General features: G+C 63.0%; 184 protein-coding genes, 3 tRNA genes, 1 rRNA gene, 1 pseudogene and 2 riboswitches (1 of these 191 only partly in view). Of the genes and pseudogenes, 117 read left to right on the top strand and 72 right to left on the bottom strand.

The genetic code is table 11. The annotated features are described in order from the left end of the window. Window positions 1-22: 22 nt before the first annotated feature. The 3 genes from rrf to F8E02_RS11670 all read left to right on the top strand — a co-directional run bounded on the left by rrf (window position 23) and on the right by F8E02_RS11670 (window position 2311). Window positions 23-144, top strand: a 5S ribosomal RNA gene (rrf, locus tag F8E02_RS11680). 328 nt (window positions 145-472) lie between these two features. Next, window positions 473-1948 (top strand): sensor histidine kinase, encoded by a 1476-nt coding sequence (locus F8E02_RS11675; RefSeq protein ID WP_317065762.1) that lies wholly within the window; start codon window positions 473-475, stop codon window positions 1946-1948. 278 nt (window positions 1949-2226) lie between these two features. Further along, window positions 2227-2311, top strand: a tRNA-Leu gene (locus tag F8E02_RS11670). Between the two features lie 257 nt (window positions 2312-2568). Here F8E02_RS11670 and F8E02_RS11665 read toward each other — a convergent pair. Continuing rightward, on the bottom strand, window positions 2569-2760 hold the full coding sequence (locus tag F8E02_RS11665) for a hypothetical protein (protein WP_317065761.1): 192 nt from the start codon (window positions 2758-2760) through the stop codon (window positions 2569-2571). Window positions 2761-2997: 237 nt separating this feature from the next. Between F8E02_RS11665 and F8E02_RS11660 the strand changes: the two genes are divergently transcribed. The 3 genes from F8E02_RS11660 (at window position 2998) to F8E02_RS11650 (ending at window position 6023) form a co-directional block, all read left to right on the top strand. After that, entirely contained in the window at window positions 2998-3678 is a 681-nt protein-coding gene (locus F8E02_RS11660) for a diphthine--ammonia ligase (RefSeq protein ID WP_317065772.1), read from the top strand. Beyond that, a complete protein-coding gene (locus tag F8E02_RS11655) occupies window positions 3675-4256 on the top strand; it encodes a type 1 glutamine amidotransferase (protein ID WP_317065760.1) in 582 nt (193 codons plus the stop codon). The genes F8E02_RS11660 and F8E02_RS11655 overlap by 4 nt, the downstream gene beginning before the upstream one ends. Window positions 4257-4331: 75 nt before the next feature. Continuing rightward, window positions 4332-6023, top strand: a complete 1692-nt coding sequence (locus F8E02_RS11650) for an ATP-binding protein (protein WP_317065758.1) — start codon at window positions 4332-4334, stop codon at window positions 6021-6023. Here the strand turns inward: F8E02_RS11650 and mmp10 are convergent. Then, complete coding sequence (gene mmp10, locus F8E02_RS11645; RefSeq protein ID WP_317065757.1) at window positions 6004-7230, bottom strand: methyl coenzyme M reductase-arginine methyltransferase Mmp10; 1227 nt, start codon at window positions 7228-7230, stop codon at window positions 6004-6006. The genes F8E02_RS11650 and mmp10 overlap by 20 nt on opposite strands. A gap of 135 nt (window positions 7231-7365) precedes the next feature. Between mmp10 and F8E02_RS11640 the strand changes: the two genes are divergently transcribed. The 5 genes from F8E02_RS11640 to F8E02_RS11625 all read left to right on the top strand — a co-directional run bounded on the left by F8E02_RS11640 (window position 7366) and on the right by F8E02_RS11625 (window position 11579). Then, window positions 7366-7641 carry a DUF504 domain-containing protein gene (locus F8E02_RS11640; protein ID WP_317065756.1) on the top strand — a complete coding sequence of 92 codons (276 nt, stop codon included), beginning with the start codon at window positions 7366-7368 and terminating at the stop codon, window positions 7639-7641. A 50-nt stretch (window positions 7642-7691) separates the two neighbouring features. Further along, window positions 7692-7764: transfer RNA gene (locus F8E02_RS11635), tRNA-Thr, on the top strand. 419 nt (window positions 7765-8183) lie between these two features. After that, window positions 8184-9323, top strand: a complete 1140-nt coding sequence (locus tag F8E02_RS11630; protein ID WP_317065755.1) for an acyltransferase family protein — start codon at window positions 8184-8186, stop codon at window positions 9321-9323. Between the two features lie 563 nt (window positions 9324-9886). Continuing rightward, window positions 9887-10012, top strand: coding sequence for a symporter small accessory protein (locus tag F8E02_RS13120; RefSeq protein ID WP_394357932.1), 126 nt, complete (start codon window positions 9887-9889; stop codon window positions 10010-10012). After that, window positions 10002-11579, top strand: a complete 1578-nt coding sequence (locus tag F8E02_RS11625) for a sodium:solute symporter family protein (protein WP_317065754.1) — start codon at window positions 10002-10004, stop codon at window positions 11577-11579. The genes F8E02_RS13120 and F8E02_RS11625 overlap by 11 nt, the downstream gene beginning before the upstream one ends. A gap of 57 nt (window positions 11580-11636) precedes the next feature. Here F8E02_RS11625 and F8E02_RS13115 read toward each other — a convergent pair. Next, window positions 11637-11855: pseudogene (locus tag F8E02_RS13115) on the bottom strand (thioredoxin domain-containing protein); the annotation flags it as partial. 145 nt (window positions 11856-12000) lie between these two features. On the opposite strand from F8E02_RS13115, the gene F8E02_RS11620 reads away from it, so the two are divergent. Both F8E02_RS11620 and F8E02_RS11615 read left to right on the top strand, forming a co-directional pair. Further along, a complete protein-coding gene (locus F8E02_RS11620) occupies window positions 12001-14949 on the top strand; it encodes a phosphoribosylformylglycinamidine synthase subunit PurL (RefSeq protein WP_317065753.1) in 2949 nt (982 codons plus the stop codon). 1 nt (window position 14950) lies between these two features. Beyond that, window positions 14951-15775: a phosphoribosylformylglycinamidine synthase subunit PurQ gene (locus F8E02_RS11615; protein ID WP_317065752.1), complete on the top strand. Its 825-nt coding sequence runs from the start codon at window positions 14951-14953 to the stop codon at window positions 15773-15775. Between the two features lie 76 nt (window positions 15776-15851). Here the strand turns inward: F8E02_RS11615 and F8E02_RS11610 are convergent, their stop codons facing one another. Next, a complete protein-coding gene (locus F8E02_RS11610) occupies window positions 15852-17060 on the bottom strand; it encodes a C45 family peptidase (protein WP_317065751.1) in 1209 nt (402 codons plus the stop codon). A 372-nt stretch (window positions 17061-17432) separates the two neighbouring features. Between F8E02_RS11610 and F8E02_RS11605 the strand changes: the two genes are divergently transcribed. From F8E02_RS11605 to F8E02_RS11550, 12 genes are all read left to right on the top strand, one after another. Next, window positions 17433-17747: a circadian clock KaiB family protein gene (locus tag F8E02_RS11605; protein WP_317065750.1), complete on the top strand. Its 315-nt coding sequence runs from the start codon at window positions 17433-17435 to the stop codon at window positions 17745-17747. Window positions 17748-17776: 29 nt separating this feature from the next. After that, window positions 17777-18133 (top strand): circadian clock KaiB family protein, encoded by a 357-nt coding sequence (locus F8E02_RS11600; RefSeq protein WP_317065749.1) that lies wholly within the window; start codon window positions 17777-17779, stop codon window positions 18131-18133. Between the two features lie 44 nt (window positions 18134-18177). Beyond that, a complete protein-coding gene (locus F8E02_RS11595) occupies window positions 18178-19878 on the top strand; it encodes a sensor histidine kinase (protein WP_317065748.1) in 1701 nt (566 codons plus the stop codon). A 176-nt stretch (window positions 19879-20054) separates the two neighbouring features. Continuing rightward, window positions 20055-21821 (top strand): circadian clock protein KaiC, encoded by a 1767-nt coding sequence (gene kaiC, locus F8E02_RS11590; protein ID WP_317065747.1) that lies wholly within the window; start codon window positions 20055-20057, stop codon window positions 21819-21821. Further along, window positions 21814-22131 carry a circadian clock KaiB family protein gene (locus F8E02_RS11585; RefSeq protein ID WP_317065745.1) on the top strand — a complete coding sequence of 106 codons (318 nt, stop codon included), beginning with the start codon at window positions 21814-21816 and terminating at the stop codon, window positions 22129-22131. Before kaiC ends, F8E02_RS11585 begins: the two co-directional genes overlap by 8 nt. A gap of 65 nt (window positions 22132-22196) precedes the next feature. Then, window positions 22197-22634, top strand: coding sequence for a hypothetical protein (locus tag F8E02_RS11580; RefSeq protein ID WP_317065744.1), 438 nt, complete (start codon window positions 22197-22199; stop codon window positions 22632-22634). 55 nt (window positions 22635-22689) lie between these two features. Beyond that, entirely contained in the window at window positions 22690-23580 is an 891-nt protein-coding gene (locus F8E02_RS11575; protein ID WP_317065743.1) for a DNA-methyltransferase, read from the top strand. A gap of 24 nt (window positions 23581-23604) precedes the next feature. Then, window positions 23605-24849, top strand: coding sequence for a GntP family permease (locus F8E02_RS11570; protein WP_317065742.1), 1245 nt, complete (start codon window positions 23605-23607; stop codon window positions 24847-24849). 94 nt (window positions 24850-24943) lie between these two features. Further along, entirely contained in the window at window positions 24944-27004 is a 2061-nt protein-coding gene (gene fdhF, locus F8E02_RS11565) for a formate dehydrogenase subunit alpha (RefSeq protein WP_317065741.1), read from the top strand. A 3-nt stretch (window positions 27005-27007) separates the two neighbouring features. Then, window positions 27008-28273 (top strand): Coenzyme F420 hydrogenase/dehydrogenase, beta subunit C-terminal domain, encoded by a 1266-nt coding sequence (locus tag F8E02_RS11560; RefSeq protein WP_317065740.1) that lies wholly within the window; start codon window positions 27008-27010, stop codon window positions 28271-28273. Between the two features lie 989 nt (window positions 28274-29262). After that, window positions 29263-30135, top strand: coding sequence for a formate/nitrite transporter family protein (locus F8E02_RS11555; protein WP_317065739.1), 873 nt, complete (start codon window positions 29263-29265; stop codon window positions 30133-30135). Between the two features lie 13 nt (window positions 30136-30148). Next, window positions 30149-30658, top strand: a complete 510-nt coding sequence (locus F8E02_RS11550; RefSeq protein ID WP_317065738.1) for an OB-fold nucleic acid binding domain-containing protein — start codon at window positions 30149-30151, stop codon at window positions 30656-30658. An 82-nt stretch (window positions 30659-30740) separates the two neighbouring features. Here F8E02_RS11550 and F8E02_RS11545 read toward each other — a convergent pair whose 3' ends face one another. The 4 genes from F8E02_RS11545 to F8E02_RS11530 are packed head-to-tail and all read right to left on the bottom strand — an operon-like array spanning window position 30741 to window position 37674. Next, a complete protein-coding gene (locus tag F8E02_RS11545; protein ID WP_317065737.1) occupies window positions 30741-32339 on the bottom strand; it encodes an ATP-binding protein in 1599 nt (532 codons plus the stop codon). Further along, window positions 32317-33357: a DNA double-strand break repair nuclease NurA gene (locus F8E02_RS11540; RefSeq protein ID WP_317065736.1), complete on the bottom strand. Its 1041-nt coding sequence runs from the start codon at window positions 33355-33357 to the stop codon at window positions 32317-32319. The genes F8E02_RS11545 and F8E02_RS11540 overlap by 23 nt, the downstream gene beginning before the upstream one ends. Further along, the gene (locus tag F8E02_RS11535; RefSeq protein WP_317065735.1) at window positions 33354-36527 is read right to left on the bottom strand and encodes an SMC family ATPase; all 3174 of its coding nucleotides are present in this window, start codon (window positions 36525-36527) and stop codon (window positions 33354-33356) included. The genes F8E02_RS11540 and F8E02_RS11535 overlap by 4 nt, the downstream gene beginning before the upstream one ends. Further along, window positions 36514-37674, bottom strand: a complete 1161-nt coding sequence (locus tag F8E02_RS11530; RefSeq protein WP_317065734.1) for a metallophosphoesterase family protein — start codon at window positions 37672-37674, stop codon at window positions 36514-36516. Before F8E02_RS11530 ends, F8E02_RS11535 begins: the two co-directional genes overlap by 14 nt. A 130-nt stretch (window positions 37675-37804) precedes the next feature. Here F8E02_RS11530 and F8E02_RS11525 point away from each other — a divergent pair, with 130 nt between their 5' ends. Both F8E02_RS11525 and pscS read left to right on the top strand, forming a co-directional pair. After that, window positions 37805-37987: a hypothetical protein gene (locus tag F8E02_RS11525; RefSeq protein WP_317065733.1), complete on the top strand. Its 183-nt coding sequence runs from the start codon at window positions 37805-37807 to the stop codon at window positions 37985-37987. Next, window positions 37984-39162 (top strand): O-phospho-L-seryl-tRNA:Cys-tRNA synthase, encoded by a 1179-nt coding sequence (gene pscS, locus F8E02_RS11520; RefSeq protein ID WP_317065732.1) that lies wholly within the window; start codon window positions 37984-37986, stop codon window positions 39160-39162. Before F8E02_RS11525 ends, pscS begins: the two co-directional genes overlap by 4 nt. A gap of 375 nt (window positions 39163-39537) precedes the next feature. On the opposite strand, the gene thiI is transcribed toward pscS, so the two are convergent. Together thiI and larE are read right to left on the bottom strand one after the other, a co-directional pair. Then, window positions 39538-40716: a tRNA uracil 4-sulfurtransferase ThiI gene (gene thiI / locus F8E02_RS11515; RefSeq protein ID WP_317065731.1), complete on the bottom strand. Its 1179-nt coding sequence runs from the start codon at window positions 40714-40716 to the stop codon at window positions 39538-39540. Then, window positions 40704-41480, bottom strand: coding sequence for an ATP-dependent sacrificial sulfur transferase LarE (larE, locus tag F8E02_RS11510; protein ID WP_317065730.1), 777 nt, complete (start codon window positions 41478-41480; stop codon window positions 40704-40706). Before larE ends, thiI begins: the two co-directional genes overlap by 13 nt. 114 nt (window positions 41481-41594) lie before the next feature. Between larE and F8E02_RS11505 the strand changes: the two genes are divergently transcribed. After that, window positions 41595-42221, top strand: coding sequence for a DUF2150 family protein (locus F8E02_RS11505; RefSeq protein WP_317065729.1), 627 nt, complete (start codon window positions 41595-41597; stop codon window positions 42219-42221). Further along, a complete protein-coding gene (locus F8E02_RS11500) occupies window positions 42218-42670 on the top strand; it encodes a DUF5814 domain-containing protein (RefSeq protein WP_317065728.1) in 453 nt (150 codons plus the stop codon). The genes F8E02_RS11505 and F8E02_RS11500 overlap by 4 nt, the downstream gene beginning before the upstream one ends. A gap of 182 nt (window positions 42671-42852) precedes the next feature. Here the strand turns inward: F8E02_RS11500 and F8E02_RS11495 are convergent, their stop codons facing one another. Continuing rightward, a complete protein-coding gene (locus F8E02_RS11495) occupies window positions 42853-43293 on the bottom strand; it encodes a GNAT family N-acetyltransferase (RefSeq protein WP_317065727.1) in 441 nt (146 codons plus the stop codon). Window positions 43294-43353: 60 nt separating this feature from the next. Further along, complete coding sequence (locus F8E02_RS11490; protein WP_317065726.1) at window positions 43354-44832, bottom strand: flippase; 1479 nt, start codon at window positions 44830-44832, stop codon at window positions 43354-43356. A gap of 179 nt (window positions 44833-45011) precedes the next feature. Here F8E02_RS11490 and F8E02_RS11485 point away from each other — a divergent pair, with 179 nt between their 5' ends. Genes F8E02_RS11485 through F8E02_RS11465 form a run of 5 tightly spaced genes read left to right on the top strand, consistent with a single transcriptional unit; the run spans window position 45012 to window position 50546 of the window. Continuing rightward, the gene (locus tag F8E02_RS11485) at window positions 45012-45926 is read left to right on the top strand and encodes a Gfo/Idh/MocA family oxidoreductase (protein ID WP_317065725.1); all 915 of its coding nucleotides are present in this window, start codon (window positions 45012-45014) and stop codon (window positions 45924-45926) included. A gap of 13 nt (window positions 45927-45939) precedes the next feature. Next, window positions 45940-47370, top strand: a complete 1431-nt coding sequence (locus F8E02_RS11480; RefSeq protein WP_317065724.1) for a nucleotide sugar dehydrogenase — start codon at window positions 45940-45942, stop codon at window positions 47368-47370. Window positions 47371-47375: 5 nt separating this feature from the next. Beyond that, a complete protein-coding gene (wecB, locus tag F8E02_RS11475; RefSeq protein WP_317065723.1) occupies window positions 47376-48455 on the top strand; it encodes a non-hydrolyzing UDP-N-acetylglucosamine 2-epimerase in 1080 nt (359 codons plus the stop codon). Then, on the top strand, window positions 48433-49569 hold the full coding sequence (locus F8E02_RS11470) for a DegT/DnrJ/EryC1/StrS family aminotransferase (protein ID WP_317065722.1): 1137 nt from the start codon (window positions 48433-48435) through the stop codon (window positions 49567-49569). Before wecB ends, F8E02_RS11470 begins: the two co-directional genes overlap by 23 nt. Further along, window positions 49569-50546 (top strand): dTDP-glucose 4,6-dehydratase, encoded by a 978-nt coding sequence (locus F8E02_RS11465; protein ID WP_317065721.1) that lies wholly within the window; start codon window positions 49569-49571, stop codon window positions 50544-50546. The genes F8E02_RS11470 and F8E02_RS11465 overlap by 1 nt, the downstream gene beginning before the upstream one ends. 41 nt (window positions 50547-50587) lie before the next feature. Here the strand turns inward: F8E02_RS11465 and F8E02_RS11460 are convergent, their stop codons facing one another. The 5 genes from F8E02_RS11460 to F8E02_RS11440 form a co-directional block, all read right to left on the bottom strand. Next, window positions 50588-51772: an acyltransferase family protein gene (locus F8E02_RS11460; RefSeq protein WP_317065720.1), complete on the bottom strand. Its 1185-nt coding sequence runs from the start codon at window positions 51770-51772 to the stop codon at window positions 50588-50590. Window positions 51773-51881: 109 nt separating this feature from the next. Further along, window positions 51882-53069, bottom strand: a complete 1188-nt coding sequence (locus tag F8E02_RS11455; protein ID WP_317065719.1) for an ATP-grasp domain-containing protein — start codon at window positions 53067-53069, stop codon at window positions 51882-51884. Next, window positions 53066-53728, bottom strand: coding sequence for an RraA family protein (locus F8E02_RS11450; RefSeq protein ID WP_317065718.1), 663 nt, complete (start codon window positions 53726-53728; stop codon window positions 53066-53068). Before F8E02_RS11450 ends, F8E02_RS11455 begins: the two co-directional genes overlap by 4 nt. A 90-nt stretch (window positions 53729-53818) precedes the next feature. Next, entirely contained in the window at window positions 53819-54463 is a 645-nt protein-coding gene (locus F8E02_RS11445) for a class I SAM-dependent methyltransferase (protein ID WP_317065717.1), read from the bottom strand. After that, complete coding sequence (locus F8E02_RS11440; protein ID WP_317065716.1) at window positions 54460-55218, bottom strand: amidohydrolase family protein; 759 nt, start codon at window positions 55216-55218, stop codon at window positions 54460-54462. Before F8E02_RS11440 ends, F8E02_RS11445 begins: the two co-directional genes overlap by 4 nt. Here F8E02_RS11440 and F8E02_RS11435 point away from each other — a divergent pair. The 7 genes from F8E02_RS11435 (at window position 55198) to F8E02_RS11405 (ending at window position 63737) form a co-directional block, all read left to right on the top strand. Further along, window positions 55198-56685, top strand: a complete 1488-nt coding sequence (locus tag F8E02_RS11435; RefSeq protein WP_317065715.1) for a glycosyltransferase — start codon at window positions 55198-55200, stop codon at window positions 56683-56685. The two genes, F8E02_RS11440 and F8E02_RS11435, sit on opposite strands and share 21 nt — an antisense overlap. Window positions 56686-56733: 48 nt before the next feature. Then, complete coding sequence (gene asnB / locus F8E02_RS11430; protein WP_317065714.1) at window positions 56734-58812, top strand: asparagine synthase (glutamine-hydrolyzing); 2079 nt, start codon at window positions 56734-56736, stop codon at window positions 58810-58812. A 205-nt stretch (window positions 58813-59017) separates the two neighbouring features. Further along, window positions 59018-60040 carry a glycosyltransferase family 4 protein gene (locus F8E02_RS11425; protein ID WP_317065713.1) on the top strand — a complete coding sequence of 341 codons (1023 nt, stop codon included), beginning with the start codon at window positions 59018-59020 and terminating at the stop codon, window positions 60038-60040. Then, the gene (locus tag F8E02_RS11420; protein ID WP_317065712.1) at window positions 60037-61161 is read left to right on the top strand and encodes a glycosyltransferase; all 1125 of its coding nucleotides are present in this window, start codon (window positions 60037-60039) and stop codon (window positions 61159-61161) included. The genes F8E02_RS11425 and F8E02_RS11420 overlap by 4 nt, the downstream gene beginning before the upstream one ends. Beyond that, complete coding sequence (locus F8E02_RS11415; RefSeq protein WP_317065711.1) at window positions 61130-62335, top strand: glycosyltransferase family 4 protein; 1206 nt, start codon at window positions 61130-61132, stop codon at window positions 62333-62335. The genes F8E02_RS11420 and F8E02_RS11415 overlap by 32 nt, the downstream gene beginning before the upstream one ends. Window positions 62336-62406: 71 nt before the next feature. Continuing rightward, on the top strand, window positions 62407-63096 hold the full coding sequence (locus F8E02_RS11410; RefSeq protein WP_317065710.1) for an HAD family hydrolase: 690 nt from the start codon (window positions 62407-62409) through the stop codon (window positions 63094-63096). Continuing rightward, window positions 63069-63737 (top strand): cyclase family protein, encoded by a 669-nt coding sequence (locus tag F8E02_RS11405; protein ID WP_317065709.1) that lies wholly within the window; start codon window positions 63069-63071, stop codon window positions 63735-63737. Before F8E02_RS11410 ends, F8E02_RS11405 begins: the two co-directional genes overlap by 28 nt. A gap of 125 nt (window positions 63738-63862) precedes the next feature. Here the strand turns inward: F8E02_RS11405 and F8E02_RS11400 are convergent, their stop codons facing one another. The 3 genes from F8E02_RS11400 to hcp form a co-directional block, all read right to left on the bottom strand. Beyond that, entirely contained in the window at window positions 63863-64117 is a 255-nt protein-coding gene (locus F8E02_RS11400) for a type II toxin-antitoxin system HicB family antitoxin (RefSeq protein ID WP_317065708.1), read from the bottom strand. Then, a complete protein-coding gene (locus F8E02_RS11395; protein ID WP_317065707.1) occupies window positions 64107-64364 on the bottom strand; it encodes a type II toxin-antitoxin system HicA family toxin in 258 nt (85 codons plus the stop codon). Before F8E02_RS11395 ends, F8E02_RS11400 begins: the two co-directional genes overlap by 11 nt. A 197-nt stretch (window positions 64365-64561) precedes the next feature. Further along, complete coding sequence (hcp, locus tag F8E02_RS11390; RefSeq protein ID WP_317065705.1) at window positions 64562-66178, bottom strand: hydroxylamine reductase; 1617 nt, start codon at window positions 66176-66178, stop codon at window positions 64562-64564. An 85-nt stretch (window positions 66179-66263) separates the two neighbouring features. On the opposite strand from hcp, the gene F8E02_RS11385 reads away from it, so the two are divergent. Continuing rightward, entirely contained in the window at window positions 66264-66623 is a 360-nt protein-coding gene (locus tag F8E02_RS11385; protein WP_317065704.1) for a winged helix-turn-helix transcriptional regulator, read from the top strand. Window positions 66624-66696: 73 nt separating this feature from the next. Here the strand turns inward: F8E02_RS11385 and F8E02_RS11380 are convergent, their stop codons facing one another. Genes F8E02_RS11380 through F8E02_RS11365 form a run of 4 tightly spaced genes read right to left on the bottom strand, consistent with a single transcriptional unit; the run spans window position 66697 to window position 71148 of the window. Continuing rightward, window positions 66697-67785: a DNA topoisomerase IV subunit A gene (locus F8E02_RS11380; RefSeq protein WP_317065702.1), complete on the bottom strand. Its 1089-nt coding sequence runs from the start codon at window positions 67783-67785 to the stop codon at window positions 66697-66699. Next, window positions 67778-69580, bottom strand: coding sequence for a DNA topoisomerase VI subunit B (locus tag F8E02_RS11375; protein WP_317065701.1), 1803 nt, complete (start codon window positions 69578-69580; stop codon window positions 67778-67780). The genes F8E02_RS11380 and F8E02_RS11375 overlap by 8 nt, the downstream gene beginning before the upstream one ends. Continuing rightward, window positions 69567-70799 carry a histidine--tRNA ligase gene (gene hisS, locus F8E02_RS11370; protein WP_317065700.1) on the bottom strand — a complete coding sequence of 411 codons (1233 nt, stop codon included), beginning with the start codon at window positions 70797-70799 and terminating at the stop codon, window positions 69567-69569. Before hisS ends, F8E02_RS11375 begins: the two co-directional genes overlap by 14 nt. 16 nt (window positions 70800-70815) lie before the next feature. Beyond that, complete coding sequence (locus F8E02_RS11365; protein ID WP_317065699.1) at window positions 70816-71148, bottom strand: ABC transporter permease; 333 nt, start codon at window positions 71146-71148, stop codon at window positions 70816-70818. Between the two features lie 46 nt (window positions 71149-71194). Between F8E02_RS11365 and larB the strand changes: the two genes are divergently transcribed. From larB to F8E02_RS11340, 5 genes are all read left to right on the top strand, one after another. Beyond that, on the top strand, window positions 71195-71968 hold the full coding sequence (larB, locus tag F8E02_RS11360; RefSeq protein ID WP_317065698.1) for a nickel pincer cofactor biosynthesis protein LarB: 774 nt from the start codon (window positions 71195-71197) through the stop codon (window positions 71966-71968). After that, entirely contained in the window at window positions 71965-72471 is a 507-nt protein-coding gene (locus F8E02_RS11355) for a nicotinamide-nucleotide adenylyltransferase (protein ID WP_317065697.1), read from the top strand. Before larB ends, F8E02_RS11355 begins: the two co-directional genes overlap by 4 nt. Window positions 72472-72515: 44 nt before the next feature. Then, the gene (locus tag F8E02_RS11350; RefSeq protein WP_317065696.1) at window positions 72516-73817 is read left to right on the top strand and encodes a hypothetical protein; all 1302 of its coding nucleotides are present in this window, start codon (window positions 72516-72518) and stop codon (window positions 73815-73817) included. Between the two features lie 82 nt (window positions 73818-73899). Next, window positions 73900-74733, top strand: a complete 834-nt coding sequence (locus tag F8E02_RS11345; protein WP_317065695.1) for a hypothetical protein — start codon at window positions 73900-73902, stop codon at window positions 74731-74733. After that, complete coding sequence (locus tag F8E02_RS11340) at window positions 74730-76067, top strand: MATE family efflux transporter (protein WP_317065694.1); 1338 nt, start codon at window positions 74730-74732, stop codon at window positions 76065-76067. The genes F8E02_RS11345 and F8E02_RS11340 overlap by 4 nt, the downstream gene beginning before the upstream one ends. A gap of 448 nt (window positions 76068-76515) precedes the next feature. On the opposite strand, the gene F8E02_RS11335 is transcribed toward F8E02_RS11340, so the two are convergent. Together F8E02_RS11335 and F8E02_RS11330 are read right to left on the bottom strand one after the other, a co-directional pair. Next, window positions 76516-76836, bottom strand: coding sequence for a hypothetical protein (locus tag F8E02_RS11335; RefSeq protein WP_317065693.1), 321 nt, complete (start codon window positions 76834-76836; stop codon window positions 76516-76518). A 112-nt stretch (window positions 76837-76948) separates the two neighbouring features. Next, window positions 76949-78118, bottom strand: a complete 1170-nt coding sequence (locus F8E02_RS11330) for a redox-regulated ATPase YchF (RefSeq protein WP_317065691.1) — start codon at window positions 78116-78118, stop codon at window positions 76949-76951. A gap of 154 nt (window positions 78119-78272) precedes the next feature. Between F8E02_RS11330 and F8E02_RS11325 the strand changes: the two genes are divergently transcribed. Both F8E02_RS11325 and F8E02_RS11320 read left to right on the top strand, forming a co-directional pair. Further along, window positions 78273-78863: a pyruvate kinase alpha/beta domain-containing protein gene (locus F8E02_RS11325; protein ID WP_317065690.1), complete on the top strand. Its 591-nt coding sequence runs from the start codon at window positions 78273-78275 to the stop codon at window positions 78861-78863. A 2-nt stretch (window positions 78864-78865) separates the two neighbouring features. Further along, window positions 78866-79702 (top strand): DUF7847 domain-containing protein, encoded by an 837-nt coding sequence (locus F8E02_RS11320; protein ID WP_317065689.1) that lies wholly within the window; start codon window positions 78866-78868, stop codon window positions 79700-79702. Between the two features lie 391 nt (window positions 79703-80093). On the opposite strand, the gene F8E02_RS11315 is transcribed toward F8E02_RS11320, so the two are convergent. After that, window positions 80094-81290, bottom strand: a complete 1197-nt coding sequence (locus F8E02_RS11315; RefSeq protein WP_317065688.1) for a DUF92 domain-containing protein — start codon at window positions 81288-81290, stop codon at window positions 80094-80096. Between the two features lie 196 nt (window positions 81291-81486). Between F8E02_RS11315 and F8E02_RS11310 the strand changes: the two genes are divergently transcribed. Next, the gene (locus F8E02_RS11310; RefSeq protein WP_317065686.1) at window positions 81487-84081 is read left to right on the top strand and encodes a valine--tRNA ligase; all 2595 of its coding nucleotides are present in this window, start codon (window positions 81487-81489) and stop codon (window positions 84079-84081) included. Here F8E02_RS11310 and tmk read toward each other — a convergent pair. Both tmk and F8E02_RS11300 read right to left on the bottom strand, forming a co-directional pair. Then, the gene (tmk, locus tag F8E02_RS11305; protein WP_317065685.1) at window positions 84038-84655 is read right to left on the bottom strand and encodes a dTMP kinase; all 618 of its coding nucleotides are present in this window, start codon (window positions 84653-84655) and stop codon (window positions 84038-84040) included. The two genes, F8E02_RS11310 and tmk, sit on opposite strands and share 44 nt — an antisense overlap. Further along, window positions 84646-85329, bottom strand: coding sequence for a HisA/HisF-related TIM barrel protein (locus F8E02_RS11300; RefSeq protein WP_317065684.1), 684 nt, complete (start codon window positions 85327-85329; stop codon window positions 84646-84648). The genes tmk and F8E02_RS11300 overlap by 10 nt, the downstream gene beginning before the upstream one ends. A gap of 44 nt (window positions 85330-85373) precedes the next feature. Between F8E02_RS11300 and F8E02_RS11295 the strand changes: the two genes are divergently transcribed. The 4 genes from F8E02_RS11295 to F8E02_RS11280 all read left to right on the top strand — a co-directional run bounded on the left by F8E02_RS11295 (window position 85374) and on the right by F8E02_RS11280 (window position 88606). Further along, on the top strand, window positions 85374-86063 hold the full coding sequence (locus F8E02_RS11295; RefSeq protein WP_317065683.1) for a (5-formylfuran-3-yl)methyl phosphate synthase: 690 nt from the start codon (window positions 85374-85376) through the stop codon (window positions 86061-86063). Window positions 86064-86066: 3 nt separating this feature from the next. Further along, window positions 86067-87533 carry an IMP dehydrogenase gene (gene guaB / locus F8E02_RS11290; protein ID WP_317065682.1) on the top strand — a complete coding sequence of 489 codons (1467 nt, stop codon included), beginning with the start codon at window positions 86067-86069 and terminating at the stop codon, window positions 87531-87533. 133 nt (window positions 87534-87666) lie between these two features. Further along, entirely contained in the window at window positions 87667-88197 is a 531-nt protein-coding gene (locus F8E02_RS11285; RefSeq protein ID WP_394357931.1) for an ArsR family transcriptional regulator, read from the top strand. Beyond that, window positions 88187-88606 carry a hypothetical protein gene (locus F8E02_RS11280; protein ID WP_317065680.1) on the top strand — a complete coding sequence of 140 codons (420 nt, stop codon included), beginning with the start codon at window positions 88187-88189 and terminating at the stop codon, window positions 88604-88606. The genes F8E02_RS11285 and F8E02_RS11280 overlap by 11 nt, the downstream gene beginning before the upstream one ends. Before the next feature lie 451 nt (window positions 88607-89057). On the opposite strand, the gene F8E02_RS11275 is transcribed toward F8E02_RS11280, so the two are convergent. The 8 genes from F8E02_RS11275 to thiC all read right to left on the bottom strand — a co-directional run bounded on the left by F8E02_RS11275 (window position 89058) and on the right by thiC (window position 97369). After that, complete coding sequence (locus F8E02_RS11275; protein WP_317065679.1) at window positions 89058-89399, bottom strand: helix-turn-helix transcriptional regulator; 342 nt, start codon at window positions 89397-89399, stop codon at window positions 89058-89060. Between the two features lie 5 nt (window positions 89400-89404). After that, the gene (locus F8E02_RS11270; protein WP_292384544.1) at window positions 89405-89641 is read right to left on the bottom strand and encodes an LSM domain-containing protein; all 237 of its coding nucleotides are present in this window, start codon (window positions 89639-89641) and stop codon (window positions 89405-89407) included. Between the two features lie 219 nt (window positions 89642-89860). Further along, entirely contained in the window at window positions 89861-90958 is a 1098-nt protein-coding gene (gene fbp / locus F8E02_RS11265; protein ID WP_317065678.1) for a fructose-1,6-bisphosphate aldolase/phosphatase, read from the bottom strand. Window positions 90959-91404: 446 nt separating this feature from the next. Next, on the bottom strand, window positions 91405-91857 hold the full coding sequence (locus tag F8E02_RS11260; protein ID WP_317065677.1) for an Hsp20/alpha crystallin family protein: 453 nt from the start codon (window positions 91855-91857) through the stop codon (window positions 91405-91407). A gap of 74 nt (window positions 91858-91931) precedes the next feature. Beyond that, window positions 91932-94358: a CDC48 family AAA ATPase gene (locus tag F8E02_RS11255; protein WP_317065676.1), complete on the bottom strand. Its 2427-nt coding sequence runs from the start codon at window positions 94356-94358 to the stop codon at window positions 91932-91934. Between the two features lie 47 nt (window positions 94359-94405). After that, complete coding sequence (locus F8E02_RS11250) at window positions 94406-94996, bottom strand: 5-formyltetrahydrofolate cyclo-ligase (protein ID WP_317065675.1); 591 nt, start codon at window positions 94994-94996, stop codon at window positions 94406-94408. A gap of 61 nt (window positions 94997-95057) precedes the next feature. Next, on the bottom strand, window positions 95058-95489 hold the full coding sequence (locus tag F8E02_RS11245; protein ID WP_317065674.1) for a carboxymuconolactone decarboxylase family protein: 432 nt from the start codon (window positions 95487-95489) through the stop codon (window positions 95058-95060). 605 nt (window positions 95490-96094) lie between these two features. Further along, window positions 96095-97369: a phosphomethylpyrimidine synthase ThiC gene (gene thiC, locus F8E02_RS11240; protein WP_317065672.1), complete on the bottom strand. Its 1275-nt coding sequence runs from the start codon at window positions 97367-97369 to the stop codon at window positions 96095-96097. 166 nt (window positions 97370-97535) lie between these two features. On the opposite strand from thiC, the gene F8E02_RS11235 reads away from it, so the two are divergent. The 10 genes from F8E02_RS11235 (at window position 97536) to F8E02_RS11190 (ending at window position 106528) form a co-directional block, all read left to right on the top strand. Continuing rightward, window positions 97536-98255: an anaerobic ribonucleoside-triphosphate reductase activating protein gene (locus F8E02_RS11235; RefSeq protein ID WP_317065671.1), complete on the top strand. Its 720-nt coding sequence runs from the start codon at window positions 97536-97538 to the stop codon at window positions 98253-98255. 148 nt (window positions 98256-98403) lie between these two features. Then, the gene (locus F8E02_RS11230; RefSeq protein ID WP_317065669.1) at window positions 98404-98952 is read left to right on the top strand and encodes a dephospho-CoA kinase; all 549 of its coding nucleotides are present in this window, start codon (window positions 98404-98406) and stop codon (window positions 98950-98952) included. After that, entirely contained in the window at window positions 98949-99722 is a 774-nt protein-coding gene (locus F8E02_RS11225) for a sugar phosphate isomerase/epimerase family protein (RefSeq protein WP_317065668.1), read from the top strand. Before F8E02_RS11230 ends, F8E02_RS11225 begins: the two co-directional genes overlap by 4 nt. Then, window positions 99710-100663 (top strand): ribonuclease Z, encoded by a 954-nt coding sequence (gene rnz, locus F8E02_RS11220; RefSeq protein WP_317065667.1) that lies wholly within the window; start codon window positions 99710-99712, stop codon window positions 100661-100663. The genes F8E02_RS11225 and rnz overlap by 13 nt, the downstream gene beginning before the upstream one ends. Before the next feature lie 9 nt (window positions 100664-100672). Continuing rightward, a complete protein-coding gene (locus F8E02_RS11215) occupies window positions 100673-101884 on the top strand; it encodes a magnesium transporter (protein ID WP_317065666.1) in 1212 nt (403 codons plus the stop codon). Window positions 101885-101914: 30 nt separating this feature from the next. Next, the gene (locus F8E02_RS11210) at window positions 101915-103117 is read left to right on the top strand and encodes a potassium channel family protein (RefSeq protein ID WP_317065665.1); all 1203 of its coding nucleotides are present in this window, start codon (window positions 101915-101917) and stop codon (window positions 103115-103117) included. 14 nt (window positions 103118-103131) lie between these two features. Continuing rightward, window positions 103132-104967, top strand: coding sequence for a DHH family phosphoesterase (locus F8E02_RS11205; protein ID WP_317065664.1), 1836 nt, complete (start codon window positions 103132-103134; stop codon window positions 104965-104967). Between the two features lie 242 nt (window positions 104968-105209). Beyond that, complete coding sequence (locus F8E02_RS11200; protein WP_317065663.1) at window positions 105210-105800, top strand: hypothetical protein; 591 nt, start codon at window positions 105210-105212, stop codon at window positions 105798-105800. Between the two features lie 261 nt (window positions 105801-106061). Continuing rightward, complete coding sequence (locus F8E02_RS11195; protein WP_317065662.1) at window positions 106062-106313, top strand: DUF7123 family protein; 252 nt, start codon at window positions 106062-106064, stop codon at window positions 106311-106313. Between the two features lie 29 nt (window positions 106314-106342). Next, the gene (locus F8E02_RS11190; RefSeq protein WP_317065661.1) at window positions 106343-106528 is read left to right on the top strand and encodes a hypothetical protein; all 186 of its coding nucleotides are present in this window, start codon (window positions 106343-106345) and stop codon (window positions 106526-106528) included. Here F8E02_RS11190 and F8E02_RS11185 read toward each other — a convergent pair. After that, window positions 106512-107123 carry a hypothetical protein gene (locus tag F8E02_RS11185; RefSeq protein WP_317065660.1) on the bottom strand — a complete coding sequence of 204 codons (612 nt, stop codon included), beginning with the start codon at window positions 107121-107123 and terminating at the stop codon, window positions 106512-106514. The two genes, F8E02_RS11190 and F8E02_RS11185, sit on opposite strands and share 17 nt — an antisense overlap. Window positions 107124-107306: 183 nt before the next feature. Here F8E02_RS11185 and F8E02_RS11180 point away from each other — a divergent pair, with 183 nt between their 5' ends. Next, the gene (locus tag F8E02_RS11180) at window positions 107307-107567 is read left to right on the top strand and encodes a hypothetical protein (protein ID WP_317065659.1); all 261 of its coding nucleotides are present in this window, start codon (window positions 107307-107309) and stop codon (window positions 107565-107567) included. Window positions 107568-107589: 22 nt separating this feature from the next. Here the strand turns inward: F8E02_RS11180 and F8E02_RS11175 are convergent, their stop codons facing one another. The 5 genes from F8E02_RS11175 to F8E02_RS11155 all read right to left on the bottom strand — a co-directional run bounded on the left by F8E02_RS11175 (window position 107590) and on the right by F8E02_RS11155 (window position 113549). Further along, window positions 107590-108384: a CheR family methyltransferase gene (locus F8E02_RS11175; RefSeq protein WP_317065658.1), complete on the bottom strand. Its 795-nt coding sequence runs from the start codon at window positions 108382-108384 to the stop codon at window positions 107590-107592. Window positions 108385-108405: 21 nt separating this feature from the next. Next, on the bottom strand, window positions 108406-108885 hold the full coding sequence (locus tag F8E02_RS11170) for a chemotaxis protein CheW (protein ID WP_317065657.1): 480 nt from the start codon (window positions 108883-108885) through the stop codon (window positions 108406-108408). 11 nt (window positions 108886-108896) lie between these two features. Next, entirely contained in the window at window positions 108897-111662 is a 2766-nt protein-coding gene (locus F8E02_RS11165; protein ID WP_317065655.1) for a methyl-accepting chemotaxis protein, read from the bottom strand. Window positions 111663-111743: 81 nt separating this feature from the next. Beyond that, on the bottom strand, window positions 111744-112622 hold the full coding sequence (locus F8E02_RS11160) for a ParA family protein (protein ID WP_317065654.1): 879 nt from the start codon (window positions 112620-112622) through the stop codon (window positions 111744-111746). 213 nt (window positions 112623-112835) lie between these two features. Next, on the bottom strand, window positions 112836-113549 hold the full coding sequence (locus F8E02_RS11155; protein WP_317065653.1) for a M48 family metalloprotease: 714 nt from the start codon (window positions 113547-113549) through the stop codon (window positions 112836-112838). Window positions 113550-113949: 400 nt separating this feature from the next. On the opposite strand from F8E02_RS11155, the gene F8E02_RS11150 reads away from it, so the two are divergent. Beyond that, complete coding sequence (locus F8E02_RS11150) at window positions 113950-114294, top strand: hypothetical protein (RefSeq protein ID WP_317065652.1); 345 nt, start codon at window positions 113950-113952, stop codon at window positions 114292-114294. 113 nt (window positions 114295-114407) lie between these two features. Beyond that, a complete protein-coding gene (locus tag F8E02_RS11145; RefSeq protein ID WP_317065651.1) occupies window positions 114408-115898 on the top strand; it encodes an adenine deaminase in 1491 nt (496 codons plus the stop codon). A gap of 137 nt (window positions 115899-116035) precedes the next feature. On the opposite strand, the gene F8E02_RS11140 is transcribed toward F8E02_RS11145, so the two are convergent. The 3 genes from F8E02_RS11140 to F8E02_RS11130 form a co-directional block, all read right to left on the bottom strand. Beyond that, window positions 116036-117100 carry a TerC family protein gene (locus tag F8E02_RS11140; RefSeq protein ID WP_317065650.1) on the bottom strand — a complete coding sequence of 355 codons (1065 nt, stop codon included), beginning with the start codon at window positions 117098-117100 and terminating at the stop codon, window positions 116036-116038. Window positions 117101-117407: 307 nt separating this feature from the next. Then, a complete protein-coding gene (locus F8E02_RS11135) occupies window positions 117408-118154 on the bottom strand; it encodes a heparan-alpha-glucosaminide N-acetyltransferase (protein WP_317065649.1) in 747 nt (248 codons plus the stop codon). 11 nt (window positions 118155-118165) lie between these two features. After that, the gene (locus tag F8E02_RS11130) at window positions 118166-118324 is read right to left on the bottom strand and encodes a hypothetical protein (protein ID WP_317065648.1); all 159 of its coding nucleotides are present in this window, start codon (window positions 118322-118324) and stop codon (window positions 118166-118168) included. A gap of 141 nt (window positions 118325-118465) precedes the next feature. Between F8E02_RS11130 and F8E02_RS11125 the strand changes: the two genes are divergently transcribed. After that, window positions 118466-119320 carry a methanogenesis marker 8 protein gene (locus F8E02_RS11125; RefSeq protein ID WP_317065647.1) on the top strand — a complete coding sequence of 285 codons (855 nt, stop codon included), beginning with the start codon at window positions 118466-118468 and terminating at the stop codon, window positions 119318-119320. 336 nt (window positions 119321-119656) lie between these two features. Here F8E02_RS11125 and F8E02_RS11120 read toward each other — a convergent pair whose 3' ends face one another. Genes F8E02_RS11120 through F8E02_RS11110 form a run of 3 tightly spaced genes read right to left on the bottom strand, consistent with a single transcriptional unit; the run spans window position 119657 to window position 121820 of the window. Then, window positions 119657-120352 carry an HAD family hydrolase gene (locus F8E02_RS11120; RefSeq protein ID WP_317065646.1) on the bottom strand — a complete coding sequence of 232 codons (696 nt, stop codon included), beginning with the start codon at window positions 120350-120352 and terminating at the stop codon, window positions 119657-119659. Then, window positions 120316-121323 carry a PIN domain-containing protein gene (locus tag F8E02_RS11115; protein WP_317065645.1) on the bottom strand — a complete coding sequence of 336 codons (1008 nt, stop codon included), beginning with the start codon at window positions 121321-121323 and terminating at the stop codon, window positions 120316-120318. Before F8E02_RS11115 ends, F8E02_RS11120 begins: the two co-directional genes overlap by 37 nt. Continuing rightward, complete coding sequence (locus F8E02_RS11110) at window positions 121320-121820, bottom strand: hypothetical protein (RefSeq protein WP_317065644.1); 501 nt, start codon at window positions 121818-121820, stop codon at window positions 121320-121322. The genes F8E02_RS11115 and F8E02_RS11110 overlap by 4 nt, the downstream gene beginning before the upstream one ends. A 319-nt stretch (window positions 121821-122139) precedes the next feature. Here F8E02_RS11110 and F8E02_RS11105 point away from each other — a divergent pair, with 319 nt between their 5' ends. From F8E02_RS11105 to F8E02_RS11095, 3 genes are all read left to right on the top strand, one after another. Then, complete coding sequence (locus F8E02_RS11105; protein WP_317065643.1) at window positions 122140-122742, top strand: helix-turn-helix domain-containing protein; 603 nt, start codon at window positions 122140-122142, stop codon at window positions 122740-122742. Window positions 122743-122853: 111 nt separating this feature from the next. After that, window positions 122854-123600: a queuosine precursor transporter gene (locus tag F8E02_RS11100; protein WP_317065642.1), complete on the top strand. Its 747-nt coding sequence runs from the start codon at window positions 122854-122856 to the stop codon at window positions 123598-123600. A gap of 227 nt (window positions 123601-123827) precedes the next feature. After that, entirely contained in the window at window positions 123828-127970 is a 4143-nt protein-coding gene (locus tag F8E02_RS11095; protein ID WP_317065641.1) for a HEAT repeat domain-containing protein, read from the top strand. A gap of 12 nt (window positions 127971-127982) precedes the next feature. Here F8E02_RS11095 and F8E02_RS11090 read toward each other — a convergent pair whose 3' ends face one another. From F8E02_RS11090 to F8E02_RS11080, 3 genes are all read right to left on the bottom strand, one after another. After that, window positions 127983-130451 (bottom strand): PAS domain S-box protein, encoded by a 2469-nt coding sequence (locus tag F8E02_RS11090; protein WP_317065640.1) that lies wholly within the window; start codon window positions 130449-130451, stop codon window positions 127983-127985. 145 nt (window positions 130452-130596) lie between these two features. Beyond that, on the bottom strand, window positions 130597-130770 hold the full coding sequence (locus F8E02_RS11085) for a hypothetical protein (protein ID WP_317065639.1): 174 nt from the start codon (window positions 130768-130770) through the stop codon (window positions 130597-130599). Window positions 130771-130825: 55 nt separating this feature from the next. After that, window positions 130826-131677, bottom strand: coding sequence for an SDR family NAD(P)-dependent oxidoreductase (locus F8E02_RS11080; protein ID WP_317065638.1), 852 nt, complete (start codon window positions 131675-131677; stop codon window positions 130826-130828). 142 nt (window positions 131678-131819) lie between these two features. Between F8E02_RS11080 and F8E02_RS11075 the strand changes: the two genes are divergently transcribed. Continuing rightward, on the top strand, window positions 131820-133664 hold the full coding sequence (locus tag F8E02_RS11075; RefSeq protein ID WP_317065637.1) for an AMP-binding protein: 1845 nt from the start codon (window positions 131820-131822) through the stop codon (window positions 133662-133664). A 226-nt stretch (window positions 133665-133890) separates the two neighbouring features. Here F8E02_RS11075 and hisH read toward each other — a convergent pair whose 3' ends face one another. The 3 genes from hisH to F8E02_RS11060 are packed head-to-tail and all read right to left on the bottom strand — an operon-like array spanning window position 133891 to window position 136159. Next, window positions 133891-134499, bottom strand: a complete 609-nt coding sequence (gene hisH / locus F8E02_RS11070; RefSeq protein ID WP_317065636.1) for an imidazole glycerol phosphate synthase subunit HisH — start codon at window positions 134497-134499, stop codon at window positions 133891-133893. Then, window positions 134474-135883, bottom strand: a complete 1410-nt coding sequence (locus tag F8E02_RS11065) for a phosphoadenosine phosphosulfate reductase domain-containing protein (protein ID WP_317065635.1) — start codon at window positions 135881-135883, stop codon at window positions 134474-134476. Before F8E02_RS11065 ends, hisH begins: the two co-directional genes overlap by 26 nt. Continuing rightward, window positions 135884-136159 carry a hypothetical protein gene (locus tag F8E02_RS11060; RefSeq protein ID WP_317065634.1) on the bottom strand — a complete coding sequence of 92 codons (276 nt, stop codon included), beginning with the start codon at window positions 136157-136159 and terminating at the stop codon, window positions 135884-135886. Window positions 136160-136400: 241 nt separating this feature from the next. Between F8E02_RS11060 and F8E02_RS11055 the strand changes: the two genes are divergently transcribed. The 6 genes from F8E02_RS11055 to F8E02_RS11030 all read left to right on the top strand — a co-directional run bounded on the left by F8E02_RS11055 (window position 136401) and on the right by F8E02_RS11030 (window position 143763). Beyond that, window positions 136401-136760: a hypothetical protein gene (locus F8E02_RS11055; RefSeq protein WP_317065632.1), complete on the top strand. Its 360-nt coding sequence runs from the start codon at window positions 136401-136403 to the stop codon at window positions 136758-136760. Between the two features lie 513 nt (window positions 136761-137273). Next, window positions 137274-137480 (top strand): hypothetical protein, encoded by a 207-nt coding sequence (locus F8E02_RS11050; RefSeq protein WP_317065631.1) that lies wholly within the window; start codon window positions 137274-137276, stop codon window positions 137478-137480. 372 nt (window positions 137481-137852) lie between these two features. Then, window positions 137853-140093 (top strand): PAS domain S-box protein, encoded by a 2241-nt coding sequence (locus tag F8E02_RS11045; RefSeq protein WP_317065630.1) that lies wholly within the window; start codon window positions 137853-137855, stop codon window positions 140091-140093. Between the two features lie 156 nt (window positions 140094-140249). Further along, window positions 140250-140936: a cobalamin B12-binding domain-containing protein gene (locus F8E02_RS11040; protein ID WP_317065629.1), complete on the top strand. Its 687-nt coding sequence runs from the start codon at window positions 140250-140252 to the stop codon at window positions 140934-140936. Next, window positions 140921-141970, top strand: a complete 1050-nt coding sequence (locus tag F8E02_RS11035; protein WP_317065628.1) for a uroporphyrinogen decarboxylase family protein — start codon at window positions 140921-140923, stop codon at window positions 141968-141970. The genes F8E02_RS11040 and F8E02_RS11035 overlap by 16 nt, the downstream gene beginning before the upstream one ends. Then, complete coding sequence (locus F8E02_RS11030) at window positions 141967-143763, top strand: sensor histidine kinase (RefSeq protein ID WP_317065626.1); 1797 nt, start codon at window positions 141967-141969, stop codon at window positions 143761-143763. Before F8E02_RS11035 ends, F8E02_RS11030 begins: the two co-directional genes overlap by 4 nt. A 29-nt stretch (window positions 143764-143792) precedes the next feature. On the opposite strand, the gene F8E02_RS11025 is transcribed toward F8E02_RS11030, so the two are convergent. Beyond that, on the bottom strand, window positions 143793-144383 hold the full coding sequence (locus tag F8E02_RS11025) for a class I SAM-dependent methyltransferase (RefSeq protein WP_317065625.1): 591 nt from the start codon (window positions 144381-144383) through the stop codon (window positions 143793-143795). Window positions 144384-144459: 76 nt separating this feature from the next. Beyond that, window positions 144460-145215, bottom strand: a complete 756-nt coding sequence (locus F8E02_RS11020) for a 4Fe-4S binding protein (RefSeq protein WP_317065624.1) — start codon at window positions 145213-145215, stop codon at window positions 144460-144462. Window positions 145216-145387: 172 nt separating this feature from the next. Here F8E02_RS11020 and F8E02_RS11015 point away from each other — a divergent pair, with 172 nt between their 5' ends. From F8E02_RS11015 to F8E02_RS10980, 8 genes are all read left to right on the top strand, one after another. Next, a complete protein-coding gene (locus F8E02_RS11015) occupies window positions 145388-145852 on the top strand; it encodes an OsmC family protein (RefSeq protein WP_317065623.1) in 465 nt (154 codons plus the stop codon). A gap of 205 nt (window positions 145853-146057) precedes the next feature. Then, complete coding sequence (locus F8E02_RS11010; RefSeq protein WP_317065622.1) at window positions 146058-146243, top strand: hypothetical protein; 186 nt, start codon at window positions 146058-146060, stop codon at window positions 146241-146243. Between the two features lie 209 nt (window positions 146244-146452). Next, a riboswitch (Fluoride riboswitch) is annotated at window positions 146453-146514 on the top strand. Window positions 146515-146519: 5 nt separating this feature from the next. Further along, window positions 146520-147377, top strand: coding sequence for a prenyltransferase/squalene oxidase repeat-containing protein (locus tag F8E02_RS11005; RefSeq protein WP_317065621.1), 858 nt, complete (start codon window positions 146520-146522; stop codon window positions 147375-147377). Beyond that, entirely contained in the window at window positions 147364-148656 is a 1293-nt protein-coding gene (gene eno, locus F8E02_RS11000) for a phosphopyruvate hydratase (protein WP_317065620.1), read from the top strand. Before F8E02_RS11005 ends, eno begins: the two co-directional genes overlap by 14 nt. 10 nt (window positions 148657-148666) lie before the next feature. Beyond that, entirely contained in the window at window positions 148667-148846 is a 180-nt protein-coding gene (locus F8E02_RS10995) for a hypothetical protein (RefSeq protein WP_317065619.1), read from the top strand. After that, window positions 148843-149493: a coenzyme F420-0:L-glutamate ligase gene (locus F8E02_RS10990; protein ID WP_317065618.1), complete on the top strand. Its 651-nt coding sequence runs from the start codon at window positions 148843-148845 to the stop codon at window positions 149491-149493. The genes F8E02_RS10995 and F8E02_RS10990 overlap by 4 nt, the downstream gene beginning before the upstream one ends. A gap of 87 nt (window positions 149494-149580) precedes the next feature. Next, window positions 149581-149642, top strand: a riboswitch (Fluoride riboswitch). Window positions 149643-149690: 48 nt separating this feature from the next. Then, window positions 149691-151454: a dynamin family protein gene (locus F8E02_RS10985; RefSeq protein WP_317065617.1), complete on the top strand. Its 1764-nt coding sequence runs from the start codon at window positions 149691-149693 to the stop codon at window positions 151452-151454. 7 nt (window positions 151455-151461) lie between these two features. After that, window positions 151462-151626 carry a hypothetical protein gene (locus tag F8E02_RS10980; RefSeq protein WP_317065616.1) on the top strand — a complete coding sequence of 55 codons (165 nt, stop codon included), beginning with the start codon at window positions 151462-151464 and terminating at the stop codon, window positions 151624-151626. Here F8E02_RS10980 and F8E02_RS10975 read toward each other — a convergent pair. Beyond that, on the bottom strand, window positions 151615-152430 hold the full coding sequence (locus F8E02_RS10975) for a coenzyme F420-0:L-glutamate ligase (protein WP_317065615.1): 816 nt from the start codon (window positions 152428-152430) through the stop codon (window positions 151615-151617). The genes F8E02_RS10980 and F8E02_RS10975 overlap by 12 nt on opposite strands. A 17-nt stretch (window positions 152431-152447) precedes the next feature. Between F8E02_RS10975 and F8E02_RS10970 the strand changes: the two genes are divergently transcribed. Further along, window positions 152448-152912 carry a hypothetical protein gene (locus F8E02_RS10970; RefSeq protein ID WP_317065613.1) on the top strand — a complete coding sequence of 155 codons (465 nt, stop codon included), beginning with the start codon at window positions 152448-152450 and terminating at the stop codon, window positions 152910-152912. A 441-nt stretch (window positions 152913-153353) separates the two neighbouring features. On the opposite strand, the gene F8E02_RS10965 is transcribed toward F8E02_RS10970, so the two are convergent. From F8E02_RS10965 to F8E02_RS10950, 4 genes are all read right to left on the bottom strand, one after another. Beyond that, on the bottom strand, window positions 153354-153611 hold the full coding sequence (locus tag F8E02_RS10965; RefSeq protein ID WP_317065612.1) for a type II toxin-antitoxin system RelE family toxin: 258 nt from the start codon (window positions 153609-153611) through the stop codon (window positions 153354-153356). Continuing rightward, window positions 153612-153854 carry a DUF7557 family protein gene (locus tag F8E02_RS10960; RefSeq protein WP_317065611.1) on the bottom strand — a complete coding sequence of 81 codons (243 nt, stop codon included), beginning with the start codon at window positions 153852-153854 and terminating at the stop codon, window positions 153612-153614. Window positions 153855-153987: 133 nt separating this feature from the next. Continuing rightward, window positions 153988-155625: a PAS domain-containing sensor histidine kinase gene (locus tag F8E02_RS10955; RefSeq protein WP_317065610.1), complete on the bottom strand. Its 1638-nt coding sequence runs from the start codon at window positions 155623-155625 to the stop codon at window positions 153988-153990. Between the two features lie 168 nt (window positions 155626-155793). Next, a tRNA-Leu gene (locus F8E02_RS10950) sits at window positions 155794-155878 on the bottom strand. 362 nt (window positions 155879-156240) lie between these two features. Here F8E02_RS10950 and F8E02_RS10945 point away from each other — a divergent pair. From F8E02_RS10945 to F8E02_RS10860, 18 genes are read left to right on the top strand one after another with little or no spacing between them, the layout of a single operon-like run. Then, window positions 156241-156726 (top strand): hypothetical protein, encoded by a 486-nt coding sequence (locus F8E02_RS10945; protein ID WP_317065608.1) that lies wholly within the window; start codon window positions 156241-156243, stop codon window positions 156724-156726. Continuing rightward, complete coding sequence (locus F8E02_RS10940) at window positions 156723-156965, top strand: DUF2109 family protein (protein ID WP_317065607.1); 243 nt, start codon at window positions 156723-156725, stop codon at window positions 156963-156965. The genes F8E02_RS10945 and F8E02_RS10940 overlap by 4 nt, the downstream gene beginning before the upstream one ends. Next, complete coding sequence (locus F8E02_RS10935; RefSeq protein ID WP_317065606.1) at window positions 156958-157197, top strand: EhaD family protein; 240 nt, start codon at window positions 156958-156960, stop codon at window positions 157195-157197. Before F8E02_RS10940 ends, F8E02_RS10935 begins: the two co-directional genes overlap by 8 nt. Further along, entirely contained in the window at window positions 157187-157426 is a 240-nt protein-coding gene (locus F8E02_RS10930; RefSeq protein WP_317065605.1) for a DUF2107 family protein, read from the top strand. Before F8E02_RS10935 ends, F8E02_RS10930 begins: the two co-directional genes overlap by 11 nt. Next, entirely contained in the window at window positions 157423-157887 is a 465-nt protein-coding gene (locus F8E02_RS10925) for a DUF2106 family protein (protein WP_317065604.1), read from the top strand. The genes F8E02_RS10930 and F8E02_RS10925 overlap by 4 nt, the downstream gene beginning before the upstream one ends. Continuing rightward, the gene (locus F8E02_RS10920; RefSeq protein WP_317065602.1) at window positions 157887-158492 is read left to right on the top strand and encodes an EhaG family protein; all 606 of its coding nucleotides are present in this window, start codon (window positions 157887-157889) and stop codon (window positions 158490-158492) included. Before F8E02_RS10925 ends, F8E02_RS10920 begins: the two co-directional genes overlap by 1 nt. Further along, window positions 158485-159153, top strand: a complete 669-nt coding sequence (locus F8E02_RS10915; RefSeq protein WP_317065601.1) for a hypothetical protein — start codon at window positions 158485-158487, stop codon at window positions 159151-159153. Before F8E02_RS10920 ends, F8E02_RS10915 begins: the two co-directional genes overlap by 8 nt. Before the next feature lie 6 nt (window positions 159154-159159). Next, a complete protein-coding gene (locus F8E02_RS10910) occupies window positions 159160-159363 on the top strand; it encodes a hypothetical protein (RefSeq protein ID WP_317065600.1) in 204 nt (67 codons plus the stop codon). Between the two features lies 1 nt (window position 159364). Further along, window positions 159365-160207: a respiratory chain complex I subunit 1 family protein gene (locus tag F8E02_RS10905; RefSeq protein ID WP_317065599.1), complete on the top strand. Its 843-nt coding sequence runs from the start codon at window positions 159365-159367 to the stop codon at window positions 160205-160207. Then, the gene (locus F8E02_RS10900) at window positions 160207-160458 is read left to right on the top strand and encodes a hypothetical protein (protein WP_317065598.1); all 252 of its coding nucleotides are present in this window, start codon (window positions 160207-160209) and stop codon (window positions 160456-160458) included. The genes F8E02_RS10905 and F8E02_RS10900 overlap by 1 nt, the downstream gene beginning before the upstream one ends. Continuing rightward, complete coding sequence (locus F8E02_RS10895; protein ID WP_317065597.1) at window positions 160455-160841, top strand: DUF1959 family protein; 387 nt, start codon at window positions 160455-160457, stop codon at window positions 160839-160841. The genes F8E02_RS10900 and F8E02_RS10895 overlap by 4 nt, the downstream gene beginning before the upstream one ends. Continuing rightward, window positions 160838-161296, top strand: a complete 459-nt coding sequence (locus tag F8E02_RS10890; RefSeq protein WP_317065596.1) for an NADH-quinone oxidoreductase subunit B family protein — start codon at window positions 160838-160840, stop codon at window positions 161294-161296. Before F8E02_RS10895 ends, F8E02_RS10890 begins: the two co-directional genes overlap by 4 nt. After that, window positions 161293-162381, top strand: coding sequence for a hydrogenase large subunit (locus tag F8E02_RS10885; protein ID WP_317065595.1), 1089 nt, complete (start codon window positions 161293-161295; stop codon window positions 162379-162381). Before F8E02_RS10890 ends, F8E02_RS10885 begins: the two co-directional genes overlap by 4 nt. A gap of 4 nt (window positions 162382-162385) precedes the next feature. Beyond that, entirely contained in the window at window positions 162386-162994 is a 609-nt protein-coding gene (locus F8E02_RS10880) for a 4Fe-4S dicluster domain-containing protein (protein WP_317065594.1), read from the top strand. Continuing rightward, on the top strand, window positions 162991-163380 hold the full coding sequence (locus F8E02_RS10875; RefSeq protein WP_317065593.1) for a molybdopterin dinucleotide binding domain-containing protein: 390 nt from the start codon (window positions 162991-162993) through the stop codon (window positions 163378-163380). The genes F8E02_RS10880 and F8E02_RS10875 overlap by 4 nt, the downstream gene beginning before the upstream one ends. Continuing rightward, complete coding sequence (locus F8E02_RS10870; protein WP_317065592.1) at window positions 163370-164659, top strand: formylmethanofuran dehydrogenase subunit B; 1290 nt, start codon at window positions 163370-163372, stop codon at window positions 164657-164659. Before F8E02_RS10875 ends, F8E02_RS10870 begins: the two co-directional genes overlap by 11 nt. Beyond that, window positions 164656-166356, top strand: coding sequence for a formylmethanofuran dehydrogenase subunit A (locus tag F8E02_RS10865; protein ID WP_317065591.1), 1701 nt, complete (start codon window positions 164656-164658; stop codon window positions 166354-166356). Before F8E02_RS10870 ends, F8E02_RS10865 begins: the two co-directional genes overlap by 4 nt. After that, entirely contained in the window at window positions 166353-167123 is a 771-nt protein-coding gene (locus tag F8E02_RS10860; protein WP_317065590.1) for a formylmethanofuran dehydrogenase subunit C, read from the top strand. Before F8E02_RS10865 ends, F8E02_RS10860 begins: the two co-directional genes overlap by 4 nt. 151 nt (window positions 167124-167274) lie before the next feature. On the opposite strand, the gene F8E02_RS10855 is transcribed toward F8E02_RS10860, so the two are convergent. The 3 genes from F8E02_RS10855 to F8E02_RS10845 form a co-directional block, all read right to left on the bottom strand. Next, window positions 167275-167541, bottom strand: coding sequence for a DUF1922 domain-containing protein (locus F8E02_RS10855; protein ID WP_317065589.1), 267 nt, complete (start codon window positions 167539-167541; stop codon window positions 167275-167277). A gap of 325 nt (window positions 167542-167866) precedes the next feature. Beyond that, a complete protein-coding gene (locus F8E02_RS10850; RefSeq protein ID WP_317065588.1) occupies window positions 167867-169417 on the bottom strand; it encodes an FAD-dependent oxidoreductase in 1551 nt (516 codons plus the stop codon). Window positions 169418-170002: 585 nt separating this feature from the next. Then, the gene (locus F8E02_RS10845; RefSeq protein ID WP_317065587.1) at window positions 170003-170137 is read right to left on the bottom strand and encodes a hypothetical protein; all 135 of its coding nucleotides are present in this window, start codon (window positions 170135-170137) and stop codon (window positions 170003-170005) included. Window positions 170138-170242: 105 nt separating this feature from the next. Here F8E02_RS10845 and F8E02_RS10840 point away from each other — a divergent pair, with 105 nt between their 5' ends. After that, window positions 170243-171475 (top strand): glycosyltransferase, encoded by a 1233-nt coding sequence (locus F8E02_RS10840; RefSeq protein WP_317065586.1) that lies wholly within the window; start codon window positions 170243-170245, stop codon window positions 171473-171475. A gap of 49 nt (window positions 171476-171524) precedes the next feature. On the opposite strand, the gene F8E02_RS10835 is transcribed toward F8E02_RS10840, so the two are convergent. Next, entirely contained in the window at window positions 171525-171971 is a 447-nt protein-coding gene (locus F8E02_RS10835; protein WP_317065585.1) for a hypothetical protein, read from the bottom strand. Between the two features lie 479 nt (window positions 171972-172450). Between F8E02_RS10835 and F8E02_RS10830 the strand changes: the two genes are divergently transcribed. Beyond that, the gene (locus F8E02_RS10830) at window positions 172451-173197 is read left to right on the top strand and encodes a coenzyme F420-0:L-glutamate ligase (protein WP_317065584.1); all 747 of its coding nucleotides are present in this window, start codon (window positions 172451-172453) and stop codon (window positions 173195-173197) included. On the opposite strand, the gene F8E02_RS10825 is transcribed toward F8E02_RS10830, so the two are convergent. Next, on the bottom strand, window positions 173194-173352 hold the full coding sequence (locus F8E02_RS10825; protein ID WP_317065583.1) for a preprotein translocase subunit Sec61beta: 159 nt from the start codon (window positions 173350-173352) through the stop codon (window positions 173194-173196). The genes F8E02_RS10830 and F8E02_RS10825 overlap by 4 nt on opposite strands. Before the next feature lie 45 nt (window positions 173353-173397). Between F8E02_RS10825 and F8E02_RS10820 the strand changes: the two genes are divergently transcribed. The 9 genes from F8E02_RS10820 to F8E02_RS10780 all read left to right on the top strand — a co-directional run bounded on the left by F8E02_RS10820 (window position 173398) and on the right by F8E02_RS10780 (window position 185549). Next, window positions 173398-174441 carry an amidohydrolase family protein gene (locus F8E02_RS10820; protein WP_317065582.1) on the top strand — a complete coding sequence of 348 codons (1044 nt, stop codon included), beginning with the start codon at window positions 173398-173400 and terminating at the stop codon, window positions 174439-174441. Window positions 174442-174475: 34 nt separating this feature from the next. After that, window positions 174476-174904, top strand: a complete 429-nt coding sequence (locus tag F8E02_RS10815) for a universal stress protein (RefSeq protein ID WP_317065581.1) — start codon at window positions 174476-174478, stop codon at window positions 174902-174904. Between the two features lie 14 nt (window positions 174905-174918). Then, on the top strand, window positions 174919-175779 hold the full coding sequence (locus tag F8E02_RS10810; RefSeq protein WP_317065580.1) for a CBS domain-containing protein: 861 nt from the start codon (window positions 174919-174921) through the stop codon (window positions 175777-175779). Between the two features lie 165 nt (window positions 175780-175944). Continuing rightward, the gene (gene psmB / locus F8E02_RS10805; RefSeq protein ID WP_317065579.1) at window positions 175945-176565 is read left to right on the top strand and encodes an archaeal proteasome endopeptidase complex subunit beta; all 621 of its coding nucleotides are present in this window, start codon (window positions 175945-175947) and stop codon (window positions 176563-176565) included. A 20-nt stretch (window positions 176566-176585) separates the two neighbouring features. Next, on the top strand, window positions 176586-178478 hold the full coding sequence (locus F8E02_RS10800) for a beta-CASP ribonuclease aCPSF1 (RefSeq protein WP_317065578.1): 1893 nt from the start codon (window positions 176586-176588) through the stop codon (window positions 178476-178478). After that, on the top strand, window positions 178479-179546 hold the full coding sequence (locus tag F8E02_RS10795) for an MFS transporter (RefSeq protein WP_317065577.1): 1068 nt from the start codon (window positions 178479-178481) through the stop codon (window positions 179544-179546). Between the two features lie 39 nt (window positions 179547-179585). After that, the gene (locus tag F8E02_RS10790; protein ID WP_317065576.1) at window positions 179586-181016 is read left to right on the top strand and encodes an aldehyde dehydrogenase family protein; all 1431 of its coding nucleotides are present in this window, start codon (window positions 179586-179588) and stop codon (window positions 181014-181016) included. Window positions 181017-181229: 213 nt separating this feature from the next. Then, the gene (locus F8E02_RS10785) at window positions 181230-182042 is read left to right on the top strand and encodes a fasciclin domain-containing protein (protein ID WP_317065575.1); all 813 of its coding nucleotides are present in this window, start codon (window positions 181230-181232) and stop codon (window positions 182040-182042) included. Window positions 182043-182549: 507 nt separating this feature from the next. Next, the gene (locus F8E02_RS10780; RefSeq protein ID WP_317065574.1) at window positions 182550-185549 is read left to right on the top strand and encodes a DUF7282 domain-containing protein; all 3000 of its coding nucleotides are present in this window, start codon (window positions 182550-182552) and stop codon (window positions 185547-185549) included. A gap of 180 nt (window positions 185550-185729) precedes the next feature. Here F8E02_RS10780 and F8E02_RS10775 read toward each other — a convergent pair whose 3' ends face one another. The 4 genes from F8E02_RS10775 to F8E02_RS10760 form a co-directional block, all read right to left on the bottom strand. Next, window positions 185730-186005, bottom strand: a complete 276-nt coding sequence (locus F8E02_RS10775; protein WP_317065573.1) for an NAC family transcription factor — start codon at window positions 186003-186005, stop codon at window positions 185730-185732. Between the two features lie 5 nt (window positions 186006-186010). Continuing rightward, a complete protein-coding gene (locus tag F8E02_RS10770; RefSeq protein WP_317065572.1) occupies window positions 186011-186346 on the bottom strand; it encodes a cupin domain-containing protein in 336 nt (111 codons plus the stop codon). Window positions 186347-186573: 227 nt separating this feature from the next. Further along, entirely contained in the window at window positions 186574-186912 is a 339-nt protein-coding gene (locus tag F8E02_RS10765; protein WP_317065571.1) for a cupin domain-containing protein, read from the bottom strand. Window positions 186913-186942: 30 nt separating this feature from the next. Further along, on the bottom strand, window positions 186943-187716 hold the full coding sequence (locus F8E02_RS10760) for a DUF2115 domain-containing protein (RefSeq protein ID WP_317065570.1): 774 nt from the start codon (window positions 187714-187716) through the stop codon (window positions 186943-186945). 75 nt (window positions 187717-187791) lie between these two features. Here F8E02_RS10760 and F8E02_RS10755 point away from each other — a divergent pair, with 75 nt between their 5' ends. Continuing rightward, on the top strand, window positions 187792-188622 hold the full coding sequence (locus tag F8E02_RS10755) for a TrmB family transcriptional regulator (RefSeq protein WP_317065569.1): 831 nt from the start codon (window positions 187792-187794) through the stop codon (window positions 188620-188622). Between the two features lie 51 nt (window positions 188623-188673). Here the strand turns inward: F8E02_RS10755 and F8E02_RS10750 are convergent, their stop codons facing one another. Further along, a protein-coding gene (locus F8E02_RS10750) for a hypothetical protein (protein WP_317065567.1) crosses the window boundary here: on the bottom strand, window positions 188674-188961 show its 3' portion. It continues 228 nt past the right edge of the window; 288 of the gene's 516 nt are visible here — the last part of the coding sequence; the start codon falls outside the window, past its right edge — the gene reads right to left on this strand; the stop codon is at window positions 188674-188676.

Here is a 188961-nt window from a genome sequence, read left to right as displayed (position 1 = left end):
AACCACACAGCCCACTACTGGTAATAGCGGCCATAGCAGAGGGGAAACACCTGGACCCATTCCGAACCCAGCAGTTAAGCCCTCTCACGTGACGTGTGGTACTGAGGTACGCGAGTCCTCGGGAAGCCCGACTCGCTGCTATTACCTTCCTTTCCATTGGAACGCTGTTCTTCTCTACCGATGCCCGCTACGCGAGCGTCCGGTCTTTCGCTGCAATCTCTTCCGTAAGACGCATGCGTCTACTATGAATTACGTAGCTCGCTCCCTCGATCTGCCGGGAGCGGAGCACAAGAAGCAGGTTCTTCCCGGGATACCCTCGGTTACCTCCTGTAGGAGAGACGCAGCCCTTTTATCCAGTATAAACCATAAATAATCCGGTTACACAACCCTTCCAGGCATCATCGCTGCCGCCCGTCGGCCAGACCGTGCATCGCGCGGGCCGTTGTCCCGGCAGCATAAGAGGTCCGAACGCATGGAGATTGATCGATACTTGCGCCCTGACGAATCCGACTACATCCCCCTCGTCCTGATCCTGGCAAGCAGCGCCGTTGCCATCGCTGTCAGCCTCTACTCGCTCAATTCCGGCCTTTATTTCATCTTTCAGAACTTGTTCTACCTCCCGATCATCTTTGCATGCTTCTTCTACGCCCGAAGGGGCTTCGTGTTTGCCGTCGCGCTCTCATGCCTGTATGTCATTCTGCTCCTCTCCTTCACCCGGGACCCCGGGCAGGCTCTCGGGGCGGTGCTCCGGTTTATTCTGTTCGTGTTCGTCGCTGCCGTCGTTGCCTCGCTCTCTGCCGGCCAGCAGCGCGCGAAGGAAGCACTGGCGGCATCCCGGCGAACCCTGAGCAATCTCATCAGCTTCCTCCCTGATGCGACGTTCGCAAGGGACCTGGAGGGCCGGATCATCGTATGGAATCAGGCGATGGAGAGGCTGACCGGTACCAGAAGCGAGGATATCATGGGGAAGGGTGATTACGAGCATGCGTATCGCCTCTATGGCAGGCGTAGCCCGATCCTGATCGACCTCCTCCTGTCAGGCGATATAGAACTGCTCAGGGAGAGGTACCCGCGTGTCCGGAACCTGGACGGGGTCCTCTCCGGCAACATCGAGGTCGATGATCTCTACGGGAGGAGAGCGGTGCTCTGGGCCACTGCGACTCCTCTCCGCAACGGCCGTGGCGAGGTCGTCGGCGCCATCGAGTCGGTACGCGACGTGACGCAGTTCCACGACACCAGGGCTCAGCTGCAGCAGGCAAACGAATCCCTGACTCTGGTGAACGCCAAACTCCAGCTCCTCGGCAGAATAACCCAGCATGATCTTTCAAATACGATTCAAGGCTTGTTGAGTCGTGTTGAGATGATCAAGCGAGTGGCCGCGGCGAACCAGCCGCTCACTGAGTACCTGGACGGGATGGACGCCCTCGCCCAAAACCTCCGGAAACAGGTGGAGTTCGCCAGGGACTATCAAAGCGTCGGCATCAAGGAGCCGGTCTGGCAGAACCTCGAGGATACGGTCGCCGGTGGGGTGGCTACGGCCCGCCTGGCCGGGGTGACGATCACCGTGACGGTCGATGCGGTGGAGGTCTATGCCGACCCTCTCCTGGAGCGGGTGATCCATAACCTCACGATGAACGCGATCGCTCACGGAGAACGGACCACACGGATCGGGTTCTCAACGCTGAAGAGGGGTCCTGACCTGGTGATCGTCTGCGAAGACGACGGGCTGGGGGTCCCGGCGCACCTCAAGGAGGCAATCTTCAGGCGGGAGCACTACAATAATAACGGCTACGGTCTTCTCCTGGTCCGCGAGATCCTTGCCATCACCGGTCTCTCCATCCTGGAGGCCGGTACCCCGGGAGAAGGTGCCCGTTTTGAGATCCTCGTCCCTGAGAGCTCGTATAGATCCGCGAACGGCAGTGCCGGGGACGCCTCCTCCCCTGCGTGAAGGGCCGGTGGACCCCCGTTATGGGGCCACGGTCGTCAGGTCGAACGGTGGAATGGGCCGCGCAGGCCTCTTCCCCGGTTCAAGGGTACGCACCTGCGGTCCCCGCCGCAGGGCTTTCTTTCGTTTCCGGCGGGGGCCATCTCTTCTCCGTCCCTGTCCCATACAAAGGTATATCAAGTATGACGATAGATTAAATGGGGTGAACGGGGCGCGAAAGCGCAATCGACGCATCTTTCATCTCCGTTCCGTAACCGAAAGTGTTACCTCCCGCAATCCGGGCGAGGGTTGCCAAGCCAGGTCAAAGGCGCTAGGTTGAGGGCCTAGTCTCGTAGGAGTTCGAGCGTTCGAATCGCTCCCCTCGCACTCATTTTCCAGTTTCGATCGAGCACCGGCAGGTCCCGTCGTCCCGATCGCGGTATTCCCCGTTGCAGACCGGCGGCCGGAAGCCCGGCTTCAAGCACCGGACACTCCCTGCACCCCGCGCGGCCGATACCAGGGCCTGGGCCGGCAGCATCTGCCGGGCGCTGGCTGTCCCCGGAATACAGTGACGCCGGACTGGTGCGGGAGAGGCTATCGACGGACCCGGACCGGAAAGAAGAGTTGTGTCCGGTCCGGAGGGGTTATGCCAGCATCTCCTGGCGCCGCTGGCATCGTGCCTGCAGCTGTTCCCACTCGTCGGGGTGCTCTTCTGCCCACTCCAGGATGGCGTGGACGACCAGATTCCGGGACTCGGAATCGCCCCGGTAGTTTACCAGGACGCATTCAACCACCACTTCGATCTGCTCTTTCGGGTGCAGGCCATTTTCCATCATAGTGCATACCTCCTGATACGCTTCGGGCGCTCATGCGGAGTGAAGATTCGACATCATATAATCCTGATCCTTGCCGGAGAACGGAGCCTTAATGTGCCCTATTTTGCTGAATGAAACTTTCCTCTCTCGTATCTCTTCGCCTGCGTCCGGGTCGTGGCCTGGATTCTCCGGGCGGATGCGTGAGGGCATTGCGCCGCAGGGGTTATCGTGCGCCGGGCCGAAGAGTACGGGAACATCATGAAACTCGGTGTGCTCTTCTCCGGCGGGAAAGACTCGACCTTTGCCTGCTGGAAAGCGATGCAGCAGGAAGAGGTTGCCTGCCTGATCACGGTCGTCTCCGAAAACCCGGAGAGTTACATGTTTCACACTCCGAACATCCACCTCGCCGCGCTGCAGGCCGAGGCGGCAGGGCTTCCCCTCCTGGAGGTCAAGACGGCAGGGGAGAAAGAGGAGGAACTCCATGACCTGAAGCAGGCTCTCCTCAGGGCCAGAGAGGAGTTCGGGATCGAAGGGGTCGTCACCGGGGCGCTCTTCTCGGTCTACCAGGCGGCACGGGTCCAGCGGATCTGCCGTGAGCTCGATCTCTGGTCGTTCAACCCGCTCTGGCTCGCCGACCAGGAGGCCTACATGGAAGAACTCATCGAGGCCGGCTTTAAGGTCGTCATCGTGGGCGTCTTCTCCTCCCCCTTCGACGAATCCTGGCTCGGGCGGGAGATCGACCGGAGCACTCTCGACGAACTCCGGGCGATTGCCCGGAAGTACCGGATCACCCTCACCGGCGAAGGAGGGGAACTTGAGACGTTCGTCGTCGACGCGCCCTTTTTCTCGCAACGGATCGCGATCGAGGAGACGTCGAAGACCTGCCGGAACTACAACGGCGTCCTCCGGGTCGAGCGGGCGGGGCTGGTGGCAAAATGATCCTGATCGTCGACCTCTGCTACAGGGAAGGCTCGCTCTCGCGGGACGAGTTCGTCGGGCCGGTCGAACGGATTCTCCGGGACGCCGGAGCGCCGTCTGTCGTCCGCCACTACACCGCCGTCGACGCGTCGGACGTCGAGGCCGCGGATGCGGTGGTCCTCTGCGGGACGGCGCTCAGAGACACCGGGTTTGCAGAGCACCCCGAACGGCTCCGGTGGCTGCGGGGATTCGGGCGCCCGGTGCTCGGCATATCTTCCGGCATGCGGGCTCTCGCCGCGGCCTTCGGTGGCGGCATCGAGCCCTGCTGCGGTATCGGTATGACCGAGGTCCGGGTGCTCGCACCCGATCCGCTCTTTGCCGGTGAAGACCTCTTTTCGGCGTACGAGGTGCACGAATACGCCGTGACGGTCCCTGAAGAGTTCGTGCCGCTCGCGGCATCCGACCGGTGCGTCCAGGCGATCCGGCACCGTTCGCTTCCCCTCTACGGCCTCCTCTTCCACCCGGAGGTCAGAAACGGATGGATCGTCGAGCGGTTTATCGGGCTTGCGGGGGCAGCCTCGCCGGCAGACCTTCAGTAATCTTTATCCCCCTACCCTCCTGTTGATGGAGGTGAGGTGCTCCGGAGCGGCACGCCTCGCGCACCTCTCACGGGCATGAAACTGAAGTTACCAGGTACCCGGGACGCCTTCCGGCGGGGGTGCGAGGAGGTGTCCGACCCGCTCAGGCTGCTTGTCGTCACCGGAAGCCCCGATGACGCCGGGCTGATCCGGCAGGCGCTCGCTGAGGCCCGGCTCCCGGCAGAACCGGTCGAGTACGGGCAGCTTGCCGAAGGCCTCGATGCCCTCCGGCACCAGCCGTTCGATCTCGTTTTACTCGACCCCGGCGGTCTGGGTCCTTCAGCGATCGGGGAGGTGAGGGGCGTAGCGCCGGCAATCCCCCTCATACTCCTCGTCTCTCCCGAGAGCCTCGATGCGGCGGTCAGAACTCTCCGGCGCGGCGCGGACGACTACCTGATCCGGGGGGAGATCACTCCCGAGAGCCTGATCTGCTCTATCCGGCACGCCCTGGTGGTGAAGCGCCTGGAGACGATGCTTGACCGGGTGGAGCACCTGCGGCGCGAGCCCGGCGGGAGCGGGGAGGGCCGGGGCGTGGCTATCGGCGTTGCAGATATCACCGCACAGAGGCGTACAGAGGAGAGGGTCCGGCGCAGGAACATCCATCTCCATGTCATCAACGAGGTGGTCAGGACCGCCACGTCGTCGGCGGGGACGGACGAGCTGCTTGCGGGCATCCTTGAGAAGACCCGGGCGCTTCTGGACTTCGATGGGGGCGGCGCCTATCTGGTCGGACACAACCATTCGACGGCCGAACTGGTCGCCGAGACCGGGCTCCCGGAGGGCTTCTCGTTCCGGCGGCGGATCGTCGGCCTCGACACTCCTCCCTACGACGCGGTCATCGGCCGCGGCATCCCCTGCTTCGTGGAGGACTACCCGAGAGCCTGCCCGCAGGACGCCGGTGCGGGGATCCAGGCGTTTGCGAGCATCCCCGTCGTCGCCGGAAAGCGGGTCATCGGCGCCGTCAACCTGGTCAGCCGGGGCGCGCACGTCTTCTCCCCCGACGAGCGGGAAGTGCTCACCTCCATCGGGCGGGAGGTCGGGAGCGCGGTCGAGCGGATGCGGCTCCACGAGCAGGCGAACTTTTACCTGGACCTGATGACGCACGACATCAACAACGCGAACACTGTCGCCATCGGCTATGCGATGCTCCTTGCGGAGGATCTCAAGGGGCCGGAGAAGGAACTTGCCCGGAAGATCGGGGCGGCTGTCTGGCAGAGCGCCGAGATCGTCAGGAACATCTCGACGATCCGGCGGATCATGGAGGAGGTTCCGGCGCCCGGACCGGTCGGCCTCGATCCCGCCGTGAGGTGCGCCATCGATCTCTTCCCTGGCGCGGATATTCACTATACGCCGCAGGAGCGGTGGGTCGCTGCCGACGATCTCCTGCCGGCGGTCTTCATAAACCTCATCGGCAACGCCGTCAAGTTCGGGGGACCGGATGTCTCGGTCCGGATCGACGTCAGGGAGGAGGACGGGACCGTCATGGTCTCGGTCGAGGATACCGGGCCGGGGATCCCGGACGCCGAGAAGTCCCTGGTCTTTGAGAAGTTCAGGAAAGGCGGGAGGAAGAGCGGCAAGGGGCTCGGCCTCTACATCGTCCGGACCCTGATCGAGCGCTACGGCGGGAAGGTCCGGGTCGAGGATCGCATACCGGGCCGGCCGGAGTGCGGCGCCGTCTTCCGCTTTTCGCTCCGGGGGTGCCCCCCCGTCACCGGCCGTGCAGGTTGATGGTGTTGATCAGGGCCGCAAACCCGTCTATCTCCTTCTGGAGGACCTCTGTCCGGGTCATGCCCATGCTCGTCTCCGCGTCGGCCGTCAGCATGTCGGGGCCGCGGACGACCTCGCGGTCGACGCCGTCGGCGGAGAGGATTCTTCTCGCCTCGGCGTCATGGACGAACGCCCGGCCGGGGAGGATCACGACCTCTTCGAGCCTTCTGAGGTTCACCCCGGCGAGGTCGTCGGCGGTGATGAGGCAGGCGATCTCCTTTTTCACCCGGACGACCCTCGATTCGGAGCCCCGGATCGAGAGGACCCGCTGAATGAAGGGGGCGGCGACGCTCCCGGTGATCACGGTCGCGCGTTTCCGGACGCGCGGGAGTTTCTTCAAGAGGTCGGGTTCGTGGAGGATCGCGAACGGCGAGCCGATCGAGGGGTCGCCGAGCGGGGTCCCGCTGATCTTCATCGGGAACTGCTCGTTTAAGCGGGTGACGGTATCGTGGAACTCGTCGACGGAATGGACCTGCTGCCCCTCGATGATGGGTGCGTTCCCCAGGATGAGCCCCTGGTCGGTCCTGTTCGCAAACCGCATCAGGATCAGCCCTTTTGCGCCCCGTTCCTCGAGCCACGCGCAGGTCTGCTCAAGGGTCTCGCCGTCGTTGACGCCGGGGATGACGACCGCGGCGGCGTAGACGTCGATTGCGCCGCAGAGCCGGTCGAGGACCGCGAGCGAGGCCTCCGGGGTCGGGTCGTTCATCCACTGCCGCCGCAGAGCCGGGTCGGCGGCAAAGACGGTGTAGGAGACCTCGGAGAGGCCGTTCTCGATGAGGTGGTCGGCAATAGCGGGGTCGTCGAACCCCTTGCCGCTCGTGTAGCCGATGTGAAGCGGCACCTCCATGCTGCCGAGGAGTTCGACGAGGTCGCGGAACTCCGGGTAGCAGCTCGGGTCCCCGCCGCCGCTGATGGTGATCCGGTCGATGTCGTCGCCCGTGATCTGGAGATTTGCGAGCGTCTCGTCGGCGACGGTCCGGAGGTCCTTGAACCCGGTATACCCCTCGCGCACGCCCCGGGTGCAGTAGTCGCAGCCCTTCTGGAAGGGGAGGCAGTATTTGCAGCCGAACGACGTCGTTCCCTTGACGTGTTTGAAGTAGCAATACGAACAGAATCCCCGGCAGTCGAGGCCGGGCCGGCCCCCGAGATCGACGTTGAGATGCGACATCCTTCTGGTACACTCTTGCGCTCCTTTGTTATGAACGTTGCAGACTCGTCCCTGTCTTCCCGCGGTTCGCTCCGGCGGGCCGGCCGGCGGCGCGTCCCGCACCTTTATGGTCCGGCGGGGCGAGGGGGTCGTGGTATGCGGACGAGCCACCGGCTGCTGCTCCGGCTCTATCACGATCCGGGCTACGACTTCTCGCGGGTCGAGGTCGAGTACGTCGACAGGGGGGCGCCCGGCGATCGCTCGACGGTGCAGGGCGAGCGGGTCCTCGCGCTCGATGCGCAGTACCTGGAGGTGGACGCCGGGACGCATGTAGCGTGTATTCCGTATCATCGGGTCCGGCGGATTTGGTATGATGGTGAGACGGTATGGACGGTGGAACCTGAGATGCCCGGGGATGTCGGAGAGCCATGAGAATCCGGGCGCCATCTTTTTTACCGCGGACAACCCACATCATAAGGTATGCCCCAGTGGCTTAGCTGGCAGAGCGGCTGACTTGTAATCAGCAGGTCCCGAGTTCAAATCTCGGCTGGGGCTTAAGAACGATAAGTTCAAATCCTCTCCTGTTTTCAGGTTTTTCCTGCCCCACCTGGTTCTACATCTCTTTGTCGGGCACAGTTGTACCCACTCCGTTGCGGCTTAGTGGTCGGACTCCTGCGCCGTTCATCTGATGTATCGATCGAGGTGCCCGGAAGAGGGCTATCGTAATGACTGCCCTCCTCCCGGAGCGAGGAGGTACTCCTACCGGTCGATGGACTCAAGGGAGAGACAGAATTCGCCGCGCCGCACCTGGCGCTCATTCTATATACTCTAATCGCGAGTATCGGGGTACTGGTGTCCCCGGCGCTCCTTCCCGGGCATGGAAGACCGGCAGGGGCCCCCGTCGCCTTCACGTTTGCGGTCGGGCGACCGGAACTATTCAGCACAGCATCGCGAAGTGAAAGTGAGGTCGTCGATTGGCAGCCATCTCGATCCGTGATGAAATGGGGAAGGGAAAGGAGCGGCTGCTGTACCTCGACAACCTGAGACTGATGGTGATCGTCTTTGTCGTCATGCATCACCTGGCGGTGACGTATAGCGGATTCGGCAGCTGGTACTACATAGCAGACACGCACCTAGACACGGTATCCACCATCTGGTTCGGATTCTACCTTTCGTTCCAGCAGGCATACTTCCTGGGACTCCTTTTCCTGGTCTCCGGCTATTTCGTCGCAGGGAGCTACGACCGGAAAGGATTCGGCCGCTTCGCCGGAGAGAGATTTCGGCGCCTGATCGTCCCTACGCTGATCTATATGGTAGCAATAACGCCGTTCATCGAATACGTCGAGCTCGGCAATACGTGGACCGGCTTTGACATTATCGGCTTTCTTTCAAGCACCGGGGTGATGTGGTTCGCGGTGGCCCTCTTCGGCTTTTCTCTGATCTACGGGCTGGTGCGCCTGATCCCCCGCCGGTCAGCCCCTGCAACGGCTCGAAAGCAGCTCGAACCGTCATTTGCCGGGGCAGTCCTCCTTATCCTGATCATTGCCGTCTCCGCCTTTCTGATCAGGATCGTCCAGCCGATCGGGACGAGCGTTCTGAACATGCAACTCAGCTATTTCGCTTCGTACGTCGTCCTTTTCGTCGTGGGTATCGTCGCGTACAGAAACAATCTCTTCGCCGCCATCAGTTACCGGACCGGGAAACGATGGCTTATCGGCGGCATCGCTCTGGGCCTCTTCGCCTGGCTGGCGCTGGTAATACCGGTCACGGTAAGCGGAAACATGGCTGCCCTTCAGGGGGGGCTGACCTGGCAGAGCGCAGGATTTTCGGTATGGGAATCCTTTGTGGCGGTTGCCATGAGCATCGGGCTGATCGCCGTCTTCAGGGAGAAATTCAATCGACAAACGAAGCTGGTTAAAACGATGTCGGACAATTCGTTTACCGTCTATATGTTCCATCCTCCGATCATTGTCGCGGTCGCTCTGCTGCTCAGCCCGTTTGTGCTGTACCCGGTTGTTCAATGGTTCCTGCTCTGCGTCATCTGCGTTCCACTCTGCTTTGCGGCGACACATTTTGTCTTCCGCAAAATCCCGGGATTGAAGGAGGTCCTGTGAACCTCCGCATGCCGGATAGTCTGGGAACCGGATGATCAGCATTAAGGGCAAACCGTTGAAAAGACAGCGGCGCAAAGGTCATCTTTCACTGGCATACGGTGTTCGTAGATCATCTCCGGAACTCACCTCCGAGATCATCTCCTTATCTTCGAGAGATCGGAGATCAAAGAAAGCGGGTCAGGCGCTTGTGATTGTTATTGGCCGGGGAAATTCAACAGAACCCTCTGAATGTCAGGAGAGGATAATGAAAACCCTTGGGCAGTCCACAAGCGCAACACGATGAGGTGGAGGAAGTAGATAAACCGGAAGAGAAGAAGGGCCGTCAAACCAGAGAAGACATAATTTGATGGGCTTCTGCCCGGATGCGGCAGGAAAAACAACCGTTAAATACGGGACGCGTAGAATAAGATCGGGACAATCACCGATGGCATATCCTCACGTGAACCCCGGTTGCACCGACGTGCAGAACGTATTCGCCTTCTTCTTTAGCTTTAGATAGGGAACCGGCACGACGCTGTGTTCCCGTGGATTGAACCGGTAATCTGTTACCGGGAGGACTGTTTATGCTCGGAATTACCGATCCCTCTATCTGGGTTGCATACGTGCTTGCGATTGGTCTTACGCTTGCGTGTATCCTGTACGGCCTTCTGAACTGGAATAAGGGGCTGGATGATAGTCATGGCAGTTGATACCCTCACATTCGCCCTGGTGACCGTCGTATATCTCCTGCTGGTCATCGGCCTCGGATACCTCGGCTATCGGAGGACCCGGGGGTCCGACGACTACATGGTCGCCGGAAGAAGAATTCACCCGGTCGTCCTCGCGCTCTCCTACGGCGCCACCTTCATCTCAACCTCGGCGATCATCGGCTTCGGCGGTGCGGCGGCACAGCTCGGAATGGGACTGATGTGGCTGACCGTCCTCTGCATCGGCGTCGGTGTCCTCATCGCCTTCGTGGTCTTCGGAAAGAGAACCCGGCGGATCGGGCAGCGCGTCGGCGCAGTCACCTTCCCGGACCTGATAGGGAAGTGCTACGGTTCGCCCTTCCTGCAGACCTTCACCGGCATTCTGATCGTCGTCGGGATGCCGCTCTATACCGCCGCGATCCTGATCGGCGGAGCGCAGTTCATCACCAGTACTCTCCAGATCCCGTACGATACGGCGCTGCTCGCTTTCGCCGCCGTCGTCGCCCTTTACGTCGTGGTCGGCGGCCTCATCGCCGTCATGTACACCGACGCCCTCCAGGGTGCGATCATGCTGGTGGGCATGACCATTCTGCTTCTGCTCACCTACACGCTCCTCGGCGGCGTCATAAATGCCCACATGGCACTTGACGCGCTCTCGAGCCAGGTGCCCTCCGCGCTTGCGGCCGCCGGAATGACCGGGTGGGCGTCGATGCCCGAGCTCGGGTCGCCCATCTGGTATACCCTGATCACGACGCTCGTCCTCGGGGTCGGCATCGGTGTCCTCGCCCAGCCGCAACTCGTCGTCAGGTTCATGACCGTCAAGGACAGCCGCGCTCTCAACCGGGCGGTGCTGGTCGGTGGACCGTTCATCCTGATGATGACCGGGGTCGCCTTTACCGTCGGACCGCTGACGAACGTCTACTTCTACCAGACTGCTGGCGTCACCGCCGTGGAAGCTGCGACGAACGGGAATATCGACACGATCATCCCGAATTACATCAACGCGGCGATGCCGGATCTCTTTGTCGTCGTCTTCATGCTGGCGCTCCTCGCCGCCGCCATGTCGACGTTAAGCTCGCTCTTCCATACCATGGGGACGAGTCTTGGGTACGACATCTGGCAGCATACCCGGCGCGAGAAGCCGTCGATGCGGACGATCCAGCTCGGCACCATAGCCATGATCGTCGTCTCCGTCCTGCTCGCCTACGTCATGCCCGGCAGCATCATCGCCCGGGCGACGGCGATGTTCATGGGTCTTGGCGCCGCCGCGTTCCTCCCGGCCTATGTTCAGGCGCTCTTCTCCGAGCGGCCGTCACTCCGGGGCGCGAAGTACAGCCTGATAACAGGTGCGGTCGTCTGGTTTGTCTGGACAGCCTTCGTCCACGTAAAAGAGTCTGCAGTGCTCGGCCTTTCGCAGTTCCTCTTCGGTGTGGAGAGCCTCCTCCCGATGCCCTGGCCGGTCGTCGACCCGCTGGTCATCGCGCTGCCGCTCTCGACCGCGGCGCTTGCAGTGGGCTGGCTGATCGATCGGAGCCTTGCCACGGCTCCGGAAGGCGCCAGCACCCCCTGACCTTTTTTGAAAGAGTGTTCTTTCGATGCCGCAGGCATCAGAGCGATGCAAACGATCGGTCGATTGCATCCCGATGATCCTGTCGGCCAGCAGACTGTTTGCAAAGAAGATGAGTGTCGGAGCCGCCGGTATCTCGAAAATTGCTGCAATCCGTCCGTTTCCATCGACGTTGCACTTCGCGAATGAAACCCTTCTCGCATACTCAGCAGCCGGTTCTTCGACCGTCCGAACCACCATTCGGCACGGACCGCATGAGTAGCTACTATCTCCTGGCAGATCTCTTCTTCGGCCCGTATTCCCGGGCGTGGGTATTTATCATCGGATCTCCGGGGGCACTTGCAAGCCCCTCCCGGACCCTCTCCCCAACCACACACCCCACCCCAGCGGAGTACTTTTCTCCCGATCCCACCCATATTTATACATGGCCTCTCACGTCCACCGGATAGAGGTACACTATTCCCGCGATCCACGGCTAAAGACGCGTACCGAGAGGTTCCGCTCGCTGGGCTTCCCCCTGCGCGAGCTGCATCTCGTCGACGTCTATACCATAGCGACCTCTCAGAGGGACTTCTCCCCCGAAGAACTCTCGCAGATCGGCGCGCAGCTCAGCAACCCCGTTGTCCAGCGGTACTCCGTAGACCGGCCGACGACGGAGGCCGACTTCGATTACGCGATCGAGGTCGGGTTCCTCCCCGGCGTCACCGACAACGCCGGGACGACGGCAAAGCAGACCATCGAGGACTACTTCGGGTTCCGGTTCGGTGAAGGGGAGGCGGTCTTCTCGTCGCAGCTCTACCTCGCGAGCGGCGACCTGACCCCCGAATCCCGCGAGAGGCTCACCGCCGCCCTCGCAAACCCGCTCGTCAACCGCGTCCACGTCAAGAGCCGCGAGGAGTACGGCGGGAAAGGGATGGACCCGGTCACGCCCTTCGTCCGCCTCGACGAACTCCAGGCGGCCGGGACCGTGGACCTCGACCTCCCCGACGCGGACCTCGCACGCATCGGGAAAGAGGGTATCATCGATCCCGGGACCGGGGAGCGGCGGGGGCCGCTCGCCCTCGACCTCCCCCAACTCCACGCGATACGGGACTACTTCCGGGGGCTGGGGCGGAGGCCGACGGACGTCGAGCTCGAGTCGCTCGCCCAGACCTGGAGCGAACACTGCAAGCACACCATCTTTGCCTCGGCGATGGACGACGACGTCCCGAGGGGGCTCTACAAGACCTGCATCCAGGCGGCCACCAACACCATCCGCGAGGCAAAGGGCGATGACGACATCTGCGTCTCGGTCTTCACCGACAACTCAGGCGCGATCGTCTTCGACGACGAGCACCTCGTGACCTGCAAGGTCGAGACCCACAACTCCCCCTCGGCCCTCGACCCCTTCGGCGGGGCCCTCACCGGGATCGTCGGGGTGAACCGCGACACGATCGGGTTCGGCCTCGGCGCCAAACCCTGCATCAACATCTACGGCTACTGCGTCGGCGACCCCGAGACCGAGCCGGCCCTCTTCCGCGGGAAGAACCGGACAAACCCCATCCTCCCTCCCCGGAGGATCTTTGAAGGCGTCGTCCGCGGCGTTGATGTCGGCGGCAACTGCTCCGGCATCCCGACGCCGCAGGGGTGGTGCTACTTCCACGACCGCTACGTGGGTAAACCCCTCGTCTTTGCCGGCACGGTCGGCGTGATGCCCCGGGCCCGCGACGGGAGACTGCTCCACGAGAAGCAGGCCCTGCCCGGCGACCTCATCGTCATGGTGGGCGGCCGGGTCGGTAAGGACGGCATCCACGGGGCCACCTTCTCCTCGGAGGCCCTCGACCCCGCGAGCCCCGTCACCGCGGTCCAGATCGGCGACCCGATCACCCAGAAGAAGTTCTCCGACGTCATCGTCAAGGAGGCCCGCGACCTCGACCTCTACCGGAGCATCACCGACAACGGCGCGGGCGGGCTCTCCTGCTCCGTCGCGGAGATGGCGAAGGAGTCCGGCGGGTGCCATGTCCTCCTCGACCGCGTGCCGCTGAAGTACCCCGGCATGGCGCCGTGGGAGATCTGGATCTCCGAGTCGCAGGAGCGGATGACGCTCGCCGTCCCGGAGGAGACGGTAGAGGCGTTCATGGACCTGATGAGGAAGAGGGAGGTCGAGGCGACCGTCATCGGGACGTTCACCGATACCGGCAGGTGCGTCGTGGAGTACAACGGCGAAGCCGTCATGGACGTCGAACTCGACTTCCTCCACGACGGCCTCCCAAAGAAGCACCTCAGAACGAAGCCCGTAGAGACGGCCTATCCCGAGCCCGACTTCCCGTGCCCGGACCGGCTCGACGCCCTCCTCCTTGCGATGCTCGCGCGAAAGAACATCTGCTCCAAGGAGTTCATCTCGACCCGGTACGACCATACCGTCCAGGGAGGGCACGTCCTCGGCCCCGTCCAGGGGAGCGGGCGGGTCCAGGCCACCGCCACGTTGACGAAGGTTGTCCCCGGCTCGATGAAGGGCGTGGGGCTCTCGCAGGGCCTCTTCCCGTCGTACTCGGAGCTCGATCCTTACCGCATGGCGATCGCCGCGATCGATGCGGCAATCCGGGGCCTGATCGCGACAGGCGTCCCGATGGATACCATCGCGCTCCTCGACAACTTCTGCTGGTGCTCCTCAGACGATCCCGAGCGGCTCTGGCAACTGAAGCGGGCTGCGCTCGGGTGCCGCGACGGTGCGGTCGGGTTCGGCACGCCGTACATCTCCGGGAAAGACAGCATGTTCAACGACTTCTCCGGGTTCGATGCGGACTCTAACCCCGTGAAGGTCTCCGTACCCCCGACACTCCTCATCTCCTCGATAGGCGTCCACCCCGACGTCGCCGCCGCGGTCTCGATGGACGCGAAGTTCGACGGCGACCTCGTCTACGTCGTCGGGGAAACCGGGGAGGAACTCGGCGGGTCGGAGTACCTCGCGCACCTCGGTTTCGAGGGTGGTGCGGTCCCGGCCCTCGAGATCGAGACGGCAAAGGCACGCTACGAGAGGATGACCGACGCAATCGGGAGAAACCTTGTCGCCTCCGCCTTCCCCGTGACGCACGGAGGGCTCCTCGTCGCCCTCGCGAAGGTCGCGATTGCAGGGAGGGTCGGGATGGACCTCGCCATACCCGGCGGGATGCGCCCGGACCTCTACCTCTTCTCGGAGTCGCTCGGCCGCCTCATTGTCACGGTCGCCCCCTCCGACCGGGAGGCCTTCGAGCAGGCTCTCGGCGGCGATGCGCACCTCCTCGGCCGCGTCGACGGTGCGGTCTTCCGGGTATCGGCAGGAGACAAAACCCTCATCGAGCAGCCTGTTACGACAATCGAGGCTGCATACAAGGCACCTTTCGGGGGATACTGAGATGGCCGGCACATACAACACCAGGACCCCGGCAAAAGCCCTCATCATGAGCGGCTACGGGATCAACTCCGAGATGGAGACCGAGGAAGCCCTGATGCGGGCCGGCATGGCATCCGATATCGTCCACATCAACGACCTCATCGCAGGAGAGAAGGCCCTCTCCGACTACCGGGTGATGGTCTTCCCCGGCGGGTTCTCCTACGGCGACGATACGGGCGCCGGCAACGCATACGCAAACCGCGTCAGGAACAACCTCTGGAGCGACGTAAAAGAGTTCCTCGCGGGGGACAACCTCGTCCTCGGCATCTGCAACGGGTTCCAGATCCTCGCGAACCTCGGCCTGATCCCTGCGTTCGACCAGGACCGTCCCCGGGATATCGCCCTGATGCCGAACCGAAAGGGCGTGCTCGAGTGCCGCTTCGTCACGCTCAAACCCGCGTCGGAGAACCTCTGGACGAAGGGCATCACGCACCTCTACTGCCCGGTCTCCCACGGCGAAGGGAACTTCTCCTGCTCGGAGGAGACCTTGGAGCGGATCGAGAGGGAGAATATGGTCGCGTTCCGCTACTGCCGCGACGACCTCTCCCCCGCGGGAGGGGAGTACCCCCACAACCCGAACGGCTCGATAGGCGATATTGCCGGGATAACCTCGGCGGACGGCAAGGTCCTCGGCCTGATGCCGCACCCCGAGCGGGCCATGGAGTTCGTGAACCTCTACGACTGGCCGACCCGGAAAGAACGGCTGAAGCGCGAGGGAAAACCCCTGCCCACTGAGTCGATGAACATGCAGCTCTTCCGCAATATCGTCGATTACTTCGGAAAATAATCTATTTGAGAGTCTATTGCGGCATCCCGGTGAGGGGGCGGGAATCCGCTCCCTTCATCCCGGTCCGCCGCCCCTCTCAGACCGTGAACAACTGCCCGAGTTCCACCTTCTGCCAGTCGCGGTCCACGACCTTCATCCAGAGCGTACGGGTCGCCGGGACAAAGACCGCCTGGTGATCCGATGAGTACGGCATACCCTCGAGCAGATTGTGCCGGAACGTCGCGCCCCCGTTCTCCAGCAGCACATCGCGGAGCGCCGCCATCCGTTCCCCGTCGATAGATCCCTTGTTCTTCTCGGCGAGGCGGAGCAGGTTCTCATACCGCGTGGTCGAGTGCTCCGCCGGGGGTGCCGCAAGCCGCCACGACGGGTCCACGAAGTGGTTTGCGGCCGCGATCACGCCCGGTCCCTCCCGGCGCCTGACATCGTACACGGTCTCCTCGTAGGAGTAGGCCACGTCCGGCCCGGCCGCGTTCACGATCCACGCGCAGTCTGCACGGGTGGTCATGATCCCGGCATCGAGCCCTTCCATATCGGAGTAGTCGAGCATCAGCCGGAAGAACTCCCCGACCAGGTCGGGCCTCCCGGCGATCTCAAGGGTGCTGCCGGAGTCCACAGCGTTGTCGTCGGCGATGAAGAGCCCTGCGCTGTTCATCAGGGTCTCGGGGCGCGCCCCGGCCGGGCCGAAGGTCGCCACACCGTTGCTCCCGTCGGTCGGGTTGTAGACCGCAAGGGTGTAGTAGGGGTGGAAGAGCGAGAAGACGTCGGGCAGGTCGTAGTTCCGGGAGAGGACCACCGAGCCGTCCGGGGTGTAGTTGCCCCATACCGCCACAAAAGAGCATCCCGCCTTCGCGCCGTAGGTCACGAGATAGACAATCGGGCCTTCGTAGAGGATATCGACCTCCTCCACGGAGAGGTCGGACGTCTCCGCGATCCCGGCCCGGATCTCCTTCATACGCTTTGCCTGAAGCGCTGTTGCCCCCCGAGCGAATTCACCGATCTCCGCCTCGGTATACCCCGATGCCCTGAAATGAGTGCGGAGCATTGCATACTCCGCCTGGAGTTCATCTTTCATCAGGGCGCCGTACTGCCGCCCCATCTCCCGGTAGGTCCCGGAGAGGACGACGACGTGGTATGGTCCCGCCTCATAGCGCGTGCCGTTGCCGAATGTGGCAACCTGCTTCAACCCGGCGTCGGTGCCGGCGGCCTCCGCATTCCCCGATGTGAGGACGACAGCCGTTGCCGGGACGACGAGCGCCAGGGCGAGGAGGAGATACAGTAGTCTCATAACGGAGATTTCCCGGGACTATCGGATAAATGTATCTAAACCAGTTCTCGCTCTGTCGCTTCACTCTCGGGTTTCTGAGGCTTGAACACTCGACTGAGGGGTGCTGGCCCGCATTTAGCCGCCGTGGCCGCCTCCATGTCCTGAGACGACTGAACGGCCTGAGTCCTTCCGGGTATGGGTGCGAGCGCTGTGACGCATTTTAGACAATCGCCGACTCCCGGGGTAGAGGCTGAACCGTATGCCGGCGATGCCCGGCCCGGGTCGGCACTGCCGTTGCACCGGAAGACCTGAACTGGAAGGGACTGCAGGCGCCCATCCTCCCGGCCGGCGACGGAAAGCTTGAGGTAGTGGAGAGGGGAAAGAGGAAGTGTAATGAGTACGTATCAGGAGACGACCGAGGAGGAGAACGGGGAGTTCTGGGAGTTGCGGCTCTACGTCGCGGGCCAGACTCCTAAGTCGCTCGCAGCGTTCGCGAATCTGAAGAAATTCTGCGAGGAGCACCTTGCCGGACGGTACCGGATCGAGGTGATCGATCTCGTCGAACACCCCCAGCTCGCGAGAGGCGACCAGATCTTTGCCGTCCCCACGCTCGTCCGGAAACTTCCCGAGCCCTTAAGGAAGATCATCGGTGACCTCTCGAATACGGAGAAGGTTCTGGTCGGTCTCGACCTGCGCCCGCGGGGGTAAGATCTTAAGATGCCAGGGGAGTTGACGGAGTGAACAGCAAGAACAATGAACAGGCCTCAAGCAGGCCTCCGACCACGGAAGAATTCGAGACAGCGCTGGAAAGGAAGGGCTCCCGCTACATCCTGCGGCTCTACGTCTCCGGGATGACCCCCCGGTCGCAGAGGGCGATCGAGAATATCAAGAATATCTTTGAGACGAGCTACAAAGGGAGCTACGACCTTGAGGTGATCGACGTTTACCAGCACCCGGAACAGGCGAAGGAGTCCCAGATCCTCGCGGTTCCCATGCTCATCAAGCAGCTTCCCCTGCCTATCAGGAGATTGATCGGGGATATGTCGGACGAAGAGCGCGTCCTTGTCGGGCTCGGGATCCGGAAGACGGAGTGATCGTGCGCCCCGCCGGGAGATCCGCTCCGGAGAACTCACCAGACATGAACGCACTCCGATTGCCACGGGAAGAGGAACTCCTGCGCGTGCTCGAAGAACTCTACGGGGGCTTTACGGAGGCTGAAGAGACCCTGTCGGCGATCCGGAGGGGGGAGGTCGATGCTTTCCTCGTCTCGACGGACGAGGGCGAGAAGGTCTATACCTTAAGCACCGCCGAACACCCTTACCGCGTACTCGTCGAGCAGATGCGGGAAGGGGCGGCGACCCTCTCTACCGACGGCACCATCCTCTACTCCAACGAGTCCTTCGCCCGGCTTCTCGGCATGCCCCTTCAGAACCTGATCGGGGAGTCGATCCACGCCTTCGTCGCTCCGGCCGGTGCGGAGGGGTTCCGGGGGATGATGGAAGACGGGGACCCTTCCGGCACCACGGGCGAGAGCATGCTCCTGGCGCACGGCAGGGACCTGGTGCCGGTGTACCTCTCCCTGAAGCTCCTGCAGATGGACGGCGTCCAGGTCTACTCCCTGGTCGCGACGGACCTGACCGGGCAAAAGCGGTCTGAGGAACTCCTCAGAAGGGCTTACGCCGAACTCGAGGACCGGGTGAAGGAGCGGACCGCCGAGCTTGCCGTATCCAATTCCCGGCTCCGCGAGCAGAGCGAGGATCTGGTCCGGCTCAACCGGGCGTTGCGCGAGAGCGAGGAGCGGCTGGAGATGGCTCTGGATGCTGCCGATCTCGCGCCCTGGGAGATCGACCTTGTCACAGGGAGGATGACCGCCTCCGAAGCACTGGCGGGACTGCTTGGCGCTCCCGGTCCCAGCGCACTGCAGAGCGGCACCGACTGGATGGCCTTTGTGGTTCAGGAGGACCGGGCCGGGATCCTGCAGGCCCTGAAGACGGTCGTCGCCGGCAACGGTGAATACCGGGCTGAGTATCGCATCCATCGTCCATCCGACGGCTCCACCCGCTGGATCTTGAGCCAGGGTCTGGTGCGCCGGGACCTTGAGGGGCAGGCTCACCGTCTCGTCGGCGTGGCCGCCGACGTCACCGAGCAGAAGCGTGCCGAGGAAGAACGGGCCCGACTCCACAGCGAGCTCGAGAGCGCTCACCGGGAGACGAACCTCTACCTGGACATCCTGACGCACGATATCGGCAACACCGAGAACGTCTCGAACCTCTATGCCGACCTGCTCCTCGGCATCCTGGACGGCGAGGCGGCCGGATACGTGGAAAAACTCCAGCGGAGCATTCGGAAGAGCATTGACATCCTGGGCACCGTCTCGAAGATCCGGCGGATCCACTCAGGAACGCCCGATATTCGGCCTATCGACCTCGATGAGGTTATCCAGAATGAGATCCGCCGGTACCATGACGGCAATATCCGCTACGATGGTCATCCCGGCCTCGTGATGGCCGACGACCTCCTCCCGGAGGTCTTTGCCAACCTGATCGGCAACGCCGTCAAGCACGGGGGTCCCGGCGTCGCGATCACCGTCCGGACGGAGGATGCGGACGGGCTCGTGAGGGTCGTGGTCGAAGATACCGGTCGGGGCGTTCCGGATGCGGACAAGGAGGCGATCTTCCACCGGTACGAGCAGAAACGGCGGGGCGTCGGCGAAGGGCTCGGCCTCTACCTGGTCCGGATCCTGGTCGAGCGTTACGGGGGGGAGATCTGGGTCGAGGACCGCATACCGGGCCGTCCGGGGTGCGGCGCGGCATTCTGGTTTACGCTGAGGAAAACGTAGGGCCCGGATGCCGGAGCAGTACGGGTTGTGGCGGGCGAGCCACCCGGGAGCGACTTCCGGGTTCGTCTTCGCCCGCCCTCATCGAGCACCTGATCTCCGGGGATGTCCTATCCGGAGCGATGAGATGCCGGTTCGCCGGGGTAATGTATATGCCGAACCTGGATCATCAGACATGCATGCATCAGGTGGCAGGTACTCCGGCACCATCCGTAAACACCGGTTTTGCTCTTGAAAAGGTCCCGAGCGGTATAGAGGGTCTTGACGGGATCACGGCCGGCGGGCTCCCGAAAGGGCGACCGACACTCGTCGTCGGGAAAGCGGGGAGCGGGAAGACCCTCTTTGCCATGCAGTTCCTGGTGAGCGGGGCGACACGGTATAATGAACCCGGCGTCTTCGTCTCCTTCGAGGAAACCGCGGAGGATCTTATCAAGAACGTCCACTCGCTCGGTTTCGACCTCCCCCGGCTGCTTGAGGAGGAGAAGATCGCGATTGACTATGTCCGGATCGAGAAGAGCGAGATCGAGGAGACCGGCGAGTACGACCTCGACGGGCTCTTCATCCGGCTCGCCTACGCCATCGACTCCATCGGCGCGAAAAGAGTGGCGCTCGATACCATCGAGGTCCTCTTCTCCGGCCTCTCGAACGAGGGCATCATCCGTGCCGAACTCCGCCGGCTCTTCTCCTGGCTCAAGGAGAAAGGCGTCACGGCGGTCATCACCGGCGAGAGCGGCCGGGGCGACAGCCTGACCCGGCACGGCCTGGAGGAGTACGTCTCCGACGCCGTCATCCTCCTCGACCACCGGGTGACCAACCAGATCTCGACCCGGCGCCTGCGCATCGTCAAGTATCGGGGCTCCACCCACGGGACGAACGAGTACCCGTTCCTGATCACGGGGAACGAAGGTCTCGTCATCATGCCGATCACCGCCCTCGGCCTCGAACACGAAGCCCCAAAAGAGCGGGTATCCACCGGCATCGAACGGCTCGATGCGATGCTCGGCGGGAAGGGTTACTACCGGGGTTCGAGTGTCCTGGTATCGGGGACGCCGGGCACCGGCAAGACGAGTCTTGCGGTGACCTTCGCAGACGCAATATGCCGACGGGGTGAGCGATGTCTCTACTTCGCCTTTGAAGAGTCGTCGAGCCAGATCGTCCGGAACATGCGCTCCATCGGGATCGACCTCGTCCCCCTGATCGATGCCGGGCTCCTTGCCATCCACTCCTCGCGCCCGACGGCTTACGGCCTGGAGACGCACCTTGCCGCCATGCTCCGGGAGGTGCAGGTCTTCCGGCCGGACGCGGTCGTCGTCGACCCGATCTCGAACCTTATCTCGGTGAGCACCGAGGTCGACTCGAAGGCGATGCTGATCCGGTTCGTCGATTACCTGAAGATCAACCAGATCACTGGAATCTTCACCGACCTGACGACGCAGGGGGGTCACCTCGAACAGACGAATATCGGCATCTCCTCCCTGATGGATACCTGGATCCTCCTCAAGTTCATCGAGTCCGGCGGCGAGCGGAACCGCGGCCTCTACGTCCTGAAGTCCCGGGGCATGGCGCATTCCAACCAGATCCGGGAGGTGATCATCACGGATCAGGGGATCGATCTCGCGGATGTCTACCTCGGCCCGGGCGGTGTCCTGACCGGCTCGGCGCGCTATGTCATGGAGATGGAGGAAGAGGCGGAGATCCGGGCTCGTGAGGACGAACTCCGGGCCCGCCGGATCGAGGCCGAGCGGGAGCAGAGAGTGCTCGAAGCCCGGATCGCAGCCCTCCAGGCGGAGCACCAGGGCGTGCAGACAGAGTTCGACCGGTTCGCCAGGGAGCTGGAACGGAAGAAGGAGGCACGATCCGAGGAGCGGGGACACCTCGCCCGCATGCGGAAGGCGGACACGGCGGCCGGGAATACCCGGCGGGAAGAAGGGGGGAAAGATGAGTAACCCGCAGGCAGGCGAGGAGATCTGGGTGTTCCTGCTCTATGTGGCCGGGAATTCGAGGAGATCCGTCCGGGCGAACGAGAGCCTCCGGAAGATCTGCGACGAGTACCTCCGGGGGCGGTACACGATCGAGGTTATCGACCTCCTGGAACATCCGGAGCTCGCTGCCCGGGAGCAGATCGTCGCCATCCCCACGCTGGTCCGGCAGCTGCCCCTGCCGGTGCGGAAGGTCATCGGCGATCTCTCCTGTGAGGAGCGCGTCCTTGCCGGGCTGGATCTGGCTCTGCCCCGCTGCGTAACGGTCTCCGGGTGACCGGGGCCGGACCGGCCGTGCGCAGAACTACAGCAGGCCCGGTGGGCCGGCACGGATGATGGCAGGTGAAAAAAGCACCCCGCGCCGCCATCACAACTATATTATCTGCCGTAGAGAATACTTCAGCCGAAACCGGAGGAGCAGCCACGAAGATCAGGGTCACCCGCTGTTTTGGAGAAGAGAGCGTCGATACTCCCGCGGTTTCACCGGCGGTCCTGGAAGTCGAGGTGAACCAGGGCGACGTCCCTTCCGCAGACGAGATCCTCATGTTCGCGTCCATGCACGGCGACTTCGTCTGCGTCTCGGACCGGATCTTCCACCGGTTCGAGATCATCCTCCCGCCGGAGAGCCGCCTTGAGATCCTCAAAGACGCGCTCCTCCAGGTCGTGTACCTCGAGCGTGAAGGCTCCGGAGGCGGGGACCTCAACCCCTACGAGGTCGAAGACTTCGTCGATGCGCTTGAGAGGATGCGGCAGAAGGTGCTGGGCGGCGACGCCCCCTGATGCTCCTGCCCATCACGGTTCGTTCACCTTTTTGCGGAGGACCGCAAACCAGTTAATGATCGGAGTGGCAGAAGAGGAGAGAGAGGCAGGGGGACCCGGCGGGCTTGCCGTCAACACCATCCACACGATGGACTGCATAGAGGGCATGCAGCGCCTTCCAGCGGGCTCCGTCGAGATCATCGTGACCTCGCCGCCCTACAACATCGGGAAGGAGTACCGGTCCTACAACGACCGGCAGCCCCGGGATGACTACCTCGACTGGCTGGGGGAGGTCGCCGCCGGAGCGGCGCGGGTCCTCGCCGACGACGGTTCGTTCTTCCTCAACATCGGCGGCAAGCCCCGGGACCCCTGGATCCCCTTCGACGCCGTCCAGCGGTTCCGCTCCTACTTCGAGCTGCAGAACGTCATCCACTGGGTCAAGGCGATCGCGATCGAGAAGGAGGATGTGGGCGGATACGAGAAGATCGCCGGAGATATCGCCGTCGGCCATTACCAGCCGGTGAACAGCTCCCGGTATCTCAGCCAGTGCCACGAGCACATCTTCCACTTCACGAAGAAAGGAAGCGTCGCCCTCGACAAACTGGGTGTCGGCGTCCCCTACCAGGACAAGAGCAACATCGGCCGCTGGAAAGCGGCGGAGCGCGACCTCCGCGACCGGGGGAACACCTGGTTCATCCCCTACCGGACCATCCGCTCCTCGCGGCCCCACCCGACCAGTTTCCCGGAGAAACTTCCGGAGATGTGCATCCGGCTCCACGGCTGCCGGCCGGGGACGCTGGTCCTCGACCCCTTCATGGGCATCGGGAGCACGGCCCTTGCGGCGCTCGCTCTCGGTGCGGACTACATCGGGTTTGAGATCGACCCGGAGTACCGCGAGATCGCGGATGCCCGGATCGCCGAAGCACGCCGCAAGATGGAGCAGGATACGGACCGGCAGGCCTTATAATTCAGTGCCGTCAACGGAAGACCGATGGATACCCTCATCCCCTTCGTCGTCGCCCTCGTCGTGATCACCGTCGCCTCGCTCAGGTATCACCTCCCCCCGTTCCTCACCCTGGTCGGGACATCCGTCCTCTTCGGCCTCCTCGCCGGGATGCCGGGGGAGACGCTTGTTGCGGCGATCACGGGCGGCGCCGGCAGGATCTTTGCCATACTTGGTATCGTCATCTTCTGTGGGGTCGGTATCGCCCAGGTCCTCCGCGAGAGCGGCCGGATCGCGGATATCGTCGCCGATATCCGGGGCCTGGTGCGCCGCCCCCTCGCCACGGCAGGAGCGGCCGGCTACCTCCTCTCCGTCCCGCTGATGTGCGGCATCACCTCGTTCGTCATCCTCGCCCCCATCCTCGCGCACCTCCAGCCCGACCGGCAGGCATCCAGGACCCTCCTCTACTGCGCCGGCGTCGCCGGGATGATCTCCTATGTGCTCCTCTACCCCGCTCCCGTGGTCTACTCTACCATAACGACACTCGGCCTCTTTGCCGGGCGGCCTTGGGAGATCGACCTCGTCGCCCTGCCGGTCTCCCTCCTCCTCCTTGCCGGCCTCCTCGTCGCCCTGCGTGCCCGCGGCACGCCCGCGGCGCTGCCGGCAGACCCTGTCCACCCGGCGGGCGGGCGGAGCCTGCGGGCCTGGCTGCCGTTCCTGGTCATCGTCCTCGCGCTCGCGATCGGGTCTCTGGTCCCCGCGCTGCATCTCCTTTCAAACATCAACCTGGCCCTTCTTGCCGGGCTCTTTGCCGCCCTTGCCACCGTTCCGGCCGACGTGCGGGAGAAGGCCCTTGCCCGGGGGACGAAGAACGCCGGGATCATCATCTTCGACCTCGCCGGTGCCGGGGCGTTCGGCGGCGTCATCGCCGCGAGCACGTTCCCCGGCGACGTGACCGCCCTGGTCCAGGACTATCTCCCCATCACGCTCCTCCCGTTCGTCGTCGCCGCCCTGGTGCAGGCGGCACAGGGCTCGAGGGTCGTCACCGCGGCCGTCACCGCGACCGTCCTCTCCACGACCCCGGCCGCTATGGCGATCGACCCGCTCGCGCTGGTGCTCATGATCTCCGCAGGGGCGTTCATGTTCTCCTACGTGAGCGATCCCTTCTTCTGGCTGCTCAAGCGGACGACCGGCGACGACTTCGGTGGGGTGGTGCGAAACTACACCCTGCCGCTCTCGGCGGCCGGGATCGTCACGCTCGCGGTGGCACTTGTTATCCAGGGCAGCCTTTGATGCGGATTCTCCCTGCAACCCACCGATATTCCCGGCAAGACCACGTACATTATATAATTCAGGCGTTATGTAGTCCCTGCCAGAGGGAGCAAGAATGGATATCAAGTATGTATCGACGACATGCCCGTACTGCGGCACCGGGTGCGGGTTTAACCTTGTCGTGAGGGACGGCAAGGTCTTCGACGTGGCGCACTGGCAGCGTGCGCCCGTCAACGGGGGCAAACTCTGCCCCAAAGGACGGTACGCTCATGAGTTCGTCAACAGTCCCGACCGCCTGACAAAGCCGCTCATCAAGAAGGACGGTAAATTCGTCGAGGCGACCTGGGATGAGGCGTATGACCTGATCGCAGAGAAGTTCGGATCCTACAAGCCCGAAGAGACGGCCTGCCTCTCTTCCGCCCGGACATCGAACGAGGAGAACTACCTGATGCAGAAGTTCGCGCGGGCGGTCCTCAAGACGCCGAACATCGACCACTGCGCCCGGCTTTGCCACTCATCCACCGTCGCGGGCCTTGCGACGGTCTTCGGGTCCGGCGCGATGACGAACTCGATTCAGGATATCTCCGAGTCGAAGTGCATCTTCATCATCGGGTCCAACACCTTCGAGCAGCACCCGCTCATCGGGCGGAGCATCATCCGTGCCAAGGAGAGCGGCGGCAAGCTCATCTACGCCGACCCACGCTACACTCCGACCGCCAAGCAGGCGGACCTTTATTTGCCGTTCGTCTCCGGGACGGACGTGGCCATCTTGAACGGCCTGATGCAGGAGATCATCAAGAACGGCTGGGAGGACAAGGAGTTCATCGCGAACCGGACCAAAGACTTCGAGAAACTCAAGGAAGTCGTCATGAAGGACGCCTACAGCCTTGAGAACGTCTCGAAGACCTCAGGCATCCCGGTCGAGAGCCTCAGGACCGCCGCTGAATTGATCGGGACCAGCAAGCCCGCCACGCTCATCTACTCGATGGGGATCACCCAGCACACCGTCGGCGTCGACAACGTCAAATCGACCGCGAACCTGATGATGCTCACCGGTAACCTGGGCAAGCCCGGCGCCGGCGTCAACCCGCTCCGCGGCCAGAACAACGTCCAGGGCGCCTGCGACATGGGAGCCCTCCCGAACGTCTACTCCGGCTACCAGAAGGTCACCGACGAGCCGGCTCAACAGAAGATGAAGGAGATGTGGGGCGTCGACAGGCTCGCCGAGGGCAAGGTCGGCTACACCGTCACCGAGATGGTCAACATCCTCGCCGACAAGCCCGGCGAGCTCAAGTGCATGTACATCATGGGCGAGAACCCGATGCTCTCCGACCCGGACCTCACCCATGTCGAGCACGGGCTTAAGAACCTGGAGTTCCTGGTCGTCCAGGACATCTTCATGACCGAGACCGCCGCGATGGCCGATGTGGTCCTGCCTGCCGCCTGCTACGCAGAGAAGGACGGCACCCAGACGAACACCGAACGACGTGTCCAGCGCTGGAAGAAGGCCCAGGACCCGCCGGGCGAGGCGAAGCCCGACTGGCAGATCCTCTGCGAGCTCGGGAAGCGGATGGGCTACGAGAAGCAGTTTGCGTTCGAGAGCCCCGAAGCGATCTTCAACGAGGTCGCCGCCGTCACCCCGTCCTATCACGGCATGTCCTATGGCCGCCTCGACCCGGACGGCCTGCACTGGCCCTGCCCGACCGAGGAGCACCCGGGTACCCCGATCCTCCACAAAGAGAAGTTCGCCATGCCCGACGGGCTCGGGGTCTTCTCGCCCATCGAGTGGAAACCGCCCGCCGAGGTCCCGGACGCCGAGTACCCCTACGTCCTCACCACCGGGCGGGTCATCTGGCAGTGGCACACCGGCACCATGACCCGCCGGTCGTGGAGCCTTGAGAAGGAGGCGCCCATCGGCTGGATCGAGATCAACCCCGAGGATGCACAGGAGCTCGGCATCAGCGACAAGGAGGTCGTCCGGGCGAGCACCCGCCGCGGGTCCATCGATATCCCCGCCCGGGTCACCCCGGAGATCATCAAGGGGGTCATGTTCATCCCGTTCCACTACAAGGAGCATCCGGCGAATAGACTGACCCACAACGCGCTCGACCCCATCGCCAAGATCCCGGAGTTCAAAGCGTGTTCGGTGAAGGTCGAGAAGATTGCGGAGGTGTGAGAGATGGCAGGAAAAGGCGATTTACTCTATGCATGGACGACAGACGAGGGTCTCCGGGAGAAGGCGGAGACCGGCGGGGCGGTTACCGCGCTGCTGCGTCACGCTCTTGAGAGCGGTATGGTCGACGGGGTCTTTGCGGTCAGGAAGGGCGCGGACGTCTATGACGCGATGCCGGCCCTGATCACCGACCCCGCCGAGATCGGCGGGATTGCCGGGTCGCTCCACTGCGGCACCCTCCTCCTCCCCAAGCAGATGCGCCGTTGTCTCCTCGCGACCGACCCGGACATGCGGATCGCGACGGTCCTCAAGGGCTGCGAGGTCAAGGCGATGTACGAGATGGCCAAGCGCAACCAGGTCAACCTGGACAACATCATCATCATCGGCCTCAACTGCGGCGGCACCATCCGGCCGGAGATAGCACGGATCATCGTCCGCGAGAAGCTCGGCCTCGACCCTGACGATGTCGTCAAGGAGGAGATCGACAAAGGCAAGTTCATCGTCATCACAAAAGACGGCGAGCACGCCGCAGTCTCGATCGACGAGCTCGAAGAGGGGGCGGAAGACCTCCTCGGGAACGAGGGGCTCGGCCGCCGCAGCAACTGCCGCCGCTGCAAGATCAAGATCCCGCGCCAGGCGGACCTCGCCTGCGGCAACTGGGGGGTCATCGGCGAGAAGGCCGGCAAGGCCACCTTCGTCGAGGTCTGCTCCGAGAAGGGCGCCAACCTCTTCAACAGTGCCGTGAAGGCCGGCGCGCTGGCGAACGAGCCCGCGAACCCGAAGGGTATCGAGATCCGCGGCAAGGTCGAGAACGCGATGCTGAAGCTCGGCGACAAATGGCGGGAACGCTACTTCGGAGCGCTCGGTGAGGGCACGGAACGCCTGAACAAGATCCGCGAGCAGACCTCCCGGTGCATCAAGTGCTACTCCTGCATCGAGAACTGCCCGGTCTGCTACTGCGTCGATTGCAGCGTGAAGAAGGATTATCTCGTCGAACCCGGCGTGATCCCGCCGCCGTTCATGTTCCACCTCATCCGGTTCGCGCACATCTCCGACTCCTGCGTCAACTGCGGCCAGTGCGAGGAACTCTGCCCCGTGGAGATCTCGAACTCGGTCTTCCTCCACGCCATCCAGACCGATCTCGAGAAGCTCTTCGGGTTCCACCCGGGCGAGGATATGACCCCGCCGGTGCTCGCGCTCGTCGAGGAGAGCTCGGAACGCGACAGGCTCATCGCAACCGGGAGCGACCAGATCTTCGATGTGTTCAAGTAACGACGCCCCGAAAGGGGCGGAGTTCGAGCACTGTCAGGTGCGAGTAAGCGGCGCCCCGCAAGGAGCGGAGTTCGAGCACCATCAGGTGCGAGTAAGCGGCGCCCCGAAAGGGGCGGAGTTCGAGCACTGTCAGGTGCGAGTAAGCGGCGCCCCGCAAGGAGCGGAGTTCGAGCACCGTCAGGTGCGAGTAAGCGACGCCCCGAAAGGCCCGAATGACGGGACTCGAGCGCCCGGGAAGGGCGAGAGCGAGCGCGCAGCCCTAAACGGGTTTCTCGCTCCCCACCCTTTTGTGCCCGCCTCTAAAGGGCCGGCGTACGTCCTCCCGAGGCGCCTCAGGCTCATTCTATAGCGCCTGAATGGCTTTAAAGCCTCCATCGGCCACATTCTGAGGGTAATACGCCATTATGGTGAGAGCTCCAGCGAATCGCATCAGCCGGGTGAGTTTTTATCGGAGAGTAGCCGCAGGCCAGCAATATGCGGCACCACAGGAGTCCGGGGCAGGCCTCCTTTCCGTCGCGTTTGAGGCGAGACGCTGGAAGGAACCCGGCCGGACACCAGAATGAGCGCATTTCTACCCTTGTTTCAGGCCGGCCGGGCTGCCTTGCCGCGGAACCGTTTCCGGAGCGCTCCTTCGCGCGCAGGCGGAACGGCAGGGCATGATCGCATTTTCGACACTGCGGACGGGGAACGGGCTGTCTCCGGGGGCCCGGCGGGCCTGCTCCCAAGATGCCACCGATCATCGCCCTGAAACTACCTATATTCTGCGTGGTCTCTAAACTCAGGGCTAAATCAATATTTATCGATTCATCATGTTTAACTATGGAAATTAACTTACAGTCGCGATAAATGCCTGAAACGAGGTAATGTCTCCGCGACACGGCGATCATTTCGAAACCTATTAATAGCACTCTCTGATTACTGATTAATTAGACCTATACAGTCTGATTACTTGATGGTATAGGTAGGACGTTTAGAGAGGTGTATGAAAAATGGTGTTCCATCCTCCAGTTGCTATCGTAGCAAAAGCGGGTGATGCCGGTAAGTACAAGACCGGACTGCCGGCATGGAATATGGTCCTGCGTGGTGTCTTATCAGGAGCCTACATCGCAATGGGTGGTGCCCTTGCAACGGTCTGTTCGACCGGTGTTCAGGCATCCGACGTCGCGATGCGGTTCGGTATGGCGAGTCCCGGATTTGCCCAGTTCATCCTGGGTGCTGTCTTCCCTGTGGGGCTTATCATCACGGTCATGACCGGTGCCGAGCTCTTCACCGGTGACGCGATGCTCGCGCCCATGGCGGCCTTCATCCACAGGATCAGCTGGGCGAGCGTGCTCAACCTCTGGCTCTGGGTATATATCGGCAACTTCATCGGGTCGGTTATCTTCGCGTATATTATGGCATACGGGCCCTGTGTCAGCTTCGATGCCGCCGGAACCGCGACGCTCACCGCGTTTGGTGCAAGAGCGATTGCCATAGCAACCGCGAAGACGAGTTACGTCGGTGCCATGGGCATCTGGTCGCTCTTCCTCAAGGCAATCGCCTGTAACTGGCTCGTCAACCTCGCTATCCTGCTCGGTATATGTGCAGACGATGCGATCGGCAAGATCGTCGGTATCTGGTTCCCGATCTTCGCATTCGTTGCCAGCGGGTTCGAGCACAGCATTGCAAACATGTACTTCATCTCGACGGGTATCTTCTGCACGGGAATCGACCCCACAAAGGCAGTCGAGACAGTCAACTGGGTGGGCCTGTGGACCAACAACGTGATTGTGGCCACGCTTGGCAACATCGTCGGCGGTCTGTTCTTCGTCGGTGTCCTCTACTGGGTCGCGTTCAGAAAGGAAATTGCAGCCCTCAAGTAAAACCTGATTGACGATGCAAATCGGAGATGTTAGAGTGAGGGTGACGGCCGTTACGGTGGCCGTCTTCCTCTTTTTTATGGCCCTGATTGCGATCTATGTCCTCGGTACCGGGGATCTCTCCTCGCTGATCTGGGCTGTTCCGGCAGCCGTCATGCTGGTCGTCATACCGATGGCTCTCAACTACATGAGCCAGTCGCAGTATGCGTCGCTGGTGCCGGTCTATGAAGCGGAAGCAAAGAACGTCCGGGTACGGGAGATCAACTTAAACATGCTCGGCGAACCGGTGCGCTTAAAGGGTGTCGTCGAGCGGGCTTACTTCCAATTCCTCAACCGACCGCAGTTCCTCGTCGCCGACCGAACCGGTGAGATATCGGTCAAGATGTTCACCTCGCCGGCAGAGGACGTGAAGAAGGGGGATGTGGTCGAGGTGCTCGGAACCGTCGTCAAACGCTATATCCTGACCGGAGACGCTGTCATCAACTGCGTTTCCATCCGGAAAGTAGAGAAAAATCAGCAATCCTGACGCCTTTGTGCGCCAAGCAGTTCAGTGAAGGGACGGCGGAAACGGGAAAGTTTCCTGCCCCAATCACCTTCGTCTGTTGCGTTTAAAATGATTTATCGAGCCCGTCGTCGATCGGTCTCGCTCCCGGTCTTCTCGTGAGGTCCTGGATGTAGTCCTCGAAGAGATGGATCCGGGTGCTCACCGGGAAGGGAATCCCGATGGTGCTGATGACCGCCTCCCCCGCTTCAAGCGTCTGAATCTCCGTGTCCAGGCGCGAGAGGTCCTGTTTAGCGCTGCTCGCGATGATGTCGCGGTCTCCCCGATCCGAGAGCCCCATCACCACGAAGGTGTTCAGCTGCGCGAGGACCCGGGCGTCGATGTTCTTCGGCTGCTGGGTGACCACGCAGAGCCCGACACCGAACTTCCGCCCTTCCATCGCGGCCTCCCGGAATATCCGGGTGCTCCCGGTTCCCGGCCCCAGCACCCGCTGGGCCTCCTCGATGGTGATCAGCACCTGTTTTAACTCCCCGGCGCCCCTCGCGTCTTCGCCCTGGTGGCTGCGCATGATCCTGCGGGTTATGATCGAGAGGACGAAGAGCTCGCTCTGCTCGCTCATGCCCGGGATATCGATCAGGACGACCTTGTTCTCGTGCAGAGCCTTCATGATGTCCGGGATTGAGGAGCCCTGTCTCCTGAGGAAGCCCCGGTTCCGGGCGAGCATGCCCGTAATGCGCCGCTGCATCACGGAGAGCGTGCTCGCGGAGAAGTTTTTGAGATCCTTCGCGATCCCCCTGTGCGGGCCGGCGTAGGTATCGGCATCGAAGGTTGCGGCGTCGATCTCCTGGAAGAAGTCGATCACATCCGAGCCCGGTACGCTCTCGAGCATCTCCACGACCTCGCGCTGGGGCGGGGAGTGCTCATAGAGGAGGAGGAGGTCGGGCATCTGGAAGTCGTCGTAGTCGAGATAGAGCTGGTCGAGCACGTATTTCCTCCTGAACGACTCCTCGCGGGTGGAGAAGACGGCAAGCCCGTCCCGGCCGGCCTGGTAGTGCAGGAGCCCCTGCGTTGCCTCCCCGCTCGACGACCGCCCTCCCGCCACGTACTCGCCGTGCGGGTCGACGATGAGGAGCCCGAACTCCCGCGCCCGCATGCAGGAGGCGCAGAAGACCTTCATGAAGTTGCTCTTCCCCATCCCGGTCGTCGCAAAGACGCCCATGTGCTGTCGCATCACCGCCGCGTGAAGCGCCACCCTCACGTCCTGCAGGACATCCTGGCCCGTCTTCATCATGCCGACCTCGATCCCGCCCATCACCTGCGCGAGGAACGCGAAGTCGCGGGACTCCGGCCGTTCCACGCGGGAGAACTTCGCGGGGAGCGTCCTGGGCTTCCGGAAGCCACCATCTTCCCCGACGTAGCCGAGCGGTATCGCCTCGACCAGGATGAAGACATCCTCCCCTATCCCGTAGAAGTGCTCGGTGTGGGGGCGGGTGTCCCATTTCGGGTCGGAGAAGTTGCAGGCGTGGAGGAGGTCGCTCACTTTCGCAAAGAACGTCAGTCCCTTGACACGGTCGGTGATCTTCAAGACGTCTCCGAGGTAGAGTTCCTCGTCGTGGGGAGCAGCAAACCGGTAACTGAGCACCCGATCCCCGATCAGGCGGTACTTCGAGGCGTCGTCGCCGTCAATATCGATCAAACTCATCATGGTAGTCACCGAAGATGCCGGTGTAGTCGGCGAGGTTCATGCCGAGCAGGTCCATCTCTCTGATGATGTTCTGGCGGACCTGCTCGATCGCATCCCTCCCGATCTTGGTGGTCTGGTGGGCGTCGAGGAGCGGGTAGGGGTAGCCCGTGACCCGCCCGTCGTCGGCAAAGGACGCAAGCGCTGAGAAGACCCGCTCGACCTTCTCCGGGCTGTAGAACTTCGGTATCTCCACCTTGAACGCCCGGTCCGCCCGCCGGTGGAGCCTCGCGACGTACTGCTCGCCCCGCTGCTTCCAGGACCGTGTCTCCTGCCGGTCGATCAGGCCCCCGTCCGCGGAGACGCAGAGGTACCAGGGTTCAGGGACAGAGAGATCGCGGGCGAGCCCCTCTGCCGCCGGGACGATCGGGTACCCTCCTCCCCAGGTGAGCGATGTCCGTTTCGTCACCGCGGCGATCAGGACTCCCCGGAGGTTGCAGAGGTTTAAGAGGCTCTCGATGACCTCGTCGTGGCTTGCGTGGCGGACCTGAAGCGTACCGTCGAGGACGATGAGGTCCCCGGCATCGAGCTCCGCAGCCATCTCCGTCGCCGCCCAGTACTCGAGAGTATCCCGCATGACGGCGGTGTTCCTGACCGGGTCGTCGTGGTCGAGGTGCGCCTTCGGGGAGCAGTGGAAGCAGTCGTAAAAGAGCGTATCGAAGTCCTCGTTTCCGGCGCCCGGGTTGACCGTGACGACGTAAAGCGGCGTCGTCCGGTGGCAGAGGCGCGTATTCCCGGCATAGGTGCTGACCGACGCCCGGACGGCGGCAACGGCAAAACTGCCGGCATCGAGGATGATGCTGTTGCTCCCGTCCACCGCGCAGACGGCACCGTCGAACTTGCCCCGGCAGTGCCGGTATGAGGGCGCGTCAAACCCTCCGGCGGTTGCAAACCGGCCCGCGAGGTCTTCCGGGACAGTCTCGCGGATCCTCCCGGCAATCCGCCGGATCGCGTCCCGGTAGAGCGTCTCCGGGTCGGTCATTCGAACTCCCTGACCCGGCTTGCCTGGTCTGCGCCCATCTCGACCATGAGCGTCGTCGAGAACTCGTCCTGGACCTCCGTGATGTGGGAGATGAGGAGGATCTGCGGGAAATGGGCTTCCTGGGTCCGGAGTGCCCGCAAGAGGTTGTTCCGCCGTCCTTCGTCCTGGCTCCCGAAGATCTCGTCGAAGATCAGGAAGGTGGAGTCGTGCACCCTGTTCACCTCGGCGAGGAACCGGGAGAGGGCGACCCGGAGGGCGATGGCGATATCGTCCTGCTCTCCGCCGCTGAACCGGTCGGCCGGGTAGTCGTCCCCCATGTCGTGGACGAGGACGGTGAAGTCGTCGTCGAGCATCACCGTGCCGTAACGGCCGTCGGTGATCTCGGCAAGCACCCTCCCCGCCTCCTCCTCGATCCGGTCCCTGACCACCTGCAGGAGGTATTCGGTGTAGTCCCGGATGAGCGAGCGGGTCAGTTTCAGCCGCCCGATCTCCTCGGTGATCTCCTCCTGCCGGCGAGCGAGTTCGTCGGCCCGGGAGAGCCTTCCAGTCGCCTCCTCGGCCTCCGCCTTCAGGCTGCCGAGCCGGGCGGCGACCGCGTACGTCAGTTCCCGCGCGGCTGAAAGGTCCCGCTCGCGGGTCAGAAGTGCCTCCTCTGCCGCCGCGACCTGCCGTTCGTCGAAACCGAGGTCCCCGATCGCCCCCGTCACCCGGAGCCGGTCGGCCTCCCTGCTCGCGAGGAGGTCCTGCTTTGCCCCGAGCGCCTCAACGAGCCTCGGGACCTCCTCGAGGCGGACACGGAGTTCGAGCGACCTCCGGCAGGCCGCTTCGGCGCGGCTGCCCTCCTCGCCGAGGCGGGCGAACCGCTCCGGGTCGAACGCGATCCGGCCGAGCTCGTCCATCGCGGCCTGCAGCCTCTCCCGGAGCCCGTCGGCCTTCGCGGCAACTGCTCTCCGCTCCTCCTCGAGGGCCGGCCTCCGGGCAAGCCGGGCCTGTGCCTCTGTGTATGCCCGGTAAGACGCCTCGAGCGCCCCGGCTTCCGCCTCCAGACGCTGCCTGACCTCCGGGTCGAACCCGAGCCGGGCGATCTTCTCCTCGATCCCCTCCTTGCGTTCGAGGTAGCCCTCGACCTCGGCGATGAGCCGCTGCCGCTCCTCCTGCAGGGCCACGAGACGGCTGCACGCGCCCCGGAGGGTGTCGGCCGCCGCCTGTTTCCCCGATAGGTCCCGGATCCGCTCCTTGAGAGCGGCGTGCGCTGCAGGGTCGTATCCCTCAAGGCCGAGCGCCCCTATCGCCGCCCGGCACCCGTCCGCCTCGGCCTGCCAGCGCTGCAGGGTGCCCGAGGCCTGCTCGTAGCGGGACGCGTAGAGCGCGTGCTGCTCTTTTATGCGCTGGAAGGCGATGCGCTGTACCTGAAGGTCCTTCAGCGCGGCGACGAGGCTCCGGTGGTCCGCGGTCGCCCTCGTGTGCTCGTGCTCGAGGCCGGCAAGCGTCTTCTGCATCGAGTCACTGGCCCTGGCAAGGTCGCCGACCAGCTCCTCGTAGTGCTCGCCGAGGCTCTGGTGGCACGTCGGGCAGGACCCCTCCGGGCCCGCGGTGAGGATCTCCGCGTGGTGTCCGGCAAGCCGCCGGATCTCCTCGCGGATCGTCTGCTGACGTTCGGCGCACGCGCTGATCCTTGAAGCGAGATACTCCCTTCTGCTCTCCGCGGACTCGATCTCCTCCTCGATCCTGCCCATCCTGGCGAGCTGCCGGGCAAGGCCGGCGATCTCGCCCTCGAACCGGACCATCTCATCGGAAGCGGCGCGGACCTCCTGCAGGCACCGCTCTCCCTGCCGGGCATGCTCCGCGGCCGAGAGGAGGACTTCTTCACGGGTGCGGAGAGCGTCGAGACTGGAGACCTCCGTTTCAAGCTCCCGGAGGCGCCGGGCCTTCTCCTCGATCTCCTCGATCTCCTGCCGGCTCTCCACGACGCGCCGCTCGGTCTGGAAGAACCGTTCGTCCATACGGGTGAGTTCCTCGCGGAGTGCGTCGTACTCCGGCTGGAGCGCGGCCATCGCCGCAATCCTGTCGCGGAGGGCCTGCCGGTCGGCGACCTTCCGGGCAAGCCCGGCAACTGCCGCCTCGTCCTCTGCGAGCGCGGCCAGTTCGGCCTCGACGCTCGTGCAACGCTCGTCGTACTCCCGTGCCTGCTCCGCCGCGGCGTTCGCTTCGAGGGTCAGGCGATCGGCAGCGGCCTTCGCCTCTGCCATCGCGGCGACCTCTGCCTTCAGGGACTCATAGCGCCCGGCGAGAGGGGCGAGGTCTTCGAGTTCGGGCTGCAGTCTCCTGCGCGCCGCTATCTCAGCCTCCGCAGCCTCGCACTCGGTACGGAGCCGGGCTATCTCACCCGCGAACATCTCCTCCTCCCGTGCGAGGTGCAGGTAGCGGTCGCGCACGGCGAGCAGACGGTCGCGCTCCTGCCGGGCACCTTCGAGCATCGCGGCGGCGTCCCTCTCCCCTGCCCCTGCCTGCTCCGCCTCTTCCCCGGCACGGGCGAGTTCGGTCCGGAGTGCCGCGAGGCGGCCCTGAACCGACGCAACGTCAAGCTCCTGGAGGCGGCCCGAGATCTCGCGGAGGGTTCCTTCCCGGGCGTCGATGACCTTCTTCAGCTCCTCCATGCTGTCCTTTCGGAGGTAGTCGATGCCGAGTACCTGCATGAACCAGTCCTTCCGCGACCCTGCCCTGCTCTCGAGCAGGGTGAGGAGTTCCTTCTGCCCGGCGTAGATGGTGTTCCGGAAGTCTCCCGGCCCCATCCCGACGGCCCGCTGGACCTCCTCCGCCACCTTCTGGACGCTGTTTGCAAGGAGCCTCTGGTTCAGGTAGAGGCTGGCCTCGTGGTGGGTTGAGGACGGGCGGCGCCTGAACCTGCGGACGACGGCATACTCGTTGCCGCCGGCGATGAAGTCCAGGCGGACCTCGCAGGTCTCCTGCGGACCCGCAAAGGAACTGACGATGTAGTTTCCGTCGAGCCCCGTCCCCTGGAGGCCGTAGAGGGCGAAGAGGATGGCGCTCACGATGCTGCTCTTGCCGGTCCCGTTGTTCCCGACGATCCCGGTGATCCCGTCCTGGAAGGTGATCTCCTGGTCGCGGAACCGCTTGAAGTTCCGCATCCGGAGCTTATTCAGCAGCATTCTCTCCCTCTTTGTGGTGGGCGATGACCGAACGGAGGACCTCCATCCCGGTCCTCTTCACGTACTCCTCGTCGCCGGGAGCAAGATGCTCCTTCTCCACGAAGCGCTCGAACTCGGCGACGTAGTCGAGACCGACCAGCGAGTCTTCATAGAAGATCCGGGACGGATCGTCGGCGGCGAGCACCTGGAGTTTGAGGTCCAGCATCCGGCTCCTGACCTCCGTGAGGGCCTTCTGGTCGAGCGCGCGGAGCGTCTCGCGGCGTATTCCATCAAGCGTGACCTGGCAGATCGCCCGGGCGGTCTTCTGCCCGGCGCCATCGGCCGCAGCGAGGACTTCGTCCACGACCTCGCGGGCGGAGAGGCCATCGCAGTTGATCCTGCCGAGGCTGATCATGGGAGTGCGCGGGAGGTCGATGTGCCCGACCTCTCCCGACGCGAGGTCCACGGCGAGGCCCCCCTTGGTCTCCGCGATCTCGCCGTAGTTGCAGTGTTCGAGCGAGCCGCTGTACCAGGCGTTGTCGGCGACCTGGGTCTGGCCGTGGAAGTGGCCGAGCGCTATATAGTCGAACCGGTCCGAGAGGATCGTCGCGTCCAGTTCGTGCTCGGCGACGGTGTGCAACCGCCGGTCTTTCAGGGTGCTTGCAAGGCCATGGGTGACGAGGACGTTCGTGCCGCAGGAGAACTCGATCCCGTTGAACGCCCGCCGGTAGCCCTCCGCCTCGAGCATGTTCGGTATCAGGTGAAAGACCGCGTCCCCCAGTTCCACCCGGCGGTAACGGTTGTGGTGGGCGACGTAGAAGTCGGTTGCCCGGTAGCCGCCCCGCTCGAGCACCTCGAACGGGGATGCCGTGTAGCGGGTCTTGGCCATGCTGTGGTTCCCCGCGACCGCGAGCACCGGGATTCCCGCATCCTGCAGGCGGGAGAGGGCGTCGAGCGCCGTCGTGTAGGCGCGGGTCTTCGGCTTGACCTGGTGGAAGAGATCGCCCGCGTGGACGAGCGCATCGGGGCGCATGGCGACGATCCGGTCGACGGCGGCAAGAAAATTTTCGTAGATGAGCTGTTCGCGCAGGTTCATCCCGGTTTCGGGATCGACCCGGTTAAATGCCGACAATCCGAGATGCGTGTCTGCTATGTGAACTATCTTCATGCCCAATTAATCTCCGTGTCCCTTGAGTATAAATGCCCGATCAGTGCGGTGCGAAAGTGTCCGGCACCGGGCCGGTGCCCGGAATACGCGTAACCTAATATATCCTCACTGATATTTGTATGGTGATCTCGTGTCAAAAAGAGCCGTTGATGCAGTTTTTCAGGCACTCTTCCTCCTCTCCGACATCCGATTCCTGTTGCGGGAGACCGCTCCGCAGCATGACTTTGATGAAGCACAGAAGCAGCGTGCCGCAACAACTCTCGAGAAAGTGAAGCGGCAGATCGCAATCATCGAAGAGGAGCTGGTGCAGTGAAGTGCGCAGTCGATATCGAGGCCCGCGACGTCGAGGAGATGTACATCAACATCGACCCCATCCAGGCGGGCGGGCGGCTCACCGCCGAGGCGATGAAGGCGGCGATCTCGTTCGGCGACGGCTACTCGGTCTGCGACAACTGCCGCAATCCTCCACGGCTCGACTATATCCGGAACCCTCCCATCGCGCAGTTCCACGCCGATCTCGCCGCGTGGTTGAACATGGACGCGGTGCGGGTGGTGCCCGGAGCGCGCCGGGGGTTCCAGGCGGTCGCCTCCACGCTCGTGGAGAAAGGCGACCCGGTCATCCTCACGGGGCTCGCCCATTACACCGAGTTCATGGCGGTCGAGGCGGCAGGCGGGATCCCGCGGGAGATCCCAAAGGACGAGAGGAACCACATCACCGCCGACGCTGCGGCAGAGAAGATCGAGGCGGTGATCCGGGAGTTCTCGCGCACACCGCCGCTGCTCTTCGTCGACCACGTCGACTACCAGTTCGGGAACGTCCATGACATCGCGGGGATCATCAAGGTCGCCCACCAGTACGACGTCCCGGTCCTCGTGAACGGGGCCTACACGGTCGGGATCATGCCGATCGACGGCAAAGCCCTCGGCGCCGACTTCGTGGTCGGGTCGGGCCACAAGAGCATGGCGGCCCCGGCGCCTTCGGGTCTTCTCGCGACGACGAACGAGCACGCGGAGCGGGTCTTCAGGACGACGCAGGCGAAGGGCGACGTGACCGGCCGGACGTTCGGGATGAAAGAGGTCGAGATGATGGGCTGCACCCTGATGGGCGTCACCGTCGTCGGGATGATGGCCTCGTTCCCCCACGTCAAGGAGCGGGTGCAGCGCTGGGAGACCGAGGTGGCGCACTCGCAGGCGGTCACGGACGCCCTCCTCTCCATCGAGGGGACGAAGGTCCTCTCCGACTACCCCCGAAAGCACACCCTGACCCGGATAGATACCCGCGAGTCCTTCGATAAGGTTGCGGAACGGCACAAGAAGCGCGGGTTCTTCCTCGCAAGCGAGGTGAAGAAGCGCGGGATCACCGGGGTCATCCCCGGCTCGACCAAGGTCTGGAAATACAACACCTTCGGGCTGACCGAGAAGCAGATCCGGCACGTCGGCGAATCATTCATCGGGGCTGCCCGGGACAACGGGCTGAATATTCTCTAAACCTCCATACGTCTTTTTTAGATGCCGTTGTGATGCTCCTACGGAGCGGAGCAGGAGCGCCGGAGGTGCGATGTTCCTGGCCTATTGGATGGAGGCAAAATGAAGGATTGCATTATGGCCTCACGCGAATACGCGAAGTCCAGCAAGTTACCTGTAACTCCCCTTCGCGGCTTCGCGCTCTTCGCGTGAGGCCGTATTGTTATCTGCTCCCGTTAGCTCGCGCGAAGCCGCGAAGAACGCGAAGTTCGGTAAATGGATGTGTAATGCTCCTCCGCACCTGACGGTGCTCGAGCTCCGGCCCTTCGGCCCATCGTACTTCGTGTGAGATGATAGCGCCGGGCTAGAGGGACGAGGCCGCCGAGAACCCGCCCCTCCTCACCTGACCTCCCCGACCTCCCCGTTCTTCGCACGATACACCCGTACCGTCTCCGCCGCCCGCTCCGCGAGGCCGGCCACACCGATCTCTTCCTCAATCTTCGCGATCGTCTCCGCGGGCGCCGCCGTCGAGGGGTAGCGGGGGGCGACCGCGCACCCGACGTCCCCCGGATGGGCCTCGAACGTCCCGATGGCGCGGGCGCGCTCGATGATCTCCTCCTTGTCAAACCCTATCAGCGGCCGGAGCACCGGCACGTCCGTCGCCGGGGCGATCACCGCCATGTTCGCCAGCGTCTGGGAGGCCACCTGCCCCATGTTGTCGCCGTTGACGAGCGCGTAGGCGCCGCGTTCCCCGGCGATGATCCCCGCTACCCGGAGCATGAACCGCTTGCAGAGGATGCAGCGATAGCGCGGCTCTTTTAAGGCCGTGATCACCTCAAAGAACGGCTCCATATCGACGACAAGAAGGTCGAGAGAGTGCCCGGGAATCCAGGCAGAGAGCCGGGCATGGTTTGCGAGGACGTTTCTCTCCACGTCCGCCCCCGCAAAGCGCCCGCCCTGCATGTTGATATGCACCATCCGGCATCCCCGGCGCATCATCAGCCACGACGCAACGGGCGAATCAATCCCCCCCGAAAGAAGGGTCATCACCTCCCCCTGCGTCCCGTAGGGGAGCCCTCCCGGCCCGGCAATCCTCTCGTCGTAGACTAGGCCGCCGAACTCCTTGGCCTCCACGAAGACCTCGTAGTCGGGTGCCGTCAGGTCGACCCTCGCCTCAGGGATCCGGTCGAGGACGGCCGAGCCGACCTCAGCGCCGAGGGTCTGGCTGTTGAACCCCTCGACTCCTGACCGGCGCGCCCGGACCGCAAACGACATCCCCGGCCGGAGGCGCCGCTCTGCACGCTCGACGGCTGCGGCCGAGAGCCCCTCGATATCGGGGGTCGTCACCGTGCAGACGCTCGCGCTCGCCACACCAAACGTCCTCGCGGCCACAGCGGCGATCCGGCGGGGGTCGTCGCCGAAGATCAGGACCCGCCCTCGCGGAGTCTCAAACCGGTGGGAGATTCCCTCCCCCTCCAGCGCAAGCCGGATGTTCTCCGTCATGATCGATATGAACCGCCGTTTCACCGGCTCGCTCTTGAGAAATATCTCGCTATAGCGTATCGTCACCGCTTCCATGAATCCGCACCTCCTTCCCGGTAGCCCTCCTGGGCGATCGTAACGTCCTCAAAGCCGAGATCCTTCACCGCACCGAGCAGGCCCTCAAGCCTTTCGTGGTATGCCGGGTCGGCCTCGATGGAGGCCCGGGCGTGCCGCCCGGTGCACCGGACCCGCAGGGTTCCCGGGATCTCCCGTGCGAGGAGGGCCTCCGCAGCCGCGACGAGCGCGAGGCACTCCCGGCTGACCGGCTCACCGGTGGGGATACGCGTCGCGAGGCACGCCGATGGCGGACGAACCGTTATCCCGAGTTCTCCGGCGAGCGTCTCGATATCCGCTTTCCCCATACCGCACTCCGAAAACGGGCTCCTGATCCCGAGTTCACGGAGCGCCCGCATCCCCGGCCGGGCATCAGCTCGATCGCCGGCGTGGGTCCCGTCGACCACGGTCCGGCACCCCTGCCGCTCCGCCTCGCGGACGATCGCCTCCATCATCATCCGTTTACAGACGTAGCACCGGTCCGGCCGGTTCTCCCTGACCGCCGGGACCTCGAGCATATCGAGCGGTATCACGACGTGCGGGACGCCCAGGCGTTCCGAGAGCTCCCGCGCCGCCGCGAGCTCCCCCGGAGGGGTAAGGCCGGTATCGACGCTGATCGCGATCGCCCGGATGTTGTGCCGCCGGGCATCGGCCAGCAGGACCGAACTGTCCGTCCCCCCGGAGAGCGCGACCGCAATGGGTTCATAGGATTTCAGGAGTGCATCAAGCCCGCAGTCTCTCGCCATCTGCTCTTCATATGCTCGCTCGTTCTACATGAATGTTCGCGAATCGCGCCAATTTAAGCCTTCTTCTGCAAGAGCAAATGATTTTTAACAGAGGCACTCCGAATGTGTACTGATATGGCGAAGAAAGCGAGTGCCAAACAGGCAGAACCCATGAAACTCTTCTATATTTTTTACAATCAGGAGCGCTGGGACAACTGGATAAAGACGCTTGAAGGTGCAAATTTCGAGCCCGCCGAGGGCGAAGAGGTCTCCGAAGGCGAGCAGATGCTCTACGGTTTCACCGAGGACATCACCCTCTCGGTCTTAAAGATCATCCGCCTCTACCAGAACGGCCGGTTCACGAAGGAGGAGGCCACGGAGAAGCTCGACGACGTGGAGTTGATCGTCATGACCGGCCTCCCCGAAGGAGACCTCGAGGAGATCATCGGATCGCTCCAGCTCTCGCTGCTGGTGCTCTTCACCGCCTGCCGGAAATACCTCGAGGGCGAGTTTGAGAAGGATATCAAGACGCTCGTGAAGAAGGGACGGGGATTCGACGAAGAGAATCTCGAAGAGGCGCTCGAGGTCGCGGCGAATATCGGGGCCGCCGTCGTCGACGGCGCCACCTGCTGCGCGAAATATATCAAGGACGACGCGGAGAACCCCGGCCTCTTCGACGAGTGGCTCATCGAGATCGAGAACATGAGCAACGCCATGAAGTCGCTTGCGAAGTTCGACGAGGAGCCCGGAGAAGCCTCGTGATTGCGGATAAGGCCCGGTTCCGGGCGGCACGGAAACTTGAGCGAGCTGCCGGGTTCCGGCTCCCGGACCACGTCTTCTCGGGCGCGTTTCTTGAGTCGCTCGGAAAGTCGATCAACTTCGAGAACCTTGATTGGCGGATGCAGGAGCAGCTCCTCGCTTTTTTCCGTGACTTTACGGACTGCAAGTGCAAGAACGCTCCCTTCTGCGGGTGCCCGGAGCGAAAGTTCACTCTCACCATCATCGAGTTCAGAGAGTTAGGGCTCGATCATCGCCAGATCAGTGCTCACCTCCTCGAAGAATACGGGATCGACCTCTACCCCGCCGATATCCTGAGTTTCCTCGAGGACTCCGTCCACATGCTCGAAGCGATACGGGACGTCGCCGAACTCCAGGGGCGGGAGAGGCTGGCGGAGAATGCTATCGAGCATATCAAAAAGATCGAGCACTAGTGGACCGCTGCATCTAAATTTTTACACAACTCCACCTCATGCGAAGAGCGCGAAGACTATTGAGTGCTACCCAGATCTTCTTTTCGCGTCCTTCGCGGCTTCGCGTGAGATGGCAATCCTCCACGCACCGGGACCAACAGAGTAAGGTGAAATGGTCCACGAGGGACCGGCAACCGGCGCGATTATTTGGCTCCGCCGGGGCTCCGCATCATGGGGCAGACGTTGCACCCCGCCATCTCCCCGAAGCAGAAGAGGAACCGGTCCTTGATGCTCGTCGGGAGCCGCGCCTCCGGGATGGGTTTGAACCCGAGCCTCTCGTAGAACCCGATCAGGGGGAGGGTCGAGTGGATGTAGATCGTCTCGGAGCCGCATTCGTCGAGGAGTTTCTGCACGGCCTCCCGCGCATACCCGCCCCCGCGGTACTCGTCGAGCGTGAAGACGCAGTCCATCTCGAGACCGTCCGGGTGGCGCGTGCAGCGGGCCGTCGCCGCAAGGTTGCCGTCGATAAAGACCCCAAAGATCCTCTCCCGGGCCGGATCAGTTTTCTGGTCGCGGTAATGCGTCCAGACCTTCTCTGCAAGCGGGAACTCTTCCCGTCTCAGTTCGCGGACTTCTTTCTTCATCGTCGTCCTCGTGTGTAGATTACGGATTGCCGCGCTGCTATTTCAACCCGATGGGCGGGGTCAGAGCATCCCCGGCCAGGGGAGCCCGAGTTTTCCGGTGAGTTCCTTTAATTCGTTGTGGATGCCCCTGTCGATCCGGAGGAGGAGCAGGAAGTAGACGAGCCCGCCGAGCGCGACTGCCCCGAGAACGGCGAGGACGTTCGTGAGCGGGACAAAGTATGCGTAAGCCATGATGATGGCGCTCATCGCGAGCGCGGAAAGGGCGATGTTCGCCACCGGGCGGGGCTCTACCCGCACCGGGATGCTCCGTGCGAGGGCGCGATGGGCGAGCACCGCATTCAGGGCCATCGTGGCGAGCGTGGCAAACGAAGCTCCGATGATACCGTATGCCGGGATGAGGAGGAGGTTTAAGGCGATGTTCGCGGCGACCGCGATCACCGTCACCCGGAACGAGTCGCGCGGGCGGTCGAGAGCATTCAGGCACATCGTCTGGAGGAACATGAAGACCTGGGCCACCTGGACGAGGAGGAGTATTGAGAGAGCCCCCGCACCGGCGGAGAACGATGCCCCGTAGAAGAAGTAGAGGAGCCGCTCGCCGAGGATCCACCCGCCGGCAACGACCGGGACCGCGAGCAGGAGCGAGTAGGTGAAGGCGCGGGCGAGCGCGCGCTCCACCGAAGCGAGGTCGCCCTGCTTCCCCCAGTAACTGACCTTCGGGTAGAGGGTGGTATGGAGCGCTATGGTGACGAAGGTCGCGATTGAGGTGAGCTGGAGCGCCACGCGGTAGATGCCGACGTCGGTCTCGGCCAGAAAATGGCCGATCATGATGGTGTCGGCGTACGAGAAGACGAGGTAGCCGCTTGCGCTGAGAAACGTCCATACCGAGAACGCAAAGAGGCTCTGCAGGTGCGCTCGGCGAAACCGTGCCGGCGAGAGTTCGAGGAAACGGAGATTGAAGAGCCCGCAAGCGAAGAGCCCGGCGACGAACCCGCCCGCGAGGCCCGCGACGCCGTAGCCGAGGACGACCGCAGCGACCTGGATGGCTATCCGGACCAGGGTGTCGACCAGGGTGCTGATCTGGTTGACGCCGACCTTGCCGGTCCCGTAGACGCTGTTCGAGGCGATGTTCGTGAAGGCGCTGACGACAAGCGCGAGGATCAGCCAGGGGAAGACACCCGATGCGGTGAGGTCGGGAAGGTACGGCTGCATGATGAAGAGGAAGCCCACCGAGACGACGATCAGGATCACCCGGAGGAAGAGGAACGCGGTGAAGAATGCGTTCTGGTCCTCGCCTTCGCTGATCCGCTTCACTGCGGCTCCCCCGAACCCCCCGTCCCCGATCAGGTTGAAGACGCTGAAGTACGCAACGAAGATGAAGTACGCGCCCAGTATCGCGGGACCGACGGTGTGGGCGAAGTACATCGTGGAGAGAAACCCGATCGCGGTCAACCCCAGCGTCGAACCGAAGCTGATGAGGCTCTGGCGCTGGACGGGGTCGACGCGCATGACGCGGGCCAGATACCCGGAAGGGCGGAACACAGCATGGTGTTCGCCGTGAAAAACCTTATTGGTTTTGAACAGGGCCGGAGGAGCGGCCACGGTTCGGCGGGGAGATCCTCCCGATCCTGCACCAATCACGATAACGTCATACCGGAGTGGTGCCAACGTATATCATCACTCTTATAGGAGAACGCACGTATTCTACCGGCGGTGAGATCTTGGACGCAGGGGTAATCGGTGTCGGAATGATGGGCAGGAATCATGCCCGTGTCTATTCGGAATTGAAAGCGGTGGACTCGCTCTACCTGTACGACCTCAACCAGAAGGCGGCCCGCGACCTTGCCGGCACCTTCGAGGCAACGGCCTCGGCGACCGTAGAGGACCTGCTCAACAGTGTGGACGCGGTGAGCGTCTGCGTCCCGACGCCTTACCACTTCGGGGTTGCAGAGCAGGTGATCGATGCCGGGGTACCGCTGCTCGTTGAGAAGCCCATATGCGCGACCGCGGAGGAGAGCAGGCAGCTTCTCGAGAAGATCCCGGAAGGCCTGGTTGCCGGCGTCGGGCACATCGAGCGGTTCAACCCGATCGTCGCTGAGATCAAGAAGATCATCAGAAACCCGCTCTATATCGAGATGAAACGGCACAACCCGGCTTCCTCGCGGGTGAGCGGTTCCTCGGTCGTGGAGGACCTGATGATCCACGACGTGGATATCATGCGTAATGTCCTCCTGCCCGAAGGAGCCTACAGGCTTGCCGGCAGCGGCAACCAGGACGTATGCAGCGCCCTCTTCTCCTTTGGAGGGACCCCGGTTTACCTCTCGGCAAGCAGGAAGTCCTCAAAGAAGATCCGTATGATCTACATCGAGGAGGAGGAGTTCACCGTCGAGGGGGACTTCATGGCTCAGGAGATTTACATCCACAGAAAGCCCGGGCAGTATGCGGTCGAGAACGAGCGTTACGTGCAGGAGAACATCATCGAGAAGGTGCTCGTGAACAAGCAGGAGCCCCTGAAACTCGAACTCTCGACGTTCCTCGATTGCGCCGCCCGGGGACGGGAGTTCCCGGTCAGCCCCGCGCAGGCGCTGCTGAATATGGAGATCTGCGAGGACGTCGCACGGTGTTTTGCGGCATAAGGACGGTTTTTTCATGAGCAAAAAGTTACAATCGATCATCGACGCCAGGGGCCCGATCAGGAAGATCGGTGTCTTCGGGATGGGCTACGTCGGCATCCCCGCCGCGGTGCTCTTTGCGGACGCACCCGAATTCGAGTCAGTCATCGGGTTCCAGCGGGCCTCTGCCTCTTCCGGCTACAAGATCAATATGCTCAACCGGGGCGAATCCCCGCTCAAGGGCGAGGAGCCGGGGCTCGAGGAGCTCCTGGAGAGGGTCGTCGGTGCCGGGAAGTTCCGGTGCACGTCGGACTTCTCGGAGGTCGCGGGGTGCGACGCGGTAACGCTCGCGATCCAGACCCCCTTTGCGGACCCAAAGGACCTCATCCCCGACTTCTCGGCCCTGATCGAGGGGCTCCGGGCGGTGGGGAAGCACCTGACGGCAGGCACGCTCGTGGTGCTCGAGTCGACCGTCACTCCCGGCACGACCGAGCGCATGGCCCGCGAGATCCTGGAGGAGGAGTCGGGGCTCGTCGCGGGGGAGGACTTCTGCCTCGCGCACGCCCCCGAGCGGGTGATGGTCGGGCGGCTGCTCAGGAACATCCGCGAGCACGACCGGATCGTCGGCGGGATCGACGAGGTCTCGACGGCGCGGGCGATCGAGCTCTACCGGCCGGTCCTCACGACGGGAAAGATCATCCCGATGACCGCGACCGCGGCCGAGGTGACGAAGACCGCCGAGAACGCCTTCCGCGACCTCCAGATCGCCGCCGCGAACCAGCTGGCGCTGCACTGCGAGGCGATGGGCGTCAACGTCTATGACGTCCGGACCGGGATCGACTCCCTCAAGGGCGAGGGGATCACCCGTGCCATCCTCTGGCCGGGCGCCGGGGTCGGGGGCCATTGCCTTACGAAGGACTCCTGGCACCTCGAGCGGGGTGCGCAGGTCCTTGGCGGCGATCTCTGGTACCCGCACGGGGGCGGGTCAATCTTCGGGGTCGCGCGGAAGATCAACGAGTTCATGCCCGAGCACATGGTTCACCTGACCGTCGAGGGGCTCAAACGGGCTGGGAAGTCCCCTGAGGGCGCAAGGGTCGCGCTCCTCGGCTGGGCGTTCATCCAGAACTCCGACGATACCCGGAACACCCCGGCGGAACCTTATCTCGCGGCGATGGAGGACGCGGGCGCGGAGGTCAGGGTCCACGATCCGTTCGTGAACGACTATCCGGGTATCGAGGTCTCGCACGACCTGGACGCGACCCTCGTGGGGGCGGACGTCGTCGTCGTCTTCACGGCTCATCACCACTACGCCTCCCTTGACCCGGCGCGGGCAAAGGAGCTCTCGGGAGCGGAGCACCCGGTGATCGTCGACGGCAGGAATGTCGTCGACCCGGATGCGTTCATCCGCGTGGGTTTCGTCTACAAGGGTATCGGCCGGGGCGACAAAAACAGCCATCCGATCCGGTAAGTACCATGAAGATCGTATCGATCGTCGGCGCTCGCCCGCAGTTCATCAAGTGCGCTCCCGTCTCGCGGGAACTAAGGGAGGAGCACGAAGAGATCCTCGTTCATACCGGCCAGCATTACGACCACGGGATGTCGGAGGTCTTCTTCGAGGATCTTGCAATCCCGAAGCCCGACTACAACCTCGGCATCGGCTCAGGGACCCACGGGCACCAGACCGGGGCGATGCTCGGAGCGATCGAGGATGTCCTCCGGGCGGAAGAGCCTGACATGGTCCTCGTCTACGGCGACACGAACTCGACACTTGCGGGTGCGCTTGCGGCGGCCAAACTCCACATCCCGGTGGCGCATGTCGAGGCGGGGCTCCGGAGTTTCGACTTCCGGATGCCCGAGGAGGTCAACCGGGTGCTTACGGATCACGCATCGGACCTCCTCTTCTGCCCGACGGAGACGGCGGTCAGGAATCTCGCGGCCGAAGGGATCATGGAGGGCGTTCACCTCGTCGGGGACGTGATGCTCGATGCGATGAACCACAATCGTGCGGTCGCGGAGGAGCGCTCTCATATTCTTGAGGACGTCGGTGTTGAGCCCGGGGAGTACCTCGCCGTCACCGTCCACCGGCCCTCGAACACCGATGATCGTGACAATATGGCCGCCATCATCGGCGCCCTCGGTGAGGCCGGGATGCCGGTCGTCTTCCCGGTCCACCCCCGGACGCGGAACTACCTCGGCAAATACGGTCTCCTCGCGGCGATGCCGGAGAACATCCGGATAATCGAGCCGCTCGGTTATCTCGACATGCTCCACCTGATGGCGCATGCGACGAAGATCCTCACCGACTCCGGCGGCGTCCAGAAGGAGGCCTACATGCTCGGCGTCCCCTGCATCACCCTTCGGGAGAACACCGAGTGGGTCGAGATGGTCGAGGCCGGGTGGAACGTGCTTGTGGGGGCGGAGCGGGAGAGGATCGTCAGGTCCATCAGAGAATTCGCACCGTCCTTAAAGCAGCGCTGCATCTTTGGGGATGGGGATGCAAGCGAAGAGATTGCGAGATATCTGTCCTCCTATGGAGCAGCTTACTATGGATAAAATACCCCTGACAAGACCGTATTTCGACCAGGAAGAACTCGATGAGATCAAGAAGGTGCTCGACTCGGGCTGGGTTGCACAGGGACCGAAAGTAAAGGAATTCGAGGGAATGGTTGCCGGGTACCTCGGGGTCCGGCATGCCGTTGCCGTGACGAATTGTACTGCAGCGCTTCACCTCGCGCTTCTTGCCCTTGACATCGGCCCCGGTGACGAAGTGCTCGTTGCGGATTATACGTTCCCGGCAACAGGTCATGCCGTGCTGTATTGCGGAGCACGGCCGGTTTTCGTCGATATCGACCCGAGAACCTACAACATCGATCCCGGCCTGATTGAGGAGAAGATCACCTCAAAGACCCGGGCAATCATCCCGGTTCATACCTTCGGACAGCCCGCGGCGATGGATGCAATCCTGCAGATCGCAAACGACCATAACCTTGCCGTCGTCGAGGATGCCGCCTGTGCGCTCGGCGCCCGGTATCGCGGCAGATGCGCCGGGACGATGGGTGATGTCGGATGCTTCTCCTTCCACGCCCGGAAAGGGATCACCACCGGCGAAGGCGGAATGCTCGTGACAGACCGCGACGACATCGCCGCGAAGGCCCGGCATCTTGCAGTCTTTGGCATGACGGCCGCGTGGGACCGCGAGCAGAGTGACCGGCTGGTAATTCCCAGATTCACCGATGTAGGATACAACTACAAGATGAGCGACATTACGGCGGCGGTGGGCGTCGCCCAGATGAGGCGTTTGGACACGTTCATCGAGCGGCGACGGGAACTTGCCCAGATCTGGGATACGCATCTCGACGACATTGCTGGCATCACCAAACCCTACATCGATCCGAGTGTGAGCCCCGTCTACCAGAGTTATGTCGCTACCGTCGACCCGGGGATTGATCGGGACTGGCTTATTGAAACGTTAATAAATGAGGGGATTCAAACCCAGATTGGGACGTACGCATCTCATATCCAGCCTGTGTACCGGTCCCAGGAACGATGCAGCCGATCGCTGGATATCTATTGCCGTGCGATCGCACTGCCGCTATATGTGAACCTGCGTTATGAAGAGATCGACGCCGTGGCGCAGATACTCGAACGGATCCTTGGAGCACTTTAATGAGCCTTAAGAACAGATCGATACTTATCACCGGCGGAGCCGGATTTATCGGGAGCCACCTCGTGGATGCGCTTGTCCGGGAAGAACCGGAGAATCTGGTGGTCGTCGATAACCTCTATCTCGGCAAAGATGAAAACCTCGCGGACGCTCAAAAACTCGACCCGAGTCTGAAGATCTACCACCAGGACTCCTCGGATTATAACGCGATGAAGACGCTCATGGAGGCCGAAGGGATTGATGTCGTTTTTGATCTTGCCGTGATCCCGCTTCCTGCATGCCTAGAAAATCCTGTGTGGACGTTTCGGCACAACACCGATCTTGCTCTCTGCATGGCCGAGCTTGCCCGACACGACGTATTTAAAACCCTGATTCACTTCTCGTCATCAGAAGCATACGGATCTTCCATTTACGCACCGATGGATGAGAAACACCCGTTAAACGGCACGACTCCGTATGCTGCGAGCAAAGCCGCTGCCGATCTGATGATCTGTTCCTATTGTCGAACATTCGGGATCGAGGCAGCCATCATTCGCCCGTTCAATAATTACGGTCCACGGCAGAACGAGCGGAGTTATGCGGGCGTTATTCCGCTTACAATCAAGCGCATTCTCGGCGGTGAAGCGCCGATCATCTATGGTGATGGTCAGCAGACTCGTGACTATCTGTATGTCACCGATACCGCACAGGCGGCCATTGATATCTATAACACGCCGCAGACCAGGAGCAAGGTTTTAAACGTCGCCAGTGGAAAAGAGGTCTCGATTGAGTACATCATTGGGTTCATCGCGCGATACATGGGGTGCAAGAAGAACATTGTCTACCAGCCGGAGCGTCCCGGCGACGTTCGGCGTCACATCGCGAACGTCTTCCTGGCGCAGGATATGATCGGTTTTAAAGTAAAGATCGACTTTGATGAAGGGCTTGCCCGGACGATCGACTGGTACGTATCCTATTTCAATAAAAACCCCGATCAATAATCTTTTTAATCTCCACTGCCGTAAAGCAGCACAGCGAACTGCTAGTCGCCGGAGTCGGCGGTTTGCGGCGAGAGGTGTCCCCGTTGCGGATATCCTCCTGTCTTTAACATCCGAGCCTTTAGCCATCGGGCAAGGTCTTTATGGCGCATTTCGGTGTAATACGCGACGAATGCAGAGAATGCATTTGAAGCGAGGAATGCTGACGTAATAACGATATATTCCGGTACACCCGCGAGGAGCGCATGTACGAAAATGATGATCGGCATATGAATAAGATACAATGTGTAGGAATAGTCGGCCATGAACTGTACCGCTGAATGGACCTTTGTGCTCCTTATGGCCCTATCGTTTCGCAGAACAATAAGGATGCAAAGCACCGCTGCTGCTGTAAGCAGATCCGCGGCCAGATCGTAGGGGTCCTGCGTCACCAAAAGTAAATGTGCCACCCAAAGGGATAGTGCGACAATAAGGCCGATAAAGACCGGTTTCTTGGATGCGGAGTTGGTCATCGCCAGAAGTATGGTAATGAGCACGCCGCTATACCAGGTGATAACAAGATTTCGCAATACCGGGGCAAAGATCAAGTATGCGGCTGGAATAGTCCATAAAATGCCTAAAATCGTCAGATAAAGCCATTTTTTGTTCCTGAGCCACGGATAGCCGATAACCGTCCATCCGAACGAGAGGTACAGCCACCATTCAAGTCCCAGGGACCAGAGTGAGCGCCCGGAACCGAACCCGAACCCTATATCAAACTGTGGAAGTGGGATATGTTGCAGCATGAGCAGCGAGCCGACGAAGTTCTCGACCCGAAAGTCATGGTAGAACGGGATCGCGATCGGGTACCCGAAGATGCAATCAAAGGATCGATAATGTTCGGGAAACAGAGTAAGATGCGTAAGATCGAAAATTAGTATGAGCAGTAGCACCGGCAGTAGCCCGGAGTAGATACGTGCAAATCTGTCGATGAAGTATGCTGAAAAAGAATATCCCTGTAAATGAAGTTTTGAAAAGACCGAGTTCGATATCAGCAGGCCGGAGAGAATGAAGAAGATGACAACCCCGAAACTGGCCATCTGGATGGCTGCTTCCGAGATCCCGAACCAGAAGAAAATATGGCCGATGAGCACCAGTTCAGCTGCACTGATCCGCAAGCAGTTTAAGAAAAATGATGCCCTCTCATGGATTTTGAAACCACCGGGTCTTTGTAACGCGAAAGAGAGCATGAAATAATACTTATTTGGAAGATTAGGTATTTATCCGTATATATTTCGTCTCTCAATGCGTTTAGTGGGCCCCTGCTGTGTCCGCATTTCACACGAGCCGTCAGGGGTATCAACAGGGTTCGACGATAAATTTGACCAGCGATTCGGCGCGGTCGGCTGCCACGATTGCTGCCTCTCGATTTTGGCCCAATGTTACAAGGAAGCCGGTTCTTTGGAGCGAATTTTCAAAGTCTCCCACCAGGTCCCCGATTCCCTTGGTCAGCCCGACGTCAAGAACGCCTTCAAGGCGTGCTGCTGCCTCCAGGTTGTGGACCTCTTTGAGGATACCGCGGGGTGGGGTGAAGAAGCGGTAGACTGCGCCGTTGTTTGTCAATGCCGGCATCGATACCGGCATGCCGGTGAGGATACGTGCTGTCTGTACGGGCGCGTTGAACCCGGACACGGCCTTGATGATTGTGTGGAATATGTGGCCGCCGCCCCCTCTGGCCCCCAGTTCGACCAGTTTCGGGCCATCTTGGGTCACAATGACCTCCGTATGCGCCATGCCTGTCCGAACACCGATTGCCCGCACTGCCGCCGTGACAAGCCCCCTAACCCGATCCTGGGTTTCTTCGGGAATGGCCGCCGGATAATTCAGGCTTGTGGCGACCCGCGTCCGCAAATTGGGTTTGACTTTGTCGCTCATCGCCAGGATGGTGACCTCTCCGTTTTCCGAGAATGACTCGATAGTCATCTCGATACCCTCCATGTATTCTTCCACGATGAAGCGACTATTCCTCACGTACGGCAGGGCAAACCGGTATGCCCACTCGATATCATCAGGCGTTTTAAGCACCGATACCCCACGTCCACCACCCCCGCTCTCGGTTGGTTTGACGACGCATGGGAACCCAATCTGCTCTGCCGCTTCTGTTAATTCGTTTGAGGTCGCAAACACCCTGTATTTCGGTTGCGAAAGCCCGTGCCTGCGCCAGACATCCCGCATGCGTCCCTTGTCGTTCGCTGCGTCAACGGTTGCCATGGGGAGGCCGACCAGACCCAGTTCTTCCGCCACATATGAAGCCGTCCGGGTGCCGAAATCGTTGATCGCCATAATCCCGTCGACGTGATTGCTGCGTGCGACGGTACACACCCCCTCACGGTCCGTAATATCGACCGGGTAAAATGCATCTGCGAGTGCGGCACAGGGAGCGTGCGGGTCGCGGTCGACGCAAACAGTAGTAAAACCTGCATCCTTGAGCGTGCAAAAGACCGGTTTTGAATACTGACCTCCACTCAGAACCACGATCGTTTTCATTGCTTCCGCTCCTGGTATTTTTTAAGACAGACCGTATCGTAAGTATTCCACTTAAGCCGATCAATACAGTCAAACCAGATGTCCTCCTGCTCCTCGATCCAGTCGAGTTTTTCCAGGAATTCCTGGTTAATGTGATCTTTTGGAATTATTATCACGCCACTGTCATCGCACACCGCTATAGCTCCGTTGTAGCGTTCGCATCTCTCATGGATCAGGGCGGGGTCGAGATCAGTCTCGTTTTTGCGGTTGAAGCATCCGATGGGTGTGCCCCCGAAGCACCAGATTGGCCAGTTTTCTTTCCGCAGGTGCGGGATGTCCCGAAGGTACCCCTGCACTACAATACCTGCGGCCTGTTGGTACAGGATAAGGTACTTTGAAACCAAACTGCCGAAAATTGCCCGGTCACTGCAATTAAAGGGCTCTACAAAAAGAATTTCCCCTTCATCGACATCGGTTATCTGCCGGTGGAACTCCCAGTTGCTTTCGTTCAGTGCATATGTCCATCGGACCTGACCAACGCAAAAATGCCCGTAGTTTAACGGCAATACACCCGGAACATTTCCGGTTTTACCGAGGCAGTCGGCAACTTCTGTCGAAGAAATCCGGTTCCGCTTGATCTTGCTGATAATCTGATCGGTATAGGTATCTGGTGTGGTCATCGGCATCAACCTGGTGATAGAGTGTTGAACACTACGGATAATGGGCTTTTCTGAACTCCCAAGCGGCTTTGAAATTAATAATTTACCAATTTATATCGGCGGGAAAGTGTTATCGTGGTTGATGGGGGTGTCATGGTAGAGATAGAGTGCATACTCGTACGGCATGTAGTCCTGTCTGAGGGTGAACCGCCGGGTCAGGCTCCGGATGTTCTGGATGAGCACGCAGGGATCGGTATGGAATGCGATCGGGTTCTGGAAGTCTACCCAGGTGGTCATGAAGTCGACTGCAACCGCTGATTGTGCAAGGGCAAGCATCTTCTCCAGCGTCCGCATGATATATGCCCAGTTGTCCTCCTGTGTGAGCAGGAAATTAAATATTCCCGAGGCAACAACGTAATCAAAGCGTCCGGTGAAGGTTTGCTCTTCGAAGTCCCCAACGAGCAGTTCTGCATCGGGAAACCGTTTCCGTCCTTCCTCCACGAGATCTGGTACCAGATCGATACCGACGTAGTGGCCAGTCCACCCCTGTGCCGTGAGGTAATCGTAAAGGTCCCCGAATCCGCACCCGACATCAAGTATCGATTTCCCCTGTAGGTTGCCGACTGCAGTCAGAACCGAGAACCGCAGTGCTTGCCTACCATGTTTGCCCCAGCCTAGTGTCTGGGGGCTGTAGCCGAATGTCCTGTGTCGTTCGCTATATCGTTGCCGGGTGATCTTGATATCTTCTGCATTCACAGACGGAACACCTCGCGAGCATTGTCGGAAAAGATTCTTTTCTGCTTATCTTCCGGGAGGTGATGCAGATACCTCTGCCAGAGAGCGGTGTATGCGGCTACATCGACTTCCGGGAAGTCCGTTCCGAAGATCGCCTTCTGGTCCAGTTTTTCGAGCAGGTGGCAGAAGTCATGAAGCAGATACGTGTTATCTGCCGCCTTACCGAAGTACGAGAGATCGAGATAGACGTTCTTGTTTGCCTTCGCAATAATGTAGGCATCAAGAAGGTGGGGCCAGCAGGAGTGGGCAAGGACAAACGTGATATCGCGGCGGTTCTTTGCCAGTTCGTCAAAGACCTTCGGGTCGAGAAGCCGTATGGGGATTGTTGTACTCTGCATGAAGGTGTCAAAGACGACGGGCTTTCCCATTCCAGACGCTGCATCCAGGATCTCCTGGACCTCCGGCGAAGCGGGATCGACCTGCTGAAGGGACGGATGAACTTTAAGTCCGGCAACCACGTCCTTGTATTCTGTCAGGAGAGAGAGTTCTGCTACATTTATCTGGGGTACTACCGCGAACTTCTCTGGCTGTTTTTTTGCCAGATCAAGGCAGAATCGGACGTCTTCTATCGATGCGTGGCCGAGCGGGATCAGGACCGCCCGTGCGATTCCTGAGCGGGCCATCGCCTCTTCTAGATTCTCTATTGATGCTTCGTATGGGGTGTCAAACCATTGTCCCGATGCAGTTACGTGCGCATGGCAGTCTATGATCTCCACTGGCTCCTCCTCTCCAATGATTTGAAGTGTGTACTGATAAATACTGTTTTACCCGTGTCATCCCTGTTTTCAATGCGGGGTACGGATTCGCTGCCGCCCGAATGGGAATCCTATTTCAGCAAATATGGCGATATTGTTGTAGGCATCATGGACCGTCGAAGAATACTCATCGGACTTGTCGAGATCGCGGGCTACAATGCCAATCTGAAGACTGGGTTTCAGGAGTTGGGGCTCGACTGCACATTCATCAACCAGAAAGGTCATGTATTTGGATATGCAGGCGATGATGTCCCGATCTGCCTTGTCGCTTGGCAAAAAAGTCTCTGGAAGCGGGCGCAGCAGGGCCGCACTCTGTTAAAGTACCTGTGGTATGCTGTCTTCTATGCCCTGAATTTGCCTGTGTTTGTTTGGGCGATTATTCGCTTCGATGTCTTCATTCTGGGCTACAATTCGACGTTTCTTGGCTACCTCGATCTCCCCCTCCTCCGCCTTCTCGGAAAACGCGTTATCTACATCTTCTTCGGGAGCGATGGCCGCCCGCCATACATCGATGGAGCTCTCTGCAAATCCGCCGATATCGATGATCCGCGTCGATGTATGCGTATGACCCGCATGCAGAAGCGGAAGATCCGATGGATTGAGCGGTTTGCGGACGTTACGGTCCATCACCCTGCAGCAGCCCACCTGCAGGCACGGCAGTTTGTGAAGGGGCTAAACATCGGTATCCCGTTTGCCCGTGCTTCGGTAGAAGAGAACGATTCTCGCATGCGAAACGGGATTGTTCGGATCCTGCACTCCCCGTCTGATCCTGACGCCAAGGGGACGCCGGCGATCCGTGATGCCATCCGTTCATTACAGGCAAAGGGCTACCCGATCGAGTACTTTGAGATTACCGGAAAACCGCATGCGGTTGTTCTTGACGAACTGCAACGGTGCGACATCGTCGTCGATCAACTCTACTCGGACACCCCAATGGCGGTGTTTGCGACCGAAGCCGCCTGGTACGGGAAACCGGCAGTTGTCGGCGGCTATTATGCGCGCTATATCTGGGATGATTATGCCGCTGACGTGATCCCGCCTGCTATCTACTGCTACCCGGCCGAGATAGAAGACGCCCTCGAACCGCTCGTCACCGATGCCGGCTATCGAGCGGAGGTTGGCAGGCGGGCACGAGACTTCGTCCAAACGCAGTGGAATCCGGTGCGGGTGGCGGAGCGTTACCTCCGCCTGATCGATGGCGATGTCCCGGAGCACTGGGTTGCCGACCCCCGGGCAATCACCTATCTTCAGGGTGCGGGGATGGCAGAAGAGCGTGTTTCAGCGCTTGTCCGTGCTATAGTGGATAAAGGAGGTGTACAGGCACTCTGTCTTTCAGACAAGCCGGATCTTGAAAGGCTGTTTGTGTCGTTTGCCTGCGCGAAGTTCACGGAAGAATCGGTGCTCCGGGATAAACCTTTGGGAATGTGAGCAACGTATTTTTATTGACTTATATCATATATAGTTCGGATTACCCCCATGTGCGGGATCGCAGCGCTTGTAATGTTAGGTGGTTTGCCGGAGCAACTCAGACATATCACGGTAATGACCGATATCCTGCGGCACCGTGGGCCTGACGATGAAGGGTCAGTTTTTTTCGGGCAAAACCCTCGGGAGATCTCGATATTCGGCGGTGAAGACACGCCTCTTGCGGTGTACGGATCCGATCTGGCGTATGCCCCGCAACATCCCACTCCGGGTGGTCTCCCCGAACGTGCAGTGTTAGCGCTCGGCCACCGCCGCCTCTCGATCATCGATCCCACCCCGGCAGGCCACCAGCCGATGTGTTCGCCGGACCGGCGATACTGGATCGTGTACAACGGGGAGATCTACAACTACCGCGAACTCCGGCTCGAACTCGAGGCGTACGGACACCGGTTCGCCTCAAGCACCGATACAGAGGTTCTCCTTGCCGCATACGCACACTGGGGCCGCGACTGCCTCCACCGCCTCAACGGCATGTGGGCGTTCGTCATCTACGATACTCAAGAACAGAAGGTCTTCGTCGCCCGTGACCGTTTTGGGGTCAAACCTCTCTACTACTGGTTCTCTCCCGAAGGGTTCCTCGCGATGGCTTCAGAGATCAAAGCCTTCACAGTCCTTCCCGGCTGGAACCCCCACGTGAACGGGCCGCGGGTTTACGACTACCTGGTCTCGAACCTCCTCGACCACACATCCGAGACGCTCTTTGCCGGGGTATACCAGCTCCGGGGCGGTGAGGCCGCGGAGTTCCGGGTGGGCGAGATTGATACTGCTCTCCCGGTCTACCGGTGGTATCGCCTCGACCCGCACCAGTTCTCCGGGACGTTTGATGAAGCGGTGACGGAGTTCGGGCGGCTGCTCCGGGACTCGGTCCGACTACGGCTGCGTTCGGACGTCCCCGGCGGCTCCTGCCTATCAGGCGGGCTCGACTCCTCGTCCATCGTCTGCCTGGCAAACGACCTTCTCCGGGAGGAGCAGAAAGAGGGGTTCCAGAAGACGTTCTCTGCCTGCTCGGATGTAAAAGAGTATGACGAGCGCGAATACGCCGACGAAGTTATCAGCGCACGGGGTATTGAGGCGCATTACACGTATCCTTCCTTTGAGGAGCTGCTTGAGGAACTCGATGAGCTCGTCTGGTACCAGGATGAACCGTTCAAGACGACAAGCATCTACGCCCAGTGGCTTGTCTTCGAGCTTGCCGCAAACCACGGGGTGAAGGTCCTGCTGGACGGTCAGGGCGCCGACGAACAACTCTGCGGATACCAGTGGTTCTTCGGGTGCCGATACGCGGACCACTTCCACAGTATGAAATGGAAGATGCTCTGGCGGGATATCCGGGCGGTCAAGTCAAGGCACGGTCTCTCCGAGTTTCAGTCGCTCTCCATGATGGGATACTACCTGCTGCCCTCTTCCGTCAGGGAGATCATGAAACCCTACGCCACGTCGGGCCAGGCCGGTTCCTCCTGGCTCAACACCGGTCTGCTCTCCGCGTATAACGCTGCCGCATCGGGAGCAGAGCGGTCTTTCGCGGCACGCTCCGGGCCTTCCCTCACGACCACACAGTCGATCGCTCTTGACCAGATGCTCTGGGTGAGTCTGCCAAGCCTCCTCCACTGGGAGGACCGGAACTCTATGGCTCACTCCGTCGAGTCGAGGGTGCCGTTCCTGGACTATCGCCTGGTCGAGTACGTGATGAGTCTCCCTGAGGAGTACCGCATCCACGAAGGCGTGACCAAGCGGATACTGCGTGAGGCGATGTCGGGCATCCTCCCCGAGAGGGTGCGCATGCGTATGGACAAGATGGGTTTCTACACGGCAGAGGAGCACTGGCTCCGGTACGAGGACCCCGAGATCTTCCGCCGGCTGCTCGTAGAGGCCGTCCAGGACTCGAAGGGCATTTTAACGAAGGAAGTCCTTGGTAAACTGGAGCGCATGTTCACGGGAGACGACCCCGTCAGCGCAATGGTCTGGAGATGGATCCTGTTCGGGCGCTGGATGAGGATCTTCAACGTACAGACGCCAAATGCCGGTGTCGGCCTGGCTGGCGTTTCCGGGGTGCAGGGCGGCCTCACGTAGCGAAGGGATCGCCTGCTCGGAGTCTCCACGGCCGGATACCCCGTCACGGAGCGACTCCCGCTGCTCATGCAGGACACCTGCTTCCCGGCTCCCTTGTCACCGTTATTCGGCAGCATATTCGATGAAAAATATATATCTCCCCACGCGAATACGGTCCCCACCGGACGGCTGATTATTCAGCCTGCTCGAATCCCGGAGGCCTTACGTGGAGCAGCATGAAACAGAACGACAAAAGAAGGTATTTCTGGTATCCCCCTCTCCTTCCACGTTTACGGAGCGGGACCTGAAGACGCTCCGGCAGGAATACCTGGTCAGGGAGACCGTCATCAGCGACTACCAGGGAAAAAACGGCCTGAAGCGGTCCCTCCTGATCTCATTCGAGATCCTGCGGGGGGTCCTCTGGGCAGATCTCACCTACTCCTGGTTCGCCCACAACCACTCGTATCTCGCGGTAAGACTGGCGAACCTCCTCGGGAAGAGAACCCTCGTCGTCATCGGCGGGTATGAGGTCGCAAAAGAGCCGGAGATCGGGTACGGTGCCCTGCTCGACCCGAAACTCGCAAAGAGGGTGAACTACATCATCGGAAACGCCGATCACATCCTCGCGGTCTCGGAGTTCAACAGGCGGGAGATACTCAACCTGAGTGAGCGACGCCACGTTGCGGTCGTCTATAACGGCATCGACTGTGCACAGTTCACCCCGGGAGAGACGAAGGAGGATCTCGTCATCACGGTCTGCCAGATCAGTAAAAACAACATCACGCTCAAGGGCCTTGACACGTTCCTCAACGCCGCAAGGAGCCTCCCGGATCTCCGGTTCGCCGTCGTCGGCCGCGTCCTTGACGGAAGCATCGAGGATCTGAGACGGAGCGCCCCACAGAACGTCACGTTTGTCCCGTCCCCCTCCCAGGAAGAACTCCTGCGCTGGTACCGCCGAGCAAAGGTCTACTGCCAGCTCTCTTACCGGGAGTCGTTCGGTGTCGCGCTCGCCGAAGCGATGTCCTGCGAGTGCGTCCCCGTGGTGACCGAGAGGGGCGCCCTCCCTGAGGTGGTGGGGGGTACGGGGTTCGTGGTACCCTACGGCGATGTGCAGGCGACGTCGACGGCGATAATGGAGGCGCTGCACTCCGACGGGGGCAGGGCGGCAAGGGCCAGGGTCCAGGCGAAGTTCTCCCTTGAAGAAAGGAGGGAGAAGATCTGCAGAGTGATTGAAGAGAATCCGGCATGATCCGGATCTTTGCGGTTCTCAACGGGGCCGTCCTCAGGGACGACGGGAACTGGTCCCCCACGTACACGAGGATCCGATTTCTGCTCGGAGAACTCACCCGGTACGAGGATCTCGGAGTTGACACGATCTCGTTCGAGGTTCTACCCGGACAGGGCCTTCCGGAAAGGCTCTGCAACAACGTCATCAAAACCACCGTCGCCCTTCGCTCCGCATACCGCCTCTTAAAAGACCGGCCCCTGGCTTTTTTTGCGTATCCGCATTCGCTGACGACGTTTCAGAACAGGCTTTTGTTCCGTCTCTGCACGGCCTGCAGGATCCCGACCGTCGTGGATATCCACGATACGCGGGAACAGGCCGCGGCAGTCGGCGACGGGCAGTTCGGGGTGCCGCAGAGGACGGAAGGCTACTGCCTGGGCCGGGCAACACTCCTCATCGCGCTGAACCCGCGGATGTGGGAGCGGATCAGGCGAACGTATCATCTCGACGGGACACCTGTTGTATTCGTCCCGAACGGGGTTGAAGAGGAGTTCTTCACGCAACACTCTGCACCGTATTCTCCGGTCGAAGGGCGGTTCAACATCTGCTATACAGGAGCGCTGACAAAGAACAGGGGGATCGATCTTCTGGTGAGTTCATGCGGTATCCTGCGGGAGCGTTACCCCTGGATCCGCTTGCACCTCATCGGGCCGTACGGACCCGGGATCCCGGACGACCTCAAGGAGACGATTGAAAGAAGCGATTTTATCGTGAGAGCCGAACTTCCAAGGAGCGCGATCCCCGCCGCGCTCGCTCCGATGGATCTCCTCGTGCTGCCCTACAACCCGGGGGAACCATACCTGAACCTGGCATCCCCCACGAAACTCTTCGAATACATCGGGGCGGCGAGACCAATCCTCTGCACGAAGTGCGAGTCCTTGATGGATATCGACGATGAGGGCGGCTTTACCTATGCGGACTATTCGGTGCCGGAGATGGCGGAGGCCATCGAGCGCCTGATCTTCCATCCGGAGGTGCGCGAAGAGATGGGGCGGGCACTCTGCCGCATACGCGAGAGCCACACCTGGAAGGAGAGGGCAAGCAGGATATATCATGGTATCAGATCCTTATGCGGAACGATCTGAAGCCCGGCACTCGCGCCTGGTAGGTCCGGTCGATACGGCTATGAAGATCTGCATGCTTACGTCCACGCACGGACCCGGCGACGGCAGGATATTTCAGAAAGAGGCAAAGAGCCTTGCAAAGGAGCATGAGGTCACGATCATCGCCCCTTCGGACAGGAGCGGCAGCAGCGTCGCGGACGGGATCCGCATCGTCACCGTAGAACGGCCGGACTCCGTCGCCCTCCACCCCTTCACGCTTCTCCGGCTTCTCCGGGCATGCCTCGCCGAGGACGCCGACGTCTACCACTGCCATGAGCCCGACGCTCTCCTCATCGGGGTCCTTGCGAAGTACCTCAAAGGGAAACGGCTCGTCTACGACATTCACGAGCACTGGCCCTCGGAGATCCCGTTCGATCTCGGCATCCGTAACGGCACCCCGGGACAGAGGATGCTTTCCGCGCTCGTCTCGCGGGTGGAGATTGCCCTGGCCCGCCGGGCCGAGGGCACGTTTGCCGTGAGCGAGAGCGTTGCGGCGCGGTTCAGGGAGAGGGGGTTCGACCCGCTCATCCTCTCGAACTACTCCATCGCCGACCTTGATGTTCCCTATAACCTGGACCGGAACGGCCGGGACCTCATGTTCATGGCAGGCAATATGCAGTCGTTCCATGGGGTCGACGAGTGCGTTCGGGCCGTCGAGCGGGCCCGGGAACGCTATCCCGATGTGTCCCTCACGCTCGTCGGAAACGTCCGGGAAGATCTCAGGGAACGGATCAGCGGCTCCGGCCGGGAAGGGTTCGTCACCTCAACCGGTTTCCTTCCCTACAGGGCAATGTACGAGAGGCTGAGCGAGGGTACCGCGGGGCTCCTTGTCTTCCAGCCGACATACTACAACATCTCCATCGGCTTGCCGAACAAGCTCTTCGACTACATGCTTATCGGGCTCCCGGTCATCGCAAGCGACCTGCCGGAGATCCGTAATATCGTTACCCGGGCGGACTGCGGCATCCTCGTCGATCCGGGGAGCGTGGAGGAGATCGCCGACGCAATCGCCTACCTCTTCGACCACCCGGACGAGGCGCGGAGGATGGGCGCAAACGGGAGGCGGGCGGTTCTTGAAAGGTATAACTGGTCCGCGATGGAGGCGGACCTCCTGCGGATGTACCGGGGCCTGGACGGCACATCCCGATCTGGATGACCGGCAGGCATCGAGGTTCCTGCCGCCCCCATCAATTCCTGCGGCCGTCAGGTACTAGTAGCCGGCAGTCAATGTCAGTACTCGTTATGCTCACCACCCTCATCCTCGACTTCGACGGCGTCGTCGTCGAATCCCTCCCCCTAAAGACCGCCGCGTTCCGGAAGGTCTTCTCCTTTGCCCCCGAACACCTCGACGAGATCATCGCCTTCCACCTCGAGAACGGTGGGATGTCCCGGTACGACAAGTACCGTTACATCTACGAAAACATCCTCCACGAGCCGCTCACCCCCGAGCAGGAGGAGTGGCTCGCGAGCGAGTACGTCGGGCTCATCTTCGATGCCATGCTCACCGTCCCGTACGTCGAAGGGGCGGAAGAACTTCTCGAAGACTGCTCCCGGCGGCTCCCGCTCTACATCGTATCCGCGACCCCCGAGGGGGAGATGCACGAGATCGCCCGCCGCCGCGACCTCACGAAGTATTTCGTCCGGATCTACGGCTCGCCGAAGACGAAGGCCGAGTGCATCAGGGAGATCCTGGCCGAGACCGGCGCCTCACCGGGCGAGGCCCTCTTCGTCGGCGACGCCCCGAACGACTGGCAGGCGGCCTATGCGACGGGCGTCCGGTTCGTCGCGAGGATCCCGCCCGGCGACCCGGATCGCTTTGCCGGCCGGCCGGGGGTGGAGGGGGTCGTGGCGAACCTTCATCAACTCCGGGAGTATCTACGGGAGAGCATATGCTCATCCCGATCTCGTACCCCCTGAACCGGGCAGCGCCGCTCTACCCCGGCACGGAACCGCTCACGATCACCCGCACGAAGTCCTTTGACGAGGGGGATACGGAGGAGAAGAGCCTGATCTCCTTCTCCAGCCATGCCGGGACACACATCGATCTCCCCCGCCACTTCTGCCCGGGCGGGGGCCAGGTCAGGGGTCTCCTTGCGCCGGAAGCGGTCTTTGAACCCGTGCGGTGCATCGAGGTGAAAAAGGAGGGCGAGGAGCCGATCCGGACCCAGGACCTCCTTCCGCACCTCGACGCGATCCGGAACTCACGTGCGATCTTCGTCCGGACCGGCAACGGCCGGGTCCGGGAGAGCGACCCGGGTGCCTACGCGGAGAGGCACCCCTGGGTGCACCCCGAGGTGCCGGGCTTCCTCCGCAGGGAGAACCCGGCCCTAAGGCTGTTCGGGATCGATACCATCTCCATCGCCATTCCTGCAGAACCGGAGGCGGGCGCCGAGGTCCACCGTGGGTTCCTCTGCGGCTCCCCGCACATCTTCCTGCTCGAGGACGTGGACCTCTCCTACGGCAGGCTGCTTGAGGAACCCTGGACCCTGCGGGTCTACCCTCTGGTCTTCGACGATCTCGAGGGGGTGCCGGTGGTGGCGCTCGCGGAGTTTAGGTGATACCACGACTCAATCCGGGCAGAAAAAGCACGTATGTTACGGTAGCCTCAGGTAAATGAGAACTGCGTGGGAAAGCAGGTTATGGACCCGGCTGCTGAAATCCTGGATGTGCGAGAGGGCGCCGTTCATGCTCCCGGTCTGCACGCAGCGCCTTTTCCGGCAAGAATATCCCGGAGCCGCTCCCTCCCGGCGGGCTCCGGGATTGCCCTGCCCTCTTCGCGGGCAACCTCAAGCCAGAGGGAGACGGCAACCTTCACCTCGCGGAGTGCTTCTTCCTCGGTCCCGCCGAACGCAGAGCACCCTGGAAGTTCCGGGACCACGGCGATGAACCCCTCATCTTCATCGCTGTAGATGATCTCGATCGCGTATCTATGCGGCATCCTCATCCTCCAGGAGATTATAGTTCTCAATCACTTTAAGCAGTTGGCGAACCTGATAGGGCTTTGCCTTCCCGCCTACGTTCTGGAAGTTCAGGATCTCCGCAACCCCTTCCCGCACATAAATCCTGTGACTCCCCTTTTTGCCCCTGAAGCGGAACCCGAATGCCTCTGCTGCACGGCAAAGGTCTTCGAACCGCACACTTTTCGGGTTCCGCTTCAGGTTTTCGTAGGCCTGCCTTCGCTCCATTCCCCGGCTCTTCTCCTACGTCTTTTCTACGATTAGATCCCTTAAGAGTTCCCTTATTTCTTTGGGCTCCTGCCTGTGAGCGCTGCATGTCATTACCTGGAGCATTGTGGTCAGATCCACACCGAAAATTGCATGTAGGTGCTGGATCGACCATGACGCCCGATCTGGTCAGCGGAATGAGGTTTTCAAAAAAATGTTCAGTTCCCCGGCACCATCCGCTCGAGGTCCTCCTCGACCGTCGCGATCCCCTTGATCCCGAAGTTCTCGACGAGAACCTTCAGGATACCGGGCGAGACGAAGGCCGGGAGGCGGGGGCCGAGGGTGATATCTTTGATGCCGAGCGAGAGGAGGCTGAGGAGGACGAGCACCGCCTTCTGCTCGTACCAGGCGATGTTGTAGGAGACCGGGAGGTCGTTGATCCCGACGCCGAACGCTTCTGCGAGGGCCTGGGCGATGACCACGAGCGAGTAGCAGTCGTTGCACTGGCCGGCGTCGAGGACGCGGGGGATGCCGCCGATATCGCCAAGGTCGAGGCTGTTGTAGCGGTACTTCGCGCACCCGGCGGTGAGGATGACCGTATCCGCGGGGAGAGCCTCTGCAAACCGGGTGTAGTAGTCCCGTCCGCTGTGCCGGCCGTCGCAGCCGGCCATCACGACGAACCGCTTGACGGCGCCGGACTTCACCGCACTGATGACCGTATCCGCGATGGCGAGGACCGGGGCGTGGGCGCACCCGGTGATGAGATCGCCGCGGGAGATATCCTGCGGGGGCTCGCAACGCTTCGCGTGCTCGATCAGGGCCGAGAAGTCCTTCTTCCCGTCTGCCGGGGCGTCGACGTGCTTTAACCCCGCATACCCGACGAGCCCGGTGGTGTAGACCCGGTCGCGGTAGGAGTCCTTCGGGGGGACGAGGCAGTTTGTGGTGACGAGGACGGGGCCGTTGAACCGGTCGAACTCCTCCCGCTGGAAGGGCCAGGAGCCGCCGTAGTTCCCGACGAGGTGGTCGTACTTCGCAAGGGCCGGGTAGGCGTGCGCCGGGAGCATCTCGCCGTGGGTGTAGACGTCGACGCCCGCTCCGCGGGTCTGCTCGAGGAGGTCGGCGAGGTCCTTGAGGTCGTGGCCGGTGACCAGGATCCCCGGCCGCGTGCCCGCCGCGGTGCTGACGGTCGTGATCGCCGGCGTCCCGTAGGCGGTCGTGTTTGCGGCGTCGAGGAGGGCGAAGGTTTTGACGCCGACTTTGCCGCACGCGAGCACGTAGCCGACCATATCCCCGGCGGTGAGGTCCTGCAGCGTGGCGGCAAGCCCCTCCTGCATGAAGGCCGCGATCTCCTGATCCTCGTAGCCGAGGGCCGCGGCGTGGTGGGAGTAGGCGCCTATCCCTTTGAGCCCGTAGATGAGGAGGTCGTGGAGCGACCGCAGGTCCGGATCCACGGCGTCCCGTGCGGCGACGATCTCCTGCGCCTTTGCCGCGATCGCCGCGGGGCCTGCCGGCACCCAGGTGCAGGCGTCGGGCTCCGCGCTCCCGGACGCCGGGAGGGCGTCGCGGATGCGGGCTGCTTCACGGATCATATCGCGGAGGCGGGCGGGGTCGAAGTTCACGTTGGTCAGGGTCGCAAAGAGGCATCCCCCGACGAACCTCCCGGCATCCGGGTTTCCGCCGCCGTTCTTCATCGCCGCGAGGTTCCTCGCCGAGAGCCCTTTGAGGACGTAGATCAGGACGTCCTGGAGCCCGGCGGTCTCTTTGTCCTTGCCGCAGACGCCGCGTACGGTGCAGCCGAGGCCCTTTGCCGTCTCTTCACACTGGTTGCAGAACATTGTACTCACTCCATGGTATCTTTAGGATACAAGGTATCGATTTGATACTTGAGTATAAGTAGGAGAAGGTTTCTCTAACTATACCATGCAGGACGAGTGTACGGTCAATCAGACCGTCAGGTACCTGGGAAAGAAGTGGACGCTCCTGATCATCCTCGAGCTCTATAAGGGGGAGGGCTACACCCGGCGGTTCACCGAGGTGAAGGACCGCCTCCCGGGGATCACGGCAAAGGTCCTCTCGGCCCGACTGAAGGAACTCGAGGAAGAAGGCCTTATCAAGCGGAGGGTGGAGGCCGGGACCGTCCCCGTGAGGAGTGAGTACACTCTCACCGAGAGCGGGCTGGAGATCGTCGGGGTGATCAAGGATATCAAGCAGTGGGCGCTCCGGTGGAAGGTCGAGAACCTCGCCTGTGGGGCGCAGGACTGCCGGCGTTGTGTACTGTAAGAGGCGTGGAGCTGGCTGGCGCCGTACGAACAAAATATGAGGGGTTCTCTCCAGCCGGAGCCCGCAAGTCCCCTCAGATAACTCCCATCTCCGACAACCGCTTCGGCAGGTACTCCTTCGTCACGAAGTCGAGCCCCCGGCTCGCGAACGCCTGTTGTTCCGACTTCAGCTTCATATCGAGCTGCAGGTTGATCTGGGTCCGCCAGTAGTCGGTCGCAAATCGCGGATCGGTCAGCTCCGCCTTCAGGGCGTTGATGTCCTGCTCCGTGAGGTGGTCGGCGGGGAGGTTGTAGTCGGCGATGTCGGAGGGCTGCACACCGACGAACTGCGCCTGGGGGGTCGCAAGGAGTTCCGACATGTGGGCGCTCTTGATCGAACCGTAGGCGACGCTCGCGTAGATCCGGTAGGACCAGGGGTCGCCGTCGGTGAAGACGACCACCGGGAGGTTGAGCGACTCGTTGAGCCTCCGTAAGACCCGGCGCGTCGAGCGGGCCGGCTGCCCCTTGAGGTGGACCAGGACCGCCCCGTACTCCTCGTCGAACCCGTTCTCCATTAGACGGGCGTACATACCGCCGGTCTCGATGGCGACCACGAACTTCGCGTCGTGGTCGATGAACTCGAGGTTGTCGACGTTGTTCGGGATGGGGTAGCCCGCCTCCCCGACGTCGTCCTGGCAGTGGATCTCTTTGACGCCGCGCCGTGTCGTCTCCCTGAGCCGCACGGGCCCGAAGATCGAGGCCCCGTCCTCCTCCGGCCGGAGGTGGAAGGCCTCCCGCTGCACCTCGGTGATGATCTCGAGGTCCTCGATTAAGAGGTTGCTCTCGTCCTGCGCGGCGAACTTCGCCTTCTTCCAGCCCTCGGAGATGTAATAGAGCTCTCTCAAGGTCGACGACCGGTTCTCCACGAGCTGCTTCTTCAAGAACCAGACGAGATAGGCCATCTTCAAGAGGTGGACCGCGCCTTTCTCGGTCGTCGCCGACCGGGTGCTCTCCTTCTCGCCGTACTTCCAGACCTCGGTCGCGTCGTCGTAGGCGATGTTCTGTTTCGTCCGCGTCGGGAGCCGGATGAACGGCACAACCCCGTCACGCATCTGGTCGTACCACCCGCGGGCGATATGAACAAGCCTCTCCTTTGCCAGCGCATCCATCTCTTCTCTAGACATCGAGATCCACCACCACTTTCACGTTGTCCTCCACACCGCGCAGATCGATCGACCCATCGCCCGCTCCCGTGTAGACGACCTGCCAGGCGGCGCCGGGGGCGAGCACGCACCGCCAGACCTTATTGTATTCTCCATCAAACTCGTCCGTGAAGTCCGGCCGGGGCTCCGCGTCGTCGGCCTTATCGCGGGAGAGGTTGTAGAGGACGAGGGGGACCTCCTTTGCCGTGTAGTTGTTCACGTCGATACGGACCTTCCCGTCGATCGTTCGCTTCTTCGCGACGACTCTGTGCATGATCCTCCCCTCGATCGGGGAGGTGTCCACCAGGGGGAGCTCGACGATCTCGCTCACTTTTGCGGCGATCTCCGGGATGACCGAGCAGATCGCCCGGGCGCGGTCGTCCTGCTGCTTCTTTCTGTCCCGGCGGGAGAGGTAACTCTTGAGTTCCCGGCCGAGCTCCTGGAGGACGAGGACGATCTCCCGCTCGATCTCCGGAATGGACGCGACCGCGTCCTTGCTCTCGCTCGTGAAGGGGACGTTTGTCGAGGCCACGTGGACCATGACGAGCGCCGGGCCTGTGGGGAGGCCCTGCTGCGAGAGGCCGTAGTTCTTCCAGTTCACCTGCGTGACACAGTTCGTTATCGCGCAGGCGCCCTGCTGGTAGAGGAGCGGGACGCGGTTTGCGAACCGGAGGAGCTGCGCGTTCCCTTCCGCCTGGAGCTTCCCGCCGTAGCCGATCGCCGCCTCGATGACGAACGAGTGCCCGCCGAAGACCGAACTCGGCCGGGTGCGGGCGCTGACGAAGTCGAGCTGGATCTCCTTCTCAAGCCCTTTGCAGATCAATTCCTCTCCAATCGGGGAGAGGCACTGCTGCGCCAGCGGCGCAGGGACCCTCACGCTCTGCATGGCATCGAGGAGGCGTTTGAGTTCCTCGGCGTCAAGCGTCGTGGTCTTCCGGGCAGGGTCGAGCCTCGCGAGATCGATCATCTCGTCGGCGGTCTTTTTTCCCACGCGGGAGAAGCTGTTGACGAGGAACTCCTCGATGGTCCCGGCGTTTGCCGCGGCGATACGCTTCAGCGCCCCGAACTCGATCCCGTGCGGGTGGGGGAGGACGGACTTCGGGCACGGCGGGACCTCGCTCGTCACACGCTCGAACGTCGTCACCTCGCCGTCGATATCGGCCGTGAGCCGGGAGTGCGGGTTGACGATCGCCGTCAGGCGGAGGTAGTCGAGCAGCCGCTTCTTTGCCGCAAGGGTGCTCTTGAACTGGATCTCGATCCGGGTCCCGTGCGTCCGGTCCCAGTCGACCTCCTCGTGGCTGACGATCTCCGGGTCGTTCGTCTCGGTCCGGATCATCAGCTCGAACCGGTGCGCCCGCGCCTTTGCCCCCGTCCGTGAGATGACGAGCGCCGGGGTGCCGGTGGTGAGCTGGGCGTACAGCACCGCCGCCGAGATCCCGATACCTTGCTGCCCGCGGCTCTGCCGGATCTGGTGGAACCGGGAGCCGTAGAGGAGTTTCCCGAAGACCAGAGGGACGTTCTCCGGGACGATCCCGGGACCGTTGTCCTCGACCGTGATCCGGTAGACCTCGGCGTCGACCTTCTTGATCCCGACAAAGATATCGGGGAGGACCTCCGCCTCCTCGCAGGCGTCGAGCGCGTTGTCCACCGCCTCTTTGACGGTGGTTATGATCCCGCGCATCGGGGAGTCGAACCCGAGCAGGTGCTTGTTCTTCTCGAAGAACTCTGCGACGCTGATGCTCCGCTGCTGCCTGGCGAGGTCCTCAGCAAGCACCATGCCGCGCTACCTCAGCGATGGCGTCCTCAAGGCTCCGCTCCTGCTGCTCGCCGGAGTGCAGGTCCTTGAGGGTCACGGTGCCCGCCTCGACCTCGCGCTTGCCGAGCACCACGGCGAAGTCGGCCGTCTTTGCGGCGTGGGAGAGCTGGGCGCCCATCCCCCGCTGCATAAGATCGACCTCGGTCCGGATCCCTGCGCCCCGGAAGGCCCTGGCGACCTCGAGCGCCCGCGACCGTGCCTCGGGCGTGCAGACGACGCCGACGACAGGCCCGCTCGAGAGGTCGAACTCCCCGATAGAGACCATCACCCGGTCGAATCCTATGGCAAACCCGCAGGACGCGACGTCGTCGCCGCCGAAGAGGTGGGCGAGCCGGTAGGTGCCGCCGCCGAGGATCTGGTTCTCCGCGCCGAGGTTCTGGGCGAACCCCTCAAAGACCATCCCCGTGTAGTAGTCGAGCCCCCGGGCGATCCCGAAGTCGGGCCGGTAGTTGATATTCTGGGAGTCGAGGAGCGAAAACGTCTCCTCGATCCGGGCGCGTTCGGGAACGTCGCCCGCGACCTCAAAGACTTCCGCGACGTCGCGGCATTCCCCGAGCGCCGCAAGGGGCTCCGCAAGGCGGGTGAGGTCCCTCGCGACGAGCGCCGCCTTGAGCCCCTCCTGGTCGTGCTTGTCGAGGAGGGCCATGATCGCCCGCTGGTCGCCGGGGGCGAGGTCGGCGAGGAGGTGCTTCATCGGCGCGAGGTGGCCGACGTGGAGGTCGAAGGTGACGCCGCTCGATCGGAGCGCCTCGTCGGCGAGCATGATCGCTTCGGCGTCGGCGCTCGCCGTGTCCGCGCCGATCAGTTCGGCGCCGAACTGCCAGAACTGCCGGTACCGGCCTTTCTGGGGCCGTTCGTAGCGGAAGCAGTCGGCGAAGTAGCACCAGCGGATCGGCTTGGGGAGCACCTTGCCCTCGTTGACGTACATCCGGAGGACTGCCGCGGTCACCTCAGGCCGGAGCGTCATCTGTCTCCCGCCCTTGTCCTCGAAGACGTACATCTCCTGGATGATCCCCTCGCCGGACTTCATCGTGAAGAGTTCGAGGTGCTCGAAGTCGGGGGTGCAGACCTCACGGTACCCCCACCGGCGGGCCGCCTCCCGCATCCGCCGTTCGATCAATCGCCGCCGTTCCATCTCGTCGGGTAAAAAGTCCCGCGTTCCCCGTGGTTTTTGAAGCATTCGGTATTCTCCTGAATTAAAGTCTCTTGCGCGAACCCTTATCTTTTGTGCGCTCCGCCCTGCCGAAGAAGCGCTCCGCGGTGCCTTCGCCGTGCCAGACGTTCTCCCGGTCCACCCGGCCCTGGAGGTAGAGACCGAGCAGGACCAGGCCGAGGCCGAGAAGCTCCCAGCCTTCGGCAGACGCGGTGACGAAGTAGCCGAGCAGGGTGATTGCCGTGCAGGGTACCCCCCAGTAGGCTGCCTTCCGGTAGCCGGCCAGGCCGGTACGGTAGAAGATCCGCAGGTCGCGGAGCCACAGGAAAACGGTGACGGCAACGCCGAACCCTGCGACGTAGACAAGGTAGGACATGAGATGAAGTAATATTATACTTCCACTCCTATTTTTGTTGCGAGACATGCTGCCGAATGCCACCATCAAGGACATCCTCCGGATGTATCGTAACGGCGAGGTATCTGAGGACGAGGCGGCGGAGGCCCTCGAAGGCCTCCGCATCGAAGTGATCGACGGCATGGCCCGGATCGACACCGGGCGGAACGTGCGTTGCGGGATGCCGGAGGTGGTGCTCGCCGAGGGAAAGGAGCCCGCGGCCTTTGCGGCGATCATGCTCGCGCAGGTGAAGGCGGCCAGTCGGTGCGTCGCCACAAGGGTCTCGCCGGAGCACCTCGTCGCCCTTCAGGCCCGGTTGCCGCCGGACGTCAGGATGGAGCACCGGAAAGCGGCGCGGGCCGTCATCCTCTCGACGGGCGGCGAGCCCGGCCCGCGGGTCGGGACCGTCGCCATCCTCACGGCAGGGACCTCCGATATCCCCGTCGCCGAGGAGGCGAGGCTGATCGCCGAGGAGATGGGATGTGAGGTCAGGACCGCATACGACGTCGGGGTGGCGGGGATCCACCGCCTCTTCTCGGCGCTCAAGGATGTGATACCGGCGGACGTCTTCATCGTGGCGGCCGGGCGGGAAGGGACGCTCCCCGCGATCGTCGCGGGATTGGTCGACCGCCCGGTGATCGGTGTCCCCGTGAGCACCGGCTACGGTTACATGGGCGGCGGCGAAGCGGCGCTTGCGAGCATGCTCCAGGCCTGCTCGGTGCTTGCGGTCGTGAACATCGATGCCGGGTTCACGGCAGGCGCGTTTGCCGCGCAGATCGCCCGCGGGGGCGGCCGGCGATGAGCCGGGGGTTCTACATCGGGCGGTTCCAGCCCTACCACAACGGCCACCAGTCGGTGCTGGAGCGGATAGCCTGCTTTGCCGACGAGATCGTCATCGGGGTGGGGAGCGCCCAGGTCTCCCACACCGTGGCGAATCCGTTTACGGCCGGGGAACGGGTGCTGATGCTCACCCGGTCGCTCGCCGATCTCGACTGCCCCTTCTACGTCATCCCGATCGAGGACGTCCAGCGCAACGCCCTCTGGGTTGCCCACGTCCGGGCGATGACCCCGCCGTTCGATACGGTCTACTCATCGAACCCGCTCGTCATGCAGCTCTTCGCCGAGGCAGGGGTCGACGTCCAGTCGCCCGACATGTACGAGCGGCTGACGCACTCCGGCACCGTCATCCGACAGCGGATGCTCGACGGCGAACCCTGGGAGCACCTGGTCCCTCCCGCCGTGGTGGACGTCATCCGGGAGATCCACGGTGTGGAGCGCCTCCAGCGGATCGCGGGGAGCGACTGATGGGCGGAACCCTGATGGGGACGGCCGCCGTATCTGGGTGAACCATGTTCAGGCAACTGCGAGATCTCTTCCGGCGGACCGAGCCGGTGGAGGAGAGCCTGGAGCTCTCCTTCGACAGCCTCCCCGCATGGCTGGACGGTCGCGAGGCGGAGACCGAGAACGGTCTCCTGGTCGCGACGGAACCGTCGCGGGAGGCTGTCCGCGTCGCGCTTGAGAGCCTCCGCGATCTCGTCGCCCGCATGGAGACGGCGGAGGGAGCGGAGGAGCTCCCTCCCCGCCTCCGCGATGTATCGAAGAAAGCACTTCCGGGCTTTACGAAGTCCATGGCGCAGCTCCTCGCCCGCGAACCTTCCGGCGACCCCGAGGCCTTCTACACTACTGCCGCCGAGATCCTGAAGAACGTGATCCGGGCGGTGAAAGGGCAGGGGAAGTACCTCTCCGCCCTCTACCCCAACGAGATGAAGGAGGTGCGCGCCGCCGTCAGGGATCTCGGCAGAGAGGTCAACACGATGACGGAGGCGATCGCCCGCGCCCGGGCGGACCGGCAGAAGGTGGGAACCGCCCGGGAGGCGTATGCATCCCTTGTCCGGATCCGCGGGGAGTACCCGGCCGCCTCCGCCAGGGTGCAGGCGCACGGGACGGCGCTTGAGGACGCTGAGAGGGGGATCGAGGAGACTGAAGAGAACCTTGCCGCTCTCAGGGCGCGCCCCGATTACGCCCGGTTGCAGGAGACCGATGAGCGGATCCGGGACCTCGACGCCGCGAGCGAAGAGGCCGGGCGGGAACTCGCGGCCCTGCGGGCCTCCGCCGTCCACGTCTTCAGGAAGGCCGAGAAGGTGGCCGCAAGGACGAAGGATGCCGGGGCGGCGGCAGCGATCGGCAGGGCTCTCAACGCCTGCACCGGCAGCCTCACGGACGGCCGGGAGGACCCGGCCGGGCTGACCGGGGCGGCCATGCCGGCAATCCTCTCCATGATCGGGCGGGGGGACCTTGTCCTCAAGAACCAGGATGAGGTCCGCTTCTTCTCTGACCCCGGCACCCTCCCCGCCGCGATGCGACGGGCCCTGGACCGGGAGCAGGAGATCGCCGGCCGGCGCGCGGCGTTGCAGGAGAGCCGCGCCGCGCTCCCGGCCGTGGTCGAGGAGGAGCGTCTGGCGGCACGGCTCTCGGAGGTGCGGCGGGAGCGCGAGGCGGCGGCCGCCGCGAAGAGCCGGGCGGAGAGCCAGCAGCAGGCGCTGCAGGCCTCGTATGCCGCGGAGTGCGAGCGGCTCCGCTCCGCTGCGGCCGCTATTGCGGGCCGGAGCGTGGAGGTTGAGGTCCCCGACCTCCTTCCCCGGTCTTCCTGACCCTGATGGTCGGGAGCAGATGCAGCAAGGCAAAGGGAAATCCTGTTTATCCCCTGCGCACAAACACTTACACGAATAACCGATGACGACAGACGCCGACAGATCCGGGCCCGCGCAACGCCTCTGGATAGCAGTTCCTGCAGTCTCGTTCGGGGGTATCGGGATTGGGGTGCTGCTGTCCCTCGCCGGCCTTCTAACCACCGACTGGGCAGGCATCGCAGGGTGCGTGATTGGCTCGTGCATTCTCTTCTACCAGGCATACCTCAAACCCCGCAGGGATATCGTCTCGCTCTTTACGCCGCTCTATGCATTTCTCATCTTCATCGTCCCGAACGACTTCAGTTCCGGGCCGATCGTTCAGACATTTTACGCGGTGACGATCACGTTCCTTGCAGTGCGAGTCGAAAGGTTGTTTAATGCGCCCAAAGCAGAGAAGAAAACCATGAAACAGATACTGAATGAATATATCGGCCGGATCGGACCGGTCCTCGCCGTGATCGATGAGGAGACCGGCCACCAGATCGCGCAGGCCCTGCTGACCTATAAGTTCGGGCTTTATGGGAGCGCAGCGGAGAAGAGCACGGCTGCACTTGCCAGGCTCGAGACGGTTACCCCGCGCCCCGTCGTGCTGGAACGGGCTCTCCTGATCCTCCGGGAGCGTGCCGGCGACTTCGCCGACTCCCGCGTGACGGCAAACCCCGTGCATACCTTCCTTCCGGGAGACTACGACGACCTCGCCATCCGCCTCAGCCCGGACCAGATCGAGGACCCGGCAGCGCTCGATCTCGACAACGCGCTGGTCCTGCTCTACGCAGTCGGGATAGAGACCTCTCCGGACGATGAGCAGGCACTGGAGGAGCACCAGCGGTTCGTCTTCCAGATCCTGGACGCTTACAAGGAAAAACTGGCTGAATGAGCGAACTGACGGAAGGGGACCTCTTTCGGGGTCTCCTCATCGTAGCGGCGCCGATCGTGGCCGGGAACTTCCTGCAGAGCGGCCTTGAGCTGGTCGATCTCTTCTTCGTCGGCCGGCTGGGAAAGGAGGCCATCGCCGGCGTCGCCATGAGCACCTCGGTCGTCATGGTGCTGATGACGATCATCATCGGGATCGTCACTGCAAACACTGCCTTCGTCTCGCGCCATTACGGGGCGAAGGAGTACGATATCGCGGCGAAGGGGATCTCGCACACCCTCATCCTCGGCCTCGTCTTCTCGATCGCCCTCAGCATCGTGGGCATCCTCTTTGCCGAAGACCTGCTCCTCCTCCTCGGCGCCGAACCGGCCGTCGCCCTGCTCGGCGCTTCCTACCTGAAGGTCCTCTTTACCGGCAGCGTGACGCTGGTCGAGCTCTGGGTGATCAACTCAACATTTCAGAGTTGCGGCGACGCCATCACCCCCATGCTCCTCGTGGTCTTTGCAAACATCCTCAATATCGTCCTCGACCCGCTCCTCATCTTCGGCTACGGAGCGGTCCCCGCCTTAGGCGTCGCGGGGGCGGCATATGCCACCATCCTCTCGCGGAGCGCGGCGTTCGTCGTGGCGTTCGGCCTGCTCCTCTCGGGGAGGTCGCCGGTCCCCTTCTCGCTCCGGACGAAGTTTGAGTTCCCGCTCGCCTGGAGGCTTATCCGGGTCGCCGTCCCGAACTCCATCCAGTCCGGGCTCCGGAGCGTCACGTTCCTTGCGATGATGGCAGTCGTCGCTGTCTTCGGGACCACGGCCCTCTCCGCCTACGGCATCGTCGGCAGGCTCGAACTGGTCGCGCTCATGCCGGGGTTCGGTATCGCGACGGCGACGGCCGTGATCGTCGGCCAGAACCTCGGCGCCAGAAAGCCCGAACGGGCGGAAGCAGGGGTGCGGCTCTCCGCGCTCATAAACGGCGGGTTCATGGCGCTTGTCGGCGCGGTCTTCTACTTCGCCGGGCCTGCGATCATCGAGGTCTTCGACCCGAGCGGCGAGAGTACGGCGATCGGCATGTCGTATATGCAGACGGTCGCGCCGTTCTACGTCCTTCTCGCCGTCGCGATCATCCTCGGCTTCGCGCTCAACGGAGCGGGGGACACGAAGAGGCCGATGTATGCCACCCTCGTCTCGATGGCCCTCATCCAGGTGCCGCTCGCGTGCATCCTCCCCGGTCTCCTCGGTATCGGGATCGTCGGGGTCTGGCTCGCGGTGGTCTGCGGGGTCACCCTCCAGGCAGGCATCCTCTTCTCAATGTACCGCGGCGGGGCCTGGAAGGCCACGGCGATCTGACGGGGGAATCCTTCCGTCCCCCCTTTCGCACCCGGTATCTCGCACCTACGGTGCTCAGACTCCATACGGCGTTGCATCACGCGAAGGCGCGAAGGCCGCGAAGAGGAGCATTAACAACTCTGTAAAATTCGCATTCTTCGCGGCTTCGCGTGAGATGGTCATTTCTTCGCGTGAGATGGTCATTTATGAGCAGTGCTACAGCCTCACGCGAAGGTGCGAAGCCGCGAAGAATGGTAGATGAGTGTGTAACTCCTTTTCGAAGCCTGACGGCTTCTCTCACTCCGCTTCTGATGGAGCCTCGTGGCTCGCACCTTCCGTGCTCACGCTCGCTATGCTCGCACTTCGCATGAGACTGCGTGTTTAAGCTTTGATGTTCTGAAAATCCTAAGCACCAGTTCGGCTATCAGATAGACCGGTAAATCTGATGCCTCTCCCGGCGTCAAAAAAATCAGAGCGAGTCCAGGCTGATCCCGCTGAACTCGTCCGCGGCCGCGTTGATATCCTTCACACCGAACGCGGTCTGGACCGTGGCGAGTTCGAGGTCGCGCGCCACGTCGCACATATAGTCGAGGAGATCGACGGAGAGTTCCCGCTTCTGCTTTGATTTGCGGAGCTGGTCCACGAGGAACGCCATCCGTTCGGGGGACTCCATCCGGAGTTTGGCGAGGCTCATCACGCACATGTAGATCCGGGTCAGGTTCCGGTCCGGTCCGGTGATCGTCTCGAAGAAGTTCCGGAGGACCTGCGCCTGGTAGACCTCGCCGCTCATGGTGATCGAGTATCTTCCGATCCAGTATTAATGTCTGCCGATATCTCTCCGTCCGTGTGGGGGCGCCCGCCCGCCGTACTCCGCCCGGCGGGGAAGCGGTCGCCCATGGGGCTCATTTGCGGACGCTGACGATCTTGATGATGTCGCCGTTCTTCAGCTCGTGAGTATCCTTGACCCGCATCCCGGTCTTCGCATCGATGGCATACAGGAACCCTTCGCCGATATCGGTGTGGACCTGGAAGGCAAGGTCGCGGGGGGTCGAGCCGCGTTTCATCAGGAACGCGTCGGGAAGCACCCTGCCCTTCCCGTCGGTGAGTTTGTTCTCGTCCTCGACCGGGAAGACGACGATCCGGTCGAGAAGTTCGAATATCGCGGCATCGAGCGCCTTCTGGACACCGGTGCCGCCGAACACCTGCATGAAGTCCGCAATCTTCTGCAGCCCGGCGCGCTGCGCGGCGCTGAGCTTCGCCTCAGGGCTCACGGTGAAACTCGTATCTCCGGGAAGGTAATTGATGAACTTCCCTTCAGCGGCCATGCGGATGGCGAGTTCTCCCGCCGCGCTCGCAAAGATGACGTCGTGCGCTGCGAGCCTATCAAGGCACTCCTTCGGGGCCTGGTCGGCCTTGTTCCCGACGATCAGCATCGGTTTGCTGATGAGCATCAGCTCCCGGCAGAACCGGATCAGATCCTCCTCCCCGGCGGTCCGGAGTTCTATCCCGACCGCATCCGTGGCGTCGCGGATGTGCTCGTAGGTTACGCCGAGCCCGGCGAAGACCTCCGCTATCGCGGCAGCGAGGGAGAAGTCCCTTGCCTGGGCCTGCCGCAGGAGCTTCGCCCAGTTCCGCGAGAGGATGCCGTACATCCACATCGACATCTCGTACTGGAGAAACTCGATGTCCTTCACGGGGTCGCGCGAACCGATATCGATCGGGTTCCCCTCGGCATCCGTCGAGCCGCTCGCATCGACGACCTGGAGGATCGCGTCCGCCTGCCGGAGGTTATCGAGGAACTGGTTCCCAAGCCCTCTCCCCAGGTGCGCCTCCGGGACAAGCCCGGCGACGTCGATCAGCCCGACCGGGATGAATCTGACCCCTTCGCGGCAGTTCTCGCACGGGACGTTCATCTCCCGGCAGGGACAGGCGGTCCTGACATATGCGACGCCGTGGTTGGCGTCGATCGTCGTGAACGGGTAGTTGGCAATCTCCGCCTGGGCCAGGGTCGCTGCCCTGAAGAATGTCGACTTCCCGCAGTTGGGTTTTCCTGCAATGGCCAGTGTGATCATGAGAACTCCTCGTGTTATCGTTCGGTTGAGAGTAGTGTTTGGGCCATTCACCATTTATCTCCTTCTTTCCCCGGTGCCCGCCACACCCCTCTTTAAAATCGCCGGGCGCCGCCGGAACGGGGGATTCAATTAGAAGCAACAACAACATGACTGCATGGGCTTCGTAGCCAGAAAGACCTATTATTTCGATGCCCCGGGCGCCGAGAACACTTCCGACGCCGCCCGGTTCGCCGTCGAGCGGGCGCAGGAGCTCGGCCTCGAGAAGATCGTGGTCGCGAGTTCCGGCGGCCGGACGGCGCTTGCGTTCCTCGATGCCATGAAGGGGACGGACCTCAAACTGGTCGTCGTCACCCACGTCGTCGGGTTCACGCGGCCCGGCGAGTGGGAGTTCTCGCCGGAGGCGGCCGCAACCCTCCGCGAGGCGGGGGCGACGATCGTCACCGGCACGCACGCGCTCTCCGGGCTTGAGCGGGCGATCTCCCGGTCGCAGAGACTCGGCGGGAGTTCCCGGACCGAGGCGATCGCTGAGGCGCTGCGGCGGATCGTCGCGATAGGCCTGAAGGTCGCGGTGGAGTGCGTCCTCATCGCGGCGGACCAGGGTGCGGTCGGCGTCGACGAAGAGGTGATCGCGGTGGGAGGCACTGCAACCGGCGCCGACACCGTCTGCGTCATCCGGCCGGCGCATACCGCGTCGTTCTTTGACCTCCAGGTCCGCGAGATCGTGGCAATGCCGAGAGTCCGGTGATCATGACGCTCCAATCGCTCACCGGTGCCGCCGCGCTCCTCCGGCGGCACCCCATCCTCTGGTCGGTCGGCCTCGTCATGGGCGCCCTTGCCGTCCTCGATATCGTCGTCCCCGCCTACGGTGGGGCATTCTACACGCAGCCGCTGGCGTTCCTGCAGGTCCTCTTGGTGCCGTTCCTGGCCGGGGGGGTCTACGGCACGATCCGGTCGGAGGACTTCTCGTTCGCGGAGTTCGCCCGGTCGGGCCGCACCCACTACTTCCGGATCCTCCTGCCCGCGCTGCTCATAGCCTTCGCGGTCCTCCTGACGACCATCCTGCTCGCCGTCCCGCTCGCGTTCCTCGGAGCCGGTGCCGCGGCAAGCATGGTGCCGCTCCTCTTCGGGGTGGTCCTCTCGATCGTCTTCTTCACGTTCTTCTACGACACCGTGGCGGTCTTTGAGGAGACGAACGTCTTTGAGTCGATCCGCCGGAGCATCGAGTTCGTCATGAACAACATCGGCGGTGTCCTCGTCTTCTACCTCACAAACATCGCCGTCCTCGCGGTCATCGGGCTTGTAGGCATCTTCGCCTGGACCGCGCTGCTCGTGGAAAGGCTCGAACCGCTCACCCTGATGAGTCAGGAAGAGCTCCAGACGGTTATGCCGGAGGATATCCTCGCCCTCATCGGGATGGAAGGGATCTGGATCACCGCGGCCGTCTATGCCGTCGTGATCGTCGTCTACTCGGCCTTCCTCTACACCTACAAGGCGAGTTTCTTCAAGAACCATGCCTCCGGCGGCGGCGGCGCGCCCGTGATGCAGGGCGAGTACGACGAGAAGGGCCGCTGGTATAAGTACTGAGATGTGGTGCTCCGGGCCAGGCACTACATCCTTTTTTTTACGCCCGGTTTCGGGTGTTCTCCTCTTTCTACAGTCAATCCTTCTTCGAGGGGTCGCGCCTGAACCTGCTGATGCTCAGACCCATCTGGTCCCCTTCGCGGGCTTCGCGGCTTCGCGTGAGTTATCGGTATCGGCAGTAGAGAGGCCTCACGCGAAGCCGCGAAGCCGCGAAATGCGCGAATGAGGGCATAAAATCCCGGAACATCGTCTGAGAGGTAAACCAGCCTCAAACGATTCTCCGATAGAAAACGAGCCCGATCACCGCGGGGTGCGGCGAACCATCCGCCGGGACCCCTGCTAATAAAAGTATGGGGCTGCCTTCGAGTGCGGCGCCAGCCATGAGAGCGTCCCCTTACGCCAGCAGATAGATCCCCATCCCCGCGACCCCGCCGAAGAACGTGGCCGCGAGGTTCGTGCCGGAGTTCCCTATCCTGCCGCTGTTCTCGAGCGTCGCGCCGACCAGGCTGTCGACGTTGGTGCCGATGAAGCCGGCGATGATCGTGACGACGACCATCCAGGGGTCGGCGACGCCCATCGCCCATGCGGCGGCGGCGACGAGGACGGACGCGACGATGGCGGCCGCCTCGCCCCGGAGAGTCACCCCGCCGTTCGTCCCCCGCGGCACCGGCCGGAGCGTCGTGATCAGGTAGGGGGTCTTCCCCGTGACCCCGATCTCGCTTGCCGCGGTATCGGCCGCGGCGGAGGCGACGCTCCCCATGAAGAGCGCGACGAAGGCCGGGTGCCCGGTGACGCCGAAGAGGACGGCAGCGGCGGTCGCCACCAGACCGTTTGCAAAGACGTTGAAGTAGCCGCGCACGCCGCCGTGCTCCTGGGCGACGCCGAGCTGCTCTTTCTCCCCGTAACGGTACCGGGTGGCCCCGGCGCCGATGATGAAGAAGGTGAGCATGATCAGGAACCACCGGACGTCCGCAAAGACGATCAGGATGATGCCGATCATCGCGCCCGAGAAGAGGCCGCTGACGTCGGCCACCCGGAGCCGGTAGGAGGAGTAGCCGAACCCGAAGGCTATCGCGGCCGCAGCGGCGAGGATGGTCAGGTCGACCTCGAAGTTGAGTTCCTCAAAGAGGAACATGGTCATCGCCACCCCGAGCGCCTCGATCATCAGGGCATCGTCCCGTCCCCTGAGGGCCGCCCGGAGCAGCACCGCGACGACTACGCCCATCACGACGACGAGCGGCGCGGTGTACTGGAGATAGAGCATCACCGCGAGCGAGACGCCGATGGCGGCGATCAGGTGATACAGGTACGAGACCGGCCTTGCCCCCGTCAGACGGAACGCGACCTCGCCGATCACCACGATGCCGAGGGAGCAGGTGAAGACGAAGGTCGAGAGCCATCCAAGCCCGTAGAGCGCGGCGAGGGCGATGATCGAGAGCGATACATACCGCGTGTCCCGGATGAGGAAGAGGACGAGCGAGAACGGGATGAGGAGGAGTGTGAGCAGCCATGGCGGCTGGAGCAGGGGGGCGAGCGCTATCAAGGCGAGGGTGAGCGCCGATGCCAGAACCAACCCCTGCGGCTTATCCATTCATAGACCATTGGCGCTGCAGGAAGAAAGCCTTTAGGATCGGATTGCCGCCCCTCTCCGCCGCGTCTGTCGGAAAACCATCCCACAGGCGCTCTGCCGTAGCCGCGATCGCCACGCAGGCCACGGTATAACGGGCAGCCGGAAATCCCCGTCGAACAATATATTTCAGTGGAAAGAGAGAGATCGTACGCTGAAAATGTCGCCGTCACATCAACTACCCAAAAACTACGATATCGAAGAAGTGGAGAGGCGCTGGCAGAGTACCTGGCGGGATGAGGATAATTATTTCAATCCCGACTCGGAGAAACCCCGGTTCATCATCGACACGCCGCCGCCCTACCCCACCGGCAACTTCCATATCGGCAACGCCTTAAACTGGTGCTATATCGACTTCATCGCGCGGTATAAGCGCATGCGCGGTTACAACGTCATGTTCCCGCAGGGATGGGACTGCCACGGCCTCCCCACCGAGGTGAAGGTCGAGGAGACCTACGGGATCACCAAGAACGATGTGCCGCGGGAGAAGTTCAGGGAGATGTGCCGCGACCTCACGATCGGGAACATCGAGAAGATGCGGACGACCATGCGGCGGCTCGGCTTCTCGACCGACTGGAGCCACGAATACATCACCATGCTCCCGGAGTACTACCGGAAGACCCAGGCTTCGTTCCTGAAGATGCTCAAGGCCGGCGACATCTACCAGAGCGAGCATCCCGTGAACTTCTGCACCCGGTGCGAGACGGCCATCGCGTTCGCCGAGGTCAACTACGCTCCCCGGACGACCAAACTCAACTACTTCGACTTCGACGGCATCGAGATCGCCACCACCCGGCCCGAGCTCCTCGCTGCCTGCGTTGCGGTGGCGGTCCATCCCGGAGACGAGCGCTACCGCGGGCAGAAAGGTAAGAGGCTCACGGTCCCGATCTTCGGCCACCAGGTGCCGGTCATCGAGGACGCCGTGGTCGACCCGGCCTTCGGCAGCGGCGCGGTGATGATCTGTACGTTCGGGGACAAGACGGACGTCTACTGGTGGAAGCAGCACGGTCTCGAACTCCGGAAGGCCGTCGACCGGAAGGGCATCATGACCGCGACGGCTGCTCCCTATACCGGGATGACCTCGGAGGCCTGCAGGAAGGCGATCCTTGCCGATATGGAGAAGGCGGGGGTCCTGAAGCGGCAGGAGGAACTCGAACAGCGGGTGGGAACCTGCTGGCGGTGCAAGACCCCGATCGAGATCCTCTCGGAGCGCCAGTGGTTCGTGAAGGTCCACCAGGACCAGATCCTCGAGCAGGCAAGGAAGATCTCCTGGACGCCGGAGCATATGTTCATCCGGATGGAGAACTGGGCGAACTCGATGGAGTGGGACTGGTGCATCTCCCGGCAGCGGATCTTCGCGACCCCGATCCCGGTCTGGTTCTGTTCCGCCTGCGGCGAGATGGTCCTCCCTGCCGCAGAAGACCTCCCGATCGATCCGACCGTCGATAAGCCGAAAACCCCCTGCCCGAAGTGCGGCGCATCGGAGTTCGTCGGCGAGAAAGACGTTCTTGACACCTGGATGGACTCCTCGATATCGGTGCTCCACGTCACCGGGTGGGACGGGTCCGATGCGAAGCCCCCGCTCTTCCCGGCGCAGATCCGCCCCCAGGGCCACGACATCATACGGACCTGGGCGTTCTACACCATCCTGCGGGCGAACGCCCTGGCCGGCGGCCACCCATGGGACGAGATACTCGTCAACGGCATGGTGCTCGGGATAGACGGGTTCAAGATGAGCAAGAGCCGGAACAACATCATCTCCCCTGAAGAGATCGTCGTGCAGCACGGTGCGGACGCGCTCAGGCAGTGGGGTGCCGGGGGTGCCGCGACCGGCTCGGACATCATGTTCAACTGGAACGACGTCGTCGCCGCGTCCCGGTTCCAGACCAAGCTCTGGAACATCTTCAGGTTCGTCACGGGGCACCTGGAGTCCGGAGCGGGGGCAGCAGCGCCGGTGACGGAGCTCACCGACCGGTGGCTGCTCGTCCGGCTCTCCGAGACCGTCGCCGAGGTCACTGCCGCGATGGAGAGTTACCAGTTCGACCGGGCGCTCAGGGCGATCCGGGAGTTTGCCTGGAACACCCTCGCCGACGACTACATCGAGATAGCGAAGGGCCGCCTCTATGCCGAGGACGCAAGCAGGGCAAGCGCATGCAGCGCCCTCGCAACGACCATGGACGTCCTCTGCCGCCTCCTCGCCCCGATCATCCCCCACTTCGCCGAGGAGTGCTACCATAACCTCACCGGAAAGAGCGTGCACACGGAGGCCTGGCCGGAGTTCGCGTATGCCGACGACGAGGCAAAGCGCCACGGCGACCTCCTGGTGAAGACCGTCGCCGAACTCCGGCGCTACAAGCACGATAAGGGCATGGCGCTGAACGCGCCGCTCGGCCACGTGACGATCTATGCGCCCGAGCCGGTCGACGATGCCGGCGATGCGGGGCGGGCGCTCAATGCCGATGCCCACTGGTCCGCCGGCACGCCCCGGCTCGAGGAAGTCGTGGACGGCGTGGACTTCAACATGGCAATCATCGGCCCCTCGTTACGGAAACAGGCCCGTGGATTCATGGAGGCCGTTCAGGCCCTCCCGCCGGAACTGCTCAAGAACCCGCCGGCTACCGTCACGGTCGACGGTGCAGAGATCCCGGTCCCGGCAGGCTCCTTCGCGCCGAAGGTCGCCTACCGGGTTGCCGGAGAAGAAGTGGACGTCCTCACGCTCGGGGACGTGATCGTGACGATCGGACACCAGTCCTGATCTCGTCGGCGATAAACCCTGCAACTTCCTCTTTTTCGAGCAGGGCATCGACGACGACGAACCGTGTCGGGTCGGCCGCCGCGAGAGTCAGGTAATTTTCCTGCACCCGCGCGAGGATGCCGGCATTCTCGAAGTATTCTCTCTGTTTTTTAGGGTCGAGCCTTGATACGGCATCTTCTACCGGCAGGACCAGGAGGAACGTCCGGTCGGGCCTGACCGACCATCCGTCGTGGATCGCGCGGAGCCAGGGGAGCGGGTCGGGGAGGATGCCGTCGAGGACGACCGGCTGGTAGGCGAACCGCGAGTCGGAGTAGCGGTCAGAGATGACGAGCCTCCCTTCGTCCAGCGCGGGCCGGATCAGCGTATCGATATGGGCGGCATGGTCGGCGCAGAAGAGGAGCGCCTCGGTGATCGGGTCCATCCGCTCCGCAACCGCCCGCCGCACCGACTCGCCCACCCAGGTGGCGCCGGGCTCGCGGGTGAAGACCGGGTCAAGATCGGCGAGCAGTTCCCGGAGGCGGGCAAGGAGGGTGCTCTTGCCGCTCCCGTCGATCCCTTCTATCGTTACCAGCACGGGCGTCCCCTCCTGACCCACTCGAGCGGGACCGTACCCCGGTGGACGGCCGTCGCGATGATCGCCCCGTCGAACCCGGTGGCCTCGAGGAGGCGGATGTCGTCCACTCCGGCGACGCCGCCGCCGTAGATGAGGCGCCCGGGGTAGGAGGCCCGCATCTCCTCGAGGTCCTCCCGGGCGAGGCCCTGCTCCGTTCCTACGGCAGCGATATTGAGGATGATGCACCCCTCAAACGAGAACTCTGACGCCCGGGCCAGCATCTCCGCCGGCCGGATGCCCCAGGGGAGCACCCGGCCCCCTTTGATATCGATGCTGAGATACCCCTCCCGGTAGGCAGCGAGGTCTTCGATCGCCGCTGCGCCCGTCTCGGTGCCGATGACCGGCGTCACGTCGGCGACCGCGGCACACCCTGCGGGCGACCGGACGCCCCGGTCGAGGTAGCACCGCTCGACCATGGCGGCGCAACGCCTGACGAGGTCGTCCTGCGGCGTTCTGCCCTGGATGCTCTCGAGGTCCGCGATGTAGAGAAACCGGGGTCTTAAGGCGGCGAGATACGCCTCCGGTTCGGCCGAGGGGGAGAGCCCCCAGGTGAGCGGCCGGTAGCCGGCGCGCATCCCGGACTTCCCATGCACCACGAGGCCTCCTGCCAGATCGACTGCAAGAATCAGTTCCATGTCCTCAACGCAATCACTATTAGGGTGAAGGATCATTAATTTCTATGCAATTACTCGTCAGTCCGAGCAGCATTGAGGAGGCAAGAAGCTCGCTTTCCGCTGACATCATCGACGTAAAGAAACCCTCAGAAGGGTCGCTGGGTGCGAATTTTCCCTGGGTCATCCGGGAGATCAAGAAGATCGCCGGGAACAAGCCTGTCAGCGCTGCCATTGGGGACAATGAGTATAAGCCAGGAACTGCAGCTCTTTCTGCCTATGGCGCCGCTCATGCGGGTGCCGATTTCATCAAGGTCGGGCTGATGTTCGACGGGGCAGACCGTGCCCGCGACGTCATCGAGGCCGTGACGACGGCGGTGAAACAGGATTTTCCAGAAAAGCACGTCGTCATCGCTGCCTATGCCGATTTCGAGAGGATGGGGACGATCTCGCCCTTTGCTATCAGTCCGCTGGTCGCAGAAGCCGGTGCCGATCTCGCCATGATCGACACCGGGATCAAAGACGGGAAGAGTCTCTTTGATTTCATGAACGAGGAGAGCCTGACCCGGTTCACCGAACAGAACCGGCGACTCGGGCTGCAGACGGCCCTTGCGGGCTCGCTGAAGTTCGAGGATCTCGATGCCTTAAAGCGCATCGATCCCGAGATCATCGGCGTCCGGGGGATGGTCTGCGGAGGCGACCGGTCAACCCGGGTCCGGGCTGAACTGGTGGAGAAAGCAATGATGATGCTCAGGTGACGTATGTATACCGAGAAGATGCAGATGGAGACAACATTTACGTTTGACGATGTGCTGCTTGAACCCGCCGAATCCTGGGTCGAGCCCGCCGAGGCCGACGTCAGGTCGCGGTTCTCGCGGAACATCCCCCTGAATATTCCTCTCGTGAGCGCTGCCATGGATACGGTGACCGAGTCGGTGATGGCGATAACGATGGCCCGTGAAGGCGGCATCGGCGTCATCCACCGGAACATGACCCCCGAACACGAGGTTGCCGAGGTCAGGATCGTCAAGCAGGCCGAGGACCTGATCGAGCGCGAGGTCGTGGCGGTCGGTCCCGATTCCACGGTCACCGACGTGGAGCGGGTCATGCGGCAGTACGGTATCGGCGGCGTGCCCATCGTCGAGGAGGGCAGGGTGATCGGGATCGTCAGTCGCAGGGATATCCGGGCGATTCTGCCTAAAAAGGGTGGAGCAGGAATCACTGAATACATGACCCGGAAACTGATCACGGCCTCCGAAGAGATCACCGTCGAGGATGCGCTCGAGACCATGTACGCGAACAAGGTCGAGCGCCTCCCGGTTGTGGATGCACAGGGACGCCTCGTCGGTATCATCACGATGCGGGATATCCTCGAGAAACGGCAGTATCCCCGCGCGAATCGGGATGCGAACGGGAAACTCCGGGTCGCCGCCGCAGTGGGGCCTTTCGACTTCAAGCGGGCCATGATGCTCGTCGAGGCGGGTGTCGATGCCCTGGTGGTGGACTGCGCGCACGGTCATAACATGAACGTCGTCAAGTCTGTCAGGGAGATCAAGGCGAGCGTCGCCGTCGACGTGGTAGCCGGGAACATCGCCACGAAACAGGCGGCTTCCACTCTGATCGACTCCGTCGACGGGCTGAAGGTCGGTATCGGGCCGGGCTCCATCTGCACGACGAGGATCGTCGCGGGTGTGGGTGTGCCGCAGGTCTCTGCGATAATAAACGTCGCCGAGGTGGCGCACGGTGTCGGCGTGCCGGTGATCGCGGACGGCGGCATCCGCTACTCGGGAGATATCGCGAAGGCGATCGCCGCAGGTGCGGACAGCATCATGGCAGGCAGCCTCTTTGCCGGGACCGACGAGGCGCCGGGAAGGGTCACGACGATCAAAGGCCGGCGCTACAAGCAGTACCGGGGGATGGGATCGCTCGGCGTCATGAGCAGTGGGGAGTCGAGCGACCGCTACTTCCAGAAGAAGGAGATCGGGAGGACCAAGTTCGTCCCGGAGGGCGTCGAGGGAGTCACCCCCTACGTCGGCCACGTCTCGGACGTCATCTACCAGCTCGTCGGCGGCCTGAAGTCCGCGATGGGCTACACCGGGTCAAAGACGATACCTGACCTGAAGAAGAACGGTAAATTCCTCCGGATCACGGCTGCAGGGTACGGCGAGAGCCACCCGCACAATATCATGATCACCGACGAGGCACCGAATTACCGCCTCTTCGAGTGACACTTTTTTATACTCAACTCACTAACATTTAGTAAACATGCTTGAGGGCAATGAGGTTTCCCGTCTCCTTGATATCCTGGGAAACCGGAACAGGCGACGAATAATAGAGCTGCTGAGGCAGAAGCCGTGTTTCGTGACCGAGATCTCCGAGCGCCTGGTGCTCAGTCCGAAGGCGGTGATCGAACATCTGCAGATGATGGAGCGCGAAGAACTCCTCATCTCCTGCCAGGACGAGCGCAGGCGAAAGTATTACTACCTCTCCCATGACATCAATGTCATCGTAAACCTGCAGAAGCAGGACGGGGTTACGCTCCCCTCCGTTGTGGGGGACCAGAGAGCACGATTCACGAGGAACCTCGCGGCGCTTGGAAGAATGGTCCGGGCTCGTGAAGAACTTCTGGAGAACCTCGAACAACTGGAGCGGGAGATCGAATCGAGATTCAACGAGATCGTGCGCACGAGGGAGATCGTCGCCGTCGACGACAGGGACCTGGACGCCATCCTTCTCCCCCTCTCCCACGTCGACCTGACCATCGTGGAACTCGAGGAAGTGAGCAGCCTGTCCACGGATGAGCTGAAACAGAGACTGGGCAGCCTCATGCAGATGGGGTTTGTCGAACGAGTCAACGACAGATACCGGATACGTGGTACACATGGCGAATAATCCATACGACGAGATGTTCAAGAATATCGCGCGGCTGATGGAGCGGATCTTGAGCGAGATGCCACTCCAGGACCCGAAGATCATCGGGTTCACCATCATCAGCGGCTCCCCTGAGGGTGCATACCCCGACCCGTCCGGGGATAACGAGGACGAGGTCTCCGACGTCGAGGTGGTCGAAGGGGACGACTGCATTTATGTCACCGCGGTGGTGGATGCCCGCGCACAGGGTGCCCCGTACGTCACGTTCCAGAGGGACTCCGTAACCCTCTGCACCGGGGGCGACGAAGAGACGGTCATCGACCTCGAGTGCGAGATCGATGTCCCGCACAGTTTCTACAACGTGCAGCACGGCGTTATCGACGCCGTCTGCCGGAAGAAGAATGCCCTCGATGAGATGGTCCCGTCCTGAGGGCTGTCATATCCCTCCTCTTTTACGAGTTCGGCGAATGGAAGGCTCCTCTCTTCGGGGAGAGCCGTCCCGACCGGCCGGGTGTCGCTCTTGCAAGATCTTCCGAGGACTTCCGGCATCTGTACTATCGGCTCTGTTGAAATGGTCTACACCCTCTAGAGAACACTCAGTTACGTGGAGAGGGTACTGGTGTGACCTCACGCGAAGCCGCGAAGGCGCGAAGCCTGAAATGGGTGTTGACAGCCTCTTTCGCGTTCTTCGCGGCTTCGCGTGAGTCAAGATGTATGGATAATCCTGCAATGGGCTCGATCTCAGGGAGAGGGTTTCAACAGAGCCGTACTATCTGTAAGGCCGCGTCACCGCGGGGGTGCGCCGTGCGGGGAGAGGCGAGCCGGCAGGAGTTGCCGATAGGTGATCCTCGAAGGTCACAGGTTCTTAAAAATGGGATGCCTTACTCCTGATACTCTTCAAGAGCAAGTTGGTACATCCAGTCAAGGAGGAGCGCGCACTCTTCCGGTGTGCACTCCTGATCGCACCCGATACACGGGAGGATCTCCCCGCCGGCAAGGATGACGCAGGGGTCGACCGCCTGCTTCTTTGCTCGGAGAACGTAGGTCTTGATGCCGTCGCTGCGGAACTCGAGCCGCTCGATCAACCCGGCATCCAGCAGCCGCTTCACGATCCTGGAGCACTTCCTGCTGTCGATATCAAGAAGTTTCCAGAGCTCGCTCTGGAGGACTCCCTGGCGATGGGACTGGATGACCTTGAGTGCTTCTTCCTCCTGGTCAGGCATGGGTATCAGAGTAGGGGTGCAATGGTCAGGATGTTATTGCCTCGGATAACGACGGTTCCCAGAGCGCGGCCCCGCTGATCGCCGGTGTACTCGGTGGTCTCGTCCATGTGCAGGTTTAAGTGCTCGTCCACCGCCACAAGCCGGCCCTGGAGCTTCCTGCCGTCATCCTTGATCTCAACGACGATCTTAGAGTCAACGAGTGAAAAAACCTTCTTTACGGGGAGTACAATGCCGTTAACCATCTGTTCTTATGTGGTTATATTCACTCATTAAGGTTTGCATGGGCGACTGGTGGCCGCGAACGGCCAGCAGGAGCCGCAGCACCGCCAGGTGCTGCTGGTGACCGGTGGCTGCCACAAACGGCCGCTGGGCTATGGCAGCCGCTAGCACCTTTAGCACATCCGGCACCGGGAACGGCCGGCAGATGCCCTGCCGCCTCCGGATCAACCAGGAAAAAAGGGTTACTCGGGGAGGTCTTCCCAGCGGTTCTCGAACTGCTTCTCGACGCCGGGGAGGGTGGTGTACTCCATCTCCTCAAGCGAGAGGCGGTGCGGTTCAAACGGCCCGTGGGCCCTGAGCACGTCGGATAGTTCGCAGCACCTGTCGCGGACGCGGTCGAACGCCGGGTCGTCGAACATGTCGGCAGGCCCGATCAGTTTCCCGTCGCTGACCTGGAACCCGAGACAGATGACCCGCGGCGGCCCGTCGAATGCGGTGCAGTTTGCATCGCAGACGCCCACCGGCATGAACGGCCCGTGGTGCGAGCCGCGCATCCAGCCGGCCACGAGGATGGGGGTCCTGAAGGGATCGATGACCTCGCCGACCGAGGGGAACCCGCTCTGTGCCCTGATGACCATGACCGGGTCGTCCTTCCCGACATAGCGGCCGGCCATCAGGTTCAGGCGCTGGGTGCTCGTGGAGGCTGCAATCATGCCGTTCCTCTTCCGTACGCACTTGATCACGTAACGGCTCGGTGCTCCGATATAGGCGAGGAGGCTGTAGGACTCTTCGGGCGTGTTAAAGAGGATCTTACGCTTCGCGATGACGTCGTGGACCTCGAAGGTGAACCCGTCGTGCATCGAGGGGTCGATGACGAGGCCGGACGTGCTGAAGGGGTCGGCAAAGATCCGGTAGAGGAAGTAGTTCCACGCTCCGGGTTCGGTCTTGTCGGCCATGAAGACCAGAATGGGATCCGAACCGCGCTCTTCAAACTCCATCTCGGCAACACCGGGTCCCATTCCCTTAACATTGCCGCTGAACGCATCTGCGAGCAGGTCCTGACCGGCGCCGTAGAGTTTCATCTCCTTGGCGATCCGGGCACATTCGATGAAGACGTTCCACGCGAGTTTGTGGATCTCTTCGTTGTCCTCGCCCTTGGCGTGCGTCATGATCAACTCGAGGTCGTCACCGCAGTGGGTGACGTGCGAGTCGATGATGATACTGCCTTCTGCTTCCTTGAGCATCCGGGCGGCCGTTTCAAGGAGCTTCGGGTGGGTGCGGGAGTGCCCCGGAAGACTGCCTACATCTGCTTTGATCACGGATACGGTGGTTTTGACCATTTAATCACCACTACCTGACGGGCAAATGCCCTTACGACTAGTAGATAGGTATTACTGTATATGTAGGTGTTGCCGCCTTGAAAAATAGTTGGCTGCGGCAGTCTGTCTGCGGAGCAACTTTTCTCCCGGATCGAAGCGTGTCCGCGCAGTATCTGCTCCCGAAGGGGATTTCGGGAATACTTCGTTCTGGTTTGACGTTTCTAAATTTTTATGTGGGTCCGTCTATTATTTCAGCCGGGATAAGCACCGATTCGGGGCTCCTTCGTACCGGGGCTCCGAAGTCCGTCGCGCGTTCTCTCCGGGGGGCTGCCGGGGCGGGGCCGGCGGTGCGGGCCGGCGACGGATGGTGCCGGCAGGTATGCCTGGCCGGGCCCCGGTCTGCTCCGGGCCTCCAGCCTCGCAGGTCCGCCGGACAAAAAGTATTGGGCTGGCGGGGCCTCCCACGCTCAGTCGATCCTGATCGATTTGCCCCGGGAGAACTTGACCTCCAGGACGCCGTGCTTGTAGTTCGACCGCATGGAGTCGGGATCCACGGCCGGCACCTCGATGGAGGTCAGCTGGCTCGTGCCCGCGATGATGGTCAGCGTACCGTTGATGAGTGACAGGTGAATGGTCTCTTTCTCGACACCGGGGAGGTCGATTGCCACCGTCACGTCGTCATCGGTCGTGTACATCTCTGCTATCGGCTCGATGGTCCCCTCGGACGAGGGTTCTGCCGGTGCTGCTACGGCCTTCTTCTCCTCCGCCGGGGTCTCGATCTTGCCGGCTTCGTGAAGGACGATCTTGAATCCGTAGGCAAACGGTCTGTTCTGATCTCCCTGCTCTTTGAGCCCCTGCTCCATGAGGCGCTTCATCAAATCGTTGAGCTGCTCGAAGATATCTGCTGGACTGTCACTCATGTGCATCACGTTCTCTCTCTTGATGGGGGGGGTGCCCCTGAAAGGGAGCGCCTCATGGGTGCCGGGCACTCCCGTCAGAACGCCATAGCCGTCTGGGGTAGCGGGCGTTCGATTCTGGCCTTCAACTCCTTCGTGAGGCGCCTGATCTCGCCGAAGTCTTTCTTTCTTGCATAGACCCCCTCCTTGAGGGCCTGCGTAAGATCCCTGACTTCCTGCTCGATCTTCCCTGTCTCCCGCATCCTGGCACGGTTGATCGTCGAGACGGCCTCCTCGAGCGTCGACCGCTGCTCCTGGTTGTAGAGGATCTGCCAGGAGTGGCGCTCGTTCTCCTCAAGCCGGTCGATGTCCAGCGTGCCTCTCACGCGGGAGAGGGCGTCTTCGAAGTGCTTCCTCGTGATCCTCACGTTGCCGATCGCCTGGCGCCGTTCTTCCTCGCTCTTCCTGCCCATTGCGGCGATGAACTCGCGCATGGCGGAGATCTTGGCTTCACGAACCAGCGCCTCGATATCGGCACCGACGTAACCCTCGGTCCTGTCGACCAGGTCCTCGATGTTGACATCGTTTGCGAGGATCTCTCTGTTCCTGAGGTACACCTCGAAGATCTTCTTCCTGCCTTCCCGGTCGGGTGGCGGAACGTAGATGATCCGGTCCAATCTGCCGGGGCGAAGCAGCGCCTCGTCCAACATGTCCGGGCGGTTGGTAGCGCCGAGAACCACGACATTGTTGAGCTCTTCGAGGCCGTCGAGCTCTGTCAGGATCTGACTTACCACACTTTCAGTTACGTGCGACGATCCTATATAAGCTCCGCGCTTCGGCATAAGCGCATCTATTTCGTCGAAAAAGATAATCGACGGCGCTGCTTGCCTCGCTTTTCTAAATACCTGACGAACTCCGCGTTCTGATTCGCCGACCCACTTCGAGAGGAGTTCAGGGCCCTTTATGGAGATGAAATTGCTCTCGCTCTCGTTTGCGACCGCCTTTGCGAGGAGTGTCTTGCCGGTCCCGGGGGGTCCGAAGAGCAGGATGCCGCGGGGGGGTTCGGCCTCAAGGCTCGCAAATATCTCCGGATATTTGAGCGGCCACTCAACGGCCTCCGCGAGCTCGGCCTTGACCTCATCGAGTCCTCCGACGTCCTCCCATTTGACATCGGGGATCTCTACGAGCACCTCTCTCATCGCGCTCGGCTCGACGTGCTTGTGCGCTTCGATGAAGTCTTCGTTCGTGACGCGGAGCTGGTCGATGATCTCGGCGGGGATCTCCTCCTCGATCTTGATCTGCGGGATGATCCCGCGGATTGCGTGCATTGCCGCCTCTTTTGCGAGCAGGGCGATGTCGGCGCCGACGAACCCGTGCGTCGAGCGGGCGTAGTCGTCAAGGTTGACGTCCTCACCAAGCGGCATGCCCCGCGTGTGGACCTGGAAGATCTGCTGCCTCCCTTTGGTGTCGGGGATGCCGATCTCGATCTCGCGGTCGAACCGGCCGCCGCGCCGGAGGGCGGGGTCGATGATGTCGGGGAGGTTCGTTGCGGCGATCACGACCACCTGGCCCCGGGTCTTTAATCCGTCCATCAGCGCGAGGAGCTGGGCGACGATACGGCGCTCGACCTCGCCTTTCACCTCCTCCCGCTTGGGCGCGATCGAGTCGATCTCGTCGATGAAGACGATCGAAGGCGCGTTCTCCTGGGCCTCCTCAAAGACTTCGCGGAGGCGTTCTTCGGACTCGCCGTAGTACTTGCTCATGATCTCGGGGCCCGATAGCGTGATGAAGTGAGCGTCCACCTCGTTTGCGACCGCTTTTGCGATCAGCGTCTTCCCTGTTCCCGGCGGCCCGTAAAGCAGGACGCCCTTCGGGGGCTCGATGCCGAGGCGCTCGAAGAGTTCGGGGTGCCGGAGCGGGAGCTCGATCATCTCGCGGACGAGTTGCAGTTCGCGGTCGAGGCCCCCGATGTCCTCGTAGTGGACGTCGGCCGCCCCCGTCTCGCGCTTCCCTTCTTTGGGCTCGTACGGGGTCTCCTTCAGCTCGATCTCGGTGCTGTCGGTGACGATGGCGATACCCTTCGGGGCCACCTTCGCGATCACGAACGTGAGCGGGTTGCCGAGGATGCTGACCCGGATCTGCTGCCCCTCGGTGACCGGCCGGCCCCGGAGGATCCTCGCCAGGTACTGCTCGCCGCCTACCAGGCGGATCGGCTGGGTCGGCTGAATGGTCACCTTCTTCGCGTATCCGGCCTCGGTCTTGTGGATCCTGACCTTGTCGTCGATCCCCGCCCCGACGTTGCCCCGGGTGCTGCCGTCGATGCGCAGCACCGCCCTGCCGGTATCCTGGGGGAACCCGGGCCATATCAGCGTTGCCGCCTTCTGGCGCCCCTCGATCTCGACGACGTCGCCGCTGACGAGGCCGAGCGCCTTCATGGTATCGATGCTCAGTCGGGCGATCCCGCGTCCGGCGTCTTCGTGGGCCGCCTCTTTGATGGTCACCTCAACGGATTCGGTATCGGTCATGTGATGAACCTCCTTCTGTTAGGTTTACCATAAGTAAGTGTGATATATTATTTATATTTTTCTACTGCCCCTCTCCCGTTGCACTCGATAATCCCCTTTTCCGTAACGATGTAATCCATCTTCACGTCGTTCTCGTCGGCAGGGATACTCCGCGCCTGCTGACTGGAGAACGCGACGCCTACCTTCATCGGGTGCGGATACCGGCAGAGGAAGCGGTCGTAGTACCCGGCCCCATAGCCGAGCCGGTTCCCTTCGGCATCGAAGGCGAGCATCGGGATGACGACGACCTCGACGTCCGCCGGCCTGGCCGGCAGTTCGTGGCCGATCGGCTCGGGGACGTTGAAGGTGCTCGGGACCAGGACCGAGGGGTCAGGGAGGTAGGAGAGGCGGAGGCCGTGGGTCTCCCGCTCGATGATGGGCACGACGACCTGGATGCCCCGGCGGTTCAAGGCGACGATCAGGTCTTTCGTCTCGGCCTCCGGGGATTTGGATACGTAGGCCATGACGGTTTTGAAGCCGTTGAGGAGGTCGAGGAGGTGCCGGGTTATGGCTGCACTATGGGCGGCAATCTCTGAAGGGGAGAGAAGGGACCGGGCTTCTTTTGCCTGCTGGCGGAGGGCGGCCTTTGTCTGGCTCATTACAGGAAATTTTGGTGAATCACACCATAAAGCATGCATGTCCCGGGTGAGGCCGCACCACTCACCTCTCCGGTGCCTGCCTCTCCGGTGCCTGCCCCTCGTCGCAGACTTCCCTGAACCGGCGGAGGGAGGATGCAAGGACCCGGGTCTTTCCTATCATCGCGGCGATCAGGAGAACGTCGAGGATCTCGTCGCGGGAGGCGCCCTCTTTCAGTGCGGCCCCCATGTGCACCTTCAGGCAGCTCTCTGCCCCCGCTCCCGCGGCGGCCGCAACGGCGATCAGTTCTGCGGTCTTCGGGTCGAGGGACGCGGGCCGGGACGTCCGGTAGTCGGCGATCGCGGAGAGCGCGAATACCTCGGGCCGGTCCCGGAGGATGGGGAAGATGAAGGGGACGATACCGAGCATCTCCTTTACGTCGGCCGTGATGTCGTCGCCGAGGTCGTCTGCGTGGGCGAGGAAGTCGTTGATGAGTTTTTCGTTATCGGGTTTCATTGGGCTGTCCTCATATGGGGGTGTGGATGGAGAGGGGGATAATGGTGCGGGTTTTCCTTCGCGGCTTCGCGCCTTCGCGTGAGACTGTACTTCCCCCCTGTACTGAAAATCTCACGCGAAGCCGCGAAGAACGCGAAGACTGGCACAGGTATCTGCAACTCCCTTTCGCACCTGACAGTGCTCACGCTCGCTTCACTCGCCCTTCAAAGATCTCCGGCCTCCTCAATCTCGGGCCCTTCGCGCCTTCGCGTGAGCCGGTAGTGGGGTAACGCAACATCTCACGCGAAGCCGCGAAGAACGCGAAGACTGGACAGGCGTCTGCAACTCCCCTTCGCACCTGACTGTGCTCGAGCTCTGGTTCTGCGAACCGTCTCAAGTCGCGGCTTTCGCGGCTCACACCTTCGGTGTTCACGCTCCGGCCCTGCGGCCCGTCGTTCCTACGGTGCTCGAGCTCGCTTCGCTTGCACTTCGCGTGAGGCCGCATCACCATCTCTTGTATGACCCTCTTGGATTAAAGCCGGAAACCAATTTTACACTCGGCATTCCCGGCAAGAAAAAAGATGAGGCCTGGCCGGAGCGCCTCGCCGGCCCCTCCCGTCTTTGTATCAGAAGTTAAAGTGCCGCCCGACGATCTTCAGCGCGCAGTAGTCCCCGCACATCGTGCAGGCGTCGGCGTCGGCCGGCATCCGCTCGGCCCGGATCGCCCGGGCGCGCTCGGGGTTGATCGCGACCGCGAACTGGCGCTCCCAGTCGAGGTCTCTCCGGGCGTGGCCCATCTCGAGATCGGCGTCGCGCTTCTTGAGCTTGATCATATCTCCGACGTGAGCGGCGATCCTCGAACTGATGACGCCCTCGTAGACCTCCTCGGGGGTGGGGAGCGCCAGGTGCTCGGCCGGCGTCACGTAGCAGATGAAGTCGGCGCCGTAGGAGGAGGAGAGCGCCGCCCCGATCGCGGCGACCCTGTCGTCGTAGCCGGGCGCGATATCGGTGACCAGGGGGCCGAGCATGTAGAACGGCTTCCGGTTCGTGACCCGCTTCTGGAGGACGACGTTCGTCTCGATCTCGTCGACCGGGATGTGCCCCGGCCCCTCGACGATCGTCTGGACGCCCGCGGCGTGCGCCTTGTCGGCGAGTTCCGCGTTGATGAGCAGTTCCTGGATCTGGGCGCGGTCGGTCGCGTCGTGGACTGCTCCCGCCCGCATCCCGTTGCCGAACGAGAGGGTGACCTCGTGCTCTTTCAAGATCTCGACCAGGTAGTCGAACTCGGAGTAAAGCGGGTTCTCCTTCTCGTTGTGGAGCATCCAGGCGGTCATGAAGGCCCCGCCACGGGAGACGAGCCCGCCGTGCCGTCCCTGGTTCTGCAGACGCTTCATCGTCTCATAGTTGATCCCGGTGTGGATCGCCATGAAGTTGGTGCCGAGCTTCGCCTGTTCCGCCGTGATCCGGAAGAGGTCGTCCTCCTCCATGTTGACGACCGCCCCGTGTTTCCGGGCAGCCTCGATGAAGGCCTGGTAGAGCGGGACCGACCCGACCGAGAGGGTGGTCGCCTCGACTACCCGGCGTCGGATCTCCGCGAAATCGCCGCCGGTGGAGAGCTCCATCAGCGTGTCGGCGCCGGCACGCTCGGCCTGCCGCGCCTTCTCGACCTCCATATCGACGTCGACGATATCTGAGGACGTCCCGATGCTCGCGTTGACCTTGGTGCGGAGCCCCTCGCCGATACCGCAGATCTTCACCTTCCGGTAGGGGGAGACCGGAATGACGATGTGGCCCTCGGCCACGCCGCGCCTGACGAAATCTTCGGTTACACCTTCCGCTGCTGCGACGATCCGCATCTCCTCGGTGACGACGCCGCGCCGGGCGTCTTCTATGAGACCCATGACGTTATATTTGGAAGAAAGGATTGATAAAGGCTCGTTTTTAATATCCGGGCTAAAATTTGCTTGTTCTCTCAACAAGTCAACTTGAGTTACTCTTATTCAGGTCCGGTTTCTTACCGGAAAGCCAGGGTTTACAAGCGATGGGGGAGCACCGGTACACCGACCGATGAAGAGCCAGAACGTCAATTTCGGTGGTTTCGTCCCGATCAGCACCGTCGACTGGCGGGGGCGGGCGGCCTGCACCGTCTTTCTCCGGGGGTGCCCTGCGCGCTGTTTCTACTGCCATAACCTCCCCCTCCAGGGCGGCGAGGACCTTCGTCCCTTAGACGAGGTCGTGGCGATGATCCGGGGCTCCCGCATGCTTGCAGGCGCCGTGGTCTTCTCCGGCGGAGAACCTACCCTGCAGGGGGCGGCGCTCGTCGAACTTGCCGCCGCCGCCCGCGCAATGAGGCTCTCTGTCGGTCTGCACACGAACGGGATCTTCCCGCGGGTGATCGAGGAGCTTCTTGAGAGGCACCTCGTCGACATGATCGCGCTCGACATCAAGACCACGTGGGAGCGCTACGACGACCTCCTGGAGGTGGCCGCCGTCGGTGCGGTGCAACAGTCGCTTGCTGCTTGCAGGCGGGCGAAGGCCGAAGGCAGCCTGGAGACGTGCGAGATCGTGGTCACGCTCTTCAGGGGGCGCGAAGGCGATCTCCCCGCCATCGCAAAGGCCACCCGCGGGCTCGACCTCGTCCTCCAGCAGGGGGTTGCTGCGGGGTTCGTGCCCCTCTCCCGGCGGGAACTCGAGGCGGCAGCGGCACCCCTCGGCCGAAACGTCCGGATCCGGACGAGAGAGGACGGCGAGGTCGGGTACGGCCCCGGCCCGGACCCGTCCCCGTGACGTTAAGCATAATATCGTCGGGAACCCACGTTCATGCAGATCTTGTGGCGGCCGCCACAACCTGCACCACCGGTGACAGGAGTCCGGGTCTACCGGCACGGCCCGCTGTTCTCAAATACGATAGAATAATTGCAACGGAGAAACCCTGATGAAGGTCATTGGAATCGTCGGTATGCCGGCAAGCGGGAAAGGGGAGGTATCGAAGATCGCCCGGGACCTCGGGATCCCGGTCGTGGTCATGGGGGACGCGATACGGGAGCAGGTGAGACTGGCCGGGCTCGAACCGACGGACGCGAACTGCGGCGCGATCGCAGGGAAGCTGCGTGCGGAACTCGGCATGGATGCAATCGCCCGGATCACCGTCCCGGCCGTCGAGGCGACGGGCGCCCCCGTGGTCCTGGTGGACGGTATCCGGGGGGACTACGAGGTGACGACGTTCCGGGAGCACTTCCCCGACTTCACGCTGATCGGGATCGTCTCGTCGTTTGAGACGCGTTATGCAAGGCTCGCGAACCGGGGCCGGTCGGACGACACCCTCACCGCGGAAGAACTCCTGGCCCGCGACGACCGCGAACTCGGCTGGGGGCTCGGCCGGGCACTCGAACAGGCGGATTGCCGGGTCGTGAACGAAGGGAGCCTCGATGCGTTCGCCGCGGAGGCGAGAAGCCTCCTCTGCCGGATAGGAGGGATCGCATGAGCCTTGCCCCGTACTTCTCCTCCTCGTCGAAGGTCTGGGAGTCGCGGGACTGGATCTTCGGTCTTGAGGAACTCGGATACGCCGGATGGGAGATCGTCGCCGACGGGAAGTACCGTCTGGACAATCCCGACAACCTCGCTGCGATCCGGGAGAACCTCGCAAGCACCGGCCTTCTTGCCACCGTCCACGCTCCCTACAGCGACTTGAACCTCGCGTCGCTCAACTACCCGATCTGGCGCGAGTCGATCCGGCAGACCTGCTGCTGCATCCGCTACGCGGCCGAGCTGACCGACCGGGTGACGGTCCATCCCGGCTTTGTCTCCCCGGTGGGAAAACTCGTCCCGGAGAAGGTCTGGGAGATGCAGAAGACCGCACTCGTCGAGATCGGGAAGTACGCCGAGGACCACGGCGTCCTCGCGTGCGTCGAGAACATGATCAGCATCAAGGACTTCCTCTGCCGCTACCCCGAGGAGACCCTCGGCCTCACGGAGGGAATTGCCGGGATCGGGATCACCCTCGACGTCGGGCACGCGAACACCAACGGTCTCGTCGACGCGTTCCTGGCACACGTCCCTGCGATCAGCCACCTGCATATCCACGACAACCACGGGCGGTCGGACGAGCACCTGCCGCTCGGCGACGGGACGATCAACTGGGAGAAGGTCGGGCGGATCATCGCCCGCGACTATTCCGGCCGGACCGTGATCGAGGGCCGGACGCTTGAAGAGGCAAAACGGAGCCTTGCGGCATTCAGGAAGTGGTTCGTATAGCCGGCGAGACCCTCCACGTCCACTTCCTCGGGACCGCAGGAGCGCTCCCGTCGCCGCAGCGTAATCCCTCCTCGATCCTCATACGGCGGGGCTCCGATACCCTGCTCTTCGACTGCGGGGAAGGGACGCAACAGCAGATGATGCGTGCCAGGACCGGGTTCACCATCGACGCCGTCTTCGTCACCCACTGGCACGCCGACCACTTCCTCGGCATCTTCGGGCTCGTCGAGACGCTCGCGTTCACGGGAAGGACCGAGCCGCTCCCGATCTACGGCCCGCCCTGGGTCGAGGAGTTCGTCAGTCTGGTCCAGAAGATCAACCGCCATGCCCGCGGGTTCACGGTCACCGCCCACACCCTCGAGCACGGCTCGGTCGTTCCTTTCAACGGCTACACTGTCCGGGCGTTCTCGACGTTCCACGGCATCCCCGGGCTCGGCTACGTGATGGAGGAGGACGAGCGGCCCGGCCGTTTCAACCGCGAGCGGGCGATCGCCCTCGGTGTCCCGCCGGGACCGCTCTTCGGGCGGCTCCAGCGCGGGGAAGCGGTCCGCATCGTCCGCGACGGCACGGAGACCGATATCCGGCCCGAGGATGTGCTGGGGGAACCGCGCCCGGGCAGAAAGATCGTCTACACCGGGGACACGCGCCCCATCCAGCACCTGCCCGATGCCGCGCCGATGCTCCGTGACGCCGACCTCCTGATCCACGACGCCACGTTCGACGACCAGGAGAGCGATCGGGCCCGCGAGGTCCTGCACTCCACTGCAGGCGAGGCCGGCGAGGCGGCGAGGACCTTAAAAGCCCGTATGCTCGCCCTGATCCACATAAGCTCCCGTTATACCGCTACAGCAAACCATATACACGATGCAAAGCGACAGTATGAGGGAGACGTGATCCTCCCGGCCGATCTGGCCGTCGTGGAGATCCCGTACCGGGGTTGAGTGCAATGGATGGTGATGGTGATGGAGCAGGGCTTATCCAGCCAGAGCCGCCTGATACTCACGGGTCTCGGCGCCCTGCTCGTCAGCGCAGTTGTCCTGAGCGCTGCAGGCATCTATCTCGGTTCCGTCAGTGAAGTCCTCGAGCTGATCCCCGGCCTGATGGTGCTCCTGCCCTCGATCATCCATATCCGGGGGAGCATCGCCGGCGTCTTTGCCTCCCGCCTCTCGTCGTCGATGCACCTTGGGGAGTTCTCTATCGACTTTGAGGAGGGGAGCGTTCTCGGCGACAACATCCGCGCCTCGTTCGTGATAACCATCCTCATAGCGTTCGTCATCGGTATCTTCTCCTACGTGGGGAGCCGCATCTTCGAGTCCCCCGTGATAGCAGTCACCGACCTCGTCCTGATATCGGTCGTCACCGGCATCGTCGCGGGGGCCGTAGTGATGGGGATAACCCTGCTCATCGCCCTTGCGAGCTACCGCTACGGCCTCGACCTCGACATGATCGGAGCACCGACCGTCACCACATCAGGCGACCTCGTCACGCTCCCGATCCTCGTCCTCTCCGCGACATCCATCATGTTCCTCCCGCCCTGGATACGTCTGGTGCTCGGGGGAGTCGCGATCGTCTTCGGTCTCGCTGCCATCCTCTACACCTGGAACCGGTCGGTGCGGATCGGAGCGATCGTCCGCGAGAACGTCTTTCTCCTCATCCCGCTCAGTGTCATCGGCACGCTGGCCGGTCTCACCTATTCCCTCAATCTAGAAGCCCTGGTGACGATCGCGGCCTTTCTCATCCTGATCCCGCCGTTCACGGGCGGGCTCGGGTCGATAGGCGGTATTCTCGGGTCGCGCCTCTCGACGGGGATGCACACCGGCGAGCTCAGCCCCTCCTTCCTCCCTGAGCGCGGCGTGGTGCATCATTTTATTATTTCCTATCTCTATACGTTGATACTGCTTCCACTGCTGGCGCTCATCGCGCATGGTGCGGCGGTGCTCATGGGGTTGAACAGCCCCGGCCTCGGGATGCTGGTCGCTATCAGCCTTGCGGCGGGTCTGGTCGTCATGACACTGGTGAACGGCGTGGCATACGCCACCGCGAGCCTTTCATTCAGGTACGGTCTCGATCCGGACAACTTCGGAATCCCTGTCATCACAAGCCTGATCGACCTGATCGGGGCTGCTGCGCTCGTGACGATGATAGGCCTGCTGTTGCAGTAACAAAACATGAGAACAACGGTTAGCAGACCCATGATGGAACATGAATACCAGCCGGTCAGTTTCAAAGACGTCCTGATCGAGATGAAGGACGTCTCTGAGCTGATGGTTGATCTCTCTTACTCCGCAATCCTCTTCGACGGCAAAGAGATAGCGCTCGAAGTGACCAATCTCGAAGAGAGAATGAACAGACTGGTCTACCAGGCCAGGATCCAGAGCGTTCTTGCCGCGAGAAGGATCGAAGAGGCGGAGGCGATGAGCGGCATGCTCCAGGTGGCCGAGGCCGCGGAGAGGATCGCGAACTCGGCCTCGGATATGGCGAAACTGATCCTGAAGGATATCAGGTTCCCGGCAAAACTCAAACGCGTCTTTCCTGAGGCAGAGGAGATCGTCACCCGGATCATCGTCGACCAGGGGGGCGAGGTTGCCGGTCGGACGCTCGGCGACCTCAAAGTTCAGAGCACGACGGGGATGCAGGTGATCGCCATCCGGCGCGGCAAAGGCTGGATCTACGACCCCGACAGGGCCACCTGCGTCAGGAGTGGTGATATCCTGATAGCGCGGGGCCCGGAGGCCGGAGCGGATATCCTCTCGAGGATGGCGGGGATGACGGAGCGGCCTGCGGGCGAACCCCTGCATGCGGGTGAGGTCGATGACCTCGATAGGGCGGTCCAGCTCATCATCGAGATGAAGAACATCTCAGAGCTCTCCGTCGGGCTCGCATACACCTCCCTGCTCTTCAACAACAAGGAGGTGGCGAACGAGGTGGTCGATCTCGACAGGACCCTTGATGACATGCGCTACGACCTGGACCTCTGGATCCTCGAAGCAGCACGAAAGATCGAGGACGTGCGCTATCTCAGGGGCCTGCTCTACCTCTCCTCGTTCACGCAGGCGATCAGCGACTCGGCTCACGCCATCGTCGACGTTCTCCTGCGGGATATCGAGATCCCGCCGGTCTTCAAGAAGATTGTCCGGGAGTCTGACGAGATCATCACCCGGATTCCTGTGGCGGACCGATCTCCGCTTGTGGGGAGAACCCTTAAGGAGATGTCGCTTGCGACGGTGACGGGGATGATCGTGCTCGCCGTCAAACACGGCGACCGGTGGGTCTACCGGCCGGGGAAAGATGTCCGGCTGGAGAGCGGTGACATTATTATAGCAAAGGGCAGGCGCGACGGTGAGTGCCGGCTGTACGAACTTGCCGGATATACCACCGAGATGCCTGAAGAATAATCAGGAGAGTTACTATGGAAGATACTGAAGATACCATTGTCTATCGCCTCGGAGCGAACTGCGATCTCGACGAGGTTGAGGAAGGAAAGATGTACCTGGGACGGGTGCAGGGTTTTGCCCCGTTCGGCGTCTTTGTCCAGTTAAACGACCGGGTCAAGGGGCTCGTCCATAAGAGCAACGTCAAGGCGCAGCACAGCGAGCGCGACCCGATCATCGTTCACGTCATCCAGGTCCGGAGCAACGGCAACATCGACCTCGAGGAGGTCACGCCGACCGTCTACCAGACCCGGAACGTGACCAAGAAGACCACGAGCGTGCTTCTTGCCGATCTCGGGAAGAAGATCGGCCGGACGGTCCTGGTCGAGGGCGAGGTCGCCCAGATCAAGCAGACGTCGGGACCGACGATCTTCACCGTCGTGGACGAGTCCGGCACCGCGAACGCGGCCGCGTTCGTCGAGGCAGGCGTCCGCGCCTATCCCGAGGTCAAACTCGGGGACATCGTCGCCCTCACGGGCGAGGTGATGCAACGCAACAACCAGCTCCAGATCGAGGCCGGATCGATGTCGGTCCTGGAGCCGGAAGACGTGGCACGGGTCAGGGGACGTATCGACGCGGCGCTCGATGCACGTGCCGAGCCGCCGGAGATCCCGTTCCTCGTGGAGAGCGAGGTCCTCGAGGCCCTCCGGCCGCAGATGCGCAAGGTGGCAAAGGAGATCCGCAAAGCCGTCCTGACGGCGCGGCCGATCATCCTCCGGCACCACGCGGATGCGGACGGCATCTGCGCCGCCGTCGCCATCGAACAGGCGGTGACCGCGCTGATCCGCGAGAGCGGCGGGGACTTCGACGCGGAGTACTTCCTCTTCAAGCGGTCCCCGTCCAAGGCCCCGTTCTACGAGGTCGAGGATATCACGCGAGACCTTGACTTCGCCCTCAAGGACAACATCCGCTACGGGCAGAAGATGCCGATGATCCTCCTGATGGACAACGGGTCCACCGAAGAGGATATGCCGTCGCTGAAGGTGACCCGGATCTTCGGTCTCCCGGTGATGGTCGTGGACCACCACCACCCCGACGAGATCGTGGACGACTACCTGATCGGGCACGTCAACCCCTACCACGTGGGCGGCGATTACGGGATCACGGCCGGGATGCTGGGCACAGAGGTCGCCCGCCTGGTCAACCCGGCGGTCGAGAACCAGATCCGGCACCTCCCGGCGGTCGCGGGGGTCGGCGACCGGAGTGAAGCCCCGGAACGCGCCCGCTACCTTGCGGTGGCCGCGCCCGATTACTCGGAGGACGACTGCAAGAAGATCGCGCTGGCGCTGGATTACGAGCAGTTCTGGCTCCGGTTCAGCGACGGAAGAGAGATCATCAAGGATATCCTGAACCTCTCCGGCAACGCCGAACGCCACAAACAGTTCGTCAACCTGCTGGTCGAAGAGGCGAACCACGCGATCGAGGAGCAGCTCGAGGCCATCATGCCCCACGTCGAGAGCCGGATGCTGCCGAGCGGCGCCCACCTCTTCATGCTCGACGTCGAGCTCTTCGCTCACCGGTTCACGTTCCCGCCGCCCGGCAAGACCTCGGGCGAGGTGCACGACCGGCTGGTCAGGGCGCACCCGGGAGAACCGGTCGTGACGATCGGCTTTGGGCCGGACTTTGCCGTCCTGCGTTCCCGCGGCGTCATGATGAACATCCCCCGGATGGTGCGCGAACTCCACGCCGAGATCTCCGGCGGCGGAGTGAACGGCGGCGGCCATCTTGTCGTCGGGAGCATCAAGTTCGTGGAAGGAATGCGCAATGTGGTGCTCGAAAACCTGATCAGGAAGATTGGTGAAGCGCCAATCTGATCGCCATTTCTTTCCCGCTCTCGTTGCGGACGGCTCGGCACCGGGGATGATCCCGGCCCCCGGATGGTCTCCGTGCGTCTCCGCACTGCGATACTCCTCTTCTTCGCGTAGATGCGATCTGCCGCTCCAGAGCGATCTCTGCCATCGCCCCCCTGCGGGGTGAGTGCGGGTGGGTTAAGCGGTGCTGCGATTTTCACATCGACCGAAATATAAAAATACGTTTATGTCGAACAGGGGCCTCCATGGCAGGAAACCGATGGATAATGAAGGGGCTCCTGGTCGTGTTGCTTGTGGCAGTAGCCGCCGCTGCGTTCCCCGTTGCCGCCCAGAGTGCGGCATCTGCGGAACCAATGACCTGGACCCTCCCCCCGACACCCGCCGAGACCCCGGTAGAGGAGGAGACTCCGGTCGAGACGGAGGAGACCCCGGTAGAGGAGACGCCTGTAGAGACTGCAGAAACCCTCGTGGAGGCGACCCCTGAAGAGACCGCGGTCGGTTTTTCCTCCACCGGGACCTTCGGTGCGGCTGACGAGGCCCGCCTCAATGCGACCGCCGAGGGCGCCTCCGGCGTGACAGGCGAGGAGACCCTCAACGCGACTGACAATGAGACCGGGAACGTGACCGGATCCATCGTCGTAACCGGGACGGACGAGGTGACGGCTGGAGTGACCGCAGCGGAGACGTCCACGGCCGAGATGCCGACGTTCACCCCGTTCGCGGAGGCGGAGGTGGTCCCGAGCCCGACACCGGCGGCTCCTCTCTCGCTCATCGGCGCCCTTGCCGCTGTTGCGGCCGCCGGGCTTCTCGTCGTGATGCGCAGAAACCGGAGATAACCCCGGAGAGCCGGGAGAGGTATCGACGGCTGCGAGACTATCCTCTCCCCGGCCGGTCCGGCGTCGCGGGCGGCACTGCGCTGTCGGGGCCGCCCGCCCCGCTGCCGGGTACAGATCGTGTTCCTCCCCGCATCGATCGGCACGACGATGCTGGATTATATACAGCGATTTGTATACTTGATTTTAGATACCCCGGGATCAAATGGGTAGGTATAAATATTGATCGGCACAAAAAGCACTTGCTCACGAGGGAACGAGTGGATGTCGACGAAAGATCGTATTAAAGAGAGATATAGCGATACCCAGCGAAAGATCCTGTATCACCTCAAGTCGGGGTTGAAAACAGGCAAATCCTACTTCAAATCGAAGTACATCGCAACCGATCTCGGTCTCTCCCCCAAAGAGGTCGGCATCAACCTTGCCATCCTCTCAGAGATCTGTGACGAGCTGGACATCAGGCGCTGGAGTTACTCGAACAGCACGACATGGCGTGTAACCCCCCGTGCATCATAATTTTATTCTGGAACGCCGTAGTCTACGGCATGAAGATTCTGGAGTTTGAAGCACCCGTCGAGTTTGTGGCCACCATCAACGATCACAAGGATTGCCTCATGTCCCAGGACAAGAGCCATGAGAATCCGGAGGTGCTCTGGTTCAACATCGACGTCCCGAAGGGGCACGGTGTGCGGGCAGGGGATCGGGTCAGGATCACTATCGAGAAGATTTAGAGAGATATTGCGGGAGCGTCTCCAGGGTGATGCGGTATGCATCCACCTGGTCCACGCTGACGATGAGGTAGAAATCCTTACCTCCCCTCTCGACATTTTTGATAACGCTGCCCGGATACTGGAGGGATGCCCCTTCTACGATCGTCCCGCTCTCCCGCTCGACCAGCGCCATCCGGAAGCGTGCGGCCTCGGGCCTCACCGTTGCGGTTACGCTGCAGTTGAGCCTCCAGACATCGTACGGGACATGGAACGTCTCGGTGATGCCCCCTTTTGCCTCTTCGACATAAGCGAACGGGATGACGTTGTGAGCCCCCTGCCAGGATGGGTCTGAACCTCCGTAGGAAACGAGGTTGGCCGGGAGATGGCAGCGGGGATAATCCCAGATCCTGGTCGTATAGGATATTTTTGTCAGGGCCGGCAGTACGGGCGACGCCGGGGCAGGGGTGGCGGTGACGGCGGGTGTCGGGATGCCCCCCGGCGTGACGGGTTCCGGAACTGCCTGCCCGGCGTCCGCTACAGGCAGGCGGAAGGCTATCGCCACCGCGGAGACGATGATCACGGCGGCAAGGATGCTCAAGACGTCGCCTTTATCCACAGGTGTAGAGGGACGTACGAGGTAAAAGACCTTCGGATTTTTATCCGAAATCTGCTCGCCCAACTGAACGCAACGGCTTGACTGGCGTATTATATTTGCCGATTCTCTCCGGTCTTGATTGTCTGCCGTCACTCCAAAACGGAACCGTTAATACGGAGAGAATGCCACCGTCCTGATGAGAGCATGGAAGTTACTGAGGTGCGCACGTGGGTGATCTTTTATCTGCTCTCGTTCGTGGTGCTCCTTGTCGCGACCTTCATCACGACGCAGAACGACGGTCAACTCTGGATCAGCCTCATGCTCATCATCATCGTCGTCGGCGTGAACTTCTTCCTGCTCTTCTCCGAGCTGAAGCGCTACCAGGCCCGGAAGGCCTTCATGCACCGGATGTCGAAGTTCGACGAGACCGAAGCGGAGACCGACTCTTCCGGCCGCCGCTGGTAGCCCGAGAAAAAATGCGGCCGCACTATGCGGCTTTCCGGAGTATCTTCTGCATGACGTTGTACGGCGCAAAGAGGTGCTCCACCTCTCGCCCCAGGTATTCTGTCTTACCCATGATGTAGTAACCGTCGACCGAGAGCGCCGAGTGAATGAGACGTGCAAGTTCGTTCTTCTGCTGCTCGGTGAAGTAGATGGTGACGTTCCGGCAGGTGACCGCGTCGAGGTATCGCGCGATGGGAATGCCCGACATCAGGTCGTGCTGCCGGAACTTGACCAGATCCTTGATGTGAGGGCGGACCTCGAACGTGCCGTCGTCGTGGCTGATGAAATGCCGACGGATCTGGCGTTCGTCCACATTCTCAAGGGCCTTTCGATCGTAGATGCCGGTCCTTGCCTTCTCCAGCACCACGGTGTCGATATCGGTTGCATGGATCGTCACGCTGGCGCCCGGGTGAAGCGCCAGGAGATCATGCGCAAGAATGGCGATCGAATACGGTTCCTCACCCGTTGAGCAGCCCGCACACCAGATCCTGATCGATCCGCGGCGAGCGGCAAGGTCCGGAAACACCTCGCGCCGCAACACCTCAAAGACCTCCGGGTCGCGGAAAAACTTGGTGACGTTGATGGTGAGGGCGTTCCTGAGCAGGTCGACCTCTTGGGGGTTTGCGAGGAGGTACTTATGGTATGCCTCGAAATCCGCGGTGTTTGTCAGGCGCATCCTCGATAAGATGCGTCGTTTGATGTAGTCCTCTTTGTAGTTCGAGCACCTGATCCTGACCAGTCTCTCGATACTCTTCTGAAGCGAAATGAATGCATCCATCTCTTCTCTCGCGGGTGCTGGTTACTGGGTGTTCTGGTAATGTCCGAGATCGCCGATCACTTTCTGGACGTCGAGCCAGATGATGAGGGTCTTTTCCTTGCCGTCGTCCTCATCTCCTATCTTGATGATTGCCCTGACGTAATTGCTGATCGACGACGTGATACCGTCGTTGATGCGTTCGATCTGCTCGTCGCGGACCGAGATGACGCTGTGGACGTCGTCGACGATGATCCCCACGTTCGACCCGCCCGAGACGTCCGGCATCAGCACGACGATCTTCTGGTTCTCGGCGCTTCCCGATCCGGGGAGGCCGAGAAGATCCCTGAGGTCGATGATGTTCGTGATCTCGCCCCGCAGGTTGATGATGCCTGTAAGGTACCGGGGAGCACGGGGAAGGGGGGTGATCGGCATCATCTCCACGATCTCCCGTGCAATCTGGATGTCCAGTGCGTAATGCTCTTCTCCGAGCTGGAACTCCACCACGTCTACGGATGCTGCCATTGTCTCTCCGTTCAGTTCATCTTGAACTGTCTCATTACTCTCTCGAGTTGTTCGGCCATCCCCGCCAGTTCATGAGACGCGCTCCCGACCTCCTCGGTCGACGCGCTGACCTCTTCGGCGAGTGCGGCCATATCTTCCGTGCGGTCCAGGTTCTCCTTGGTCATGTGCGTGGACTCGTCCATCTTCTGCATGACGTTGTTGGTGGAGCCCGCCTGATCCTCGGTGGCCTTCGTGATCTCGGTGATGCCGTGGGCGACGACCTCCACCCCCTGGACGATCCGGTTCAGACTCCCGATGACCTTGTCGACGCTCTCGATGCCTGCCTGGATCTCCTGATGGGATGCCTGCATGGAACCTGCGGTCTTCTCCGTGCTCGTCTGGATCGTCCGGATCAGGTCCTCGATATCCTGGCTCGCCCGCTTGGACTCGCCCGCAAGGTTCCGGATCTCGCCGGCGACCACGGCGAACCCGCGGCCGTGCTCCCCGGCCCGGGCTGCCTCGATTGCTGCGTTCAGCGCGAGGAGGTTGGTCTGATTCGCGATATCCTTGATGAGTTTGACGATGTTGTCGATCTCGCGCATCTGGTTGTTGAGGGTGCTGATCTCGTTGACGGTCTGCTTGGAGATATCTTCGACGAGGCGCATCTTCTTCGTCGCGACTTCGCCGAGACCGGCCGCATCGTAGCCCTCCTTCGAGGCCTTCGATGCATGCTCCGTGACCTCCTGCGACGTGCTTGCGATCTCCTCGATGGATGCCGAGAGGTCGTTGATGGCCTTTCCGATCTCCTCGATCTTCTCAAGCTGCCGCCGTGCGTCCTCCGAGGACTGCTGCGTCGAGACGGCGACCTGTTCCGTGGCCCGGATGATCTCGTCGGAACTCTTGCTGACCTCCTTTGTGGTCATCTCCACCTGGTGGACAGCTTTAGCCACTTCGCCGATGAGCGAGCGGATAGCGGTCAGCGAGGCGTTGTAGTCGTTCTTGACCGAGAGGAGCGGGTCGTCGTGGTCTGCGTCCGTAAACGCCGTCAGATCACCCTTTGCCATGGCAGCAAGCGATTTTCCGAGTTTTTCAGCGCTTTCCCCGAGTCTCTCGCTCTCCCGCTTGGCGGTCTCCATCAGGTCCCGGATCTGGTCCTCTCTCTCCCGCTGCTCGGTCCAGTCGTTCCAGACATAGAAGGCCATCTCGATATCGCCCTTTGCGTCCAGGATCGGGATGGCATTGAGGGTGAGATACTTCTTCACGCCGTCGGGCCACTTGACCATGACGTCGGTCCGAGCGAGCCGCTTCGTCTCGTAGCAGGCATAGAAGTGATCGCCGTTGAGGATGGTGATGTCGTAGTCGTAGAGTTTCTTCGCGAGGGTCTCCTCGCGGGTGCCCCGCCACATGCGGGCATACTCGTCGTTGATGTCGATCCGGCTCTTGTCGGCCCGGAGGGTCGCGATCGCGAGCGGGTTCTGCTTGATCATCGCCTCCACACGGTGCTCGGTCTTCTTGACCTCCTCTCTCTCTTCCTGGAGGTTGGTCCAGTCGTTCCAGACGTAAAAGGCCATCTCGATGTTGCCCTTTGCGTCCAGGATCGGGATGGCATTCAGGGTAAGGTATTTCTTCACGCCGTCGGGCCATTTGACCATGACGTTGGTCCGGGCGGGCTTCTTCGTCTCGTAACAGGCGTAGAAGTGCTCGCCGTCAAGGACGGTGATGTCGTAGTCGTAGAGTTTCTTCGCGAGGGTCTCTTCGCGGGTGCCCCGCCACATGCGGGCATACTCGTCGTTGATGTCGAGCCGGCTCTTGTCGGCACGGAGAGTCGCGATAGCAAGCGGGTTCTGCTTGATCATCGTCTCCACACGGTGCTCGACCTTCTCGGCCTCTTCCTTCTTTTCCTGGAGGTCGGTCCAGTCGTTCCAGACGTAGAAGGCCATCTCGATCTCGCCCTTTGAATTGATGATCGGGATGGCGTTGAGGGTGAGATACTTCTTCACGCCGTCGGGCCATTTGACCATGACGTCGGTTCTGGCCCGCTTCTTCGTCTCGTAACAGGCGTAGAAATGCTCGCCACCGATGACCGTGATGTCGTAGTCGTAGAGTTTCTTCGCGAGGGTCTCCTCGCGGGTGCCCCGCCACATGCGGGCATACTCGTCGTTGATGTCGAGCCGGCTCTTGTCGGCACGGAGAGTCGCGATCGCAAGCGGGTTCTGCTTGATCATCGTGTCGATCCGGTGTTGCATCCGCTGGTTCTCTTCCTCTTCTCGCCGTTTCTCGGTCACATCGTTGTAGACGATGAGGATGTTCTCCATCACACCCTTCTCATTGATGAGCGGAATGCCGTACTGCTCGAGTGTGTGGACCCCCGAGGGGAGTTCGACGACAATCTCGCCCTCCACCCGCTTCTTCTCATCGAGCACCTTACGGAGGCCGGTGCCCTTCTGCGATAGTACCCTGAACTCCGAGAGTCTTCTGCCCGCCGCCTGGTCCCGGGGGATCCCACTCATCTCTGCATACGCATTGTTCGCGACCGTAATCGTGAGATACGGGTCTACAACCAGGATAGGCATCGGATTCTCCCGTATGATGGTCTCGGACCGATGGTGGGTGGTTCCTGCCGCCTCCAGCTGCTTTTTGAACTCCTGTTTCTCTTCCAGATTCTTCTCAAGCAGCGCGTTGATCGAGACGGCCAGGGGCCGGAACTCCTCGGGAACGCCGGCAAGGTCGATCCTTGCCGAGTCGTCGCCGCCAAGCCCTGCATGGAGTGCGGCCTCGATCGTCTCGGGCAGTACCACTGATGTCTGTCCCTGTCCTGCCGTGCCCGGCACCACCGGACCGGTAAATAGTGCTTTTCTTCCTGGTTTGTCTATCATCGATTACACATCCTCGTCATGTCTCTCGTCGAGTTCCCGAAGCGCAGTCGTTATCGCACGGTACTCCCTGCCTGCATCGCTCTCCGGCGCATAATGGGAGATGGGAAGCCCCTGTTGTTGTGTCTCGTAGATGGCAGGTGAATATGGGACTGCGTAGACCTGCCTGAAGGCCTTTCTGACCTCGGATTCGAACGCCTTCAACCGCTCTTTCTCCTTCTCCTCTTGAGGCGTCGGGCCGGAAAAGATCCGTTTCAGGAAGAGCGCAAGACCGCCGGTGCCGGCCCCCTGGTCGCTGGGGCCCTTCCAGCGGGTCAGGATGGCAAAGTCCGCAGTGACGTCCTCGCCGAGCAGTTCCCTGATATCGCAGAAGACTGTCGAGAGGGCCTCCATGCCTCTCAGGGCGAAGGTGCCGGGATCGAGGGTGACGATGGTATGGTCCGCTGCGACAAGACCGTTGATGACGAACTGGCCCATGCTGGGGGGCGTATCGATCAGGATGAAGTCGTAGTTGTCCCTCACCCGGGCGAGCGCCTCTCTGAGCAGTCCCGCCCTGTCCTCGATGCTGTAAAGGTAGGGCTCGACCCCCACGAGGTCCAGGGTCGCCGGAGCGAGATCGATCCCTGAGGCCGTGGGCACAATCACATCGTTGATCACGATGTCGGGAAAACCTTCGAAGACGCTCATAAAGACATCATACATGCTCAGCTCGATAGTCGCGGGGTTGACTCCAAGTCCCGTGGTGGCATTGGCCTGCGGGTCGCAGTCTACGACCAGTACGCGCTTCCCGTCTTTCTGGAGATAGCCTGCTATGTTGAGGCACGATGTCGTCTTTCCGGTGCCACCCTTATGGTGGGCAAACGCTACAATAGTGATATCCAGCACCCCTCAATACCTTCTTTGCAATAGGGATTATTAAACCTATTTTATTATGCCGTCGATCTGTGGCCGGTATTTTTTATTCCAGGAAAATATGTTTCCTGAATAGAGGATCGGGCATGTATCCGCGGTGTTGCTTTCGTGAGCGCAGGGGGTGGTCCGGGGCGGGTTCTGGCCCATCATTGGTCCGGGCCCCGGATCGGGTGGTGTTGTGGGTCTTCAGCGAGAAAAACAGGTTGCCGTGCGGCCCTCGACGGAGTTCCCGTCGCGGACTTTCCGTACGCGCTCGGCGATGGGGGGGTGGTAGTCGGGTTCGGAGCCAGAGAGCCCGCGGATGGCCTGCAGGAGGCCTCCGGTCTTCCTGCGGCACGAGGATGGCGCCCTGCCCGGCAGGCCCGCGAAGAGGTTCTGGAGGAGGGCCGCAGGATCCCTGATCCGGTAGCATCGCCTCATCGCCTCTGCTGCATACCGGTCGGCTATGAACTCCTCGTCGCACATGCGACGGTAGTACGCCCGGTAGGCAACGAAGGCCGTCAGGACGAGGAGGACGATGAGGCCGAGCTTTGCAGCGAGCAGGCCGCCCGTGGTCTGCAGGAGCGAGAGGCCAATTGCAGGCAGCGACTCGATAGGGGGGTGGAGGAGGGCGAGGCACGGGAGAACCGGGAGGCCAGGGAGGGCGGAGGTGAGCGAGGAGCCTTTCCTGATATGCCCCTCTTCGTGGAGCAGGACGAACCGGAGCGTGTCGTCGTTTGCTCCTGCAAGGTGCCTGTCGTAGAATGTCCGCCGGTAGCGGATGGAGTTGAGTGCCGGGTACGCCCGTATGGAGAGGGTGAAGCGGCACTGCACCAGTCTTCTTTTGCGGCTGATCAGCCCTTGCTCCTGGAGTTCCTGGAATATCCTGTAGAAACGGGAGTCCCGGTCGCCCTTATGCATCTGAATATAATTATATTACTTGCCATATTTTAAATGTTACCAGGGATAGGGATACGGGGGATTGGCCGGTTTTCAGATTTTACGTCAAGGGTATGGCTTTTAGGGGTTTTTGCGGCGTGACATCTGCCCCGTTCCCGCAGTTGTGGACCGCCGGTTCCGGTCTCAGCAGCGCGGGGTGCGCCGGGTGCTGCACCTTCCGGCACGGGCCGGACCCGATCCGTTCCCGGGGGCGCTCGGGGATCGGAAACATTTGCAGCGTCCGTTTTTTTCAAAATATTTTAATAATTTCAGCCGAAATTGTGAATAATTAGAGGTGAATATAGTGCCGGAAGGTTCCCGCGGCCCCCGCTGTGCCGGTGCGGCGCCCTGCCTCCGGTGCTATGAGCGGATGTCCAGGTACATGGGTTTTCTTATACTTGCCCTTGCCGTCCTCGCCGGGGCTGCCGGGTGTGTCTCCACTGCGTTTGAGGAGGTGACCTACAGCGACGGCGCCCTCCGTATCCACGTGGAGAATACCGGAGAGCCCGTTGAGAAGGCTGTGCTCCAGGTGACGATCATGGAGGTGGGCGCGTTCGAACAGCACGAGGTCTTCTCGGAGGCCCGCTACATCAACCTCGACCGGGGGCAGAACGAGTATACGGTCGCGGTCGACCTCGAGCCCGGGTCATACAGGGCTTTTCTGACCATATTCGTCGGTCAGGAGCGGAGGACATCCGTCATCCGCGACCTGGAGGTGGCACCCTGATAACGCCTGCCGGGCTCGCGGCGGCGAGGGGGCTTGAACCGGCGGATACGGTCTTTCTCGGCGGTAAGGTCTTTAACCCGTTCACGTGCACCTGGGAGCGCACGGACTTCGCGGTGAAGGACGGCTACGTCGTCGGCCTCGGCGAGTACGAGGGGAGGCGGGAGTACGACCTTGCAGGGACCTATGTGGTGCCCGGCCTGATCGACGCCCATGTCCATATCGAGAGTTCTCTCCTCGCACCGGCGGAGTATGCCCGGCTCGTCCTCGCCCGCGGCACGACGACCGTGGTCGCCGACCCCCACGAGATAGCGAACGTCTGCGGGGCGCCGGGGATCGAGTATATGCTTGCCGAGGGAGCGCGGACGCCGCTCGATATTCTCGTCATGCTCCCCTCCTGCGTCCCGGCAACGCCCCTTGATGCGGGCGGCGCGGTGCTCACGGCAGAAGACCTCGCCCGGTTCCGGGGGCACGAGGGGGTCATCGGGCTTGGGGAGGTGATGAACGTCCCCGGCGTCCTCTCCGGCGATCCGGATCTCCGGGCGAAGATGGACCTCTTCGAGGTCGTCGATGGCCATTCGCCGTTCCTCTCCGGGAAGGACCTGAACGCCTACGTCTATGCGGGGGCGCAGAGCGACCACGAATGCACGACGCTTGAGGAAGCGCGGGAGAAGCTCCTCCGCGGGATGTATATCATGATCCGCGAGGGCTCGACGGAGAAGAACCTCAAGGACCTCCTGCCGCTTGTGGATGCCTGCACGGCGCCGCGGTGCTGCTTTGCCACCGACGACCGGCATGCCGATATGCTCGCCGGCGAGGGGCATATCGACGACTGTATCAAAAAAGCGGTCGCTTCCGGCCTCAGGGTCGAACTGGCGCTCCGGATGGCCACGCTCTCGGCCGCCGAGCGGTTCGGGCTCCGTGACCGGGGCGCCCTTGTCCCGGGAAGACTTGCCGACTTCTGCGCCGTCGACGACCTCGACTCTTTCCACGTTCTCCGGACGTTCAAGCGCGGCGTCGAGGTTGTCGATGCCGGCTACCGCGAGCCTGCCTGCCCTGCGGCCCCCCTGCACGCCCGCGTGCCGGAGCCGCTCGATATCCGGATCGCCGGCAGTGGGGAGGCGCGGGTGATCGGGATCGTGCCCGGCCAGATCACGACCCGCGCCCTGCGCTGCCCGGTGGATGCCGCCAACATCCCCGACACCGGCCGGGACATCCTCAAAGCCGTCGTCACCGACCGTTACCGGGCGGTCGGCTCCGGCGTCGGGCTCGTCCACGGCTTCGGCCTCAAGGCCGGGGCGATCGCGGGCTCGGTCTCCCACGACTCCCACAACATCGTCGCCGTCGGGGTCGGTGACGCCGATATCGTCCGGGCAATCGGCGAGGTGGTCCGGCTCGGCGGAGGGCTCGCGGTCGTTTGCGGGCGCGAGGTGACCTCCCTTCCCCTCGAGGAGCACGCCCGGCGGCTCGGCGCGATCCAGAATCCCTTCATGTACCTCTCGTTCCTCGCCCTGACCGTCATCCCCGAGCTTCGGGTCACTGAACGGGGCGTCTTTGATGTCACGGCGTTTTGCGACATGCCGCTGTTTTGTGAGAGAAGAGAGTAGAGCATCCGGGGATGCTCTTTCTCTCTCCAATCGCCTTCTGAAGCTCAGTGTGCGGAGCGGGAAGTCCCCGGTCTTCAGGCCAGGAGGCGAAAAGAGAAGAGGAAGATCCGGGTGGTCCGGCACGGGTCCGGCCCCGCTCACCTCTCCTTTCCGGCATCAGGCGCAGGACGGGCAGTCTCTGCCCCGGGAGCCACCTCGTCATCTGCGTGGAGGCTCTCGAGGGCGGGACAGGCCTCTGCCCGGGCTTCTACCACCGCCGGACAGGTTCCGGTGCGCCAGTTCCTGATAACGGATGTGACGATGGCCACCCCCAGGATCAGTATGATGACGGCGAGCGAGATCTCTACCGGGACGTGGTAGAGGTCGGCGACCAGCATCTTGGTCCCGATGAAGGTGAGGATGCCAGCGAGCCCGTACTTCAGGTAGCAGAAAGCAGCCATGAAATGGGCCAGCGCGAAGTACATCGACCGCAGGCCGAGGATGGCAAACGCATTGGAACTGAAGACGATGAACGGGTTGGTGGTGATGCCGAGGATTGCAGGGATCGAGTCCACCGCGAATACGATATCGGTGGTCTCCACCACCAGCAGGGCCACGAACATGGGGGTCGCCCAGACCACCATCCTGCCGGCCGAATCAGGCTTCCTGACAAAGAAACTGTCACCCTCGTAGTCTCTGGTGACCGGCATGATCCTCCGGAACCCGCGGACCAGGACGTTCCTGTCCGGCTCGACCGGTCTCTCTTCCTTCTTGACTACCATCCTGATGCCGGTGAAGATCAGGAAGGCGCCGAAGATATAGAGCACCCAGGAGAACGTTTCCACCAGCGCCACGCCCGCCATGATGAACGCCAGGCGGAATACCAGAGCCCCGATGATGCCGTAGAACAGCACTTTGTGCTGATCTTTTCGGGGTACACAGAAGGAGGCGAAGACGATGACGAAGACAAAGAGATTGTCGACGCTCAGCATCAGCTCCATGATGTAGCCGGTGGTGAACTCCAGCCCTGCCTGGGGACCCATCCAGACATATACCCCGATATTGAAGATCACCGCGGCGGCGACGAAGACGGCGACCTGCAGGAGCGCTTCCCTCGGTTTTATGACATGGGCTTTGCGGTTGAAGACGCCGAGGTCCAGTGCCAGGAGCGCCACTATACTGAAGATGAATATGATCCACGCTGTGTCTGTTACTGCTGTCATAGGTTCACCCGGTTCAGGATCTCCCGTTCTGGATCTTCCTGGCTCACGTTGTTCCGGGGCATTCCGGGCGGCGTCACCGTTGCCCGGACGGCACCTGCGGCAATCGGTGTATCTCCCGGCCCCCCTCTTCTCGGAATATCCTTCATCTCCAGGTGGGGTTGAGAGGAGGTCTCGTTCAGGTTGGATTCCACGCCCCGGCCCTGACTTCTCCCCAACTTATCTCCGCTCCAGCGATTAATTCCTTCTCCTGGCGCTCTCTTTCCCGCGTTGAGACAGGCGATCCTCCGGGCCACGGAGACCGCAAGCCTCACCCCAGCCCCATCGCCTCCGGCGCGAGGACTGCGATCGCAAGGAGGATGACGGGCTGGTGCAGGAAGTAGATGAAGAGCGAGTGCCGACCGAGGAACGAGAGCGGCTGCGAGAGCGCCGGCTCTGCCATCGTGAACGTAAACCCTCGCCGCCCGTCAGGATAGTAGAGGCGGCCGACGGCCATCCCGACGAGGACGAGGCCGAACCAGGGGAGGAGCGGCACGTAATCGAGGCTCGTGAAGGACGCCGGGTGGATGCCGAGCCAGAGAAGGGGCCAGGGACCCGTGATGGCGTTTGTGACGTACCCGGCAATGAGGAAGGCGATGCTCGCCACGATGAGTTTTTCCGCGTCGAGCCGGACGAAGAGAGGCGCGAGGACGATCGCCGCCCCGATGAAGTGCAGGATGCCGAAGACGATGTAGACCGACGGCAGGAAGTACCAGGTGACGGCGGTGATGATGAGGCCGTAGCCGAAGATCGTCAGGCCGCGCCGGACGTACTTGAGCGCGAGGTCGCGGTCCGCGAGCCGGCGTGAAGATCTGGCGTAACTGATGGTGAAGGAGACCCCTACAAGGAAGATGAACGTCGATGCGGTCAGGTAGGCGAGCATCCGGAGAAATCCGCCGGAGACGTTCAGGGGCAGGACGCCGAAGAAGTCGAGGTCGAAGGCGGCATGAAAGGTGATCATCGTCACGACGGCGACGCCCCGGGCGGCGTCGATCTCCCAGTAGCGCTCCCCCGGCATGGCTCCCGCCGTCAGAATAACCTTCTCCGGACGGGAGCGCCGCAGGCGGGGCAGGCCTTCGTATCGGCGATCTCCCTCTCCTGCTCCTCGGTGGGCTCGTTGTAGAGCCGGGAGAACCCGCACTCCCTGCTGCACTCGAGCACGACAAACGGGCTACAGATCCGGCCCACGACTCTTCACCCCATCTTCCTGCTGCATGCGTACCATGAACTGTCCACACTCTCATGGGAGGACAATCTGATAAGCGTTTACCCGGGTGCGTCCGGGAGGGGAGGGCACCATTATTCCCATCCCCGCCCAACCATCTGCGTATGAGCGACCGTGACGAACATATCATAGAGGCCGCCGGCAAATGCCGGGTCGTGATCCGGAACGGCCGGGTGGTCGAGGTAGGCTTACCGCAGATAGAGGACTGCCCGCTGGCACGGCGATTCGCCTGCCCGGTCGAGGAGATGACGCCTGAAGCAATCAAGAGAAACATCGAGGGGCGTATCAGGTCCTTCGGGATGTGCACGCCGGAGCGCGAGGTCCTTGCCGGGCCGGACTTCGTCATCTTCGGAGCCTCCGAACTCCTGAGCAGCGCCGTCCGGCGGGGGGACCTCGACGCCGCAGTGATCGCCTCCGACGGGGCCGGGACGCTGGTCGCGACGAACCCCGCCCTCATCCAGGGGATCGGTGGCCGGATGTCGGGCCTCGTGAAGACGAGCCCCATCCCTGAGGTTATCGCGCGGATCGAAGAGAACGGAGGCGTGGTCCTCGATCCTGCGACCGCCGTCATCGACCAGGCCGCCGGCGTCGCCCGGGCGGCAGAGCTCGGCCACCGCCGTATCGCCGTCACCACCGCCGCTGCCGCCGAGGCTGCGGCGATCCGCGAGCGGTTCCCGGATGCCGTGATCGTCGCCGTCCACACGACCGGGCTCTCGCAGGAAGAAGCCGTCCAGATGGCCGGCGCGGCCGATCTCCTCACCGCCTGCGCCTCGAAGCATATCCGGGAGGCGGCGAAGGCCGCGCTCCTGCAGGCGGGGACCTCGATCCCGGTCTTTGCCATGACCCCGGCGGGGAAAGCAATCATTCTCGGCAAGATCGCGGAGACCGACCAGCAGGTCATCATCCACGGGGCGCGGCTCCCGGTGCCGGGTTCGCAGTCCCCCTCGCCGCTCTGCTGATCCCGGACGGCCGTCTTTGATCCATCAAGTCACGCGAGGAACTGGATACCTGTCTTCGCGTTTTTCGCGGCTTCGCGTGCGTCGGGAATAGGGGTAACGATATAGTCTCACGCGAAGCCGCGAAGCCGCGAAGCCGCGAAGAGGAACTGGGTTGTTAGCCGATCTCTTCGTGGCTCGAAGCCTGATGGCTTCTCACGCTCCGGTCCTGACAGACCATCGCGGCTCGAAGACCTCTGGCACTCCCATGTCCGGACCCGCACCCGCGGTACTCCCGCTTCGTCTGGTTGGGACTCCCGGGTTGAGTGGAGCGCTTCGCGGGAGGCCGGTATCGGTGGATCACCGGCCCGGGATGCCCACGTGGCCGATGAGTTCGGCAAAGTTCCGGAGGATGATGTCGGCCTCGATCTCCACGGGCCGGTTCGGGCGCCAGTCCCCGTAGGCGGCGAACGCGGTCGTCGTCCCGATCTGCCTTCCCGGGGCGATATCGCGGACCAGGCTGTCGCCGACCATCATCGCCTCTCCTGGAGCCGTATCAAGCCGCCGGAGGGCGTAGATCAGGGAGTCCGGTTCCGGTTTCCGTTTCCCCGAGACCTCCGGGGTCACCACGACCTCGAAGTACCCGGCAAGCCCGCTCCTATCGAGCCGCCGGCGTGCCTGGAACGACTCCGCGTCGGTGACGACCGCAAGCCCGACCCCGGCGTCCGCGAGGCGCCGGAGCGTCTCATCGACACCCGGATACGCCTCGACCATCTTGAGTTTCACATCCTCGTAGGTGCGGCAGCAGACCTCGAACGCCGCCTGCTCGTACACGCCGAGCGCCTCGAGGTAGTCGCGTATGTTCGCATGATTCTCAAACCCGTGGACGCCGCGAAGAAACTGCAAAAAGAGCGCCTCAGGGTCCCCGGCGCCGAGGTAGTCGACCACGCACCGGCACGCCTCCCGTTTTGCCCCGACAAGGTCAAAGAGAGTATTATCCATATCGCAGAGGACTGCCGTTACCGTGGTATGCCGAGTCTTTGGAGTTGCCTGCATATCTCCAGTTCCCTTATGAATTCATGGTGGGCCGTCTCGTCCTCGAACCGCACTTTGAGTTCGTCGAGATCGTTCCCCTTTCCGCCGTACTCACCGAAGATCACGGCACCGTTGCACTGTATGAACCCGAAGACGGCCGCGAGATTGAAGAGCAGCCGCCGGAATGCCGGCGCCGTGCAGGTTGTCGCCTCCTGTCTGTATGGGCGATCAAAGTAGAAGTACTCTACTCCCTCGGCCATGCAGAGGTCCGCCATATAGATGTCGGCGGTCAGGAGGACGGGGAGAGCATACCGCTCCTCCTCGAACTTCCGGAGCGCCCGGACGATGTTGCGGTCGTTCTCCTCGGAGAGGTGCGTGTGCGTGCCCGGCGAGGCAATCTCCGTCGCCCGGTCGCGGATGGTGCGGTACTCTTTCAGCGCGAGGTATGCCGCTTTCCGGGACCGTTTCATCCGTTTGTTCTCGAGTTCCCCGATGAACTTCCGGTATCCGGGTGCATGCGCCGTAAGCTCCTCGATCGACTTTGGCGAGTACTTGCGGTTGATGGCGTAGGTGATCTCATCGCGGACAGTATCGACGACCAGGTAGGAAGAGGGATTGATCGCGGGGTTGTTCGACGCGAACCCGTGGTAGAAGAGGTTGGTGTCCAGGCCGAAGAAGACGGTCTTCTTGAGCTGGCCGTATGACTTGAGCATCGAGTCGAAGGCGGCCTGGTTCACGTAGCGGGCGATCCCGCTTGCGAACATGCACTCCTGGAGATCGTTGTAGGCGGGGAGCTCCGCGGCGATCGGTCCGTATCCGGAGAGCCAGCCCTGGAAGGTCTCGCGGGACGCGGGGAGTTCGAGCGAGAAGCCGGTCCCTTCGGGGCGGGCGATCAGGAGGTCTCCCTCGTAGAGCGGGTAGGCGACGCGGACCTCGTCGAGGCTGTTGAGGAGGACCTGCACCTCGTCCTCCCTGACGATCGCATCGGTCACTGTCCCGCCCCCGCGTCCTCCATGATATCCCGGATCTTCTGGACCTGGTGCGGGATCATCATGTATGGCTTTGCGACGTCGTCGGTGCTCTTCATGGAGAGGTAGTAGATGTGCCGGATATCGAGCCCCGCGAGCGATACCGCGATGAGCGCTCCGGCGACCGTGACCTTCCGCCCGGAGGTGATATCGATCGCCACATCAAACCCCCGCCGGATGAAATCCTCTACAAGCGAGCGGATCGTCTGCCCGGCCCTGACGAAGTCTGCTTCCGGGAGAACCTCCACCCGGATCTCCGGGGAGAAGCCGTAACCCCCGGAGACTATCCGGACCGCCGTGGCTGCGGTCGATGCCTCCCCTGCATAGGGTTCTTCGGTGACGATAGAGACCCGCTCGGGGCGCAACCCCTTCTCTCGCAGCACTGCGTGATAAGCATTGACGAGCGCCCATGTCGAGCGTCCGAGGAGTGTTATGTAAGCATCGCCGGGAACGGGTGTCACGGGAGAAATCACCGGTCAAGACTCACCCTGATGCTATATAGGCTTTGTTGGAGCCGTCCTCCCCGAACTGATCCTCGTGGGTGGCAATTTCTCTCCAATTATTCGCCTATTTTGATTGGTATGGCCTATAATCGCTCATTTTGAGATCCGTGGCGGCATCCTCCGCGAATCCTGCGTGATTTTCCTCGGGGAGGGTTTAAAATAAGGCTTTAGAGCGAAAGAAATCGCAAAATCTCGAAAAAGATTTGGCAAATCTTTTATGATGATCCCCCCCATAGTGGTATGAGAAGCGCGAGAATATCCCGGAGACCTACGACTCATGGAGACGAAAACAGTGAGGTTGCGCACACCAGCCAGCACCTGGGGGCTGGCGGACCCGGAGCAACAGAGGAAGACGCGGCAGGACGCTATCGACGACGGGGATCTGATCGAGATCACCCGAATGGGGAGAGACATAGGCATCACCTTCCCCCTTGCGGTATCGGCACGCGCCGCGCAGAGTATGGTGCCGTTCCCGAATATCCCGCAGGATATCGTCACGGAGAACCTGTGGGACACCCTCCATGCGTTCAGGGATAAGGCCTGCACGATGAGCGACGAGGTGTTCGAGTTCCAGGCCAGCCTGTACCAGAACGGCCTCGTCCCGACCCTCACCTTCAAGGCCGCGGTCTCGCCGGGAGACGACGGCGAGCCGGTCATCACCATCATGCTGCCGGATGAGGACTGGGAGACGATCGGGTGCGGCCACCACAACCCTGGCGACAAGATGCTCACTGTCGACGATGTCGCCTCGACACTGAACTTCACTCCCGGCCGGATCCGGGAGTTCATCCGGGAGGAACGGATCCCGGCGGTCAAGTGCGGAGGGTCCTGGCGGATCAAGCGATCCGAACTTGAGCGGATCATGAACGAAGGCTTCTGATCGGCTCTTCCCGTTCGGCTACAGGCCCGGGTAGCCCTGCTGCCGGTGGGGAAGATTATCAGGACGGAGGAGCAACCTCCTCTATACGTTTCTGTCGACGGAGTCCTGCTAGTGCCGATACCGTCTGTCTGGATTTACCGGGCGGTCAGCCTCACCATCGCGACGTATGCGGGCGCCGTGGTCGTCAGGCGGTATCCCGAGTACGGGTTTGCCGCCCTGACCGGCCTGTACATCATCTGCCCTGGCGCCTCCCGGATCATCGCGGCCCGGCTGATCGAGTTCGATATCGGTATCGCCACGTTCATCGCCCCCGCTTCTGTTTTCGTCTACCCGTTCGTCGCGCAGGCTGTCGATATGATCAACGAGGTCTACGGGCGGGCCATGACCCGGGTCGCCATCGCCATCGCTCTCCTCTCCCAGATCCTGCTCGCCGTCCTGATCGCCATGACGAACTCGCTGACCCCGGCACCGGGGTTCGCGTTCGAGGCGGCGTGGCAGAGCATCTTCACCCAGGGATTGTGGATCATCTTCGCATCGTGGGTTGCGTTCCTGGTCACCCAGAACATCGACTGCTACGTCTTCGACCGCCTGAAGCGCGCCTACCCGGATCGCATCGTACTGCGAAGCGCCTTCTCCGACGTCGCCGACCTGACGCTCGACAGTATCATCTTCGTGAGTATCGCCTTTTTCGCTGCCGGAATCCCCCTGCTCCCCCTGATCATCGGGCAGATCGTCAGCAAGGGCATCGTCGGGGTCCTCGATACCCCCTGGTTCGTCTGGTACAAGCGCTATCTGAGCGCCGGAGAGCCGGAGAAGGCCGCGAGCGGACCCCTGCCTCCTGAAACAGGTGTTATATAAAAATTTCCTTATTGCGCGGGCACGGGAAACAAACATATTTAATTTTTAGACGTAGAGTTCTCATTATGTGCATGGAGGTCCCACGAGCATTCCCTGACGGCGCCTTCGCTCTTCCTGCGGTTGGAATCCGCGGAGTGGTGACGATGCGGCCGGTATCTGCGGGCGGGCACGTGACCGGGCCCGGCAGGTGCCGCAGGGGGATACCATGCGCTCTGGCATGTGTGGCTGTGGGAATTGCGATTCTCGTTCTCCTCTTCGGCGTGGAGACAGCAGGTGTCCGGGTGGCTCCGGGGATTGAGGATCTCTGTCCCCTCGTGGGTATCCCGGGCATCTTTGGCTCGGAGAGAACCCCGTTCTTCAGGCGCTGGATCCGGAAATACATCGGAAGAAACGAGGAAGATGTCCCGGAGGAAGATGCTCCGGGCCAGGAACCGCTTTATCCGGTTGAACCGCCGAAGCCGCCCCGGGATGGTGATGGGACGGTTCTTCTCAGGAAAATGGAGATGATCCCTGAAGCGCTCCGGCGGTTCGACGATCTCACCTCCCCCGACAGGGTCGATGACGCCAGGGAGATGCCCTGCACGGTCCTGCCGTCCGACGATCCCGCTCCTTTGTGCGGGGCGGAGGTCCTCCCGGAACCTTCTTTCCTGAACGGACCGGACGGCGGTGAATCCTGCGATCCTGTCTGGATCCCAGAGCCGCCTCCGGACGCCCCACCGAACCCGCAACCCGAACCTCTCACCGACGAGGAACTCATGCGGCTGCTCGGGCTTGACGATGCAGGTGACGGGCCGTCTTCCTGGGGTAATGGGTTCGACACCTTCCCGTCGGAGGGTGATATCGAGTTTGAGATTGCTGAGCCCGGGATCGATGAGCCCGGGATCGATGAGCCGAGGGATGTGCCCGTTGTCCCGGACAGCGACCGCCCGCTGGAGCCGCTCATCGAAGATCTTGGTAGTGCCGACACCGAGACCCGCAGGCGTGCCGCGGCTGCCGTCGCCGGGCGCGGGGCCGATGCCGTCCTGCCCCTGCTCCGGGCGCTCGCCCGTGCGGACGACGGGAAGCGGTGGTGTATCGCCGAAGCCCTCGTCCGTATCGGCGACGGTGCGATCCCGGCGCTGATCGCGGCGCTCGGGAGCCGCGAGATGCAGACCGGCGCAGCCGCCACGCTCGTTCGTATGGGGGAGCCCGCCGTGCCGCCCCTCATCGCGGCGCTCGCCGGGGGTGACGACGAGGTGCAGTTCGGAGCACTCTACGCGCTCCGGGAGATCGGCGACGCTGCGGTCCCCTTCCTGGTCGAGGCCCTCGAAGACCCCGACGGGAGGATACGGCGGTCTGCTGCCTCTATTCTTCGGGATACCGGCTGGAAGCCGTCCGATGATGCGGAGGCCATCCGGTACTTCATCGCCGGCGAAGCATGGCTTGATGCTGCAGAGTACGGCGAGGCCGCAGTCGAGCCGCTCATCCGCATCCTGAAGTCCCCGGACAGGGAGGCCTGGTGGAATGCCGCCCGGACCCTCGGTGAGATCGGCGGACCCGCCGTCGGCCCCCTGGTCGGGCTCCTGCACGAGGCGGAAGACAATATCCGGCCGCTCGTGGGGATGGCGCTCGCGGAGAGCGGTCTGCCTGCGGTCGGCCGGCTGATCGAGCTGCTCAACGACCCCGATCTCCGGGAGACGGCGGCAGCGGCCCTGCTGAAGATCGGCGAGCCGGCGGCGGCGGCATGCGTCGAGTCTCTGGGCGGCGCGGACGGAGAGGTGCAGGAGACGCTCCGGGGGATCCTCGGTGCGCTCGGGGAGGCCGCAGTGCCGCCGCTGATCCAGGCGCTGACTGCCGGCAGATCAGGTCTCCGCAGCCATGCCGCCGGGATCCTCGACGGGATGGGCTGGGAGCCCTGGGGCGACGTCGAGCGGGCCTGGTACCTGATCGCACGGGAAGAATGGCTGGAGCTTGCCCTGATGGGCGAGCCCGCCGTCGATCCCCTGGTCCGGGTGCTGAAGACCGACGACGACCGCATCCGGAGCGAGGCTGCGGCGACGCTCGGCGAGATCGGTCTCCCTGCGGCCGTCGGGCCGCTCGTGGACGCTCTCACCGTCGATTCGGTGGCCCCGGCGGCGGCGGATGCGCTTGTCGTCATCGGGAAGCCTGCAGTTCAACCGGTCCTTGCGCTGCTTGAGCGGGAGACGGGCGCCGCCCGGGAGAACGCCGTCGAGGTCCTGGGGAGGCTTGGGGCTCACGAGGCGGTCCCGGTCATCGTCGGCCTTGTCAGGAGCGGGGGCGACCGCCTTCACCGGAAGGCCGTCGAGGCCCTGGTCGGGATCGGAGCACCTGCCGTAAGCGCCCTCATCCCCCTCCTCGGCGAGGATGGCGACGGCTACGCGGGAGCAACAACGGTCCTCACAGCGATCGGTGAGGCTTCGGTCCAGCCGCTCATCGGGGCGCTCGGCGATGAGAACGCCCGGACCCGCATGGGGGCCGCCCGGATCCTCACGAGGCTCGACAGGGTTCCCGCCGGGGTGGAGGAGCAGGCTGCGCGTCTGATCGCGCTCCAGCAATGGCCGGAGGCCGCGGAGATCGGGGCCCCTGCCGTCGACCTCCTGGCGGCCCGGCTCGCCGACCTGGATCCCCGGGTGCAGGCAGGGGCGGCGGAGTCTCTTGCCTGCATCGGGGCCCCGGCGGCCCCGCCCCTGGTCCTCCTGCTCGGCGAAGCGACCCGCCGGGGGATTGCCGGGGACACCCTGGTCCGGATCGGGGAGGCAGCCGTGGAACCCCTGATCGGCGCTCTGGGCGAGGAAGATCTCAGCCGGGCAGCCGCCGGAGTGCTGGCGAGGATCGGGAAGCCCGCCGCCGCCCCGCTCGTGCAGGCCCTCGGCAGCCCCGGCACCGGGCAGGCTGCGGCGGAGATCCTGCAGACGATGGGGGCATCGTCTCTCGATGCGCTCATCGAGGCGTTCGGGAGCGATGACGCTTCTATCCGGCAGAGAGCCGGGGATGTGCTCCTTGAGCTCGGGGAGACGGCTGTCGGCCCGCTCGTCGAGGCACTGGGCCATCCCGACGCCGCTGCCCGGCTGGGGGCGGTCGAGACGCTCGCCCGGGTCGGCAGACCGGCCGTCCCTGTTCTCACCGGGGCGCTGGAGGACGAGCGCTACCTCGTGCGCCTGGGCGCTGCGGAGGTCCTCGGGAGGGCCGGATGGGTGCCCGGAACCGAAGGCGAGAAGATCCGGTACCTCATCGCCAAGGAGCAGTGGGCCTCGGTCGCGGAGATCGGGGCCGGTGCCGTCGAACCGCTGGTCCGGACACTCAACGATCCCGATAGCGCCATCCAGATGGGCGCGGCGCGGGCGCTCGGCGTGATCGGGGGACCCGCGGTCGCGAGGCTGATCGGTGAACTCGGGACCGAGCAGGACGGCAGGCAGAGAAAGGCGGTCGAGGCGCTCAAGATGGTCGGGGAGCCGGCAGTGGTGCCGCTCATCGATGCCCTCCAGGACCGCGACTGGCACACCCGTCTCGGCGCGGCGCGGGCGCTTGTCGGGATCGGGGATGCCGCCGTCGAGCACCTCATCCAGGCTCTCCGGAACGGTCCCCCGACGGTCCGGATGGGTGCGGCCGCGACGCTCGGCAAGATCGGGAGTCCGGCCGCCATCGCACCGCTCATAGATACGCTTCTGCAGGATGACCAGCGTGTGGGGCGCGTTGCGGTGCGGGCGCTCGGCATGATGGGCGAGGCGGCGGTCAATCCGCTCCTGCGAGCCCTGCGGGAGGGGAGCGATGAAGCCCGGCGAGGGGTGGTGGCGGCTCTCGTGCTGATCGGCGAGCCGGCGGCGGCGCTGCTCCCCGGTGCGCTTGCCGACGAGGACTTCCGTGTCCGCGCCGGGGCCGCAGACGCCCTCGATCGCCTCGCCTGGTCGCCCGGGCCGGGGGAGGAGACGATCCGTTACCTGATCGCGAAGGAGCGGTGGAGCGAACTCGCCCGAATGGGCGCGCCTGTGGTCGGGCCGCTCGTCGCGGTCCTCGGCGATCGCGACGACAACATCCGGCGGCGGGCCGCACGGGTCCTTGCCGGGGTGCGCGATCCCCGCACGATCCCGCCTCTCATGACGCTCCTCCACGACGACTACTACAGCATCCGGAGAGAGGCCGCGATGGCGCTCGCCGCCGCAGGGGTTCCGGCCCTGGAGCCGGTCATATCCGCGCTCGGCGATCCCGACAGCGACGTCAGAAAACGTGCGGCGGATATACTCGCCGAGATCGGGGACCGACAGGCGATCGAGCCTCTGCAGCGCGTCCGGAGCGATGAGGACTGGTACGTCCGGAAAGCTGCGGAGGATGCGGTGAAAAAGATCCGCGAGCGTACCGAAGGGAGCCGGTAGGCAGCGCGATCTCTACACCATCTCGTGCCGGCGGAGGAACTCCCGGATCTTCCTCGACTCGATCCAGCCCTGGTCAAGCTGCCGGATGTACCCGTTGATCCGATCGACCTCGCCCCGGAGGATCGCGGCCACCTTATCGTCCTCGATCAGGCACGCCATGCCGAGGATCACTTGGAGCGGCTGGCGGATGTGGTCGGCGAGGATCGCAAACTGCTCGATGTTCTGCTCGATCTGGGAGAATGCCTCCTTCCTGGCCCGCTCGAGGTCCTGCTGGCGGGTGATGTCGCGGGATATGATTGCCAGCCGTCCGACATCGCCCCGGCTGCCGGGGATCGGGAAGAAGATGCTCTCGAGGATCATTCCCGCCTGCTCGTCGACGAGCCTGAGCGGTCTTCCCGACGCGAAGGCCTGCTCGACCAGGACCTGCCGTTTCGCGGCCAGTTCCGGCGGGACGAGATCGTAGGTGCATGCCCCGATGAGTTCGCCGACGCTTTTTTCGAACCGCCCTGCCATCATCTCGTTCAAGGCGAGGATGCTCCCGTCACGGTCGATCAGCATGGCTGCATCGGGCATGGCGTCAAGAAGCGCCCGGAACTGTTCTTCTGCCTGTCTCCGCTCGGTGACATCGTGGACTATGGAGTGCAGGAGGACCCGTCCGTGGATGATCACCCGGCCGCTGAAGACGTCCACATCGCGGATCCGGCCGTCCGCCAGCCGGTGCCGGAACGAGAAATGCCACTCGTCGCCGGCCTCCGCCCTCCTGATCTTCTGGAGTATCTCCTCCTGCGTGAGGGTGTTGATCTCGTCGATCCGCATCGTGACGAGGACCTCGTGCGGGTGGCCGTAGTAGGCGCTTGCCGCGGGGTTCGCGTCGACGATGGCCCCGGTCTCAGGATCGATGATCAGCATGACCGCATGGCTGGTGTTAAAGATGCTCCTGAATCGCTCCTCGCTCTCGGCGAGTTCCTCCTCGGCCTGCTTCCGGGCGGTGATGTCCTCCATCATCCCGAGCGTGTACCGGACGGTGCCGTCGGTGTCGCGAAGAGCCGTCACGGTCAGCCGTGCCCAGACGACCTCTCCCGAACGGGTGACGTAACGCTTCTGCAGCCGGTAGCGTTCGCGCTTTCCTGCCACGAGTTCCACAAGGCACTTCCTGCTCGCCTCCAGATCGTCCGGGTAGGTGATCCCGGCAACCGTCATCTCCTGGAGTTCGTCGGCGCTATAGCCGAGGATCTGCTGGAATGCCGGGTTCGCTTTTACGATCCTCCCGCGGGTGTCGGTCAGGAGAATGCCGATCCCGGCCTCCTCGAAGATGTTGCGGAACCGCGCCTCGCTCTCTGCGAGGGCAATCTGGACCCTGATACGGTCGGTGATGTCGTTGATGTATCCTTCAACCCGCACGATGCCGTCCGCTGAGCCGGGGATGCCCCTGCCCTGCTCCCAGACCCACTTCTCCTCGCCCGAGGCGGTGACAAGGCGGTAGGTCGTCTGGAAGGGCCTCTTTTCGTCGAGCCCGGCGGCGACCTCCTCTGCGACGCGCACCCGGTCTCCGGGATGGATGAGGTCGCCGTAAGCGACCCGCCGGTTGCCGATGAGGTCGTCCGGGGGGTAACCCGTGATCCTCTCCGCCCCTTCGCTCACGAACTCCATCGTCCATTTGCTGTCTGCCCTGCACTGGTAGGCCATACCCGGGAGGTTGCTCAGCAGGGTGGCGAGCTGCCTCCTGCTCTTTACAAGCGCCTCGATCGCCCGCTGCCGGGCCGTGACGTCGAGCAGGGTCCCCATGACCCCCGTCGCCTTCCCCCTGCCGTCCTTCACCGCCACCAGCGTCGTGTCGAAGGTATGGGTGACCCCGTTGACGGTGAGGAGGACCTCTTCCCTCACCATTTCCCCGGTTTCCAGGGCCCGGCGCTTGAGTTCGGTCAACCGTGCGGCGTCTCCCGGGCAGAAGAGATCGGCGTCCGTACTCCCCGCGGCGAGGTCTGGGGGGGGCTCCGGTTCACCGGTGGTGCAGAACCAGCTGTACCGGAGGTCGCGGTCCTGGACGAAGAAGATCGGGGGAAACTCCCCGGGAACGCTCGGGGTCTCCGCGCCCCCTGCCTCGCCCGTATCGTGAAAGACGAGGAGCCGGATCGCGGGCGTAACGGTATCGATGGTGCTCGACGTGACGGAGAGTCTCCGGACGCCTGTCCCGGGTGCCCGGACGCTCAGGATGACCGGTGACGGGCGCGGCTCGCCCCGGAGGAGGGCGATGACCTCCTCGCCGGAACCGCCCTCTTCCAGGAGGGGAAAGAGGTGCTTTTCGACGGCAAAGAGAGCATCCGCTCCCGGGAGTTCCTCCTCGTCAACGCAGAGAAGATCCTGCAGCGGTGCGTTGACATGCACAATCTTCTGATCGGCGTCGACGATGAGGATCCCGTCGCCCTGTGCCCGGGCGGGGAGCGTGGCCGTACGTCCGCCGGAGCGCGTCGTCGGTGTCATGACTGATACGGATGCGCGGCTTGACCGGGGTCTCCTCCGCAGGAAGGATATCCATCCGGCCCTATAAATCGTTCCCTCCGGCGTCATCCCGGAGACGGATGCCGGTGCGCGCCCGGCCTTCCGCCGTGCATCGCCGCTCTCTCTGTCACTGCAGCCTGCAGGACTCCTCGTAGGACTTTTTGCAGTCCGGGCAGAGCGTCCGGGCCTTTCTCAGATCCGGGTAAGTCTCTTCGGTGATCTCGTCGCAGGCCGCTCCGCAGATCTCGCACCAGTACTCCTTCGTCTCCGCTTTCCCTTCACCTTTCAGGTCACGTTTCATGCATTCTCCCTCCGCGTGCTCACTGCCCGTCCACCGGGCAGGCTATCGCTCTCCTTCATCCGGCATATGCTTTCCCCCGGAGTCGCCACTCCTCGCTGCTGGTAAGTTTGAGCCCCATCCCCCAGAACTGCTCCTGGATCTCCGGAGCGAGAGCCAGGGCCGACGGGCTGGTCCACCGTGTCTCCTCGAAGTACCTGCCGTTCATCCTGCCGGCTTCCGGCGAGACAACGAGATGCACCACCACCTTCGCTCCCCTCTCCGGGGGGGCGCCGCCACCCCGCTCCCCCCAGTAGGCCCTGAGGAGTTTGGTATCGATCGCTCCCGGGTGGAGGCAGTTCGCCGTCACCCCCGTCCCCTCAAGGATGCGGGCGAGGCGGGCGGTGAAGGCGACGACCCCGAGCTTCGATACGGCGTAGGCTTTGTAGCCGTCGTAATTTTCGAAACCCGGCAGGTTCGCCAGGTCGGGTGCCTGCACGCTCCGGTGGGTGATCGACGCGACGTTGACGATCCTCGCGGGAGCGCTCGCCGAGAGGAGCGGGAGGAGTTCGTGGGTGAGCAGGAACCCGCCGAGGTAGTTCACGGCGAATGTCATCTCGATACCGTCGGATGCGGTTTTCCGCTCCGGCATGAAGACCCCGGCGTTGTTGACGAGCACGTCCAGCCTCCCGTACGCGTCGCCGATCTCCCCAGCGAGGGCCCGCACCTGCTCCTGCACCGCAAGGTCGGCGATGAAGAGGCTCAGCCGGTCGGAACCGGTCTCCTCCTCCAGTTCGTCGAGAACTCTCCGGCCCTTCTCCCTGCTCCTGCCGTGGAGCAGCACGCGGTGGCCCTGCCCGGCAAGGATGCGGGCCGCCGCTCTTCCGATGCCGTCCGTCGAGCCCGTAACGAGGATTGTCTGCCCGGCCATGTGCAACCGGATCGCGCCGTCCCTATTTGAACGTGGCGCCCGGCGGGGGCCGGCCCCTCACGCACCGGAAGGGGGTGCTGGTTCTGCGATCTGGTGCGGAACAAATCAAAAAGGTGATATGGTGCACCACAAAATGGTAAGCATGGTGCGATACTCGGTCACGATGCAGGATGACCTGGTGAAAAAGATCGATACAATCTGCGACTCCCTCGGCAAGTCGCGGTCGGAATGGCTCAACGAACTCTGCACGACGCATCTGGACGGCAACGGCGTCTCCGGCAGCGGCGTCGAGGCTGCGGCCACGGCAGGAACTCCGCCTGCCGTCAGGCGGGAGCACAACATGACCGATTACGAGGCCGCCTGCGCCGGTTTCACGATCGATGTTCCCGAACACTTCAACTTCGGCTACGACGTGATCGACCGGTGGTCCGAGACCGACCGGAACAAGCTCGCCATGATCTGGGTGGACCAGCAGGGGCACGAGAGGAAGTACTCCTTCCGCGACCTCCGGAACCTCTCAAACGGCGCCGCAAACATCCTCCTGAAATACGGCATCAAGAGGGGCGACCGGGTGATGCTGATGCTGCCGCGGATCCCCGAGTGGTGGATCTTCGTCATCGCGCTCATCAAACTCGGCGCGGTCTTCTGCCCCTGCCCGACGATGCTGACCCCGAAGGACATCAAATACCGCATCCGGGCGGGGAAGTTCCGGATGATCATCACCAACAGCGAGAACGCCGAGAAGGTCGACGAGATCGCCGACGCCTGCCCGCTGCTCGATACCCTCTTCCTCGCCGACGGAGAGCGGGAGGGGTGGGCGAGCTACCCGCACGAGCTCGAGTATCCTGCACCGGTCTCGCACCACAAGGTCAGCATGCCCGTCGCGAAGAAGACGAGATCGACCGACCCGATGCTGATCTACTTCACTTCGGGCACCACCGGCGAGCCGAAGATGGTGCTGCACAACCAGGGCTACCCGCTTGGGCACATCATCACCGCCTCGCTCTGGCAGGACCTGCACCCGAACGACGTGCACCTGACCTTCTCGGATACCGGGTGGGCGAAGTGCGCGTGGGGCAAGATCTTCGGCCAGTGGATCGCCGGAGCCTGCGTCTTCGTCTACGATGTCCGGGGGCGATTCGGTGCGACCGAGCTCCTCCCGCTGATCGAGAAGTACGAGGTGACCACTTTCTGCGCCCCCCCGACGGTCTACCGGATGCTGATCCTCGCCGACCTCGACAAGTTCGACTTCCGGGACCTCCGGCACTGCTGCAGCGCCGGCGAGCCCCTCAACCCCGAGGTGATCCGTGTCTGGCAGGAAGGCACCGGGCAGCCCATCTACGAGGGCTACGGCCAGACGGAGACCGTCTGCTGCATCGCTACCTTCCCCTGCATGAAGTATAAGCCCGGCTCCATGGGAAAACCCGTCCCCGGCTGGCACGTCGAGCTCCACGACGACGACGGACGCCCGGTTCCCGACGGCGAGGAAGGACGGATCGCCGTCAAACTCGACCCGCGGCCCGTCGGGCTCTTCGTCGAGTACCTGGACAACCCCGAAGCGAACCGGGAGTCGTTCCAGAACGGGTTCTACTACACCGGCGACAAGGCACTCAAGGACGAGGACGGCTATTTCTGGTTCATCGGGCGGGACGACGACGTCATCAAGTCCTCCGGCTACCGGATCGGGCCGTTCGAGGTCGAGAGCGCGCTCATGGAGCACCCCGCCGTCCAGGAGTCGGCGGTGGTCGGGTCGCCCGACCTGATCCGGGGAATGGTCGTCAAGGCCTTCATCGTCTTGAAGCCCGGCTACCAGCCCTCCGAATCGCTCGTCAAGGAGATCCAGGCGCATGTCAGGAACACCACCGCCCCCTACAAGTACCCGAGGACGATCGAGTTTGTTTCCGATCTTCCAAAGACCCTCTCGGGGAAGATCCAGCGGGGCGTCCTCCGGGACCAGGAGATGCGCAGCCAGGGCAACGGGAACTGATCCCCCTCTATTTTTTGCGCAGGCAGCCTGGCGGCGCAGTGTCGCCGCGAGGTCTGCACGGTCATCGATGGTTCCCACCCTTCGCGGCTCGCACCTTCGGTGCTCACGCTCGGCGCTTCGCGTGAGATCGAGCCGGCATGAAGGTGTGCCTCGGAGTAAAAATCGTTAGAGAGAGTGCAGGCCTTCCCGTGGGCTAAAGGAAGGGTGTCCGCCCGGCCCCCACCGTTCAGCAGACCCGCTCGATGAAGTTCTCGAGGATCTTGAGCCCGACCGCCCCGCTCTTCTCGGGGTGGAACTGGACGCCGTAGGTGAGCCCGCATTTGACTGAGGAGGCGAAGGGGCGGATATAGGGGGTGCTCGTGAGGGTATGCTCCGGTGCGGCCGCCGCGTAGTAGGAGTGGACGAAGTAGACGTACTCCTCCTCGCGGAGTCCCTCAAAGAGCGGGTCCTGCCCCTCGAAGCGGATGGTGTTCCATCCCATGTGGGGGACCTTCTCCCCGGCAACGGGGGCGAAGCGTTTCACGTCTCCCGGCACGAGGCCGAGCCCCCGGTGGATGCCGTGCTCTTCGCTCCTGTCCATCAGCATCTGCATCCCAAGGCAGATCCCGATAAGCGGCGTCCCCCTGGCAGCGGTGCGGACCGTCTCTCCGAGACCGCCGAGCATCTCCATCCCGTCCCGGAACGCCCCCACGCCGGGGAGGACGATCCCGTCGGCCGAGGCGATCGTCTCCGGGTCCGCCGTGATCGTCACCGCTGCTCCGGCCCGCTCCAGGCCCCGGAGAACGCTCCGGAGGTTGCCGACCCCGTAATCAATTATAACTATCTTCTTCTTCATCCGCGTCTCCCCGCTTCCGCCATAGTCCGCGCTCGATCCAGTCGTGGGAGAGGCCCTGCTTCTCCTGCCAGGCCGAGAGTTTTTCCAGCCACATCGCCCAGAGGTCGGGGCAGGACTCCCTGATGATCTCAAGCGTGGCCAGATCGCTTGCCGGACACATGAAACACCCGATGCGGTCGAGCCCCCGCTCGTAGAGGGGGTTGTAGGGGGCCTTCTCCCGGAGGATGTAGAGCCAGACGTGCATCGCCGTCCACTGCTGGATCGGGGCCGCCGAGAGCTGCTGCGGGACGTGGGAGTTCCGCCAGACCCGCCTGCTCTGCATCCGCTTCACCGACTCGTACTTCCGCTGCCCGATGAACGAGAGGCACTCGCCCCAGTTCTCGCCGATCAGGCGGCCGATCGGGTGGAGCTTGCAGACCTTGCAGCACCAGCGGTTGTCGACGGCCGGCGGGCCGCTCTTCTCGAACTCCTGCCAGAACGTCTCCTCGTCGCAGACCCGCAGAACGGTAAGCCCGTAGCGCTCAGCGACCGCGTCGACGTTCTCGCAGGTCTCCGGGAACTCAAGCCCCGTGTCGGCAAAGAGGAGCGGCACCGGGCCGAGCGCTTTTTGAACGACGAGCAGCGTCGCGAGGCTGTCCTTCCCGCCGGAGTAGGAGACCGTGGGCTGTTGCGTATTCTTCTCCGCGACTTCCCGGACGAACTTGACGCTCGCGGCCTCATAGTCTGCGAGGATCTGCTTGTTCGCCGCGACGGCGTCCTCCCACGTCGCCGCACCGGGGAGCGAGACCGACGCGATGTTCTTCCTGGTCCGGACGATAAGCCCCCGCTCCATCGTCTCCGCGGTGGCGGCGTCGACTTTTGCCCTGCCGACACCGATGCACTCGCCCGTCCGCGTCAGGATGAAGACCTCGTCGCCCTCGGCGACGGCAGGGTCGATCGAGACGAGGCCCGGTGCGAGGACGCTTGCCCCTTCGTCACGGATGAACGGGACCGCGCCGTCGTCGACGACGACGTAACGCTTTGCCGGTCGCAGGTATGCCGCGGCGGCGGGCCGCGGAAGGGGTTCCCAGCGCCGTTCATCGGGAAAGTAGCGAACCGCGCCCACGACCGCGCCGCCGAGGACGATCTCGTCCATCCGGTCCTCCGCGGGGACTTTGTTGAGGAGCGCGATATGGCCTTCCGGTATCAGCGGCGCTCCGAAGTGCTCGCTGAATATACGGTTGACCCGTTCGATGTCGTCGGGGAACGCGGGCCGGGCGTCCCCCGGCGGTGTGACGGCCACCGGGCGGGTCGGGGCGCCGCAGGCGCAGGCCCCGGAGAGCACCGGGGCGTGGCAGGCGTCGCACCAGTGTAGGAGGATCTTTCCGAGATAGATGCGGGGCATTCAATATCCGTTGGGGGGAGGCGGATAAAAATCTTGGTATATTCCGAATTTTTCCTCTATTGCCCTCCTGGAAATGGGCGTTTTTTCCAGGGCCGTTCCGGTGTTCTCCAGGGTCTGCGCCTGCGGCGCCCGACGTTCTCTCCTCATGGGCGTCGGCGAATAAAATCTCTGGTGCCCGCTCTGTTGCCGCAGAGCCCGTTCCTCCGGGTCTGCCGGAAGAGGCATGAAAATCATTAAATAGATCATCTGTCTCACAGTATTATAATGTTCAATCATGTAGAATCCGTCTCGCGGCCACGGAGTTGACGCATCGACGATTCTACGCTGATGAAAGGAGAGATTCCATATGTTCCGGGTGATTCGATGACTCCCCGCCTGCCGACCGCAGATACAGCACCAGGCCTCCCTGTCATGGCGATAGACTATCAAGTCCCGGCGAGAACCTTCGCCACCGGCCGGCGGTTCCCGCGTGCCGGTTTGCTCCTGATCCCCGGACCGGACCGGCGAGGTGAGGCGTATGCGTGAGAGCAGCAGGATCCCCGTTGCCCTCGGGATCGTCCTCGCCCTGGCGGCCGGAGTCGTCCCGCCTGCCTTCAGACCGGGAGCGGGGGTAAAGTCGATGCGCTTTGGGGGAAAGACGTTACGGAAGACCGAGGTCATCGGGCTGCTCATCTTCGTCCTCATGGCTGCCGTCATGCTGGCGGTCGGCGCCGCCCTCTTCTGCGACTGGCTCGCGGGAACGGGGTCGGCGCCGGCCGGGATGCCGGTCGGCCTCGGGACGATCCCGACCATGGCCCTCGTCTTCGTCGTCGAGGTGGTCGGGGCGCTCTCCATCATCGTCCTCTACATGCTCTCCAGCGCCAGGAGAAACGGGTAGGCCCTGCCCCCCGCCCACACCCCATTTTTGCGATCTCTCACCAGAACGACTCCCTGGTGCGGCCCCCGCCGCCCTCGTGGCGAAGGGGCGAAAAATAACGTCATATTCTGCGTTGATTCCGGATAGCCCGGCTGATCGAGCATAAAATTTATAACCGGACCGGGTGATATCAGATATATCCCACCTCGGGAGGGAGGTGTGTCATTTATGGCAAAGGATAAGAAGTCCCAGGATAAAATGCAGGAGAAGGCTCCGGAAAAGGCCCCGGCAAAGGCTCCGGCAAAGGGAAAGAAGAACTAAGCCTCTCACCTTCACATCCTCTTTTTCGCCGGTCAGCGATCCGGCTACCTGTCCTTCCTCCGGTCGCAGTCATTGTGGCCTGCATGCCTTCCGTTACGGTTCGGTCACGAGACCGGACGGCGTCTCTCATCCGGCCAGGAAGTCCCGGCCAGGACATGGCCTGTAAGGCTCATCGCGAGTCAAAGCCTCCGCCGCACCCCGATCGCGAGGGCGATGACGGGCACGATCTCGCCCAGCCCACATGGCGGCGATGAAGGGCATTTTGCTGCCGGACTCATGCCGGGGTTCGCGAACCCGGTGCTGATCCCGACGTTTGACGCGGCAGAGACGACCGAAGTGTTCTGGCCGGGCTGCGATCTCAGGACCTCATGGGCGAACGTGCCGTGGTCGGGAATGCCCGGCAGCCTGATTGAGGCCTGAATTCCCGGTGATTCACGGAAACAGCATGCGACAGCCCTCTCCCGGCCGACTGGACCGGGGATTCCCGGACTTTATTATTGGAACCACAATTCAAATGCCAGCCAGTTTTATTCGATCAACCGTATACCTGTTGTACAGACTATGTTGCTCCCCAGAGTGGATGATCGTATGCCGGCATCTGTCCATCCCATACCCGCTGAGACGGCGGTGTTCCGCCGGCATCCCGGCAGGCCGGGTGGAGAATCCTCCTCAGTCAACCTGGGTTTTTGGGTGCGCCTGCCGGACCGCTGCCTCATCGAAGAGAGGGCCGCAGGTGCGGATGCCGCCGCACGTATGCGGGCCCGTGCCGTATCCCTGAGAACGAGGTGGTAGATGGAGAGCGAGCCCGATCCGTCCGCGGCAGAACTCCTGCAGATGCTGCGAGACGAAGCCCTCGACCCCCGGTCACGGGAGAGGCTGAGAGACGGCATCGAGACCCTGGTTGATGAGAACCGGAGCCTTGCCGCCCGCGCCGTCCGGGCCGAAGCGGAGCGCGACGCGCTCCTTGCCGCCATCGGCCGGCAGGGCGCCGTCTACGATCGCGACGGCCGGGTTATTGCGGCGCGCTCGGATGAGGAAACCGGGATAGCCCGGGCGCTCTCAGGGAATGGGGAGACGGCTGGGGACGTATCGGTCTCCTATCCAGATGGGAGACCGGTCGAGCCCGGAGACCTTCCCGGAGACCGGGCCCTTGCAGGAGAGGATCTCCGGTCCTGCCGGCTGACCGTCCGCGACCGCTCAGGGAGGATCGTCCGGCTCGCCGTATCCGCCTCGCCCGTCGTCACGTCCGGTGCGATCTCCGGTGCCGCCGTCACCTGGCAGGACGTCACCGGCGAGGAGATCGATCCTCTGTTTTCGGGCCTCTTCGAGAACCTCGGCGATATCGTCGGCATCCAGTTCCCTGACCATACCATCCTCCGGTATAACCGGGCCGGCTACGAGATCCTCGGGGTGACGCCGGAGGAGGCGAAGGGACGGAAATGTTACAAGCTGATCGGGCGGGCCGGACCCTGCACGGTCTGCGCGACGGACCGGGCGCTCGCGAGCAGGAGGCTCGCGGTCGTCGAGAAGTTCGTACCCGAGCTCGGCCGCCACCTGGAGTGTCGCTCCAGCCCCATCCTCGACGAGCGGGGGGAGGTCGTCTTCGTCATCGAACAGCTCTACGACATCACCGACAGGAAACGTGCCGAGGATGAACGCCGCGCGGGCGAAGTGACCGCCCGTGCTCTCCTCGACGCTCCCGAAGAGCTGATCGTCCTCCTCGATCCGGAGGGCCGGCTCATCGACGCTAACGAGACATCGATCCGGCGGTTCGGTCTCTCCCGGGAGAGCCTTATCGGCACGAGCCTATCCGACCTCTTCCCGCCGGATGTGGCAGGGATGTACGCGGCCCGCCTCCACGAAGTCGCCGTCTCGGGCAAGCCGGCACGGTTCGAAGATATGTGGGAGGGACGCCTGTACGATACCGTGCTCTATCCAGTCCGGGGTGCGGACGGCACCGTCACCCGGATCGCGGTCACTTCACGGGATATCACCGACAGGAGGCGGGTGGAGGATGCCCTGCGGAGTCTGACGCATGACCTGAACGAGCGGGTGAAAGAACTCTCGTGCCTCTACGGGATCTCCCGGATAGTCGAACGGCCGGGGATCTCGCTCGATGAGATCTTCCGTGAAGCCGCCCTGGTGCTTCCCTCCGGCTGGCAGTACCCGGAGGATGCCGCCGCCCGGATCACGATACGCGGGCGCGGGTTTGAAACGGAGGGGTTCCGGGAGACGCCCTGGCGGCAGGCGTCGCCGGTCGTCGTCCACGGGGAGATGGTCGGGGCGGTTGAGGTCTGCTATATCCGCGAGATGCCGGAAGCGGACGAGGGGCCGTTCCTCCGTGAAGAGCGGGCGCTCGTCGATACGGTCGCCGGGCGCCTCGGCCGGACGATCGAACTCTTCCAGGCCCGTGAGCACCTCGAGAAGACCGAGTCGCAGTTCCGGGAGATCACGCAGCAGAGCTTCGACATGATCTACACCTGCTACCACGACGGGGGGATCGCCTACATCTCCCCGGCGGTGATACGGATCCTCGGCTACACCCCGGGCGAACTGACCGGCCGCAAGTGCCGCGATTACGTCGCCCCGTCGTCCCTCCCTGTCTGGGAGGAGGGGCGCAAGAAGGTGGTCCGGGGCGAACCGGTCGAGGGGCTCGAGATCGAGTTCCGCCGTAAAGACGGGTCCGTGGCGTTCCTTGAACTGAACGAGTCCCCGATCGTCCGCGAGCGGTCGGTGATCGGGGTTCACGTGGTCGGCAGGGACGTCACCGAGCGGAAGCAGAACGAGCAGCTCCGGCAGCAGGCCTTCGAGCAGATCGAGCGGAACATCGAACAGTTCGCCATCCTCGGCGACCACATCCGCCAGCCCCTCCAGGTGATCCTCGGCATGAGCGAACTGTTCGACGAAGAGAGGATCACGGGGAGGATCCGTGAACAGGTCGACCGGATCAACGGTTACATCACGGATCTCGACCGGGGCTGGATCGAGTCGAGGCAGGTCAGGGAGTTCCTCCGGAAGCACGAGCTGGCGTGAGGAGGGCCGGTCCTCTATCGGGCCCCGGCGTCCTCACCCGGACGCCTGTTCTTCCGCCCCCATAACATCGACTACGGCCCGGAATCCGACAATATCGTCTACCGTCTCCGGTTCTCTTCCGATTCATTTATCCTCACGGCAGAACACCTCTACTGCATGGGACCGGAGTTCCAGGATCTCCCGGGCCGGGCCGCACCCCTCTCCTCCTCTGGCGATGAACTCAAGGAGGCACTGCTGGGTGTGGACCGGATGCGGGCAGGGAAGATCATACGGGACGCCTGCGCCGCGGGTTCCCCCGTCGACTGTATCGAGGGCCTGATCATCCCTGTTCTCGAAGAGATCGGGAGAGACTGGGAGCAGGGGCAGGTTGCTCTCTCGCAGGTCTACATCAGCGGGCGGATCTGCGAGGAGGTTGTCAATACGATGCTCCCGCCGGGCAGTCCCAGCCGCAGGCACCGGCCGAAGATTGCGATAGCAGTTCTTGAGGACCACCACACCCTGGGCAAGCAGATCATCCTCGCCGTGCTCCGGGCGGGCGGTTACGAGGTGATCGATTACGGCTCGGGAGTGACGGTCGATTCGCTCGTGGAGAGCGTGATCCGGGACCGGATCGAGATCCTGCTCATATCCACGCTGATGCTCCCCGCCGCGCTCAGGGCCAGGGAGGCGATCGCCCGCATCAGGGAAGCGATGCCGGAAGTCCGGGTGATCGTCGGGGGCGCGCCGTTCAGGTTCGACCCGGCTCTCTGGAGAGAGACGGGAGCCGATGCCTTCGGCTGCTCGGCGTCGGAGACCCTCGAGGCCGTCCGGATGATGGGGGGAGCCGTATGGCCGGAGAGATGACGCCGGCGGAGAGGACCGCCGCTGCCCTGAGGTTCGAGGAGCCCGACCGTGTCCCGCTCTTCCTCTTCTTCACCATGTACGGGGCGAAGGAGCTGGGGCTCTCCATCCGGGAGTACTTCTCCCGGCCGGAGTACGTCGCCGCGGGCCAGCTCCGGCTCTTAAAGAAGTTCGGCGGCGACTGCGTCACCTCATTCTGCTACGCGGCCTCCGAGGTCGAGGCCTGGGGAGGAGAGGTCATCTTCCGCGACGACGGTCCGCCCAACGCCGGCCGGCCGCCGATCCGGGAGGCCGACGAGATCGAAGCCCTCGAGGTGCCGACCGTCGAGGAGAGCCCGTCCCTGCTCTTCGGACTCCGGACGATCGAACTGCTGAAGCGGGAGGTCGGCGACGACGTGCCCATCATAGGCTCGGTGGTATCCCCCTTCTCCCTCCCGGTGATACAGATGGGGTTTGACGCGTACATCGACCTTCTCTACGGTGAGCCGGACCTCTTCTGGAAACTGATGGCGAAGAACGAGGAGTTCTGCGTCAGGTGGGCAAACGCCCAGTTCGAGGCCGGCGCCACCGCCGTCACCTACGCCGATCCCCTTGCCTCGACGGATATGACGCCCCTCGACCTCTACCGCCGGACGGGTCTTGTCGTGGCAAAGCGGACCATACCCCGGATCCGGGGCGACGTTGCGACCGGCCTCGCCTCCGCACGGGCCCTCCCCGTCATCGACGACCTGGCCGGGACCGGCAGTGTCGGTGTCGGTGTCAGCACGTTCGACGATCTCGCCGCCCTGAAACGGCAGTCTGCGGGGAGGCTCGCGGTGATCGGGAACCTCAACGCGATCGAGATGTGCCGGTGGACGCCTGCCCGTGCGGAGACGGAGGTGAAGAGGGCGATCGCCGCCGCCGGTCCGGGCGGGGGATTCATCCTCTCGGACAACCACGGCGAGATCCCCTGGCAGGTGCCCGGGAGCGTCCTTCTCGCGATCTCTGCTGCGGTGCGGAAGTGGGGAGCTTATCCGCTTGAGGAGGCCTCTCTATGACCCGGAAGTTCGGGGTTCTCTGTTGCGAGAACCTGGCCCGCGAGATGGCGGCGGTCGTTGCCGCCGGGGAGTTTCCGGATCTTGTCACGGGGACGTCCTGTATCGGCTGCGGTGGGAGGCGGGTACGGTGGGGAGACGAGATCGAGGGCCCGTTCCAGGAGATGCAAAAGACCTGCGACCGGATCTGCATCCTCAGGTGCGGGGAGAGGTTCGAACCCCCCGACCGGCCGGGAGCCGGCCCCGCCGTGACGGCACCCGACCTCATGCGGGGTGTCCTCCTGCCCGAACCCCTCTTCGACGCCTGCGTCGCGGAGGGGGCGCTCATGGTCGTCCCGGGCATCCTGTCACGGTGGAAGGACCACATCGCAGCCCTCGGACTCCTCGGTGGAGCGCCGGAGGAGTTCTCCGGCGGGTCGGTCCGGAAGGTCGTGCTGATCGATACGGGCATCGACCCCGAGAGTCCCCGGCTCCTCGCAGTCCTCGGTGAGGAGCTCGGGATACCTGCCGTACGGATCCCCGTCGGCATCGAGCCGCTCCGCCGGTATATCAGCCATCTGTATCTCGAGTGGCGGCTGGATGCCGCAAACCGGGCCTTCCGGGACGCCATCGCCGCGGCGAACCGGAGATCCGCCGACTATGCGATGACCATCGATATACTCGGCAGGATCACGGAGCTCCGGAGCGAGGAGACGGTGGTAGAGGAGATGCTCAACCTCTTCACCATCCTCTTCGGCCCGGCAAGGATCGGTTTTGCGCCCGTCGACGAAGGGGTGGCGGGCAGGATCGTCAGCCGTCCGCCCGGCTGCTACGAGGCCGGGGAGCAGGGAGAGGGACTTTTTACGGAGGGGAGCCTGCCCGCCGGACGGCACGGCGAGGACGGGTTCTCCATCGAGGTCCGGCACGGGACCTCCCGTCTCGGTATCCTCCTGCTCGAAGGGGTCCCCGTGCCGGAGCGGATGGAGGAGTATATCGACATCAGCCGGTTCATAGCGGAGGTCTGCGGGCTCGCCATGAAGAACGCCCGGACGTACCGGAGGGTCCAGGAGGTCGTGCATGAGCGCGACGCGGAGATCGGGGAACGAATGCGGGCGGAGAAGGCGCTCAGGGAGGCGAACAAGAAGCTCAACACCCTCTCGTCCATCACCCGGCACGATATCCTGAACCAGCTGGCGGGGTTGCTGGGGTATCTTGAGATCACGCAGATGGATCTCGAGTCGGGACGCCTGCCCGCGGACCCGACGCTTATCCGCTACGTGGCTAACGAGCTCCAGGCTGCGAGAACGATCCAGCGGCAGGTCGAGTTCACCCGTTTCTACCAGGATATCGGCGTGAACGAGGCGGCATGGCACGATGCGGCGGCCCTGATCCGGCAGGTGGCAGACGAACTCCCGCTGGATGGGGTCAGGGTGGAGATCGGGGTCGCGGGGCTCCGGGTCTATGCCGACCCCCTGATCGGGAAGGTCTTTTACAACCTTATGGAGAACTCGGTCCGGCACGGGGGAGAGATATCCCGGATATCCGTCTCCTCTTCCGGGGCCCCGGGCGGTCTTGCGATCGTCTATACCGATGACGGAACTGGCATCCCCGCTGCCGATAAGGAGAAGATCTTCCGGAAGGGTTTCGGGAAGAACACGGGACTCGGCCTCTTTCTCACCCGTGAGATCCTCGCGATCACGGGCATCACCATCCGGGAGACCGGCCTTGAGGGCGAGGGGGTGCGCTTTGAGATCTTCGTCCCGGAGGGGGAGTACCGGTTTGCAGGAGAGGAGGGAGCCTGGAGAGACCGCGGTTAACCGCCGGGGTTCACCGGCGGTCCCGGCCCTCAATCCCGGGCTATTTTTGATATCGACGCGAGCCAGGCCCGGTGCCCTTCGGCCAGGATACTGTTCTCGAAGACCGCCGGCCTGATGTAGTTGACGGACCACCCGTCCCGGAAGTTCTCCCGGATCTCCTTCTGCGTGATCCTCCTCGGCAGAGGGTACTCGCCGGGATTCTGCTCGTTGAAGCAGAGCATGAAGTAGCTCCCGCCGGGCGCGAGAACGGTCGCGAGGCTCTCCGCGAAGATCGGCCGGTCTTCGTCGGAGAGGGTGTGGAAGAGCCCGGAGTCGATGACGGTCTGAAACGTCCTGCCGAGTGCGGAGAGGTCAAGCACGTTGCCGACGAGAAAGTGCGCCGGGAGTCCTCTCTCCGCAGCCTTCTCCTCTGCCTTCCGAATCGCAAGGGGGGCGGCGTCGATCCCCCACGCTTCATGCCCTTCTGCTGCAAAGAAGAGGACGTGCTCCCCGGTTCCGCACCCCACGTCCAGGACGGAGCCCGTGATCTCCCCTCTCCTCGCCAGGTCGACGAACTCCTTCTGGGGCCGGCCGATGTCCCAGGGGGGCGTGCCCTGGTAGACCGAATCGAAGATATCCATGCATTATGTTGGGTCCGGGGACGATAAAAACCCCCGGAAAGATTCGGCGTCGCAGGTCCGGCAGATAGATTGGGTCTTAACTCCTTCGCTCTTCCCCGGGAAACTTCGGGCATTCGGTGACGCAGAGGCTGCACCGGATCGTTGCCGTCCCGGCGATGAACGGCGCAAGCGGGGCGATACTCCTGATCAGCAACTGCCGCCGGAGCAGCCACTTCACGGCCGGGACGACCGGGGGCGGGACCCATGCCCGCACGGTCCGGCACCGGAACGCATCGACGCCGTCCGGCCCTACCGCTCCGTTCGGGCATGCCCGGATGCAGGCCCCGCACCCCGTGCAGAGCGGCGCACGGTCACTCGCGGCTCCATCACCGATGCCAGGCCCCCCGACCGGCGAGCCGGTCACGACACCGCTGAGGAACTGCCGCGGGCCGAAGCGGGGGGTGAGGAGAACGGTGTTCCTTCCGATCTCCCCGAGCCCTCCGGCCGCTGCGACATGCTTCAGCCGGACGACGCCCTGCACCTTCCCGTCGACGACCTGCACGGGCAGGTAGAGCGGGACCGGGCGGGCCGGGAAACCTTCCGTATCCAGGCGGCCGGCGAGCCGCACGGCGGCGCTGTCGAGGCTCTGGGCGATCCGGAGCATCTCCCGGGTCTTCTCTCTCTGCGGCATCCGGTAGACGGGGGTCGGGATCTCCTTTCCGAAGACGATCACGGACCGGGCGGCCGGGAGAAACTCCAGCACCGCTCTCCTGTCTGCGTCGGGGAGGTGCTCGATGTCTACCCAGGCGAAGAGGTCGACTCCCTCATCGTTAAAGAAGGTCGTAAGATCCATCCCGGTACTTCCTGGCATGCGTGGGTGCGAATGCGCCATCAGGGTATCGGTGAGGGGACTTGAGGGGCCGCCTCCGGGGTGCTTCCTCGCGTTCGGGGAAGTGCGCCCTGCACGACGCGGAGGTGCGGCTGCCGGGCTTCCCGTATTATAACGACCGGGATGCAATGGAGATATGATGAATAGTGAGATCCCCTGGGACAGGTCCCGGATGGAGTTCAACCCGGTCGATATGACGGTATCGTACGACGGCGGAATGCGGTTCTCCGCCGCCCTCCCGTCCGGCGAGAGCATCCGGATAGATGCGCACCGCCACCTGGGCGGAGGCGGGAAGACGCCCAATCCCATCGACTATCTTTTCGCTTCGCTCGGGGGATGCGTGGGTATCAAGATCCTTCTTGCCCTCTCGGACCACGATATCGTCCCCGACGAGATGACCATTGCGATCCATGCGACACGGAGACAGACCATGCCCGCGCTCTTCGATCGCGTCCACCTGACGATCACTCTCCGCGCCGCCGTGGACGACGAGGTGATCTCGGGGATCATCGATCAGACGACAACCCGCTTCTGCCCGATTGCCGCGATGTTTGCAGAGGTCGGGGAGCTGACCGCCGAACACCGGATTGTCGGGAGATAACCCGGGTATCGTCTTTTTATACGGTTTCTCTTCAAGCCCTTTCCGGGTCCCGGCCTGATAGGGAATCTGTGCAGCGCACGCTGAAGGGCAGCCTCCCCACCATCGAGGAGGTTGAGGTGGGACTGGGGGATGTATCGTGAGCCCGGTCGATCACGAGGAACCGGGCCTCAACATCCTTGCTCGAAGGCCTTCGGTCTGACGTACGATGCTGATCGCCCGCGGGCAGATGCAGCCGACGGAGGACGAGCTCGATGCGGTCGTCTTCGAGGTTCTCGGGAAGCTCGAGGCCTACCTCCAGGGCATCGCCCGCGAAAAGGGCCTCCACGGCCGGGACCTCAAGCCGATCGTCCAGACCTGGGTTGAGGATCGCCTGGCGGAGGCGGGGGCCTGATCCCGCCCGGGTGCGACTAAGTCAGGGTGAGAGGGCTCACCGGTTTGAGCAACGCCCCCCGGGCTCAATGAACGGCCCTGATATGCCGCCGGACGCGGTATAACAATGATCGCCCCCCCAGGCACCCTGAATGGAGAAAACCCATCCCGTACGCCCCGACACAACTCTTTTAATCCAATCCTTGCATACACTCTCCGAACGTCGTACGATCAGATGCAGGCGATGAAGTCCGCCTCCAACCGCCGACACGGCTGATGACTTCTACCCCTGCCCTCTATGATCTCAGACGTCGAACGGAACCAAACGATCCGGTTTATCGCCGACCGCCGGTGCGCAAGCGGCGGCTACTGCCACTACCGGCTGGACGAACCCAACGCCGCCGACACCTTCTTCGCACTCGACACCCTCCGGCTTCTGGGCGCCCTCGCACCCGACCCGGTCACCGACGAACTTCTGCTCCGGATGCAGCACCCGGACGGGAGATACCCTACGTTCTATGCAGGTGCCTACGCGCTCCGAAGCCTTGCGCTGATCGGGAAAGGGCCGGCCGCCGACCCCTGCCCCTGGCTCCGGTCATTCGACCCCCTCCAGGGCTCCGGCGAGCGTCCAGTCGAGTCGGCCTCTGTCTTCGAACGGACCTGCACGCACCTCGACCTCTGCCGGACCCTCGGGACCCACCCGGACGAGCTGCTCCGGGACGCCGTGCTCCGTCACCTGACCGCATACCACAACCCTGACGGCGGGTTCGGCCGCCCGCGCTCGTCGCTCATCGAGACCGCTCACGCCGTGGCGATCCTTGCTATGGTTGGAGAGCCTCACGGCACGTTCGGGGCTGAACGGTTCCTCCGGCGGTGCGAGGATGCGGTGTTCGGGTACCTGAACTCACCCGGAGCGACGCCCGCGTACCTCGAGCACCTCGCCGCCGGCGTGGAGTGCGCCGCCCTCACCGGCCGCCCCCTTCGGTTCCCGGAGAGGTGCCGGACGTTCGTCGACGAGTGCCGGAACGCCAACGGCGGCTACTCCCGCTCGATCTACGGCGGGATATCAACGCTCGAGAACACCCGCCTGGCGATCCGGACACTCGCCCTCATAAACCAGATCGAACATAGGAGAGACCAGCATGACCGAGATTGATACAACCATACAGTCGATCCGCGCCCGGGAGATCCTCGACTCCCGGGGCAACCCGACCGTCGAAGCGGAAGTTACCCTCGCCTGTGGGGCGCACGCACGCGCCGCATCCCCCTCCGGGGCATCCACCGGCGTTCACGAGGCGCTCGAACTCCGGGACGGCACACCCGGTCGCTACAACGGCAAGGGCGTGCAGCGGCCCGTCAACCTGATCAACCACGGCATCGGCGACCGCCTGACCGGTTTTGACGCCCGCGACCAGCAGGCGGTGGACCGGGCGCTCATCGATCTCGACGGAACGGCGAACAAGCAGAACCTCGGCGCCAACACGACGCTTGCCGTCTCGATGGCGGTTGCCCGGGCAGCCGCCACGGCGGAGGGCCGCCGGCTCTGGGAATACCTGGGCGACCCGGCAGAACCGCTCCTCCCGGTCCCGATGATGAACATCCTCAACGGGGGCGTGCACGCGAACTGGCAGGGTCCTGATTTCCAGGAGTACCTGATCGCCCCCTACGGCGCCCCGACGTTTGCCGAGGCGCTCCGGTGGGGCGCCGAGATCTACCACGCCCTCAAAGCCTTCCTCAAAGAGAAGGGTTACAGCACCGGCGTCGGCGACGAAGGCGGGTTTGCGCCCGCGGTCTCCTCGAACACCGAGCCGCTCGACCTGATCGTGGAAGCGATCGAACGGGCGGGCTACACCCCCGGTACCCAGATCGGCATCGCCCTCGACCCGGCGTCGAGCAGCTTCTATCACGACGGCGCCTACGAACTCCGGACCGAAGGCCTGACCCTGACTGCCGCGGAGATGGTCGACCGCTACCGCGACCTCGCCGGCGCCTACCCGATCGTCGTCATCGAGGACGGGCTTGCCGAGGACGACTGGGACGGCTGGCGGCTGCTGACCGAAGCGATCGGCGACCGGGTGGAACTCGTCGGCGACGACCTCTTCGTGACGAATGTTACGCGGATCGAGCGCGGGATCCGGGAGGGCGTGGCGAACGCCGTCCTGATCAAGCCCAACCAGATCGGCACCGTCACCGAGACGATCGCCGCCGTCAGATTGGCGCAGCAGAACGGCTGGGGCGCGATGGTCTCCCATCGGAGCGGCGAGACGGTCGATACGTTCATCGCCGACTTCACCGTCGCCATGCGGACCGGCCACCTCAAGACGGGAGCGCCGGCCCGGGGCGAGAGGGTGGAGAAGTACAACCAGCTCCTCCGGATCGAAGAGGCGGCGGGAGGTGCTGTCCGCTACGCCGGACGGGCCGGGTTCGTCCGGTAGGGCTCGCGGCATGGCATCGATGATCGAGGACCTCAAACTGGCCGTCATGGGGCGGCTGGAACGTGCCCGTGCCGCCATCGCGGCCGGCGGCGACCCGGAAGAGGAACTCACCCGCGCGACAGCGGATATCGAAGCGCTCTGCGACGGAACCGACCGGCTCTACCGCGACGCTGTCTGCTCGATGTGGTGAGCAGCGTGGACCGGTGGTTCTCCGTTTCCGGCCTCGCAACCGGCCTTATCCGGCCGGGGGATGCGATCGCCGACCTACTCATCGCGGCGGCGCCCCGGCCGGGCGGTATGTGCGGCGGAGACTGCATCGTCGTCGCCGAGTCGGCGGTGGCCACCGCCGAAGGCCGGATCGTCGGGCTCGACGGTGTTAAACCCACCCCGGCAGCCCGCGACCTCGCCGGCCGGTACACGATGGACCCGCGGATGGTCGAGATCATCCTGCAGGAGAGCGATGCCGTCGTCGGCGGCATGCCGGGTTTCCTCCTCTGCCGGGCTCACGGCACGCTTCTGCCCAACGCCGGCGTGGACGCGTCCAACGCCCCGCCGGGATGCGTGGTCCTCCTCCCCGCCGACCCGGAGGCGAGCGCCGCCGGGATCCGGGACGCCATCCGGGCATCCGCCGGGGTTGAGGTCGCCGTGATCGTCGCCGACAGCCGCCCTCACCCCATGCGCCCGGGCTGTGCCGGGATCGCTCTCGGCTGCGCAGGGCTCGCGGCGGTCAGGGACGGCCGGGCGGTGGCGGACAATATTGCATCCGCCGCAGAACTCGTCATGGGCGAGGCCGGCGAGGGTATCCCGGCGGCGATCGTCCGGTGGCGCGGACCATGAGCGGGACGCCGGAAGGCGGAAGGTATCAGGAGAGCGGAGGTATCGGAGAACAAAGCATTAATTATCTGCAGAGCAAGATACAGAGTTACAGATTCAGGTGATGGAGTTCACCTCTAACCGCTTTTGTGGCTGATAACTCCTACCATCATGCGGCCAGTGCCCGCACGATCCAGACCCATTTGTCAAGGAGAGATCCCATGACCAGCCACGCCCGGCACCTGCCCGAAATCCTTGCCTGCGAAGCCGACCGTGTCCAATCGTTCGGTCCTGAGTATGCCCCCTACGCCGACCAGCTCCGGGAGCTGGCGGGCCGGCTCGACTCCGGCCGGTTCCACCTCGCCGTGCTCGGCCAGTTCAAGCGGGGCAAGAGCACCCTGATCAACGCGCTCCTCGGTGAGTCGCTCCTCCCGAGCTCGGTGATCCCGCTGACCGCCATCCCCACGCTGATGACCTACGGCGACCGGCGGAGCGTCCGTATCCGGTTCCAGGGCAACCGCGACGACGAGGTCGTCGAGGGCGGCACATCCCAGGACCTGTACCGCTCACTCCTCCACTCGGTCTCGGAGGAGTTCAACCCGAAGAACGAGCGGGGCGTGCTGCAGGTGGAGGTGACCCACCCTTCCCCGATCCTTGCTGAGGGTGTCGTCCTGATCGATACGCCCGGGATCGGGTCCGTCCACCAGCACAACACCGAGATGACCTTGAACTTCCTCGCACAATGCGATGCGGCGCTCTTCCTGGTCTCCGCCGACCCGCCGATCACCGAGGTCGAGGTGGAGTTCCTTCGGACGATCCGCGACGCGGTCACGAAGGTCTTCTTCGTCCTCAACAAGGTCGATTACCTCACCGATGACGAGCAAAAGACTGCGCTCGCGTTCTTCGAGACGGTGCTCCGCGAGCGGGCGGGTATCCAGGGATCGGTCACCATCTTCCCGGTCTCGGCGAAACGGGGGCTTGCCACTGCAACGGCCGAGGATGCCGCCCTCTGGCAGTCGAGCGGGATGGCGAAGGTCTCGGACCACCTGGTCGGGTTCCTCGCCGGCGAGAAGAACGCCGTGCTCCGCGATGCGGTCCGGAGGAAGGCCCGGGCCGTGCTGGGCGCCGTCGCGCTCCGGCTTGATCTCTCCCGGCGGGCGCTGGAGATGCCGCTTGACGACCTCGAAGACCGGATGCGGACGTTCGAGGTGAAGATCCGCGAGGCGGAACTCCAGCGGCGGCATGCCGCCGATATCCTGGAAGGCGATCACAGGAGGATAGCGATCTCGCTCGAAGAGGAGATGCGGGGGCTCCGGGAGCGATCGCTCGCGCACCTCATGGGGGTCGCGGAAGGCGCGCTCGCCGGCCCGGCGGGGCCGGACGAGATGGCGGCGCAGAACGCCGTGGCCGCCGCTATCCCGCCGTTCTACGAGCACGAACTCGGCGAAACGACCACGGCGGTCGAGCGGGAGGTGACCGCGCTCCTGCAGACCCACCAGCAGCGGGCCGCCGACCTCATCGGGTCCATCCGGACCGTCGCCGCGGACCTCTTCGAGATCCCCTACCACGCCCAGGAGAACGACCGGATGCTCTCGATGCGGCAGGAGCCGTACTGGGTCTCGCGGAAGGGCTGGGAGAGCACCTTCAGCCCGGTCACGAACGGTCTCGTCGACCGGGCGCTGCCGCGCTCGATGCGGGCGAGGCGGATCCGGGCACGGCTGGAGAAGCAGATCTCCTACCTTGTGGTCCGGAACACCGAGAATCTCCGGTGGGCGACGATCCAGAACGTCGACGCGACGTTCCGGCAGTTCGGCCGCGAACTGGATGCAGATCTCGCGGAGGCGGTCGACGCCACCGAAGGTGCCATAACCGCCGCATACACAAAGAGGAGAGAGCACGCGAGCGAGACGGCGGACGACCTCGCCCGGCTGCAGCAGGCATCGGGAGAGGTTGCGTCCGCCATATCGAGCCTTGAGCAGGAGTGAAGAGAAGATGGCTGCATGTCCATGCTGCGGGGCGGAATTGACCGGCTACGAGCGGGTCGCCGTCTTTGGAGATAAAGAGAGAGTCCGGACCGAGACCGTCCTCTGCTGCCCGTACTGCCGGTGGCAGGGGGTATGCCGGGAGAACTGCCCGACCGATCTCCTATGGGGCTGATTCCGGGTTCTGCCGGAACGTTCGCAGCGCCTGCCGCATGACGTCCTCTTCAGGGCGGAAGTAGAGCCGGTCGTGCCCCTGCCAGGCGGGAAGGCCCCGGACGACGACGGCCGGGACGCCGTTGTTGCTCTCCCCCATGACGATGTTCGCGAACCCGGCAACCTCGTCGACGACCGCCTCCTCGGTGATGGTGAGGGGGTGGCCGAAGAGGTCCGTATCGCCCCGGAAGTCGCGGATCGCCGGCACCCCGCTCCAGCCGACGGCGTGGCCGGTCTGCCCCCGGCGGAACGCCCGCCCGCAGGTGTCGGTGAGGATGACCGCGACCGATCTGGCGGCGATCCTCTGGATATCCTCCCGGATCCCGGCGGCGGCGGCCATCGGATCGGGCGGCAGGAGCGTGGCGGTATCGTCCTCCACGTTGCTCCGGTCGACGCCCGCCCGGACGCCGATATGCCCGCAGGGGACGGCCGCGAGGATGAACGGGCTCTCGAGGAGCACGTCGACGGAGGCGTCGAGGATGACCTGGATGAACCGCGGATCCTCGCCGGCGGTTGCCGCGATGGCTTTCGCCCGTTCGGTCGGCTCGATCTCCGTGAGGTTGCGGGTCTGTCCGTTCGCTTTCGCCGAGACCGACGAGGCGATGCAGAGGATGTCGCCGTCCTCGAACGCGGTCCGTTCACAGATGAGTGCGGCAAGATCGTCGCCGGCGTGGATGATCGGAAGGCCGTGAATACCCATGACCTGGATTGTCATCGTCAGGTAGTCGACGCCGGTGGTGATAAGGGTCGCCGGGGACCGTAGCACGTAGCAGAGGGACGAGAATGGACGAGGGCACCGAATCGGGGACGCCGTCCCCGAACGAACACCAGGCGCGGTATATCCGGAGCACCTGCGAGTATATCGACCGGCTCCTGACCGATATCGAAGGCGTTCTGAACACTTCGGCGTCGGGAAGTGTCTTCCCGCGCTACTCCGCCGATCTCACGCCCCTGCAGCGTGAAACGATCGAGGATTTTATCGCGCGTCTTCGTGCCCGGCTCGTCCGCATCCTGGACGACCAGGGCATCGCCCGGGACCGGCCGGCCGTTCCGGCGTCGCGCGCCATCAGAGGTTCGCTCATCGCGATCGATATCGCGGCGGAAGAACTGCGGCCGAAGCACGTGCGGGCGTATGGCGAGGTTTCCGGGGGGATGACGGCGGAACTCGAAAGTATCGCCGGGGAGCTGCACGACATTCTCGGCCGGCTCGACCGGGATCTCGATGAAGCAGCGGGCGACGATTTGTAGAACCAGAGTATCCCTTGAACGTCAGAGAAATGTCCGATATATGCCCGAGATCTTACATGCCGGGTATACAACCGGCATGTGATCGGGAATGCGATATTTCAGGACAATCGCCTGCTCGGCTTCAACAGTTGCCGCATCCCCCCCGCAACCCGCTCCTACGGCTTTCGATGTCCGGGGGCGTGTGGGCAGGGCTCGCGGGACATGATCCGAGACTACACCGGGGGCCGGTCCGCCGGAGTTCGCCGTCAGCGATGGGGTCCGGGCGGGCAGGCGCCGCGGCCAGAGTCGCTGGAGGCGAGAATCTCCGGGTCCGCGAGGGCGATCTGATATTATGGTGCGCCATGCGGAGGGATTCGTGCGCGATCTCAGGTGCAGCCGTCCATCGACGGCAGATGATGGCAGGAACGAGCCTCCGCCGACCCCGGCAATCGGGAGGAGGCCTCATGCATTGTTGTAGACATTCCCTCGCTTCCCGACCTTGATGACGTATATGATCATCGTTTTCCTTCTCAAATCCACGATGACACGATATTTTCCCACCCGTAACTTGAAAAACGGGGACCCCTGCAGCTGTTGCAGGTGGTCCTGGGGGTCGTCGCGGGTTCTCTCGACGGCTGCGATAATCCTCGCAGCGGTCTCCCGAGGGAGTTGTTTCAGGTTTTTAAGGGCTTTTTCTGTCCAGATCACCGTGTAGGGCATTCAATCAATCCCGAGTTCCCTCATCAGTTCTCTCGTCGTGTAGACCCTTCCGGCCTTGATATCCGCAACTGCCTCCTCGATATCGCGGATATCTTCATCCGTCAGTTCTTCGGCAGCTTCCTTCAGGGCGTCCCTGGTGAGGCGGTCGATCACGTCATTGTAGGTTTCCCGGGGGTATTTCTTCAGCTTATCCAGTCTCCCCTTCACTTCCGGGGCCACCTTGATCGTTGCTTCCACCGGCATACACTACAATACACTGCAAGGAAATATCAAAATTTCCAAAACGCCCGACCATCACGGAGATAATGGGTATGCATCCACAACGGCCCCCTATTGACAGTTGCACTACCACCCGCCTGAGTAGATCCTGCCCCCTTTACGCAACTTTTCTGAGCGTAAACCGGAACGCCGCCCCGTGTTCGGGATAACCCGGCACCCGGTCCTCGGCCCAGACCCTCCCGCCGTAGCGCTCGACCAGGATCTGCACGAGGTACAGGCCGAGCCCCTCGCCGACGCCTCGCTTCTTCTTCTCGTACCGGTGGAAGATCTCGTGCTTCTCATCGTCCGGCACACCCGGTCCGGTATCCTCGATTGAAACCCGGACAGATCCGTCCTCCTCCTCGACCCGGACGGCGATCTCGGTGTCGGGACCGCCGTGCTTCACGGCGTTGCCGATCAGGTTGTTGAAGATCACGGAGAGGAGATTATCCGCCCGGACCTGATGGTGAGCCCCGTTGTAGCAGATGGTGCTGCCCGGATAGTCCTCAAGCACCCCCTGAACCACTGCGTCGAGATCGATCGGCATGAGCTCGGACGAGGTCTGATGTATCCGGCGGATGGTGGAGACGGTACTCAAAATCTCGATACTCTTCCTGATACTCCGCTGGAGGTTCTCCATGTATCCGGCAGCCTCTCCCTCCAGCGTGTCGGCGAGCAGTTCGGCGTAGAGGTTCGAGACGTTCTCGGTGTTGCCGATGTCGTGGGTGAGGATGTCAAGGTAGAGGTTCGCCTCCCTGTTTGAGGCCTCCAGTTCGCTCTGGAGTCGGGCCAGGTCTTCGGCGTGCCGCCGGAGCGCTTCTTCCGCCCGCTTGCGCTCGGTGATGTCGGTAAAGATCACGGCGAACTGGTTCTCCCCTGGCGTCGGGAATGCATAGATGCTGTACCACCGATCAAATCCCGCGTTGTAGTCCTCAAACCGCATCGCTCTGCCGAAACGTACGACTCCGTCGTACTGTTCAAACCAGGCCGGCTCGATAACGGGGATGAGCTCGGTGATGCCTTTTCCTACGACATCCTCACGCCGGAGACCTGTGATCTTCTCATATGCAGGGTTGACGTCGAGGACGAGATAATCGACCGGCCGTCCCTCATCATCATAGACCATCTCATGGAGCACGAACCCTTCGCCCATCGACTCGAAGAGCTGTCGGTACTTCCTCTCGCTCTCCAGCTGCGCCTCCTCGGCCCGCTTGCGATCGGTGACGTCCTGCGCAAGGATGGCGATATCCCCATCGATCCTCACGACCACGATCCGGAACCACGTGGAGTTCGTGATCGTCTCTCCCCGATACACCTCTTCAAAGATACTCATCTCCCCGGTCACCGCCGTACGTACATACATCTCGAAGAACTTCGAGCCCTGGTGGCCGGGGAAGAGCGCAAGGAGGCTTTTACCGACGACTGCTTTGGGATCGGTCCCATTCATGCGGGCGACGGCATCGTTCTCGTACACCCAGGTGAAGTCCACAACGTTTCCGGCTGTGTCTCGCACCGGCCGGAGGATGGTAAACCCATCCGGGGAGAGTTCCTGTGCTGCACGGAATCGTGCCTCACTCTGCTGGAGGGCCTCTTTTACCTGCTTACGTTCACTATCAGCCAGTCTCAGTTCCGCATTCTCCCGCCGGAGTGCAGCAATCTCCGCTTGAAGCTCTTCGACGCTGGCGGAGAGATCCCGTGCCCCTTCGTCCTCTCTGGCGGGATCGGATCTCTTTCTGGTTCCTGGGAGCGCTGGCATCCGGATCGATAACTCCTATTTAAAGCAGTACCAGTGAGTTTCCCATAAGGGGTGATAACAATAGCGCTACGTGCGTGCGCAGGCGCTATCCGGGCGATGACGATGAAAAGCAATTGCCCCTTCAGGAGGGTCCGATCTTCGTGAGATCGCTCTAATCCCGGACGGCAATGCGGGGGAAGGGATTCGAACCCTTGAACTCCTTCAAGACTGGACCCTAAATCCAGCGCCTTTGACCTGGCTCGGCAACCCCCGCGTGCCATATATGTTGGCGCCGGGAGCATTATACTTGTTCCCGGCGGCGCCCCCCCCGGCCCCGGAGAGAGCGCCGGTAACCCCGTCGCCGTTTACAGCCCTGTGGTATCGCATGGTTCTCCGGCCGATCCGTCTACCCCGTCCGTCGGCCCCGGATCCGACGACAACGGCACCCGGCTGCCCCGTGAATATCTGTGGAAACATATATTGTATATAAAATACATTACTTTACATACAAAATTAACCGGGGGCAGTCATCCCGGAGGTGCGCCGGCGCCGCATTCCGGCCGAAGCGTGCCCGGAATGGTAATAACAAAACCTTTATTCGATTGATCGACTGTATTTTCCAGTAGTTGAGTTAAAATGCTGGGTGAGTTCCTCCATATCCTGGCGGCGGCCGCTGTCAGCTGGGTACTCTTCGTAACCGTCGATATTCTCTTCAGATTGCCGGAAGCGGGGGGTGTCAGCGGAGCGTCGGCCGTCGCGCGCGATATCGAGGCGGGCGGCGGTGCGCTTGCCGGCGGCACCATGATGGGGAACATCGTCTGCTCCCCCGACGCCTCGGCGGGGACGCTCCTTGCCGCCTGCGGCGTCTACGTCGCCGGCATCCCCGGCGGGCTCGCCGCGGCGGCCCTCGTCTTCGTCGGCAACCGCATCTGCCACGACCCCGGCTACGCCGGGACCACCGGCGCGGTCCTTGCCACGTTCGTCGTCTACGCCTTCACCCTCGTCGGGTTTGCCGCCACCGACTTCATCGCGGGCATGGTGATCGCCATCCTCACCATCCAGGGACTCTCCCACGCCCACGCGAGCCGGCTCCTCGCCCGGCTCTGGAGGCTCCGGCAGTGATCGCGCTCTACCTCGTCGCCGTTATTGCGGTCTTTGCGGCCATTCGGGCCACACTTGAGAAGAACACCGGCCGGAAACTCCCCTACGTGAACGTCATGAACTTCGCCGTCGCAGGCGCCCTCGTCCTGCTGCTCGACCACCCGCTCGCACTCGCCGCCGCGGCGGCCTACTTCGTCGGTTCGACGCTCGAGGCGAACGCGATCGCGAGCACCTACGCGGGGGGTGAGCGGCGTGGATGAGATCCTCGTCGTCCTCTTTGCGGCCGTGGCCCTCATCGGCGCGGCGGGCACCTACTTCCAGCGGGACCGGTTCAACAAACTGATCGCCGTCGGGATCACCTTCGGCGGCATCGTGCCGTTCATCGTCGCCCGCGGCTACCTGGACGTCGCCATCGTCGTCAGCCTGATCGTCCCGATCACGACGATCATCATACTGCTGCTCTGCAGGAGGAGGGACGCCCATGACGCCTGAGTTCGTCCTCGGCTGCATCATCCTCATCATCGGGGCGATCGCCGCCGGGTTTCCGCGCGAGAAGACCTACCTCGCGAGGCTGATCCACCTTGAGATCCCCGCGTTCGGGCTCCTTCTCATCATGCTCGCTTACGACGAGATGCTCGCCCTGATGACGTTCGTCGGCGTCACGGCGATATCGACCTTCGTCCTCGTGCGGGCCATCGAACGCAAGGAGGCAGCACGATGACGCCGAACCGGTCGATCATCACCCGGATATCGGCGACGATCTCGCGGGTCGAGAACCTCACCGGTCTCTACGCGCTCCTCACGATCGTCGTCGTCGTCCTCGGCCTCGCCAGCCTCCCGTTCATCGCCTACCACGACGACCAGCTCTACCCGAAGGTTCTCGACCCGGCAAGCACCCTCCACCCCTACGACCGGGGCGGCGTGCCGTTCGAGACCACCGTGGTGAAGGCCCAGTACCCGGAGAACTCGCCCTACGCCGGCTACGTGACCGCCTACTTAACCCCGTTCAGCCAGTGGCTCGCCGATACCACCCACCACCTGGGGACGACGATCGTCGCGCACCCGGGCGGGATCATCGACGAGATCCTCTACAACACCCGGGGCTTTGACACCGTCGTCGAGACGAGCATCCTCTTTGTCGCGTTTGCGATCGCGAGTTACCTCTTCCGGAGGGATGAGTGATGGAGATCGCCTACCCCGTCGGCCTCATCGTGGTCGCGGCAGCGATCATCATCGGGTTTGCGGCCATCGTCCGCGAGAAGGACGACCTGCACCGGATCCTCCTCACCGACCTCGCGGAGATCCTCGCGCTCGTTTTGATCGCGCTCGTCGCGACCGACCTCGCGGAGGCGCTCATCCTGCCGGGGCTCGTCGTCGGGATCTCGGAACTGATGGCGGTCTCGGAGGTCTACATCGCGAAAGAAGGCCTCCGGGCACCGCCGGCGGAGCCTGCGTTCAGGATCGAGGTGATGGAGAGCGCGCCCGGTATCCTCGCCCTGATCCTCGTCGCTTACGGCATCGTCCTCTCCGGGTTCACCGGCGGAGCGATCGCCGCGGTCGGTGCGGTCTTCTACTTCATGTGCCGGGGGCACGTCGAGCAGTTCGAGCTGATCGAGACCGTGAGCGGCTACGCGTGGGCGATCTGGATAGGAGCGTTCTTCATCTTCATGCTCCTCCCCGCGTACTGGTTCTTCGCGGTGATGATGGCGGGAGGAGCGATCCTCATCAAGGTGATGGCAAAGATGTCCCTTGTCGGGACGATGCGGCGGGGTGGTCCGGATGTTTAACCTCCCCACGGGAAACATCGGCGGGCAGGAGCTCTTCGTCCTGGAGTTCGGCGACATCGTCGCCTACTTCAGCCCCTACACCACGGCGCTCTTCGTCTTCGCCCTCATCTTCACGGCCCTCGCCATCGTGAGCCGGCCCGAGAAGCAGATGGACATCGCGTTCGGGGGCGACGCCTACTACGCAAAAGAGGTCGACCCGAACCTGATGCGGTTCCAGCGCTTCATGGCGATCGCCTGCGGCCTTGCCACGCTCGGCGCGATGGTGACCGGGGACGTCTTCAACTTCACCCTCTTCGCGTCGATGGTGGGGATCACGAACATCGGCATCGTCGCGGCCTACCGGAACCGGCACGTCTTGAACGCCGCGTTCCAGTACGGCATCGTCGCGATGCTCGCCACCGTCCCGCTCTTCGGCGGCGCGGCGATCATCCTCGCCAGCACCGGGACGCTGAGCATGTGGGAACTCTTCACCGCTGCGGTGACGGTCCCCCTCATCGCGAAGGCGTTCCTGGTCCTCGGCGTCATGGGGGAGGGCATGGCGCCGTTCTACGTCGCGAAGGCGGAGATCACGAGGGCGCAGGGAGCGCCGTTCATCCTGATGGTTCACGTCAGCTCGCTCCTCCTCTTCCTGCGCGTAACGGAGATCGTCATATCGATGTGATAGGCCATGAAGAAACAGACTGCACTGGTCATCGGGCTCTTCGCGGGCGGCATCGCGGCAGCGGCCGGAATCCTCGCCGCCCTCGGCTACATCCCGGCCCTGGCCGCGGAACTCCTTGCGGTCGTCGCGTTCCCCGCCTTCGTCATCTTCATCGCACTGTGGTGGAACGCAAAGTCCGGAGAAGAGGACATCCCGTTCATAGGATACTGACATGATCGAATACCTGCTCTTTGCCACCTTCGTCGGCCTGCTCTTCCACGGCATCCACCGGAAAGTCATCGCGAGAGTCCAGGGACGGCCCGGGCCGCCGGTCTGGCAGGAGATCCTGCATACCCTGAAGTTCTCCTTCAAGCAGACCTGGATCCCGAAGACGGCCAGCCAGACGCTCTTCGTCGCGGTCGTCTTCGTCGCGATCGGCATCTGGAGCGGAGCGCTCGTCATCCTCCTCTCGGGGGGGAGCCTCCTCCTCCTCTTCGGGATCTACCTCCTCCACAAGATCGTGGAGCACGGGATGGGGCTCTCGTCGGGCTCCCCCTACGGGAAGTTCGGGGCCATCCGGTCGGTCATATCGGCGGCGTCGGAGCTGCCGCTCCTCGCCACCGTCGGCGTGATCTACTTCTTCACGGGATCGCTCTCGATCGCGGATATCGCGGCATACCAGCAGGTGCACGGCCCGCTCCTGATCCTCGCGTTCCCTGCGGCCGCGGCGATGTACCTTGTGATCCTCTCCAAGATGCACTACGGGCCGTTCTCGATCATCGAGGCCAAGGAGATCGTGAGCGGGAACATGACCGAGCACTTCGGGGTCTGGCGCGCCGGGCTCGAGGTGGGGTTCGCCCTCAAGACCTACGTCCTCCTCTACGCGTTCGTCCTCCTCTTCATCGGCTCGCTCCCGCTTGCTCTGACGCTGCTCCTGATGCTGCTCGTCTTAGTCTCGCTCTCGTTCGTCTGCGCGGTCACGCCCATGCTCTCCCCCTACGACACCGTGACGATCCAGAGCCTGGTGACGGGCGCGCTCGTCGTCTACATCGTCATCCTGGCGGTGGTCATGTGATGAACGCGTTACGTCTTCTGATTACGGCGGGAGCGGCCTTCTATGTGGCCGTATTCCTTGCCCAGGTCGCCCGGGACGGGAGCGTTGCCGATCAGGCGCTCGCGGGCGTCGTCCTGCTCGCCGCCGTCGCGGGCCTCACCTGGATGCGCGACGAACTCACCCTGAGACGCTACGAGACCGCGCTGCTCTGGGTGATGGTGCTCGGGTTCCTCGCCTACGCCGCGGCACGCGCCCTGGGGGTGTTCGCATGAAGTATCTCTATGAAAAGGACCTTCGCCAGATGAAGTACACCATACTGACGAGCACCCGGCACGACGAGACCGTCCGGGCGATCGCCCGACGCCTCGAGATGCCCGATGCGAAACTCCGGATGATCCTGATCCGCCGGCTCGACATGTCCCTGCTCGAGAACCTCGAATCCCGGTGGCAGATGGGGCGGGAGCATGCGGACCAGAACGATCAGGTGGCACAAGAACTCGGCTGCGAGCTCTTCACCCGGTTCATACCCCTCGTGGACCCGGACGTGATGCGGTCGATATGCGATGAGACTGGAAGAATGATAGGAGACGGTTCGTCGAGAGACGAGGCGCTCGCGAAGGGTAGAGCGCGTATCCGGGAGGCGGCCCTCGCATGAGGAATATCCTCCAGGAGATCAAGAACGCCGTGCGTTCGCGGTCGATCCACGTCAGTTACGTCGACGTCGGGTCGTGCAACGGCTGCGACATCGAGGTGCTCGCCTGCCTTGCGCCGCGCTACGACATCGAGCAGTACGGCATCTACGTCCATAACAACCCCCGGGAGGCCGACGTCCTCCTGGTGATCGGTTCCGTCACCCCGCAGTGGGTCGACAAGCTCCGCGATATCTGGGAGAAGATCCCGGAGCCGAAGGTGGCCGTCGCCATCGGGAACTGCCCGATCTCGGGGTGCGTCTACGCCCGGAAGGGCAGCCTGACCACCCCCCCGGTCGAGAATTACATCCCCATCGCGGCAAGCGTGCCGGGCTGCCCGCCCCGCCCGACCGAGATCCTCTCCGCCATCCTCTCGGTCGCGCCGCTGATATTCAAGGACTACGAGGAGAAGAAGCAATGAAGAAGACCGTCGACGTATCCATCCCCCTCGGCCCGATGCACCCCTGCTGGAAGGAGCCCGTCCGCATCAAGTGCGAGACGGCGGGCGAGCGGGTGATCCGGACCGAGGTCGAGCTCGGGTACATGAAGAAAGGGATCGAGCGGATCATGCGGGGCCGGCCCTGGCAGGAGGTGATGTTCCTCGCCGAGCGTGTCTGCGGCATCTGCTCGGTCGTCCACAACATGGTCTTCATCGAGGCGATGGAGAAGATCAGCGATATCGCGGTCCCGCCGCGGGCGGCATACCTCCGGGTCGTCGTGAACGAGCTCGACCGGATAGCAAGCCACATCCTCGCGAACTTCTCCTACTGCTACACGATCGAGCACGAGACGCTCGCGATGTACCTCCTCAATACCCGCGAGACCGTGCTTGACAACCTCGAGCGGATCACGGGCTCACGGATCAATACCGCCTACATGATCCCGGGCGGGGTCCGGTTCGACCTCCTGCCGGAGGACGCTACGGCCCTGCTTGCGGACCTCAATAAGGTCGAGGACGAGATGCGGCGGTATACCCGGATATTCGAGACGGGGCCCCTGATCGCTCTCCGGAGCAAAGGGATCGGGTACATGAGCCGGGAAGAGGCGATACGCGCCCACACCGTCGGCCCCACGGCCCGGGCAAGCGGCGTCGAGGATTGCGACCTCCGTCTCCGCCACCCGACCTACCGGGACCTCGGCTTCACCCAGATCACCCGGACGGAGGGCGACAACTTTGCCCGGGTGATGATACGGTTCCAGGAGGTCTTCCAGAGCATCGACCTGATCCGGAAGTGCGTGGAGAACCTCCCGGAAGGTCCTATCCGGGGCGGCGGCCTCTGCAAGGCGGGGGAGACCTCGTATGCCGGCGAAGCCCCCCGCGGGGAGCTGACCTACACCATCAGGACCGACGAATACGGCAGGGTGCTCGATATCACGATACGGACGCCCTCGGTCATGAACATCGAGGCCTGCGCCCACGCGATGATCACCGACGCGACGTCGATAGCGGACGTGACCTCGACGTTCATCAGCAGCGATCCCTGCATCGCGTGTAACGAGAGGTGAGGATATGCGATCGATCGTCTACTACGTGCGGGAGTTCCTCCGGCCCGAATGGCTCCGGAAGTTCGTCTCGGTAAAGACCGCACCGCTAAAGACCCCTTCCTACTCCAAGGGCTACCCGTCCCTGACCGGCCGGGAGTGTACGGCATGCTTCTCCTGCATGATGATCTGCCCCGCACCCGGCGCCATCGCGGTCCTCCAGCGAAAGGAAGGCTGGGAACCGGAGATCTACCCCGGCCACTGTATCCGGTGCGGCCTCTGCGTCGAGGCATGCCCCGAGGATGTCCTTACGAGCGGGCGGATCCTCGACGTCACCCGGCGCGACAATACGGCGTTCGCCTCGTCGTATCACCTCGAAGTCGACGACAGCCTCTGTATGCGCTGCGGGAACTGCTGCGTCTCCTGCCCGGTCAACCGGCAGATTGACCCCCAGCTTGCGGGGAGCGGGACGTCGGCGAGCGACGAGGTGATCATGCGGGTCGAGGGCGGCCGGGTGCGGATCCTTCATCCGGAGAAGTGTACGGGGTGCAAGACCTGCGAGACCCACTGCCCGAACCGGGCGATCCGGGTCGCCCGGCTGGTGGAAGGGGTGCAGGGCGGGGAGGCGGAGGCATGAGTTTCCTCATGATCACCGGGCGGACGGTGAACCAGGGCGTGACGGTCGAGAACAAGACCTCCGCCGCCTACGCCAGGGAGACCTCCACCTGCTTCATGCACGAGTTCGATATGATGGAACTCGGCCTCGCCGACAACGACCCTGTCCGGGTGACCGGGGCCTGCGGGGAGGTCGTCATGCGGGCGGTCGCGTCGGAGGAGGTGGGGATGGGGACCGTTTTCGTCCCCTACGGTCCCTACGCGAACCACATCATCGCCGCCGGGACCCACTCCACCGGGATGCCGGACTTCAAGTCCCACGAGGTGGAGATCGAACCGACAGACGAAGAACCAAAGACCGTTCACGGACTGATGGAAGACCTGGGAGGGCTTGCCTATGATCATTAAGGACGCGGTCTGCCCGTTCTGCGGGTGCCTCTGCGACGATATCGAGGTGGAGGTCGAAGGGAACAGGGTGGTCGCGGTCACGAACGCCTGCGAGCTCGGTAAGACGAAGTTCATGGGCGAGCAGAGGCTGAAGAACCCGATCCTGCGCGACGGGGACCGGTGGAAAGAGACCACGTATGACGAGGCGATCCAGTATACCGTCGATATGCTTCTTTCCGCCGAGCGCCCGCTCCTGTACGGGTGGAGCGGCACTCACGGGGAGGCCCAGTGCGTGGGGGTGCACATGGCCGAACTCATCCGGGGGGTCGCCGACAACACCTCCTCGGTCTGCCACGGCCCGTCGATCCTGGCCATTCAGGAGGTAGGGCACCCGGGCTGCACGCTTGGGGTGGTGAAGAACCGGGCGGACCTCGTGATCTACTGGGGGTCGAACCCGATCGACGCCCACCCCCGGCACCTCTCGCGGTATACGCGGTATGCCGAGGGTTTCTTCCTTGAGAACGCCTTCCGCGACCGGAAGGTGATCGTCATCGACGTCAGGAAGACCGAGACCGCGAACATCGCCGACGAGTTCGTCCAGATCAAGCCCGGCGGGGACTACGCGGTCATCTCGGCGCTCCGGGCGATCGTCCAGGGGAAGACCGGGACGATCCCCCGGACGGTCGCGGGCGTTACCCGCGAGCAGCTTATCCGGGTGGCGAACCTCTGCAAGAGCGCAAAGTTCGGGGCGGTCTACTTCGGGCTCGGCCTCACGATGACGCAGGGGAAGTACAAGAACATCAGGAACGCCATCGAGCTCGTCGGGGAGTTGAACCGGCACACGAAGTTCACGATCTCGGCGATGCGGGGCCACTACAACGTCTATGGGTCCAACGAAGTGAACACCTGGATGACCGGTTACCCGTTCGGGATCGACTTCTCGCGGGGGATCGCCTTCTATAACCCGGGCGAGACGACGGCGGTGGATATCCTGGCCCGGAAAGAGTGCGACGCGGCCCTGGTCGTCGGAAGCGACCCGGCCGCCCACTTCCCGCGGAAGTGTATCGAGCACCTCGCGGATATCCCGGTCGTCCAGCTCGACCCCTACCCGAACGCCACGACCGCGTTCTGCAACGTCCAGATCCCGGTGGCGGTGACCGGGATCGACGCGGAGGGGACGGCTTACCGGATGGACGGGGTACCGATCCGGACCCGGCAGGTCCTCTCCTCCGACTACCCCTCTGACCGGGAGGTTCTCTCAAAGATGTATACAATGATGCGGGAGGCGCTGGGGCGATGAGCGAACTCCTGGTGAAGAACGCCCGCGTGATCGACCCCCTGCGGGGCATCAACGCCGAGGTGATGGATATCGCCATCCGTGACGGGAAGATCGTCGAGGAGGTGAGCGGTGCGGCGGAGGTGATCGACGCCCGCGGCATGCTCACGATGCCGGGCGGGGTCGACTCACACACCCATATCTGCGGGACGAAGGTGAACTTCGGGCGGTACATGAGCCCGGAGGATATGCGGGCGGGCAGAACGCCCCGGCGCGGGCCGATGCACGCCACCTCCGGCTACAGCGTCCCGACGACCTACGCGAACAGTTACCGCTACAGCGTGATGGGCTACACCACCCTGCTCGAGGGCGCGATGGCGCCGCTCGAGGCCCGCCACACTCACGAGGAGTTCACCTACACGCCGCTCCAGGACACGATGGCGAACACCCTCTTCGACGGGAACTGGGGGATCATGGAGGCGATCCGTGACGGCGATACGAAGCGGGTCGCCGCCATCATCGGCTGGACGCTCCGGGCGGTGAAGGGGTTCGGCGTCAAGCTCACGAACCCCGGCGGCACCGAGGCCTGGCAGTGGGGACAGAACGTCTCCTGCATCAGGGACCCGGTCCCCTACTTCGAGGTGACGCCGGCCGAGATCATCCGGTCGGTCGTCGAGGCGAACGAGCTCCTCGGCCTCCCGCACTCGGTCCACCTCCACTGCAACAACCTGGGGACGCCGGGGAACTACACCTGCACGCTCGGTTCCTTCGGCCTCATTCCCGACCTGAACAAGAAGCGCCAGACGCTGTATGCCACCCACGTCCAATTCCACGCCTACGGCGGGTCGGGATGGAAGGACTTCTGCTCGAAGAGCGAGCCGATAGCAAATTTCGTCAACATGCGGCCGCAGATCGTCATGGATATGGGGCAGGTGATGTTCGGCCGGACGACCACGATGACCGCCGACGGCCCGATGGAGTTCAACCTCTACCGCCTCCACCACGACAAGTGGAGCAACCACGACGTGGAGCTCGAGACCGGTTCGGGGATCATCCCGGTCGTCTACCGGCGCAAGAACCTGGTCAACTCGATCATGTGGGCGATCGGCCTTGAGCTCGCCCTCCTGACGAAGAGCCCCTGGCAGTGCCTGCTCACGACGGATAACCCGAACGGCGCGCCGTTCGTCAAATACCCGGAGATCGCTGCTCTCCTGATGAGCAAGCGCTACCGCGACGCCGAGTTCGCCACGGTTCACCCCGATACCGAATCCCGGGTCCCCCTCCCGGCGATCGACCGGGAGCTGGACTGGTACGAGATCGCGGTGATGACCCGGGCCGGCGCGGCGAAGGCGCTCGGGATCCAGGACCTCGGCAAAGGCCATCTCGCCCCGGGAGCGGATGCGGATGTCGCGATCTACCCGATCCTGATCGACGAGGTCGACCCGTCGGTCGACTATCGGAAGGTGATCGAGGCGCTCAGCCAGACCGAGTACACGATCAAGCGGGGCAGGGTCGTCGCCCGGAGAGGAGAGTGCGTGGTCGACGGGAGCAACGCGACGTTCTGGGTGAAGCCGAAGATCTCCGACGCCTACGATATGGGCAAAGATCCCGACTTCATCGAGAAGTTCGACCGCTACTACACGGTCCGGATGAGAAACTACCCGGTCCAGGAGGAGTACCTGAACCGGAACCGGTGCATCGAGACGGAGGCGGGGATATGAAGGTCACGCTCGCGATGAAACCCGCGGCAAAATCGTTCGTCCCGATCGAGGCGGAGTCGATCGTCCCGAAGAGTTTCCTTGCCGGCACGGAGTACTCGGTCTGGCGGGGAAACCGGGAGCTCCGGCTCGACGAGATCTTCACGATCACCGTGGAGGGCCATGCCGAACGGGCGGAGGAGGTCGAGGTCGTCCTCTCCGGGGATGAGACGTCCCGGTTGAAGAGGGTCGGGGAGTATATGGACGCGGGGAAGATCACCGTCCTCGGCGGTATCGGTATGCACTGCGGCAACTTCATGAGCGGCGGGACGATCGAGATCCACGGCAACGCCGACGGCTGGCTCGGCCGGGAGATGACGGGGGGTACAATCATCTGCCGGGGCGACGCCGCCGACTACTGCGCTTCGGGCTACCGCGGCGGCAGGAAAGGGATGAAGGGCGGCAGCGTCGAGGTCTTCGGGAACGCCGGGGATTTCCTGGCCGAGCATATCGCCGGCGGCACGGTGGTCGTCCACGGCAGTGCCGGGGACATGGCCGGGGTGGAGATGCACGGCGGAACGCTCGTCGTCCACGGGGATTGCAGCCGTCCGGCGGCGAACATGAAGGAGGGCTCCTGCTACGTCTATGGGACCGCGCACGGGATGCTCCCCACGTTCCGGAAAGTCGGGACCGTTCAGCACGAGGGACGCACGCTTACCCATTTTACGGGCGATCTTGCGAACAGAGGGAAAGGAAATCTTTTTGTGAAGGACTACGAATATCTGGATTGAGATGGCCAGACACGAGTGTGGGTTCGAGGCCCCGATTCACTGCAAGAAGTGCGGGAGACCGCTGGACAGCAACGAACGCACGGGCCTGTTCTGCCCGCACTGCGGAAGAAGAGTGAGCATCCTCTGCCCCGGCTGCGGGCGTCTCTGGTGATCAGGCCCGGTTCTTCACCCATTGGGCGTACTGGGCGCGTAATTGGCGGACGTCCTGCTCGGAGAGGTCACGCTTTCCGGTCTGGTGCAGGTACGACTCGAGCTGCTCCACCACCTGTTCTGCGTCCAGGAAGTCATCGGCGTCCAGGTAGACCGGGGACTTCTCGATGTTGATCGCCTCCCCGCACATCGGGCAGAGCCTCCAGCGCTGATAGCGGTCCACGTAGGTGAAGGTCTTGCAGCCCGGACAGCGGATGACGAGATACATGATCAATGGGAATGTGCGGGCGGGCGGATTTATAGTTATCTATACGGCCTTATTCCGGGGTTGGGGCTGGTTCCAGGAGGGTGGGTGCGGGTTGCGGGAAACGCGAAGTCCGGCACCAAGATGTCGTAACCTCCCTTCGCGCCTTCGCGTCTTCGCGTGAGGCTATGTAGTCGCTTCTGCATTATGTCTCACGCGAAGCCGCGAAGAACGCGAAGATCAGCACCGGGATGTCGTAACCTCCCTTCGCCCCTTCGCGTGAGACTGCGTGTCCGGAGATTGCGAAGGTAGCGGGCAGGAGCACTGGAGGAATGCCGCCCCGACCTCTTCACTCCTCCCTCGCCCCCCGCGGCGCAAGATCCTTCACTGCCGGCCCGTGGATCACCTTCCCCGAAGCGTCGTAGCGCGAACCGTGACAGGGGCAGTCCCAGGTCTCTTCGGCGCTGTTCCACGCGGCGATACACCCCATGTGCGTGCAGGTGGGGTTGACCGCGCGGACCCGCCCCTCGCGGTCCCGGTAGACCCCGGTCTTCTCGCCTTCGACCATCATGATCCTCCCTTCTCCGGGCCGGACGTCCCGTATCTCCCCCGACGGCCTGGAGATTGCCCCGCCGATGAACTTCTCGGCCACCTCGATGTTATGGACGAGGAACCTCCGGGCCGATGCCACCGGTTTGAACCGGCCGGGGGCGTAGACCTCGCTCCACGGGTTCTCGCGGCCCCGGATCATGTCGGTGATGATCAGCCCGGCCACGGTGCCGTTGGTCATCCCCCATTTGCGGAAGCCGGTCGCGATGTAGACGTTCTCGTGGCCGTCGGCGAGCGGGCCGATGTAGGGAACGCCGTCGTTGGTGATGTAGTCCTCTGTCGACCAGCGGTAGTCGACGGACCGGAGCGGGTAGATTGTCCGGGCGTAGCGTTCGAGGGCGCGGTAGTGCTCCCGCGTGTCCACGTCCTCCCCGGTCCGGTGCTCCATCCCGCCGACGAGCACCAGTTCCCCGTCTCCGGCGGGCTGCGACCGCCAGGAGTGGGCGGGGCTCTCGGCGTTGATGAACATCCCGTCCGGGAACGGTTCGTCGAGCCGGACGCCGAGGACGTAGGAGTAGGACGGCTCCATCCGCGCGTAGTAGAACCCGGGACTGTCGTAGAAGGGGTAGTGTGTCGCGAGGACGACGGATCGGGCCGTGACGGTCCCGTTCTCCGTCCTGACCTCGCAGAGGGCGCCTTTCTCGTCCCGGACCTCGACGGCCCGGGTATTCTCGTAGATCCGGCTCCCGTCGCCGGGAATGAGGGAGGCGAGGGAGAGGAGGTACTTCACCGGGTGGAACTGCGCCTGGTCGGTGAACCGCACCGCCCCGTAGGTTCGCCCGGGCAGCGGGACCTCCTCGACGAAGGCTGCCGGAAGGCCGAGGCTCCGTGCCGCGTCCGCCTCGGCCGCGACCGACTCCCGCGAGTCCGGCGACTCCGCGTAGGTGTAGGCGGGTCTCCGGATGAAGTCGCACGGGATCTCGTACTCCCGGATGAGGGACGCGACCTGCTCGACTGCGGTCTGATTCGCGTCGGCGTACTGCTGCGCGAGATCGCTCCCGAACTGGTCGATGAGGTCCGCGTAGATGAGCCGGTGGAGCGCGGTGAGTTTTGCCGTCGTGTGACCGGTCACGCCGGCGCTGAGTCTGCCCGCCTCGATCAGGGCGACCGCGTAGCCGGCCTGTTTGAGCAGGAACGCGGTGGTGATCCCGGCGATGCCCCCGCCCACGACCGCCACGTCGGTCTCAATGTTTCCCGATAGCGGGGGATGCGGTACTCCCGCGGTTGTCTCCATCCAGAACGACCCGTGCCTGCCCGGCAGGCTGTATCCTTCACCCGGCCCGTAAACCATAAGCTCTGCCTCCTTCCGCCCGCCTGCCCTTCCTCCGGAAAGGGTGGCGGCGGGCGGTCACCATTATGCCGGGGGCATATATAGGTGTGGGGGCGATGGTGAGCCGGGAACTTGAACTACGACATTCGGTAAAACGGAGCTCGAGCACAGAACGGTTATAGATCCGGGGCTTCATAGACCGGAATTCCTCAACACAAAAGTCTCACGCGAAGAGCGCGAAGTCGCGAAATCAGGATTATTATCGGGTGCAAACCATCCCTTCGCGATCTTCGTGGCTTCGCGTGAGATTTCGGGCTCTGTTGAAACCCTCTCCCTGAGATCGAGTCCATTGCAGGATTATCCATACATCTTGACTCACGCGAAGCCGCGAAGTGCGAGCGTAGCGAGCTTGAGCACCGTCAGGTGCGAAGTGCGAGCAAAGCGAGCATGAGAAGCCCTCAGGCTTCGAAGAACGCGAAAGAGGCTGTCAACACCCATTTCAGGCTTCGCGCCTTCGCGGCTTCGCGTGAGGTCACACCAGTACCCTCTCCACGTAACTGAGTGTTCTCTAGAGGGTGTAGACCATTTCAACAGAGCCAGATTTCGTCATTTCCGCACGACCTCCTTCGTGGGGTCCCATACCGCCGGGCTCTCGATCACCCTCCCGCCGGTATCGTAGCGCGAGCCGCGGCAGGGACAGTTCCCGGGTCTCCCCGGTGTTGTTCCCGGCGGCGCTCCCATGCCTCTCTGCCTCGTCCGGGGAGAGCCCTGGTATCGAACAGTTAGGCAGGGTGCACTGCTGCCGCTACGCATAAGCATGATCGCGAGAATGCAGGAGGGATCGGGATGAGCGAGATCCACGTAATCGGGGACTACGAGCGTTACGCCGGAAAAGAGGGCATACGCCGCATCGAGGCGAAAGCCCGGCCGCTCCGCGACCTCCACGTCATGCACATGAACTCCACCTACTACGGCGGCGGGGTCTCGCAGATCCTTTCGTCCCTGACGCTCCTGATGAACAGTCTCGGCATCCAGACCGGGTGGCGCGTCGTGCATGGGCCGCCGGACTTCTTCAGCGTGACCAAGAAGTTCCACAACGCCCTCCAGGGTGCGGAGATCAACCTCTCCGGCCGGAAGAAGGAACTCTACGAGCACGTCATCCACGAGAACGCCGTGCGGAACCATCTCGACCACGATCTGGTCTTCGTCCACGACCCGCAGCCGCTCCCGCTGATCACCCATTACCGGAAGAAGAGCCCCTGGGTCTGGCGCTGCCACGTCGACCTCACCGCGCCGAACCACGAGGTCTGGAACTACCTCCTCCCGTTCATCGAGCGGTACGACGCCGTCGTCCTCTCGAGCAGGGACTACCGGCAGAACCTCAGGACACCGCAGGTCTTCTTCACGCCCGGCATCGATCCCTTCTCCATCGTGAACCGGGAGCTCTCTGAAGCCGCCATCGACGAGCGCCTCGCGCACTACGGCATTCCGACCGACCTCCCCCTGGTCGTGCAGGTCTCCCGGTTCGACCACTGGAAGGATCCAGAAGGGGTTATCCGGGCATTCCAGAAGGCGCGAAAGGAGGAGGAGTGTACCCTGGTCCTCGTCGGGAACGTGGCGACCGACGACCCGGAGGGCGCGGAGGTCTACCGGTCGCTCCTTGCCCACAAAAACGAGCGGATCATCGTGCTGAGCGTTCAGGACGGGGCGCTCGTGAACGCTCTCCAGCGGCGGGCGGCGGTCGTCCTGCAGAAGTCGATCCGGGAGGGGTTCGGGCTGACGGTGGCGGAAGCGATGTGGAAAGGTGCTGCGGTGATCGGCGGGAACGTCGGGGGTATCCGCTACCAGATCGAGGACGGGGTGAACGGGTTCCTGGTCTCCTCCGTCGACGAGGCGGCGGAACGGATCGTCCGGCTGCTCGCCGACCCCGACCTCGCGGAGCGGATGGGACGTGCGGCGCGGGAGAAGGTGCGGGAATGCTTCCTCTTCACCCGGACCCTCGAGCAGTACCTCGATCTCATCGGCGCGTTCGAACCGGAGTACCGGCTGAGGCGGGAGATCGAGCCGTCCTGCCGGTGATTTTGAGAATGGATTGGGCCGGGATGGCGGCCGGCCATCCGCCCCTCTCTTACCCTTTCAGTCTTCCGTTGTTGTAGTCGTCGAGGTACTCCGCAAGGCTGATGAACTGCTGCCGGAGCGGGTCGTTACCCTTTAACTTTCCGATCTCTTCCGGTTTGTAGTCTGCGAAGAGCGCTTCGGCTTCGTCGATCTTCGCGTATGGCGCCCAGTTGCCGCTGTACATGTTCAGCACGGCCGCGATGTACTGGTGGGCCAGCGTGTAGTAGGCGTTGCCGCCTCTGGGCGGTGTCTGCAGAAGCGCCATCCAGTTCTGGCCGGAGAGGTGGAAGTTATCCTCGTACTTGAGACCCTGCACGTAGTGAGGAGGAACGGGCCAGTTCTCCGGGTGGTTCTTCCAGTAGCCCTGCGTGTGCGGATCGTAAGGATCGCACGCGGCCGCCGGGGCGGTACATACGCAGAGGGCGATGATCAATCCGAATATAAGGTATTTTCGCACGTAACGTCACCTCATTCTGGTGTCGGCGGCATCCCGGCCTCCGACCTGACCGGAGCGCCGGCTCTCCCGAGACGGAGTATTCGTAGACCAGAGTGAGCCCGGCTGCTCATGCAGCCCGGCATCCTCGTTTACAGGGTGTCTGCCCCTTCCCCCCAGACCGGGCGCGGACTCCTTACGGATGCCGGCCGAGTCTTTGGCATTCTTGTATATAATGATATCTAATGATCAGGGGCCCTATGCGGATTGGAAACAAAATATATTATTTTCTCGATAATTGTCCGGACCAGCCGCACCGCGAGAGGGGGCGCAGAGGTTACGGTCCATCGCCCCTGCGGCGTCGGCGCCGGGCGCGGCGGCCGGGGGCAGGCCGCGCGCCGCAGGCCCGGCCGGAGTCGAAATTACAGAAGTCCGGCGGTATCGGGGTGCAGCGTATCCGAGCCTTTTTCTGCAATCGGAGACGATCACTCATTGTGAGTTCCATGGATATCCAGGTAACCGGTGTTTTGGGTCTCCCCCTGATCCAGCAGGGCGACGACCTGCCCGCCATGATCTGCGACCGGGTCACGTTCGAAGACGGAGACATCCTCGTCATCGCCTCGTCGGTCTACTCGAAGGCCAGAGGCTTCACCCGCGATCTCGCCGCCATCACCCCCGGCGCGGACGCCGTGCGGATCGCGGCAAAGACAAAGGAAGACCCCCGTTTCGTCCAGGCAGTGCTGGACTCGTCCACCGATATCCTGCTCGAGTATCCCTTCATCCTCTCGGAACTGCCCTCCGGCCACATCGGCGTGCGGGCGGGCGTCGACCACAGCAACGTCGAAGACGGCCGGATCATCATCCTTCCCCCCGACCCCATGGGAGCCGCCGCCGAGGTCCGGAGCGCGGTCCGCCGGATCGCGGGAAAAGACGTCAGGGTGATCATCACCGACACCTGCGGGCGGTCGTTCCGGCGCGGACAGACCGGCATCGCCATCGGGTGGGCCGGGATGACGGCGATCGACGACTACCGGGGCGACACCGACCTCTTCGGCCACGTCCTTGAGATCACCGAGGAAGCGGTGGTCGACGAGATCGCGGCGTTCGCGAACTTCATCATGGGCGAGAGCCACCAGGGCGTTCCCGCCGTGGTCTTCCGGAACTGCAGGGCCTGGAAAGGGCACGATATGGTCTACTTCACGCCGGAGCAGGACGTCATCAGGACCGCCCTGAAGAGCAAAAAAGATTAGAGGAGAGCATTGAGGATAAAGACTGCCGCCCCGGTCACGATGGTCGCGATGATCACGGTCATCGGGCTGATATGAATGGCCCGGTGATCCTCGCTGTCATAATAGTTGACCAGGCCGGCAGAGGATACCAGTCTCCCGCCGGATTTTTTCGCCATACACAAATATTCTCCCTTGCGATATATAAAACAAAGGTCTTTTGAATGCAGGATGGATCGTACGCCGTCACCGGCCGGGCACTCCTCGGCGAGGATCTCAGGGAAGAGCACGTGACCATCGTGGTCTCCGGAGGCGTTATCACCTCGATAGAGCCCTGCTCCGGCAGCTCAGACCGGTGGATCGTGCCGGCGTTCTTCAACGCCCACACCCACCTCGGCGATACCGTCGCGATGGACCTCCCTGTCCGGGGCAGCCTCGCCGAGCTCGTGAAACCCCCGAACGGCCTAAAACACAGGATCCTCGCGGCAACCCCCCGCACCGAACTGGTCCGGGGGATGCGCGCAAGCATCGCCGCGATGGTCGCGACCGGGACGGCGGGGTTTGCCGACTTCAGGGAAGGCGGGCCCGACGGCGTTGCGGCGCTCCGCGAGGCGGCGGCCGGGCTCGACTGCCGGCCGGTCATCCTCGGCCGCCAGGGCGGCGAGCGGGTGAGCGACGGGGCGGGGATCAGCAGCGTCCATGACGTGGCGGGCGCCGAGGAGACCGTCAGGGAGGCGCGGGGTGCGGGGAAGCTCGTCGCTTTCCACGCCGGGGAGAAGAACCCGGACGACATCGACGAGGCGCTTGAGTTCGAGCCGGATCTCCTCGTGCACTGCACCCATGCGACCGAGACGCAACTCTGCCGGATCGTCGATATGGAGATCCCCATTGTCGTCTGCCCGAGATCGAACTGGCTCCTCGGCGTTGCCGCATCGCCTGCCCACCCGCCCATCACGCGCATCCTCGAACTCGGCGGCAGGTTCTTCCTCGGGACGGACAACGCGATGTTTGTACAGCCGGATCTCCTCCAGGAGATGGCCTTTACCGCTGCCGTTTATCGCGCGCCCCCCGTCGAGATCCTGCGTGCCGCGATCAGCGGGGCGGCGCTGGCCGGGAGGAGCGGGTTTATCGAGGAAGGTCAGGAAGCGCATCTTCTGGCCATAGACCCGCGGAAATCCAATCTCTCATTCAGCAACGACATCCGGGCAACCATCGTGAAGCGGCTGGATTCTTCAGGTGTAAGCCGAAATATTTTAACCTTGCAGTAGAGACCAGATAAGAAATATCTGTTCTGTGGTGTGCATGTTCCGTAAGATACTTGTAGGTATAGATGGTTCCGAACCCGCAAACCGGGCTCTGGAGACGGCCATCCGTGAGGCGGGCGTCTGGAACGCCGAAATTCATGTCGTTTACATCGTCGAATCCGGGCTTTTCGCGTCCCTTCCCCTGGACAACACGCTCGAGATCATCTACAGCGTCCTGCAGAAAGAGGGCGAGGATATTCTCGAGGGTGCTCGCAAGAAGGGAGATGCCGCGGGGATTCCGATCACCACCCATCTCCGGCAGGGCCACGCGGGATCTCAGATCGTCTCCCTCGCCGAAGAGCTCGGGGCCGACCTCATCCTGCTCGGCTCCTACGGGAAGAGCGGCGTCGATCGCCTCCTGCTCGGGAGCGTGACCGATTACGTCGTGCAGAACAGCCCCATCACGACCACGGTGGTGAGATCATAGTCTCTCTCCAGCAGATGATCGTCCGGGACTTCATGGTGACCGATGTCGTCTGCGTCGAGATTCCCGGAAACCGCGACGACGTTCTGCGCATCTTAAAACGCACGGGTATAAGCGGCGTTCCTGTCCTCAAGGACGGTGAACTCGTCGGGATCATCACCCGCAAAGACCTCCTCCGCAAGGCGGAAGAGACTCAGCTCGGCCTCCTGATGACACCCGACCCGGTCGTCATCAGGCCGGACGCTCCTATCCAGGAGGCTGCCCAGCTGATGGTACGGCATAACATCAGAAGGCTCCCCGTCGTGGAAGGCGGGTCCATGATCGGGCTCATCAGCGTGGCCGACCTCATCGGTGCCATCGCCCAGCTGCGTCCCAACCTGCCCATCAAGGACTGCATCAGCAAGACCTATGCCCTCTGGGAGGACACGCCCCTCTCGCTCGTCGGGAGGATTCTCGAGATCTCCGGCTACGACGCCATCCCCATCCTGATGGAGGACGGCACGCTCACCGGCATCATCTCGGAGCGCGACCTCATCAGGAACACCCGCATCGAGGACGGTGTCGAGGTCAGCGACTTCTCGAACGGCACGGACGACGACGAGTGGACCTGGGAGAGCATCCGGGATATGCACACCATCAGCTACGGAATCTCCAGAATCCAGCTCCTCCCGATCCCCGTCAAGAACGCGATGGTCAAGAACGTCCTCGCTGTTCCCATCAACGCGGAGGTCGGCGAGTGCGCCCTGAAGATGCGGCGGGCCCGGGTCGACCAGCTCCCGGTGGTCAATGGGAACAAGCGGCTCATCGCGATGCTCTTTGACCGGGAACTGATCAAAGTCCTGCTGCCTGACCAGCAGCAGGGCTTACGAAAGAGTTAAGGGGCAACATTCATATAATATACAGATGCTCATCATGTCGTGCCGGAAGCCGGTACGACGATAAATTTATGTTTTATGGTATCGCTATACGCTTAACCGCTTCTACGCGAAGTAAAGCGTTTTAATGGTTTTAGGGGTGCTTCAATGGATATTTCCCAACAGGTTATGAAAGGTACAACCACGGTAGGGCTGATCTTTGAAGGTGGGGTCGTCCTTGCGACGGAGATGCGGGCGACGATGGGAAACCTCATCGCAAGCAAGCGCGCCAAGAAGATCTACCAGATCACGCCGAGGATCGGTCTCACCACTGCCGGCGGCGTCGGCGATGCGCAGCAGCTGGTCCGGATCCTGCAGGTCGAGTGCAACCTCTTTGAGATGCGCCGCGGCAAGACCATGTCTGTCGGTGCCGCGTCGACCCTGCTCTCGAACTACTTGAACCAGAACCGCTACTATCCCTACTATGTCCAGCTCCTGATGGGCGGATTCGATGAGGAGGGACCGAGCGTCTACTCCGTCGACGCCATGGGCGGGGCGACCAAGGAAGAGGATATCGTCGCTACGGGCTCCGGCTCTCCGTTCGCCTACGGCGTGCTCGAGGACCAGTACCGTGCCGACATGAAGGAGGACGAGGCGAAGGATCTTGCCGTTCGCGCCGTCCGGTCGGCGATGCGCCGTGACTCCGCATCCGGGGAGGACATCATGGTGGTCGTCATAACGAAAGACAAATACGAAGAACACATAGAGCGCGGGTTGCAGAGACCCTCTGCAGCCCGCCCGACAACCTAACATTTTTTAGGACGATTTTAATGGTGATTGAAGAGAAACTTCGGGAATTAAAGGAGCAGATCAATAAGATTGTTCCCAGCGGGATCACGATCTCGGACGTTGAGTTTGAGGGGCCCGAGCTCGTGATCTATACCGATGATCCGAAACTGTTTGCCGACCAGGCGGACCTGATCAAGATACTGGCACGCGATCTCCGGAAACGCATCGTCGTGCGCCCGAATATCCTCGAGGACCCCGAACGGGCGGCCCTGGAGATCAGGGCCGTCGTACCGGAGGGCGCGGGGATCTCCGACCTCTTCTTCGACCCGGAGACGGGCGAGGTCCTGATCGAGGCGGAGAAGCCCGGCGTGGTCATCGGAAAGAATGGGATAACGCTCCGCGAGATCACGAAGCAGATCGGCTGGACGCCGAAAGTAGTCCGGACGCCGCCCATCGAGAGTTCGACGGTGAAGCAGGTCCGCACCTACCTCCGGTCGGTGAAGGACGAGCGCAAAGCGTTCCTGCGGACGATCGGCCGCCGCATCCACCGGGAGGTCACGAGCAAAGACCAGTGGCTGCGGGTCACGACGCTCGGCTGCTGCCGGGAGGTCGGCCGTGCTGCGTTCCTGATCTCGACACCGGAGAGCAAGATCCTGCTGGACTGCGGGGAGAAACCGGGCAGCACCACGAACGGGACGCCCTACCTCTACGTGCCCGAGATCTATCCTCTCGACTCGCTCGACGCGGTGGTGCTCACCCACGCGCACCTCGATCACTGCGCTCTCGTCCCGCTCCTCTTCAAGTACGGCTACGATGGGCCTGTCTACTCGACTCCCCCGACGAGAGACCTCTCGGCGATGCTCCAGCTCGACTACCTGGACGTCGTCCGGAAGGAGACGGACAAGATCCCCTACACCTCAAACGAGGTGAAGGCCTACATGAAGCACTCCATCACGCTCAATTACGGCAGCGTGACCGATATCGCTCCCGACGTCAAACTCACCTTCCACAACGCGGGGCATATCCTCGGGTCGGCCATCGCGCACTTCCACATCGGGGAAGGGCTCTACAACATCGCGTTCACCGGGGACTTCAACTACCAGAAGACGAGGCTCTTCTCTCCCGCGGTATCGTCCTTCCCGCGCCTTGAGGCGCTCTTCATGGAGAGCACCTACGGCGGGTCGAACGACATGCAGCCCCAGAGGAAAGACGCCGAGGATAAACTCTACGAGACGGTCTCGGCGACGATCCAGCGCGGCGGCAAGGTGATCATCCCCGCGTTCTCCGTCGGCCGGTCGCAGGAGGTCATGCTCGCCCTCGAGGAGGGTATCCGCCGGCAGAAGATCCCGCCGGTGAAGATCTACCTCGACGGCATGATCAAGGAAGCGACGGCGATTCACACGACCTACCCGGAGTATCTCAACAGCGATCTCCGGAACCAGATCTTCCGCGAGGGCTTGAACCCCTTCCTCTCCGAGGCGTTCGTCCAGGTGGACTCGCCGGACCTCCGCGAGAAGGTGATCTCGGGCGACCCCTGCGTCATCATCACGACGAGCGGTATGCTGAACGGCGGGCCGGTGATGGAGTACCTCAAGGCCCTCGGCCCCGACGAGCGCAACGCGCTCGTTTTCGTCGGCTACCAGGCGGAAGGGACGCTCGGCCGGCGTATCCAGAAGGGATGGCGCGAGATCCCGCTCGGCTGGCGCGAGACGATCGTGATCAACCTTGAGATCGCGACGAGCGACGGGTTCTCCGGCCATTCTGATCGGAAGCAGCTGATGAGCTACGTCGCTCACCTCCAGCCGCGCCCGGAGAAGATCTTCACCATCCACGGCGACGAGAACAAGACGATCGACCTTGCGAGCTCGATCTACAAGCGGCACCGCATCGAGACCCACTCCCCCCTGAACCTCGAGACCTACCGCATGATCTAGATGCTGCAGAAACTGACGGTCCTCCTGGGAGTATTCGTGGTGATGGCGCTCTCAAACGCCGTCGTCCCGGTGCTCCCCGATTTCGGCGAGGGGGCGGCCGTTCAGGGTGCAGTCTACTCCGCATACTTTTTGGGCGCGTTCATCACGGTGCTCCCCGCGGGAATAGCAAGCGACCGTATCGGCCGCGTCCCGCTCGTTCGTGCCGGCCTTCTGTTGACCCTTGCGAGCGGGGTCCTCATCTTCCTTTTCCCCTCAGGCCTGCCGCTCCTCGCCTTTCGCGTGATCGAGGGGATCGGGGCCGGGCTCTTCCTTTCGGCGGCGCTTGCGTGGACGAACTCGCACGCATCGTCGGCGAGGCTGAGCGGCTACTTCATGGCGGCCCTGAACATCGGCCTGGTCATGGGGCTCCTTCTCACGGGCTGGCTCGACGCGGTCCTCGAGAGCCATCTCGCGGGAATCGCCTTCTTCACGGTGCTCGCCGTCCCTGCGGCGGTGATGAGCGTCGCCTTCCGGGAGGGCGATCACGCGGGGTTTGCGAGGGCCGACCTTCCCCTGATCGTCAGGGACTACTTCTGGCTCTTTGCTGCGACGGTCGTCCTCATAGGGATGACCGGGGCGATAGCTGCCGTTTACCCCGAATACACCGGCGGCGACCCCTCGCTGCTCGCGCTTCAGCTCGCGACAGTCAATATCGCGACCATCGTCGTCGTGCTCGTGGCGCCCCGGTTCAACCTCCGCCCCATCCCCACCATCCGGGTCTCCTCGCTCCTCATGGGAGCGGCGGTCGTGGCGGGCTACGTCACCCCCTACGCCTTCCCCGTCATCGGCGCCCTTGCGGGGATGGTGATGGTCGCGGCGCTCGCGTTCCTTGCTGAGACGAGGCTTGAGCAGGGCGTGATGGTCGGGCTCTTCAATACGGCTTCGTATGCCGGGTTCACATTCCTCTCGGCCCTCGCGGGCCTGGTTGCAGGATACTCCGGTTTTTTGCCTGCGTTTCTCCTGCTTGCCGGGATAGCGGCGGCGATAGCCGTTCCCATCGGCAGGTGCCGGTGCAGGCACCCCGGCTGACCGAGCGCATATAACCCTCTTCGTCCATAGGATCAACGCATGAAGATGCTGATCAACGGTGAAGGGCGCGACGCGGTCTCCGGCAGGGTCTTTCCGGTGCATAACCCGGCGACGGGAGAGGTCGTCGGGGAAGCGCCGCTCGGCGGCGAGGACGATGTCAGGGCCGCCGTGCAGGCTGCCGGGGAGGCGTTCGGGGACTGGTCCGCAAAGAACCCGAGGGACCGGGCGAAGGTCCTCTTCTTTGCCGCCGAAGAGGTGCGCCGCAGGAACACCGAGCTCGGGACGCTCCTGACCGCCGAGCAGGGCAAGCCCATCCGCGAGGCGGTCGACGAGATCAACGGGTTTGCAAACATCCTCGAGTACTACTACGCCCTCTCTGCCGGGGAGCGGGGAGAGTACCTGGACCTCCGGGGCTACGGCCACACGATCGTCCGGAGGCGCCCGCTCGGCATCTGCGGCGCGATCATCCCCTGGAACATGCCGGCGATCATCATGGGCTGGAAGGTCGGGGCGGCTCTCGCGGCGGGGAACACCATCGTCCTGAAACCCGCGACGACGGCCCCGCTGACCTGTATCCGTCTCGCGGAGATCCTGGAGGGTGCCGGGCTCCCGCCGGGGGTCTTAAACGTCGTCACCGGGCCGGGGGAGACGGTCGGCCGGGAGATCGCGAGGAACCCGGGCATCCGGAAGGTCTCGTTCACGGGCGAGGCCGGGACCGGCCGGCAGGTCGCCCTGGACGCCGCCCCCTCGCTCAAGCGGCTGACGCTGGAGCTCGGGGGGAGCGACCCGATGATCGTCTGTGACGACGCCGATATCCCGGCGGCCGTCGAGGGGGTCATCAGGGGGCGGTTCTACAACTGCGGCCAGGTCTGCACGGCGGTCAAGAGGCTCTACGTCTACGACTCGATCGCGGACGAGTTCGTCCGCCGCCTGAAGTCGAGGGTCGAGGCGATCGTGGTCGGGAACGGCATGGACCGCGGCGTCGGGATGGGGCCGCTGAACAACCGTGCGGGTTTTGCGCGTGTCACAGGTCTGGTCGATGCCGCCCGCGAGCGCGACGAGGGGGAGATCGTCGCGGGCGGGCGGACCCCTGAAGGAGAAGAATACGGGCGCGGCCTCTTCTTCCTGCCGACGCTGATCGCCGGGGTCCCGCACGACTCGGTCCTCTTCTCGGAGGAGGTCTTCGGCCCGGTGCTGCCGATGGCAACCATCTCCGGGCTCGATGAGGCGCTCGATCTCGCGAACAACAGTCGCTACGGCCTCGGTGCGTCGGTCTGGACCCGGAACGCGGAGGTGATCGCGAGGGCGACGGAGGAACTCGAGGCGGGGATCGTCTGGGTCAACCAGCACCTGCGGATCCCGCCCGAGGTGCCGTTCGGGGGGACGAAGGAGAGCGGCATCGGCAGGGAGAACGGGAGCCGGGCACTTCTGGAGTATACGGAGGAGAAGGCCGTGCTGATCCGGCTGTAAGCCGGATCCTCCCCGCACCGGGGCTGCCGGAGCGCGGTCTCCGGTCCGCGCACGATCGAGGTACACCCGGACCGGGGTCTGCCTCCGTCATGGTTTCCCGGCCGGATATGCCGTATGCGGCACTTTTTCTGCAATCCGGCGGCTTTGCTTTTTTATAAGAATGTTTATATATTTTTGTTGATATCTCTATCCCCTCCCTAGGGGGGATGGAATATGAGACGATGGACAGTTCTATGCGCATGCATCCTCGTCCTTCTCGCGATGCCGTTCGCCGTGACGGCAGCAGTGGTGGGGGACGGGAATGAGACGGTAACGCCAGCAGGCGAGACCGGACAGATGGGACCGCAGACCGCAAACATGACGATTGCCGCGTACATCGCGCAGGACCAGAACCTGACGAGGCTGTACGAGGCGATCATCGTAGCGGATCTCTATGATACGTTGAACACCGCCGGGCCTTACACGGTCTTTGCTCCGAGCAACGAGGCGTTCGATGCACTCGGCACCGATACCTTCAACCAGCTTGCGACCGACACCGAGAACCTGACGATGCTCCTTCAGTACCACGTTGTCGACGGTGAGTACACCGCAGAGAACCTCACCAACATGACCCAGAACGAGACCGGTGAAGAGGAGAACGGCGGGATCCTGGATATCTTCGGCGGGCTTCTGGGCGGTGGCGAGGAGGAAGAGAACATGACGGCACTCGACACGCTCTCCGGCGAGAGCCTGAACGTGACCATGGAAGACAATGAGACGCTCATGATCGAGAACGCTACCGTCACCCGGGCTGACATCTATGCGACCAACGGCGTGATCCACATCATCGACCAGGTGCTGGTGCCGCCCGGCCTGAACCTGACGGCAGTGGAGAACCAGACGGCAGATGGGGTCGTTACTCCGCAAGAGCCCGCTACTCCAGTAGAGGAGCCTGCGACTCCGATACAGGAGCCCGCTACTCCAGTACAGGAGCCTGCTGCTCCAGGTCAGGAGCCTGCGACTCCGGTGATGGGAGTCCCGATTTGAGCAGAGGACAGACCCACGCTTGTGCAGTTGCGGGCGGATTCATGCCGGGGCGGGCGGCTCCAACACCGCCGGCCCCCGGCATCGTCCGGGTGGCCGCCGGACATTGATCCGGGACTAAACCCTGCTTTTTTTCACGGCTGAATCTCTTCTGTCGGGAGTCCGTCTCTGTCACCTGATGCTTCCTGCCGGATACCGGTTTCGGATCGAGCCCGGCCGGTAAGGGCCAGTTCTCCGGAATCGGATGATGGTGTTTGCGGTGAAGGGCAGGGGGTACTTCTCAGAGCACAAACTCGAGTTTAACGTCCTTATTTGCTTCATTTGGCGACAAATAAAAATTATAGCAATATTTTTATATAACATCGATTATTCTCTTGCCCGCAAGGGGGGATATGTATGAAACGACCTTTACTGTTCGGTCTGTGCATTGTTCTGCTCCTGTCGATCTCTGCCGCAAGCATGGCGGTCTCGATTGGAGGAGGGCCTGTCTTACTGAACCCTGATGAGATAGTGAACATTACACCTGTAAACAGTACCGAGACCTACGAGATCCCGCAGACGACGGTGCTTGGAGCACTTGATGCGGCCTCGATGCTTGGAGCGTTCGAGTACCAGGTCGCCGAGGGATTGCCTCCCGACCAGGGGAATCTCAGCATTGTATCGATCACTGACATCGAGAACGAGATGATAAACCAGACGCCGTACGCCTGGACCTACTGGGTGAACGGCGAGCGGGCGACGATCGGACCCGCGCTGGCGAATGTGACCGACGGCGACAACGTGACCTACTCCTATGGGCCGCCGCCTCACACCATCGAGAACGCCTCGTACACGCTGACCGTTCTCGTGAACGTCACCGGAGTGACTCCGATGCCGACACCGGACGAGAACGTCACACCGATGCCGACGCCGGACGAGAACGTCACACCGATGCCGACGCCGGATGAGAATGTCACGCCGATGCCGACACCGGACGAGAATGTCACGCCGATGCCGACGCCGGATGAGAACGTCACGCCGATGCCGACACCGGACGAGAACGTCACGCCGATGCCGACGCCGGACGAGAACATGACGCCGTCCGTCAACGTCTCCGACCAGCCGATCGAGAACGACACGGTGATCGTTGAGCGCGCCGTGATGAACCAGACGGGTTGGGCGGATATTCACGCCGACCTGAACGGGACACCCGGACCGATCATCGGTTACAGCCAGATCACTGAGGGCGTGAACGAGAACGTGACCGTCGAGATCGAGACGGAGAACGCCACGCCGGTGCTCTATGCCATGCTCCACATCGATGCGGGCGAGCAGGGCGTCCATGAGTTCCCGGGTCCCGACGTCCCGGTTCTGGTGAACGGGACACCCGTCCAGCAGGCCTTCAATGTCACCGGAGGGCTGCCTGACGAGAATGTGACCCCGATGCCGACTCCGGACGAAAACGTGACGCCGATGCCGACACCGGACGAGAACGTCACGCCGATGCCGACACCGGACGAGAATGTGACCCCGATGCCGACACCGGACGAGAACGTGACGCCGATGCCGACACCGGACGAGAACGTCACGCCGTCCGTCAACGTCTCCGACCAGCCGATCGAGAACGACACGGTGATCGTTGAGCGTGCCGTGATGAACCAGACGGGTTGGGCGGATATTCACGCCGACCTGAACGGGACACCCGGACCGATCATCGGTTACAGCCAGATCACTGAGGGCGTGAACGAGAACGTGACCGTCGAGATCGAGACGGAGAACGCCACGCCGGTGCTCTATGCCATGCTCCACATCGATGCGGGCGAGCAGGGCGTCCATGAGTTCCCGGGTCCCGACGTCCCGGTTCTGGTGAACGGGACACCCGTCCAGCAGGCCTTCAATGTCACCGGAGGGCTGCCTGACGAGAATGTGACCCCGATGCCGACTCCGGACGAAAACGTCACACCGATGCCGACGCCGGACGAGAATGTCACGCCGATGCCGACACCGGATGAGAACGTCACGCCGATGCCGACACCGGATGAGAACGTCACGCCGATGCCGACACCGGATGAGAACGTCACGCCGATGCCGACTCCGGATGAGAACGTCACGCCGATGCCGACTCCGGATGAGAACGTGACCCCGATGCCGACACCGGACGAAAATGTGACCCCGATGCCGACGCCGGACGAGAACGTCACGCCGACTCCAACGCCGGCGGTGAATATCACCGATCAGATCATCGAAGGGCTCGAAGGCGAGGAGAACCTGACGACGTTCATCATGGTTCTGAACAACTCCACAATTGACGAGGAACTCGATGAGAACATGAGCTACGCCATATGCGCTCCGACCAATGAGGCATTTGAGGGATTGGGCAATGAGACGCTCTCGACAATCCAGAACGACACGGAGCTCCTGAACACCATCATCGGCTACCACATCATCCTGAGCAGCTACACGATCGCAGATCTTGTGGCACTGTGCGAGAACTCGGAAAACGGCCAGATCTCACTGCCGACCGTTGAGGGAACGGACGTCAACGTCACGCTCACCGACAGCGGCCAGCTGGTCATCAACAACATCATCGTCGTGACTCAGATCCAGATCACGAACAACATCATCGTCTACGTGATCGGCGGTGTCCTGGTCCCACCGGGCACCCAGATCCCGACCCCGACTCCAACACCCGACGAGAACGTGACACCGACTCCGACGCCCGACGAGAACGTGACACCGATTCCGACGCCCGACGAGAACGTGACACCGACTCCGACGCCCGACGAGAACGTGACACCGACTCCGACCCCGGACGAGAACGTGACACCGACCCCGACTCCGGACGAGAACGTGACGCCGACTCCGACTCCGGACGAGAACGTGACGCCGACTCCGACTCCGGACGAGAACGTGACGCCGACTCCGACTCCGGACGAGAACGTGACGCCGACTCCGACTCCGACGGCGAACGTGACGCCGATGCCGACGCTGCCGCCGGCCCCGCCGGCCGAGGAGACTGTAGACCTCGAACTGTATGGCGGCTGGAACTTCGTCTCCATCCCGAGACAGCTCTCTGTTGGTAACAACACCGTGGAGGCAGTCTTTGGCGATGTCGACACCGGTGGGCGATCGGTCTACACCTTTGCCCCGGCGACCGGCTTCACTCCTGTGGGCGCGAACACGACCCTGCAGGTCCTTGAGGGCTACTGGGTCTATTCGACCGAGGATCTGACCCTGCAGCTGAACCTCAGCACCAATCCGATGAGGTCACCTGCATCGAAGACGCTCAGCCCGGGATGGAACGCCATCGGCTACTCCGACCTGACCCCGCGAACTGCGGATGAGACGCTCAAGTCGGTGGAGGATAACTGGGTCTCCGTCATCGGCTTCGACGCGGAGAACCAGAACTACCACCCGGCGCTCATCAACAACCAGACGGGCGAACAGGGTGAAGACCAGAACCTCTTCCCGACCGAGGGCTACTGGATCTTCATGCGCGATGACGGCAGACTTGCCGCTATCAGCGCCTAAATTTCTTTTTTTTGCCGCTCTCTCTGGTATTCCCGCATCCTGCCGGCCGGCAGGGATACGTGCCGGTAAAAAAGGGTTCCGGGAGAGGTGCACTGACAAGGGGTGCCCTGCGCTCTTGCCGGCCGTTGTGCCGGGCAGAGGGAGGAAGCAACCCGCGCTCGTCGCTCTTCTGCCGGGAGCTCACTTCAAAGCTGCCTTATATTCCTTCATCAGGGCATCGGCGTAGGCTTCCCGCTTCTTTGTCGGGATGAAGTTGAACGCCCCGGCCCTTTTGAGGAGTTCTTCGCGGGCGGCGGCGTCATCCTTGAGGTTCAGGTCCCGCACGCCGGAGACGATGAGGTCGAGCTGGTTGATGCCGGTCTCCTTCCCGTCCACGAGGACCGTCCGGATCTTGATCGCGTCCGGCCGGACCCCGCCGCATATGGTGCAGTAGTCGCCTTCCTTCTCGTTCGTCATGAACTTCACTCCCGTATCATCGTGAGCGACATCTTGAACCGGGTTATGGCCGAGAGGGCGTGGGGGACGTTCGCCGGGAAGATGATCGTCTCGCCCTCGCGCATCCGGGATGTCTCGCCCGCGACCCAGACCTCGCACTCGCCGTCGAGGATCGTCACGACCGCATCGTAGGGCGCGGTATGTTCCGAGAGCCCCTCGTCCTCGTCGAACGAGAAGAGGGTGATGCTCCCCGACCGGTTGTTGATGATCATCCTGCTTGCCACGGTCCCGTCCTGGTAGGCGACGAGGTCCGCCAGCCGGAGGACCTTCCCCTGTAACTCTGCACGATTCTCTTTAGCCATTGTTTGCCAACCTCTTCTTTTATTCTGATGCCCTTCGCATATACTCTTCTCTTCTTTCCACACGCCGGCGCCCCGTCCGCCGGGCAGACCTCCATGCACCGGCCGCAGAGGCAGCATTTCCCAGGACCGGCGGCAACGATGACGGAGACGTCGGCCCGGGTACCGGACGCCATAAGATCGTAGATGGGGCCTGTACCATCGGGACCGACTCGATGGCCATTCCACGCTTACAGCAGTCTCGTCTCGGTCGTCGGACGCGGGACCTTCACCACGAGCACCTTGAAGGTTTGATCGCTCTCGTTCGTCCAGCGGTGCGGGATCTTCGCCGGGCTCTCGACCAGGTGGTCCTTCCAGACCTCGGCGCGTTCGTCGCCGATCTCGACGATCCCGGTCCCTTCAAGGACGTAGAAGAAGACGTCCACCGGGGTGATGTGCTTCTTCAATGACTCTCCGGGGGCGAGGGTGATCACCACCGCCGTCGCGTGCTCGGTGTCGTAGACCTTCCGGGCGTCGACGTGGTGCGGGTTCTCGCCGATCGGCTCCTCTGCTACGTCAACAATCTTCATTGCATTCATCTCCAGTTACGCTCATGGTGTTCATCCCTTATAATTCGTCCAGTAATTCGCGAGGTTCTCGCGCCGCCTCCGCTCCTCGCGGCGGGCCCGCATCTCCGGGTAGGTCGGCTCGTCGCTCTGGACCGCGGGGCAGAAGGGGCAGAGGGCAAAAGGAACGTCGTCGGCCTTATCCCTGACCGGGCAGAGGTAGGTCCCCTCCCACTCGTCGACGATCTGGCCGCCGGGGAAGGGGGTGCCGACCGGGTGGGCGGGCTCCTCGAGGATGAAGATGGTGAACGCGGAGAGGAGGTACTTCAGGTAGAGATATTTCGGGTCCTTCTCCCGCGCCTTTGCGGCGCAGGCCTCCGCCACCATCGAGCAGTAGGCGCCGAGCGCCGGGTCCGGGGGCTCGTCGGAGCCGCCCCCGTTGCGCGAGAGAAGGACCAGCCGGTGGTGCGCCGCGAAGATCTCCTCCCTGACGCTTGCGAGGAGACGGTCGCGGTATCCCTCCGGGAGGTGGGCGGCCTTCCGCTCGAACCGGGCGTTCATCTGCTCGAGGTCGTGCAGGTCGAACGCCGCCACTTCGTCGGCGATGATATGGAGGAGTTCATCCTTCGTCTTCGCGCCCTGCATCCGGCGGCAGGCCGCACGGATCGCCTCCACCGATACCGTTCCTCCCGGTCCCGCCTCGCCGCTATCCCCGGCGAAGAGGTCGATGAGGAGGGAGCAGGCGTCGTCGGAGCCTGCCCCGGAACGGTCCCGGCCTTCCCGGCCGATAAGCCGCAGCAGGCGGTTCAGGATGCTATTGAGCCGCATGGTCTCACCGGAATCCTTCAGAGCAGATGGGACTCACGAAGGTTTAACTCTCGTGTAACTATCATAGTAACAACAATGGACGAGATGATCCGGAACCTGATGACGCTCGGGCTGACGGAGTACGAGGCCCGGGTCTACGCGGCCCTTGTGGGGATCGGGGAGGGGAGCGCCCGCCAGGTACACGAGGCGAGCGGGGTTCCCCGGCCGCGGGTCTACGACATCGCCGAAGGGCTTGCCGGCAGGGGTTTCATCACCGTCCGGCGCGGGAACCCCCACATCTACATCCCCGCCGAGCCCGCCGTCGTCATCCACCACTTAAAGACCGCCGCCGATGCCGCGGCGACGGCGGCGGTGCAGGCGCTCGACGCCCTCTCGCTCGACGCCCGGTCGAAGAACTCGCCGATCTGGTACGTGCAGGGCGAGTGGAGCATCCGGCGCCACGTGGAGTCGCTCGCCAGCGGCGTCACCCGCGACCTCGCGGTCGTCTGCCTGGACTACCGGGAGATCGGCGAGTTCGCCCGGCTGATCGCCGGTGCGTCGCGGGAGCACCCCGTGAGCGTCCTCCTCCCGAACGGCAAGCGCGGGATCCGAAAGCCGCTCGGAGATGCCTCCCTCTACGTCCCGAAGCCGTTCTGCACCTTCTTCCAGGAGAACATCTTTGAGAAGCTCTACTGCGGGCCGATCCCGGTGGACGGGTCGGCGTTCCTGCTCGAGTACATCTTCATCGCCGACGACCGGGTCTGCATGATCGTCTACCGCGAAGACGGGGTCCGTAACGCCGTCGTGATCACCCTGCCGTTCATCTCCTGCGTCCAGCGGCAGTTCGTCAACCGGATGATCGCGAACGCCGACTGCATCGACGGCCCGGCGGAGGCCGGGGCCGGTCTGCGGCCCTCCTCCACGTAACGGTCTTTCAGGAGGGGAAATGCGTGGTGTCACCCTGCGAGGTACACCCGTTCAGGGCTCCCTGTAGGGTCCTTCGCCCCGCGAGCGCAGGCGCCAGAGGAGCACGGCCGCCGCGAGGAGCGCGAGATTCACGGCGAGCAGGGGGAGGTTTTCGGGGTCTCCCGCGTAGGCGAGGAGGCCGACCGGGAGAAGCGTCAACGAGATGACGGCGGTCAGGACGGAGGCGGCAAGGAAGATGGGAAATGACTGCTCGTAGCCCGGCGCCCTGAACCCCTCAAAGAGGGGCTGCTGCATGAGGTAGGACGCGTAGGCGACGGCGAGTATCAGGACGATGTACGC

It is taken from the genome of Methanoculleus caldifontis (assembly GCF_032842345.1).
Classification (GTDB): Archaea; Halobacteriota; Methanomicrobia; order Methanomicrobiales; family Methanoculleaceae; genus Methanoculleus; species Methanoculleus caldifontis.
This window is presented reverse-complemented; position numbering and strand designations above follow the sequence as displayed.

Bases quoted from the DNA above. Each gene is read 5' to 3' on its own strand.
- F8E02_RS11675 (WP_317065762.1), top strand. From the start codon at position 473: ATGGAGATTGATCGATACTTGCGCCCTGACGAATCCGACTACATCCCC.
- F8E02_RS11665 (WP_317065761.1), bottom strand. From the start codon at position 2,760: ATGATGGAAAATGGCCTGCACCCGAAAGAGCAGATCGAAGTGGTGGTT.
- F8E02_RS11660 (WP_317065772.1), top strand. From the start codon at position 2,998: ATGAAACTCGGTGTGCTCTTCTCCGGCGGGAAAGACTCGACCTTTGCC.
- F8E02_RS11655 (WP_317065760.1), top strand. From the start codon at position 3,675: ATGATCCTGATCGTCGACCTCTGCTACAGGGAAGGCTCGCTCTCGCGG.
- F8E02_RS11650 (WP_317065758.1), top strand. From the start codon at position 4,332: ATGAAACTGAAGTTACCAGGTACCCGGGACGCCTTCCGGCGGGGGTGC.
- mmp10 (WP_317065757.1), bottom strand. From the start codon at position 7,230: ATGTCGCATCTCAACGTCGATCTCGGGGGCCGGCCCGGCCTCGACTGC.
- F8E02_RS11640 (WP_317065756.1), top strand. From the start codon at position 7,366: ATGCGGACGAGCCACCGGCTGCTGCTCCGGCTCTATCACGATCCGGGC.
- F8E02_RS13120 (WP_394357932.1), top strand. From the start codon at position 9,887: ATGCTCGGAATTACCGATCCCTCTATCTGGGTTGCATACGTGCTTGCG.
- F8E02_RS11625 (WP_317065754.1), top strand. From the start codon at position 10,002: ATGGCAGTTGATACCCTCACATTCGCCCTGGTGACCGTCGTATATCTC.
- F8E02_RS11620 (WP_317065753.1), top strand. From the start codon at position 12,001: ATGGCCTCTCACGTCCACCGGATAGAGGTACACTATTCCCGCGATCCA.
- F8E02_RS11615 (WP_317065752.1), top strand. From the start codon at position 14,951: ATGGCCGGCACATACAACACCAGGACCCCGGCAAAAGCCCTCATCATG.
- F8E02_RS11610 (WP_317065751.1), bottom strand. From the start codon at position 17,060: ATGAGACTACTGTATCTCCTCCTCGCCCTGGCGCTCGTCGTCCCGGCA.
- F8E02_RS11605 (WP_317065750.1), top strand. From the start codon at position 17,433: ATGAGTACGTATCAGGAGACGACCGAGGAGGAGAACGGGGAGTTCTGG.
- F8E02_RS11595 (WP_317065748.1), top strand. From the start codon at position 18,178: ATGAACGCACTCCGATTGCCACGGGAAGAGGAACTCCTGCGCGTGCTC.
- kaiC (WP_317065747.1), top strand. From the start codon at position 20,055: ATGCATCAGGTGGCAGGTACTCCGGCACCATCCGTAAACACCGGTTTT.
- F8E02_RS11585 (WP_317065745.1), top strand. From the start codon at position 21,814: ATGAGTAACCCGCAGGCAGGCGAGGAGATCTGGGTGTTCCTGCTCTAT.
- F8E02_RS11575 (WP_317065743.1), top strand. From the start codon at position 22,690: ATGATCGGAGTGGCAGAAGAGGAGAGAGAGGCAGGGGGACCCGGCGGG.
- F8E02_RS11570 (WP_317065742.1), top strand. From the start codon at position 23,605: ATGGATACCCTCATCCCCTTCGTCGTCGCCCTCGTCGTGATCACCGTC.
- fdhF (WP_317065741.1), top strand. From the start codon at position 24,944: ATGGATATCAAGTATGTATCGACGACATGCCCGTACTGCGGCACCGGG.
- F8E02_RS11560 (WP_317065740.1), top strand. From the start codon at position 27,008: ATGGCAGGAAAAGGCGATTTACTCTATGCATGGACGACAGACGAGGGT.
- F8E02_RS11555 (WP_317065739.1), top strand. From the start codon at position 29,263: ATGGTGTTCCATCCTCCAGTTGCTATCGTAGCAAAAGCGGGTGATGCC.
- F8E02_RS11550 (WP_317065738.1), top strand. From the start codon at position 30,149: ATGCAAATCGGAGATGTTAGAGTGAGGGTGACGGCCGTTACGGTGGCC.
- F8E02_RS11545 (WP_317065737.1), bottom strand. From the start codon at position 32,339: ATGATGAGTTTGATCGATATTGACGGCGACGACGCCTCGAAGTACCGC.
- F8E02_RS11540 (WP_317065736.1), bottom strand. From the start codon at position 33,357: ATGACCGACCCGGAGACGCTCTACCGGGACGCGATCCGGCGGATTGCC.
- F8E02_RS11535 (WP_317065735.1), bottom strand. From the start codon at position 36,527: ATGCTGCTGAATAAGCTCCGGATGCGGAACTTCAAGCGGTTCCGCGAC.
- F8E02_RS11530 (WP_317065734.1), bottom strand. From the start codon at position 37,674: ATGAAGATAGTTCACATAGCAGACACGCATCTCGGATTGTCGGCATTT.
- thiI (WP_317065731.1), bottom strand. From the start codon at position 40,716: ATGGAAGCGGTGACGATACGCTATAGCGAGATATTTCTCAAGAGCGAG.
- larE (WP_317065730.1), bottom strand. From the start codon at position 41,480: ATGGCGAGAGACTGCGGGCTTGATGCACTCCTGAAATCCTATGAACCC.
- F8E02_RS11505 (WP_317065729.1), top strand. From the start codon at position 41,595: ATGGCGAAGAAAGCGAGTGCCAAACAGGCAGAACCCATGAAACTCTTC.
- F8E02_RS11495 (WP_317065727.1), bottom strand. From the start codon at position 43,293: ATGAAGAAAGAAGTCCGCGAACTGAGACGGGAAGAGTTCCCGCTTGCA.
- F8E02_RS11480 (WP_317065724.1), top strand. From the start codon at position 45,940: ATGAGCAAAAAGTTACAATCGATCATCGACGCCAGGGGCCCGATCAGG.
- wecB (WP_317065723.1), top strand. From the start codon at position 47,376: ATGAAGATCGTATCGATCGTCGGCGCTCGCCCGCAGTTCATCAAGTGC.
- F8E02_RS11470 (WP_317065722.1), top strand. From the start codon at position 48,433: ATGGAGCAGCTTACTATGGATAAAATACCCCTGACAAGACCGTATTTC.
- F8E02_RS11465 (WP_317065721.1), top strand. From the start codon at position 49,569: ATGAGCCTTAAGAACAGATCGATACTTATCACCGGCGGAGCCGGATTT.
- F8E02_RS11460 (WP_317065720.1), bottom strand. From the start codon at position 51,772: ATGCTCTCTTTCGCGTTACAAAGACCCGGTGGTTTCAAAATCCATGAG.
- F8E02_RS11455 (WP_317065719.1), bottom strand. From the start codon at position 53,069: ATGAAAACGATCGTGGTTCTGAGTGGAGGTCAGTATTCAAAACCGGTC.
- F8E02_RS11450 (WP_317065718.1), bottom strand. From the start codon at position 53,728: ATGACCACACCAGATACCTATACCGATCAGATTATCAGCAAGATCAAG.
- F8E02_RS11435 (WP_317065715.1), top strand. From the start codon at position 55,198: ATGGCAGTCTATGATCTCCACTGGCTCCTCCTCTCCAATGATTTGAAG.
- asnB (WP_317065714.1), top strand. From the start codon at position 56,734: ATGTGCGGGATCGCAGCGCTTGTAATGTTAGGTGGTTTGCCGGAGCAA.
- F8E02_RS11420 (WP_317065712.1), top strand. From the start codon at position 60,037: ATGATCCGGATCTTTGCGGTTCTCAACGGGGCCGTCCTCAGGGACGAC.
- F8E02_RS11415 (WP_317065711.1), top strand. From the start codon at position 61,130: ATGGTATCAGATCCTTATGCGGAACGATCTGAAGCCCGGCACTCGCGC.
- F8E02_RS11410 (WP_317065710.1), top strand. From the start codon at position 62,407: ATGTCAGTACTCGTTATGCTCACCACCCTCATCCTCGACTTCGACGGC.
- F8E02_RS11405 (WP_317065709.1), top strand. From the start codon at position 63,069: ATGCTCATCCCGATCTCGTACCCCCTGAACCGGGCAGCGCCGCTCTAC.
- F8E02_RS11400 (WP_317065708.1), bottom strand. From the start codon at position 64,117: ATGCCGCATAGATACGCGATCGAGATCATCTACAGCGATGAAGATGAG.
- F8E02_RS11395 (WP_317065707.1), bottom strand. From the start codon at position 64,364: ATGGAGCGAAGGCAGGCCTACGAAAACCTGAAGCGGAACCCGAAAAGT.
- hcp (WP_317065705.1), bottom strand. From the start codon at position 66,178: ATGTTCTGCAACCAGTGTGAAGAGACGGCAAAGGGCCTCGGCTGCACC.
- F8E02_RS11385 (WP_317065704.1), top strand. From the start codon at position 66,264: ATGCAGGACGAGTGTACGGTCAATCAGACCGTCAGGTACCTGGGAAAG.
- F8E02_RS11380 (WP_317065702.1), bottom strand. From the start codon at position 67,785: ATGTCTAGAGAAGAGATGGATGCGCTGGCAAAGGAGAGGCTTGTTCAT.
- F8E02_RS11375 (WP_317065701.1), bottom strand. From the start codon at position 69,580: ATGGTGCTTGCTGAGGACCTCGCCAGGCAGCAGCGGAGCATCAGCGTC.
- hisS (WP_317065700.1), bottom strand. From the start codon at position 70,799: ATGCTTCAAAAACCACGGGGAACGCGGGACTTTTTACCCGACGAGATG.
- F8E02_RS11365 (WP_317065699.1), bottom strand. From the start codon at position 71,148: ATGTCCTACCTTGTCTACGTCGCAGGGTTCGGCGTTGCCGTCACCGTT.
- larB (WP_317065698.1), top strand. From the start codon at position 71,195: ATGCTGCCGAATGCCACCATCAAGGACATCCTCCGGATGTATCGTAAC.
- F8E02_RS11355 (WP_317065697.1), top strand. From the start codon at position 71,965: ATGAGCCGGGGGTTCTACATCGGGCGGTTCCAGCCCTACCACAACGGC.
- F8E02_RS11350 (WP_317065696.1), top strand. From the start codon at position 72,516: ATGTTCAGGCAACTGCGAGATCTCTTCCGGCGGACCGAGCCGGTGGAG.
- F8E02_RS11345 (WP_317065695.1), top strand. From the start codon at position 73,900: ATGACGACAGACGCCGACAGATCCGGGCCCGCGCAACGCCTCTGGATA.
- F8E02_RS11340 (WP_317065694.1), top strand. From the start codon at position 74,730: ATGAGCGAACTGACGGAAGGGGACCTCTTTCGGGGTCTCCTCATCGTA.
- F8E02_RS11335 (WP_317065693.1), bottom strand. From the start codon at position 76,836: ATGAGCGGCGAGGTCTACCAGGCGCAGGTCCTCCGGAACTTCTTCGAG.
- F8E02_RS11330 (WP_317065691.1), bottom strand. From the start codon at position 78,118: ATGATCACACTGGCCATTGCAGGAAAACCCAACTGCGGGAAGTCGACA.
- F8E02_RS11325 (WP_317065690.1), top strand. From the start codon at position 78,273: ATGGGCTTCGTAGCCAGAAAGACCTATTATTTCGATGCCCCGGGCGCC.
- F8E02_RS11320 (WP_317065689.1), top strand. From the start codon at position 78,866: ATGACGCTCCAATCGCTCACCGGTGCCGCCGCGCTCCTCCGGCGGCAC.
- F8E02_RS11315 (WP_317065688.1), bottom strand. From the start codon at position 81,290: ATGGATAAGCCGCAGGGGTTGGTTCTGGCATCGGCGCTCACCCTCGCC.
- F8E02_RS11310 (WP_317065686.1), top strand. From the start codon at position 81,487: ATGTCGCCGTCACATCAACTACCCAAAAACTACGATATCGAAGAAGTG.
- F8E02_RS11300 (WP_317065684.1), bottom strand. From the start codon at position 85,329: ATGGAACTGATTCTTGCAGTCGATCTGGCAGGAGGCCTCGTGGTGCAT.
- F8E02_RS11295 (WP_317065683.1), top strand. From the start codon at position 85,374: ATGCAATTACTCGTCAGTCCGAGCAGCATTGAGGAGGCAAGAAGCTCG.
- guaB (WP_317065682.1), top strand. From the start codon at position 86,067: ATGTATACCGAGAAGATGCAGATGGAGACAACATTTACGTTTGACGAT.
- F8E02_RS11280 (WP_317065680.1), top strand. From the start codon at position 88,187: ATGGCGAATAATCCATACGACGAGATGTTCAAGAATATCGCGCGGCTG.
- F8E02_RS11275 (WP_317065679.1), bottom strand. From the start codon at position 89,399: ATGCCTGACCAGGAGGAAGAAGCACTCAAGGTCATCCAGTCCCATCGC.
- F8E02_RS11270 (WP_292384544.1), bottom strand. From the start codon at position 89,641: ATGGTTAACGGCATTGTACTCCCCGTAAAGAAGGTTTTTTCACTCGTT.
- fbp (WP_317065678.1), bottom strand. From the start codon at position 90,958: ATGGTCAAAACCACCGTATCCGTGATCAAAGCAGATGTAGGCAGTCTT.
- F8E02_RS11260 (WP_317065677.1), bottom strand. From the start codon at position 91,857: ATGAGTGACAGTCCAGCAGATATCTTCGAGCAGCTCAACGATTTGATG.
- F8E02_RS11255 (WP_317065676.1), bottom strand. From the start codon at position 94,358: ATGACCGATACCGAATCCGTTGAGGTGACCATCAAAGAGGCGGCCCAC.
- F8E02_RS11250 (WP_317065675.1), bottom strand. From the start codon at position 94,996: ATGAGCCAGACAAAGGCCGCCCTCCGCCAGCAGGCAAAAGAAGCCCGG.
- F8E02_RS11245 (WP_317065674.1), bottom strand. From the start codon at position 95,489: ATGAAACCCGATAACGAAAAACTCATCAACGACTTCCTCGCCCACGCA.
- thiC (WP_317065672.1), bottom strand. From the start codon at position 97,369: ATGGGTCTCATAGAAGACGCCCGGCGCGGCGTCGTCACCGAGGAGATG.
- F8E02_RS11235 (WP_317065671.1), top strand. From the start codon at position 97,536: ATGAAGAGCCAGAACGTCAATTTCGGTGGTTTCGTCCCGATCAGCACC.
- F8E02_RS11230 (WP_317065669.1), top strand. From the start codon at position 98,404: ATGAAGGTCATTGGAATCGTCGGTATGCCGGCAAGCGGGAAAGGGGAG.
- F8E02_RS11225 (WP_317065668.1), top strand. From the start codon at position 98,949: ATGAGCCTTGCCCCGTACTTCTCCTCCTCGTCGAAGGTCTGGGAGTCG.
- F8E02_RS11215 (WP_317065666.1), top strand. From the start codon at position 100,673: ATGGTGATGGTGATGGAGCAGGGCTTATCCAGCCAGAGCCGCCTGATA.
- F8E02_RS11210 (WP_317065665.1), top strand. From the start codon at position 101,915: ATGATGGAACATGAATACCAGCCGGTCAGTTTCAAAGACGTCCTGATC.
- F8E02_RS11205 (WP_317065664.1), top strand. From the start codon at position 103,132: ATGGAAGATACTGAAGATACCATTGTCTATCGCCTCGGAGCGAACTGC.
- F8E02_RS11200 (WP_317065663.1), top strand. From the start codon at position 105,210: ATGGCAGGAAACCGATGGATAATGAAGGGGCTCCTGGTCGTGTTGCTT.
- F8E02_RS11195 (WP_317065662.1), top strand. From the start codon at position 106,062: ATGTCGACGAAAGATCGTATTAAAGAGAGATATAGCGATACCCAGCGA.
- F8E02_RS11190 (WP_317065661.1), top strand. From the start codon at position 106,343: ATGAAGATTCTGGAGTTTGAAGCACCCGTCGAGTTTGTGGCCACCATC.
- F8E02_RS11180 (WP_317065659.1), top strand. From the start codon at position 107,307: ATGGAAGTTACTGAGGTGCGCACGTGGGTGATCTTTTATCTGCTCTCG.
- F8E02_RS11175 (WP_317065658.1), bottom strand. From the start codon at position 108,384: ATGGATGCATTCATTTCGCTTCAGAAGAGTATCGAGAGACTGGTCAGG.
- F8E02_RS11170 (WP_317065657.1), bottom strand. From the start codon at position 108,885: ATGGCAGCATCCGTAGACGTGGTGGAGTTCCAGCTCGGAGAAGAGCAT.
- F8E02_RS11155 (WP_317065653.1), bottom strand. From the start codon at position 113,549: ATGCATAAGGGCGACCGGGACTCCCGTTTCTACAGGATATTCCAGGAA.
- F8E02_RS11150 (WP_317065652.1), top strand. From the start codon at position 113,950: ATGGGTTTTCTTATACTTGCCCTTGCCGTCCTCGCCGGGGCTGCCGGG.
- F8E02_RS11140 (WP_317065650.1), bottom strand. From the start codon at position 117,100: ATGACAGCAGTAACAGACACAGCGTGGATCATATTCATCTTCAGTATA.
- F8E02_RS11135 (WP_317065649.1), bottom strand. From the start codon at position 118,154: ATGCCGGGGGAGCGCTACTGGGAGATCGACGCCGCCCGGGGCGTCGCC.
- F8E02_RS11125 (WP_317065647.1), top strand. From the start codon at position 118,466: ATGAGCGACCGTGACGAACATATCATAGAGGCCGCCGGCAAATGCCGG.
- F8E02_RS11120 (WP_317065646.1), bottom strand. From the start codon at position 120,352: ATGCAGGCAACTCCAAAGACTCGGCATACCACGGTAACGGCAGTCCTC.
- F8E02_RS11105 (WP_317065643.1), top strand. From the start codon at position 122,140: ATGGAGACGAAAACAGTGAGGTTGCGCACACCAGCCAGCACCTGGGGG.
- F8E02_RS11090 (WP_317065640.1), bottom strand. From the start codon at position 130,451: ATGACACCGACGACGCGCTCCGGCGGACGTACGGCCACGCTCCCCGCC.
- F8E02_RS11085 (WP_317065639.1), bottom strand. From the start codon at position 130,770: ATGAAACGTGACCTGAAAGGTGAAGGGAAAGCGGAGACGAAGGAGTAC.
- F8E02_RS11080 (WP_317065638.1), bottom strand. From the start codon at position 131,677: ATGGCCGGGCAGACAATCCTCGTTACGGGCTCGACGGACGGCATCGGA.
- F8E02_RS11075 (WP_317065637.1), top strand. From the start codon at position 131,820: ATGGTGCGATACTCGGTCACGATGCAGGATGACCTGGTGAAAAAGATC.
- hisH (WP_317065636.1), bottom strand. From the start codon at position 134,499: ATGAAGAAGAAGATAGTTATAATTGATTACGGGGTCGGCAACCTCCGG.
- F8E02_RS11065 (WP_317065635.1), bottom strand. From the start codon at position 135,883: ATGCCCCGCATCTATCTCGGAAAGATCCTCCTACACTGGTGCGACGCC.
- F8E02_RS11060 (WP_317065634.1), bottom strand. From the start codon at position 136,159: ATGATTGAACATTATAATACTGTGAGACAGATGATCTATTTAATGATT.
- F8E02_RS11055 (WP_317065632.1), top strand. From the start codon at position 136,401: ATGCGTGAGAGCAGCAGGATCCCCGTTGCCCTCGGGATCGTCCTCGCC.
- F8E02_RS11050 (WP_317065631.1), top strand. From the start codon at position 137,274: ATGACGGGCACGATCTCGCCCAGCCCACATGGCGGCGATGAAGGGCAT.
- F8E02_RS11045 (WP_317065630.1), top strand. From the start codon at position 137,853: ATGGAGAGCGAGCCCGATCCGTCCGCGGCAGAACTCCTGCAGATGCTG.
- F8E02_RS11040 (WP_317065629.1), top strand. From the start codon at position 140,250: ATGGGACCGGAGTTCCAGGATCTCCCGGGCCGGGCCGCACCCCTCTCC.
- F8E02_RS11035 (WP_317065628.1), top strand. From the start codon at position 140,921: ATGGCCGGAGAGATGACGCCGGCGGAGAGGACCGCCGCTGCCCTGAGG.
- F8E02_RS11030 (WP_317065626.1), top strand. From the start codon at position 141,967: ATGACCCGGAAGTTCGGGGTTCTCTGTTGCGAGAACCTGGCCCGCGAG.
- F8E02_RS11025 (WP_317065625.1), bottom strand. From the start codon at position 144,383: ATGGATATCTTCGATTCGGTCTACCAGGGCACGCCCCCCTGGGACATC.
- F8E02_RS11020 (WP_317065624.1), bottom strand. From the start codon at position 145,215: ATGGATCTTACGACCTTCTTTAACGATGAGGGAGTCGACCTCTTCGCC.
- F8E02_RS11015 (WP_317065623.1), top strand. From the start codon at position 145,388: ATGATGAATAGTGAGATCCCCTGGGACAGGTCCCGGATGGAGTTCAAC.
- F8E02_RS11010 (WP_317065622.1), top strand. From the start codon at position 146,058: ATGCTGATCGCCCGCGGGCAGATGCAGCCGACGGAGGACGAGCTCGAT.
- F8E02_RS11005 (WP_317065621.1), top strand. From the start codon at position 146,520: ATGATCTCAGACGTCGAACGGAACCAAACGATCCGGTTTATCGCCGAC.
- eno (WP_317065620.1), top strand. From the start codon at position 147,364: ATGACCGAGATTGATACAACCATACAGTCGATCCGCGCCCGGGAGATC.
- F8E02_RS10995 (WP_317065619.1), top strand. From the start codon at position 148,667: ATGGCATCGATGATCGAGGACCTCAAACTGGCCGTCATGGGGCGGCTG.
- F8E02_RS10985 (WP_317065617.1), top strand. From the start codon at position 149,691: ATGACCAGCCACGCCCGGCACCTGCCCGAAATCCTTGCCTGCGAAGCC.
- F8E02_RS10980 (WP_317065616.1), top strand. From the start codon at position 151,462: ATGGCTGCATGTCCATGCTGCGGGGCGGAATTGACCGGCTACGAGCGG.
- F8E02_RS10970 (WP_317065613.1), top strand. From the start codon at position 152,448: ATGGACGAGGGCACCGAATCGGGGACGCCGTCCCCGAACGAACACCAG.
- F8E02_RS10965 (WP_317065612.1), bottom strand. From the start codon at position 153,611: ATGCCCTACACGGTGATCTGGACAGAAAAAGCCCTTAAAAACCTGAAA.
- F8E02_RS10960 (WP_317065611.1), bottom strand. From the start codon at position 153,854: ATGCCGGTGGAAGCAACGATCAAGGTGGCCCCGGAAGTGAAGGGGAGA.
- F8E02_RS10955 (WP_317065610.1), bottom strand. From the start codon at position 155,625: ATGCCAGCGCTCCCAGGAACCAGAAAGAGATCCGATCCCGCCAGAGAG.
- F8E02_RS10945 (WP_317065608.1), top strand. From the start codon at position 156,241: ATGCTGGGTGAGTTCCTCCATATCCTGGCGGCGGCCGCTGTCAGCTGG.
- F8E02_RS10930 (WP_317065605.1), top strand. From the start codon at position 157,187: ATGACGCCTGAGTTCGTCCTCGGCTGCATCATCCTCATCATCGGGGCG.
- F8E02_RS10925 (WP_317065604.1), top strand. From the start codon at position 157,423: ATGACGCCGAACCGGTCGATCATCACCCGGATATCGGCGACGATCTCG.
- F8E02_RS10920 (WP_317065602.1), top strand. From the start codon at position 157,887: ATGGAGATCGCCTACCCCGTCGGCCTCATCGTGGTCGCGGCAGCGATC.
- F8E02_RS10915 (WP_317065601.1), top strand. From the start codon at position 158,485: ATGTTTAACCTCCCCACGGGAAACATCGGCGGGCAGGAGCTCTTCGTC.
- F8E02_RS10910 (WP_317065600.1), top strand. From the start codon at position 159,160: ATGAAGAAACAGACTGCACTGGTCATCGGGCTCTTCGCGGGCGGCATC.
- F8E02_RS10905 (WP_317065599.1), top strand. From the start codon at position 159,365: ATGATCGAATACCTGCTCTTTGCCACCTTCGTCGGCCTGCTCTTCCAC.
- F8E02_RS10900 (WP_317065598.1), top strand. From the start codon at position 160,207: ATGAACGCGTTACGTCTTCTGATTACGGCGGGAGCGGCCTTCTATGTG.
- F8E02_RS10895 (WP_317065597.1), top strand. From the start codon at position 160,455: ATGAAGTATCTCTATGAAAAGGACCTTCGCCAGATGAAGTACACCATA.
- F8E02_RS10890 (WP_317065596.1), top strand. From the start codon at position 160,838: ATGAGGAATATCCTCCAGGAGATCAAGAACGCCGTGCGTTCGCGGTCG.
- F8E02_RS10885 (WP_317065595.1), top strand. From the start codon at position 161,293: ATGAAGAAGACCGTCGACGTATCCATCCCCCTCGGCCCGATGCACCCC.
- F8E02_RS10880 (WP_317065594.1), top strand. From the start codon at position 162,386: ATGCGATCGATCGTCTACTACGTGCGGGAGTTCCTCCGGCCCGAATGG.
- F8E02_RS10875 (WP_317065593.1), top strand. From the start codon at position 162,991: ATGAGTTTCCTCATGATCACCGGGCGGACGGTGAACCAGGGCGTGACG.
- F8E02_RS10870 (WP_317065592.1), top strand. From the start codon at position 163,370: ATGATCATTAAGGACGCGGTCTGCCCGTTCTGCGGGTGCCTCTGCGAC.
- F8E02_RS10865 (WP_317065591.1), top strand. From the start codon at position 164,656: ATGAGCGAACTCCTGGTGAAGAACGCCCGCGTGATCGACCCCCTGCGG.
- F8E02_RS10860 (WP_317065590.1), top strand. From the start codon at position 166,353: ATGAAGGTCACGCTCGCGATGAAACCCGCGGCAAAATCGTTCGTCCCG.
- F8E02_RS10855 (WP_317065589.1), bottom strand. From the start codon at position 167,541: ATGTATCTCGTCATCCGCTGTCCGGGCTGCAAGACCTTCACCTACGTG.
- F8E02_RS10850 (WP_317065588.1), bottom strand. From the start codon at position 169,417: ATGGTTTACGGGCCGGGTGAAGGATACAGCCTGCCGGGCAGGCACGGG.
- F8E02_RS10845 (WP_317065587.1), bottom strand. From the start codon at position 170,137: ATGGGAGCGCCGCCGGGAACAACACCGGGGAGACCCGGGAACTGTCCC.
- F8E02_RS10840 (WP_317065586.1), top strand. From the start codon at position 170,243: ATGAGCGAGATCCACGTAATCGGGGACTACGAGCGTTACGCCGGAAAA.
- F8E02_RS10830 (WP_317065584.1), top strand. From the start codon at position 172,451: ATGGATATCCAGGTAACCGGTGTTTTGGGTCTCCCCCTGATCCAGCAG.
- F8E02_RS10825 (WP_317065583.1), bottom strand. From the start codon at position 173,352: ATGGCGAAAAAATCCGGCGGGAGACTGGTATCCTCTGCCGGCCTGGTC.
- F8E02_RS10820 (WP_317065582.1), top strand. From the start codon at position 173,398: ATGCAGGATGGATCGTACGCCGTCACCGGCCGGGCACTCCTCGGCGAG.
- F8E02_RS10815 (WP_317065581.1), top strand. From the start codon at position 174,476: ATGTTCCGTAAGATACTTGTAGGTATAGATGGTTCCGAACCCGCAAAC.
- F8E02_RS10810 (WP_317065580.1), top strand. From the start codon at position 174,919: ATGATCGTCCGGGACTTCATGGTGACCGATGTCGTCTGCGTCGAGATT.
- psmB (WP_317065579.1), top strand. From the start codon at position 175,945: ATGAAAGGTACAACCACGGTAGGGCTGATCTTTGAAGGTGGGGTCGTC.
- F8E02_RS10800 (WP_317065578.1), top strand. From the start codon at position 176,586: ATGGTGATTGAAGAGAAACTTCGGGAATTAAAGGAGCAGATCAATAAG.
- F8E02_RS10795 (WP_317065577.1), top strand. From the start codon at position 178,479: ATGCTGCAGAAACTGACGGTCCTCCTGGGAGTATTCGTGGTGATGGCG.
- F8E02_RS10790 (WP_317065576.1), top strand. From the start codon at position 179,586: ATGAAGATGCTGATCAACGGTGAAGGGCGCGACGCGGTCTCCGGCAGG.
- F8E02_RS10785 (WP_317065575.1), top strand. From the start codon at position 181,230: ATGAGACGATGGACAGTTCTATGCGCATGCATCCTCGTCCTTCTCGCG.
- F8E02_RS10775 (WP_317065573.1), bottom strand. From the start codon at position 186,005: ATGACGAACGAGAAGGAAGGCGACTACTGCACCATATGCGGCGGGGTC.
- F8E02_RS10770 (WP_317065572.1), bottom strand. From the start codon at position 186,346: ATGGCTAAAGAGAATCGTGCAGAGTTACAGGGGAAGGTCCTCCGGCTG.
- F8E02_RS10765 (WP_317065571.1), bottom strand. From the start codon at position 186,912: ATGAAGATTGTTGACGTAGCAGAGGAGCCGATCGGCGAGAACCCGCAC.
- F8E02_RS10760 (WP_317065570.1), bottom strand. From the start codon at position 187,716: ATGCGGCTCAATAGCATCCTGAACCGCCTGCTGCGGCTTATCGGCCGG.
- F8E02_RS10755 (WP_317065569.1), top strand. From the start codon at position 187,792: ATGGACGAGATGATCCGGAACCTGATGACGCTCGGGCTGACGGAGTAC.